The sequence below is a fragment of the Massilia sp. UMI-21 genome (assembly GCA_015277795.1).
Lineage (GTDB): Bacteria > Pseudomonadota > Gammaproteobacteria > Burkholderiales > Burkholderiaceae_D > Telluria.
In genome coordinates this window covers 3,846,596-4,074,308 of sequence record CP063848.1, presented here as the reverse complement: position 1 = coordinate 4,074,308, position 227,713 = coordinate 3,846,596, and the positions used below count along the sequence as shown (strand labels likewise).

The window sequence follows — 227,713 nt, the reverse complement described above, 5'->3', positions numbered from 1 at the left end:
CATGGCCGAGACCATCGCCCACATCCTGCCGCCGCCCAGCCGCCGGAGCAGCCTCGGGCTGGCCGAATGGATGGAAGAGCGCATCGGCCCCCTGCGCGGCGCCGACCCCGGCACGATCCGCGAGGCCCTGTTCGCCGCCTGGGATGAACTCGACTGGCGCGAGCGCTTCCTGTTCGTCAAGCTGATCGGCGGCGGCTTCCGGGTCGGGGTGTCGCGCCTGCTTGTCACGCGTGCGCTGGCGGCGCTGGCCGCCGTCGACAGCAAGCTGATCGCCCAGCGCCTGATGGGCTGGACCGACAATTCGGTGCGGCCGACCGCCGCCAGCTTCCTGCAGCTGATCGCCGCGCAGTCCGACGACGAACACAAGCTGCGCGGCGGCCAGCCTTACCCCTTCTTCCTGGCGCACCAGCTGCAGGGCGAGCCTGCCGCGCTGGGCGAACCCGACGACTGGCAGGTGGAGTGGAAGTACGACGGCATCCGTGCCCAGTTGGTGCGGCGCGGCGGCCAGAACTTCCTGTGGTCGCGCGGCGAAGACCTGATCACCGAGCGCTTTCCCGAACTGGCCAGGCTGTGCATCCCCGAAGGCACGGTGCTCGACGGCGAAGTGCTGATCTGGCAGCCCGGCCTGGAAGCCCCGGCGCCGTTTGCCGACCTGCAGAAGCGCATCGGCCGCAAGACCTTGAGCGGCAAGCTGCTGGCCGAGCTGCCGGCCGTGCTGTGCTGCTACGACCTGCTCGAATTCGGCGGCGTCGACCTGCGCGCGCTGCCCCAGCACGAGCGACGCGCGCTGATGGAAACCGAGCTGCGGGCGATCGATGCGCCGCAACTGCGGCTGTCGCCGATGCTGCGGGCCGACAGCTGGGAGGCGCTGGCCCGGCTGCGTGGCGAATCGCGCGCGCGCGGCGTGGAAGGGATGATGCTCAAGGCGCGCAGCGCCCAGTACGGCGTGGGCCGCACCAAGGACGTCGGTACCTGGTGGAAGTGGAAGGTCGATCCCTACACGGTGGACGCGGTGCTGATCTACGCCCAGGCCGGCAGCGGACGCCGCGCCTCGCTCTACACCGACTACACCTTCGCGGTCTGGGACGAGGCGGAGGAGGGGAGCGACGAGCGCCGCCTGGTGCCCTTCGCCAAGGCCTATTCCGGACTCACGGATGCCGAGATCCGGCAGGTGGACAATGCCGTGCGCAAGACCACCGTCGAGAAGTTCGGTCCGGTGCGCTCGGTGAAACCGACCATGGTGTTCGAGATCGGCTTCGAGGGCATTGCGCTGTCGACCCGCCACAAGGCCGGCATCGCGGTGCGCTTCCCGCGCATCCTGCGGCGGCGCCTCGACAAGCCGGTGGAAGAGGCGGATACCCTCGACACCTTGAAAGGCCTGCTGGCCGCAGCGGCCTCTTAGTGTCAGCTGGTGCCGGCTGGTGCCGGCTGGCGACGGCCGCAGCGCACAGGTCCTAGTCGTCGAGAGGCTGGGGAGGGAAGGGCACGATCGCCTCCGATATCAGCTGTTCGGCGCTGGGCGTGCGCCGCAGGCCGGGTTGGTCGAGCACGCGCACGATGACGTCCGGCGGGACATGCATGTGCTCCATGTAGTTGCGCGCCACCGCGCGGTCGCGCACCATCAGGATATTGACGCCACGCGTCACCACCTTGGCGGTATCGGTATCCGTTCGCCTCTGGCGTTCACTCATGTCACGACCCCGCCAGCCGTGTCGTGCAGGCCGGCGCTCCTCGCAAAGGCCCACCATACACCCATTTTCCGTGGCATCGGGATTAATCTGCAACCCTGTATTGAAGCCATGTCTCAGCGGATATACCAGGGCAGCGGTCGCCTGCGACGCCCGGTATGCGCCTCTGCTAGACTCGGCCAGGAACCGCAACCGCAACCGCAACCGCAACCGCAAGCAAGGAATGGACACGAGATTCGAACACGATGGCCGGCCGGGCGCGCCGGCAGCGAAACGGGCGAGGACGCCGGTCGAGGCGCCCTTGCCTGCGGGTGCATGAGCGGCCCCACGCCAGCCACCGTCAAGGCATGGTTCGCCGCACGCGGCTGGACGGTGTTTCCGTTCCAGCGCGCCGTGTGGAAGGCGGCGCTGGCCGGGCAGTCCGGCCTGCTGCATGCGAATACCGGCGCCGGCAAGACCTTCGCGGTCTGGTTCGCGGCCCTGCAGCGCGGCGCCCTCGCCAAGGGCAGGAAGCCGGGCGGCCTGCGGGTCCTGTGGATCACGCCGATGCGCGCGCTCGCGGCCGACACCCAGCGCGCGCTGGAGCAGTCGGCGGCCGAACTGGCGCCCGGCTGGACGATCGGCGCACGCACCGGCGACACCAGCGCCGCCGAGCGCGCGCGCCAGTCGCGCAGCTGGCCGTCGGCCCTGGTGACCACCCCCGAGAGCCTGTCGCTGCTGCTCAGCCACGCCGCCGCGCAGGAGCAGTTCAGGCAGCTCGACATGATCGTCATCGACGAGTGGCACGAACTGATGGGCAGCAAGCGCGGGGTGCAGGTACAGCTGGCCCTGGCCCGGCTGCGCCGCTGGCGTCCGGCGCTGGTGGTGTGGGGTGTATCGGCGACCATGGGCAACCTCGACCTGGCGCGCCAGGTGCTGCTGGGCGGGGACGAGGGGGTGCTGGTCGAGGGCGATCTGCGCAAGAAGATCCAGGTCGACAGCCTGATCCCCGAGAACGTGGCGCGCTTTCCCTGGGGTGGCCACATGGGCCTGCAGATGCTGGGCCCGGTGATCCGCGAGATCGAGCACTACGATGCCACCCTGGTGTTCACCAACACCCGCGCCCAATCCGAGATCTGGTACCAGAACATCCTGGACGAGCGTCCCGACTGGGCCGGCCTGATCGCGCTGCACCACGGCTCGCTCGACCGCGAGGTGCGCGAATGGGTCGAGATGGGCCTCAAGAAGGGTGCGCTGAAGGCCGTCATCTGCACCGCCAGCCTCGACCTGGGTGTGGACTTCCTGCCGGTCGAGCGCGTGCTGCAGGTGGGCAGCGCCAAGGGCATCGCGCGCCTGCTGCAGCGCGCCGGCCGCAGCGGCCACGCGCCGGGGCGGGTGTCGCGCGTGACCCTGGTGCCGACCAACAGCCTGGAGCTGCTGGAAGCGGCCGGCGCCAAGAAGGCGGTGGCGGCGCGCCGCATCGAAGGCCGCTACGTGCCCAACAAACCCTTCGACGTGCTGGTGCAGCACCTGGTCACGGTGGCGCTGGGCGGGGGCTTCAAGTCAAGCGAGCTGTTCGAGGAAGTCAGGCGCGCCTGGTCCTATCGCCACCTGGATGAAGAAGAATGGCAGTGGGCGCTCGATTTCGTCGCGCGCGGCGGCCAGAGCCTGACCGTCTATCCGGAATACCGGCGCGTGCTGCCGGACGAGGAGGGTGTGTACCGCGTGCCGGACACGGCCATCGGGCGGCGCCACCGGATGGGCATCGGCACCATCGTGTCCGACTCGACCATCGCGGTGAAGTACATGAGCGGCGGGCGCATCGGCAGCGTCGAGGAATCCTTCATCTCGCGCCTCAAGCCGGGCGACCACTTCCTGTTCGGCGGACGCATCCTGGAATTCGTGCGGGTGCACGAGATGACGGCGTTTGTAAAGCGCTCCACCAGTCAGCGCGGGGCGATCGCGCGCTGGCAGGGCGCCAAGATGCCGATGTCCTCGGAACTGGCGCATGCCGCGCTGGAAGAGCTGCGCCTGGCTTCCGGGGGCATCTACGACAGTCCCGAGATGGCGGCGATCCGGCCGCTGATCGAGATCCAGTGCCGCTGGTCGGCGCTGCCGACCAGCGAGACCCTGGTTCTCGAGAGCATGAAGAGCCGCGAAGGCTGGCACCTGTTCGTCTATCCGTTCGCGGGACGTTCGGTGCACATGGGCCTGGCCTCGCTGCTGGCCTACCGGATCGGGCGCATGCAGCCTTCGACCTTCTCGATCGCGATCAACGACTATGGCTTCGAGCTGCTGACGCCCGAGCCGGTCGACTGGCCGCGCATCTTTGCCGCGCAGACCGGCGCCGGCGTGGAGCTGTTGACGCTGGAGGGCCTGCTGGAAGACGTGCTGGGCAGCCTGAACGCCACCCAGCTGTCGCAGCAGCGCTTCCGCGAGGTGGCGCGCATCGCCGGCCTGGTGTTCCAGGGCTATCCCGGCCAGCCGAAGTCGAACCGCCAGCTGCAGGCCTCCTCCTCGCTGTTCTTCGAAGTCTTCCGCAAGCACGACGCCGCCAACCTGCTGCTCACCCAGGCCCAGCGCGAGGTGCTCGAGCAGGAGCTGGAGCTGACCCGCCTGCGCGAGACGCTGGTCGAGCTGCACGGCCGCCGCGTGCGTTTTTGCGAAGTCAAGCGCGCCACGCCCTTCGGCTTCGCCCTGATGGTCGAGCGTTTCCGCGAGAAGGTCAGCACCGAAAAACTGTCCGACCGCGTGGCGCGCATGGTGCGCGAACTGGAAAAGGCGGCGGCGGCATGAGGGCGCAAACGGGCAGCGTGGCGGTCCAGGTGGCCGGCGAAACGCTATGCTTGCTGCCGGAGAAAGCGCTGTACTGGCCGCGCGAGAACATGCTGGTGATCGCCGACATCCACTTCGGCAAGGCGGCGGCCTTCCGCGCGCTCGGCGTGCCGGTGCCGCGCGGCACCACGACCGAGAACCTGCTGGGGCTTGACGCCCTGGTCGAGGCGCACGGGGCGCGCCAGGTGGTGTTCCTGGGCGACTTCCTGCATGCGCGCGCGGCCCACGCCAGCGCCACCCAGCAAGCGATGCTGGCCTGGCGCGCGCGCCGCCGCGAGCTGGCCTTGACGCTGGTGCGCGGCAACCACGACCGCCACGCCGGCGATCCGGCGGCCGCGCTCGGCATCGCGCTGGTGGACGAGCCGCATGCGCTCGGCCCCTTCGCCTTCTGCCACCACCCGGACCTGGAGATGGTGGGGGAGAGTGCAGGATATGCGCTCGCCGGCCACGTCCACCCGGTCTACGTGCTGGCGACCCGCTTCGATGCCTTGCGCCTGCCGTGTTTCGTGGTCGGACAGGAGCGCATGATCCTTCCTTCCTTCGGCGCCTTCACCGGCGGCCACGCGGTCAAGCCGGCGCCGGGCGAGAGCATCTACGTGAGCTCGGGCGAGGCCGTCCACTGCGTACGATAGCGAACCGACCCGTGTCTAGCTGGAGCGTAAATTTCCATCAGACAGGTGATCCGCTGCCGTCATCGACCAGGGAGGAGTAGCCATGCAGTTCAGTAAGCTCTTGCAAGCCGCATTCGCCGCCGTCATTGCCATGACGATGGCAGTCGGACCGGTGCTGACGGGCGCCGCCGCCGCGCATGCCCAGCAATACCAGAACAACCGCGCCTACGGCCCGGTCATCAATGGATTCAACGTGGAAGAAGTGCGTCGCCTGACGCCGGGCGTCGAATTGCATTTCGATATGTATGGCAGCCCGGGCGGCAGCGCGACCCTGCGCATCGACGGCGCGACCCGCAACCTGCACCTGACCGAGGTCGAACCGGGCCAGTACACGGGCACCTACACCATCGGCACCCACGACCGCATTCGTCCCGAGAGCGGCGTGACGGCCAACCTGCGCCTGGGCAACCAGGTGGCGACCAACCGGCTGAGCGAGTCGCTGCTGCAGCCGAACGCCGCGCGCGGCCAGCGCCGCGGCGAACTGGCGGGTGCGCCGGCGATCCAGCGCTTCGACGTGCAGGGCAGCGCGGACCTCGGCCCGGGCAACGAACTGCGCTTCACGGTGGTCGGCACGCCCGGCGGACGGGTCGAGGTGGCGGTCGCCGGTGCGCGTGGCGTGTTCTTCCTGCCGGAAGTGCGGCCGGGCGAATACGACGCCGTCTACACCATCCGCAGCGCCGACCGGATCGCGCCGAACAGCCGCGTCACCGCGACCATCCGCGCCAACGGCCGCTACACCACCAGCGTGCTGGGCCGGCCCTTGCTGGCGGGCGCGCGCGCCAGCGAGCCGCGCCAGGCGCGCTACTGCACCAATTGCGCGGTGGTGGAAGCGGTCAATGTGATCGAGGTGTCGGGTAACGGCAACTACCTGGGTGCGGCGGGCGGCGCCGTCATCGGTGGCCTGCTCGGCAGCCAGGTCGGCAGCGGCAGCGGCCGCACCGCCGCTACGGTGGCCGGCGCGGTGGCCGGCGGCCTGGCCGGCCGCAACGTGCAGCGCAACATGCAGCGCGAACAGCGCTATGAAGTGGTGGTGCGCTATACCAGCAACGGGGCGACCCAGACCCTGCAGTTCGACAACGATCCGGGCTTCCGCCAGGGCGACCGGGTGCGGGTGAACAACGGGGTGCTGTCGCGGGATCAGTAAGCGTCGCGCTATCTGGATGGACAAGGCCGGTACCCGAGCGGGACCGGCCTTGTTTTTTTACCGCAGTCGGGTCAGGCAGTCGCCAGCACCTGGTCGTCGCCCGGCTGTTCGCTTTCGGCTTTCTGCTTGGCGCCCTTGGTGCGCGAGCGCGAGGGCGGCAGGCGGCGCAGGGTCTTGAGGGCGTCGGCATCCTTGATGCCGATGGTGCGCTGGTCGACGGTGATCAGGCCGATTTCATTGAAGGCCGACAGGGTGCGGCTGACGGTTTCGAGCGTGAGCCCGAGGTAGCTGCCGATCTCGTGGCGCGTCATGCGCAGGTTGAACAGCTTGCTCGAGTAGCCCATGGCGGCGAAGCGGTCGGCCAGCGAGACCAGGAAGCGGGCCACGCGGGCCTCGGCGGAGAGGGCGCCGAGCATGCCGATCATGGTCTGCTCGCGCACCAGTTCGCGGCTCATGACGCCGTACATCATGTTCTCGAGCTCGGCATGCACGCGGCCGAGGGCGGTCAGCTTCTTGAAGGGCAGCAGGATCAGGTCGCAGTCGGACAGGGCCACGGCTTCCGAGGCGTAGTGGCGGGTATGGATGCCGTCCACGCCCAGCATGTCGCCCTTCATCGGGAAGCTCAGCACCTGCTCGTTGCCGAACTCGTCGATGAGCACGGTCTTGAGGAAGCCCGAATTGACGATGTACAGGGTGTCGAAGGCCTGGCCGATGGTGTGGACGCGCTGTCCGGTCTTGAACTGGACGTGCTGGAACAGCAATTCTTCGGAGGTCACCGAGACGCTGGCCGGGATGCGGAGCAGGTCGCAGACTTCCTTGAGGTTGGACCAGAGGCGGCCCTGGCGCTGGCGGCCGGCTTCCATGGGGGAATGCATGGTCGGCTGGGTGACGTTGCGTTGTTCTGACGTTGGCTGGGACTGCATGCTCATCTCCAGGTGAAAAACGGCGGGTTTCAGGCGGCGACCACAGGGCGGAGCAGAGCAGGGAACAGGCCGGCGGCGCTGTGGAGGCAAACCCCGCTGCTGGCTGGCTCACGCTGGGACTTGGATCGCAAGCAAGTCGAAACGCTGAATTCAGTATGCCAACACGAGTCCGGCACGGATATCAGCGTGTGCTGAATATGTAGGTAGGAAGGATGACAGCCTTGTAGGAATAATCCGACCCTTGGGGACGGGGCGCCACAGGGGAAACCTGGGAAAGGAAGAGGAACGGGGAGAGAGGAGGGTAGGAATTCCTACCCTCGGGGAGCGTGGCGCAGCGGGCACAAAATGCGCCGCAGCGTGTCTAAAACATCTTTGTGCTAAGCCTTCATCGGAGACAAGAGCCGGTGCGCCACGGCGTACTGGACCATTTCGGACAGCGAACTCATGCCCATTTTCTGCATGATGCGGGTCTTGTGGGTGCTGACGGTCTTGACCGACAGGTGCAGGCTGTTGGCGATGTCGGTAATCGACTTGCCGCCGACGAGCATCGAAAACACCTCGAATTCGCGGTCCGACAATTGTTTGTGCAACAGCTGTTCGTTCGGCGCCATGATGTTCAGGGCCAGCTGTTCGGCCACCTCGGTACTGATATAGGGGCGTCCCGACGCCACCTTGCGGATCGCGCCGACCAGCTGGGTGCCCGCGCTCTCCTTGGTCAGGTAGCCTTGGGCGCCGGCGCGGATGGCGCGTACCGCGTACTGTTCTTCTTCGTGCATCGTCAGGATCAGGATCGCCAGCTTGGGTGCTTCGCTGCGCACCTGGCGGATCAGGTCGACGCCGCTGCGGCCCGGCATCGACAGGTCGAGCAGCAGCAGGTCGAAGCCGCCCTGGCGTACCTGGGCCAGCACCTCGAAGCCGTTGGTCGCCTCGCCGGCAATCTCGATATCCGGTGCACCGTCAAGGATGCGCTTGAGGCCTTCGCGCATGATCGTGTGGTCGTCGGCAATGACTATGCGAATCATAAATCCATCCTTCAGGGTGAAAGCGACACTGACCGATGCAGGCTAACACAGGATTGCGCCGGCATTGCTCCACCTTTCGCCAGGCCGGGAGGCGGCGCCCCGGGACCGGGCCTGGCTGCAAGGCTCATTCTGGCGCCGGTTCGCTGATCAGGCGGTGCACCAGCACCGGCTTGGTGGTGTGCGACAGCACCTTGTTGGTCACGCTGCCCAGCAACAACTGGCCCCAGCCGCTGCGGCCGTGCGAACCCATGAAGATCAGGTCGCAGCTTTCCTGCTCGGCGACGTCGACGATCTTGAGCGCGGCGGTGTCGGAAAACGCGGTCATGCAGGCATGCGCGAGCCCCGCGCCGGCGCAGGACCGCATGATCTTGCCCATGTATTCCTCGCCCATGCGGCGCATCTGCGCGATGTATTCCTCTTCGCTCGGATAGGAGGGCGGGATGATCTCCACATAGACCGGATACTGGTAATCGGGCGCGACGAACAGGGCCAGCACCTCGGCGCCCATCTGTTGCGCGAATTTGACGCCGGCGCAGGCCGTATGCTGCGACACGGCCGAGCCGTCGGTGGTGATCAGGATTTTCCGATACATGGTTGACTCCTCCAATGGCCACGCCATTCTGGAGCGAACATGGCGTGGCGGCGCTTGCAAGAACGCAAACTGTTGAGCTCGATCAAACTTGGGCACTTATTTCAGCGCAGCAACAATCAGCCGGCCGCGCCTTCGCGTTACGAAAAACAACACCTCCTTGTGTAAACATTCAGGAACCGTGCGATTTAATTGTCGCGGAAATAAGTTTCGCTGTCCATTTTGTTGCGTCTCCATCTCCGAGATTTACCTACGGCAACCACACTGCTACACTTCCATGCAGATTTCAGCCATTCCGCATGCCGCCCGCGCGGCCGGATGGGCGCAGTAAACACCGCACGTTCAATACAGTATTGCAAAGCTCATTGCGAACTTAACACCATGGAGAAGCAGGGATTATGACCGACGCCGCTGACGATTTCGACGCACTATTCGAGGAAGTGGCGGCCCAGCGCGCCAGCGCTCCCGCTGCCGCCGCGGCGCCGGCTCCCGAGGCGCCCGCTGCCGCGGCGGCCTCGGCGGCTGCTGCCGACGAGGACGACCTCGAATCCCTGTTCGACCAGGTGGCGGCGGCGGGCGCGCCGGCGGCGGCCCCGCTTGCTCCGGCGGCCCCGGTTGCCGCGGCCCCGGCCGCACATGGCGACGGCGAGCACGCCATGTTCGAACGCCTGGGCGGCATCGTGCGCCTGCTGCACGATTCGCTGCGCGAGCTCGGCTACGACAAGGCGCTCACCGAAGCTTCCTCGGCCATCAACGACGCCCAGGACCGACTGGAATACGTCGCCACGCTCACCGAACAGGCCGCCAACAAGGTACTGAACACCCTGGACGAGGGCATGCCGGCCCAGGACCTGCTGTCGAAGCAGGCCAAGGACATGGAAAGCCGCTGGGCCGACCTGTTCTCGGGCAAGCTCAGCCTGGACGAATTCAAGGCCCTGGCCGGCGACGCCCGCCAGTTTGCCGGCGCCGTCAACGTGGCCACCGAAGCCGAGAAGGCGCGCCTGCTCGAAATCATGATGGCGCAGGATTTCCAGGACATCACCGGCCAGCTGATCAAGAAAGTGGTGAAGATCACCCAGACCGTCGAGTCGGAACTGGCGCAGCTGCTGCGCGACAGCGCCCCGGCCGACCTGAAGGAAAAGCTGGCCAAGAAAGAGGCGCCGCCGGCCCCGGCCCCGCTGATGCAGGGCCCGTCGGTGCCGGAAACGGCGCTGGACCAGGATAACGTTGACGACCTTCTCGCCGATCTGGGGTTCTAATGGACGATATGCTCAAGGACTTCGTCGTCGAGGCGATGGACCTTGCGGTAAATGTTGAAGAACATTTATTGCGCCTCGAACGCGATCCGGACAACAAGGAAACGCTGAACGCGGTGTTCCGCTCTTTCCACACGATCAAGGGCGGGGCCGGCTTCATGGGCCTGCCCGCGCTGGTCGCGGCCTGCCACCTGACCGAGAACCTGTTCGACGCGCTGCGTACCGGCGCCGCGCCGGTGACCCCGCTCGCCATCGAAGCGGCGCTCGAGGCGTCCGGCTTCGTGGCCGACCAGCTCAACGACCTGAACAACGGCACCCCGCCGGAAGGCCTGGCCTCGATGCCCGGTGCCCTCGAACGCATCCTGATGGACGCGATCGAAGGCAAGGGCGCGGCGAGCGCGCCGGCTGCGCCGGCGCCGGTTGCTCCCGTCGCCGTCCCCGCCGCCGCTGCGCCGCTGGCAGCCGCCCCGGCCGCCGGCGACGATGGCCTCGACTGGGTCGGCATGTACAACGCCGTGGTCCCGGCCAGCGCCGCGATCGCGGCGGCGCCGGCAGTTGCCGCGCCGGTTGCCGCCACCGTGTCCGCCACTGCCGCGCCGGCCGAAACCGCGCCGGCCGACGCCGCGCCGGCCGCCAGGGGCTCGGGCTGGGATGGCGTCGACCGCCGCCAGAACGACAAGGTCGCCGATGCGCGCGCAGCAAGCGCGCCGGCCAAGGACGAGAGCATCCGCATCGACGCGGTCAAGCTGGACGCGCTGCTGGAAGTGGCGGGCGAATCCGTGCAGGCCGCCAACCAGGCGGCCGTGCTGCTCGAGCGCCTGCAGCAGTTCAAGTTCGAAGGCCCGGCCGCCGCCCTGATGGCAACGCTCACCGAGACCCTCGAGCGCGCTTCGCGCTACTCGGCCGAACTGCAGCGCGCCACGCTGGCGACCCGCATGCAGCCGGTGGGCCGCCTGTTCCAGAAGTTCCCGCGCCTGGTGCGCGAGCTGGCCAAGGACCTCGGCAAGGATGTCGAGCTGACCATCGAAGGCGCCGAGACCGAAGTCGACCGCGTCGTGGTGGACAGCCTGTACGACCCGCTGGTGCACATGCTGCGTAACGCCCTGGACCACGGTGTCGAGTCGCCCGAAGAGCGCGTCGCGGCAGGCAAGCCGGCCAAGGCCTTCATCCTGCTGAAAGCCTGGCAGGAAGCGAACAGCGTCATGATCGTGCTGCAGGACGACGGCAAGGGCATGGACCCGGTCAGGCTGCGCAAGAAGGCGATCGACAAGGGGCTGATCGGCGAGAACGGCGCGCCGAACGACGACGACGCCTACCAGCTGGTGTTCCTGCCGGGCTTCTCGACCAAGGAAGTCGCTTCCTCGGTGTCGGGCCGCGGCGTGGGCATGGACGTGGTCAAGACCGCGGTCGAGAAGAACCGCGGCGCGATCCGCATCGAATCGCAGCTGGGTTCGGGCACGCGCTTCGCGATCCGCCTGCCGATCGAGCTGTCGATCGTCCCGACCATGCTGGTGTCGACTTCCAGCGCCTCGCTGGCGCTGCCGATGGCCGTCGTCGAGCGCGTGGTCGAGCTGCCGGAAGAGTTCCAGTGCGTCGGCGGCGCCCCGGTGCTGAAAGACCAGGGCCGCCCGCTGCCGGTGCGTTCGCTGGCCCTCGCGCTGGGCTACGAAGCCTGCTCGGAACGCGTCGGCATCGTCATCAACGCCCCGCAGCCCTACATCCTGGCGGTGGAAGCGGTGGACGGCACGGCCGACCTGGTGATCAAGCCGATGACCGCGCTGTCGGTCGAGGGCATCACCGGTACCGCGCGTTCGGCCGAGGGCGAACTGGTGCTGGTGGTGGGCCTGTCCTTCCTGATGGACGGCTGCCGCAGCAACGTGCGCCTCGCGGCGTAACGGGTTTCGTAGGGTGGTCGGCTTCGCCGACCGCGCGTCCAGGCGGCTGATGATTGGCCGCGGCCTGCTCATGGGTAATTTGAACGCGCGGACGGCGGAGCCGCCTTTCGCGGCCCGGTCCACCCTACGTAGTTACCGCAGTGCGCAAAGCCGCGATTGTTCCACTCTGTGACAAAAGCGCATACAAAAGCCTGAGCAAGCCCGCTCAGGCTTTTTTTATTTGCATTGTCGCTTGTATATGCAAATATTATTTGCATGAGTTCCGATTGGTTGGCAGAAAAATGCGTTGCCCCGGCTTGGTGCGGCAGTGCACAATTATGGCATAATCAAAAACCGTCCCCACGCAAGGGGTACCGCGTTCACCGGATAGACCATGCAAAAAACGCTCTACGACAAACTCTGGGATTCCCATGTCGTGCGTGCCGACCCTGATGGCACCACCGTCCTCTACATCGACCGCCACCTGGTACACGAAGTCACCAGCCCGCAAGCCTTCGAGGGCCTGCGCGAGGCCGGCCGCGGGCTATGGCGTACCTCGGCGAACCTGGCGGTGGCCGACCACAACGTGCCGACCACCGACCGCGTGCACGGCATCGCCGACCCCACCTCGCGCCTGCAGGTCGAGACCCTGGACGCCAATGCGAAAAGCTTCGGCCTGACCTACTTCGACATGAACGACAAGCGCCAGGGCATCGTGCACGTGATCGGCCCTGAGCAGGGCGCCACCTTGCCCGGCATGACCGTGGTCTGCGGCGACTCGCATACCTCCACCCACGGCGCCTTCGGCTGCCTGGCGCACGGCATCGGCACCTCGGAAGTCGAGCACGTGCTGGCCACGCAAACCCTGCTGGCCAAGAAATCGAAGTCGATGCTGGTGCGGGTCGAGGGCGAGCTGCTTGCGGGCGTCACCGCCAAGGACATCGTGCTGGCCGTGATCGGCCGGATCGGCACCGCCGGCGGCACCGGCTATGCCATCGAATTCGGCGGCTCGACCATCCGCGCGCTGTCGATGGAAGGCCGGATGACGGTCTGTAACATGGCGATCGAAGCGGGCGCGCGCGCCGGCATGGTCGCGGTGGACCAGACCACCATCGACTACGTGAAAGGCCGCCCGTTCTCGCCCGGGGGCGAACAGTGGGAACAGGCCGTCGCCTACTGGCGCACCCTGCACAGCGATGCGCACGCGCAGTTCGACACCGTGGTGACACTCGACGCCGCGGAGATCCTGCCGCAGGTCACCTGGGGCACCTCGCCCGAGATGGTGACCGCGGTCGACGGCCGCGTGCCGGACCCGCGCGAGGAGACCGACGCGGTGCGCCGCGGCGCCATCGAGAAAGCGCTGGCCTACATGGACCTGGCGCCGAACACCCCGATCGAGCAGATCCGGATCGACAAGGTCTTCATCGGCTCGTGCACCAACTCGCGCATCGAAGACCTGCGCGCCGCCGCCGATGTGGTGCGCGGCCGCCAGCGCGCCGCCAACGTCAAGCTGGCCATGGTGGTGCCGGGCTCGGGCCTGGTCAAGGAACAGGCCGAGCGCGAAGGCCTCGACCGCGTCTTCAAGGATGCCGGTTTCGAATGGCGCGAGCCGGGCTGCTCGATGTGCCTGGCGATGAACGCCGACCGCCTGGAGCCGGGCGAGCGCTGCGCCTCGACCTCGAACCGCAATTTCGAGGGACGCCAGGGGCAGGGCGGCCGCACCCACCTGGTCTCGCCCGCGATGGCCGCCGCCGCGGGCATCGCCGGCCACTTTGTCGACGTACGCGCACTCTGACGCGTTAATACCGTTTTCACCGTAAAAACAGGAACATCATGAAGAAAGTCATCGCCCTCGCACTCGCCGCAGCATTCGTCCTCACCGGCTGCAACACCATCTCGGGCATCGGCAAGGACGTGCAGAAGGTCGGCCAGGTCGTCACCAGCGCCGGCGGCAAATAATCACCAGATAACAGGCAAGGAGCCGGGAGCGAACATGGACAAATTCACCGTACACGAAGGCCTGGTGGCGCCGCTCGACCGCGCCAATGTCGACACCGACGCCATCATTCCGAAGCAGTTCCTGAAATCGATCCGCCGCACCGGCTTCGGCCCGAACCTGTTCGACGAATGGCGCTACCTCGACCACGGCGAGCCGGGCCAGGACTGCAGCACCCGTCCGCTGAACCCGGACTTCGTGCTGAACCAGCCGCGCTACGCGGGCGCCTCGATCCTGTTGGCGCGCAAGAACTTCGGTTGCGGCTCCTCGCGCGAGCACGCGCCCTGGGCACTGCAGCAGTTCGGCTTTCGCGCCATCGTGGCGCCGAGCTTCGCCGACATCTTCTTCAACAACTGCTACAAGAGTGGCCTGCTGCCGATCGTGCTGGACGGACAGGCGGTCGACGAGCTGTTCAAGGCGGTGGAGGGCACGCCCGGCTTCAGGCTGACCGTCGACCTGGAAAGCCAGCGTATCGCCAGCGTGGACGGCAGTCTCTCCCATGCCTTCGCCATCGACGACTTCCGCAAGTACTGCCTGCTGAACGGCCTGGACGACATCGGCCTGACCCTGCGCCACGCCGACGAGATCCGCGCCTTCGAGGCGCGCCACCTGGCCGCCCAGCCCTGGCTGGCGAACACCATCTGAACTAGAGAGACCGCATGAAAATCGCAATCCTGCCGGGTGACGGCATCGGCCCGGAAATCATGGACCAGGCGGTCAAGGTCCTGCGGGCCCTGGGCGAACCGTTCGAACTGGAATGTGCCGCGGTCGGCGGCGCCGGCTATGCGGCCCACGGCCATCCGCTGCCCGAAGCCACCTTGAAGCTGGCCAAGGAAGCCGATGCGGTGCTGTTCGGCGCGGTCGGCGACTACCAATACGATACGCTCGAGCGCGCGCTGCGCCCGGAGCAGGCCATCCTCGGCCTGCGCCGCGAACTCGGCCTGTTCGCCAACCTGCGTCCGGCCATCCTGTATCCGGAGCTGAGCGGCGCCTCCACGCTCAAGCCCGAGGTCGTATCCGGCCTGGACATCCTGATCATCCGCGAGCTCACCGGCGACATCTATTTCGGCAAGCCGCGCGGCGTGCGCACCTGCCCGGACGGGCCGTTCGCGGGCCAGCGCGAAGGCTTCGACACCATGCGCTACGCCGAAGGCGAGATCCGCCGCATCGCCCACGTGGCCTTCGGGGCGGCGCGCAAGCGCGGCTTGCGCGTGACCAGTGTCGACAAGGCCAACGTGCTGGAAACCTTCCAGTTCTGGCGCGACATCGTCACCGAGGTCCACCAGGAATATCCCGACGTCGAGCTCGAGCACATGTACGTCGATAACGCGGCCATGCAACTGGTGCGCGCGCCGAAGAAGTTCGACGTCATCGTCACCGGCAACATGTTCGGCGACATCCTGTCGGACGCCGCCGCCATGCTCACCGGCTCGATCGGCATGCTGCCATCAAGCTCGCTGGACGCGAACAACAAGGGCCTGTACGAGCCCTCGCACGGCTCGGCGCCGGACATCGCAGGCAAAGGCGTGGCCAATCCGCTGGCGACGATTCTCTCCGCCGCGATGATGCTGCGCTTTACGTTTGGGCGCGCAGAGCAGGCCGACCGCATCGAAACCGCGGTCAAGCGCGTGCTGGCGCAGGGATTGCGCACGCCCGACATCCACGAAGCAGGTACCAGGAAGGTCGGTACCGAAGAAATGGGCAATGCGGTCGTCGCAGCCCTTCAATAAATTTGCATACTCCAAGGGAAAAAACATGAAACTGGTAGGCCTGGTAGGCTGGCGCGGCATGGTGGGCTCGGTCCTGATGCAGCGCATGCAGGAAGAGGGCGATTTCGACCACATCGAGCCGGTGTTCTTCACCACCTCGAACCCGGGCGGCGCCGCGCCAAAAATGGCGAAGAACGAGACCGTCCTGAAGAGCGCGACGGACATCGCCGAGCTGTCGAAATGCGAGATCATCATTTCCTGCCAGGGCGGCGACTACACCCTTGATGTGTTCCCGAAGCTGCGCGCCAGCGGCTGGAACGGCTACTGGATCGACGCCGCCTCGACCCTGCGCATGAACGACGACGCCGTCATCGTGCTCGATCCGGTCAACAAGGACGTCATCAAGAACGCCATGTCGCGCGGCGTGAAGAATTTCATCGGCGGTAACTGCACCGTGTCCTGCATGCTGATCGGCCTGGGCGGCCTGTTCGAGCACGGCCTGGTCGAGTGGATGAGCTCGATGACCTACCAGGCGGCATCGGGCGGCGGCGCCCAGCACATGCGCGAACTGCTCACCCAGTTCGGCACCATCAACGGCGCCGTCAAGCCGCTGCTGGACGACCCGGCCTCGGCCATCCTCGAGATCGACCGCAGCGTGCTGGCCACCCAGCATGGCCTGAGCGCGGACGAAACCAGGCAGTTCGGGGTGCCGCTGGCCGGCAACCTGATTCCCTGGATCGACAAGGACCTGGGCAACGGCCAGTCGAAAGAGGAGTGGAAGGCCGGCGCCGAGACCAACAAGATCCTCGGCCGCGGCGAAGGCTTCGGGACCAGGGCGATTCCTGTCGACGGCCTGTGCGTGCGCATCGGCGCCATGCGCTGCCATTCGCAGGCGCTGACCATCAAGCTCACGCGCGACGTGCCGCTCGACGAGATCAACGACATCATCGCCTCGCACAACCAATGGGTGAAGCTGGTGCCGAACACCCGCGAAGCCTCGATGCGCGAGCTGTCGCCGGCAGCGGTGACCGGCGGCCTGGCGATCCCGGTGGGCCGCCTGCGCAAGATGTCGATGGGTAGTGATTACCTGTCGGCCTTCACCGTCGGCGACCAGTTGCTGTGGGGCGCCGCCGAACCGCTGCGCCGCATGCTGCGCATCGTGCTGGACAAGTAAGCAGTTCGTCGGCTGGCCCGCATGGCCGGCCAGCCGATATGCCGGGGCGTCCCACGGGTGCGCCCTTCCACCTTGGCAGTTTTGCCATACCTCCTGTAATATTGCCAAGCGCTTGTAATCAAACGCTATCAATTTCACTCCACATCGGTCATTCTGGCCACACATCCCCTCGGACAGCGCCTTCCATGTGCGCGGGAAGCTTGCATGCTCCAGAGCATGATGATATGTTGAGACTCCCAGGAAACGTCTTTCTTCAGGTCAACTTTCCTTAGCTAACTTTCGCTGCCAACTATGCATTTTCCTCATCGTCCTCCGCTCATGGCGTTTGCGCTGAAAACAGTCACCGCCGCTGTGGCCAGCGCCGTGCTCCTGTCGTCCGCCGCGCAAGCCGCCGGCCTCGGGAAACTGACGGTGCTGTCGGCGCTCGGACAGCCGCTGCGCGCCGAGATCGAACTGACGACGAGCGCCAGCGAAGATGCATCCAGCATGGCGGTGAAGCTGGCCTCGCCGGAAGCCTTCCGCGCGGCCAACATCGAATTCAACCCGGCCCTGCTGTCGCTGCGCTTCAATGTCGAGCAGCGCGCGGGCCGCCAGGTGATCCGCGTGAGCTCGACGCAGCCGCTGAACGAGCCTTTCGTGGACATGCTGCTCGAGCTGTCCTGGAACAACGGCCGCCTGGTGCGCGAGTACACCTTCCTGCTCGACCCGGCCGAGCTGCGCGCGACCCAGTCGGCCCAGGCGGCGGCCGAGACCCGCCAGCCGGCCCAGCCGGCAGCGCGGCCGGCGCCGGCGCCGGCGCCGGCGCAGCCGGCCGCGCCGGTCGCCCAGCCGCCACAGGAGCAGGCGCGCCGCGACAGCCCGGCGCCGGCGCCGCGCGCGGCGGCGGTCGAGGCCCCGTCGCGCTACCGCGTACGCCCGGGCGATACCCTCGGTGAGATCGCAAGCAAGCTGCGCCCGGCCGACATCTCGCTCGACATGATGCTGGTGGCGCTGTACCGCGCCAATCCGGACGCCTTCATCGGCAATAACATGAACCGCCTGAAGTCGGGCCAGATCCTGTCGGTGCCCGATTCCGGCGCGATCCGGGGCAGCGGCAGCGAGTCCGAGGCGCGCGGCATCGTGATCGCGCACGCGGCCGACTTCAACGCCTACCGCAACAAGCTGGCCGGGCAGGTGGCGAACGCGGCCCCGCAGCGCACGCCGCAGGCCGGCCAGAGCGCAGCCGGCAAGATCACCGCCAAGGTCGAGGAAGGCCGCACCGCCGCCAATGAATCGCAGGACCAGCTGCGCCTGTCCAAGGCCACCGGGGCGGCGGCCGGCGCGCAAGCCGACAATGGTGCGAATACCACCACCGCCGAAGACGCCATCGCGCGCGAGCGCGAACTGGCGCAGGCCCAGGAGCGCGTCAAGGAACTCGAGAAGAACGTCAACGAACTCGAACAGCTGATGACGGTGAAGAGCCGTTCTGGCAGCGAGGCGCAGAACGCGGTGGTGGCCGGCGCCGGCGCCGGCAAACTGGCGCAGGCTCCGGCCGTCCCGGCAGCCAAGCCTGCCGAGAAGGCCAGGGCGAAGGCAGCGCAGCAGGCCAAGCCGCAAGAGAAGAGCTTCGCCGACACCTTGATGGACAACATCAACATCATCGCCGGCGGCGCAGCCATCCTGCTGCTTGCCGCGCTGGGCGTCTCGCAGCGCCGCAAGAAGAAGCCGGGCGGCGCCCAGGCCGTGATCGCGGAACCGACGGTGCCGGGCGTACCGAAGCAGGCCGCGCATTCGCTGTTCGCGGAAGCGGGCGGCCAGAGCGTCGACACCAGCAACAGCGTGTTCAATTCCAGCTTCGCGCCGTCGGCCTCGCAGCTCGACACGAACGAGGTCGATCCGGTCGCGGAAGCCGACGTCTACATCGCCTATGGCCGCGACGCCCAGGCCGAAGAGATCCTGAAGGAAGCCCTGCGCACCCATCCGGAACGCCATGCGGTGCGCCTCAAGCTGCTCGAGATCTACGCCGCGCGCAAGGACCTGCGCGCCTTCGAGACCCAGGCCAACGAGCTGCACGGCCTGACGCGCGGCCAGGGCGACGAATGGGCCCAGGCCGCGGCCCTCGGCATGGGCATCGACCCGGCCAATCCCTTGTATGCCAGTGCCGCCAACGGCGCCGCCGCGGCGGCGGTGCACAGCCCGAGCCCGCAGGAGCGCGAGCAGCAGACGCTGCTGTCGAAGCAGCTCGAAGATGCCTTCCGTTCGGGCAGCCCGCTCGATAACGCGCGTGCCGATGCGCTTGGCGCCCCGCTGGCGGCCCTGGGTGCGGGCGCGGCGGCCGGCGCCGCCCATGCCGCGATCGATCACGACGAGCAGCTGGAGGCGACCGCCGTGCCCGCGGCGGACGTGGACACCGCACAGCGCACCGAAGACAATGCACTCGATTTCGACCTCGGCGGCCTGAGCTTCGAGCCGGTCGGCAGCAGCGAGCCGATCGCCATGACAGGTCCGGACGCGGTCCAGGACGAGACCGCCGTGCCGGACCTCGACTTCGCGCTGGATCCGCTCGGCGATGCCGGCACCGCGCTCCCGGTCGACGAGACCGCCGCACCTGCTTCCTCCAGCGAGGAGCCCTTCGACCTGGCCTTCGACATGCACTTCGGCGAGCCGGAAGCCGGCGCCGCGCAGGCCTCGACGGCGGAGCACGACATCGACATGGCCGGCCTGGCCGCCGAATTCGACCTGCCGCCGCTGCCTGCCATCGCCGAGGACGAGGTGCCGGCGCTGGCCACCGCCGGCGCGCAAGAGAACGACCCCTTGTTCGACCTCGATACGATGGACTTCGGCCTGTCGGCGCCGGCGGCGCCGGCAGCCAGTGTGGCCGAGGCGACGCCCTTCCACGAGGAAGTCCCGGCGATCGCCAGCGCCCCGGCATCCGCGCTCGGCGCGGACGACCCCCTGTTCGACCTCGACACCATGGACTTCGGCAGCCCGGCCGACGCCGATGCCGATGCTGCTGCCCCGGCCCCGGCCCTGGCCCAGCCGGCGGTGGAACCTTTCGAATTCGACGCCCCGCCGGCGACTGCAGTGCCGGCCGCCGAGCCGTTCGCCTTCGACATGCAGGTGGATGACGGCACCGACCCGTTCGCGCTGGAAGAAATCCCGGCGCCTGCGGCGACCGGGGAATCGGTCCCCGGACCGGTGGAGCCATCGTTCGACCTGGCCGATATCGACCTCGACCTGCCGTCCTTCGAGCAGCCGGCAAGCGCCGCGGCGGCCACCGACCTGCCGGAGCAGGGCGCGGCCGGCGAAGCGGCCGCGCTGTCGCCGGAGCACATGGAAATGGAAACCAAGCTCGACCTCGCAATCGCCTACCAGGAGATCGGCGACAAGGAAGGTGCGCGCGAGTTGCTCGATGAAGTCATCAAGGGCGGCAGCGGCGAACAGGTGAGCAAGGCCAGCGCGATGCGCTCGCTGCTCGCGTGAGGCGCATCGCACTGGGTGTCCAGTACGTCGGTACGGGCTGGAACGGCTACCAGAAGCAACCGGAGCGTAACACCGTCCAGGACCGGCTCGAGATCGCCCTCGAGAAGTTCGCCTGCACGCCGCTGGCCACCACCTGCGCCGGCCGCACCGACGCCGGCGTGCACGGCATCGAGCAGGTGGTCCATTTCGACACGACGCTGGACCGCGCCACGCAGAGCTGGGTGCGCGGCGTGAACGCCTTCCTGCCGGAGTCGATCGTGGTGCGCTGGGCGCACGAGCTCGCGCCCGAGCTTGACGGCAACGCATTCCACGCGCGCTTCTCGGCGCGCTCGCGCACCTACCATTACGTGCTGTACAACAATCCGAACCCGTCGGCGCTGCTGGCCGGCCGGGCCGGGTGGGTGTTTCGTCCGCTGGACGTCGAGCGCATGGTGGAGGCGGGCCGCCACCTGATCGGCGAGCACGATTTCTCGGCCTTCCGGGCCTCGGGCTGCCAGGCGAATACTCCGGTCAAGCAGATGCACGAGGTGAGCATCCGGCGCTACGGCGACGTGATCGTGTTCACGGTGCGCGCCAGCGCTTTTCTCCATCACATGGTGCGCAACATCGTCGGCTCGCTCATCTACGTGGGCACCGGCCGCAACGAACCGGGCTGGATGAAAGAGGTGCTCGAGAGCCGCTCGCGCGACGTCGCCGCGCCCACCTTCATGCCGGACGGCCTGTACCTGGCCAAAATCGATTACGATCCGAAGTGGGGATTGCCCCAAGAGCCAACACATCCGCTGCCCTGGCTATAGCCCGTTTCAAGGATCGTCATGCAACGCACCCGTATCAAGATTTGCGGCATCACGCGCGAGGAAGACCTGCGCGCGGCCGTCTCAGCCGGCGCCGACGCGCTGGGATTCGTGTTCTATCCGAACAGCCCGCGCTACGTCACGCCCGAGCAGGCGGCCGGGTTGTGCCGGGCGCTGCCGCCCTTCGTTTCCGCGGTGGCGCTGTTCGTCAACGCGACGGTCGAGGAGCTGCGGGCGGTGGCCGCGCGTGCGCCGCTGTCGCTGATCCAGTTCCATGGCGATGAAACGGCCGGGCAGTGCGCGGAGTTGGCCGCGGCGGTGGCGCGTCCCTTCGTGCGCGCCTTCCGCGTCAAGGCGGACACGAGCCCGGATGAACTGCTAGAATATGAGCGCACATACCGCGCCGCCAGTCCGTGGTTCTCCGGCCTGTTGCTGGATACCTGGGTAGACGCCTACGGCGGCGCAGGAAAGGTTTTCGATTGGTCTCTCGTCCCAAAAGAGCTCGCGCCTCGGCTCGTTTTGAGTGGTGGCTTGAACGTACAAAACGCGACTGACGCGATTCTACGTGTTCGCCCCTTCGCGGTCGACGTCAGCAGCGGCGTCGAAGCGCAGAAGGGCATCAAGGATGCCCGCAAGATTGCCGACTTCATCGGGGCCGTGCGGGCCGCCGACGCCATCATTTCAAGCGAGAACCACCATGAAAGATCGTCCTAGCGGAAACACTCCGCTGTTCCAGACCCCTGATTACCAGCTGCCCGACCAGCGCGGGCACTTCGGCCCCTACGGCGGCAGCTTCGTCGCCGAGACCCTGACCCATGCGCTGACCGAGCTGAACGAGGCCTATGCGCGTTACTCGACCGACCCCGAATTCCTCGAAGAATTCCGCTATGAACTGGCCCACTTCGTCGGCCGTCCGTCGCCGGTCTACCACGCCAAGCGCTGGTCCGAGCAGCTGGGCGGCGCCCAGATCTTCTTCAAGCGCGAAGACCTGAACCACACCGGCGCGCACAAGATCAACAACGTGATTGGCCAGGCCCTGCTGGCGCGCCGCATGGGCAAGAAGCGCATCATCGCCGAGACCGGCGCCGGCCAGCACGGCGTGGCCACCGCCACCATCTGCGCCCGCTTCGGCATGGAGTGCGTGGTCTACATGGGCAGCGAGGACGTCAAGCGCCAGGCCCAGAACGTCTACCGCATGAAGCTGCTGGGCGCGACCGTGGTGCCGGTGGAATCGGGCTCCAGGACCCTCAAGGACGCGCTCAACGAAGCGATGCGCGACTGGGTCACCAACATCGAGAACACCTTCTACATCATCGGCACCGTGGCCGGCCCGCATCCTTACCCGATGATGGTGCGCGACTTCCAGTCGGTGATCGGCGAGGAGTGCCGGGTGCAGATGCCGGCCATGACCGGCCGCCAGCCCGACTACGTGCTGGCCTGCGTCGGCGGCGGCTCCAACGCCATGGGCATCTTCTATCCGTACATCGACGAGCCGGGCGTGAAGCTGGTCGGCGTCGAACCGGCCGGCGAGGGTCTGGAGTCGGGCAAGCATGCCGCTTCGCTGAATGCCGGCATCCCGGGCGTGCTGCACGGCAACCGCACCTACCTGCTGCAGGACGAAAACGGGCAAATCATCGAGACGCATTCGGTGTCGGCCGGCCTGGACTATCCGGGCGTGGGACCGGAACACGCCTGGCTGAAGGACATCAAGCGCGCCGAGTACGTGTCGATCACCGACGAGGAAGCGCTGGCGGCCTTCCACGATTGCTGCCGCATCGAAGGGATCATCCCGGCGCTGGAGTCCTCGCACGCGATCGCCTACGCGACCAAGCTGGCGCCGACCCTGCCGAAGGACCAGCTCATCCTGGTCAACCTGTCGGGCCGCGGCGACAAGGACATGCACACGGTGGCGCAGAGGATGGGACTGGATTTCGGCTGAGCGCCGTCCAGCAGACCCTCCCGATTGTCCACCCGTTTATGGAAAGAACAGCATGTCCCGTATCGCACCGACCTTTGCGTCCCTGAAGGCGCAGAACAAGACCGGCCTGGTCACCTTCATCACCGCCGGCGACCCCGGGCCCGAGCTCACCGTGCCCCTGATGCACGCTTTGGTGGAGGGCGGCGCCGACGTCCTCGAACTGGGCGTTCCGTTTTCCGATCCGATGGCCGAAGGCCCGGTCATCCAGCGCGCCTGCGAACGCGCGCTCAAGTTCAACATCGGCCTGCACGACGTGTTCGGATTCGTGCGCGAATTCCGCAAGACCAACAGCAGCACGCCGGTGGTCCTGATGGGCTACGCCAACCCGATCGAACGCATCGGTTCCGACAACTTCATTCGCTGCGCGAAGGAAGCGGGCGCCGACGGCGCCATCGTGGTGGATTATCCGCCGGAAGAGTGTGCAAGCTTCGCCGAGGCCATGCGCGCCGGGGAGCTCGACCTGATCTTCCTGCTGGCCCCGACCTCGACCACCGAGCGCGTGCGGCAGGTGGCGCGCTACGGCAGCGGCTTCAGCTACTACGTGTCGCTCAAGGGCGTCACCGGCGCCGGCAGCATCGACACCGCCGACGTGGCGCGCCGCGTGGGCGCGATCCGCGAACACGTGAAGCTGCCGATCGGCGTCGGTTTCGGCATCCGCGACGGCGCCACCGCGCGTGCGGTGGCGGAAGTGGCGGATGCGGTGGTGATCGGCAGCCGCATCATCCAGGAGCTGGAATCGGTGCCGAAGGAGCAGGCCGTGGAGGCGGTACGGGCGTTCACGCACGGCATTCGTAGCGCGCTCGACGCTTGAAGGACGGGCAGTGTCGAACGGCGGGCGCCATCCTGCCGTTCGATGCTGCGATGATTGCCTCATGTGCTGGACGAAGCAACTGACTGAACAGCTGACTGAGCAATTGCTCTCGCACACCTAAGTTCTTGCGTCTGTCCGGGAACAGGGACCTCATCGCGGCGTCCCTCTCATATTGCGTGCCGGCTGCTCGCGCGGCCGGGTCCGCCTTATCCTGCTTCTGTCCGGGATTTCAGGTATTCCGCCTTTAAATCCCGGTAAACCGCATCGAGTTCGTCGATCTGTTTCGTTTGGAGATGGAAGTTTTCCTGGCTCTCGAAAGCGGATCTGGCGTGTCGGGACAATGAATCGATCAGGCCGACCCACCTGTTCCAGGAGGGAAGCTTCGACAGCTTGTTGTCGTATGCCTTGTCGAACTGTTCCACCATGTAGTAGGCCGACCGGTTATCGATCATCCGGGTCTTGCTGTCATCGGTCACGAAGATAGCGAAAGGCGCGATCATGTCGTCGGAAATGGCGGGGTCGATGCTCACCCGTTTGCCGAATCCCAGCCGGGCCTTTACCCACCGGTCGACACCGATGACATTCATGGTCGGATCGACCGGCAACCATTGTCCTGAAGCTTCGTCATGGACCTCCAGCCAGCGATGGTCGTTATGGCGGGCGCCGAACAGGGAGTAGCGGACGCCTTTTTCCTCCACCAACTGCTCGGCCTGTACCTGCCGCTCGGGATGATGCCTCGACAGGTTCACTTCCGCAATGGGACGGGACTTGATGTGCATTTCCTGCACCAGTGCCAGATACACCTGCGCCAGTTCGTAGCAATTGCCGCCGCCGCGTTCCAGGATCTCCGCTACCGTTCGTCGCTGGTAATCGGTCGCCAGCCATGCCAGGCGATTGCTGACCCAGTCCAGCAAGAGCGTGGCTTTCTGGTAGTCGCTACCCGCGTTTTTGGTGATTTCTTCGCCCAGGCTGCGCAGGTTCAGGCTGGCGATATCGATTTTTTCGGAAAGATGGGTGCGACCCGATTGGGCGAAACCCAGGGACGCGTGCGCTGCAAGGAGCAACAGGACAATCAGTTTCTTCACGGCGGTGGTCGGGAATGGGGCTGGACGCCGGATGCAAATTTTTTTGCGATCCTAGCAATGTTCCCATTCAAGAACAATAGGACTTGCCAAATGGAATAGAAGGGCGGGAAAGTAGCCGAAGACAGCGGAAGACAGCGGCAGGCAGGGCCAGGGTCGCCTCAGCGGACATCCTGACGGACTGTCCGAGACGACTCGCCGACCCTGCGCTGGTGTGGATGGCGGCCGGGAAGCGCGCCGGGGAGTATCAGCCCTTGCGGCTCTGGTGATGGTCGTGCGGCGGCGCGGCGTCCTTGTCGCCTTCCTTGTGGTAGTGCTGCGGCACGCGCTGCGCATTGCCCAGGGCGGGGGTGCTGCCGGTCTGGCCGTCGTCGGCCACGCTCTGTCGGTTGCCCTCGTCGCGCAGCGGCGGTTGGCCGACGCCGCCGTCGTTGCCGCTGTCGTTCAGGTTGCCGGTGGTGCCGGTGATCCCGGCATCGCTGGTGCCAACGCCGCTCAGTTCGTCATACGGCCGGCCCTTGACGCCTTTGCCTTTGTTTTCAGCCATGCTGTTCTCCTTCTCGGTTCGTCGTGTTCCCATGGTAGTCCTCTCAGGGAGCGTGCCTATCGGCACAGGGGAAAGCCGACTGTAGGACCTGCCCGACAAACTCGGCCGCGACGCCAGCGGAAACGCCTCCCGCCGCCCCGCGAAGCAATCATGTCGGAAAGATAATTAGTCGGGCGACAGCATTCGACAAGCGGGGCGCTTGCGGCTACACTACCGCCACCTCGAAGACTTGCCGCAAGGAGAAAAGATGAGTTGGCTAGAAAAACTGCTGCCCCCACGGATCCAGCGCTCCGATGCCGCCAAGAGCAAGACCATGCCCGAAGGGCTGTGGGTCAAGTGTCCGTCGTGCGAATCGGTCCTGTACCGCGCCGACCTGGAATCGAACCAGCACGTTTGCCCCAAGTGCGACCATCACATGCGCATCCGCGCCCGCGAGCGCCTCGATGCGCTGCTCGACGAGGGCGGCCGCTACGAGATCGGCCAGGAAGCCCTGCCGGTCGACACCCTGAAGTTCAAGGACAGCAAGAAGTATCCTGACCGCCTCAAGCAGGCCATGGACGCCACCGGCGAAACCGATGCGCTGATCGTGCAGGGCGGATCGATCATGAGCCTGCCGGTCGTGGTTGCCTGCTTCGAATTCGAATTCATGGGCGGCTCGATGGGTTCGGTCGTCGGCGAGCGCTTCGCGCGCGGCGCCCAGGTGGCGCTGGAGCAGAAGCTGCCCTTCATCTGCATTACCGCCACCGGCGGCGCCCGCATGCAGGAAGGCCTGCTGTCGCTGATGCAGATGGCCAAGACCACCGCGATGCTGACCAAGCTGTCGGAAAAGAAACTGCCCTTCATTAGCGTGCTGACCGACCCGACCATGGGCGGCGTCTCGGCCTCGTTCGCCTTCATGGGCGACGTCGTCATCGCCGAGCCGAAGGCCCTGATCGGCTTCGCCGGCCCGCGCGTGATCGAGAACACCGTCCGCGAAAAGCTGCCGGAAGGCTTCCAGCGTGCCGAGTTCCTGGTGCAGAAAGGCGCCGTCGACATGATCGTCGACCGCCGCAAGATGCGCGAAGAAATCGCCCATTTGCTGGCGCTGCTGCAGAACCAGGCCGCCGACGCGCTGGCCTGATCCCACCCACGGGGCCTGTGAAAAATCCTCCAGAGGAATTTTTCACAAGCCCGAGGTGCGAACGCCCGCGCGTCCGCACCGGCGCCCCGCGCGCCATCACACCGAAGTCCATCCAATGCCCACTCTTCCGACCACCTTGCCCGACTGGCTGGCGCTGCTCGAGTCGCGCCATGCCGAAACCCACATCGACATGGGCCTCGACCGTGTCCGTGCCGTCAAGGAACGCATGGGGCTTGCCTTTGCCTGCCCGGTGATCATGGTGGCCGGCACCAACGGCAAGGGTTCGACCTGCGCCATGCTGGAGGCCGTGCTGCTGCAGTCCGGCTACCGCGTGGGCCTGTACATCAAGCCGCACTTCCTCGACTTTAACGAGCGCGCCCGCATCAACGGCGAGATGGCCTCCGATGAGGCGCTGGTAGCGAGCTTCGACGCGGTGGAACGCGTGCGCGGCGAGGTCGCGTTGACCTACTTCGAATTCACCACGCTGGCGATCATGCACCTGATCTCGCAGGCCGGCGTCGATGTCGCCATTCTCGAAGTCGGCCTGGGCGGACGCCTCGACGCGGTCAACGTGGTCGACGCCGACGTGGCGATCGTCACCAGCGTCGACATCGACCACACCGACTACCTCGGCGACACGCGCGAGAAGATCGGCTTCGAGAAGGCCGGCATCTTCCGCGCCGGGAAGGCCGCCATCTGCAGCGATCCGGTGCCCCCGGCATCGCTCGTCAAGCATGCCGAGGACATCGGCGCCGACCTGTGGCTGCTGGGACGCGACTTCAACTACCAGGGCGACCAGCAGCAGTGGAGCTACGGCGGGCGCGGACAGCGCCGCAATTCGCTGGCCTATCCGGCCCTGCGCGGCGCCAACCAGCTGCTCAATGCGGCCGCCGCGCTGGCCGCGCTCGAAGTGCTGCGCATGCAGCTGCCCTGCGGCGCGCAGGAAGTGCGCGCCGGCCTGGCCATGGTCGAGCTGCCCGGGCGCTTCCAGGTGTTGCCGGGCCGCCCCACCCAGGTGCTGGACGTGGCGCACAACCCGCACGCCGCCGCGGCCCTCGCGCACAACCTCGGCAACATGGGCTTTCACCGCTACACCTACGCGGTGTTCGGCATCATGGAAGACAAGGATATCGAGGCCGTGATCGCCCCCATGCGCGACATCGTCGACCACTGGTGCGTCACGGCGCTGCCCTCGCCGCGCTCCGCGCAAGCGCAACAGCTGGCGCAAAAACTCGCCGACTTGCGGCCCGCGGGCGCGAAAGAGGGCGATTTTTCGGTCCTGCCGTTCGCCACGCCGGCCGACGCCTACGCAAACGCCGTGAGCCGGGCAGGGGAGAATGATAGAATTGTGGTCTTTGGCTCGTTCTACACGGTCGCCGGCGTCATGGCGGCCCGCAAAAACTCTCTACACTGATTCCAGATACGCATGGGCTTGTTCTCGTTCGGTAGCAAAAACAAGCAAGACACTGTCCGCGACAGCGGCCACTTCGTCAAGGACGATGATGCCGCCTATGGCGAACACGCCCGCTCCAAGCGCGCGTCGCACGCCGGCGAAGGCGCCACCCGCGGACGCACGCGCGCCGGCGCCGGCGCCGATCCGATCCTGCCCGAGAAGAAACGCGCGCGCCGCCGCCTGGTAGGCGCGATCGCGCTGGCGCTCGCGGCCGCGGTGGGCCTGCCGATGCTGCTCGATTCCGAGCCCAAGCCGCTCGGCACCGACATCGCCATCAACATTCCGTCGAAAGACAAGGCGGCGCCGCTGCCCGTGCCCGCCGCGGCCAGCGTCGACAGCGACGAGGAGATCATCGAGCCGTCCGATGCGCCCGAGGCCGGGAGCGCGCCCGCCGATCCGGCGCCGCTGCGTACCGTCGACCTCGACCGCGAGCCCGCGCGCGCCGCGCCGGCCGAGGCCCGGCCCGAGCCGGTGACGCCGGAACCGAAGCGCGAGCCGAAGACGGAGGCCCATCCGAAGCTGGCCGAGGTGGAACGCAAGCCAGCCGAGAAGCCGGCCGAAAAGCCGGCCGAAAAGCCGGTCGAGAAAGTGGCCGCCAAGCCGGCGCAAGCCATGCCGGCGCAGGACGAGGCCGCGCGCGCGCTCGCGATCCTGCAGGGCCGCCCGGTCGCGCAGGCCGCCGGCCCGTCGCAGAAATACGTGGTGCAGGTGGCGGCGCTGGCGACCCAGAAAAAGGTCGACGAACTGCAAGGGCGCCTGCGCGCGGCCGGCGTGGCCTCGTTCACGCAAAAGTCGGGCGATCTGATCCGTGTGCGCGTGGGGCCGTACACCAAGGAAGAGGGCGAGAAGATCCGCTCCAAGCTGATCAGCATGGGCCTGTCCGGTGCCTTGGTGCCGCTCTGACACGTTTATTCAAGCAAGGGCCGGTGGCGTGACGATCTTCGATTACCTGGTGTTGTTCGTGCTGGTATCGTCCGTGGTCATTTCCACCCTGCGCGGGCTGGTGAAGGAGATCCTGTCCCTGCTCGGCTGGATCGTGGCCTTCGTGGTGGCGAACGCCTATGGCGCCACGCTGGCGCCGATGCTGCCGGAATTGTTGCCGGGCGCAAGCGCCCGCCTGATCATGGCCTTCGTGCTGCTCTTCCTCGGCGTACGCATCCTGATGGGTCTGCTGTCGCTGGCGATCGGGGCGGTGATCACGGCCTCCGGCCTGAGCCTCGCGGACCGCGGCCTGGGTGGATTGTTTGGATTGGCGCGCGGCGTTGTCATCGTGCTGGCCGCCGTCATATTGTGCGGGATGACCGCGATCCCGCAACAGGATTTCTGGAGAAACGCGCTGTTGTCGCCGCTGGCGGAAACCGGCGCGCGCACCGTCAAGCCATTTCTCCCGGCTGCACTCGGGCAGCACATCAGATTCTGAAATACGGTTTTCACTTTTTGTAATCACGCAGTCCAGTTTTAGGAGCGCACCATGTGTGGCATCGTCGGCGTCGTCTCGAACAATCCCGTCAACCAGCTTCTGTATGACGCATTGCTGCTGCTGCAGCATCGCGGCCAGGATGCGGCGGGCATTGCAACCAATCACAGCAGCATGTTCTCGATGTACAAGGCCAACGGCCTGGTGCGCGACGTGTTCCGTACCCGGAACATGCGTTCGCTGCAGGGCAATACCGGTATCGGCCACTGCCGCTATCCGACCGCCGGCTCCTCGAGCGAAGAGGAAGCGCAGCCGTTCTACGTCAACGCCCCGTTCGGCATCACCCTGGCCCACAACGGCAACCTGACCAACCAGGCCAAGCTCAAGGAAGAGCTGTTCCGCAACGACCGCCGCCACATCAACACCGATTCCGACTCGGAAGTGCTGCTGAACGTGCTGGCCCACGAGATCCAGGAAGCGGCAGACGGCTTCAGGCTCGACACCGACGCCGTGTTCAAGGCGGTCGCCGCGGTGCATCGCCGGGTGCGCGGTGCCTACGCGGTGGTGGCGCAGATCGCCGGCCACGGTATGCTGTCCTTCCGCGATCCGTTCGGCATCCGCCCGCTGTGCCTCGGCGTGAACGAGGGCGAGCACGGCACCGAATACCTGGTGGCGAGCGAATCGGTGGCGCTGGAAGGCCTGGGCTTCCGCTTCGTGCGCGACATCGCGCCGGGCGAGGCGATCTTCATCGACAACGAGGGCAATATGCACGAGCGCCAGTGCGCCGAGAATCCGTCGCTGAATCCCTGCGCCTTCGAATACGTCTACCTGGCGCGCCCGGATTCGGTGATCGACGGCGCCTCGGTGTACGCGACCCGCCTGCGCATGGGGGAGTACCTGGCCGACAAGGTCCGCCAGGAGATCCCGGTCGACGAGATCGACGTGGTCATGCCGATTCCCGATTCCTCGCGCCCGGCCGCGATCCAGCTGGCGCTGAAGCTCGGCGTCGAGTACCGCGAGGGCTTCATCAAGAACCGCTACATCGGCCGCACCTTCATCATGCCCGGGCAAGGGATGCGCAAGAAATCGGTGCGCCAGAAGCTCAATGCGATCGCCTCCGAGTTCAAGGACAAGAACGTGCTGCTGGTCGACGACTCGATCGTGCGCGGCACCACCAGCCGCGAGATCGTGCAGATGGCGCGCGACGCCGGCGCCAGAAAAGTGTTCTTCGCCTCGGCCGCGCCGCCGGTGCTGTACCCGAACGTGTACGGCATCGACATGCCGACCCGCGACGAGCTGATCGCGCACGGCCGCACGGTCGAGGAAGTCTGCAGGGAAATCACCGCCGACCGCCTGGTCTACCAGGACGTCGATGCGCTGAAGAAGGCGATCTCGGACGTCAATCCGGCGCTGACGAACTTCGAGGCCTCGTGCTTCGACGGCGTGTATGTCACCGGCGACGTGACCCCGGAATACCTGGACCGCCAGGAAAGCGCGCGCCACAACCCGAAGAAGAACCAGGTCGAGGATCCGGTGCGCACCCAGCTCAACCTGAACACGCCGGCGGCGGCGGAGTAAGGCCTGCCATGAGCGATCCGCACTTGACGCCGCCCTCGTACGGCTTCACCACCACGATCCTGCACAACGACCGCAGCAAGCCGGTCGAGCATGGCTCGCTGCACAAGCCGGTGCACACCTCGGTGGCCTTCGGCTACGGCGATGCGCGCCAGCTGGCCTCGGTGTTCCAGGGCCGGGAGCCCGGTTTCCGCTACGGGCGCCAGGGCAATCCGACCGTGGGCGCGCTCGAGGACAAGATCACCCGGATGGAAGACGGCGTCGGCACCCTCTGTTTCGCTACCGGCATGGGCGCCATCGGCGCGCTGTTCCAGGGGCTGCTGCGCGCGGGTGACCACATCGTCTCGTCCTCTTTCCTGTTCGGGAATACCAACAGCCTGTGGCAGACGGTGGCGGGGCAGGGCGTCGCGGTGGATTTCGTCGACGCCACCGATGTCGCCAATGTGGAAGCGGTGCTCAGGCCCGACACGCGCATGGTCTTCGTCGAGACCATCGCCAACCCGCGCACCCAGGTGGCCGACCTGGCGCGCATCGGCCAGCTGTGCCGCGAGCGCGGCATCCTGTACGTGGTCGACAACACCATGACCACGCCGTATCTGTTCCGTCCGAAGGCGGTCGGCGCCGGCCTGGTGGTCAATTCGCTGACCAAGTCGATCGGCGGCCATGGCAATGCCCTGGGCGGCGCCCTGACCGATACCGGCCTGTTCGACTGGAGCGCCTACCCGCACATCGCGCCGAACTTCCGCAAGCAGCCGGCCGCCAACCAGGGGCTGGCGCAGCTGCGCGCCAAGGCGCTGCGCGACTTCGGCGCGGCGCTCGGACCGGAGGCGGCGCACCACATCGCGGTGGGCGCCGAGACCCTGGCGCTGCGCATGGAACGCACCTGCGCCAACGCGCTGGCGCTGGCCCGGATGCTGGAGGCCGATGAACGGGTCGCGGCGGTGCATTACCCGGGCCTGGCCTCGCATCCGCAGCACGGCACCGTCTCGGCGCTGTTCCGCGCCGGCGGCTCGCTGATGAGTTTTGAATTGCGCGAGGATATCGACTGCTTCGATTACCTCAACCGCCTCAAGCTCGGCATCCCGGCCAGCAACCTGGGCGACACCCGCACCCTGGTGATCCCGGTGGCGCATACGATCTTCTTCGAGATGGGCGCGGAGCGGCGCGCCGGCATGGGCATCGCCGAGTCCCTGATCCGGGTGTCGGTGGGCATCGAAGACACCGAGGACCTGCTGGCGGACTTCCGCCAGGCCCTCGACGCATAGGCCAGCCCGGCGCGCCATGAAAACGGCAGCCGCGGCTGCCGTTTTTGTTTTAGCGGTTGAGCCGGGCCGCCGATTGCCGCTATCATGGGATTTCTTTCCCCTATCCTCATCTGCCATGAAGACCAAGCTGTTCCTTGCATCCCTGCTGCTGTGCGGCGCCGCCTTTGCCGGCGAACTGGAAGACGCCAACGCCCTGTTCGAGAAGAAGGACTACGCGGGCGCCATGCAGCGCTATACCAAACTGGCCAATGCCGGCAATCCTGAAGCGCAGCGGGCGCTCGGGCAGATGTACTGGTACGGCGAGGCGGGGCAGGTGGACGAGGCCAAGGCCGAGGCGCTGTTCAGGAAGGCCGCGGCCAAGGGCAACAAGCTGGCAATCGCCTCGCTGGAGGTGATGGAGCAGCGCGTCAAGCGCCGCAAGGACATCGATTACTGGATCAGCGGCTACGACGGCGAAGACCTGAAGTCGGGCGAATACCGTTGCGTGGCGCCGCGCATTCCGGCGATGTCGAAGATCAATGCCGACATCGACCGCATCGGCGCGGCCGTGCAAGCGTGGCAGGAATGCTACAACAAGTACGTCACCCACCTGAACGACGCCATGCCGCTGACCGCGCGCATTCCGGCGGACATCGCGAAGCTGATGAACAAGGATGAAGCCCAGCGTGCGGCCGCCCACCTGACCCGCTTGCAGGAGAACCTGAGCGAAGAGGCGAAGGTGAGCTCGAAGCTGCTGCTGGCGGATTTCGCGGCGTGGCGCTCGGCGACCGAGGCCTACGTGGCGGAGCACAACCAGATGGTAAAGTCCGCCAAGAAAGACTCTTACTGGGCGGACAAGAAGATCCAGTAAAAAACCGGTAAGGCATGCCGCACCCGCCCGGGCTCATCGGCCCGGGCGGGCGGGCGGGGGCATCAGTGCCAGCTGCGCATCAGGCCGACCGCCAGGCCTTCGAGGGCGAATTCGTCTTCCGGTTTCACCTCGATGACCTTGAAATCGGGGTTTTCAGGCAGCAGTTCGACCAGGTTGCCGGTCTTGCGGTAGCGCTTGACCGTGACTTCCTCGCCCAACCTCGCCACGACGATCTGGCCATTCTTGGCGCTGTCGATCTTCTTGACCGCGAGGAAGTCGCCGTCGCAGATGCCGGCATCGCGCATCGACCAGCCCTTGACCTTCAGCAGGAAATCCGGACGCGCCGAGAACATGGCGGCATCGACCGAGTAGGTGGCTTCGACGTGTTCCTGGGCCAGGATCGGCGAACCGGCGGCCACGCGGCCGACCAGCGGCAGCGCCATCATCAGGTTCGGCGGCGGCATCGGGATCTGCTCGACCGAGGCGCCGACCAGGCGGATGCCGCGCGAGGTGCCCGGCGAGATCTCGATCGCCCCCTTGCGTGCCAGCGCCTGCAGGTGTTCCTCGGCCGCATTGGCCGACTTGAAGCCCAGTTCGGCCGCGATTTCGGCGCGGGTCGGCGGAAAACCGGTGTTTTCGATCGCTTCCTTGATCAGGTTAAGGATCTGTTCTTGCCTTGCAGTGAGCTTGATCATGGATGTGTTACGGCAAATGGTTGTAAGAGCAGACTGTATTTTTGTACAGTATTCTGATATGCGCAAGGGCAAACACCGGAAAACTGTAAAAAAATTGTGCAGCGCGGCTCGGGGCATGCCCGGCTTCCCATGCCGGCGTTTTTCCGGCTATAATGGCCGGCTTTCCCTTCCCACACTCGTCTTGACGCCGAGGTGGGCATTTGTTTAAACGTCCTTAAGGAGTGTTGCATGCGTCATTATGAAATCGTTTTTATCGTCCACCCGGACCAGAGCGAGCAAGTTCCGGCGATGATCGAGCGTTACAAGACCACGGTGACCAGCCGCGGCGGTAACATCCATCGCGTGGAAGACTGGGGCCGCCGTCAGATGGCTTACCAGATCCAGAAGCTGCCGAAAGCCCACTACATCTGCATGAACATCGAGTGCGACAACGAGACCCTGGTCGAGCTGGAAACCGCATTCAAGTTCAACGATGCCGTCCTGCGTCACCTGACCGTCAAGATGAAGAAGGCCGAAACCGCACCGTCGCCGATGATGAAGTCGGTCCAGCGCGAAGACGCAGCCAAGAGCCACCGCGCCGAAGCGGCCGCTCCGGCAGCCGCCCCGGCCGCTGCTGCCTAAGGTTTTCCCCGGAATTCGCAGGAGCGACACAGCGCAGTGAACCAGTTCCAGCTCATCGCGACCATCGCGGAGCGTGACGTGCTGCGTTTTACCCCGGCCGGCGTCCCCATCGTGGGCGCGATCCTGATGCACAGTTCGCAGCAGGAAGAGGCGGGGGTGGCAAGGCTGATCGAGTTTGAACTTCCCGCGCTGGCCGCGGGCGAGATTTCAGGCAGGGTCGCCAGCGCCGAACTCGGCGCCGCCTACCGCTTCGAGGGATTCCTCGCACGGAAGAACCGCAACAGCAAAGCCTTGGTGTTTCACATCATTGATTTCAGTGCCGCATAGTCGCCAAGCGACACGGCCAATTTAGATTAGATACAGGAGCCTCGAAATGGCATTCGGTAAAAAGTTCGACAAAAACAAAGCTAAAGAAAAACTCAAGCGCAAACAGCAGAACCCGCTGTTCAAGCGCAAGAAGTTCTGCCGCTTCACCGCTGCAAACGTGGAGCAGGTCGATTACAAAGACGTCGACACCCTGAAGGACTTCGTCCAGGAAAACGGCAAGATCATGCCGGCACGCCTGACCGGCACCAAGGCGCACTACCAGCGCCAGGTCGACACCGCCATCAAGCGCGCACGCTACCTCGCGCTGCTGCCGTACACCGACCTGCACAACGCTTAATCGCGTCGGTCAGTTCAGAACATCCTGGAGAAAAAACATGCAAGTTATCCTTTTGGAAAAAGTTGTTAACGTCGGCAACCTGGGCGACGTGGTCAAGGTCAAGGACGGTTACGCACGTAACTTCCTGATCCCGCAAAAGATGGCACGCCGTGCTACCCAGGCCGCTGTGGCCGAGTTCGAAGTCAAGCGCGCCGAACTGGAAAAAGCAGCCGGCGAAAAGCTGGCCGCTGCCCAGGCACAAGGCGAGAAGCTGAGCGGCATGACCGTCACCATCGCCCAGAAGGCGGGCGTGGACGGCCGTCTGTTCGGTTCGGTCACCAACTTCGACATCGCCGAAGCCCTGAGCAAGCAAGGCTTCCCGGTCGAGAAGTCGCAGGTGCGCATGCCGACCGGCCCGCTGAAGACCACCGGCGAATTCCCGGTTGCCGTCGCGCTGCACACCGACGTCGTCTCGGAAATCACCATCGCCGTCGTGGGCGAAGCCGCCTAAGCGGTTGTTGTATAAATGAAAAAGCCGGGTTCGCCCGGCTTTTTTTATTGGTGGAAATCTCGCCAATTATGTCAGCCGCGTGACCGGAAACGGTATAATGCCCGCCATGAATTCCCCTTCCGATCCGCAAGTCGATTCCCTGCGCATCCCGCCGCATTCCATCGAAGCAGAGCAGTCCGTCATCGGCGGCCTCCTGCGCGACAATGCCGCGTGGGACCGCATTGCCGACTTCATGCACGCGGAGGACTTCTACCGCTACGACCACCGCATCATCTTCGAACAGATGGTCCGCCTGATCAACGCGGGCAAGCCGGCCGACGTGATCACGGTCTACGAGGCCTGCAACATGCTCGGCAAGGCCGAGGAAGTGGGCGGCCTGCAGTACCTGAATGCGATGGCGCAGAACACGCCGTCGGCGGCCAACATCCGCCGCTACGCCGAGATCGTGCGCGACCGCGGCATCCTGCGCAACCTGATCACGGTGGCCGACGAAATCTCGGGCAATGCCTTCAACCCGCAGGGCAAGGAAGTCAAGCAGATGCTCGACGAGGCCGAGTCGAAGATCTTCGCGATCGCCGAGACCGGCGCCAGGGGCCAGCAGGGCTGGAACCCGATCCAGCCGCTGCTGACCCAGGTGGTCGAGCGCATCGACGAACTGTATTCGCGCGAGAACCAGGGCGAGATCACCGGCGTGCCGACCGGCTTCATCGACCTCGACCGCATGACCTCGGGCCTGCAGCCGGGCGACCTGGTCATCGTCGCCGGCCGTCCGTCGATGGGCAAGACCGCGTTCTCGGTCAACATCGGCGAGAACGTCGCCATCGAAGCCGGCCTGCCGGTGGCGGTGTTCTCGATGGAGATGGGCGGCGCCCAGCTGGCCATGCGTATGCTCGGCTCGGTGGGCCAGCTCGACCAGCACCGCCTGCGTACCGGCCGCCTGAACGACGAAGACTGGCCGCGCCTGACGCACGCCATCCAGAAGATGAACGACGCCCAGCTCTACATCGACGAGACGCCGGCGCTGAACCCGATCGAGATGCGCGCACGGGCACGACGCCTGGCGCGCCAGTGCGGCAAGCTGGGCCTGATCATCGTCGACTACCTGCAGCTGATGCAGGGCAGCCAGCCGGGCGACAACCGCGCCTCCGAGATCTCGGAGATCTCGCGTTCGCTCAAGGGCCTGGCCAAAGAACTGCATTGCCCCGTCATCGCACTGTCCCAGCTGAACCGCTCGCTGGAACAGCGACCCAACAAACGACCCGTCATGTCCGACCTGCGCGAATCGGGCGCAATCGAACAGGATGCGGACGTGATCATCTTCCTGTATCGCGACGAGGTCTACAACCCCGACTCGCCCGATAAAGGAACCGCCGAAATCATCATCGGTAAGCAGCGTAACGGCCCGATCGGGGCGATTCGCCTTACCTGGATCGGCTCCTACACCAAGTTCGGCAACTACAGCGGCAACCTCGCCGTCTACCAGGGCGACTAAGTTTCCGAAGCAGTACCGACGATTGTATCCATATAAAGCCGGCATCCAGCCGGCATACTTTGCCGCTGCCAGCCGTGGCGGCGGTTTCGAAGTCCCAAGAGATTCACAACGGAGAATAAAATGTTTGGACGCCTGATGCCCCAGGAGGGCAAGTTCTTTGACCTGTTCAACCAGCACGCCGCGCTGTGCGTGAAGGGTGCGCAGGAGATGGTTGGCCTGATGACCCACTTCGACGACCTGGAAAACCGCACCCACGCCGTGGAGAGCATCGAGAAGCAGGCGGACAAGATCACCTACGCCACCGTCGACCTGCTGCACAAGACCTTCATCACCCCGCTCGACCGCGATGACATCCACAAGCTGATCACCAGCATGGACGACATCCTCGACATGATGGAAGACGCGGCCCAGACCGTGTCGCTGTACGACCTGCACGCCGTGACGCCGGAAGCCGCGCGCCTGGCCGAGCTGTGCCTGTCGGCCTGCAAGAAGGTGCAGGAAGCCGTCGCGCTGCTGCACGACATGGGCAACGCCCAGAAGATCGTCGCCATCTGCGAAGAGATCGACCGCTTCGAATCCGACGCCGACCACGTGATGCGCGCCGCCATGTCCAAGCTGTTCCGCGACGAGCCGGACGTGCGCAACCTGATCAAGATGAAGGCCATCTACGAGATCCTCGAAACCGTCACCGACCGCTGCGAAGACGTTGCCAATATCGTCGAAGGCATCATCGTCGAGAATGCATAAGCCCGGCGCGGAACAAGAATAATTATGGAATCTCTACATATCAGCATCTACGTGCTGGGCATGCTGGTGCTGCTGGCGCTGGTGTTCGACTTCATGAACGGCTTCCACGACTCGGCCAATGCGATTGCGACCGTCGTGTCGACCGGCGTCCTGAAGCCGCAGAGCGCGGTGGCCATGGCGGCCTTCTTCAACTTCATCGCGATCTTCGTGGTCAGCATGAAGGTGGCGCAGACCATCGGCAAGGGGACCATCGACCCGCATGTGGTCGACCACTACGTGATCTTCGGGGCCCTGATGGGCGCCATCGTCTGGAACGTCATCACCTGGTACTACGGCATCCCGTCGTCCTCGTCGCACGCGCTGATCGGCGGCCTGGTCGGCGCCGCGGTGGCCAAGTCGGGCACCGGCGCGCTGGTCTCGGCCGGCCTGCTCAAGACCGTGCTGTTCATCGTGCTGGCGCCGATGCTGGGCTTCGTGCTCGGGTCGATCATCATGCTGCTGGTCTCCTGGATCTTCGTGAAATCGACCCCGCGCAAGGTCGACGTCTGGTTCCGCCGCCTGCAACTGGTCTCGGCCGCCGGCTATTCGCTGGGCCACGGGGGCAACGACGCCCAGAAGACCATGGGCATCATCTGGATGCTGCTCATTGCCGCCGGCTACACCAGTCCGACCGACGCGTATCCGCCGACCTGGGTCATCATCTCGTGCTATGCGGCGATCAGCTTCGGCACCCTGTTCGGCGGCTGGCGCATCGTCAAGACCATGGGCCAGAAGATCACCAAGCTCAAACCGGTCGGCGGCTTCTGTGCCGAGACCGGCGGCGCGATCACGCTGCTGATGGCAAGCTTCTGGGGGATTCCGGTCTCCACCACCCACACCATCACCGGCGCGATCGTCGGCGTGGGCGCCTCGCAAAAGGCATCGGCGGTGCGCTGGGGCGTGGCCGGCAACATCGTCTGGGCCTGGATCTTCACCATTCCGGCCTCGGCCTTCATGGCCGCGGTGGCCTGGTGGATCGGCACCCACATCATGTAATACAGCGTTTCCCGCATCGAGGAGCCCGGCACTGCCGGGCTTTTTTTTGTCGCGCGTTCGCGTGTCGCGAAGCACGGGCCGCGTGGCCCCAGGGTTATACTGGTCCGCCGCACGCCGCGCAGGAACCACGATGAATCTGCGTACCGACAAGACATTGCAGGTTGGAACCCCAATGATGCTCGGGGCGATCGTCCGCTTCCGTCCCGTGCTGGCCTTCCTGCGCCAGCGCATCGCACTGCTGTTCGTCTGGCCGGCGGCCGCGCTCCTCGCTGCGGCCTTGCTGTGGGGTTATGTACTGCGCGACTTGGAGTATGAGAAACAGGAGCGCGCCGCCGAGATTGGCCGGCAGGCCGCGGCCTATGCCCACAGCCTGGTCCTGCGCACCGCGCGCTCGATCGATGAAACCGACCGGCTGCTGCTCCTGCTGCGGCACGACTGGGTCACGTCCGGCTACCGCACCCAGCTCGAAGGCACCCTCGAGGCGGGGACGTTCTCGCAGCAGTACATCTCGGCGGTAGCGTTCATCGACCGGCGCGGGATCATCGTCACCAGCACGCATCCCGGCGCCGTCGGCAGCTACGTGGGAAGCAAGCCATATTTCACAGCCCAGCAGCACCCGCACGGCGACCACTTGTACCTGAGCGGGCCGCTCGACGGCCAATTGACCGGGCGCGAAGTGGTCGCCTTCTCGCGCCCGCTCCTGTCTCCGCGGGGGCGCTTCGACGGGGTGGTGCTGATCACGGTGCTGCCGGCCTTCTTCACCCAGCACTATGTCGAGCCGATTCTGGGCGACCATGGCTTCGTTGGGGTGGCGCGCAAGGACGGCACGATCCTCGCCACGCGTACCGGTGCGACGGTCCGTTCCTTCCGCGCGCCCTTCCTGCTGGCGCCCCTGCCCAGCGGCGCACCGGAAGGCGAGATCCGTCTCGACAGCCGCCGCTGGTTCGCCGACGGACGCGCGCGTGCCGTCGGCTGGCACACGTTTCCGGGGCGGGACCTGATCGGCATCGTCGGCCTGGACGAATACAGCGCGATGGCGAGCTACCGCAGCCGCCGCGAGGCCGAGCTGGCCGGCGCCTGGGGCGACACCGGCTGGCTCATGCTGGCCGCACTGGCGGCGACGCTCATCTACGTCCATGCGCGCTGGCGCCAGTACCAGGTCGAGGCGATCCGCGCCACCTACCGCCTGGCCACCGAAGATGCCGGAGACGGCTTCTTCATCAATCGTCCGCTGCGCGACCGGCACGGCGTCATCCGCGATTTCAGCGTGGTCGACTGCAACCAGCACGGGGCCGCCATGTTCGGCAGGCAGCCGGAAGACCTCATCGGGCACCGCCTGTCCGAGTTCTACCAGGGCGAGCTGTTCCGCAAGGCCTGCGCGCGCCTTTCGCATGCGCTCGACACCGGCATCTACGACCGCGAGCTGCCGGTCGCGCCGGGGCCGGACCAACCCCTCAAGGCGCGCTGGGTGCGCTACAAGGCGGTGCGCGCCGACGGCGACCTGGCGGTGACGATCCGCGACGTCAGCGAATCGAAAGCCCACCTGACCGAGCTCGAACGGCGCAGCAACTCGGACGAGCTTACCGGCCTGCCCAACCGCTACTGGATCCAGCATTACCTGCCGCGCGCGATCGAGGCCGCGCGCGCCGGCGCGACCGGGTTGGCGGTGCTGTTCATCGACCTGGACGGCTTCAAGACCGTGAACGACGTGCTGGGGCACGCGGCCGGCGACGAGCTGCTGCGTACGGTGGGCAAGCGCCTCAAGCTGGCAGTGCGCCCGCGCGACCACGTGGTGCGCCTCGGTGGCGACGAATTCGTCGTGGTCCTGGAGCAGGTCGCCGGGGTGGCCGATGTCGAGCACGTGGCCGGACGCGTGCTGGCCGCCTTCGGCGACGGCTTCCACCTGCAGCATACGACCCATGTGCTGGGCGCCTCGATCGGGATCAGCCTGTTTCCCGAACACGGCGACGATGCCGAAACCCTGCTCAAGCATGCGGACATCGCGATGTACGCGGTCAAGACCGAGGGCAAGGGCGCGTACTGCTTCTTCCAGTCGCGCTTCTTCGAGGCGATCCGCAGCCGGCTCGAGATCGAGCGCGAATTGCGGCGCGCCCTCGACCAGCGGCAGTTCGTGGTGCACTACCAGCCGCGCGTGGACCTGGCCACCGGCGCGGCGTCCAGCATGGAGGCGCTGGTGCGCTGGGAGCGCCCCGGCCAGGGATTGACCGGCCCCGACCGCTTCATCCCGCTGCTCGAAGAAACCGGCCTGATCGTCCAGCTGGGCGAGCAGGTGATCGACAGCGTCTGCCGCCAGCTGGCCCGCTGGGGGCGCGACGGTAGGGCCGCGGTGCCGGTATCGGTGAACATCTCGCCGCGCCAGTTCAGCCAGTCCGACGTGATGGCCCAGTTCCGCAACGCGATCGCCTGTCACGGCATTTCCCCGTCGCTGCTGGAAATCGAGGTCACGGAGTCGTCGATGATGCAGGAGGGGATCGGCGAATCGGCCGTGTTCAGCCAGCTGCGCGAGCTGGGCATCAAGCTGTGCATCGACGACTTCGGCACCGGCTACTCCTCGCTATCGCAATTGCAGAGGCTGCGATTCGACGTGCTCAAGATCGACCGGGCCTTCGTGCTGCGGATCGAACACCCCGAGGGCGATACCCTGATCGCCTCGATGATCGCCATGGCCCACGCGCTCGGCATGCGGGTAGTCGCCGAAGGCATCGAGAGCCGCCGCCAGATGCAGCTGCTGCAGACGCTTGGCTGCGACGAAGGGCAGGGCTTCTTTTTTTCGCGCCCGGTGCCGGCGGACGAGTGCCGGCTGCCGCCTGGCGGCGCCCTGGCCGGCGCGGCCAGGACCTGAATCGCTGCGCGCAGTCGCGCTTCACAGCGTCAACTCGAGCCCCTCGAAGGCCAGTCGCACCTGCAGCGCGCCGAGGCGGTCGCGGTAGCGCGCCATCACGGCGTCAAACGCGGCCTCGAGTTCGTCGTCGCCGCGGGTCGGCTCGTGGTGGGTGCAGTACAGGGCGCGCGCGCCGACCCGCAAGGCCGTCTCGATGGCGGCGTCGAACGTGCCGTGGCCCCAGCCGGCCTTGGCGGGATACTCTTCCCGGGTGTAGGAGCAGTCGACGATCAGCGCATCGACGCCTTCCATGACGGTGTCGATGGCGCGCTGGCGCTGCGCCAGGTGCCGCTCGAAGGCGTCGAAGGCCGCATCGCCCGGCGGATAGGGATTGTGCCAGGGCTCGTGGTCGCCGGTGAAGAACAGCGCACGGCCGCCGCAGGCGACGCGATAACCGAGGTTGGTGACCGGGTGGTTCATCAGGACGTTGGCCACCAGCGCGTCGCCGACCTCGATCGCCGTGCCGATCTCGAGCGTGCGATACTCGATCGTCGCCCCCATCTGGGTTTCGCTGACCGGGAAGTAGCTGTTCTGCAGCTGCACGCCCATCACGTGCTCGATGCCCCTGCCGGTGACCGGATCGTGGGCGCCGTGCAGGCGCACGCGGCTGCCCTTGACGAACAGCGGCGTGAAGAAGGGCAGGCCGTGGATGTGGTCCCAGTGGCTGTGGGTGATGAAGATGTTGGCCTGGATCGGCGGCGACTGCCGGGTGCGCGGCTGCGCCATCAGGTGCTGGGCCAGCGGGAACAGGCCGGTGCCACCATCGAGGATGATCAGGGTGCCGTCGCTGGTCCGCACTTCGATGCAGGTGGTGTTGCCGCCGTAGCGCGCCGTGCGTGGACCTGGGGACGGTATCGAGCCACGCACCCCCCAGAAGCGGAATTTCATCAAGACTCCCCAGCAAGACTGTTGTTATCTCTATCGTTATTCTTTTGGAACGTCGACCATGATAGCGGCTTTGTCCGGCGAAGCTTCCGAAAATTGTCGTCGATCGGCAGTGCCGCACATGCCTGTATGCAATCGCAGGAAAACAGCGTCGACTGCGTGGGGCGCTGAGCGCGACCGCTAGCGCTGGGCGCGGGCGCGTTCGAGCAGCAGCGCGCGCTCGCGCTGGTTGGCGGTCATGCTTGCTGCGCGCTCGAATTCGCCGCGCGCTTCCTCGAGGCGGCCCAGCCTGGACAGCAGATCGGCGCGCACGCTCGGCAGCCAGTGGTAGCCGGCCAGCTTGCCGTCCAGCGCGAGCGCGTCCACCAGCGCCAGGCCGGCGGCGGGACCCTCGGCCATGCCGACCGCCACCGCGCGGTTCAATTCCACCACCGGCGACGGCTGGACCCGGGCCAGTTCGGCGTACAGGGCCGCGATCGCCTGCCAGTCGGTAGCCGGGGCGGTGTTGGCGCGGGCGTGGCAGGCCGCGATCCCGGCCTGCAGCAGGTAGGGGCCGCGCGGCTGGCCCAGGGCCGCCGCGCGTTCGAGTGCGGCCAGGCCGCGCCGCACCAGCACGCCGTCCCAGCGCGCGCGGTCCTGGTCGAGCAGCAGCACCGGACGCCCCTGGGCGTCGAGCCGGGCCCCGATGCGCGAGGCCTGCAGTTCCATCAGCGCGACCAGGCCGTGCGCTTCCGGTTCGTCCGGCGAAAGTTCGGCCAGCATGCGCCCCAGGCGCAGCGCTTCTTCCACCAGCGCCGGGCGCATCCAGTCGTCGCCGGCGGTGGCGGTATAGCCCTCGTTGAAGATCAGGTAGACCGCCTCCAGCACCGCGCCCAGGCGCTCGCCCAGTTCGCCCGGGGGCGGCAGTTCGAAGGGCAGCCCGGCCTCGCCCAGCGTGCGCTTGGCGCGCACGATGCGCTGGGCCATGGTGGCTTCGGGCACCAGGAAGGCGCGCGCGATCTCCTGGGTGGACAGGCCGCCCAGCAGCTTGAGCGTGAGCGCCAGGCGCGCGTCGAGCGACAGTACCGGGTGGCAGGCGGTGAACATCAGGCGCAGCAGGTCGTCGCCGATCACGCCGTTGCGGGCGGCATCCAGCGAGTCGACCAGGTCGGGCACGAAGTCGGGCACAACGGTGGCCTCCTGTGCCTCGAGATCCAGGCCGATCTGCGCGAGCTTCTGCTGCAGCACGCGGTCGCGGCGCAGCCGGTCGAGCGCGGCGTGCCTGGCCGTGGTGGTGAGCCAGGCGCCCGGATTGTCCGGGATGCCCTGCTGCGGCCAGTGCTCGAGCGCCGCCACCAGCGCATCCTGGGCCAGCTCCTCGGCCAGGCCGACGTCGCGCACCATGCGCGCGAGCACGGCCACGATCCTGGCCGACTCGATGCGCCAGACGGCGGCGATGCTGCGTTCGACCTCGGCATTCATCGGATCCGCACTTCGGTGTCGGGCATGCTTTCCATATAGGCCAGCTCCCACAGGTGGCCGTCGAGGTCCTCGAAGCCGTGCTGGTACATGAAGCCGTGGTCCTTCGGCGGGTTCGGCAGTGCGCCGCCGGCGTCCAGGGCCTTCGCTGCCAGCGCGTCGACCGCGGCGCGGCTGTCGCAGGACAGGCAGAGCAGCACTTCGGTGCTGTGCCTGGCATCGGCGACCGGTTTGTGGGTGAAGCCCTGGAAGAAGGCTTCGGCCAGGAGCATCACGTAGATGTCCTGGCTGACGATCATGCAGGCGGCGTTGCTGTCGGTGAACTGCGGATTGAAGCCGAAACCGAGCGCGCCGAAGAAGGCCTTGCTGCGCTCGAGGTCCCGCACCGGCAGGTTGACATAGATTTGCTTGTTCATGGCGTGGTCCTTGGCTCGGTCAAGAGGGCAGGTCGCCCGCTTCGTAGAGCTGGCGTACTTCGATCTCGGCGTCGGCGAATTCGCCGTGCGGGTTGGGGAAGCGGCGCGACCACTCCATGGCTTCCTCGCGGCTGCGCACCCCGATCAGGGTGTAGCCGGCGATCAGCTCCTTGGTCTCGGCGAACGGGCCATCGGTCACCCTGCGGCGCCCTTCGCGGTAGCGGATGCGCCAGCCGTCGCTGCTCGGGCGCAGGCCATTGGCGTCGAGCAGGACGCCGGCGCGGGCCAGTTCCTGGTTGTAGTCGCCCATGGCCGCGAACAGGGCGTCGTCCGGCATGATGCCGGCTTCCGTGTCGGGGGTGGCCTTGACGATGATCATGAAACGCATGGTGCTCTCCTTGTCGTGGAATGGAAGCGCTCCGGTGGCTTCCATCTGCTACGACGATCGGGGGCCTCCCGCTTCGACATCGGCGCCCGCATTGTTCGTGCGGGCCGCTAGCGGTCGAAGCAGGGCGCCAGTCCCCGTACCTCCACCGTCGCCCATTCCGCCGCCGGACACTGTTGCGCCAGCGCGATCGCCTGTTCGCGCGTGTCGACGTTCACCAGGAAGAAGCCGCCGACCATCTCCTTGGCTTCCGCGAAGGGGCCGTCGATGACCCGGGCCTTCCCGTTCGCTGCCGTGACGCGCGCCGCCTTGTCGGTCGAGGCCAGCGACTCGGCCGCCAGCAGCAGGCCGCGGCTGCGCAGGTCTTCGCCCCAGCGCAGCATGCGCTGGTAGACGGCGCGGCCTTCGTCCTCGCTGCGGGTGGCGCGCTGGCCGACGGGTTCGTGGATCAAGAGCATGTGCGGCATCGAATTTCTCCTCGGTGGATGGACCCCGGCTATTCTAAGCCGCCCCCTCGCTGCCGGCACGCTGCGGCGCGCAACGACGCTGCCTGCCCCACCCGAGCCCAACTGCACCGCCGGCGCCACCCCGGTGGCGCACAGGAAAGCGCGCGCCGTCGACCATGCCGCGCAGCGCTGCCAGCGCGAAACCGGGACCGCCGGCGACAAGCGGGCCCGGCGGCGGTCGGGCGATCAGGGTCGGGATCGGCAGCAGTTGCAGGACAAGGATCAGGCGTGGCGAACGGCAGGCACAAAAGAAAAAGGCGCTGTTCCCTTTATCTATTGATGACCCCGATTGCGATGCGTAAGAACTGTTCCGCAGAAATTACCTGCGCGCGGTCGAGCACCCGGTGCCAGCCGAGGTAATTCGGCAGGTAGCGCGATGCCACGCCGCGGAAGCGGGCCAGCCAGTCGCGCAGACGCTGGTGGAAAGCGTTGACATTCTGGACGTGGAGGGCGCCGCCAGCCTTGCGGCGCACCCGCACGCCGGCGCGCAGGTTGACCGCCTGGTGGGCGATCCCATGTTTGCGTGAAAACGCCCGGTAGGCGACATTGGCGTCGCTGACCAGGAGTGCTTGCCGGTCGAGCTTGGGCAGCAGGTGGCGTTCCAGGTGCACCGCCTTCAAGGCCCCGCGCCCGACCAGCGCGCCGATGGTCTGCCTGCCGCGGTCGCGTGCCACCAGGATGCAGTCGAGCTCGTTTGAGATGCCGCGTTTGCGCGCCGCGCCGCCACGCTTTCTCGGCGCCCGGTCCAGCTTGCGCGCGCCCTTTTGCGATTCCAGGATGAACATTTCATCGGCCTCGACGATGCCGCTCAATTGCTCTGGCTGGCTGTGCTTGACCCGGTCGACGAAGCGGTGGCGCCAGCGAAACGCGGTGTTGCGGTGCACGCCCACGTCAAGGGCGGCACGCCGCACCGATGTGGCCGCGATCAATGCGTCCAGGTAGTCGAGCCATTTTTCGCGCAGCCGCAGCCGTGCCAAAGGCGTGCCGCTCAGGTCGTTGAAGCTGCGGCCGCATTCCCGGCAGCGATAGCGCTGCAGGCCGTTGGCATGGCCGTGCCGGTGGCAGCGCTGGGAGGCGCAGCGCGGGCAGGCGCGTTGGGGTGCGCGGATCTGCTCGATGAGGGCGACGACCCGGTCCAGCCCCGCGGCCGGATGCAATGCCGCCAGTGTTTGTTGGCGCTGCGCCCCGTTCAGCGCGGGCAGCCGCGCGAACCATTTCTTGAAGCTGGGTGTTTTCACGGCCGCTTCCTGTCGATGGAGACAGGTGTTCGACCAGGGAGGTGCTCAGCAGTTCAGCCCTCATCCATAGTTAACGCTGACAGAGCAAAAAAAAAACGCCCACCTTGCGGTGAGCGTTCCGGACTGCGCCTGTCGGCAGGGCGACAGGCGGGATCGAGGACAAGGCCTACAGCACGTCGCTGGCGTGGTCGGCCAGGCGCGAGCGTTCGCCGCGCGCCAGGGTGACGTGGCCGCTGTGGCTCCAGCCCTTGAAGCGGTCGACCACGTAGGTCAGGCCGCTCGAACCTTCGGTGAGGTAAGGCGTGTCGATCTGGGCGATGTTACCGAGGCACAGGATCTTGGTGCCGGGACCGGCGCGCGTGACCAGGGTCTTCATCTGCTTCGGCGTCAGGTTCTGCGCCTCGTCGATGATGAGGAACTTGTTCACGAAGGTGCGGCCGCGCATGAAGTTCAGCGACTTGATCTTGATGCGCGAGCGGATCAGGTCCTGGGTGGCGGCGCGGCCCCAGTCGCCGCCGTCGCTGTCGGACTTCATCAAGACTTCCAGGTTGTCGTCGAAGGCGCCCATCCACGGCGACATCTTTTCTTCCTCGGTACCCGGCAGGAAGCCGATGTCCTCGCCCACCGGCACCGTGACGCGGGTGACGATGATCTCGTTGTACTGCTTGGTTTCCAGCACTTGCGCCAGGCCCGCCGCCAGCGCCAGCAGGGTCTTGCCGGTACCGGCCTGGCCCAGCAGGGTGACGAAGTCGCACTCCGGATTCATCAGGAGGTTCAGCGCGAAGTTCTGCTCGCGGTTGCGCGCGGTGATGCCCCACACGTTGTTCTTGTTGTGGCTGTAGTCGCGCAGGGTCTGGAACACCGCGGTCTTGCCGTTGATCTGCTTCACCTGGCCGTAGAAGGGTGCTTCGCCGCCCTGCGGCTCGATGAACACGAACTGGTTCACCAGCAGGGTCGGGATCACCGGGCCGGTCACGCGGTAGTAGGTGGCCGAATTGCCGTTCTTGTTCTCTTGCCAGGACTCCATGTCCTTGCCGTGCTTGAGCCAGAAATCGTCCGGCAGCTGGACGATGCCCGAGTACAGCAGGTCAGTGTCTTCCAGCACGTGGTCGTTGAAGTAATCCTCGGCCGGCAGGCCCAGCGCACGCGCCTTGATGCGCATATTGATGTCTTTCGACACCAGTACGATGGCGCGCCCCGCCATCCGGTCTTCCAGCGCGCGCACCACGCCCAGGATCTGGTTGTCGGCCTTGCCCGAGGGCAGGCCTTCCGGCAGCGGCGCGGAATCCAGGTTGGTCTGGAAATAGAGGCGGCCGCGCGCGTCCTTGTTGCCGAGCTTGGCCAGCGGAATGCCGGCTTCGATCGCGTCGTCGTCGACGTTGGCGATCAGGGCGTCGAGCGTGCGCGCCACCTGGCGGGCATTGCGCGCCACTTCCGACATGCCTTTCTTGTGGTTGTCGAGCTCCTCGAGGGTCATCATCGGCAGGTAGACGTCGTGTTCCTCGAAACGGAACAGCGAGGTCGGATCGTGCATCAGGACGTTGGTGTCGAGCACGAAGACCTTGGTGGTGCCGCTCTTGTCGGCCTTGCGGCTGGTGGAGGACTTGACCGTGACTTCGAGCGGCTTGTGCTTGACCGGGTGCGGCTGGTCGGCCTCGACCTCGCGCAGGCGCGCGCCGGCGCCGTCCTTCGACTTGCGCGACGGGCCCTTGGCCAGCGGCGCTTCGCCGGCAGGTGCGGCGGCGGCGGGGGCGTTCACTACATTGACCGGCGCGGCGCCAGTGGCGCCAGCGGCATCATTGGCTGCCGCGGCTGTCGCGGCCGCGGCGGCCGGTGCCGCAGCCCTGGTCTTGCGCGCCTTGCTTGCCTTGGGCGAAGGCACGGCCTGGCCGCTGATCAGGTCTTCGAGGTCGGCATCGGCCTTGGCGGCCGCCGGGCGCACGGGCGACTTGCCCGGCTCGGCCTTGGGGTAATCTTTTGCCAGCAGCATGGTTGCTGGCTTGCTTGGCATTTTTGGCAGTGGCATCAGGTTCTCGATTCGAAAAAGGACTTAGGGACGTGCGGGCGCAGCACGGAGCGCGCCGCTGCACGAAAACGATGCTACTTGGGGGTCTTGCTGAGGTATGGGCTGCAGCCGGAGGATGCCGGTCCGGCAGCAGCAGAGGACATGGGGCGGATCGTAATGCTGATGAGATGCTCGATGACTCAAGATAGGTGGCAATATCCAGCAAAAGTTACGGAAACTGGGTTGCTGGAGCCATCCATGTTCAGGGCTGGCTCTTCAGAAATTCCAGCACTTCGGCCACGTGGTCGTTGACTTTCACGCCACGCCATTCTTTCACCAATCGGCCTTGAGCGTCAATGATAAACGTACTGCGCTCAACGCCGCGCACTTGTTTGCCGTACATGTTTTTCATCTTCATGACACCGAAGCGATTACACACGGTTTCTTCCGGATCCGAGATCAGTTCGAAGGGCAGCCCGAGCTTGCCCTTGAAGCCCTCGTGCGAGCGCAGGCTGTCGCGGCTGATGCCGTAGATGTCGGCGCCAACGGCCTGGAACTCCGGATAGGCTTCGCGGAAGGCGATGCTTTCGGTGGTGCAGCCTGGCGTGTTGTCCTTGGGATAGAAATACAACACGGTGTACTTCGCGGGACGTCCGGCCAGCTCGAAGGTCTGGCCACCCGTCATGGAAGCGGAAAAGTTCTCGATTGTAGCGGCGGTTGGGCTCTCGGCCACGGGGTTCTCCTGGTGTCATGCGGCGTTGCCGCCGGGTCCCTGCACGGGCAGGGCGGCGGATACCAGAATGATAATCTTCGCGGCCGGCCCTTGCTAGTCCTGAAGTATGCTTGTGCTGTGTGCGGGGCGGTCAGGACGGGTTCACTCGCGCAATATGACGCGGGAATTCATATTTTCAAGATGCAAACTGGAAATTATTTGCGGTTTAGCTACGTGCCAGCAACACCACGCCCAGCATGATCACGCCGATCGCCAGCATGCGCTGGGGCGAGATCACTTCGCCCAGGAACATCCAGGCCCCGAAGGCGCCGATGACGTAGCCGAGCGACAACATCGGATAGGCGATGGTCACATCGGTGCGCGACAGGCCCAGGATCCAGACCACCAGCGAGACGCCGTAGCACAGCATGCCCAGCACGATCGGCCATTGGCTGGCGACCTTCAGGCCGGTCATGAACCAGTTGTCGCGGGTGAGGTGGATGGCGCCGCCGAGGGCGTTGGTGCCGGCCTTGAGCAGGAGCTGGGCGGCGGCGTTGAGGATGACGCCGGTGATGATGAAGGCAAATGCCGAGGGATTCATGTCGTCGTTATTCTGGTTGGGCACACGCCGGCGCCCGCCTCCCGGCGCGCGGCGGGGAGGCGGCGGGAGGCGGCGGGCAAGAGCGCGGCAGGCGAGCTGCGCGCCGGAATTCAGGCGTCGGCGCCGATGATCAGGGCCAGGGTGACCTTGCGGCCTTCGCCCATCAGGACGTTGTAGGTGCGGCAGGCGGCCTGGCTGTCCATGCAGTCGACACCGATGTGGCGGGCGGACAGGCTGGCCACGAGTTTCGGATGGACGAAACGCTGGCGCTCGCCGGTGCCGAGCACCACGACGTCGGGCGCATCCCTGGCGATTTCCTCGAAATGGGCAGCGCTCAGGTCTTCGAAGCGCGCCACGGCCCAGGGCCGCGGCGGCACTTCCGGCATGACGGTCAGGCTGTAGTCGAAGCGCACGGCGTTGATCTCGACCCCCTCGGCATCGTAGCCGGTCACGGTCTGGTATTGCTGGGTATTGTCGGAATGGAGTTTCATCGTATCGCGAGATGGTGGCCGCGGGCGGCGCAAAAAAGGGCCGCGAACGGCGGGTTGGCGCGGCCGGGCGGGGCCGCAGCGAAAAGGCCATTGTAACCGGAGAGGCGAGGTTGCTTAAATCCTGCGCTTTCGGCAGAATGGTATTTTTCGCACTGCAACATAGCGCGTGGCGCAGCTTCAACTCACAGAGGACACTTTGCGACCGATCCTGAAATCGAACAAGCTCGACGACGTCTGCTACGAGATCCGCGGCCCGGCCCTCGAAACGGCCCGCCAGATGGAAGACGACGGCCAGAAGATCATCAAGTTGAACATCGGCAACTTGGCCGTGTTCGGTTTCGATCCGCCCGACGAGATCGTGCACGACATGATCCGCAACATGCATGGCGCCGCCGGCTATACCGATTCGAAGGGCATGTTCGCGCCGCGCAAGGCGGTGATGCACTACACCCAGGGCAAGAACATCGCCGACGTCGGCATCGATGACATTTACCTGGGCAATGGCGCCTCGGAACTGATCGTGATGGCCATGCAGGGCCTGCTGAACACCGGCGACGAAGTGCTGGTGCCGGCGCCGGACTATCCGCTGTGGACCGCGGCCGTCAGCCTGGCGGGCGGCGCCCCGGTGCACTACGTGTGCGACGAAGGCGCCGGCTGGCTGCCCGACATCGAGGACATGCGCAGGAAGATCACGCCGAACACGCGCGCGATCGTGGTCATCAACCCGAACAATCCGACCGGCGCCCTGTACCCGCGCGAGATCTTGCTCGAGATCATCGAACTGGCGCGCCAGCACGGGCTGATCGTCTACGCCGACGAGATCTACGACAAGACCCTGTACGACGGCGCCGAGCACGTGTCGATGGCCTCGCTGGCCGAGGACGTCCTGTTCGTGACCCTGAACGGCCTGTCGAAGAACTACCGTTCCTGCGGCTACCGTGCCGGCTGGATGGTGGTCTCGGGCGAGAAACGCCACGCCCGGGACTACATCGAGGGCCTGAACATGCTGGCCTCGATGCGCCTGTGCGCCAACGCGCCGGGCCAGTTCGCGATCCAGACCGCGCTCGGCGGCTACCAGAGCATCGCCGACCTGGTCGGCCCGGGCGGGCGTCTCCTGAAACAGCGCGACCTCGCGCACAAGCTGCTTACCGATATTCCGGGCGTGTCCTGCGTCAAGCCAAAAGCGGCGCTGTACATGTTCCCACGCCTCGACCCGAAGATGTACCCGATCACGGACGACCAGCAGTTCATCTGCGAACTGCTGTCCGAGGAAAAAGTGCTGCTGGTGCAAGGCACCGGCTTCAACTGGATCGCCCCGGACCATTTCCGGCTGGTGTTCCTGCCTAATTCCGACGACCTGACCGACGCCTGCGGACGCATTGCGCGTTTCCTGGACGGTTACCGGCGGCGCCATGCGCGCTGAGCGGTCAATAACGAGATACGAGATCATGAAACCCATCAAAGTAGGCCTCCTGGGCATCGGCACCGTCGGTGCCGGCACCTTCAACGTTCTTCAACGCAACCAGGAGGACATCCGCCGCCGCGCCGGCCGCGGTATCGAGATTACGATGGTGGCGGCGCGCAACCTGGAGAAGGCGCGCAAGATCGTCGGCGCCGGCGTGGAAGTCGTGGGCGACCCGTTTGCGGTGGTGAACAATCCGGAGGTCGACATCGTCGTCGAGCTGATCGGCGGCTATGAATTGCCGCGCGAACTGGTGCTGCAGGCCATCGCCAACGGCAAGCATGTGGTGACGGCCAACAAGGCCTTGCTGGCGCTGCACGGCAACGAGATCTTCGCCGCGGCCCAGGAAAAGGGCGTGACGGTGGCCTTCGAGGCGGCGGTGGCCGGCGGCGTGCCGATCATCAAGGCGCTGCGCGAAGGCCTGACCGCCAACCGCATCGAATCGGTGGCCGGCATCATCAACGGCACCACCAATTTCATCCTGTCGGAAATGCGCGAGAAGGGCCTGGACTTCGCCACCGTGTTGAAGCAGGCCCAGGAACTGGGCTATGCGGAAGCCGACCCGACCTTCGACATCGAGGGCGTGGACGCGGCGCACAAACTGACCCTCATGTCGGCGATCGCCTTCGGCATCCCGGTGCAGTTCGACAAGGCCTATATCGAGGGCATCAGCCAGTTGCAGGCGACCGACATCCGCTACGCCGAGCAACTCGGCTACCGCATCAAGCTGCTGGGCATCACGCGCCGCACCCGCACCGAGGGCAAGGAAGGCATCGAACTGCGCGTGCACCCGACCCTGATCCCGGCGGCGCGCCTGATCGCCAACGTCGAAGGCGCCATGAACGCGGTGCTGGTGCAGGCCGACGCGGTCGGCGCCTCGCTTTATTACGGCAAGGGCGCGGGAGCGGAGCCGACCGCATCGAGCGTGATCGCCGACCTCGTCGACGTCACCCGCCTGGCCACCGTCGACCCGTATTGCCGCGTGCCGCACCTGGCCTTCCAGCCGAACCAGATGACCGATGTCGCCATCATGCCGATGGACGAGATCACCACCAGCTACTACCTGCGCGTCTACGTGAAGGACCAGCTCGGGGTGATGGCCGACCTGACCCGCATCCTGGCCGACGCCGGCATCTCGATCGACGCGGTGTTGCAGAAAGAGCCGGGCAACCAGGTCAACCTCGACATCATCATGCTCACCCACCAGACCCGCGAGAAGAACATCAACGCGGCGATCGAGAAGATCGAGACGCTGCCGGCGGTGATCGGCAAGGTGACGCGCATCCGTCTCGAGACCCTGGCCTGAGCAGGCCGCGGCGGGCAGCCCTGGCTGCCGATCCGGCGGCTGGCGCGTCCGGCGCATGACATGATTCGAATTTTGCGGCAGGTGCCGCAAATTCGAATCATTTTTTTGGGCAAAGCGCGGCGCTGCCGGCCCTGCTCAGGTCAGTGGAATGTCCTGCGGCTGTCGCGCAGGGGGTGGCGGCGCGTCTTGCCATGCTGGTGGAGAGGCTTCGTCATCGTCGATGAACGCACAAGACAGGGCCAGCATGTCGTGTTCGATATGGTCGAACAGCGCGGTCGTCACGCTGGCGTAGCAGAGGAGGAAGTCGGCAGAAGTCATCCGCGGATTCTACCTGCGCTGCGCTGCACAATTCTGCCGCTTGGATGCTCGCTTGAGGCGTTTCAATCAAGTCTGTCAAAGCCGGGGTTGACACCGTACGCCGCTTGAACGGCCAGCAGGTCTATGCTTTTTACCCATCCGGTATCGCCAGTCGAGACTTTAAGGATTAGTATCGGCGACGCAATAGTTTAGGCGGGCAATAGGCTTTGTGCCGCAAGCGTTCCCTGTTGTAGATTACGACTTCTTGTTCACCAGCCAACCCGAGTCAACCCGCATGAGCCAACCGAGCCAGTTTTCCCTGCTGACCCAGCGCCGTTTCGGCCCTTTTTTCTGGACCCAGTTTCTCGGCGCCTTCAACGACAACCTGTTCAAGACCGCGCTGCTGGTTGCGCTGACCTTCGACACCGCCAACTGGACCAGCGCCGACCCCGGCATGCTGAACAACCTGATCGCCGGCCTGTTCATCCTGCCCTTCGTGCTGTTCTCGGCGACTGCCGGCCAGATCGCCGACAAGTTCGACAAGGCGCGCATGGCGCGCTTCGTCAAGCTGCTGGAAATCGCCATCATGCTGGTGGCCGCGGTCGGCTGGCTGACGCACAGCCTGTGGATCCTGATTGCCGCCGTGGTCGGCATGGGCCTGCACTCGACCCTGTTCGGCCCGGTCAAGTACGCCTACCTGCCGCAGCACCTGAAATCTGAAGAACTGGTTGGCGGCAACGGCGTGATCGAGATGGGCACCTTTGTCGGCATCCTGCTGGGCGAGGTCGCGGGCACCCTGCTGGTCGGCGTGCGACCCTGGGGCATCGAGCTGGTCGCCGGCGGCACCCTGGTCTGCGCCGTGCTGGGCCTGGCGGCGAGCTGGCGCATCCCGGCCTCGCCGGCGCCGGCGCCGGAGCTGCGCATCAGCCGCAACCCCTTCGCCGAATCGATCCGCAACCTGAAGTTCTCGCGCCAGAACCGCACCGTGTTCCTGTCGATGCTGGGCAATTCCTGGTTCTGGTTCTACGGCGCGCTGCTGCTGTCGCAGTTCCCGCTGTATGCCAAGGATTACCTGCACGGCGACCACAGCGTGATCATGCTGCTGCTGACCGTGTTCTCGCTCGGCATCGGCGCCGGTTCGCTGCTGTGCGAAAAGCTGTCCGGCCACAAGGTCGAGATCGGCCTGGTGCCCTTCGGCTCGATCGGCCTGTCGCTGTTCGGCATCGACCTGTATTTCGCCAGCGTGGCGTATGCGCAGGCCAACGACGCCGCGACCGTGGGCGCGCTTGCACTGCTGGGCCTGCCGGGCGCGTGGCGCATCATGCTCGACCTGGTCCTGATCGGCGTGTTCGGCGGCCTGTTCATCGTGCCCCTGTTCGCCCTGATCCAGACCCGCTGCGACCAGAAGCACGTCTCGCGCACCATCGCCGGCATGAACATCCTGAACGCGCTGTTCATGGTGGCGGCCGCCGGCGTGGCGATCGTGCTGCTGGGGCAGGGCTTCACCATCCCCGAGATGTTCCTAGTGACCGCGCTGCTCAACGCCTGCGTGGCGGTGTACATCTTCTCGCTGGTGCCGGAATTCCTGATGCGCTTCCTGGCCTGGATGCTGATCCACACCGGCTACCGCGTGCGCACCATCGATGCCGACCGCATCCCGGACGAAGGCCCGGCGGTGCTGGTCTGCAACCACGTGAGCTATGTCGACGCGCTCGTCATCGGCGCCGCCAGCCCGCGCCCGATCCGCTTCGTGATGGACCACCGCATTTTCAGGACCCCCTTCCTGCGCTGGATCTTCCGCGCGGCCAAGGCGATCCCGATCGCACCGGGCAAGGAGGATCCGTTCATGATGGAGCGGGCCTTCGTCGACATCGCGGAAGCGCTGCACCAGGGGGAGCTGGTGTGCATCTTCCCCGAGGGCAAGCTCACGAGTACCGGCGAGATCAACGAATTCCGCAGCGGCATCGCCCGGATCGTCGAGCGCAGCAAGGTGCCGGTGATCCCGATGGCCCTGCGCGGGCTGTGGGGCAGCATGTTTACGCGCGACCCGTCGAACGTGTTCGAGCGCTCGTTCGCGCGCGGGGTCCGCTCGAAGCTGGCGCTGGCGGTGGGACAGCCGGTGTCGCCCGAGGTGGCCTCGCCGGAGTATCTGCAGCAGCAGGTGCTGGCCTTGCGGGGGGAGTGGAAGTAGTGCCGGGTGCCGCCGGCGCGCTGCGGGCGAAACGGCGGGGGCGCATGTGGAAACGCAAGAAAACATGCGCAATCTGCAACAAAAGCTCAAGCATTGCGCTGTGCTCTGGTATAATTTCAGAGTTAGTCGGGGCGTAGCGCAGCCTGGTAGCGTACCTGCATGGGGTGCAGGGGGTCGGAGGTTCGAATCCTCTCGCCCCGACCAACCTGAATCAATGACGAAGGCCAACCATACGGTTGGCCTTCGTCGTTTCCGGCGCTCCGGGCAAGCAGGCTAATGGGCGGCCGCGCCCGGTTTCAGGCCCTCGATCTTCAGTACCCAGGCGTGCCGCCCGACGCGCTGCGCGGGCAGGGTCACGTGCATCCCGGCGTCATTCTGCCGGAAGTTCACCGGCGTGGCCGCGCCCAGCAGGCTGACCGAGCTGGCGCGACCGATGTTCTGCGGCAGCGCCATCAGGTTCAGCGTCTCGTCGGGCCAGGCCAGCAGGATCGCGTACAGAATGTCTCCCTTGCGCGTGTATCGCACGATGCTCTCATGGTCGGGTTGCCATGGCCGGGTGCCGTAGATCGCTTCGCCGTTTCGCTTCAGCCAGGCGCCGACCTCGCGCAGCACGGCGGCCTGGTCTTCCGGCACCGTGCCGTCGCTGCGGGGCGAGATGTTCAACAGCAGGTTGCCGCCGCGGCTGACGTTGTCGATCAGCCGGTACAGCACGGCCTGCGCACTCAGGTGACCCATGCCGGCGACGTAGCCCCATTTGTCGCCCAGCGCATCGTCGACCTGGAACACCTCGGCTTGTGGGGTATGGGGCGCCTGCCACTGGCGCTCGTAGTCCTTGACCGTGCCGGCGAGGAAGGCATCGTGCTTCGAGTTCAGGGTGACGGCCTTGCCCCATTGCGCGGCACGGTTGTAGTAATACGCGGCGAGCCGGAGCTTGACGGCATCCAGCGCACGCGGATTGATGCCGTTGTCGAACCAGAGGATATCGGGCCGGAACTTGTCGATCTGTTCCTGGGTGCGCAGCAGCCACTCCTCCTGGAATGCCGCCGATTGCGGCGCCGCGCCGCCCTCGAGGATCTCGCCGAGGCCCGAGGGCATGCCGGCCGCCTGCGGCTGCGGCGGGCCGTAGAAATCGGCATAGGCCGGATCGAACAGGTCGGTTTTCAGTCCTTCCGCGGGGTACATGAAGCCCCAATGCTCCATGCGGTGATTCGACACCCCGAATTTCAGTCCACGCGCCCGCACGCTGGTCATCAGTTCGCCCAGCAGGTCGCGCCTGGGACCCATGTCCGCCGCATCCCAGCGCGTCAGCGCCGAATCGTACATCGCGAAGCCGTCGTGGTGCTCCGCGACCGGAATCACGTAGCGGGCCCCTGAGGCCTCGAACAGGGCCGCCCACGCGTCCGGATCGAAGCGCTCGGCCTTGAACATCGGGATGAAGTCCTTGTAGCCGAACCTGTCCTGCGGGCCGAAGCGCTCCGCGTGCTGCTTGATCACGCCTGGTGTGCGGACCATGTGCCGTGCGTACCACTCGCTCTGCGCTGCCGGCACCGAATACAGTCCCCAATGGATGAACAGGCCGAACTTGGCGTCACGGAACCATTCGGGCACCCGGTAGTGGGCCCTGAGCGAGTCCCAGGCCGGCTGGACCGGGCCCGGCGGAATCGGCCTGGCCTCGACGCCGAGTGTCTTGCGCGCCGGTGTGGACTCGGCGGCAGGCGCATGGGGGAGCGCGCTGGCCGCGAGCAGCAGCGCAACAGGTAGTGGTCGGAGCAGCTTCATGATTTCCGGCTCGTGTGAAAAGTGGGGCGTGCGCGCGAGGCGCCCGGCTCAGTGGAACCTGATCCGGTAGGCACGCGGGACGCCGGCTTGCGGCGCCTCGAGGCTGAGCGCTTGCGCGTCCTGGCGGAAGCTGACCGGCCGGTTTTCTCCCAGCAGCTCCACGTGCGCGATCCTTCCCGTCCGACCGGAGGCCAGCGCGGCGATCCTGACAGGCCCGGCCCCGTTGAGCACGATGGCATACAGGACCTCGCCCTTTCGGGTGAAGCGGATGTCCTCGCCTTCGCCATATTGTTTCCAGGGCGTGCTGGCGTAGATGGCTTCGCCGTGGGCCTCGAGCCAGGCGCCGAGCGCCAGCAAGACCTGCTTCTGGTCGTCCGGAATGCTGCCATCGCCCCTGGGCGAAATATTCAGCAGATAGGTGCCGCCCTTGGCGACCGTATCGACCAGGCGGCGCAGGATGGTCTCCATGGGCGCGACCGACATGCCTTCGGTGTATCCCCAGGTGCTGCCGAGATTGTCATCCACCATCCATGGGCCCGGCCGGATGTCGGGGGGAGAACGGCGGCCGACCTTTTCGAAGTCGATGATCGAGCCGATTTGCCGGCTGTCGTCGTTCGACGGCGCGTAGGCCACGTATTTGCTCGAGATCGATACCTGCTTGCCCCAATCGGCGGCCCGGTTGTAGTAATAGGCCGCCACCCGCAGCTTGAGCGGATCGAGCACACGCAGGTTCGCGCCGTTGTCGAACCACAGGATATCCGGCTGGTATTTGTCGATCAGCTCGAAGTTGCGCTCGGTCCAGTTTGTCAGGAAGCGCGCCATGGCGGCCGGGCTGCGGTCGGCGACGTTGTAGAAGTCGCTCCAGGCAGGATCGAACAGATCGGCCCGGGCGGAGCGCAGCCTGGTTTCCAGGGCGGCGGTCGGATTGATGAAGGTGAAATTCTCGACCCCGTGGTTACCCAGGCCATACTTCATGCCCTGCTTGCGGACCGCCACGCCGAGTTCCCCGATCAGGTCGCGTCTGGGGCCCATTGCCTTGGCGTTGAAGGGCGTGTGGCGGCTGTCCCAGAGCGCAAAATTGTCGTGGTGCTGGGCCGCCGGCATGACGAAGCGGGCGCCGGCGGCCTTGAACAGCGCAGCCCATGCGTCCGGATCGAACTTCCGGGCGGTGAAGCGGGGAATCAGGTCCTTGTAGCCGAAGCGTTCGTGCGGCCCGAAATGTTCCGCATGCCAGGCGCTTTCGGCGCTCGAGTACATGTGCTTCTCGTACCATTCGTTCCGGTGTGCCGCGACCGAATACAGGCCCCAATGGATGAAGAGCCCGAACTGCGCCTGCTTGAACCAGTCGGGCGTTCGATAGTGGGCAGCAATCGATTTCCACGTGGGCTGGAACGGGCCCGGCGCGGGCGGCATGTCGAGCCCGGCGATGGCAGCCTGGACCACCTCCGGCGTGGCGGGAGGTCCCATGCTGCCATAATCGTAGAGCTTGCTGGGCGGGACCCCCATCGGGTCCGGCTTGGGCGGTTCCACGCCGTGCGCGAGTGCGCTGCCCAGCACCAATGCTGTCGTCACGCCAAGTCGTGCCCAGCGAACAGAAAGGGGGAGCATCGGTCCCACCGCGCCCGGCGCGGCCGACGGCCCATTCGCCGTCAACAATTCAGTACATGAAATTTTCACTGAGAAGCCCACTTGCTGGATCAATTGCTCTCAAGTGTAAGTCGTCAGCCGTGTGTTGAAGTTCCCCGCATTGCGCTTTCGCCGAAACAATCAGCCGCTTGAGCAGTGCGCAAGCGCTGCGGAGCGGGGCCGCCGCCATGAATACATCAGTGCCTAGACAAATGCCATGGCCTCGTCGTCCGTCCGCGCCGGCCTTGCCGGGGCGGCGGTCAGCAGTTCGACGGCGGCCTCGAGCACCGTGCGCGGCGACAGCGCGTCCAGGCAGGCATGGTGGCCCTGCGGGCAGCGGCTGCGCAGGCAATTGCGGCAGCTGACCTCGTGGAACAGCCGGCGATGGGCGACGCGCCAGGGCGTGTGCTGGGGATTGGTGGGCGCGTACAGGTCGACCAGCGGCGTGCCGAGTGCCGCGGCAATGTGGGCCGGACCGGTGTTGCCGGTGATCAGCAGGCTGGACGCCCGGATCAGCGCGCCCAGTTCGCCCAGGTCGAGTTGTCCGATCAGCGAGTGCACCGGCCCGACCCAGGTTTCGGCCAGCGGGCGCAGCGATGCCAGCTCGCCGCGCTCGCCGGTGAGGATGATCGGATAGCCGAGCCGCGTGCCCAGCATGCCGATCAGCACCAGCCAGTGGCGGATCGGATAGCGGCGCGAGGCGGCGCTGGCCCCCGCGTGCAGCACCAGGTAGGGCGCGTCCGGGGCGATCCCGGCATCGTCGAGCAAGCGCCGCACGCGCGCCGCCGCCGCGGGCGGCACCGCGAACGACAGCGTGGTGTCGGCGGTCGAGCAGCCGATGTGGGCGACCAGGTCGAGCTGGCGCTGCACCTCGTGGCGCGTGGCACGTTCGCGCTCCGGCTCGGGCACCCAGTGGCTCAGTAGCTGATAGGGGTTCTCGCGGCAGGAGGCCAGGCGCAGCGGGATGCCCGCCAGGTGGCACAGCATCGCGGCCGGCAGCGGGCTTTTCGAATACGAGGTGAAGATCACGGCGCCATCGAACCGCTGCGCGGCGAGCCGGGCGGCGCATGCCTGCAGGGCTGCGCTCGTGGCGGCTTGCTCGTGTTTCATCCAGGGAGCCGGGCAAGCGATCGCCGCATCGAGTTCGGGCAGGTGGCCCGCCACGGCGGCGCCCGACGCCGAGCTCAGCAGGGTGAGATGGCAGCCCGGAATGCCGGCGCGCAGCGCGCGGAGCGCCGGGGTGCACATCAGCACATCGCCAAGGGAATCCAGGCGCACGCACAGGATGCGCCGGGCGGCCTGCCATGACGAAGGCATGGCGGCGCTCATCGGGCCTCCTCGTGGGCGGCGATCAGCACGGCCGCGGCGTACAGGTCGGGCGCCATGCGGGTGGGGACGCGGCGCGGGCCGAGCCGCCATTCGGTTTCGTTGCCGTTGTCGATCAGGAGCGTGCGGCAGCCGGCGCGGTTGCCGGCTTCGACATCATGCAGGATGTCGCCGATCATCCAGGATGCGCGCAGGTTGATGTCGTGGTCGTTGGCGGCCTTGAGCAGCATGCCCGGCGAGGGTTTACGGCAGGCACACACCAGGGCGTAGGCGCCCACGGTGCCCAGCGGATGGTGGGGGCAGTAATAAAAACCGTCCAGCGCCAGGTTTTCGCGGAACAGCAGGTCGGCCAGGCGGTCGGCGACCGGCCCCATGGCTTCTTCGCCGAAGCAGCCGTGCGCGATGCCGGACTGGTTGGTCACGACGAAGAAGCGGTAGTCGAGCCGCGCCAGCAGGCGCAGGGCCGCGCCGGCCCCGCTCACCAGCCGGATGCGGCGCGGCTCGACGTTGTAGGGCAGGTCGTCCACCAGGGTTCCATCCTTGTCGAGGAAGATCGCTTTCATCTCAGGGCCACGAGGTTTCGCGCAGCGGCAGGACGGTGAGTTCGGCCACGACGGTGGTGGGCGGCAGCACCAGCACCGCGTGGATGGCGTCGGCCACGTCGGCCGGATCCTGCAGGCTGTCGGCGTCGAGCCCGGGGAATCGGTCGAGCAGGAAGGGCGTGCGCATGCCGCCCGCGATCACGGCGGTGACGCGGATGTTCTCGGGCCGCAGTTCGGCATGCAGCGCATGCGACAGGCCCAGCAGACCCCACTTGCTGGCATGGTAGGCGCTGGCATTGGGCCAGGCGCGCTTGGCGGCGGTCGACGCGATGTTGACGATGTGTCCGCCACCCTGGCGGCGCATCGCCGCAGCCGCGTATTTCGACAGCAGGAAGGGCGCGCCGAGGTTGGTGCCCATCACGCGCAGCCAGTCGGCGTCGGGCAATTCGGCGATCGGCAGGGTGACGTCGGTGCCGGCATTGTTGATGAGGATGTCGAGGCGGCCGAGCGCGTCGAGCGCATGCTCCACCACGCGTGGCGCGGTGCCGGGTTCGGCGAGGTCGGCGGCCAGCGCGTGCGCCTGCACGCCGTGTTCGCGCAGTTGCGCCATGCTGTCGGCGAGGCGTGCGGCCTGCAGGTCGACCCCGAAGATGCTGGCGCCGGCGGCGGCCAGGCGGCCCGCCAGCGCGGCGCCCAGGCCGCTCGCGGCGCCGGTGATCAGGATGGCCTTGCCATGCAGGGAAGGGTGGTGCGGCATCGCGGTGCTCATGGGCTCCTCGGGTAGGCTCAGCTAGGAAAAATGATCGATGGGGCCGCCGGCCGGGCGATGTCCAGCACGTCGGCGTAGATGGCCGCCAGCTGGATGGCCACCTGGCGCCAGGTGTAGTGTTCGCAGGCGCGGCGGCGCCCGGCCTCGCCCATCGCGCGCGCCAGTTCGGGATGGCGCTGCAGGCGCGCCAGCCGGTCCGCCAGCGCCGCCGGGTCGCGCGAGGGAATCAGGAAGCCGGTCGTGCCGTCGTTGACCGTGCTCTTGATGCCGCCGACCTCGGCGCCGACCACCGGACGGGCGCAGGCCATGGCCTCCACCGGCGTGATGCCGAAGGGTTCGTACCAGGGCGTGCTGGCGAAGACGTTGGCGGCGCTGTACCAGTCGCGCAGCAGGGCGCGCGGCTGCTGGCCGGTGAAGCGCACGTGCGCGCCAATGCCGTGGTCGGCCGCGACACTGCGCAGGCGCGCCAGTTCGACGCTGTCGCCGGGACGACCGGCGCCGCCGGGGGCGCCGCCGACCACGATCAGCTGGGCGTCGACCCCGTAGCGGTGGCGCAGCATGGCGACGCCCTGGATGACGGTGTCGACGCCCTTGCGCGGCACCATGCGCCCGAGCTGGAGCACGACGAAGCGCTCCGGGTCGAGCCCCAGGCGGGCGCGGGCTTCAGGCATCGGCACCGGCCACAGTTCGTCGGGCGAGAAGCCGCAGGGCGTGATCGCAATGCGCGACAGCGGGGCGCCGTAGAGACGCTCCATGTCGTGACGGTCTTGCGGGCATTCGGCGATGACACGGTCGGCCGCGCGCATCAGCGCCGCCTCGATGCGCATGCGGGCGATCGGGAAGGTGTCGGCCGTGCCCTGCGCCAGCCGGCGCACCCGGCCCAGCGCATGGAAGGTGATCACGAAGGGCAGCCCGAGCGTCGCCTTCAGGTGCTGGGCCACCATGCCCGACATGAAGAAATTCGCGTGCACGATGTCGTAGGGGGCCGGCTGGCGCCGCGCGAAGCGGGTGACATGGCGCGAAAACGCATCGACATGGGGCAGCATCTGCTCTTTCGGCACGTAGCGCGGCGGCCCGGCCGGCACGTGGATGACGCGCACGTTCTCGAGCCAGTCCAGGACCGGGCGCTGCCCAGGGGCGTCGCGGCGCGTGAAGACATCGACCAGGTGCCCGGCGCGCGCCAGTTCGCGGGCGAGCTGGGCCACGTAGACGTTCTGGCCGCCGCAATCGACGCAATCGGCGCAATCGCCGCTGCCGGTCACGGCCAGCGGCGAGGCATGGTCGCTGATGAGCGCGATGCGGCGGCGCGTGCCGGCGCCGGCGGCATGCGGGGGCAGCGGCGCGGGCGCAAGCGGTCGGGCCGGCGCCCGATCGTCGAGCAAGGCCTGTGTGTGGCCAATCGAGGCGTGCAGGTCGGTCGCGGCATGGCCGGTGACGCCGTGCACGGTCGCGCTGCAGTGTCCGGCGTAAGTGCGGGAGCTGGGGACTTTCAGTCGGCGCATGGCGGCCTCATGCGAAACGGACACGGTAGCGCACCGCGCCGGTCAGGCGCCAGAACACGGCCAGCGGCGGCAGCAGCGCCGAGGTGAACACGATCTCGGCCACGTGCGCCGGCGTGTGCGCCACGCCGCGCAGCCGGTGCGCGCACAGGCGGCCGGTCAGCAGCAGCCAGACGCCGAAGGCCAGGCCCGCGAGCACCGGCAGCCCGGCCAGCAGGCCCGCCAGCGCCAGCAGGAGCACGCCGACGATGGCATAGTGGTCCCAGCGCGGGTGCGGCTCGACCTTCTGGCGGTACAGTGCGGGGTGCTTCTTGTAGAGCAGGGCGTCGAAGACCGCGTGGCGGATCTGCAGCAGGCTCGCGCCCCAGGGGACCGGCCGCACCGGGTGGACCACGAGCGCGCGCGGCGCGCATACGATGGCGACGCCGTGTTCGAGCAGCCGGAAATACATGTCGGCATCGCTGCCGCGCGGCACGCTGAAGCGTTCGTCGAAGCCGTCGAGGCGGGCCAGGACCGCCTTGCGGAAGAAGCAGCTGGCGCTGGTGAAGTCGGCTTCCTGGTGGATGTGGGCGCGGCGCTGGGACTCGGTGGGACGCGCCGGCACCGGCGTCCGGATGCGTCCGCAGACGACTTCGACGTCGTCGCCGAAGGCGGCCATGCCCTCGGCCAGCCAGCCGGGTTCCGGCACGGCATCGTCGGTCGTGAAGGCGAGGATGGCGCCGCGCGCCGCGCGCCAGCCGCGGTTGCGGGACGAGGCCGGCCCGACCGGCCCGGGGTTGGCGACGTAGGACAGGCGCGGCCCGCGCTCGAGGGTGCGGGTGCGCCAGCCGGCGACCAGGTGCAGGGTGTTGTGGTTGGGCTCGTCGTCGACGACGACGATCTCGTAGCGATGCGGGTCGAACTGCTGGCGCATCAGGGCGTCCAGGCAGCGGTCGAGCAGGTCCATGCGGCCACAGGCGGGCACCACCACCGAAACCTCGATCCTTGCGTCATCCGTCGTTGCAGGCATGTCTCGTCTCCAGTCACATGTGCCGCCACCGCGACGTGCGGACGACGGGACGTGTTGAGTGCGGTTGGAGTCGTACGGGAACGGCTGGGTTCCGTCAGGGACTGGCTGCTTGGAGGTGGATCAATGTTCGGCCCGGATGCGGGCGTGGCCGGCGCCGGAAGCGGAGACGGGCGGCAGTGCCGCCCGCCTCCTGGATGCAAGCTTCGCCTGCGGCTTGCTTGCGCGCTTGCCTACGCGCTTGTTCAGGCGCTTGTTCAGGCGCTTATTGACGCGAAAAACCCGTGTCGTCGTCCATCTTGCGGTCGCCCGCCAGGCGGTTGGCGCCGGCCGGGCTCTTCGGCAGTCCGCCGGCCGCGTCGTTCGACTGGTGCACCGGATTCGAGACATCCTGCATGCTCTGGCCCGGCTTCCAGCTCTCGTCCTCGTTGCGCGGACCGCTGTTGCCGGGACTGCGCGGCAGCCCCCCGGCCGAGTAGTTCGACTTGTGCAGTTCGGCGCGGCCGGCCTCGCCCTTGCCGGCGGTCTCGTCGGATCCGGTCTGCGAACCCTGGCGGTCCGTGCTCGACTGCAGGTTCGGTTTCGCTTGGTCGCTCATTGCTCCCTCCTTTGCTGGTTCGTCTCGTGCGGGCCGATCGCCATGCCGGTGCCCTGGCCCTTGTCGGTGTCGCGCTGGCTGTTGCCGTAGCCGCCCTGGGCGGTCGTGCCGCGCGGCTGGGCGGTGCCCGCCGGCACGTCGTGGTGGCGCCCCAGCGAGCCGCCCTGCAGCTCGGCTTGGCGTGCGTCGTGCGGGTTCATCGCCTGGGAGGCCTCGGTATGGCCCTGCTGGCTGGCCGGGTGGACGCGCACGTCGGTGCCCGAGTGCTTGTCGCGGTGGCCGACGGGCTGCTCCAGCAGGCCCCAGGCGCCCGAGTGCTGTTCCATCTGGCGCTGGTGGCTGTCGGTGATGCCCTGCTGCGGTCCCGAACCGCCGGTCTGCTGGCTCTGCAGCGAGCCGCCCGGCAGGTCGTCGGGCACCGGGCCCGGCAGGGTGGTCTCGAAGTCGGCGCGCCCGCCGTCCTCGGCCGCGACTTCCTGCTGGTCCATGCGCGACGGGTCCGGCGTCGGATGCATCTGGTTCTCGCCGCGGATCACGTCCTGGTCGTCGCGCCCCTGCGGATAGGTGTGGTCCAGGGGGCCCGACCCGGTATTGCCCTTGGCGCCGGGCATCCACTTCTCGTTGGCGCCGTTATCGGTCTGGTTATTCAGTTCGCTGCGTTGGTTCGCGTCCATGTCGACTCCTTTCGCTGTATCGGTGCGGCAGCACAATCTCCGCATATGTTGCCATGATGCGCGCTGTCACATGAACACAGTATAGGAAGACGTAGGGGGGACTTGTAGGACGTTTACCGAAGGGTTTGTTGACCACCGGAAGTACACTTTCGTTAATGCATTTTCTGTCGCGTGAAGTCCTACAAAGTCATCTGAAAGCGTCCTATACCGGCATTCATCAGTGCTACCTAAGATGATTTCGCTGGTCACTCATCGGGCTTCGGTTTGATCGGCAACAAGCCTGCCGCAGGACGCGGCGGTTCAGAAAGCGTACAAGGGAGAAGATGATCATGGCCTCAAGTAATCAAGGTAACAAGCAGGGCAGCAACCAGGGTGGCAATAGCCAGAGCAGCGGCACCCGCAACCGTGGCTTCGCTTCGATGGACCCTGCCCGACAGCGCGAAATCGCCAGCCAGGGCGGCAAGGCCGCCCATGCCAAGGGCACGGCCCACGAGTTCACTTCGGAAGAAGCCCGCCGTGCCGGCAGCATGAGCCACGGCAACCGCCAGTCGGCCAACGCCGGCTCGGGTGGTCCCTCGCGCGCCGCCTCCAGCAAGGGCGGCCGCAACTCGCAAGGCGGCCGCGGCTCGAAAGAGTAAGGACGCCGGACGGGGCTCCTGCAGGGCGGGAGCGGACCTGCAATACACAATGGGGAGCGCAAGCTCCCCGTTTTGTTTTTTGATACCACACAACGCGGCGATGGGATGGGGTAGAATCGCTGCGCCTTTTTCAACCTTTTTTCCCTAGGAATATCGTCGTGAAACCTGCGGTAATTCGTCAAGTCAAGAGCATGTCCATGTCCTGCGATCGCGTCGGCAATCTCTTGTTGGTCAAGTTCTCCAACAAGGGCGCCAGCGACCTGAGCATCTATGTGCCGGCCTCCATCGTGTTCTGGCTGCTGAAGCACCTGCCGGTGAACCGGGATCCGAACCTCGTTGCGCCGCCGCCGCCGCCGCAGATCACGCAGCAGGATTGGGACAATCCGCACACCCCGCGCGCCCAGTATGTACAGTGCAAGGAAATGCCCGGCGCGCTGCGCATGCATTTCGCCCTCGACAGCAAGGAAGACCTGACCGTCGTGCTGGACCGCGGCAACGTCGAACTGATGCGCCAGGTCATGGCGATGTACACCAAGGACCTGATCGACCTCGACGCGCAGTAAGCCAGGCCGGCCGTGCGCAGCCCGCGCCGGCCCCTGCATGACGCCACGCATTACCAGTAAGATGCGTTCTCCCGAACGGACATTGAAGGATTCCGCCATGCCCATCAAAATCAGCCAGACCTTCGACTCGGGCGCGATCGAGGTCCTCCGTACCGACGGCCCCAAGGCCATCGACCTGAACCTGCGCAAGGATTCGCACGCCGACATCCACCAGTGGTTCCACTTCCGCCTGCAGGGCGCGCGCGGCCAGGCCTGCGCGATCCGCATCCTGAACGCCGGCCAGGCCACCTACCCGAAGGGCTTCGAGGACTACCAGGTCGCCGCCAGCTACGACACCGAGAACTGGTTCCGCGTGCCGACCAGCTTCGACGGCCAGGTGATGACGATCAATCACACGCCTGAACTCGACAGCATCTATTACGCCTACTTCGAGCCCTACACCTGGGAACGCCACCTGCGCCTGCTGGGTGAAGTGGCCGAGAATCCGATCGCGCGCGTGCACGACATCGGCACCACGGTCGACGGCCGCGACATGAACCTGGTCGTGATCGGCAACCCGCAGGCGGAAAAGAAGATCTGGGTGATCGCGCGCCAGCATCCGGGCGAGACCATGGCCGAATGGTTCGTCGAGGGCATGATGGATGCGCTGCTGGACAGCGCCAACCCGGTGGCGCGCAAGCTGCTCACCCGCGCGGTGTTCTACATCGTGCCGAACATGAACCCGGACGGCTCGGTGCGCGGCAACCTGCGCACCAACGCGGCCGGGGCCAACCTGAACCGCGAGTGGATGACGCCCTCGGCCGAGCGCAGCCCGGAAGTGCTGTGCGTGAAGAACAAGATCCACGAGCTGGGGGTCGACATGTTCTTCGACATCCACGGCGACGAGGCGCTGCCCTACAACTTCGTGGCCGGCAGCGAGATGCTGGCCGATTTCACTCCCGAGCGCCTGGCCACCCAGAACGCGTTCATCGAGCGCTACATGGCGGCCAGCCCGGACTTCCAGAACGAACACGGCTATGCGGCCAGCAAGTATAACGAGGAGCTCCTGACCCTGGCCTCGAAGTACATCGGCCACACCTTCAAGTGCCTGTCGCTGACGCTGGAAATGCCGTTCAAGGACAACGCCAAGCTGCCCGACCCGCACACCGGCTGGAACGGCGCCCGCAGCGCGGCGCTCGGTGCGGCGATCCTGCAGCCGATCCTGCAGACGCTGGACTGAGGCGCGGGCATGGGCGTCGAGATCGAGCGCAAGTTCCTCCTGGCGGGCGACGGCTGGCGCCGGCTCGGCGCCCCGATCCTGCTGCGCCAGGGCTACCTGTGCACCGATCCGATGCGCACCGTGCGCGTGCGCATCGAGGGCGTCCAGGGCCTGCTCACCATCAAGGGCAAGAACCAGGGCGCGACTCGCGGCGAGTGGGAGTATCCGATTCCGCTGCCTGAAGCGCAGGAACTGCTCGACCGCCTGTGCGAGCGTCCGCTGGTCGAAAAATACCGGCGTCGCATCCGGCACGCGGGCTTCACCTGGGAAGTCGACGAGTTCCTGGGCGAGAACGCCGGCCTGGTCGTGGCCGAGATCGAGCTGCCGTCCGAGGAAACGCCATTTGCCAAGCCCGACTGGATCGGCCGGGAAGTCACCGGCGACAAGCGCTACTACAACTCCAGCCTGATCCGTCTACCCTATTCGCAGTGGACCCATCCATGACCCCTGTTTCTCGCATCCCTGTTTCACGTCGTACCCTCCTGGCCCTGTGCCTGGGCGCGCTGCTGCCGGGCGTGGCCGGCGCTGCCGCTGCCGCTGCAGCTGCAGCTGCGCCGTCCGCCTACTTCCCCCCGGCCGGCGCATGGGACCGCAAGTCGCCCGCCGAGCTCGGCATCGATCCGGCGGCCCTGGCCGCCGCGGTGCAGTTCGCCCAGTCGCACGAAACCGCCCGCGCGGCCGACTTCTCGGACCAGGAAAGCACCTTCGGCACCCGCCTGGGCTCGATGCCCACCAGACGTGCCGGCACCAACGGGCTGGTGATCTACAAAGGCCATGTGGTGGCCGAGTTCGGCGACACGCAGTCCGTCGACCCGACCTATTCGGTGGCCAAGAGCATGCTGTCCACGGTGGCCGGCGTGGCCGTGCGCGAGGGCCGCATCGTACTGGACGAGCCGGTGGGCAAGCGCGTCCAGGACGGCGGCTATGCGTCGGCGCAGAACGCGCGCGTGACCTGGCAACACCACCTGCAGCAGGAGTCGGAGTGGCAGGGCAGCCTGTGGGGCAAGAATGCCGACTTCATCGGCCGGTCGGACTTCGGCGCCGGCGAGCGCAAGCCGCGTGCGCTACGGGCGCCGGGCGGCCTCTACGAGTACAACGACGTGCGCATCAACCGCTTCGCGCTGTCGCTGCTGCGGGTGTTCGGCCAACCGGTGCCCGACGTGTTCGCGCAGGAAGTGATGGACCCGATCGGCGCCTCGAACAGCTGGAAGTGGGTCCCTTACCACAACAGCTACGTCGAACTGGACGGCAAACAAGTGGCATCGGTCAGCGGCGGCACGCGCTGGGGCGGCGGCATGTGGATCAATTCCTGGGACATGGCCCGCTTCGGCTACCTCTGGCTGCGCGGCGGCAACTGGAACGGCAGGCAGATCCTGGCGCCGTCCTATGTCAAGGCCGCGCTCGCGCCCAGCAGCCACGGCCCGGACTACGGCTACCTCTGGTGGCTCAATACCAAGGGCAAGAACCTGCCGGGCCTGCCCGTCACCGCCTACGCCGCACTGGGCGCGGGCAGCAACACCATCCTGGTCTCGCCCGAGCACGATCTCGTGATCGTGTGGCGCTGGCACGCCGGCAACCCTGCCGAGTTCGCCACCAGGGTCATCGCCAGCCTGCCGCGCTGAGGTCCTGCGGCAGCGCCTGACCGCGCTGCTTCCTGCCGCAGCGCCTGCCGCGCTGCCCCCCCGTTTCCCCGATATATTCAGGCACGACGCTCGCGCGCCGTGCCTGCGCTCGCCTCGCGCCCGCGACTTCGTCGATCGGAACCTTAACGATAATGAGAACAATTCGCGTTTACATTTCTTTGCCTTTTCTTTACAATTCCTTTCATTGATGAGTTCTTCCCACTTTGACTGCAAGGAATGCTTCGTATGAAACCAATAACAAGCCGCAAACATCCCCAATCCCGTGTCGTCGGCAGCGCCCTGGTGGCGGCCCTGCTGCCGATCGCGGCGCAGGCGGTCGAGGTGGATGCTGCGGCGCTCGAGCTGGCGCCGGCGTCGAAGGTCGAGATCGTCGGCAAGGCCGAGAATGCTTTCAAGGCCGAGCATGCATCGTCGCCGAAATACACCGAAAAGCTGGTCGACACCGCGCAAACGGTCCAGGTCATCAAGAAGGAATTGTTCGAGCAGCAGGGCGCGCTGACCCTCACCGACGCCCTGCGCAATACGCCCGGCGTCGGCGCCTTCTTCCTGGGCGAGAACGGCAATACCAACACCGGCGACGCGATCTTCATGCGCGGCTTCGACACCTCGGGCAGCATCTTCGTCGACGGCGTGCGCGACGTCGGGTCGGTCTCGCGCGATGTGTTCAACCTCGAGCAGATCGACGTCCTCAAGGGGCCGGCCGGCACCGACACCGGGCGCGGCTCGCCCACCGGTTCGGTCAACCTGGTCACCAAGAAGGCCCGCATGACGTCCGCCGCCAGTGCCTCGCTGACCGGCGGCAGTGCTTCGCAGAAGCGCGTGACCGGCGACCTGAACACGGTGCTGAACGCCGAGCGCGGCATTGCGCTGCGCCTGAACGTGATGGCCCAGGATGCCGGCAGCCCGGGCCGCGACGTGGTCGAGAACAAGCGCTGGGCGGTGGCGCCGAGCCTGGGCTTCGGCCTGAACGGCCCGACCCAGGTGCACCTGGATTACCTGCACGTGGACCAGGACAACGTGCCGGACGGCGGCGTGCCGACCATCGGGCTGCCGGGCTACAGCACCCCCGACGCGACCCGTCCTTTCCTGAGCAGTGCGGCGCCGGTCGATCCGCAGAACTTCTACGGTTCGGACAGCGACTACGACCGCATCGAGGCCGACATGGCAACCGTGCGCATCGAGCACGCATTCACGCCAGACCTTCGCCTGAGCAACGTGAGCCGTTACGGACGCACCCGGCAGGACTACCTGCTGACCGCCTGGCTCACCCGTACCCCGACCTTCGAGACGCCGGTGCCGGGCGACCCCTCCAGCTGGACCGTGGCGCGCAGCATCCGTACCGTGAAGGACCAGGAAAACAGGATCCTGACCAACCAGACCACCTTGACCGCCGACTTTGCCACCGGCAGCCTGCGCCACACCCTCGTCACCGGCCTGGAATTCGTCAACGAAACCCAGGTCAGCCATGGCCGCAGCGGTACCGGCACGCTGCCGGCGGCCAACCTGTACCGCCCGAACCCGCGCGATCCGGTCAGTGGCCTGGCCCCGACCCGCAACGGCGCCTTCAACGAAGGCGACATCGACACCCAGAGCCTGTACGCCTTCGATACCATCAAGTTCGGCGAGCGCTGGATCTTCAACGGCGGCGTCCGCCTGGACCGCTTCCGCGGCGACTACAACGTGGTGGCGCTGAGCGACAAGGTGCTGGTGCCGACCCGTTACAGCGTCGGCGACACGCTGGTCAACGGCAAGGCTTCGCTGCTGTACAAGCCGAGCGCGAACAGCAGCGTGTATGCCATGGTGGCCAGTTCGAAGCTGCCGCCGGGCTCGAATCTGGCGGTGTCGGATCGGGTCAACAACGCCCAGAACCCGATCTACGATGCGCAGGAAACCAGGACCACCGAACTGGGCGGCAAGCTGGACCTGCTGCGCCAGAAGCTGGCGCTGTCGGCGGCCCTGTTCCGCACCGACGTGAAGAACGAAGTCGAGCAGGATCCGGTCGACCTCCAGTGGTACCAGACCGGCAAGAAGCGCGTGCAGGGCATCGAGCTGGGCGCCACCGGTGCGCTGGCCGCCAACTGGCTGGTGAGCGCAGGCTACCTGTACATGGATACCAGCGTGGAAGCAGGGCGCGTCGTGACCGCGGGCGGCGAGAACGTGCTGAGCTATACGCCCAAGTCCTCGTTCACCTTGTGGACCGCGTATGACGTCACGCCCGACTTCAAGATCGGCGGCGGCGCCCGCTTCAGCGACGCGCTCAAGCGCGGCACCGACGGCGCGGTCGGCACCCCAAGCTTCACCGAGTCGTACTGGGTGTTCGATGCCATGGCCTCGTATCGCCTCAGCCCGAACGTCGACCTGCGCCTGAACGTGTACAACCTGGCCGACGAACGCTACGTGGCCAGCATCAACAAGAGCGGCTATCGCTACACGCCCGGGGCGCCGCGTTCGGCCAGCCTGACGGCGAACGTACGCTTCTAAGCGCTCCGGCTTGCCTGTCCGGCTTCGCCGATCGGCTGGCTACTTCTCCGTGTCGACCAATCGCGGGGTAAGGGGAAATGCTCGACGATATCGTCCTGCTCAGTCGCGGCGCTGCTGCGCAAACCAGTCGAACAGGCCGGCCTCGCCATAGGCATGCACCCATGCCGCGATGTGGCCGGCTTCGGGCAAGACCGTGTAGCGCACCTTGCCGCCCGCGGCCTCGAGGGCTTCCACCATGCGTGCCGATTCCTGTTCCGGCACCGCGTCGTCCTTCAGGCCGTGGAAGGCCCAGACCGGAACCTCCTTCAGGCGGCCGGCCAGGCGCGGGATGCCGCCGCCGCAGATCGGCGCAACGGCGGCGAAATAGTCCGGGTAGCGCGAGGCGAAATCCCAGGCGCCGTAGCCGCCCATGCTGATGCCGGTCAGGTAGACGCGCTTGCGGTCGACGTTGTAGCGTGCGAGGACGTCGTCGAGCATGGCCTTGAGGCGGTAAGCGTCCCACCATTCGCCATCGGCAACCTGGGGCGACACCACCATGAAGGGGAAGTCCGGGTCCTTCTCGACGATGGCCGGCGGGCCCCAGGCCTTGACCTTGTCCAGGTCGGTGCCGCGTTCGCCGGAGCCGTGCAGGAACACGATCAGCGGCACCTTGTCGCCCTTGGCCGAGTAGGTCTTCGGCAGGAAGCGCAGGTAGCGGATTTTCCCCTCGATGGCGGTGCTGCGCGCTTGCTGCGGAGAGGGCGCGACGGGCTTCTGTGCGGCGGCATGCACGACGCCGGCAGTGCACAGGCCAAGCGCTGTGAGGGCAAGGCCGAGGGCAATGCCAAAGGCAGGACGAATGGCGGGGCGAATGGAGGGACTGGGCATGCGGCGATCTCCTGGCGTGTTGAGTATCCGGCAACTGTAGCACGGCCGAATGCGCGAACGGCAAGATCAGGGAAGGAGCAGGGGCGGGGGAAGCGCCGCGCGGGCTGGAACCGCCCGCGCGGGTGATGCGGGAGCGCCTGTCAGTGGAAGTGCTCGGTGCCGGCCGGGGTGTCTTCCGGCATCTCGGCGTGCACCAGTTCGCCCGTCGGATCGGCGAACAGCGGGGCGCCGCAATCGTCGCAGTATTCGGCGACGTAGCGCTCGTTGATGCGCTTGACGTGAGCGATGCCGGCCTCGTTCAGGTGGGCGACGATCTCGTTGAGCGGGGTCAGCGGAGCGGGGCCGGCGGCGAACGGGCCTTCCATCGGCGTGCCGGTCTCGTCTTCCTGGCCGTACAGCGGCCAGACGATGCCGTACATGACGTCGCTGTCCTGGCGCATCGTGAACGAGACCCGGTATTCGTCGATCTGGATGTCGGCCGACTCTTCGCCGAAGCCGGCGATCACGGCGCGCAGGTCCGAGGGTTCGACGTCCAGCGTGTGGGTCAGGTAGTGGACGGCGGCACGGATCGAGATTGGGCGGATCAGCTTGTCGGCTTCGCGGCAGGCCACGTAATAGGCTTCCGGCAGCAGCAGTTCGACGCCGCAGCCCGGCAGTAGGCGCGCGATGTTGGCGCTGCCCTGGGCGCGCCACTGCTCCAGCGCGCGGTTACGCTCCTCGGCAAAACCGATGTGGTGCTGCGGCTCTTGCCAGCGGAACATCGGTGCACCCTGCGGTGCGACGACCGCCACCAGCAGGTAGCGGGTGTCGGCCAGGAAGGGGGCGGTTTCTTCCACGCGCGCAGCGGGCTTGACCGTGCCGCCCTTGTGCGCGCTGGCTGCCAGCTTGTGGGTCAGCGCGTAGGTCTCGGCATGCGAGCGCGGCAACTGGTCGATCGAGTACAGGGTCGGCGCCATCGCGATGCGGGTGCCCTCGGCCAGCAGGTGCGCCGAGAAGTGCGCCTGCAGCGTGCCCAGTATCTCCGCCGGGATGGTGCCCGAGGCGATGTTGAAGCGGGTCCAGGCGAGCACCGGCGCGGCCACCAGCAGGGCCTGCCAGGTGAGGTCGCCGCCGTCCTGCTGCTCGACCATGGTGGCCGATTCGCTGACCGCCTCCACCGCATCCATGAGCACGTCGTACGAGGCGAGGTCGTCCCTGAACAGGGCGTTCAGCGCGGCGTCGATGCTGTCCTGGTGGTTGGTCTTGAGCAGCTTCTGCAGTTGCGTGTCCAGTTGGTGCTCCCAGGTCCGTTCCTCGACGCGGCTGGCGGCCTGCATGATGGCTTGCGCGATGCTGACGAGACGCTGGCTTTCGGCGGAAAGTTTAGGGCTTGAATCTTTGGAAGGACGACGCATGGGGCTAGGGGTCTCTTTTTCAAATGGTGGTCAAGGTCATGATAAACCCATATCTCCGGTATTGTAGTTGATTCGGCCACGGGTCACGAACACTAGGCTGTCATGCTTCATGGAAGCACCGCTTGCCAAACGGCCGGACAGAAATCATAATGCGAATCGTTCTCATTTATTTTGCATGAGGCGAACGCAGGTATGTGGCCCCGGGCTGCGCCCCTTTGCGCGTACCAGCCCCGCCGGGCAAGCGGACTTCGCCCCCCGAAACGATCCGGAGGGCTTTTTTCTGTCGAGAGGATTCACATCATGATGCTGCACATCACTGGCGTGCTCACGCGCGAGCAGGTCGCCGCTATCCGCGCCCGCTTGCAAGGCGCGCCGGAATGGGTGGACGGACGCGAAAGCGTCGGTGCGCAGGGCGCCCAGGTCAAGCGCAACCGCCAGCTCAGGGAAGGCTCGCCCCTGGCGGTCGAGCTGGGGCAGGTGGTGAGCACGGCGCTGATGAACAATCCGCTGTTCTTTTCGAGCGTGCTGCCGCTGCGCATCCTGGCGCCTTACTTCAATGCCTACGGCGGGGGCGAGCACTACGGTCTGCACGTGGACGGGGCGGTGCGGGCGCAGCGGGGCGGCCTGGCGCCGGTGCGGGCGGATGTATCGACCACGGTGTTCCTGAGCGACCCGGAAGACTACGACGGCGGCGAACTGGTGGTGGTGGACGCGTATGGCACTCACGAGGTCAAGTTGCCGGCGGGCGATGCGATCGTCTATCCGTCGGGAAGCGTGCACCAGGTGCTGCCGGTCACGCGCGGGGAGCGGGTGGCGTCCTTCCTGTGGACCCAGAGCATGGTGCGCGACGACGCCAGGCGCGGCCTGCTGTTCGAACTGGACACGAATATCCAGAAGCTGCGGGCGGCCTACGGCGAGAGCGAGGCGACGGTAGGCGTCACCGGGCATTATCACAACCTGCTCAGGATGTGGGCGGAGCTGTGATCGTCCTGGCAGAAAGCAGAAAGCCGGAATCCCTGGGGATTCCGGCTCGGCGCGTCACGGTGTCGCGCGTCAGAGCACTTTTTTGCCGGTGAACAGGCGGATCAGGATGACCACGACCGCGGCGACCAGCAGAATGTGGATCAGTCCGCCGGCTACCGAGGTAGCCAGGCCGATCAGCCACAGGACGAGAAGAATGACAGCAATGGTATAGAGCATGTGAGCCTCCGCTTGGGATGAGGGTGCAGGCAAGGGGGCTGCCTGCTTTCCCGATGACCCATCATCCACCGCGCGGCCCGTTTGCTCGGTGCGTAGCCGTACAGAACGCTTGTTTTAAAGATAATTTCTCGTCGCCGACCCGGCCCCCCTACATGGGCGGCTGTCCGTTGGAGGCGGTGACCCCCGCATCCACCGGCAGGTTGACGCCGGTGATCAGGCGCGCATCGCTGCTTGCCAGGAACGCGATCGCCGCCGCCACGCCCTCCGGATCCTCGGGTGCGCCGAGCGGCATGCGTTCCTTGAACTTGGCGACCAGTTCCGGGTCTTTCAGCATGTCCTCGGTCATGCCGGTCTTGGTGAAGCTCGGATTGACCGCGTTCACCCGCACGCCATCCTTGCCCGCATCCAGCGCCATTGCGCGCACCATGTTGGTGACCGCGCCCTTCGAGGTGTTGTAGGCGAAGGTATTCCAGTCGCCGCCCAGGCCCGACACGGACGAGGTCATCACGACCGAGCCGCCTGTCTTGACGAGTTCGGGCAGCGCCGCCTTGGCCATGTGAAAGTAGCCGCCGACATTGACCGCCATAACGCGTTCGAAGTCGTCCTCGCTGGTCTGCAGGATGTCGCCCTCGGTCGCCACGCCGGCGTTGTTGACCAGCACATGCAGGCCGCCGAAGCGCGCGACGGCGGCCTCGACCGCCTTGGCCGCGGTGGCCTGGTCGGCGGTATCGCCGACCTGCACCAGCACGCGGTCTTGCGGGAGTGCCGAGGCAACTTCTTGCAGGCTGGCCTGGTCGATATCGAGCATCACGACGCGCGCGCCTTCATCGAGAAAGCGGCGCGCGGCCGCCAGGCCGATGCCGGAAGCGGCACCCGTGACGAGTACGACTTTTTCCTTGAAACGGTTCATTGCTTCTCCTTTGGTGTCGGCCATCGGGACAGCGCATCCTGTCCACGGCTTGTCTTCAAGACCATAGCACAGGCAGGCGAAGGCGGTTTTTCGATGCTGCCTTGCAGGCGCGGGCGTCCGGCTCACTCGCCGGCCGTGTCCTGCCTCGCCGCGTCGGCCAGGGTGGCGAGCAGTGCGTCCGCCGCCACCGGCTTGACCAGGTGTGCCGCGAAGCCGGCCTCGCGCGACATCCGGCGGTCCTGCTCCTGGCCGTAGCCGCTGACGGCGACCAGGGTGGCGCCGGCACTGCGCGGATGGCGCTTCAGGGCGCCGGCCAGCGCATGCCCGCTCATGTCCGGCAAGCCGATGTCGAGCAGGATCAGTTCGAAGTCTTCCTGCGCGGCCGCCTCCAGCGCGGCCCGGGCCGAGTGTTCGCTCCTGACCCGGTGGCCGGCGGCCCGCAGCACCATGGCCAGGGTGTTGGCCGCGTCCACGTTGTCGTCCACGACCAGGATGGCGCGCGCAGGGGCAGCGGCGGCGTCGCCGGTGGCGGCAGCGCCGGGAACGGCCCCGTCGCGGCTATCCGGCAACTGCGCCAGCTGCGGCAGCAGCGGCAGGCGGATGGTGAAGGTGCTGCCCTGGCCGGCGCCGTCGCTGTGCGCCTCGACGCTGCCGTCATGCAGCTCGACCAGCTTCTTCACCAGGGCCAGGCCCAGCCCCAGTCCGCCCTGCGCACGGTCGGGCGTGCGCTGGCCCTGCGTAAACAGGTCGAACACGACCGGCAGCAGGTCGGGTCCGATGCCGATGCCGTTGTCGCGCACCTGCAGGATCGCGTTCCGGTCCTGGCGCCGCAGCGAGACCCGTAATTCGCCGCCTTCGGGCGTGTACTTGGCGCCGTTGTTGAGCAGGTTGGCCACCACCTGGATCAGCCGGGTACGGTCGCCGCGCACGGGCAGGGGATCGTCGGCGCCGTCCAGCACCAGGCGCTGCCGCCGTGACTCGATGACGGGGGCGACCTGCTCGACGGCTTCGCGCAGCACGGCGCCCAGTTCGATGTCGGCCTTCTCGATGGTGACCAGGCCGCGCGTCACGCGCGACACGTCCAGCAGGTCGTCGACGAGGTGCGTCATGTGCGCGACCTGGCGGGAAATGACTTCGCTGGCCTGCCTGACGCGGGGCTCCTTGGCGAAGAACATGCGCAAGAGCTGCGCCGCGCTGCTGATCGGTGCAAGCGGGTTGCGCAGCTCGTGCGCCAGCATCGCCAGGAACTCGTCCTTGCGCTGGTGCTCCCGTTGCAGATGCTCGCGCTGCTTCTGCAGCCGGTCGAGCATCTGGTTGATCGAGCGCGCGAGGGTGACCGTTTCGCTGCTGCCGGCCAGTTCGGCGCGCTGCGCGTCGATGCCTCCTTCGCCGAGCCTGCCGGCGAAACGCTCGAGCTTGCGCAGGTCCTGGGTCAGGCCCAGCGACAGGCGCGATCCGAGCAGGAACACCAGCGCGGCAATCAGGACGGCGATGCCGCCGATCAGGCCGAACTGGGACCAGGGCGTCTTCAGGATCCGGCCGGGCGCGGCGGCATCCATGCGCAGCCTCAGGCCCAGATGCTGGAGCCGGGCAGGGACCTTGACCGGCATCTCCAGGGTGCGCAGCGTCGGCGCGGGCGGGGCCTGTCCCTTCCACGTCAGGCCGGCCGTCGCCGCGGGATGCAGGTCCTGTATCCTGAGCTTGTAGACCAGCGCGCCTTCGGGGGTATTGGTACGCGAATAGCGCAGCAGGCTGACGCCAACCAGTTCCGCCTCGTCGGGCGGCCCGAAGATGGCGGTGCTCTCCACGCCCTGGTCGATGCGCGCGCGCAGCCAGGCGAGTTCTTCCTGGTCGAAGCGCTCGAGGCCGTTGCCGGCGACCGGCTTGCCTTCGAAGTCGGTGAACAGCACCTGCACCGGAATCCCGTTGATCTGGCGCAGGCCGCCAAGGAAGGGCGCCAGGTAGGTTTCCCGGCCGGCGCTGTCGACCAGGCCGGTGGCCAGGATCGGGCTGTTCGCCACCTCGTCCATGCGCGAGATCAGCGTGGCGAGGGTATTGCTGACGGTTCTCGCGTTGAAGGCGGCATCGCGCTGCTGCAGCAGCGCGACCGCGGAGGCGTGCTGGCGATCGACCAGCCAGAACGACGCCGCCACCACCAGCAGCACGGCGGTAGCGGCCAGGATCGCCGAGGCGAGGGCGAAACGTTGCGTCAGGCTCGCAGCCCGGGATGGCGACCACAGCCTCATGATCAGTCGTCGCTGGGTACGAGCACGCCGTCCGCGCGGTAGCGGGCGATCAGCAGTTCGCGCGTGCCCAGCGCCTCGTGGCGGGCCGGGGTGAACGGCGGAGCATAGGTCTTCACCAGCCCGCGGTGCGTGCGCAGCCGTTCCAGGGCGTCGCGCACGGCCTTGCGGTCGGTGCTGCCGGCCTGCCGGATCGCGTTGGCGAGAATATGCATCAGGTCGTAGGCATGGGCCACGCCCACCGGACCGTCGATGTCCTCGATCCTGCGGATGGGCGACACGGTCGCCAGGCTGGCCATGAAGCGCGCGAGCGGCTTCTTGTCGGCCTGGAAAAACGAGAAGGTCTGGACGACCGAGAAGTCGACCTTGTTCAGGGCGGGTCCCGCCTGCCGCACGAACTCGCCGCCGGTCACGCCCCAGTGGCTCAGGATCGGCACATGCTCGGCCTTCGGCAGGGCGGCCACTTCGCGCACCAGGACCGCCGCTTCATCGTCGTTGGCCACCAGGACGATGGCCTCGGCGCCGGCGTTGCGCAAGGCCTGGTACCTGGCGACCAGGGTCTGGTCGCGCCAGTTGTACCAGGCGGTCTGCACGATCGTGATGTTCTTGTTTGCGGCAGCGAATTTTTCGGCGGCCGCCAGGTTGCTGCGCCCCCAGGAGGTATTCGTCAGCAGCAGGCCGACCCGCCGCAGACCGCGCTTGCTCGCCGTCTGCAGCAGCTTGGGCATCGCCAGGCTGTCCCGCAGCGACAGGCGGAACACGTAGTTGGGCCGCATGCCGTTGTCGATGATGCCGTCGGCCGACGACCATGGCGCCAGGAACAGGGTTCTGGTCGCTTTCAGGACCGGCAGCTCTTCGATGATGACGGGGCTGAAGCGGCCGCCGAACACGGCCACGAGTTCGGGCATGCGCGCAAACTCTTCGATATTGCGGATGCCGCGGGCCGGGATCGAGCGGTGGTCCCGGGTAACAAGCTCGACAGGCCTGCCGCCCAGCAGCCCGCCGCTGCGGTTGATCTCGGCGATGGCCGTGCGCAGCCCCAGTTCGACGGCCTGGGCCGAGGTGCTGTTATCCAGGCCGAATTCGGCATCGAGGCCGACCCGTACCGGCAGCGGCGCGGCCCTGGCGATGAGCGGGCACGCGACAAGGAGGAGTGTGCTTGCCAGGATGCCGGCAAGCGCACTGCGGAAACGGTGGATGGTCGGGTTCTGCATATCTGTCTTGAAAGAAACAATCCAGCATTGTAAACGTCAACAAGCCGAGATGTCGTCCCGATACACGGCAAGCGGCGCCGGGCCGAAAAAAGGCCGGGACCCTTGCGGATCCCGGCCCTTCGCTCAGCGCTCAGGCTCAGGCAGCCAGCAGCTGGCGCAGCACGAACGGCAGGATGCCGCCATGCTTGTAGTAGTCGACTTCGATCGGGGTGTCGATACGCAGCAGCACTTGCACTTCCTGCGATTCGCCGTTTTCACGGTGGATCACCAGGGTGGCCAGCTGTTGCGGCTTGATCTCGCCTTCCAGGCCCTTCAGGTCGTAGGTTTCCTTGCCGGTGATGCCCAGGCTTTCGACGCTGTCGTTGCCGATGAACTGCAGCGGCAGCACGCCCATGCCCACCAGGTTCGAGCGGTGGATACGCTCGTACGAACGCACGACCACGGCCTTCACGCCCAGCAGCTGGGTGCCCTTGGCGGCCCAGTCGCGCGACGAGCCGGTGCCGTACTCTTCGCCGCCGAAGATCATGGTCGGGGTGCCTTCCGCCACGTACTTCATCGCCGCGTCGTAGATCGACAGCTGTTCGCCGGTCGGCTGGTGGATGGTGATGCCGCCTTCGACCGCCGAACCGTCCGCCTTCGGCGGAATCATCTTGTTCTTGATGCGCACGTTGGCGAAGGTGCCGCGCATCATGATCTCGTGGTTGCCGCGGCGCGAGCCGTAGGAGTTGAAGTCGGCCTTCAGGACGCCGTGGTCCTTCAGCCAGCGGCCTGCCGGACCGTCTTCCTTGATCGAACCGGCCGGCGAGATGTGGTCGGTGGTGATCGAGTCGCCGAACACGCCCAGCGCGCGCGCGCCGGTGATGCCGGTGGCGGCGGCTTTCGGGGTCATCTCGAAGTCGGCGAAGAACGGCGGCTCGGCGATGTAGGTCGATTCGGGCCAGTTGTAGACCTGGCCTTCGGTCGACGACACGCGCTGCCACAGTTCGCCCGGGTTGCCCTTCACGTCGGCGTAGTTCTTGCGGTAGACCTCGGAGTTCATCGCCAGGCGCATCAGCTCGCCCACTTCCTGCGAAGTCGGCCAGACATCGCCCAGGTAGACGTCGACGCCGTTCTGGTCCTTGCCCAGCGGCTCGCTCATCAGGTCCTTCGTCATGTTGCCGGCGATGGCGTAGGCCACGACCAGCGGCGGCGAGGCCAGGAAGTTCGAACGGATGTTCGGGTGGATACGCGCTTCGAAGTTACGGTTGCCCGACAGGACGGCCGAGGCGACGATGTCGTTCTCGACGATCGTGGCGTTCAGTTCCGGGGTCAGGTCGCCGGCGTTGCCGATGCAGGTGGTGCAGCCGTAGGCGGTCACGCCGAAGCCCAGCTTGTCCAGGTAGGGCAGCAGGCCGGCGGCGGTCAGGTACTCGGTGACCACGCGCGAGCCGGGGGCCAGCGAGGACTTGATGTGCGGCGCCACGGTGAGGCCGCGCTCGACCGCCTTCTTGGCCAGCAGGCCGGCGGCCAGCAGCACGCTCGGGTTCGAGGTGTTGGTGCACGAGGTGATGGCGGCGATCAGGACGTCGCCGTTCTTCACGCGCACGCCGTTGCTGGTCTGGTAGACGTGGTGCAGGTCGTCCGGCTTCTTGTTGAAGCCGTTCTGGGTGGTCGGCTTGCTGAACAGCTCGGTGAAGGTGTTCTTCACGTGGCCCAGTTCGATACGGTCCTGCGGGCGCTTCGGGCCGGCCAGCGACGGGGTCACGGTCGACAGGTCCAGTTCCACCACGCGGGTGTATTCGATCTCGCCTTCCTGCGGGATGCCGAACATGCCCTGGGCCTTGTAGTAGTTCTCGAAGGCAGCCAGTTCTTCTTCGGTGCGGCCGGTGCCGCGGAAGTAGTCGACGGTGGCTTCGTCGACCGGGAAGAAGCCCATGGTGGCGCCGTATTCCGGGGCCATGTTGGCGATGGTGGCGCGGTCGGTGGTCGACAGCGAGCGGGTGCCGGCGCCGAAGAACTCGACGAACTTGCCGACGACTTTTTCATGGCGCAGCATTTCGGTGACCGTCAGCACCAGGTCGGTCGCGGTGCAGCCTTCGCGCAGCTTGCCTTTCAGGTTGACGCCGATGACGTCCGGGGTCAGGAAGTAGACCGGCTGGCCCAGCATGCCCGCCTCGGCTTCGATGCCGCCCACGCCCCAGCCGACCACGCCGACGCCGTTGATCATGGTGGTGTGCGAGTCGGTGCCCACCAGGGTGTCCGGGTAGAACACGTCGCCTTGCTTCATGACGCCGCGCGCCAGGTATTCCAGGTTCACCTGGTGCACGATGCCGAAGCCCGGCGGCACGACGCCGAAGGTGTCGAAGGCCTGCATGCCCCACTTCATGAACTGGTAGCGCTCGTTGTTGCGCTGGAATTCCAGCTTCATGTTCAGGTCCAGCGCGCCCGGCTCGCGGAAATGGTCGATGGTGACCGAGTGGTCGACCACCAGGTCGACCGGCACCAGCGGCTCGATCTTCTTCGGATCGGCGCCGGTCTTGGCGGCGACGTTGCGCATCGCGGCCAGGTCGGCCAGCAGCGGCACGCCGGTGAAGTCCTGCAGCACCACGCGGGCCACGACGAACGGGATCTCGTCGGTGCGCTCGGCGGTGGCGCCCCAGTTGGCGAGCTGCCTGATGTGTTCTTCGGTGACCTTCTTGCCGTCGCAGTTGCGCAGGACGGACTCGAGGACGATACGGATCGACACCGGCAGGCGCGACAGGTTCACACCGAGGGCTTCGCCCAGGGCCGGCAGCGAGTAGTACTGGCCGGTCTGGCCGGCGCCCGCCGGGAATTCCTTCAGTGTGTTCAGGGTGTTGCGAGACATGATCTCTCCTTCAGTGGGGATATGTTGTTATTCCGGTACTGCAATGCACTTCGACTTCCGGTGATCCATGGGCGCCAGCCGCGGATCAGCCATTCTTTTCCGCAGGCGCCGCCGCGACGACCATCGCCGCCTGCTCGGCGTTCTTGCATTCGTTGGCCAGCTGGCGGTTCAGCTTCGAATCGAGCAGCATGCCCTTGGCCGGGATGCCGATCCAGATCAGCCCCCAGTACGGGTTCTCGAAGCGCCGCGCGCCGGTGGTGGTGCCCACCCGGTTCAGGCGGTGCAGGCGTTTCTTCCAGCGCAGGGCGATGTGGGCCTCGTCCTTGTCGTTGGTGTAGATCGTGATCTTGTTGCCAAGCTCGCAAGCGTATTCGGTCACGACCGTGTCGGTGATGTCCGGTTCGGCCTGGTCTTCGGCGCTGTAGGCGGCGCCTGCCGCAGCTGCAGCAGCAGCTGCGGCGGCCGTGGCTTTCTTGCCCTTCGCGCCCGGCTTGGCCTTGGCTTTTGCCTTGGCCTTGAGCACGCTGGCGGCCTTCGGGTGTTTGGTATCGGTGGCGGCGGCTGCATGGGTGCAGACGCCGGCGGCCACGAGCGCGAGGGTGAAACGAAGCGCGCCGGCGGCGAACATGCGGGAGAGGAGGGTGGCCATCAGTTGGAATCCGTGTGGTTGACGATTGCCGCAGCGGCTTCCGGCAGCGCCAGGCCGGCCAGCTTCGCGCGCTGCAGAACGGTCCAATAATATCGGTAGCTTGCGCGGTCGTGCAAGCGGCCGTGCTGGGCGATCGGGCCCCAGTTGGCCAGCATTGCTTCTTGCAGGATGTTGGTGGCTTCGTTCACCTCCGACAGGCGCGGCGTGAAGGCCTTCAGGATCGGCTTGATCTGGTCCGGGTGGATGCTCCACATGCGGGTAAAGCCGAATTCGGCGCCGGCGCGCTGGGCGTCGTTGGCGACCACGGCGCTGTCCTTGATGTCGGTGGTGACGTTATGCGAGGGCACCTTGCCGTGCGCATGGCAGGCCGCGGCGATTTCCAGCTTGGCGCGCACCACCAGCGGGTGGGTGAACTGTCCGGGGGTGCGCATGGCGCTGGCCGGCACGGCGCCGTAGTGGCTGGACACGAAGTCCATGATGCCGAACGACAGGCACGCGACCTGGGGCAGGGCGGCGATGTCGTAGGCCGCATGCAGGGCGCCGTGGGTTTCGATCAGCACGTGCACCGGCAGGTCGGTGCGTCCGGCCCTGGCGGCGTACTGGTTGATCAGGTCGATGGCAAGGATGGTGTCGGCGACGCTCTCCACCTTCGGCAGCACCACGTAGGCCAGGCGCGCGGCGGTGGCGCCGACGATCGCGGCCACGTCGCCCGCGAAGTGCGGGCTCCTGGGGTCGTGCAGGCGCACGCCGATGCGGTCGAAGCGGTTGTCCTCGCTATTGATCAGTTGGGTGACCAGCAGCGCGTGCTCGGCCTCGCTGCCTGCGGTGGCGCCATCTTCGCAGTCGAAAGTAATGTCGAATACGGGGCCAAGCTCTTGTTGCAGGGCCATCGATTTGCGCATCAGCTTCTCCGAGCCGGCGTAGTGGTCGCAGGCGGGAAGCAGCAGCGGCTGGCGTTTGCCCTGGAATAAAACCTCGGAAGGATGCATGGTATGTCTTGAAGCAGATCGGCCATGCCGGGCAGTTCTTGCTGCGAACTGCGCCGGGATGGCACGGTTAGCGCGGCCGGATGGCCGCGCCGATACAGATACGTGAGTCAGCGGCTCGGTTCGGCAGCTCAGTTCAGCAGATGCGCGACGCCGGCCTTCTCTTCTTCGAGTTCCTTCAGCGTCAGGTTGATGCGCTCCTGCGAGAAGGCGTCGATGTCCAGGCCCTGGACGATGGTGTACTCGCCGTTCTCGGTGGTGACCGGGAAGCCGAACATGGTGCCTTCCGGGATGCCGTACGAACCGTCCGACGGGATGCCCATGGTGGTCCACTTGCCATTGGTGCCCAGCACCCAGTCGCGCACGTGGTCGATCGCCGCATTGGCGGCCGAGGCTGCCGACGAGGCGCCGCGGGCGTCGATGATGGCGGCGCCGCGCTTGCCGACGGTCGGCAGGAAGGTGTCGCGGTTCCAGGCGTCGTCGTTGATCGCTTCCTTGACCGATGCGCCGTCGATGGTCGCGAAGCGGTAGTCGGCGTACATGGTCGGCGAGTGGTTGCCCCACACGACCATCTTCTCGATGGCGCCGACCGGCTTGTTCAGCTTGGCGGCAACCTGCGACAGGGCGCGGTTGTGGTCCAGGCGCAGCATGGCGGTGAAGTTCTTGGCCGGCAGGTTCGGGGCCGATTTCATGGCGATGTAGGCGTTGGTGTTGGCCGGGTTGCCGACCACCAGCACCTTGACGTCGCGCGACGCGACCGCGTCCAGCGCCTTGCCCTGCACGGTGAAGATCTGGGCGTTGGCTTCCAGCAGGTCCTTGCGCTCCATGCCCGGGCCGCGCGGACGCGCGCCGACCAGCAGGGCCACGTCGGCATCCTTGAAGGCGGTCATCGGATCGGCGTGGGCGGTCATGCCGGCCAGCAGCGGGAATGCGCAATCGTCGATTTCCATCATGACGCCCTTGAGCGCCTTCTGTGCCTTCTCGTTGTCGATCTCGAGCAGCTGCAGGATGACCGGCTGGTCCTTGCCCAGCATGTCGCCGTTGGCGATGCGGAACAGCAGGGAATAGCCGATCTGGCCGGCCGCGCCGGTGACGGCGACGCGCATTGGGGTTTTAGCCATGATGAATCTCCAAAGTGGGGAAAAAATCGTTCGGACGACGGCGGTCGAGCCGGGAAACTTGTTCGGAAAGCTGCAATGATACCAAAAGCAGCTCCGTATCAATTGGATATCGCGCGCGTATGTGAGCGAGTTTGCGGATAAGCACGGAGGTCCAATCCGACTGCGAGTTTATGCCTCGACTGTTCTGTCTGTCAATTCATATCATATGTCTTATATAAGACACATGTGTTGGTGGTCATCTACTGGACTTGCAGGCAGGTTTTGTGGTGAAATCGCGGTCTATGAACCCCCTTTCGCCCAACAGCAGCGATGCAGCCGGCAGCGACGCATCGCCGTCCTTCCGTCCGCTGTACCAGCAGATCAAGGCCTTGATCACCCAGAGCCTGCAGTCGGGCGAGTGGAAGCCGGGCGAGCTGATGCCCAGCGAAGTCGAGCTGGCGGGGCGCTTCAAGGTCAGCCAGGGCACGGTGCGCAAGGCCATCGACGAGCTGGCGGCCGAGCACCTGGTGGTGCGCCGCCAGGGCAAGGGCACGTTCGTGGCCACCCACGCCGAGGAGCGCGCCCACTTCCGCTTCCTGCGCCTGATGCCCGACGAAGGCGTGCCGCACCATCCGGACAACCGCTTCATCGCCGTGCTGCGCATCCGCGCCACGGCCGAAGTGGCGCGCCTGCTCGAGCTGAAGCCGGGCGACGCCGTGCTCTACATCAAGCGGGTGCAATCCTTCGACGGCGTGCCGACCATCCTGGAGGAGTTGTGGCTGCCAGGGGCTTTGTTCAAGGGCCTGACGGCGGAGCGCCTGGTGGAGTACAAGGGGCCGATGTACGGGCTGTTCGAGTCGGAATTCGGCACGCGCATGATCCGCGCCACCGAGAAGATCCGCGCGGTCGCGGCGGACGCGGTGGCGGCCGAGCACCTGAAGGTGGCGCAAGGCACGCCGCTGCTGTGCGCGGACCGGGTGTCGTTCAGCTACGGCGACAAGCCGGTGGAGTTGCGCCGGGGGATTTATTCGACCGCGCGCCACCATTACCGGAGCGAGTTGTCATAAGAATAAACGTGGGGCGGGCGGCGCAGCCGGCCGGGCCCACAGCAGGGATCGCACGAAGCGATTAAAATAAGTTGGTTTTGCGTAAGCGACGAACAGTACCCGGTTCGCCGCAGGGACGCCCCGGTTTTCTTCACCTGGATGCTTGGTGCCCCGCCACAAAATCGGCGAAAATGAAGGGTTCACTAAAAAACTGTTGTCATAAGGGAGGTGTTACATGTCCGAAGCCGTGAGAGAAGCTGCAAAAAAAGGGCGGCCGGAGTTCCGCAACGTTGGCATTGGAGATATTACGGGTAAATATCGCATGCCGCCATCGGCCATCGTGTCGATCCTGCACCGCGTCAGCGGCGCCGGTCTGTTCCTGTTCCTGCCGTTCCTGCTGTACCTGCTGCAGGAAAGCCTGCGTTCCGAGATCTCGTTCGCCCATTTCGCGGGCATCGTCGATAACCCGTTCGCGAAAATCATCCTGCTGGGCCTGTCGTGGGCTTACCTGCACCACTTCGTCGCCGGCGTGCGCCACCTGTTCATGGACAACCACATGGCCCTGGACAAGGATGCCGCGCAGAAGACCGCACGCTGGGTGCTGATCATCAGCCTGGTGCTGACCGCACTGGTCGCCCTGAAACTGTTCGGAGTGTTTTAATCATGGCAAACAAGAATAACATCGGACCGCGCCGCCTCGTCGTCGGCGCCCACTACGGCGTCAAGGACTGGCTGGCGCAGCGCGTCACCGCCATCGTCATGGCCGCCTTCACCGTCGTGCTGCTGGTCTCCTTCCTGACCGGCCAGGATTTCAGCTATGAAGGCTGGGCCGGCCTGTTCGCGCGCCAGTGGTTCAAGCTGTTCGCGCTGGTCACCTTCCTCGGCCTGTTCTATCACGCCTGGGTCGGCATCCGTGACATCTGGATGGACTATGTGAAGTCGGCAGGCCTGCGCCTGTTCCTGATGCTGGCGACGATCTTCTGGCTGCTCGCCTGCGCCGCCTGGACCGTGCAAATTCTCTGGAGTGTGTAATCGTGGCAGCAATTAAAACTGCAATCCCTACCCGCCGCTTCGACGCGGTCATCGTTGGCGCCGGCGGTTCCGGCATGCGCGCATCGCTGCAACTGGCCGAAGCCGGCCTGAACGTGGCGGTGCTGTCGAAAGTGTTCCCGACCCGTTCGCACACCGTGGCTGCCCAGGGCGGCATCGGTGCTTCGCTGGGCAACATGAGCGAAGACGACTGGTACTGGCACATGTTCGACACCGTCAAGGGTGGCGATTACCTGGGCGACCAGGATGCGATCGAATTCATGTGCCGCGAAGCACCGAAGGTCGTGTACGAGCTGGAACACTTCGGCATGCCCTTCGACCGCAACCCGGACGGCACCATCTACCAGCGTCCGTTCGGCGGCCACACCGCCAACTTCGGCGAGAAGCCGGTCCAGCGCGCCTGCGCCGCGGCCGACCGTACCGGCCACGCGCTGCTGCACACGCTGTACCAGCGTAACGTGCGCGCGCGCACCCACTTCTTCGTCGAGTGGATGGCGCTTGACCTGATCCGCGACCTAGAGGGCGACGTGGTCGGCGTGATGGCCCTCGAAATGGAAACCGGCGACGTGATGATCCTGGAAGCGAAGACCACCATCTTCGCCACCGGCGGCGCAGGGCGCATCTTCGCGGCTTCCACCAACGCGTTCATCAACACCGGCGACGGCATGGGCATGGCGGCGCGCGCCGGCCTGCCGCTGCAGGACATGGAGTTCTGGCAGTTCCACCCGACCGGCGTGGCCGGCGCGGGCGTCCTGATCACCGAGGGCGTGCGCGGCGAGGGCGGCATCCTGATCAACTCGAACGGCGAACGCTTCATGGAGCGCTATGCGCCGACCCTGAAGGACCTGGCGCCGCGCGACTTCGTCTCGCGTTCGATGGACCAGGAGATCAAGGAAGGCCGCGGCTGCGGTCCGAACAAGGACCACGTGCTGCTGGACCTGCGCCACATCGGCAAGGACACCATCGAGAAGCGCCTGCCGTCGATCCTGGAAATCGGCCACAAGTTCGCCAACGTCGACGCCACCAAGGAACCGATCCCGGTCGTTCCGACCATCCACTACCAGATGGGCGGCATCCCGACCAACATCCACGGCCAAGTAGTGGCCCCGGATGGCACCGGCGGCCAGAAGATTGTGGGCGGCCTGTACGCGATCGGCGAATGCGCCTGCGTCTCGGTGCACGGCGCCAACCGCCTGGGCACCAACTCGCTGCTCGACCTGGTGGTGTTCGGCCGCGCGGCCGGCAACCACGTGGTGGCCTCGAACCTGAAGCAGAAGGTCAACAAGGCCCTGCCGAAGGACGCCGCCGATTTTGCGCTGGACCGCCTCAACCGCCTCGAGACCTCGACCGGCGGCGAGAAGGTGCAGCACGTGGCCAACGACATCCGCGCCGCCATGCAGAAGTACTGCGGCGTGTTCCGTACCCAGGAACTGCTCGATACCGGCGTGCGCGAAATCATGAAGCTCGACGAGCGCCGCAAGCACGTCTCGTTCCAGGATAAATCGAAGGTGTTCAACACCGCCCGCGTGGAAGCGCTGGAACTCGACAACCTGATCGAGACCGCCAAGGCGACCATCGTGTCGGCCGCGGCCCGCCCGGAATCGCGCGGCGCCCACGCCCACAGCGATTTCCCGAACCGCGACGACGAAAACTGGATGAAGCACACCCTGTTCTACTCGGAAGGCAACCGCCTCGAGTACAAGGCGGTGGTGACCAAGCCGCTGACCGTCGACACCTTCAAGCCGAAGGCCCGTACTTTCTAATTTCGTGCAGGGCCGCGCCGAGTGCGCGGCCCACGCAGCTAAGTAAAACCAACAGGTAAACACATGGCACGCACCGTCCAACTGAAGATCTACCGCTACGATCCTGACAAGGATGCCAAGCCTTACATGCAAGACGTCACCGTCGAGCTACAAGACACCGACAAGATGCTGCTCGACGCGCTGCAGCGCATCAAGTCGGATGTCGACGATTCGCTGGCCCTGCGCCGCTCCTGCCGCGAAGGCGTGTGCGGTTCGGACGCAATGAACATCAACGGCAAGAATGGCCTGGCCTGCACCACCAACCTGAACGAGCTGACGCAGCCGATCGTGCTGCGTCCTCTGCCCGGCCTGCCGGTGGTCCGCGACCTGATCGTGGACATGACCAACTTCTTCAAGCAGTACCACTCGATCAAGCCCTACCTGATCAACGACTCGATCAAGCCGGAAAAAGAGCGCCTGCAGACCCCGGAAGAGCGCGAAGAGCTCGATGGCCTGTACGAGTGCATCCTGTGCGCCTGCTGCTCGACCTCGTGCCCGTCGTTCTGGTGGAACCCGGACAAGTTCGTCGGCCCGGCCGGCCTGCTGCAGGCCTACCGCTTCATCGCCGACTCGCGCGACGAAGCCACCAACGAGCGCCTGGACAACCTGGAAGACCCGTACCGCCTGTTCCGCTGCCACTCGATCATGAATTGCACGGACGTGTGCCCGAAGGGCCTGAATCCGAACAAGGCGATCGGCAAGATCAAGGAACTGCTGGTGCGTCGCGCGATTTAAGCTTCGCGTCGTTTCAGGCGTGATGTGAACGCGCGCACGGCAAAGCCGTGGACCCTACGGTCGCGATGCTCGTAGGGTGGTCGGCTCCGCCGACCGCGCGTTCAACCGTCGCATGCATATTGCGACAAATTGCGGCATCCCCTGATAAAGATGCCGCAAATACAGTAAAAGTACCGTACTGCCTATTCCGGGCATGCGGAGTATGATGTTGACCCAATAACGGACTCTAGTGAAAACGCATCAATCCGACCCCGCCAACCGTGCCCGCCTGCGCTGGCGCGCGCGCCGCGGCCTGCTCGAGAACGATTTGATCCTCACGCGCTTTCTCGATGCGCATGAAGGCGAATTGAGCGACGAGGAAGTCGATGCGCTGACCCGCTTGCTGGACCTGGCGGACAACCCGCTGATGGACCTGCTGCTGGGCCGGACCGAGCCTGAAGGCGAGGTCGACCAGCCGCACGTGCGCGCCCTGCTGGCGCGCCTGCGCCAGGCGTAGTCCGTCCCGGTTCGGCTGCAGCACGCGTTTTCGTTTTTTGTTTTTAAGATCCACTCCCACAAGAAGGAAGTGCCATGAATATCTCTGATACCAAAGCCACCCTGTCGTTCTCCGACGGCAGCCCGTCGGTCGACATGCCGATCTACAAGGGCACCATCGGCCCGGACGTCATCGACATCCGCAAGCTGTACGGCCAGACCGGCAAGTTCACCTACGACCCGGGCTTCATGTCGACCGCCGCCTGCCAGTCGGCCATCACCTACATCGATGGCGACAAGGGCGAGCTGCTGTACCGCGGCTACCCGATCGAGCAGCTGGCCGTCAACTGCGACTTCCTGGAATCCTGCTACCTGCTGCTGAACGGCGAACTGCCGAACGCCGAGCAGAAGAAAAAGTTCGACGACACCGTGACCAAGCACACGATGATCCACGAGCAGATGAACTTCTTCTTCCGCGGCTTCCGCCGCGACGCGCACCCGATGTCGGTGCTGGTCGGCACCGTCGGCGCGCTGGCCTCGTTCTACCACGACTCGCTGGACATCAACGACGCCAAGCAGCGCGAGATCTCGGCGATCCGCCTGATCGCCAAGCTGCCGACCCTGGTCGCGATGGCCTACAAATACTCGGTCGGCCAGCCTTTCATGTACCCGCGCAACGATCTGTCGTACAGCGCCAACTTCATGTACATGATGTTCGCCAACCCGTGCGAAGAGTACAAGGTCAACGACGTGCTGGTGCGCGCCCTGGACCGCATCCTGATCCTGCACGCCGACCACGAGCAGAACGCATCGACCTCGACCGTCCGCCTGGCCGGTTCGTCGGGCGCCAACCCGTTCGCCTGTATCGCTGCCGGTATCGCCTGCCTGTGGGGCCCGGCCCACGGCGGCGCCAACGAAGCCGCACTGACCATGCTGAAGGAAATCGGCTCGGTCGAGAACATCCCGGCCTTCATCGAGAAGGTCAAGGACAAGAACTCGGGCGTGAAGCTGATGGGCTTCGGTCACCGCGTGTACAAGAACTTCGACCCGCGCGCCAAGCTGATGCGCGAAACCTGCCACGAAGTGCTGGAAGAACTGGGCCTGCAGGACGACCCGCTGTTCAAGCTGGCGATGGAACTGGAAAAGATTGCGCTGGAAGACGACTACTTCGTGTCGCGCAAGCTGTACCCGAACGTCGACTTCTACTCGGGCATCGTGCAGTCGGCCCTGGGCATCCCGGTCTCGCTGTTCACCGGCATCTTCGCGATGGCCCGTACCATCGGCTGGATCGCCCAGTGGAACGAAATGATCGCCGACCCGGAACAGAAGATCGGCCGTCCGCGCCAGCTGTTCGTCGGTTCGGAGGTACGCGACGTGCCGCCGATGGACAAGCGCTGATCGCAGCGTAGCATCATCAGGAAGCGGGCTTCGGCCCGCTTTTTTTTTTATCAATTCCCGCCCAGTGCGATGCGCGTCGGCGCATCGCGCTCCACGCGCAGCGTGTCGCCCGACAGGAACAGTTCCGTCACCTGGATCACGCTGCGGCGCTGGGCGGCGCCGTCGGTGCCGGTGCCCGCACCGCCTTGTACGGCGCCGCGGCCCGGATGGGTGAAGTAGAACAGCCAGGCCCGGTCGCCGCGCACCACCACGTCGCAATGCCCGCCGATGGCGCCGTCATCGGTTCCGCTTCCGGGCTGCTGGAGCAGGTTGCCGTCCTGGCGGGTCCAGTTGGTGGCGTCCGGCGAACGGTAGACGGCCAGGCCGCGCCAGACGTCGGTGATCATCCACCAGGCGCCGCGCCACTGGAACACCTTCGGCCCTTCGCCGGCCTGGTCGGCCACCACCTTGCCGCCCTCTATCCAGTCGTTCAGGTCCGGACTGTCGGCGTAGTGGATCGACTTGTGATCGCGCTCGTTGTTGTACCACATGCGCCAGCCGCCGCCGGGCAGGCGGGCCACGGCGGCATCGATGACGCGGTCCGAGGCGAGCCGGATGGCGCGCGCATTGCCCCAGCTGCGCAAGTCGGTGCTGGTGAGGTGGACGATGTGGCGCGGGTGGTTCCAGTCGGTGAACACGCCCGGCACCACGGTCAGGAACATGTGATACGTGCCGTCGTCGGCGCGCAGCACGTCGGGCGCCCAGTGCGTGGCCTCCGATCCGCCCAGCGCCGCCGGCAGTGCGATGTCGGCGGTGCCGAGGTAGGTCCAGCTGGCCCCCTCGTCGCGCGATTCGGCGATGCCGATGTTGGTGCCGTGGACCCAGGCAACCCCGGTGAGCGCCTTCGCGTTGGCGCGGCGGTTGGTGTAGAACATCCACCAGCTGCCGCGCGCGGCGTTGCGCACGATGACGGGGTCGGCGGCGCCGTCGAAGACCGGGTCGCGGAACAGCGGCTTGGCGGCGATCCGGCCGCGCTCCGGCGCGGCGGGCGCCACCTGCGGGGCGGCCTGCACGGCGGCATGCGCGCCGGCGAACAGCAAAACGGGAAGGAGGCGGCGCAGCAGTTTGTCCATGGGCGAAGGGCAGGTCGACGGGAACTCCGGCAGGTGGGGCCGGGCGTGGCAAGCTGCAGTATCCGCATGCGCGCACATCACGGTCAATCGATCCGGCGTGGATCAGGCAAAGAATCATGAACCTGAGCAGATCGGCCGGGCGGTCGCGCGACAAAATGGGCGTTTTGCCGCCAGGCGGGTGTATGCCATGTGAACCTCGGCGTACGCGAAAGGAGAGGGGCAATGACCAAGCAGGTCGGTCCGACCGTCATCGGTTCCCGGCATCGGGCGGGCTGCCATTGCGGTGCGGTGGAACTGGAATTGCGCCTGCCGAACGGTATCGCACACCCACGCCGCTGCGACTGCTCGACCTGCCGGCGCAAGGGCGCCATCGTCGCCTCGGTGCGGCTGTCGGGCATTCGCAGCGTGCTCGTCCTCGTGTCCGGGGCCGCCAGGCGCAGCGACCGCTTCAGCGGTTCCAATTGCACTTGCCGCGCACGATCGCCGCGCCCCAGAAAGGCAGGGCGAACAGGCCGCCGAAGCCGACATTCCAGGTCCTGGTGCTGAACCCGGGCGGCTGGTGCCTGAGGGCGTCCGGCCCCATGCAGTGGGGCTTCCCGGCTTCCGAAAACGTGCGTGCGAACTCCTTGTAGGCGCCGCCGCTCAGGACCGTGCCGCCCGCCGGCATGGCTTGCTGCGGCATCTCGTCGAGGATCTGGCGCACCGCGGCCCGGATCGCTTCGTCGCTCGGCCGTGCAGCGGCTGGCGGCGTCGCCGCCGGCGCATCGGCGTGCGCGTCAAATGGCTGGCAGGCCGCCAGGGGCAGGAAGATGCGCAGGAGCCAGGCTTTCATCGTCGATATGGCAGAGTGGGTGAGGGGCCGACTCTACCCGAAGCCCGGCCCCGAAACTTAGGCCTGCATGAAGGCTTGCATTATTATGAACACGGGATAACGTGCATGATCGGGAAGGAGGGCGGATGGGTACCGAACGAAGCTTCGTCGACTACGTGACGGAAGTCGCCGGGCTGGGCAGCCGGCTGACGCACAAGAAGATGTTCGGCGAATACGCCCTCTACCTGGACGGCAAGGTGGTCGCCTTTGCCTGCGACAACAGCCTCTACATCAAGCCCTCCCAGGCCGTGCGCACGCTCGCACCCGAGCTGCCCCAGGGCCCGCCCTATCCGGGCGCCAAGGACTATCCGATTGCGGACCAACTGCTCGACGAGCCCGACGCCCTGCGCCGCCTGCTCGAAGACACCGCGGCGCTGATGCCGCTGCCCAAGCCGAAGAAAAGCACCGGCAGGTAGATCCGCGCCGCGCCCACGAGCAGTACCGCGGCGACCGACACCTGCCTGGCATCCATGCATCCGCTTCGCCAGGCATTGCATTTTTCACAATAAAAACGCCCTGCGCACCCGCCTGTCGTCTCCAGGACGGCGCGCAAGCGAACTGCACGCCGTCAAAATGCAAAAAGCGCTATCTTCTTGGCTTCGGCCGTGCGCGTTTTCGTCAAATCGGGACGGCTCAGTCGAGTGAGGCCTGCGTCGCCGGCCCACTATTGCCATTGCCCAAGAAAGGAAGAACGATGCCCGACTTCGATCCACACCGGCGGCAGCTGCTGAGGGCGTCCACGGTCGCCGTCGGCGGTGTCGCCGTGGCCTCGCACGTGGCGGCGCCCGCAGTGGCTGCCCCCGCCGCCCAGCCGGCCGCCGCCACCACGCCCACCACCATGAGCATCCGCCTGAAGGTCAACGGCATCGAACACCAGCTGATGGTCGATCCGCGCACCACGCTGCTGGACGCGCTGCGCGACCGCCTGCAGCTCACCGGCAGCAAGAAGGGCTGCGACCAGGGCCAGTGCGGCGCCTGCACGGTCCTCATCGACGGCCGCCGCGTCACCTCCTGCCTGAACCTGGCCGTGATGCAGGAAGGCCATGAGATCACCACCATCGAAGGCCTCGGCACCCCGACCAACCTGCATCCGCTGCAGCGCGCCTTCGTCAAGCATGACGGCTTCCAGTGCGGCTTCTGCACCCCGGGGCAGATCTGTTCTGCCGTCGGCATGCTGGAAGAGCTGCGCGCAGGGGCGCCCAGCCACGTGACAAGCGACCTGAACGCGCCGCCGCCGGCGACCGACATGGAATTGCGCGAGCGCATGAGCGGCAACCTGTGCCGCTGTGGCGCCTATTCGAACATCCAGGAGGCGATTGCCGAAGTGGCAGGCGTTCCAGGCGCCGCGGGGGCCAAGCCATGAAAGCCTTTACCTACGAACGCGCAAGGACCCCGCAGGAAGCCGCGGACGCCGCGGCGCGCCATCCGGAGGCGCGCTTCATCGCGGGCGGCACCAACCTGCTGGACCTGATGAAGCTCCAGATCGAAACACCGTCCCACCTGATCGACGTCAACGAGCTCGCCCTCGACCGCATCGAGCCGACCCAGGACGGCGGCCTGCGCATCGGCGCCCTGGTGCGCAACGCCGACCTGGCGGCCGACCTGCGCGTGCGGCGCGACTACGGCGTGCTCACGCGCGCGCTGGTGGCCGGCGCCTCGGGCCAGTTGCGCAACCAGGCCACCACCGCCGGCAACCTGCTGCAGCGCACCCGCTGCCCCTATTTTTACGACACCAACGTCCCCTGCAACAAGCGCAAACCGGGCAGCGGCTGCAGCGCCATCGGCGGCTTCACCCGCCTGCACGCCATCGTCGGCCAGAGCGAGGCCTGCATCGCGACCCACCCGAGCGACATGGCGGTGGCCATGCGCGTGCTCGATGCCCAGGTCGAGACCGTCGCCCCCGGCGGCGCGACGCGGGTGATCCCGATCGCCGACTTCCATCGCCTGCCGGGCAACACGCCGCACATCGAGCACAACCTGAAACCGGGTGAGCTGATCACCGCGGTGACGCTGCCGCGGCCCATCGGCGGAATGCAGGGCTACCGCAAAGTGCGCGACCGCGCTTCGTACGCCTTCGCGCTGGTGTCGGTGGCCACCGTCATCCAGCCGGACGGCAGCGGCCGGGCGGCGCTGGGCGGCGTCGCCCACAAGCCCTGGCGCGTCGAGGCGGCCGACGCCGCGTTCCCGCGCGGGGGCGAGGCCGTGGCCGGCACGCTGCTGCAGGGCGCCCGCACCACCGACGAGAACGCATTCAAGCTGCCGCTGGTCGCGCGCACGCTCGCCGCCGCCATTGCCGACGCCAAGGCGGCCGGCGCCAAAGCATAAGCAGAAGGGCATGCCATGAAATTCAACGAACCAGCAACTACCAACCCCATCGACCAGCTCAAGGTCGTGGGCCAGCCGCTCGAACGCATCGACGGCCCGCTCAAGACCACCGGCACCGCGCCGTATGCGATGGACCGCCACGACGTGGTGCCCAACCAGGCCCATGGCTACGTGATCGGCTCCGCGATTCCCACCGGGCGCATCGTCTCGATGGACCTGGCGGCGGCCAAGGCCGCGCCGGGCGTGATCGCCATCGTCACCGCCCAGAATGCCGGCAAGCTCGCCAAGGGCAACTTCAATACCGCGATGCTGCTCGGCGGCCCGCGCATCCAGCACTACCACCAGGCGGTGGCGCTGGTGGTGGCCGAGACCTTCGAGCAGGCGCGCGACGCGGCCTCACGGGTAACGATCAAGTACGAACGCGACAAGGGCGCCTTCGACCTGAGCGCGGTGCGCAACAAGGCCACCGCGCCGAAGGGCGAGGCGGCCGAATCCAAGGTCGGCAACTTCACCGGCGCGTTTGCGTCGAGCCCGGTGAAACTCGACGCCGAATACCACACCGCGCACGAATCGCATTCGATGATGGAGCCGCACGCCAGCATCGCGGCATGGGACGGCGACCAGCTCACGGTCTGGACCTCGAACCAGATGATCGCCTGGGCCAAGGGCGACCTGGCCAAGACCCTTGGCATCCCGAAGGACAAGGTGCGCGTGCTGTCGCCCTATATCGGCGGCGGCTTCGGCTCCAAGCTGTTCCTGCGCGCCGACGTGGTGCTGGCGGCGCTGGGCGCGCGCGCGGCGCGGCGCCCGGTGCGGGTCAGCCTGCAGCGCGCGCTGATCCCCAACAACACCACGCACCGCTCGGCCACCCTGCAGCGCATCCGCATCGGCAGCACGCGCGAGGGCAAGATCACGGCCATCGCCCACGAAGCCTGGTCCGGCAACCTGCCCGATGGCTCGCCGGAAAATGCCGCCACCCAGACCCGCTCGCTGTACGCCGGCGAGCACCGCATGACCGCCAACAAGGTGGCGGCGATGGACCTGCCGGAATCGAACGCGATGCGCGCGCCGGGCGAAGCGCCGGGCATGGCGGCGCTCGAGATCGCGATGGACGAGATGGCCGAGAAGCTCGGCATGGACCCGGTCCGGTTCCGCATCCTGAACGATACCCAGGTGGTGCCTGACAACCCCGAAAAGCCGGGTTCCTCCGACCCGCAATCGAAGAAATCCGAGGAGAAGTCGCGCCACAATCCGCATCCGCCGTTCTCCAAACGCCAGTTCGTCCAGTGCCTGCAGGTAGGGGCCGAGCGCTTCGGCTGGGAGCGCCGGGCGGCCAAGCCCGGCGCCGTGCGCGACGGCCGCTGGCTGGTCGGCATGGGCATGGCCGCCGCTTTCCGCGACAGCCTGCAGATGAAGTCGGCCGCACGGGTGCGCCTCGACCGGCGCGGCATCCTGACGGTGGAAACCGACATGACCGACATCGGCACCGGCAGCTACACCATCATCGCGCAGACGGCCAGCGAGATGATGGGGGTGCCCTTGGAAAAGGTGCGGGTGCGCCTGGGCGATTCGGGCTTCCCGGCGTCTTGCGGCTCGGGCGGCCAGTGGGGCGGCAACAACTCGACGGCGGGCGTGTACGCGGCCTGCGTGAAGCTGCGCGAGGCGGTGGCGCGCCAGGCCGGCTTCGATCCTGAACGCGCGATCTTCGCCGATGGCCTGGTCAAGGCGGGCAGCAGCAGTATGCCGCTGGCCGAGGCGGTGGGCGAGCGCGAACTGGTGGCCGAGGACCTGATCGAGTACGGCGACATCGGCAAGCGCTTCCAGCTATCGACCTTCGGCGCGCACTTCGTCGAAGTCGGCGTCGATGCGGTGACCTGCGAAGTGCGCCTGCGCCGCATGCTGGCGGTGTGCGCGGCCGGACGCATCCTGAATCCGAAGACGGCGCGCAGCCAGGTGATCGGCGCGATGACGATGGGGGCGGGCGCGGCGCTGATGGAAGAGCTGGCGGTCGACAAGCGGCTCGGCTATTTCGTCAACCACGACCTCGCGGGCTACGAGGTGCCGGTGCACGCGGACATCCCGCACCAGGAAGTCATCTTCCTGGACGAGACCGATCCGGTGTCTTCGCCGATGAAGGCGAAAGGCATTGCCGAGCTGGGTATCTGCGGGGTGGCGGCGGCGATCGCCAACGCGGTGTACAACGCGACCGGCGTGCGGGTGCGCGAGTATCCGATCACGCTGGACAAGCTGATCGACAAGATGCCGCTGCGGGTGTAAGCGGGGGCGGGAGGGGCGGCCGGTCCGCCCCTCCTGTCCGTCGTTCCTGTCCATCATTCCTGTCCTTCACTCCTGCTCTTCATTCGGTGGCATGGACGCCATTGCCGGTCGCGGCTATCATCGCCGTTTTGTCACCCGTCCCTGCAGCATGCCACCAGCCAGCATCTCGCCCGCCTTCCCCACCACCCGGCATCGCATCGCCTGGCCCTGGCTGGCCGCCGCCTTCGCGCTGCTGGCGTTGCTGGTCATGACCTGGCGCTGGGGCGGCACGGTCGCCGATTCGCAGGCCTACTACGACACCGCGCGCTACCTGCGCGGCGAGATTCCCGCGAGCGAACTGGTCGCGCCTTTCCCGTACCGGCTGCTGGTGCCGGCGCTGGCCGCCCTCATTCCCGGCGACCTGCGCAACGGCTTCGCCATGCTCAACTGGGTGCTGGTGACGCTGGGCGCCTGCTTGACGACGGCGACCGTGCTGCGCGCGGGCCTCGACCGGCGCCGCGCGATCGCGGCCGGCCTGGCGATGATCGTGGCGCTGCCCACCTTCTGGTACGCGCCCTACCTGCTGGTCGATCCAGGTTCGATCTGCGCGCGCACGGCCTTCGTGCTGGCGCTCGTGTCGGGCCAGCCGTGGCTGGCCGCCGCCGCCGGCCTGGCCGGCACCGCCGTGCGCGAAGAAAACATCCTGCTGCTGGTGTGGCTCGTCGCGATGCGCCGCATCGCCCCCTTGCCCGGCCTGGCCGTGCTGGCCGCGGCGGGCGCCTGGATGGTGGCGGTGCGCTGGTGGCTCATCACCGGCCTGCCGGGCTACACCTGGCGCCCCAGGCTGGACCAGCTGCTGCACGCGCTGCAGGACCTGCCATCGCTGGCATCGATCGTGGGCAGCGCCTTGCTGCTGGTGCCGCTGGCGGCGCTGGGCTGGCGCGCCGCCCCGCAGGCGCTGCGTCCGCTCGCCAGCCTGCTGCTCTTGATGGCGCTGCCGCCGCTGTACGCGGCGCTGTGCGTGCGCGTCGACGGACGCGCGGTCTGGGCGCTGTATCCGTTCCTGGTGCCGTTCGCGGCCTGTGCCGGCCTGCACCGTGGCCTGGATCATACCGTGCGCCATTGACGGATCTGTCACAGGGGCTATACTGGCCCCTGATCCATCGCCATTACCCATGAACCCACCACGCTTCACATCGCCGGCTAACTTTGCCTGCCAGCAGGGCAGGGGCCTGGCCGTATCCGCCCCGCTTTTCCCGGCTCGGTGAGGACCGCAACACCCTTCGCAGCACCCCCGATTTCGTCCTCCCGAGCTTCCCCGATGCCACGCCGCGGCCGCCGAGCGCTGCCGCGATGATCCCCGCCCGCCACGTTCGCGGGCACACAATCAGGAGCAAGAATGAAACCGACCATCCTCGTCTCATGGCTGGACATGGACCGCCTCGACCGCCTGCTGGACGCACTGCCGGCCGCGCAGGCCCATGCGCGCGACGCGCTGCTCGATGAACTGGGCCGCGCCGCGCTCGCGGAACCATGGGAAATGCCGCCCGACGTCGTCACCATGAATTCGCGCGTGCGCTTCGCGTTCGACGGTTCGGAACAGGAAGTAACGATGACGCTGACCTACCCGAAGGACATGAGCGGCGGCCCCGAACAGCTGTCGATCCTGACGCCGGTGGGCACCGCGCTGCTGGGCCTGAAGGTGGGCGACACCATCCGCTGGGAGCGCCCCGACGGCGCCCTGTTCGACGTCACCGTCCGCGCCATCGAATACCAGCCGGAGCGGGACGGCCAGTACCACCGCTAGCCGCGCGCCGGCGTGCATCGCGTGCTTGCCCGGCCTGCAGCAGCACGACCAGCAGCAGCACGATGGCGCAGGCGATCCAGGCCGACCACAGCGTGTGCGTCAGGAAGTGCGCGCCGCGCATCTGCTGCATCCATCCCAGCGCCAGTCCCGGCGCCAGCGCCGCCGCCAGGGCGCGCCATGCCCTGCGTGGCGGGCCCGGCAGCCACAAGACCACCAGCGACACCAGCCATAGCGCGCTCGAGGCGTGGCCCGCCGGCAGGCAGTGGCCGGGCAGGACGCCTGTCGGCAGCGCCTCGAACAGGCGCACGTAGGGCTCATGGCCGCCATAGCGCGCCAGGTCCCAGGGGCAGTGCGCGTCGTTCGACTGCTTGAGCAGGCTGATGACGACGGGGACCAGCAGGGCGGACCAGGCGATTACCCGCAGGCGCAGGCGTGCGAACGGCCGCGTGAAGGCCGCCTGCGGCCAGATCGCATCGCCGCAGGCGGCGGCGATGACGAGGGCGGCGCAGACCGTCAGGACCGTCCTGGCGATCCGGTGGCTGAAGGTCGCCGTCAGCCAGGCTTCGCGCCACGGAAACGCGCCGGCCACGCGGTCGTACAGCGCATCCGCCAGCGCCAGGTCGATGTCGGTGTAGCGTCCGAGCGCGCAGATCGCCAGCGCCGCCAGGCCGAGCAGGGCGCACAGGGCGGCCGTGCCGGGGGTGTCCAGCAGTCTTTTGCAATCTTCCACCTCGTGGACCTGGTCCGGTGCCGCTTCAGTTGCGTACGCAGGCATGGAACAGGTCGAGTTTCGGATTCAGGACGGCGGTTTCGACGTTGAGCATGCCGAGTACCGAGTGGAACACGTTGTCGTGCGACAGCGGCTGGTCGCGGCGCGCCTGCAGGCAGGCGCGGTCGATGCGGAAGCGCCGGCTGAAGCCGTCCGACATCCACAGCATCATCGGCACGTGGGTCTGCTCTTCGGGGGCGAACAGGTAGGGCGCGCCGTGCAGGTACATATTGCCTTCGCCGAGCGATTCGCCATGGTCCGAGAAATACAGCATCGTGGTGTCCACGTCCGCTTCCAGCGCACTCTTGCGCAGCAGCGCGATGGTCTGCGCCAGGAAACGGTCGGTGTAGAGGATGGTGTTGTCGTAGGCGGCGACGATGGAGGCGCGGCTGCAGCTCTCGAATTCGCTGGTCTGGCACACCGGGCCGAAGCGGCCGAAGCCGGCCGGGTAGCGCTTGGCGTATTCCGGACCGTGGCTGCCTTTCTGGTGCAGCACGACGACCAGGTCCTTGCCGGTGCGGCGGATCAGCTCGGGCAGGCCGTCGAGCAGGCCTTCGTCGTAGCACTCGTCGGCGCCGCAGTGGCGCCTGCCGGCGGCCGGGCTGGAGAAGTCGGCGAATTCGACGCGCTCGCAGACACCCTTGCAGCCGGAGTTGTTGTCGCGCCAGAGTACCCGGAAACCCGCGTGCGACAGCACGTCGAGCAGGCCTTCCTGGTGCCTGGCGGCGCCGTCGTCGTATTCCTCGCGCGGAAGGGCGGAAAACACGCAGGGCACCGACACCGCGGTCGCGGTGCCGCAGGACTGCACCCGTGCGAAGTTGATCAGGCCCGCTTCGCGCGCCAGCTGCGGATTGGTCGGGCGCGCATAGCCGTTGAGCGAGAAGTTGGCGGCACGCGCGGTTTCGCCGACCACGATCACGGTCACCGTGCGGCGCGCCTGCCCCGCCCAGCGGCTGCCCTTGACGGCATCGAGCCCGATCGACTGCAGCGGGACCGGGGTGCTCCAGCGCTTGCGCAGGTAGCCGTTGAGCGCCTGCACGACGTTGGTGGGCGTGAGCAGGTAGCGCAGTTCGCGGTGCTCGCGCACGGCCGGGGCCAGGGTCTTGAACAGCAGGACCAGCAGCAGGGCGGCCAGGGCCAGCGCGGCGGCAAAGAGGCCGGCGCGCTGCGCCAGGCCACGCGCGCCGAGCGGGAAGCGCACCTGCACGCGCGCCACCAGCAGCGAGGGCAGGCCGGCGGTCATGGCGACGAACAGCACCAGGCGCCAGTTCAGCAGTTCGGCGGCCTCGCGCGGGTCGGTCTCGAACACGTTCTGGACCATGGCCTTGTCGATCACGATGCCGTACTCGTTGATGAACCATGCCGAGGCCGAGGCCACCACCAGGCAGGCGATCAGCGCCGGCTTGGCGATGAAGCGGAAACTGAACGGGATGAGCAGCGCGAAGAACAGCAGGACCACGATCGCCAGGCTGCCCGCCAGCAGCGGCAGCCGCGCCAGCGAGAATCCGCCAAGGGCATGAACAAGAGCCGCCCAGAAATTGATGTTGGCAGCGGTGGCAAGCAGGAGGGCAACGGCAAAGACCAGCAGGTTGGCGCTGATGCGCCGGTGGAGAACGTTGTGCACTTCGTATCACTTCAGGGCGTGCGGCCGGAATGGCCACGATAGCACCGCAGGATAAGGATGGGTGCGTGAACCGCTCGTCAGCAGGCCGTTAAATCCGTGTGAATGCGCGGCGTCAAAGGTGCGCCACGAAGTTGCGCGATCCGGCTGGGCGATTCAGATGGGCGTCGAAGCGGCGGGGAAGCGCAGCGTGAAACGGCTGCCGCCGCCGGGACGCGCTTCGTAGGCGAAGCCGGCTCCCAGGAAGTCGCAGATGCGGCGCGCCAGCGCGAGCCCGAGGCCGGTGCCGCCCGATCCGCTCGACGGGACGCCGCCGCCGCTGCCGAGCGTGGCCACCACCGCCGGCGGCAGGCCGGGGCCGGTGTCCTCGACCACGACCTGGCCGGGCAGCATGCGCACCACCACCTCGCCCTGGTCGGTGTACTGGCAGGCGTTGCGCACCAGGTTGCCGATGGCGGCCGCGCACAGTTCGCGCGGCGCACGCAGCGCCAGCGCCGGACCGTCGACGAAGCGCAGGGCGACCGGCTTGCCGTCCACCAGCGCGCGGTGCTTGTCGATCTCGTCCTGCGCGACCTGCGCGACCTGGACCGGCGCCAGTGTGCCGAGTTCCGGCGCGCGCGCCAGCAGCAGGAGCACGGTGACCGACTCGGCGGCTTCGCGCGCGGCGCGGTAGATCCGTTCGGCCGGGCCGCGCACGGCCGGCGCGGCGCTGTCGTGCATCAGGATTTCGGCGGCGCCCATGATCACGGTGAGGGGACTGCGCAGCTCGTGGCTGACGTCGCCGGTGAAGTAGCGTTCGCGGTCGAGGAAGGCGCGCAGTTCGGCGGTGTGGGCTTCGAGCGCGCGCGCGAGCACGCCCAGCTCGTCCTTGCGCGCCGTGAGGGCCGGCGGCGCGCTGCCGTGGCGCACCGCCAGTGCCAGCTCGTGGATCGGCGCGACCACCCGCTTGCCCAGGAAGCCGCCGAGCAGGGTGGCCAGCAGCAGGAAGCCGACGAACACCGCCGCGAACATCGAGTACACCACCAGCTCGATCTTGTCGTAGTCGCTTTCGTGGTCGACCAGCACCCAGTTGCCGCGGGCATCGTGCCCGGCCAGCACGTGCAGGCGGGTGGGGCCGACGTCGACCTTGTGCACGCCGTCGGCCAGTCCGCGCAGCGGCGCCGGGATGGCCTCGTTGCGCTGGAAGCGCAGGCCGGCCGGCATGTCGACGTCCAGGCCGGCAGCCTGGCGCGGGGCGGCCCAGGCCACCGCCGCTTCCAGGCGCTTGTCGACCAGCTGCACCTCGATGCCTTCCACCGCGATCGCCGCGATCAAGGCGAAGAACAGCGAGGCCCCCAGGCCGAACAGGACGAAGGCGACGACGATGCGCCGCTTCAGGGAATCAGCGGGACGCATCGCGTGGCCGGGGCGGGTTCGCCTGCGAGTCCGCCTGCACCAGCTTGTAGCCGACGCCGGCCACGGTCTGCAGCATCGGCGTGGCGAAGGGTTTGTCGATGGCCTGGCGCAGCGCATGGATGTGGGTGCGCAGCGCGTCGCTGTCGGGGCGGTCGTCGCCCCATACCGCCTGCTCCAGGGTCTCGCGCGTGACGATGCGCGGCGCGCTGGCCAACAGGCAGCGCAGCAGGGTATAGCCGGTCTTGGTGAGCTGCACCGGCACCCCGGCGCGGCGCGCTTCCTGCATGTCCGGATCGTAGCTCAGGTCGCCGAAGCGCAGGGTCGCGTGCAGCGCATGGCCCGCGGCCGAACGGCGCACCAGGGCCTTCAGGCGCACCTCGAGTTCCACCAGCGAGAAAGGCTTGACCAGGTAGTCGTCGGCCCCGCTGTCGAAGCCGGCCACCTTGTCGGGCAGGCTGTCGCGCGCGGTCAGCATCAGTACCGGCGTCGCCTTGCCGAGTTCGGTGCGCAGCTTCTGGCACAGCTCCAGCCCGTTCAGGCCGGGCAGCATGACGTCGAGGACGATCACGTCGTAATCGTTCTCGGAGGCCAGTGCCAGCCCGCCGTAGCCGTTGCGGGCGGAATCGAGCTGGTGGCCCTTGGGTTCCAGGAAGCCGTAGAGATTGGCGAGGATGTCCGGGTGGTCTTCGACGATGAGGATGCGCATCCGTCTATTCTAGTGCACAGAAGCAGTAGCGGTCAGCCGTGGCGGTAGGCCACGACATGGCGGGCATGGCGCCAGAGCGCGAAGATGTCGTCGCCGCTGATCGCGCAACGGTGTCGCATCGGCGCAATGAAGCGCCGCACCAGTTCGGCATCCTGCCGGTCGAGCGTGGCCAGCCGATGGGCCCAGCGCGGACGCCCCGTGATGCGTCCGAAGAGCAGCCACGGCAGGACCACCAGCACGCAGGTGGGCATGCATAGCGGGACCAGGAAGCCCCACCACGGCCCCCATGCCATTCCCAGCAGTACTGCGGCGAGAAAGGACAGGACGAGCGTGGCGACATAGAGCGGGCGCCCCTGCCGTTCGAGCCAGTCGGGCGGATATTGTCTTGCCAGGCGGCCGGCGACGGCTTCGAGCACCAGGATTTCCTGGATCGAGACGGTATCGGAATGAAGCTGTGCACGCTTGCTCACGGTTCAGGAGCCTCAGGCAAAGGGTGGGTTGGCCGGACAGCGTGTCAAGCTTACACAGGGAATGTTAAATCCGCATGAACCTTGTACTAAAGAATCGACGGTCGGAACCACATTGTTGACATGACCGGCGTTGGCAAATGCTCAACTTTGCATTATCGTTGGCGCGTGCATCGCCTTGTCCTCCCCATGCTTCCGTTATCGAAAGAGACCATGAAACGATTTCTCGCCGCCGCCAGTATGTTCCTCAGCCTGATCCTGGGCCTGTCCAGCACCGCCCATGCCGAGACCGACGCCGTCCTGACGCGGCAGGTCAATGCCTTCGTCGACGAATGGCACGAAGACGCGGCCAATGCGCGCATGGCCTATTTCGACAAGATCGCCAGCGACGGGGTCTATATCGGCACCGACCGCAGCGAACTGTGGCAGCGCGATGCGTTCAGGAGCTGGGCCAAGAAATATTTCGACCGCAAGTCGGCATGGAGCTTCAAGGCCACCCGCCGCAACGTGTATGCCTCGGCCGACCGGTCGCTGATCTGGTTCGACGAACTGCTGGACACTCCGAACATGGGGCCCTGCATGGCCAGCGGCGTGATCCGCAAGACGGCCAAGGGTTTCGAGATCGTCCACTACCAGCTGTCGATGGCGGTGCCGAACGAGGTGGCGGGGCAGGTGACCAGGCTGATCGGCGAGCACGACAAAGCTGCCAGGTGATACGCGGCGTCCGACCGGCGATGGCATGGGCGTACCGGCAGCATCGGCCTGTCTGAACGCCCGGCCTGCGGGTATCATGACGACATGAAGCATCTGGACTCCCCCTACATCGGCCGCTTCGCGCCGTCGCCGACCGGCCCGCTGCACGCCGGTTCGCTGGTCGCGGCCCTGGCCAGCTACCTCGATGCCCGGGCGCATCACGGCACCTGGCTGGTGCGCATCGAGGACATCGACGAAGGCCGCAGCGTGCCCGGCGCGGCCGAGGGCATCCTGGCGCTGCTCGGGCTGCTGGGCATGCATGCGGATGGCGAAGTCGTCTGGCAGAGCCGGCGCAAGCACCTGTACCAGGCCGCCGCCGAGCGCATTGCCGACCATACCTATCCGTGCGGCTGCAACCGGCGCGAGATCGCCGATTCGCGCCTGGGCGTCGCGCCCGACGGCGCCGCCATCTATCCGGGCACCTGCCGCTTCGGCCTGGCCGAGGGGCGCAGCATGCGCAGCCTGCGCCTGCGCGTGCCCGGGCCAGGCTACGATGTGGTCGGCTTCCATGACCGCTTCGCGGGCGAGCTCACCCAGCGCCTGCACGCCGAATCGGGCGACTTCGTGCTGAAGCGCGCCGACGGCTTCTGGGCCTATCAACTGGCGGTGGTGGTGGACGACGCCGCGCAGGGCGTCACCGACGTGGTGCGCGGGGCCGACCTGCTCGACTCGACGCCGCGCCAGATCTTCTTGCAGCGCGTGCTCGGGGTGCCGACCCCGCGCTACCTGCACGTGCCGGTGGTGCGCAACGAGAACGGCGAAAAGCTGTCGAAGCAGACCGGCGCGCTGGCCGTGGCGGTGGGCGAGGCGCCGGGCAATGAGACTGCCGCGCTGGAGGCGCTGCTCCAGTCGGCACGTTTCCTCGGCCTGCCGCTGGAGCGGCCGGCATCGCTCGACGCCTTCTGGCGCGCGGCGATACCGGCCTGGAGCCTGCTGCTGGCCGAACGCGAGGGCGCGGAGCTCAGCTGAGGGCTCACTTGAGCGGGCTGGAGCGGCGGCGCGCGGCCAGCGCCAGCCCTGCCAGGCCGACCCCCAGCATCCCCCACGTCGCCGGTTCCGGAATCGGCGCCGCCACCACGAAACCGCGGATCTCGCCGTTCTCGTAGTCGGCCGTGTGGATGTTGAGGTAGGCTTCGTTGGCGTTCATCGCGTCGAGCAGCGCCGAGCCGGCCGAGGCCGCGGTACCGCCGAACGAGGCCAGGAAGGCCGGGTCGTACACCGCCGGGTCGCCCAGGTCGAAAGTGCGTCTGTATTCGCCGGCGGTGACCATCATCGGGAAGTCGGTCAGCGCGATCGCCACCGGGGCAACGCCGGTGAAGGCCTCGGTTGTACAGCAGTGGATGTGGGCGCCGACCGTTCCCGACAGCAGGTCACGGAAGGGCACTTCCGCCCGCATGATGCTGCCGTCGATTTCGATGGTGGCGACGCTCGCTCCGGGCGACCCGTTGGGCGGCGACTCGGCCGGGCCGCTGGACACGGCGCGGTAGATGTCGGCACCCTGGGCCGCGGGGGCGAGCGCCGCTGTGCTGGCTGCCAGCGCAAGCGCGGTCAGTACTTTTTTCATGGCAAACCTCCTGATTAGGAAAGAATCCAAACAGCACACCCGGCGGGTGTACTGCTGAAAAAAGTAGCGCATCAATTCTGCACCGTCCACACCGTACGGCGGATAAAAGTACCTAAGGCACAGGCGTAAAGGAAAGGGCTGCGCTGCCGGATCAGGACGGCTTGGCAGGGGAAGCGGGTGGTACAGCCGCGTTGGCGGCCTCCCAGGCAGCCAGTTCGCGCTCGTAGCGCGCCAGCGCTTCCTCGTAGAGGTCGAATACGCAGGGTACGCAGCCGCTGCGGCAGCAGTCCTCGAGATCGGGCTGCACCGGCGGCACCGGCGGCGGGAGCGGCATCTCAGTCACCGCGCCGCTCGCCATTCAGGATCCGCTGGATTTCCTCGCGTTCCTGCTTGCTGACGTGGCCGCGCAGGGCGGCCAGCACCAATTCCTTGCCGGAACCGGAGAAAGCCTTGTGGATCAGGTCCTTGATGAGGCTGGACTGGTGATTGTCTTGCGGCTGGGCCGGCGCATACACGTGGGCACGCGCGCTTTCGTCGCGGGTGAGCAGGCCTTTGCCGTGCATCACCTGTAGCAGGCGCAGCACGTTGGCATAGGCCATGTCGGGCCGCGTCTCGACCGCCGCGTCGTGCACCTGGCGCGCGGTGGCGGGGCCGAGCCGCCACAGCAGGCGCAGCATTTCCAGTTCGGACGGGGTCGGCTTGGCGGGAACGTCGGGGGTGTTCATGGGTCTAGAATAAATGATCTAGACCGCCAAGTCGAGCCGTCCGCGGCGGCCCCGGGTCTTCTCCGGCGCCGTCTCAGTCGTGGATCCGGTACTCGCGCAGCTGGAACACGCTCTTGCCGTCCTCGCGTTCGCACACGCCACGCATGGTTTCGCCCTTGCGCAGCACGTGGGTGAGGCGGGTGCCCGCGGCCTTGCCGGCGCAGGCCGCGTGGGCCGCGGCCGGCACCTCCGGCATGGCAGGCGGCTCGGGCGGGGCCGGCGGCGCCGCGATCGTGGGCATGGCGGGCATGGCCGGCGGCGCCGGCGGGGCGAGGCGGGCGAGATCGTCGCCCGGGGGCGCGGGCGGCGCCGGCGGGGTGGGCGGCATGGGCGGTACCGGGGGCACCGGGGGCGGCGGGCACTTGCCCTTCACAGTCGAGTCGCACTGGTAGCGGACGTGGACGCCGGCCTGGGCGCTGCCCGCGACGAGGCCCAGCAGGGCGATGGCGACGATGGCCTGGTTCTTGAGCTTCATGGTGGTCTCCTTTGGCGGCGGCCCGCGCGGCGGGATGCGCGGGCCATGGGTGCATCCTGCATGCCGAATGTGGAGAAACCATGGAGCCGGGGCCGGCTAGCGGGACGGCTCCGGTGGGCCCTGGCGGAGCATGCCGGGAGCCCTCGCTTGCGTGGCCTGGAATATCGCCGGTGGCGCAGCAGGCGCCGGTGGCGGGGCCGTCGCGCCGCCGATGCTCCGCGGCGCCGACCCGGAACGCGCGCTTTCGCCGGGGAGTGGCGGCCCGCCGAGTTCGCGGATCAGCATCGATGTGACCTGCATCTTGCCGAGTCCGGTCGAGTCGGTGACGCGGACGACCATGTTGTAATCGCCTTCGACGGTGAACGTGCGGGTGGCGCGCACCTCGCCCTGGCCGCGGTACTCGCGCACCGCGGCGGGCTGCGGCCCGTTGCCGTCGCCCCAGTCGATGGTCGCGCTGTGGGTGTCGCCAGGATTGCGATCGCGGAAAGACAGCGTGAGCGTGACCGGGCGGTTCAGTTCCGGCTGGGGCAACTGGATCGGCCCAAGCACCGGCGCATCGCTGCCCCCGCCGCGCGCGCGCAGCAGTACCAGGCCGGCACTGGAGTGGGCGAGAATGTCGCCGTTGGGCGCGACCGCGAGCGCCTCGTTCACCTCCAGGCCCGACGGCGGGTCGAGCAGGCGCGTGTTGAGGTCGACTGCGCCGCCCGGCCGCGACCAGCGGTAGGCCAGGCCCGGATCGCCCTCGCTGCGCCGCCCCAGGCCGACCACGATGCCGCCCTGGTTGATGTCGTTGGCTTCGGATGCGAACAGCGCCCGCGGGTGCAGGTCGACCAGCCCGCGCGCCCGCGAAAAATAGTAGGCGTGGTTCTCGTTGCCGGCGCGCTGGATGCGTCCGACCTGCTCGCCGGCCTCGTTCAGCCTGGCGAGTACGGTATGCAGGCCCACCCGCAGCAGGCCCCTGCCTGGGCTCCACAGGAAGGACTGGAAGTTGTCGGTGCCCGGGTCGAGCATGCCGGCGATGTCGCCGCGCTTGTTGATGTAGCGGGGCGCCGCGCCGCCGGCGCCGAAAGTGCCGAGGTCGACCGGGCGTCCGGCCGGATCCCAGCGCAGCGCGTGGGCGGCGCCGGCAGCGGTCGTGCTGCCGCCGATGGCGACGTTGCTGTCGTTGATGTCGACTGCGGCGACGTCGCCGAAGCCCGCCGGCGCGGGCAGCGGCATTACCCGGTTCGCGGCCGTCCAGCGGACTGCCCGGTAGCTCCCGCCACCGGCTGCGGTCGACGAGCTCCCGACGATCTCGCCGCGGTCGTTGATGGCGCCGAGATACAAGTCGGCATCGGCCAGGTAGGGCACCGGCAGGATCACCGCACCACGCGCGGCCGACCAGCGCACCGGCCGGAATCCGTCGGACAGGGGATGCGCGGGGTCGAGGTAGCGCGCCAGCAGGGCCACTTCGCCCCTGTCGTTGAGGTCGCCGAGCACCGACAGGGTATCGGCCGGCGGCAAGGGATCGACGACGCGCCTGCCGTCGAAGAAGCCGACGCGCAGACGGAAGTCGAACGGCAGGTACTCGAACGCGGCCTGGCCGCGCGCATTGAAGCTTGCCCTGGACGTGCGGAACGGCACCATGTTGACGATGCCGTACACGTCGCGGCTGGCGTGGCCGCCGCCGGCGTACCCGGCCTGCGCGGGCGCCGCCGCGCTGTCGCCCATGCCATGCACCGACACCGCCGCTGTCAGCAGCAGTATGCCGATGCCGGTGCAAGTTCGTCCTGCGGTAATGTGTTGCATCTTCTCCTCCATCCAGTCATTCCATGCGTCGCCATGGGCGTTCGACCAAGGTAGGGAAGTGCGGAAGCTGCGGGACGAAGTAGCGCAAAGCGTTTGGTGGAACCGGGCGCGCTTCGCGATGTCAGCTTGCACGCGGGCAGCATTGCGCGGGCACCCGACCATGCGTCACAGGTCGCAGCGGTAGCCGAGGCCGTAGATCGAACGGATCGCTTCCAGCCCGGGCGCGGCAAGCGCGATCTTGCGCCGCAGGTTCTTGATGTGGCTGTCGACGGCGCGGTCGGTGGCGTCCAGGCTGTCGGCGCGCGCGCAGTCGAGCAGCTGGGCGCGCGAGAACACCTGGCCCGGACGGCGCGCCAGCGCGGCCAGGATGGCGAATTCGCTCGGCGTCAGGTCGAGCGGCCGGCCGTGGACCGTGACCTGGCGCGCCGCGGCGTCGATCGCCAGCACCCGCGCCGCCTGCGGCGCGGCGGCGCCCGCGCGGCGCAGGATGGCCTTGATGCGGGCCATCAGTTCGCGCGGGCTGAAGGGCTTGCACAGGTAGTCGTCGGCCCCGGCCTCCAGGCCCAGCAGGCGGTCGATCTCCTCGACCCGGGCGGTCACCATGATCACCGGCAGCGCGCTCGATGCGCGCAGCGCGCGGCACAGCGCCAGGCCGTCCAGGCCCGGCAGCATCAGGTCGAGCACGACCAGCGCCGGCGGCGCGGCGCGGATCGCGTCCAGGGCCTCGGCGCCATCGCCGCACACCACCGGCGTGTAGCCGGCCGCGCGCGCGTAGTCGGCCACCAGCGCGGCCAGTTCCGGCTCGTCTTCGACGATCATGATGGTCTGGTTCATGCGCGTTCCTCGCTCAAGGGCAGGGACAGGGTGACCCGCAGGCCGCCGAGCGGCGAGTGGGCGAAGGCGATCGCGCCGTCTTGCGCCTCGAGCAGGCGCCGGCACAGCGCCAGGCCGAGCCCGGCGCCGCCGTGGGCGCGGCTGCGCGAGGCGTCGACGCGGTAGAAGCGTTCGGCCAGGCGCGCCAGGGCCTGGTCCGGCACGCCCGGCGCGCTGTCGTCGATGACGAGCTGCAGGCGGCCGGCGCCGGCATGCGCGTGCAGTGCGATGGCGCCGCCCGGCGCCGTGTAGCGCAGGCTGTTCTCGAACAGGTTGTCGAGTACCTGGCGCAGGCGGTCGGGGTCGGCCAGCACGCGGCTGTACGCCGGCGCGGCGCCGGGTTCCAGCGCCAGTCCGGCCGCCTGCAGGCGCCCCGCGAAGCCGCGCGCATGGGCGGTGGCGAAGTCCCACAGGTCGAGCGGCACCGGCTTGCAGTCGAGCGCGCCGACATCGGCGCGCGCCAGCGCATACAGTTCGTCGATCAGCTTGGTCAACGCCAGCACCTGGCGCAGCATGGCGTCGAGCGTCTCGGGCGTGGCGTGGCGCACCCCGTCCTGCAGGGCTTCGAGCTGCGCGCGCAGCACCGCCAGCGGGGTGCGCAGCTCGTGCGAGGTATCGGCCACCCACTGGCGGCGTGCGTCCTCGGCGCTTTCGAGCTGCCGGGCCAGCGCGTTGAAGTGGCGTGCCAGTTCGCCCAGTTCGTCGCTGCGCGCGGCCGGCAGGCGCACGTCGTAGCGCCCGCCGGCCAGGGCGCCCGCGCCCGCGGCGAGCTGGCGGATCGGCTGGCGGAAGTGGCGCGCCAGCAGCACGGCGGCGAGCGCGCTCAGCGCCACCGCGGCGGCCACGATCAGCCACAGGCTGCTGCGCAGCTGGTCCAGGAAGGCCAGGGCCATGGCGTCGCCCGGCCGGTGGCTGGGCGCCACCCCGAGGTAGCCGACCGTGCGGCCGTCCACCTCGATCGGGCGGCGGGCCAGCGGCAGGGTGCCTGGCACGCGGCCGGCCAGTTAGGCGCCCTGCGCGTCGAGCAGGGCGACGCGCTGGTGCAGGTCGTAGGTGACGCCGTCGGCCTGCGGGGCGTCCAGGCGCGGCGGCGGCAGGGGGATGACCGGTGGGGCGGGCGGGGCGGGCGGTGCGGGTGGCGCCGGCGGCCCCGCCTGCACCGGTGCCCGCACCGGCGCCTGCACCGGCGCCTGCACCGGAACAGGCGCGGCCGGCGCCTCCGGCACTGCGGGGGGCGCGGGCACGGCATCCGCGCGGCGCCGGCGTTCGTCCTGCAGCCGCAGCAGCTCGGCGGCGATCCAGCCGCGCCGTGCGCCGTCCGTGGGCAGGAAGTCCCAGCCGCCGCGGGTCCGGTAGCGGGCGGCCAGGGCGCCCGACAATTCGTCGAGACGGTCGAGTTCGATGGCGACCGCATAGTCGCCAAAGCCGGCCAGCACGTTCTGGCGCAGCAGGTAGACGGCGCTGGCCGCCACCGCAAGGATGGCGAGCAGGACCGAGAGGAATAGCCGGTGGCCGATGGAAAATTTCACGATGGCGAGTCAGTCCAGGACTACAGGGGCGAAGTCGTTTTGTTTCGTGCGCGGCGCGCGTGCGATGTTTCCATGCTAGCGCCGCCAACAATACAAATACTAAATTATCAATTTCTTTCCGTTTGAGGGCCTGGTCGCATGGGCGGGCAAGGCGTATTCCTACAAGACGATTGCCGTGTTTCGGTGGTCTGCTGGGTTCGCCAAAGCTAGGATGGACCTGTCTCAGCCACTTCCGGCTGGTCTTTCGAAAATGAATTGGAGGCAACTATGGCATCGAACAAGCAAAGCGGCAAGCAGCTCGACAACCAGCAGGACACCAATCGGCTCGATCAGCAGCAACGCAGCGACCAGGGCCGCAACCAGCAGAGCGGCAGCGGTAGCGGTAACCAGGGATTCGCATCGATGGACCCGCAGCGCCAGCGCGAGATCGCATCCGAAGGCGGACGCGCCTCGCATGGCCGCGGCAACCAGCAAAGCGGTGGCCAGAACGGCAACCAGGGCAGCAGCCAGGGCAGCGGCAACAAGGGCCACCACGCCGGCACCGGCGTGCAAGGCGGAACGCCGGAACAGCATGCGCGCGCTGGCGCCCAGAGCCACAAGAACGACCGCAAGGGCTGATCCTTGCACTGAACCTTGCACTGACCCATGAGGTCCCCGCCCGCCACGGGCGGGTTGGTGTGGCGCAAGGCCGCGACCGCCGCGCTCAGTACACGTCGCGGCGGTAGCGGCCTTGCGCCGTGAGCGCGTCCAGCGCGTCCACCCCCAGTACCTCCGCCAGCGCCTCGTGCACGCCGCCGGCCATGCCCTGCAGGCTGCCGCACACGTAGATCGCTGCGCCCTTCCCGATCCAGTCGCGCAGCGCCTGCGCCCGATCGCGCACCAGATGCTGCACATAGCGTGGCGTCGCCTGGTCGCGCGAAAACGCCAGGTCGAGCCGGGCCAGGCCGCCCGTGGCCAGCCATCCCTGCAACTCGTCGCGGCACAGGAAGTCGTGCGCCGCGTTGCGCTCGCCGAACAGCAGCCAGTTGTCGCCATGGCCGGCCGCGATGCGCGACTTGATCAGCGCGCGCAGCCCCGCCAGGCCGCTGCCGTTGCCGATCGCGATCAGCGCGCGCCCGGCGTTGCCGTTCAGGCGGAAGCGCCCGTGCGCGCGCACACGCAGCCGGATCGCATCGTCCGGCGTCGCGGTCGCGCACAGCCAGCCTGAGGCCGCGCCCGGGCTGCCGTCCGGGCGACGCTGCAGGCGCACCATCAGTTCCAGCCGGCCCTCGCCGGGCAGCGAGGCGATCGAATATTCGCGCGGGTGCTGCGGGTCGGCGGGGGCGCCGACCTGCGCCAGGTCGCCCGCTTCCCAGGCCGGCAGCGCGCCCTCGCACGGGGCAAGCGCGATGCGGTAGAGCGGGGCGCCGGCGCTGCCCGGATTGGCCAGCACGCGCTCCAGGATGCGCCAGTCGCCGTAGGCCGGTGCTTCCCAGTCCGGCGCGTCGCTGGTGCCCGCCAGGCGGCCGATGTGGTGCTGCCATTCGGCCAGCGCGTCGGCATTGCCGCGGTCGACGTCGATGCGCCCGAACAGGGCGGTGGCGCCGTGCGCCTCCAGCCAGCCGTCGAGTGCGCGGCCGAAGCCGCAGTAATGCGTGTAGCTGCTGTCGCCCAGCGCCAGCACGGCGTAATGCAGGTGCGACAGCGCCGGTGCCGTGCCCATGGCCTGGCCCGCGAAGCGGGCGGCGGTGTCGGGGGCGTCGCCTTCGCCGTAGGTGCTGGCGATGAACAGGACCCGGTCGGCCCGGGCCAGTGCGTCCGGCGCCAGCGCCGACATGCACACGGCGCGCGCGGCCAGCCCGCCGGTGCGCAGGGTGGCGGCGGTCTGCCCGGCCAGGTATTCGGCGCCGCCGGTCTGGCTCGCGTAAACGACCAGCCAGTCGGCATCGGCCGCGGGCGCGGCCCGATGGGCGCGCGCACGCCAGATCGCCAGGCACATCGCCAGCCAGGCGCCGCACAAGCCGAGGGCGCCGCCCCAGCGCATCGGGTCCATCGTGAGGATCATCGCAGCAGTCTCATTGGAGGAGGTCGCGCCAGGCGGCGCTCGTGTGTTCCCGCAGGCCGCCCGCGGCGCGGACCAGGTAGCGCGCCGCGATGCCGCGCGTGTCGGCGAACGCGAGTCCGGCTTCCACGCCCATCACGGTCAGCGCGGTGGACAGCGCGTCGGCGGTCATGCAGGCGGCGGCTGCCACGGTGCAGGAAGCGACGCCGTTGGCGATCGGCTGGCCGCTGCGCGGGTCGAGCGTGTGCGAGACGCGGCGCTCGGCACGATCGAAATAGCTGCGGTAGTCGCCGGACGTGGCGACGGCCAGGCCATGCAGCGCCACCAGCGCCTGCGGGCCGCAGGCCGCGTCCGGCACCCCTTCGATCTCGACCCACCAGGGCTCGCCGTCCGGCTTCATGCCGGCGCCGCGCAGTTCGCCGCCGACCTCGACCAGGTAGTGGCCGATGCCGTGTCCTTCCAGGCAGCGCGCCAGGCGGTCCACGCCGTAGCCCTTGGCGACCGAGGAAAAATCGAGGATGGCGCCGCCCGGTTGCAGCAGGCGCCTTGCGGCCCGGTCGAGCGCGGGAAGGGCCCGCCCGCGCCGCGCCAGCGTGCTCGCGACCTCGTGCGGGGACGGCAGGTGAAAACCGGCGCTGTCGTGACGGCCGCTGGGGCCGAACCCCCACAGCTTGACCAGCGCGCCGGCGGCCGGGTCGTAGGCGCCGGCGGTGTCTTCATGGACCCGCAGCGCGAAGTCGGCCACCTCGAAAAACTGCGCCGGCAGCGCATGCCAGCTGCCGGCCGGCGCCCGGTTGTAGCGCGCCAGCAGGGAGTCTGGCTCCCAATGGCTCATTTGCGCGACGATCGCGTCCAGCTCGCGCTGCAGCGCCGCCTGCAGATCGGCGCCGACGCCCGGGGGGACCAGCATCTGCGCCGACCAGCCGGTGCCCATCGAGCGGCCGCCCGCCTGGCGCCGCCTGCTGCCGGCGGGCGGCAGCGCCAGGTCGATCGCGAGCGGAACCAGCACGGCGCGCATTCAGTGCCCCTTCATTCCGGCAGGATCTCGAAGGTGGCCGAATAGGCGTAGCGGCGCGCACCCGGCTCGCCCGGACCCTTGGCCTGTTCGACCGGGTATTTTGCGCTCATCCAGTAGCGGTTCGCGGCCGGCAGCGTGAAGCTGGCTTCGCCCCTGGCGTCGGTGCTGAGGCGGATCTCGTTGATCGTGCCGCGGTATTTGACGCCGGCCGGCACCAGGCTGAACGGGAAGTTGGGCAGCGGCTTGCCGTCGAGCTGGAAGCGCACGCGCGCGGTCTCGCCGGCGCGCAGGTCGTTCGGGTGGGTGACCGGCACCAGTTCCAGGCCTTCGCCGCTCGGCTTGAGGGCGCCGGTGCTGAGCTTGTTGGCCGAGACGAAGGTCTCCATGCGGCTGTGGGTATGCGATTTCCTGACGTCGGTGGCGCCGGCCGGGATCTCCGCGGCGATGCTCGCCTCGGGGCCGCGGAAACGCTTCTCTTCGCCCCCCAGCTTGTAGCTGCCCATCACATTGTTGGACACCATCGCGATGCGGTAGGTGCCGTCCTTGGGCAGGCGCAGGTCGAGCGTCGAGCGCAGCTTGCCCAGCACCGCGCCGGTCGCCGCGGTGGTGACGCCGTCCGGGTCGGTCACGCTGACGCCGTCCATGCGCAGCGGCACGTGGTCGAACTCGAACAGGCCTTCCGAGACGGCGCCGTCGATCGTGACCCAGGCTTCTTCCTTCTCGATGAAGGAGCTGGAGGGCAGCATCCAGCCGCGGTGGGCGCTGGCGCTGCAGCAAACGCTGGCCAGGGCCAGCGACAGGACGGTTTTCTTGACGAGGTGGTGCATCGTGGTCTCCTGGTGTCAGTTGGCGGTGATCGACACGGCGCCGAGTTCTTCCTTGCCGCTGGCGCTGCCCGCCAGCCTGCCCTTGGCGGGGAGCGTGAAGGGCACCCGCACCAGTTCGCGGCCGCCCGCCTCGCGCGCCGCTTCCACCACCAGCTTGTACTCGCCGGCCGGCAGCTTATCCAGCGCGCCGGCGAAGCGCATCGTGTGGGTGCCGGCGGCCTTGGTTGCGCCGCTCACGCCGTCGATCGGCAGCGTCTGGTCGCGCCCGGCTTTGCGCCACCAGGTGCGCAGGTCCTTGACCCACTTTTCGCCGGCATTGTTCTTTTTCTTGACGTCGTACAGCACCGCCAGGTTCGCGGCGACCGAGCCTTCCGCCTTCTCGATCCAGATCGCCACGTAGGGCTTGTGGTATTCCGCCACCTGCAGCTGCGGCAGTTCGAACTTCACGGACAGGTCGGCAGCCACGACCCAGCCGGAGACGAAAGGCAGGGTGAGCGCCAGCGAGTGAGACAGTTTCATTAGGTCGCCTTATATATAGAGGGGTAATTACAAGATAATCTGATGATTAGTGCACGAACAGCAGCGCAATCACGGCCGGCAGCACGATGCCGAAGCCGATCACCGGCCAGGTCGCGGGCCGGTTGGCCGCGTGGTATTTCATGATCAGGAAGCCGGTGAGGCAGAACACCACGCAGGCGATCGCGAAGATGTCGATGAACCAGCTCCACACGGCACCGGTGTTGCGGCCCTTGTGCATGTCGTTGAGCCAGGAGATCCAGCCGCGCGAGGTCGCCTCGTACTCGGCCGAACCGTCGGCCGCGATGCGCAGCCAGGCGTCGCCGCCGGGGCGCGGCAGGGCGATATAGGCGTCTTCCTCGCTCCATTCGGCGCGCAGGCCGCGCACCTCGACCGGGAAGGCGGCATTCGCCCAGTCGGCGAGCTCGCCCGGCAGCGGCACGTCGGCGTCGGCATGTTCCAGCGCATAGCTTTCCAGTCGGGCGCGCAGCGGCGCGGGCAGGGTGGCCTTCAGGCGCGTCACCTGCGGCCTGGCCTCGATCTGGGCCGCGTGGTTCAGGGTGAAGCCGGTAAAGCTGAACAGCAGCATCGCCATCAGGCAGATGGCCGAACTGATCCAGTGCCATTGGTGCAATTGCTTCAGGTAGAAGGCGCGCCGCGGCCCCGGCAAAGCCGGGGTGGGAGGGGCGGAAATGGTGGAGGTGGTCGGTCCAGTTGAGCGCATCATTAAATGATAACGATTATCATTTACGCGGTCAACGGCCTGATGGGGCTTTGCTCTGCTTTGCGCTCGCTTTACAAATTGAAATAAAACATTTCTCGCTGAAGGCTCCGCCTTGCGTCGGAGCTTGCGTTACAATACCGTGCGCCAAAAGGCAAGGGGAGACCCGTTTGCCTCGCTTTTTGTCACGCTTTTTGTCAAAGAATTACGAAATTCGTCCTTCCCCACAACTTGATGTAGTAAGTGCGATCCGCTAACCGGTCAGGCCGTGTCGCGGAAGGTTAAACCAACCCGCCCCATACTCGCGAAGCGCGAAGAAAGGTGAGCAAGAATGATGCAGCAACAGAATGCGAACTCGTACCTGTTCGGCGGTAACGCGCCGTACGTGGAAGAGTTGTACGAAGCCTACCTGAACAATCCGGGTTCGGTGCCGGACAACTGGCGCGCCTACTTCGACCAGATGCAGCACGTGCCTGCCGTGGACGGTTCGTGCCGCCCGGACGTGGTCCACTCGTCGGTCATCGCTTCGTTCGCGGAGCGCGCCAAGCAGGGCCCGATCCGCACCGTCAGCGCCAGCCCCGACCCGGAAATGGGCCGCAAGCGCGTGGCCGTCACCCAGTTGATCGCCGCCTACCGCTACCTCGGCTCGCGCTGGGCCAACCTCGACCCGCTGCAGCGCCAGGAACGCCCGCCGCTGCCGGAACTCGACCCGGCCTTCTACGGTTTCACCGAAGCGGACCTCGACACCGTCTTCAACATCAGCAATACCTACTTCGGCAAGGAAACCGCGCCCCTGCGCGACATCCTGAACATGCTGCGCGACACGTACTGCCGTTCGCTTGGCGCCGAGTTCATGTACATCAGCGATCCGACCGAGAAGCGCTGGCTGCAGGAACGCCTGGAATCGATCCGCTCGACCCCGAGCTTCACGGGCGACAAGAAAAAGCACATCCTCGAGCGCCTGACCGCGGCCGAAGGCCTGGAACGCTACCTCCACACCAAGTACGTCGGCGCCAAGCGCTTCTCGCTGGAAGGCGGCGAGTCCTTCATCGCCTCGATCGACGAAGTGATCCAGCGCGCCGGTGAAAAGGGCGTGCAGGAAATCGTCATCGGCATGGCCCACCGCGGCCGCCTGAACGTGCTGGTCAACACCCTGGGCAAGAGCCCGGCCGACCTGTTCGAAGAATTCGAAGGCAAGCACGCCGACGACCTGCCGGCGGGCGACGTGAAATACCACCAGGGCTTCTCGAGCGACATCTCGACCCCGGGCGGTCCGGTCCACCTGTCGCTTGCCTTTAATCCATCCCACCTCGAGATCGTCAACCCGGTGGTCGAAGGTTCGGTCAAGGCGCGCATGGAACGCCGCGGCGACCGCAAGGGCAAGGAAGTGCTGCCGATCCTGGTGCACGGCGACGCCGCGTTCGCCGGCCAGGGCGTGGTCATGGAAACCCTGAACCTGGCCCAGACCCGCGGCTACGGCACCGGCGGCACCGTCCACATCGTCATCAACAACCAGATCGGCTTCACCACCTCGGACCCGCGCGACGCCCGTTCGACCATCTACTGCTCGGACGTCGTCAAGATGATCGAAGCACCGGTGCTGCACGTGAACGCCGACGATCCGGAAGCGGTCGTGCTGGCCTCGCAGATCGCGATGGACTACCGCAGCGAGTTCGGCAAGGACGTCGTGGTCGACATCGTCTGCTACCGCAAGCTGGGCCACAACGAGCAGGACACCCCGGCGCTGACCCAGCCGCTGATGTACAAGAAGATCGCCAAGCACCCGGGCACCCGCAAGATGTACGCGGAGAAGCTGGCTGCCCAGGGCACCATCGCGCCGGATGCCGGTGACCAGCTGGTCGCCGAGTTCCGCAACGCGATGGACGCCGGCAAGCACACCGTCGATCCGGTGCTGACCAACTTCAAGGGCAAGTACGCGGTCGACTGGGCGCCGTTCCTGAACAAGAAGTGGACCGACGCCTGCGACACCGCCGTGCCGATGACCGAGCTGAAGCGCCTGGCTGAACGCATCACCAAGGTGCCGGAAGGCTTCAAGCCGCACTCGCTGGTGGAAAAGGTGCTGAACGACCGCGCCAACATGGGCAAGGGCGAGCTGAACCTCGACTGGGGCATGGGCGAGCACCTGGCCTTCGCCTCGCTGCTGGCCTCGGGCTATGCGATCCGCCTGTCGGGCCAGGATGCCGGCCGCGGCACCTTCGTGCACCGCCACGCCGTGCTGCACGACCAGAACCGCGAGCGCTGGGACCAGGGCATCTACCTGCCGCTGGCCAATGTCTCGGACAACCAGGCCAATTTCACCGTGATCGACTCGGTGCTGTCCGAAGAAGCGGTGCTCGGCTTCGAGTACGGCTACTCGACCGCCGAACCGAACACGCTGACCATCTGGGAAGCCCAGTTCGGCGACTTCGTCAACGGCGCCCAGGTCGTGATCGACCAGTTCATCGCCTCGGGCGAAGTGAAGTGGGGCCGCGCCTCGGGCCTGGTCATGATGCTGCCGCACGGCTACGAAGGCCAGGGTCCGGAGCACTCGTCGGCACGTATCGAGCGCTTCCTGCAGCTGTGCGCCGACAACAACATGCAAGTGGTGCAGCCGACCACGGCCGCGCAGATCTTCCACCTGCTGCGCCGCCAGATGGTGCGCCAGTTCCGCAAGCCGCTGGTGATCTTCACGCCGAAGTCGCTGCTGCGCAACAAGGACGCCGGCTCGCCGCTGACCGACCTGGCCAAGGGCGGCTTCCAGACCGTCATCGGCGAGTGCGACGACAAGATCGACGCGAGCAAGGTCAAGCGCGTGCAGGTCTGCTCGGGCAAGGTCTATTATGACCTGGTCAACGCACGCAAGACCCGTGGCGTGAGCGATGTCGCCATCGTGCGTATCGAACAGATGTATCCGTTCCCGCACAAGTCGTTCGCCGCGGAACTGAAGAAGTTCCCGAACGCGACCGAGGTGGTGTGGGTCCAGGACGAGCCGCAGAACCAGGGGCCGTGGTTCCAGATCCAGCACAACATCTTCGAAAGCATGGAAGATGGCCAGCGCCTGGCGTACGCCGGCCGCGCGGCATCCGCGTCCCCGGCGGTCGGCTATGCCGACAAGCACGTGGCGCAGCAGAAGGAACTGCTGGAAACCGCGTTCTCGAAGCTGAAAGGATTCATTCTCACAAAGTGAGAATGGTGCGCCGCACGCATGCGTGCGGCTCCTGCCGAGTAAAACACACCACGCCCTGCGCTTTTGCGCAGGGCTTTGCACAGAATACATAAACGGAGCTACATCAAAATGGCACAAATCGAAGTCAAGGTCCCCCAACTGTCGGAATCGGTTGCTGAAGCAACCCTGCTGTCGTGGCACAAGAAGGTCGGCGAGCAGGTCGATCGCGACGAAAACATGATCGACATCGAGACCGACAAGGTGGTCCTGGAACTGCCGGCCCCGAGCGCCGGCGTGATCGTGCAGCTGATCAAGGCCGACGGCGCAACCGTCGTGGCCGGCGAAGTCATCGCGATCATCGATACCGAAGCCTCGGCACAGACCAGCCCGGTCGCCGTGCGTTCGGCCCCGGTGCAAGCCGCGCCCGAAGCCCCTGCCGCCGCGCCGGCCGCAGCGCCGGCCGGTTCGAAAGGCGACGTCGCGATGCCGGCCGCCGCCAAGATCCTGGCCGACAACAACATGAGCACCGGCGACGCCACCGGCACCGGCCGCGACGGCCGCGTGACCAAGGGCGACGCCCTGGCGGCAGTGGCCGGCAAGCCGGCCGCGCAAGCGTCGGCACCGGCACCGGCCGCCAAGCCAGCGCTGCAGCAAGTGGCCGCCCCGGTCGCCAACCTGGGCGACCGTCCGGAAGAGCGCGTGCCGATGAGCCGCCTGCGCGCCCGCATCGCCGAGCGCCTGCTGCAGTCGCAGCAGACCAACGCCATCCTGACCACCTTCAACGAGGTGAACATGGCGCCGGTCATGGAACTGCGCAACAAGTACAAGGACAAGTTCGAGAAAGAACACGGCGTCAAGCTGGGCTTCATGTCCTTCTTCGTCAAGGCTGCCGTCGCCGCCCTGAAGAAGTACCCGATCCTGAACGCCTCGGTCGACGGTAACGACATCGTCTACCACGGCTACTTCGACATCGGTATCGCCGTCGGTTCGCCGCGCGGCCTGGTGGTGCCGATCCTGCGCAACGCCGACCAGATGTCGATCGCCGAGATCGAGAAGAAGATCGGCGAATTCGGCCAGAAGGCAAAAGACGGCAAGCTGACCCTGGAAGACCTGAGCGGCGGCACCTTCTCGATCTCGAACGGCGGCGTGTTCGGCTCGATGCTGTCGACCCCGATCATCAACCCGCCGCAGTCGGCGATCCTGGGCGTGCACGCCACCAAGGACCGCGCCGTCGTCGAGAACGGCCAGATCGTGGTGCGTCCGATGAACTACCTGGCGATGTCCTACGACCACCGCATCATCGACGGCCGCGAAGCCGTGCTGGGCCTGGTGGCCATGAAGGATGCGCTGGAAGATCCGGCCCGCCTGCTGCTCGACCTGTAATCGGCGGCACGGCAGTGCAGTGCGGACCTGCCCGGGCGGGCAGGTCCGCTGACACAGCAGCACGGACAGGCTCGCTTGTCCGCCAACCAGTGAGGACCGCCATGATCTCCGATGAAATCCGGCGTTTGCACGAGTTGCACCAGGCCGGCGCGCTGAGCGACGCCGAATTCGAACAGGCCAAGGCGAAAGTCCTGGCTGCGGAGCGGGTGAACCTGGACAAGGACGGCGGCAGCGGCTTCGGCCCGCCGCCCGGCAGCCTGGAGGCGAAGCTGCGCGCGATGCGCCGCTCGCGCCGCGATCGCTGGCTGGCCGGCGTCTGCGGCGGCCTGAGCGATACCTTCGGCATGGACATCTATGCCTGGCGCCTCGTGTTCGTCCTGCTCACCCTGGTGACCTCCGGGTTCGGGGCCCTGGCCTATCTGGCGCTGTGGATTTTTGTCCCAGAAGAATAAATAAGGAAGCTATTCATGAGTAACGAGAAACAATTCGACGTCGTCGTGATCGGCGGCGGTCCTGGCGGCTACATCGCCGCCATCCGTGCAGCGCAGCTGGGCTTCAAGACCGCCTGCATCGACGAGTGGAGCAACGCGGCCGGTAAACCGGCCCCGGGCGGCACCTGCACCAACGTCGGCTGCATTCCGTCGAAGGCGCTGCTGCAGTCCTCGGAACACTTCGAGCACGCCGGCCACGCGTTTGCGGACCACGGCATCAAGGTGGCGGGCCTGGAGCTCGACCTGCCGACCATGCTCAAGCGCAAGGACACCATCGTCAAGCAGAACAACGACGGCATCCTGTTCCTGTTCAAGAAGAACAAGGTCAGCTTCTTCCACGGCCGCGGCGCCTTCGCCGGCAAGGTCGAAGGCGGCTACACCATCAACGTCAGCGGCCCGACCACCGACACCCTGACGGCCAAGAACGTGGTCGTCGCGACCGGTTCGAACGCACGCCAGCTGCCGGGCGCGGAATTCGACGAGAAACTGATCCTGTCGAACACCGGCGCCCTGGCGATCGATGCCGTCCCGGGCAAGCTGGGCGTGATCGGCGCCGGCGTCATCGGCCTGGAAATGGGTTCGGTGTGGCGCCGCGTCGGCGCCGACGTCACCGTGCTGGAAGGCCTGCCGACTTTCCTGGGCGCCGTGGACGAGCAGATCGCCAAGGAAGCGCACAAGCTGTTCACCAAGCAGGGCCTGAAGATCAACCTGGGCTGCAAGATCGGCAAGATCACCAAGGGCGACAAGGATGTCACCGTCGAATACGCGGACAGCACCGGCGCCGAGCAGAAGGCGATCTTCGACCGCCTGATCATCTCGATCGGCCGCGTGCCGAACACCAACGGCTTGGGGCTCGAGACCGTCGGCCTGCAGCTCGACGAGCGCGGCTTCGTGGTGGTGGACGACGAATGCCGCACCAGCCTGCCGGGTGTGTGGGCGGTGGGCGACGTGGTGCGCGGCCCGATGCTGGCGCACAAGGCCGAAGAAGAGGGCGTCGCGGTCGCCGAGCGCATCGCCGGCCAGCACGGCCACGTCAACTTCAACACCATCCCCTGGGTCATCTACACCTCGCCGGAAATCGCCTGGGTCGGCAAGACCGAGCAGCAGCTCAAGGCCGAAGGCGTGGCCTACAAGGCCGGCACCTTCCCGTTCATGGCCAACGGCCGTGCGCGCGCGCTGGGCGACACCTCGGGCATGGTCAAGTTCCTGGCCGACGCCGGCACCGACGAAATCCTGGGCGTGCACATCGTCGGCCCGATGGCCTCCGAGCTGATCTCGGAAGCCGTCGTCGCGATGGAGTTCAAGGCCTCGTCGGAAGACATCGCCCGCATCTGCCACGCCCACCCGTCGCTGTCGGAAGCCGTCAAGGAAGCCGCGCTGGCGGTGGACAAGCGTTCGCTGAACTTCTAAAGCAATGGAGGCGCACCCGCGCCTCGAATGGGGCGCACCACCGGTGCGCCCTTGTGGGGTGGGCGGTTCGTGATTCGGTCCACTGGACCGAATCACCCCGCGCGTTCAAATCACGTCTCCCGGCCCGCTCCGTGGCTGCTCATGTTCTGGTTGAACGCGCGGGCGTTCGCATTTCAGGCCACTGGCCTGAAATGCCCCGCCCACCCTACGTTAACAGCATCGACTTATGAACGTTCAAGAGTATTACCAACACGCCCTCGCCGAGCGCGGCTTCACGTCCGACCCCGCCCAGCAGGCCGCGGTCGACCGCCTGCAGCAGGCGTACGACGACTGGGTCGAGTACAAGGCCCAGCGGTCGTCCGCTTTCAAGCGCCTCATCAAGCGCCCCGGGGTGCCGAAGGGCGTCTACATGTGGGGCGGGGTGGGGCGCGGCAAGTCCTTCCTGATGGACTCCTTCTATTCGGTGGTGCCGGTGGTGCGCAAGACGCGCCTGCACTTCCACGAATTCATGCGCGCCGTGCACGGCCAACTGGATGAACTCAAGGGTGTGGCCGATCCGCTCGACGAAGTGGCCAAGCGCATCGCCAGGAAGTACCGCCTGATCTGCTTCGACGAGTTCCACGTCTCGGACATCGCCGATGCCATGATCCTGTACAACCTGCTCAAGGCCCTGTTCGACAACGGCGTGAGCTTCGTGATGACCTCCAACTACGAGCCCTCGACGCTGTATCCGGACGGGCTGCACCGCGACCGCATGCTGCCCACCATCGCGCTGTTGCAGCACAAGCTCGACGTCCTCAACGTCGACGCCGGCAACGACTACCGCAAGCGCGCGCTCGAGCAGGTGCAGGCCTATTACACGCCGCTGAACGCGGTCTCCGACAAGGCCTTGCGCGACGCCTATGCCAAGGTGGCCGACACCGCCGACGAGAGCCCGATCGTGCACATCGAAAACCGCGAGATCCGCGCGCTGCGCCGCGCCGGCGGCGTGATCTGGTTCGACTTCGCCACCCTGTGCGGCGGACCGCGTTCGCAGAACGACTACCTGGAACTGGCCGAGCGCTTCCATACCGTGGTGCTGTCGGGCATTCCGGCGATGTCGGCCGGCCAGTCCTCGGAGGCGCGCCGCTTCACCTGGCTGGTGGACGTGTTCTACGACCACAAGGTCAAGCTGATCATGTCCGCAGCGGTCGAACCCGAAGCGCTGTATACCCAGGGTATGCTGGCGAACGAATTCCACCGTACCGTCTCGCGTATCATCGAAATGCAGTCGCGCGAGTACATGCTCGCCGAGCGCCGCGGTGCGGCGGACGCCATCGCTTGAATCGAAAGGACACCATGCCGAGTCATCCCCCCGTGCGCGCGCTGCGCCGTCCCTTGATTGCTGTCCTGGTCGCGGCAGCCTTGTCGGCCTGCGCCAGCGTCGAGCCGGGCCCTTCGGTGGACGCGGTCGACCCCACCACGTCGGTGGAACAGGCCGACGGGCGCCTGGCGTCCGTCGCCGTCGAGCGCGCCGCCATCGAGGCGCGTTATGCCGAGCGTGAAGCCCTGTGCTACGAGAAATTCTTCGTGAACCACTGCCTCGACGAAGCCAAGGAACGCCGCCGCGTGGCCCTGGCCGCGCAGCGCAGCATCGAGATCGAAGCCGAGCGTTTCAAGCGCCGCCTGAAGGTGGACGAGCGCGACCGCGAGATCGCCGCCGCGGAGGCCGAGTACAAGGCCGAAGAAGCGCGCCTGGCGGCCGAGCCGCCGCCGGCGCCGCGCGAGACCACGGCCCTGCCGCCACCGAAACCGTCGCCAGCCGTGTCGCGCATGGCGCGCCGCGATGCCCGGGCCAAAGAAGAGGCCGCCCGCGCGCCGCAAGAAGCGGCCAGGGCGGCCGCGAACGCGCGCGCGTTCGAGGAACGCCAGCGCAAGGCGGCGCAGAAGCAGAAGGAAGTCGCCGAGCGCGTGGCCGAGCGCGAGGCGAAAGCCGCGGCGCGCAGGGCGGAGCAGGAAAAAGCGAAAGCGGCGCCGGCGGCGCAAAAGTAAGGAGCGCCCGAGGCAGGCGCCGACCTGGTTCAGACCGCCCGGCCAGGCTGTCGTGGCGGGCCGTCCTGCACCGGCTTGACCAGCTTCACGATCGCCATCGAGCAGTTTCCGCCCTTGCCCTGCGAGCGCTCTCCCGCCTTGTTGATCAGCATTTCCGACGCCTGCCGCGGCGTGGCCTTGCTGGTGACCGCCGCCAGTTCGGCGTCCGTGAAGAAATGCCACAGGCCGTCCGAGGCCAGCAGGAACACATCGCCGGGCGCCAGGCCGGTGTGGCTGCCGGTCGTGACGAACGGTTCTTTGCGGCTATTGCCCAGCAAATTGAGCAACAGCTTCGACCGGCGGTGGTTCCTGGCCGCTTCTTCCGGCAGCCGGTCGGTCGACACGAGGTGCTGCACATAGGCGGCGTCGCTGCTGCGCGTCATGCACTTGCCGTTCTGGAAGTGGTACAGGCGCGAATCGCCCACATGCGCCCACACCGCGTCGCCATGCGGCGTCAGTACCAGGCCGACGAAGCTGGCATGCCCCTCGGCCTGGGCATGCGCTCCCGCCGCGATGGCGTTCATCTTGATGACCAGGTGGGTCTCGCTGACGATCTCTTGCAGCAGTCCGCCGAGCCGCTCCAGGCTGGGGCGGTCGCCGGGCTTGAATTCGTCGAAGACCTGGCGCGCGGTGTGCAGCACCTGGTCCGATCCGCCCGGTCCGGCGACGCCGTCCGACAGCAGCGCCAGCACGTAGCCGGGCGCACGGGCGCCGGTCAGCAGGGCGACGCGGTCGTTCTGCTGGGGGCGGTTCCCGATGTGCTGCGCGGTCCCGGCTTCGATCTTGTATGTTGTCATAAACCTTTATTTCAGTAGCGCCAGCGCCAATCTTTGTTGGCGGCAACCTCAGCGTAGATTAAACTATGCACCGAGAAGCCGTGGTGTTGCAAGCCGAACACAAGCGCCCGGTACCGCCTGCGCCGCTGCCCGCCACTGGCGCCATCGCCCCAAGCTCCACCAACGCCTTGTACAGAACTGTTTGGAACAGCCCATCATGACCGACGTCCAGGACATCCAGCGCCGCATCATCGAACTCGACGTGGAACACCGCGACCTCGATGCCGTCATTTCGATGCTGGCCGCCGATGGCCATGCCGACCAGCTCCAGCTGCGCCGTTTGAAAAAGCGTAAGCTGCAGCTCAAGGATCATATTACGCTGCTGAAGATGCAGCTGGTACCCGATATTCCGGCCTGACGCAGTTCGCTGTGCCTGGCGCTACCCAAAACGATTACTTTGACCGATCATCTCCCCGCCGCTGCCGCGGACTCCGGTGTCGCCGCGGCGCCGGCAGCCACCTCGCCACAGGGCGACGTGCTGCCGGACAGCGCCCGCCCATCGGGTAAATACGACGAAGAGCTCGACCGCCTGTTCGGTCCGGGCGGCCCGCTCGCGCCCGCCGTCGGCACCTTCAAGCCGCGCCAGTCGCAGACAGAAATGGCCAAGGCCATCGCCACCGCCATCGCCGACCAGCGCGTCCTGATGGCCGAGGCCGGTACCGGCACCGGCAAGACCTTCGCCTACCTGGTGCCCGCCCTGCTGTGGGGCGGCAAGACCATCATCTCGACCGGCACCAAGAACTTGCAAGATCAATTGTTCTTGCGTGACATCCCGACCATCCGGGCCGCCCTGCGCGCACCGGTGTCGGTGGCCCTGCTCAAGGGACGCTCGAACTACGTTTGCCACTTCCACCTGGAACGCACGCTGAACAACGGGCGCCTGACCTCGCGCGACGATGTCGGCCACCTGCGCGAGATCTCGCGCTTCATCAAGATGACCAACTCGGGCGACAAGGCCGAGCTGGCCAAGGTGCCGGAAACCGCCACGGTCTGGAACCTGGTCACCTCCACCCGCGACAGCTGCATGGGCGCCGAGTGCCAGTACTACCAGGACTGCTTCGTCATGAAGGCGCGCCGCGAGGCGCAACAGGCCGATGTGGTGGTGGTCAACCACCACCTGTTCTTCGCCGACGTGGCGCTGAAGGATACCGGCGTGGCCGAACTGCTGCCCTCGGCCAACACCATCATCTTCGACGAGGCGCACCAGCTGCCCGACACCGCCACCCTGTTCTTCGGCCAGTCGGTGTCCACCTCGCAGGTGCTGGAACTGTGCCGCGACGTGCTGGCCGAAGGCCTGGCGCATGCGCGCGGCCCCGACTGGGCCAAGGTCGTCACCGTGGTCGAAAAGGCCGCGCGCGACCTGCGCCTGACCTTCCCCGAAGGCGGCACCCGCCTGTCGCTGCCGCAGATCCTGCCGACGTCAGCCTTCTTCCCGGCGCTCGACAAGCTGAAGGAAGAGCTGTCCGGCATGATCACCGTGCTGGAAGAGCACGCCGCGCGCGCGGAGACCGTCGAAGCCTGCCGCATCCGCGCGCAGGAGCTGGCCGCTTCCTTCGACGCCTGGAAGCCGGACACCCGGAAAGGCAAGGCGGTGCAGGGCGACGAGGCGGCGGTGCTGTGGGTCGAGGCCTTCAACTCCTCGCTGCAGCTGCACAAGACACCGCTGTCGATCGCGCCGATCTTTTCCAGTCAGCGCGAAGGCACGCCGCGCAGCTGGATCTTCACGTCGGCGACCCTGGCGGTGAAGAACGACTTCAAGCACTTTTCCGACCAGATGGGCCTGAGCGGCGAACCGGCCATGACCTGGCCCAGTCCCTTCAACTACGGCGAGCAGGGCATCCTGTACGTGCCCACCGGGCTGCCGGAGCCGAATTCCTTCCAGTACACCGACGCCTGCGTCGACGCCGCGCTGCCGGTGATCGAGGCGGCCGGCGGGCGCACCTTCTTCCTGTGCACGACCATCCGCGCGGTCAACAAGGTGGCCGAGCGCCTGCGCGAGGAGTTCGCCGCCCGCGGCCTGGACTTCCCGCTGTTCGTGCAGGGCGAGCGCGGACGCACCGAATTGCTGGATTCCTTCCGCAACGCCGGCAATGCCGTGCTGGTCGGCAGCCAGAGCTTCTGGGAAGGCGTGGACGTGCGCGGCGAGGCGCTGTCGCTGGTCATCATCGACAAGCTGCCCTTCGCGCCGCCGGACGACCCGGTGCTGGCTGCCCGCATCGAGGTGATGGAAAAGCAGGGCTTGAACGGCTTCATGCACCACCAGCTGCCGGAAGCGATCATCACGCTCAAGCAGGGGGCGGGGCGCCTGATCCGCGACGTCGACGATCGCGGCGTCCTGATGATCTGCGATCCGCGCATCATCACCAAGCCCTATGGCCGCCGCATCTGGCAAAGCCTGCCGCCGTTCAAGCGCACGCGGGTGCAGACGGAAGTGATCGAATTCTTCCAGCCGGGCACCATGGCGGAAGCGGCGGACCTGAACGCGTAGGGCGGTCGGCTCCGCCGACCGCGCGTTCACATGTCGTATCCCGGCCCGCTCCATGGCCTGCATGCACGTGTTGGACGCGCGGACGGCATAGCCGTCCACCCTACACGAACCGATACACGTTACGGGCAGATCACGACCTTGCCCGTGACCTTGCGCGCCGCCATGTCGTTCAGCGCCTGCGCCGTCTCGTCGAGCCTGTAGCGCCGGGACACCAGCGGCTTGAGTTTCCCTTCCGCCATCCACCCCAGCATCTGGCGCATCGCCGCCAGGTTTGCCTTGGGCTCCTTGCGCACGAATTCGCCCCAGAACACGCCGATCACCGAGGCGCCCTTCAGCAGCATCAGGTTCCAGGGCAGCTTCGGAATCTCGCCGGCCGCGAAGCCCACCACCAGGTGCCGTCCGCGCCACGCGATCGAGCGCAGCGCCGGCTCGCTGTAGCGGCCGCCCACCGGATCGTAGATCACGTCCGGTCCGCGTCCGCCGGTGGCGGCCTTGAGCGCCTCGCGCAGGTCTTCCTTTTCGTAGTTGATCAGGACATCGGCGCCGTGTTCGCGGCAGACCGCCAGCTTGTCGTCACTCGACGCCGCCGCGATCACGCGCGCGCCGATGGCCTTGCCGATCTCGATCGCCGCCAGGCCGACGCCGCCGGCCGCGCCCAGCACCAGCATGGTTTCGCCCGGCTGCAGGGCGGCGCGGTCCACCACCGCATGGTGCGAGGTGCCGTAGGTGAGGGTGATCGCGGCGGCGGTGTCGAAGTCCATGCCCGGCGGTATCGGCATCAAGGCCTCGGCCGGCGCCACGGCCTGCTCGGCGAAGGCGCCGGTGCGCGTGAAGCCGATCACCGGCTGGCCCGGCGCGAAGCCGCTGACACCGTCGCCCACCGCGCACACCTTGCCGGCGAATTCATTTCCCGGTGTGAAAGGCAGTTCCGGTCGCACCTGGTACTTGCCCTGCACCGTCAGCACGTCGGGGAAATTCACGCCTGCCGCTTTCACATCGACCAGGACTTCACCCGCACCCGGCACCGGTTCCGGCAGCTCTTCGATCACCAGGCTGTCGATCGGGCCCCAATCCTTGCAACGTACGGCTTTCATTTGCTCTCCTTGATGTGGCTGATGTCGCGGATGTGGCGACTTCTTAATCAGCGGAATTATGCCTGAAGCCGCGGCAGGGCAGCTTCAGCGTCGATGCTGCCGAGTCCGCCAACTCGCTTGTGCGCCCGCAAAATGGCCGGGGTCGCCGGCGCTAGAGTCGCTAAGTGAGCCAGTGAGCGCCGGTGAGCACATTGATTGGGGAGGGCAGCATGGCGATCCGTTACGGATGTTTCTTCAGCTACGCGCACGGCAGGCATGAACTGATGAACCGGTTCAAGAACGCCCTGGCCGACGCGCTGCGCTGCTATCTCGAACCCTACTTCGACAACGAAGACGAACTATTCATCGACACCGAACAGTTGGGCGGTGGCGACGACCTCGACCGCAAGATCGCGCGCGCGATGTGCGAGAGCGTGTGCATGATCCTCATTTATACGCCCAAATACGAGGCGCACGCCTACACCCGGCGCGAGTACGCCGCCATGCGCCTGCTGGAAAGCGAGCGCGCCACCTGGTATCCGCTGCCGAGCCGCCTGATCATTCCGGTCATCATGACGCGGCATCCGGAATCGCTGCCGCCGCAGGTTACCGACAGCACGTTCTACGTCGACTTCTCGCATTTCACGATGGCGACCGCCGACCTCAAGTCGAATCCCGACTTCCTCCCCGACATCGACAAGATGGTCAGGCGTATTGCCGAGCATTACGAATGCCAAAAAATCCATACGCCATCCAACCATGACTGCAACCAATTCGAGCTTCCCGATGTCCCACCCGAATGGCGCGCGATGCCAAGCCTGACCTTCCCGAAAAAATGAGGAGCCATATGGAACAGGATCGTCTTTCGCTTTCACCTGCGCTTTCCGGTACGCTCTTGCCGCTGGACAGTCCCGGTCAGGTGAGCACGTTTTACGCCTACGAAGGCGGCCCGGCCCGCAACGGCCTGCTGGCCGCGATGGCGCTGCAGCTGGCCGCCGACACGGCCCAGGCGCCGGTGCTGGTCATCGACTGGGACCTCGAATCGCCCTCGCTGCACGGCTACTTCGGCACGCTGCAGGACGAGGACGAGAGCGAGAGCGAGAACTATAACGAGCAGGGCAAGGCGCCCGGGCTGGTGGAGTACATCGGGGCGCTGCGCGACGAACTGCGCCTGCGGCGCCTCACCCGCGACGATGCCGCCGCTGGCCTGGCGGACGAGCTGCTCGATGCGGTCGACTGGCGCCCCCATATCCGGCGCGCCGACGGCCGCTATCCGCTTTATTTGATGCGTGCCGGCCGCTTCGACGATGCCTACGTCGAGCGCGCCGGGCGTCTCGACTGGGACGCCCTGTTCGATGCCTGTCCGGCGCTGCCGCGCCGGTTCGCCGCCCGTATGGCGCGCCACTTCCGCCACGTGCTGGTGGCCGCCAGCGCCGGACGCTCGTCGAGCGTCAGTGTCTGCACCACGCTGGTGCCCGACCGCCTGGTCGGCCTGTTCACCCCCAGCCCCGGCAGCCTGGACGGGTTCGAGGGCGTGGTGCGGCGCGCTATCGAGTACCGCTGCACGCACGAGGACGAACAGCGGCCGCTGCTGGTGTATCCGGTGGCGTGCGCCGCCGACGGCGCACGCAGCGACCCGGGCCAGCGCTGGCGCCGCGGCGATCCGGCGCATGGCATGGCCGGCTACCAGGCGCGTAGCGAAGGCTTGCTGCGCGACGCCTACGGCACCAGCCTGCTGGGCCTGGAAAGCTGGTTCGACGAAGTCCAGTTGCCGCTGTGCGAGGCCGTCGCCATCGACGACAGCGGCGGCGCCGCGCGCGGTGCGCTGGCGCGCCCCGCGAGCTGCCTGCTGTCGTGGTTCCTCCATGGGTGTCTTCCATGGCAGTCCCTGGCCGAGGTGCGCCTGCGCCTGGCGAGCGCGCACGCCCGCGCCGAGCAGGGCGCCGCGGCCACCGCGCGGCTGGCCGGCCAGCTCGCGCGGCTCGCCACGCTCTGCCACAAAGAAGGTCGCGAGCGCGAAGCGGCCGGTCTGCTCGGCGAAAGCCTGGCGCTGCGCCGTTCCGTGCAGGGCGAGGAACACCCCGAGGCGCGCGCCGCCCTGGCCGCGCTGGCTGCGCTGCACTTCACGGGAGGCAGGCTGGACGAGGCGCGCCGCAGCTACGAACAGCTGGTCCGGCTGTGCGCGCGCAGCACCGATTCCGAAGATCCCGAAACGCTGGCGGCCCGCTCGGGCCTGGCGCGCGTGCTCGGCCGGCTCGGGGAGCGCGAACGCGCGCTGGCCCTGCACGAACAGGTGGTGGCGAGCTGCGAGCGGCGCTGGGGCGACGCCCACCCGGCCACGCTCGACAGCCTCGAAGACCTGGCCGTCACCCTGCGCGAGCAGCACGAGAACGAGCGCGCACGGGTGCTGTTCGAGCGCGTGCTCGACGGCCGCCGGCGGCTGCAGGGCGGCGAGCACGAAAACACGCTGCGCTGCGGACAGCGGCTGGCCCAGCTGCTCGGGAAGATGGGCGACCTCGGCAATGCACGACGCCTGCTCGAGGCCGTGCTGCGCGGACGCGAACGCCAGGACGGCCGCTACGCGGTGCCGACCCTGCAGGCGCGCGAGGCGCTGACCAGGATCCTTGCCGCCCAGGGCGACATGGCGGCGGTACGCATCATCCACGCTGCGCACACCCTGCTGCCGGAGCGCACGCCCGGCGTTGCCCACCCCGATGAGCACCCGGATGCGCACCCCGATGCGCACCCGGTATTCGACAGCCTGCAGCACAAGTGCGCCCAGCTGAAAGACCTGATCGACCGGGACAGCCAGCACGAAGCGCGGGCGCTGGCCGACAGCCTGGCGCATTCGGTGCAGTGGCCGAGTGTGGCACTTCCGCTACGCAAGCGCGTGACGGCCATGATCGAGCAGGTCTACCTGCAGGAAGGGGACAAGGACGCGGCGCTGGCCTTCAACAAGGGCCTGGTCTCGTCTCTGGAGGGGGCGCTGTTCCGGAGCGCACCCGACCATCCACAGGGCTTGCGTTAACGACAATACGGTGCGCTGGGGCGGGCGATCCGGCGCCACAAAAAATCGCCGTCAGGAAACAAAAAGGCAGCGTCGACGAACGAAGCGACCGTTGCTTCAGGTAAAATCGCGTACATGCGAATTCTTATCAGTAACGATGACGGCTACCTGGCGCCTGGTATCAGTGCGCTGGCCGATGCCTTGTCCGCGATTGCGGACATCGTGGTGGTCGCACCCGACAGCAATCGCTCGGGTGCGTCGAATTCGCTGTCGCTCGACCGTCCGCTGACGGTCACGAAAGCGGCGAACGGTTTTCATTTTGTCAATGGCACCCCCACCGATTGCGTCCACGTCGCCCTGACCGCGATGATGGACAGCCCGCCCGACCTGGTCGTCTCGGGCATCAACAATGGCCAGAACATGGGCGACGATACCCTGTATTCCGGCACCGTGGCGGCCGCAACCGAAGCCTACCTGTTTGGTATCCCCGCGATCGCGTTCTCGCAGGTGCACTCGGGCTGGGCCCACGTCGACGCCGCCGCCCGGGTCGCACGCGAGATCGTCGAGCGCCGCTTCGACAAGCTCGAACTGCCCTTCCTGTTCAACGTGAACATCCCGAACCTGCCTTACGAGCAGATCGGCCCGCTGACCCCCGCGCGCCTCGGCCGCCGTCACCAGGCCGAGCCGGTGATCCGTTCGCAGGATCCGCGCGGCCGCGAAATCTTCTGGATCGGGGCGCCCGGCGCCTGCCGCGACGCCGGCGAGGGTACCGATTTCCACACCACCGCACAGGGCTGCGTGTCGATCACGCCGCTGCAGATCGACCTGACCCACAAGGCCCAGCTGGAACTGCTGCGGGGAATCATATGAGCGACACGCGCAGCACCGACAAGCGCAGCACCTTTCCGCTGCCGCTGTCCTCCGTGACCGGCGGCGGCATCCGCAAGCCGGTCGCGCCCTCGCCGGTGGCGACGCCGCAGACCGCCACCCGCAATGCCAGCAGCGCAGTGGGAACGGGGACGCGCGCGGGAGCGGCCTCGACGGCGCCGTCGGCGCGTCCGCCCGGCTATGCCCAGGCCCACACGCCTTCCGCGCCGGTCGCGCAGCGTTCCGAGCTGATGGCATCGGAAGCGCTGCGGCGCGCCATGGTGGCGCGCGTGGCGCGCCAGGGCGTCAAGGACGGCGTCGTGCTAAGCGCGATGGAAGCGGTACCGCGCCACCTGTTCATCGAACCGGCCCTGTCCGCGCAAGCCTACATCGATGCCTCGCTGCCGATCGGGCACAACCAGACGATTTCGCAGCCCTACATCGTGGCGCGCATGATCGAGGCGATGCGCGAGGCCACGCGCGCCTCGCCCCAGCAAGGCAGGCAGCTGGGCAGGGTGCTCGAGATCGGCACCGGCTGCGGCTACCAGGCCGCGGTGCTGTCCTTCGTGGCGCGCGAGGTGTATTCGATCGAGCGCATCAGGCCGCTGCACGAGCTGGCCAAGACCAAGTTGCGGCCGCTGCGGATTTCGAACCTGCGTTTGCAATATGGCGATGGTATGCTAGGCTTGCCGCAGGTTGCGCCTTTCGACGGCATCATCCTCGCAGCCGCGGGACTCGAAGTGCCGCGTGCGCTGCTCGAACAGTTGGCCGTCGGCGCGCACCTCGTCGCGCCGGTCGGCGCCCAGGTCCAGCACCTGCAACGCATTACCCGCATCGGCAAGAGCGAATGGGCCAGCGAAACGCTGGAAGCGTGCCATTTCGTGCCGCTGCGTCCCGGTACCATTTAGCGCGGCGTGTCCGCGCGCCGGCGTGCGCCCTGGCGCCGCGCCGATGCCCGGCCCTGCCTGGTGCCACTACTGCCGGGTCAACGCGACCGGCTCCGCCGGCGTTGAAGAGCCTGGCCCGATCGGCATGGCTTCGGCCGCCGATGTCCGCCGCGTGCAGCGCCTGGCCTGGAGCCGGGCAGCGCGCCACAGAACATGAACAGAAACAGAAAGACAATGAACCAAGCACCCCGATTAGCACTGCTCACCCTCGCCCTCGGCCTGCTGGCCGGTTGTAACTCCGTCACGCGCCAGGCCCCGGTTGTCGAGCGTACCGCCGGCCCGAAAGCGTCGCAGGCGCGCCCGGCTCCGGCCACCCGCGCCGACGACGCGAAGGACGAGAAGGGCATGTACACCGTGCGCCGCGGCGACACCCTGCTGCGCATCGCGCTGGACAACGGCGAAGACTACCGCGACCTGGTCGCCTGGAACAAGCTGCGCGATCCGGACGACATCAAGGTCGGCCAGGTCTTGCGCGTCGCGCCGCCGGAACGCGGCGAGCGCGCCGCCAACGTGCAGACCCAGCCCGTCCCGATGCCGCCGAGCCCGACGCCGCCGCGCAAGAGCGCGCCGCGCGCCGACAAGCAGCCCTACAGCGATAGCGTCGCCGCCAACCCGTCGGATGCGCCGGCACGCAACGAGCCGGTCCGTCCCGTCGCTGCAACGCCGGCGGCCGCCCCGGCCCCCGCTGTCGCTGCCGGCAGCGCCGCGGGCGCCGGCGACGAAGACCGGCTGAGCTGGATGTGGCCGGCCGACGGCCGCATCGTCGCCAGCTTCGACGAAGGCCGCAACAAGGGCATCGATATCGCCGGCCGTCCCGGACAACAGGTGGTGGCGGCAGGCGCCGGCAAGGTGATGTACGCTGGTAGTGGCATCCGGGGTTATGGTAACCTCGTGATCGTCAAGCACAACAACAGCTTGCTGTCGGCCTACGCGCACAACCGCAAGATCGTCGTCAAGGAAGGCGATAACGTGGCCAAGGGCCAGATGATTGCGGAAATGGGCGATTCGGACGCCGACTCGGTCAAATTGCATTTCGAGATCCGCCAACAGGGCAAACCCGTCGATCCGTCGAGGTTCCTGCCCGGCCGATAAAAGGTGGGAAGGGTAGGGAGGGTATGACGCAGCCGCCGCACTCGCTGGACCAGCAGGAGACAGACGAGTTTCCGGACGAACCGGAACGCGACGGTGCGCTTGCGGCCGATGGGGCCGAGGTGCTGGCGAGCGTCCCCGAGATCGAGCCGGCCGTCGACACGGTGGACGAGCTGCGCAAGGTCTTGCAGGCCGAGCTCGCCACCGACACCACCCAGCACTACCTGAACCAGATCGGCACCCGGCCGCTCCTGAGCGCGGCCGAGGAAGTCCAGGTGGCCACCCTGGCCAAGGCGGGCGACTTCGCGGCGCGCCAGAAGATGATCGAGCATAACCTGCGCCTGGTCGTCTCGATCGCCAAGCACTACATCAACCGCGGGGTCGTGCTGCTCGACCTGATCGAAGAAGGCAATATCGGACTGATGCGCGCGATCGACAAGTTCGAGCCCGAGCGCGGCTTCCGTTTTTCCACCTACGCCACCTGGTGGATCCGCCAGAGCATCGAGCGCGCCATCATGAACCAGGCGCGCACGGTGCGCTTGCCGGTGCACATGGTGCGCGAACTCAACGGGGTCCTGCGCGCCAAGTACCACCTCGAGGCCCAGAAGCACGACGGCAAGGAAGCCACCTGCGAAGACATCGCCAGCCTGGTGGGCCGGCCGGTGGAAGAGGTGCAGGACATCCTGGCGCTGTCCGAGCACGCGGCTTCGCTCGACGCCCCGCTCGACAACGACCCCACTTCCAGCCTGATGGACATGCTGCCCGACGATGGCGAGGCCAGTCCGGACGCCCGCGCCGAGCATCACGAAATGACGCTGCTGGTGCGCGACTGGCTGGGGCGCTTGCCCGACAAGCAGCGCCAGGTGGTGACGCGGCGCTTCGGCCTGGACAACGACGATCCGGCCACGCTCGAGACCCTGGCCGAAGAGATGGGCGTGACGCGCGAACGGGTGCGCCAGATCCAGCAGGAGGCGCTGGTCAAGCTCAAGCGGGCGATGGCGGCGCGCGGCGTGGTGCGCGACTCGCTGTTGTAGGGGCTGCCGTCGCCAGGCCGGCCCTCCCGGTAGCGGCCACCCCATTTCCTTGTTATCATCTCCGCCGGGCGAATGCGCCCATTTTTTATTTGCGAACTCCCTGCACAGCCTGTCCTGTGCCCACTTCTTTTATTCACCACCATGCAAGAAATTTTCATCGACATCAAAGCCCTGGATGCCGACGCGCGCGGCGTCGGTCACCTCGAGAATGAAGACGGCACGCCGGGCAAGGTCATCTTCGTCGAAGGCGCGCTGCCGGGCGAACGCGTCAGTTTCGAGACGCTGCGCAAGAAGAAGAACTGGGAGTCGGGCCGCATGCTCACCCTGCAGCGCGCCTCGTCGATGCGCGTGGAGCCGAAGTGCAAGCATTTCGGCTATTGCGGCGGCTGCTCGATGCAGCACCTGGAGGCATCAAGCCAGGTGGCGATGAAGCAGCGCGTGCTCGAGGACAACCTCTGGCACCTGGGCAAGGTGAAGTCCGAGAACATCATGCGTCCGCTGTACGGCCCGACCTGGGACTACCGCTTCCGGGCGCGCCTGTCGGTGCGCCACGTGGCCAAGAAGGGCGGGGTGCTGGTCGGCTTCCACGAGCGCGCCTCGTCCTACGTGGCCGACATCACCTACTGCGAGATCCTGCCGGACCACGTCGCCCGCCTGATCGTGCCGCTGCGCGAATTCATCGGCCAGCTGTCGATCTACAACCAGCTTCCGCAGATCGAGGTCGCGATCGGCGAAGAAGTCACGGTGCTGGTGCTGCGCATCATGGCCCCGCTCAGCCCGGCCGACGAGGAACTGGCGAAAGCCTTCGCCGACAAGTGGGACATCCAGTGGTGGCTGCAGCCGAAGGGCCCGGACACGGCCTATCCGTACTACCCCCTGGGCAAGGAGCTCTACTACACGCTGCCCGAGTTCGGCATTCGCATGCCCTTCAAGCCGACCGATTTCACCCAGGTGAACCACCAGATCAACCGCGTGCTGGTGTCGAAGGCGCTGCGCCTCTTGGCGGTGCAGCCGGGCGAGCGCGTGGCCGACCTGTTCTGCGGCCTGGGCAACTTCACGCTGCCGCTGGCGACCCGGGCGGGCGAGGTGGTCGGCATCGAAGGCAGCACCGCGCTGACCACGCGCGCGCTGGAGAACGCACAGGCCAACGGGCTGGCGGCCAAGACGGCGTTCTCGACCCGCAACCTGTTCGAAGTGACGAAGGACGACCTGGTCGTGCTGGGCAAATTCGACCGCATGCTGGTCGATCCGCCGCGCGACGGCGCGATGGCGCTGTCGCTGGCGCTGGCCGAGCTGCGCCAGACCCACGAGGAACTGATGCCGCAGCGGATCGTGTACGTCTCGTGCAGCCCGTCGACGCTGGCGCGCGATGCCGGCATCCTGGTGCACAAGGCAGGTTACGTGCTGAAGAAGGCGGGGGTGTGCAATATGTTCCCGCATACCTCGCACGTGGAGTCGATCGCGGTGTTCGAGCTGGGACCGAAGCCGGTCGCTGCCGCCGCGTACGAAGTGCCCGCCGACGCCGCTTGACGCAGGGTGGGCGGGGTAAATTCGGGCAACGCCCGGAATTACAAACGCCCACGCGGCGATAGTTGGTGGATGAATAGCGCTCCGGCGGCTTCTCCGTGATTTGAACGCGTGGGCAGGAGACCTGCCCACCCTACGAAAACCGCATTAGCACGCGACAACAAAAAAGCCGACCCGCGGGTCGGCTTGTTCATTGCGGCTGAAACCGCTTAGTCGTCGCCGCCGAAAATGCCCAGCAGGCGCAGCAGGCTGGTGAAGATGTTGTACACGTCCAGGTAGATCGACAGCGTGGCGCTGATGTAGTTGGTCTCGCCGCCGTTGACGATGCGCTGCACGTCATACAGGATGAAGGCCGAGAAGATGCCGATCGCCAGCACCGAGACGACGATCGTCAGGGCCGACATCTGCAGGAAGATGTTGGCGATCGCAGCCAGGACCAGCACGATCACGCCGGCCATCAGCCAGCTGCCCATGCCCGAGAAGTCGCGCTTGGAGGTGGTGGCGATGCTGGCCATCACGGCGAACACGCAGGCGGTGCCGCCGAAGGCGGTCATGATCAGGGTGCCGCCATTGCTGTAGCCGAGGGTGTGCTGCAGCAGCGGGGTCAGCATCAGGCCCATGATGAAGGTGAAGGTCAGCAGCAAGCCCAGGCCGACGGCGGAATCCTTGTACTTCTGGATCGCGAAAATGAAGCCGAACGCGACCAGCATCAGGGCCAGGAAGCCCAACCCGCCGATGCCGGCCATCAGGTTGAGCGACACGCCGAGGTACGCGCCCAGCACGGTCGGGATCATCGACAGCGCCAGCAGCCAGTAGGTGTTGCGCAAGACATTGTTGCGTGCGACCTGGCCCCGACCGGCTTTGGTCAGGTCGATCGTGCTGCGGGGTTGCGAATTAGGGAACATGGTGCCTCCGGTTGATGGATGAGCCGTCACTGAAAACATACACGAAGGAGCTTAAGCGTGGATGAAAACAGGACGGTTTTACGGTGCAACTCTACCACTTTGCTTGCCAGTGCTGCAATATCGGTTATATGAGGGATGTATGGTAAAATTAAAGGTTGATTGAGTTCATAAAAGTTGTTGCAGACTCTCACCAAGTTCTTGATCCAAACCTTTCTTTTTATTGGAGTTTTTAAATGGCAATCGAACGCACCCTGTCGATCATCAAACCGGACGCAGTTGCAAAAAACGTGATCGGCCAAATCTATAGCCGCTTCGAAGGCGCTGGCCTGAAAGTCGTCGCTGCACGCATGACCCAGCTGTCGCAGGCCGAAGCCGAAGGCTTCTACGCCGTGCACGCGGCACGTCCGTTCTTCAAGGACCTGGTCAACTTCATGATCTCGGGTCCGGTCATGATCCAGGTGCTCGAAGGCGAAGGCGCGATCCTGAAGAACCGCGACCTGATGGGCGCGACCGATCCGAAGAAAGCCGACGCCGGCACCATCCGCGCCGACTTCGCCGACTCGATCGACGCCAACGCCGTCCACGGTTCGGACGCCGCTGAAACCGCTGCCCAGGAAATCGCGTACTTCTTCCCGGCACTGAACGTCTACTCGCGTTAATTAGCAGGGGGACGGCCGGTATGGCAGCGCAGTCCGGGCGCGCCCCGGTCGAATTCTCCCCGGACTAATTGAAAGAGGTAAGCCACTCGCCCGCGGCCCCGGGCCGGCGCGAGTGGTTTCAGGAATAAAGGATTTTGCCATGACGACGCTCACCAACCTGCTGGACTTCGATCCCGCGCAACTCATTGCGTACTGCGCCGAGCTGGGTGAGAAACCGTTCCGGGCCAAGCAACTGCAGCGCTGGATCCACCAGTTCGGAGCGCAAGACTTCGACGACATGACCGACCTGGCCAAGTCGCTGCGCGAAAAACTCAAGACCCGCGCCGAGATCCGTGCCCCCGGCATCATCAGCGACCATACCTCGACGGACGGCACCCGCAAGTGGCTGGTCGACGTCGGCAACGGCAACGCCGTGGAAACCGTGTTCATCCCGGAAGAAAACCGCGGCACGCTGTGCATCTCGACGCAGGCCGGCTGCGCCGTCAACTGCCGCTTCTGCTCGACCGGCAAGCAGGGCTTCAACCGCAACCTCACCGTGGCCGAGATCATCGGCCAGCTGTGGATGGCCGAGTTCGAGCTGCGCCGTACCAAGGGCATCGAGCCGGGCCCGAAGGGCGAGCGCCAGATCACCAACGTGGTCATGATGGGCATGGGCGAGCCGCTGCTCAACTACGAGCCGACCGTCACCGCGCTCAAGCTGATGCTCGACGATAACGCCTACGGCCTGTCGCGCCGCCGCGTGACGCTGTCGACCTCGGGCGTGGTCCCGAACATCGACAAGCTGGCGCAGGACGTGCCGGTGGCCCTGGCGGTGTCGCTGCACGCGTCGAACGACGCCCTGCGCGACATCCTGGTGCCGTTGAATAAGAAATACCCGCTGCGCGAGCTGCTGGCCGCCTGCAAGCGCTACCTCGAATTCGCCCCGCGCGACTTCATTACCTTCGAATACTGCATGCTCGACGGCTTCAACGACAGCGACGAGCATGCGCGCGAACTGATCGCCCTGGTGAACGATCCGGCCGTCGGGGTGAACTGCAAGTTCAACCTGATCCCGTTCAATCCGTTCCCGGAATCGGGCCTGACGCGCTCGAAGAACCCGCGCATCAAGGCCTTCGCCCAGGTGCTGATGGACGCCGGCATCGTGACCACCGTGCGCAAGACGCGCGGCGACGACATCGACGCCGCCTGCGGCCAGTTGGCCGGCGAGGTGCAGGACCGCACCCGCGTGGCCCAGCGCATGGAAAAGATGGCCGAGTACCAGAACAAGTTCGGCGCCGACTTCGGCCGCATCGTGGAGATCCCGTCCTGATGGCGCGCTTCGCCGGCCGCGCTGCGTTCCTGGTCGCGCCCGTGTTCGCGCTTGCCCTCCTGGCGGGCTGCGCCGGCAATGGCGGCGGCGAACTGAAGACCGCGTCGGACCAGACGGCGGCGGAGAAGCGCGCCTCGATCCGCATGCAGCTGGCGGTCGGCTACTACCAGAACGCCCAGTACGACACCGCGCTGGACGAGGTCAAGAAGGCGATCGCCGCCGAGCCGGACAATGCCGAGGCCTACGGCCTGCGGGCCCTGATCTACACCGCGATGGGCAGGCTGGCGCTGGCCGACGAGAACTACCGGACCGCGCTGCGCATCGAGCCGGGCAACCCGGAGCTGTCGAACAACTACGGTTCCTTCCTGTGCCAGTCGCTGGACAAGCCGGCGCAGGCGATGCCTTACTTCGATGCGGCGCTGCGCGACCGGGCCTACCGGACGCCGGTGAGCGCGCTGGTGAATGCGGGCGTGTGCAGCATCCGCAGCCGCGATTTCCAGGCCGCCGAGCGCTACCTGCTGGAGGCCGTGCGCTACAACCCTGACCTGCAGGCCACGAATGCCGGCCTGGCGCGGATCTATTACGAGCGGCGCGACTACCAGCGCGCCGGTTTTTTCATTAACCGCCTGATCGAGACGTCGAAACTCGACACGCTGTCGGCCGATGCGCTCTGGCTGGCGCTGCGCGTGCAGCGCAAGCTGGGCGACCGGACCCGCGAGGCCAGCCTGGCAGCCCAGCTGCGGCGGCGCTTCCCCGGTTCGCCCGAGTACACGGCCTTCGAGCGCGGCGCATTTGATGAGTGAAACACTCAAAGTGAGACGAGGACAATGAACGAGCATGCAGACCAGCCGGCCACGCCGGGTAACGACGCCGGCGTCCCCGGCAAGACCCTGCAATCCCAGCGCGAAGCGATGGGCTGGAGCGTGGAGCAGGTGGCCGACCAGCTGAAGCTGGCGCCGCGCCAGGTGGTGGCGCTGGAAGCCGGCGATCACGCTTCGCTCCCGAGCCCGGCCGTGACGCGCGGTTTCGTGCGCGCCTACGCCAAACTCCTGAAGATCGACGCCACCCCGCTGGTGGCAGCGATCCCGATGAACATGCCGCCGGAAGCCCAGGCCGGCGCGACCGCATCGATTCCGCGCCGCGAACAGCGCCCGGCCTCGTTCTCGCAAAGCCGCTTCCCGATCGGCGGCAAGCGCAGCAAGGTGCCGACCGGCGCCTTCTTCGGCGCCGCGGCCGTGATCGCGGCCGGCTTCGCGCTGTGGCACTTCGGCCTGCTCCCGGGCAGCCGCCCGGCGGATGGCGCCAGCACCGCCGTGCTCGAGTCGCCGGTGGCCGCGCCGGCACTCCAGGGCGCCACCCCCTTGCCTGCGCAGGATGCGCTGCAGCACCCGTCGGTGCCGCTGATCTCGGTGCCGGCGCCCGCCGGCGAAGGCACTGCGCCGGCAGCGGCCGCTCCCTCGGGCACGCCAGGCGCGACGCCGTCCGCGCCGGCCTCCGCCGTGACGACGCCGGCGCCTGCCGTCGCCGCGGCAGTGCCGGCGGCGGCGCCGCCAAGCGCGGCGGCCGCGGGCGCCAATGCGCTCGTGCTGAACGTGCGTGAAGACGCCTGGATCGGCGTGCGTCCGGTCGGCGGCGGCAAGCCGCTGATCTGGCGCGAGGTCAAGGCCGGTTCGCTGGAAACCGTCGAGGTCGCCGGACCGGTCGTGCTGACCGTCGGTAACCCTGCCGGCGTGACGGCCACCCTGCGTGGCGCGGCGGTCGCCCTGCAGCAGGTGCCGGGCAAGACATTCGCGCAAGTGTCCTTGAAGTAAAGAATGAAAGATCGGGAACAGAACATGATCGTGAACGAATCCTGCCTCGGCCAACCGATTCCCTCGGGCCCGCTCGCGCGCCGCGCCAGCCGGAAGGTCGCGGTTTCGCACGGCGCGCGTACCGTCTGGGTCGGCGGCGATGCGCCGGTGGTGGTGCAGTCGATGACCAACACCGATACGGCCGACGCGATCGGCACCGCGATCCAGGTCAAGGAACTGGCGCGCGCCGGTTCCGAGATCGTGCGCATCACGGTGGACACGCCGGCCGCCGCCGCCGCGGTGCCGGCGATCCGCGAACAGCTCGACCGCATGGAGATCGACACTCCGCTGGTGGGCGACTTCCACTACAACGGCCACCTGCTGCTGCGCGACTATCCGGAATGCGCGCAGGCGCTGTCGAAATACCGCATCAACCCGGGCAACGTGGGGCAGGGCGCCAAGCGCGACACCCAGTTCGCCCAGATGATCGAGATCGCGGCAAGATACGACAAGCCGGTGCGCATCGGCGTCAACTGGGGCAGCCTGGATCAAACGCTACTGGCCCGCATCATGGACGAGAATGCCGCGCGCGCCACGCCCTGGAGCGCCCAGGCCGTGATGTACGAAGCGCTCATCACTTCCGCGATCGAGAACGCGGTGCGCGCCGAAGAAGTGGGCCTGGCGCGCGACAAGATCATTTTGTCGTGCAAGGTGTCGGGCGTGCAGGACCTGATCGCGGTCTACCGCGAACTGGCGCGTCGCTGCGACTACCCGCTGCACCTGGGCCTGACCGAGGCCGGCATGGGCAGCAAGGGCATCGTCGCCTCGACCGCTGCACTGTCGGTGCTGCTGCAGGAAGGCATCGGCGACACCGTCCGCATCTCGCTCACGCCGGAACCGGGCGGCGACCGCACCAGGGAAGTCGTGGTCGGCCAGGAAATCCTGCAGACCATGGGCCTGCGCAAGTTCACCCCGATGGTGATCGCCTGCCCGGGTTGCGGCCGCACGACCTCGACCGTGTTCCAGGAGCTGGCGGACAACATCCAGACCTTCCTGCGCGAGCAGATGCCGGAGTGGAAGAAGACCTATCCGGGCGTGGAAGCGATGAACGTGGCCGTGATGGGCTGCATCGTCAACGGCCCGGGCGAATCGAAGCACGCGAACATCGGCATCAGCCTGCCGGGTACGGGCGAATCGCCGGCGGCGCCGGTGTTCGTCGACGGCCAGAAGTTCGCCACCTTGCGCGGCGAGCGTATCGTGGACGAGTTCAAGACCATCGTGCTGAATTACGTACAGAAGAACTACAGCCGCGAAGCGGTGACGGAATGAATTGGTAGGGTGGGCGGGGTAATTTCGGGCAGTGCCCGGAATTACAAACGCCCACGCGTCCAACTTCCTGGTGCTCTGCCACAGTGCATCCGTGAGTTGAACGCGCGGGCGGCGGAGCCGCCCACCCTACAAGAGCGAAAGAAACTATGTCCAAACCAGAAAAAATCGTCGCCGTCAAAGGCATGAACGACATCCTCCCGCAAGACGCACCGATGTGGGAGCTGTTCGAGAACACCGCCGAGACCATCCTGAAGAGCTACGGCTACCAGAAGATCGTCACCCCGATCGTCGAGGATACCTCGCTGTTCGCGCGCGCCATCGGCGCCGTCACCGACATCGTCGAGAAGGAGATGTACTCCTTCGAGGATTCGATGAACGGCGACCAGCTGACCCTGCGTCCGGAAGGCACCGCCGGCGTGGTGCGCGCCGTGCTGGAACATAACCTGGTGTACGACGGCCCCAAGCGCCTGTGGTACAAGGGCCCGATGTTCCGCCACGAGCGCCCGCAGCGCGGCCGCTACCGCCAGTTCTTCCAGTTCGGCGCCGAAGCCGTCGGCTTCTCGGGCCCGGACATCGACGCCGAGCTGATCATGCTGTGCCGCCGCCTGTGGGACGACCTCGGCCTGCAGAACGTGCGTCTCGAGCTGAATTCGATCGGCAACGCCGACGAGCGCCTGCGCCACCGCGCCGACCTGATCGCCTATCTCGAACAGCACGAGGACATCCTCGACGCCGAGGCCAAGCGCCGCCTGCACAGCAATCCGCTGCGCATCCTGGACACCAAGAACCCGGCGATGCAGGACATGGTCAACGGCGCGCCCAAGCTGCTCGACTACCTGGGCGAGGAGTCGCTGGCCCACTTGAACGGCCTGAAGAAGATCCTCGACCGCAACGCGGTGCAGTACACCATCAACCCGCGCCTGGTGCGCGGCCTCGACTACTACAACCGCACCGTGTTCGAGTGGGTCACCGACGAGCTGGGCTCGCAGGGCACGATCTGCGCGGGCGGGCGCTACGACCCGCTGATCGAACAGTTCGGCGGCAAGGCCACCCCGGCGATCGGTTTCGCGATGGGCATCGAGCGCATCATCGAGCTGATGAAGGGGCTGGGCGACAGCGCCGCCCCGGCGCAGTGCGACGTGTACCTGGTCCACCAGGGCGAGCAAGCCCAGGCTCAGGCCTTCATCCTGGGCGAGCGTCTTCGGGATGCCGGCCTGGATGTTGTGTTACATTGCGCAACGCCGGCAGGCGCGGGCAGCTTCAAGAGCCAGATGAAGAAGGCCGACGGCAGCGGCGCGGCCTTTGCCGTGATCATCGGCGAAGACGAGATTGCTTCCGGCCAGGCCGTGGTCAAGGCCATGCGCGGCGAATTCGCCAGCCAGGGCGGCGAACAGCAGCAGGCCAAAGTCGCCTTCGAGAACGTGGTCGACCATGTGGTCGACCAGATCGTCGGCGGCGGCGAGCACGACTGCGACGACGAGAACTGCAACGAGCACGGGCATCACCACCGTCCCTGATCGCCTTCAGCGGGCGGCAACAGCACCGATCCACCACCACTAGAACAACACAGAGCAGACCATGGCATACGATCTCGAAGAACAGGAACAGATAGCGAACTTCAAGGCCTTCTGGGCGCGTTTCGGCAACCTCATCATGGGCGTGCTGATCGTCGCGCTGCTGTCCTACGCCGGCTACAATTTCTGGCAATCGCACAAGCGCACCCAGGCCGTCGAGGCCTCGGCGCTGTACGACGAACTCCAGGCGGCGCTGGCGGCCAGCGACAACGCCAAGACCCAGCGCATCGCCGGCGACATCCAGAACAAGTACGAGGGCACGGTCTACGCGCCGATGGCGGCGCTGGCCGCCGCCAAGGCCGCGTTCGACGCGACCGACCTGAAGACCGCCAAGGCCCAGCTGCAGTGGGCGGTGGACCACGGCGACGAGGAATACCAGGCCATCGCCAAGCTGCGCCTGGCCGGCGTGCTGCTCGACGAGAAGGCCTACGACGCCGCGCTCAAGCTGCTCGGCCAGAGCTTCCCGGCGCAGTTCTCGGCCGAAGTGGCGGACCGCAAGGGCGACGTGCTGGTGGCGCAAAACAAGATTGCCGAGGCGCGCCAGGCCTACGTGGCCGCGCTGGCGGCGATGCACAAGGATAACCCGGGCCGCCAGCTGGTCCAGGTGAAGCTCGAAGCCATCGGCGGTACGGTGCCGGCGCAAGCCGCAGACGCCAAGGCAGCCGCGTAATACCCAAGATTGACAGGCCCGCGCCCGCCGCCAAGGCGCGCGCGGGTTTCGCGGTTTCTACAGTCCAGGAACAAGGTTAAAGAATATGCGTATTAGCAGCAAACTTGTTGGTGTTGGTGTACTGGCCCTGATGACGGGCTGCTCGAGCCTTCCCTCGATGCCCTCCTTCAGCTCGCTCAATCCCTTCTCCAAGCCGAAGACCGACCAGCCGGCGCCGCTGGTCGAGCTGAAGGCGACGATGGCCGTGCGTACCGCATGGAAGCTCGACATCGGCAAGGCCGGACCGTACAGCTTCTCGCCGGCGCTGGCCGGCAACACCGTGGTGGTGGCCGGCGGCGGCGGCGACATCGCCCGCGTCGAAGCGGCCACCGGCAAGCAGCTGTGGCGCACCAAGGCCGGCACCGAGCTGAGCGCCGGCGTCGGCACCGACGGCAACCTGATCGTGGTCGGCGGCGCCAAGGGCACCGTGCTGGCCTTCGACATGGATGGCAAGAAGCTGTGGACCGCGCAGCTGTCGAGCGAGATCCTGTCCTCGCCGGTGGTGGGGCAGGGCATCGTCGTCGCACGCAGCCTGGACAACCGCATCGTCGGCCTGGACGCCCAGACCGGCGAAAAGAAATGGACCGTGCAGCGCACCTCGCCGGCCCTGACCCTGCGCACCGCGCCGGGCATGATCATCAACGGCAGCGACGTCATCATCGCCCAGCCGGCCGGCCGCCTGTCCTCGTTCATCCTGGCGACCGGCGCACCGCGCTGGGACCTGGAAGTGGGCGTGGCGCGCGGCGCGACCGAACTCGAGCGCGTGACCGACATCGGTGGCGCCCCGGTGCTGTTCGAAGGCGATGTCTGCGCGGTGTCCTACCAGGGCCGCGTCGGCTGCTTCGACGCCGCCGCCGGTTCGGCCAAGTGGACCCGCGACCTGTCGTCCGAAGTCGGCGTCGCCGTCGACCAGCGCTTCGTGTTCGCGCCGGACGACAAGGGCGCGCTGTTCGCCTTCAACCGCGACACCGGATCGAGCGCCTGGAAGAACGACAAGCTGAGCTTCCGCCGGCTGTCGACCCCGGTCTCCTATGGCCGCGCCGTGGCCGTGGGCGACTACCAGGGCATCGTGCATTTCCTGTCGCGCGAGGATGGATCCTTCCTTGCGCGCGCCTCCCTTGATGGCAGCGCCGTCATCGGCACTCCGCTGGTGGCTGGATCGCACCTGATTTTTCAAACACAAAATGGAACTGTGGCCGCCATTGCGGTCGAATAAAATAACACCATGAAGCCGGTAATTGCACTCGTTGGTCGCCCGAACGTCGGGAAGTCGACCCTATTCAACCGCCTGACCCGTTCGCGGGACGCGCTGGTTGCCGACCTCCCTGGCCTGACCCGCGACCGCCACTATGGCGAAGGCCGGATCGGCGAACGCCCGTTCCTGGTCATCGACACCGGCGGTTTCGAACCGGTGGCCAAAGAGGGCATCATGCACGAGATGGCGCTGCAGACGCGCCAGGCGGTGGCCGAAGCCGACGTCGTCGTGTTCATCGTCGACGGTCGCCAGGGCCTGACCCCGCACGACAAGACCATCACCGATTACCTGCGCAAGTCGGGCCGCAAGGTCATGTTGGTGGTTAACAAGTCCGAGGGCATGAAGTACACCTCGGTCACCGCCGACTTCTACGAACTCGGCATGGGCGACCCCTACGTCATCTCCGCCGCCCACGGCGACGGCGTGCACGACCTGGTGAACGAGGCGCTCGATGTCGCCTTCGCGAACCGTACCGACGAAGAAGACGAACCCGAGCATCCCGACCATGGCATCAAGATCGCCATCGTCGGCCGCCCGAACGTCGGCAAATCGACCCTGATCAACACCCTGGTCGGCGAGCAGCGCGTGATCGCCTTCGACATGCCGGGCACCACCCGCGACTCGATCGAAGTGCCGTTCGAGCGCGAAGGCAAGAAATACACGCTGATCGACACCGCCGGCATCCGCCGCCGCGGCAAGATCTTCGAGGCGATCGAGAAATTCTCGGTGGTCAAGACCATGCAGTCGATCTCGGACGCCAACGTGATCGTGCTGCTGCTCGACGCCCAGCAGGACATCTCCGAGCAGGACGCCCACATTGCCGGCTTCATCCTGGAGTCGGGCAGGGCGCTGGTGGTGGCGGTGAACAAATGGGATGGCCTGCAGTCGGATGACCGCGACGAGGTCAAGATCGACCTCGACCGCAAGCTGGACTTCCTGTCCTTCGCAAAAACCCACTTCGTGTCGGCGCTCAAGGGTACCGGCATCAGCCAGCTGATGAAGTCGGTGGACGCCGCCTATGCCGCCGCCACCGCCAACCTGTCGACCCCGCGCCTGACCCGCGCGCTGCAGGAAGCAATCGAAAAGCAGGAGCCGAAGCGCAAGGGCAGCACGCGTCCCAAGCTGCGCTACGCCCACCAGGGCGGACAGAATCCGCCGATCATCGTCATCCACGGTAACGCGCTGGAAGCCGTCAGCGAGCCCTACAAGCGCTACCTGGAGCGGCATTTCCGTGACACCTTCAATCTGGTCGGCACCCCGGTTCGTATCGAGCTCAAGAGCGGCAAGAACCCATTTGCCAAGGAGCAGAAATAGCCGTAGCAGTACGACAAAAAGTGGCAAAACAGGTTACAGTAGCTCAGGGCTTTCATTCGCCTCAGCGGAATGTGGCCCAAGCACTTGAAAAAAGGCAAATTGCCTCAAATTTGCATTTATACCCACTTAACTACAACAACATTACGGAGCTGTTATGAGCAACAAAGGGCAACTGTTACAAGACCCATTCCTGAACGCCTTGCGCAAGGAGCACGTCCCCGTCTCCATCTACCTGGTCAACGGCATCAAACTGCAAGGCCATATCGAATCCTTCGACCAGTACGTCGTCCTGCTTCGTAATACCGTGACCCAGATGGTCTACAAGCATGCCATTTCCACCGTCGTCCCGGCTCGCGCCGTCAACCTTAACCTCGACTCCGAAGCCGAGTAAGGCCGATGGCTGACGCCCCCGGCAACAACACCATGCGCGCAGCGCTGGTCGGCATCGATTTTGGCGCTGGCGATTTCACCGCCAGCCTGGAAGAGCTGTCCCTGCTTGCGCGCTCCGCCGGCGCCGAACCGATCACCACGATCACGGCCAAGCGCAGCAGTCCCGATCCCGCCCATTTCGTCGGCAGCGGCAAGGCCGACGAAATCAAGATGGCCTGCAAGGCCGAGGCGATCGACATCGTCATCTTCAACCACGCCCTGTCGCCTGCCCAGCAGCGCAACCTCGAGCGCCGTCTCGAAGTGCGCGTGGTCGACCGTACCAGCCTGATCCTCGACATCTTCGCCCAGCGCGCCCAGAGCCACGAGGGCAAGCTGCAGGTGGAACTGGCCCAGCTGCAGCACCTGGCCACGCGCCTGATCCGCGGCTGGACCCACCTCGAGCGCCAGAAGGGCGGTATCGGCCTGCGCGGTCCCGGCGAAACCCAGCTCGAGACCGACCGCCGCCTGATCGGCGAGCGCGTCAAGCAATTGCGCATCAAGCTCACCAAGCTGCGCAAGCAGCACGAGACCCAGCGCCGCCAGCGCGGTCGCAACCAGACCTTTTCGGTGTCGCTGGTCGGCTATACCAACGCCGGCAAGTCGACCTTGTTCAATACCCTCACCAAGGCCGGGGTGTATGTCGCGAACCAGCTGTTCGCCACACTCGACACCACCAGCCGCCGCCTCTACCTGGGCGACGAAGTGGGCAGCGTGGTGATTTCCGATACCGTCGGCTTCGTGCGCGAACTGCCGCACCAGCTGGTCGCCGCCTTCCGCGCCACGCTCGAGGAAACCATCCACGCCGACCTGCTGCTGCACGTGGTCGACGGCAATTCGCCGGTGCGCATGGAGCAGATCGAGCAGGTCAACGAGGTGCTGCGCGAGATCGGCGCCGATCATGTGCCCCAGATCCTGGTCTGGAACAAGATCGATGCGGCCGGGCTGGAGCCCGGGATCGAGCGTGATGAATATGATAAGATCAGCCGCGTTTTCATCAGCGCCCACAGCGGAGCCGGCCTGGACCTGCTGCGCGAAGCCATCGTCGAAGCGGCGACGGCGGCGCGCACGGACACGCAGTCCGGCGCGCAGCGCGATGTGCGCCTCGAAGAGAACAGGCAGGACGGGGAAGAACCGGCGGTGGGCGGCTCCCTGGTCAATCCTGCAGAGAACAATATGACAACCTCCACCCATCTCGGGCCACACTAGCCTATGCTCGTTTCTTTACTCAAGCGTTGCGGCATCAAACTGTCGCTCAACGACCCTCGCTGGGGCCACCGGCCCCAGGGGGACCCCAAGGCCCAGGAAGGCCGTCGGCCGGGCGAAGGCCCGCCCGACCTCGACCAGCTCTGGCGCGACTTCAATGCCCGCCTGAACCGCCTGTTCGGCGGCCGTAACAACGGCGGCGACGGCGGCAACGGCCCGTCCGGCCGGGGCGAATCGCGCGGCGCCAGCGTCACCGCAGGCGTGGTGGCGGTCATCGTCGGCCTGATCTGGCTGGCGAGCGGCGCCTTCATCGTGCAGGAAGGCCAGGTCGGTGTCGTCACCACCTTCGGTAAGCTCAGCCACAAGACCGGCCCCGGCTTCAACTGGCGCTGGCCGTACCCGATCCAGGCCCACGAAACCGTCAACGTCTCGCAGATCCGCACCGCCGAGATCGGCTATCGCGCGAACGTCCGCAACAAGCAGCCGCAAGAGGCGCTGATGCTGACCGACGACGAGAACATCATCGACATCCAGTTCGCGGTCCAGTACACGCTGAAAGATCCGGTTCAGTGGCTCTTCAACAACCGCGAGAACGACGAGACCGTGCGCCAGGTCGCCGAGACCGCGATCCGCGAGGTGGTCGGCAAGAGCAAGATGGACTTCGTCCTGTACGAAGGCCGCGAAAAGGTCGCGGCCGACGTGCACCAGATGATGCAGACGATTCTCGACCGCTACGCGCTGGGCGCGCTGGTCACCAACGTGACCATGCAGGGCGTGCAGCCGCCGGAGCAGGTCCAGGAAGCCTTCGACGACGCCGTCAAGGCCGGCCAGGATCGCGCCCGTGCCCGCAACGAAGGCGAGGCCTACGCCAACCAGGTCATCCCGCAGGCGCGCGGCCAGGCCTTCCGCCTGCAGCAGGACGCCGAAGCCTACCGCTCGATGGTGGTCGAGAACGCCCTCGGCAACGCGGCGCGCTTCGACCAGGTGGTGCAAGCCTATGCGAAGGCCCCGGCCGTCACGCGCGACCGCATGTACATCGACACCATGCAGCAGATCTTCTCCAACACCAGCAAGGTGATGGTCGATTCGCGCACGGGCAACCCGATGATCTACCTGCCGCTGGACAAGCTGATCGGCCAGGCCGCAGGCAGCGAAGCCGTCGGCAGCCGCTCCGGACCGGTGCAGGTGCCCCAGACGACGCCGCCGCAGGACGTCATGCAAGCCATGGATTCGGTGCGCCAGCGCGACAGCCGGAGCCGCGATTCCTCACGTGACCGGGAGAGCCGTTAATGAACCGCCTCGTAACTCTTTTTGTGGCGGGCTTCATTGCCCTGATGCTGCTGTCCTCGACCGTGTTCGTGGTGGACCAGCGCCGCTTCGCGATCGTGTTCGCGCTCGGCCAGGTGCGCGACGTGATCACCGAGCCGGGCCTGCACTTCAAGCTGCCGCCGCCGTTCCAGAACGTGCTCTACCTGGACAAGCGCATCCTCACGCTGGACACGCCCGACGCCGACCGTTTCATCACGGCCGAGAAGAAGAACATCCTGGTGGATGCCTTCATGAAATGGCGTATTACCGATCCGCGCCTGTACTACGTCAGCTTCAACGGCGACGAAGCCCGTGCGCGCGACCGCCTGTCGCAGATCATCAAGGCGGCCCTGAACGACGAGATCACCAAGCGCACCGTGCGCGAAGTGATCTCGGGCGAGCGCGGCGCCGTGATGGAAGCGGTGAAGCAGAAGGTGGTCGCCGAAGCCAAGGAGATCGGCGTGGGCGTGGTGGACGTGCGCCTCAAGCGCGTCGACTACATCGAGCAGATCAACAACTCGGTCTACGACCGCATGAAGGCCGAGCGCGTGCGCGTGGCCAACGAACTGCGCTCCACCGGCGCCGCCGAATCCGAGCAGATTCGCGCGGATGCCGACCGTCAGCGCACCGTGATCATCGCCGAAGCCTTCCGCGAGGCCGAGAAGATCAAGGGCGACGGCGACGCCAAGGCATCGGTGATCTATGCCGAGTCCTTCGGCAAGAACCCGGAGTTCGCCAAGTTCTACCGCTCGCTCGAAGCCTACCGCGCCACCTTCAAGAACCGCGGCGACGTGATGGTGGTGGATCCGAACTCGGAATTCTTCAAGTACTTCAAGCAGCCGGGCGGCAAGTAAAACCGGGCTTGCTTTTGTAGGGTGGGCGGCTTTGCCGCCCACGCGTTCAGACAGTGCATGAGCTGCTTGAACGTGTGGGCGGGAGACCCGCCCACGCTACGTTAACCCGGAAGTTTTTCGTCTATACAAGCGTTGCACAATGGCACTCTGACAAGCCCCTGCGCCTGTCAACCCAACATCCCCTGCCTACGCCTTATCATTTTCGGGTAAAATTGCCGATTCGGCGCTCGCACCGTGCGCCGGCGCGCCCGTGTCCATGCCGTGCGCCTTCGCCGCTCTTGAAAACAACCCGTTAGCTGTCTGCCCATGCCGAATTGGCTTCTGCCTGAAAATATCGCCGATGTCTTGCCGTCCGAAGCGCGCAAGATCGAGGATCTGCGCCGCAAGATGCTCGACACCTTCCGCCTGTACGGCTACGAACTGGTCATGCCGCCGCTGCTCGAATACGTCGACTCGCTGCTGGCCGGGGCGGGGCAGGACACCGAACTGCGTACCTTCAAGGTGGTCGACCAGCTGTCCGGCCGCCTGCTCGGGCTGCGCGCCGACATGACCACCCAGGTGGCGCGCATCGACGCCCACCTGCTCAACCGCGAATCGATCACCCGCCTGTGCTACGCCGGCAGCGTGCTGCATACCCGTCCATCGGGCCTGCACGCCACCCGCGAGCCGCTCCAGATCGGCGCCGAGATCTACGGTCACGCCGGCCTGGAAGCCGACGCCGAGATCCAGGAGCTGGCGCTCGGGGCGCTGGCCCTGGCCGGTTTTCTTGATGTACGCCTCGACCTGTGCCACGTGGGCATCCTGCGCGCGCTGCTGGCCGACGACCCGGCCGCGCGCCGCGACGAAGCCCACTTGACGAGCCTGCTGCGCGCCAAGGATGCGCCGGGCCTGGACGAGTTCACCCGACACTACGCACCGAGCACGCGCAGCGCGCTGCTGGCGCTGCCGCAGCTGTACGGCGACGTCGAGGTGCTGGCGCGCGCGAAGGAAGTCTTGCCGGCGCTGCCGGGCGTCACCCGCGCGCTGGCCGAACTGGCCGCGCTCGCCGCGGGCGCCCTTGGCCGCGCGGAAGTGGCGATCGACCTGGCCGACCTGCGCGGCTACCAGTACGAAAGCGGCGCCATGTTCGCGCTCTACGTGCCGGGCCTGCCGAACGCGGTGGCCAGGGGCGGGCGCTACGACCATGTGGGCGAGGCTTTCGGGCGCGCGCGTCCGGCCACCGGCTTCTCGCTCGACCTGCGCGAACTGGCGCGGCTGCTGCCGACGGCTTCGCGCAAGCACTCCATCTGCGCGCCCTGGGGCAATGCCCCGGAGCTGAAGGAAAAAATCGCTGACCTGCGCAAGGCAGGCGAAGTCGTGATCCAGTCCATGCCGGGTCACGACAATATTCAGGACGAGTTCGAGTGCGACCGCGTGCTCGTCCTCGAAAACGGAAATTGGATTCTCAAAAACTTAGGTTAAGTGATGTCAAATACTAACGTGGCAAAGAACGTCGTTGTCATCGGCACCCAGTGGGGCGATGAAGGCAAGGGTAAGATCGTCGACTGGCTGACCGACCATGCGGCCGGCGTCGTCCGTTTCCAGGGCGGCCATAATGCCGGTCACACCCTGGTGATCAAGGGCCAGAAGACCGCGCTGCAACTGATCCCGTCGGGCATCATGCGCGAAGGCGTGGCCTGCTACATCGGCAACGGTGTGGTGGTCTCGGTGCCGGACGTGATGCGCGAAATCGACAAGCTGCAGGCCGCCGGCATCGAAGTGGTGTCGCGCCTGAAGATCTCGGAAGCCTGCCCGGTCATCCTGCCTTACCACGTCGCCATCGACAAGGCGCGCGAAGCCAAGCGCGGCGAGAACAAGATCGGCACCACCGGCAAGGGCATCGGCCCGGCCTACGAAGACAAGGTCGCCCGCCGCGCGATCCGCATCGCCGACCTGTTGAATGAAGCTCGATTTGCCGAGAAGCTCAAGGAAAACCTCGAGTACCACAACCACGTGCTGGTCAACTACCTGGGCGCCGATCCGATCGACTTCCAGCAGACCTACGACGATGCCATGGCCCTGGTACCGCGCCTGCGTCCGATGGTGGGCGACGTGTCGTCGCAGCTGTACGCCGCGCACAAGGCCGGCGGCAGCCTGCTGTTCGAAGGCGCGCAAGGATCGCTCCTGGACGTCGACCACGGCACCTATCCGTTCGTGACCTCGTCGAACTGCGTGGCGGGCAACGCCGCCGCCGGCGCCGGCGTCGGTCCGGGCATGCTGCACTACATCCTCGGCATCACCAAGGCCTACACCACCCGCGTGGGTTCGGGCCCGTTCCCGGCCGAACTGCCGACCGAGGCAGGCGTGGGCGAGCACCTGTCGCGCGTGGGCCACGAGTTCGGCACCGTGACCGGCCGTGCGCGCCGCTGCGGCTGGTTCGACGCCGCCCTGCTGCGCCGCTCGGTGCAGATCAACGGCGTGTCGGGCATGTGCCTGACCAAGCTGGACGTGCTGGACGGCATCGAGTCCCTGAAACTGTGCACCGGCTACAAGATCGACGGCCGCGAGGTCGATATCTTCCCGGTCGGCGCCGAAGAAGCCGCGCTGTGCGAGCCGGTCTACGAAGAGATGCCGGGCTGGAGCGAAAGCACCGTCGGCGCCAAGTCGATGGAAGAACTGCCGGCCAACGCCCGCGCCTATATCCAGCGCATCGAAGAACTGGTGGGCGTGCCGATCGACATGGTGTCGACCGGCCCGGACCGCGAAGAAACCATCGTGCTGCGCCATCCGTTCGCAGCTTGAGCCTCCATTAGAAAAATAGGATCCTGAAATGAACACCCCTGCATCGACCGACAAGGACCTGTGGGTCTCCTGGGACGAGTACAACCGCCTGGTCGAGCGCCTCGCGCTGCAAGTGTACGAATCGAACTGGAAGTTCGACATGGTGCTGTGCCTGGCGCGCGGCGGCGTGCGTCCGGGTGACGTGATCTCGCGCATCTTCGATGTGCCGCTGGCGATCCTGTCGACCAGCTCCTACCGCGAAGAAGCCGGCACCAAGCAGGGCAACCTGGACATCGCCAAGTACATGACGATGACCAAGGGCCCGCTGGCCGGCCGCATCCTGCTGGTCGACGACCTGGCCGATTCGGGCGTGACCCTGCAGAAGGTGCGCGAGCACCTGACCCAGAACTACGCCGACGTCACCGAAGTGAAGTCGGCCGTCATCTGGGTAAAAGGTACGTCGAGCTTCACGCCCGACTACCACCTGGAAGACCTGCCGCACAACCCGTGGATCCACCAGCCCTTCGAAGACTACGACGGCCTGCGTCCGCACCAGCTGTCGGCGTGGTTGAAGAAGTTCGAGAAGTAATCCGCACGGCCGCAGGCAACACGGCGGCAAGCGAACGGGCAGGGGGGGCGCAAGCCTTCCTGCCCGTTTTGCATGGTCAGGCTGGTGGGCGCCGAGGCCGATACAAAACGATCATTGCTCTGCCGAACTACTTTGCGAACTACTCTGTTAAGATGCACGCTGGCCAAGCGCCGACATTCAATAACAGGATCGGAACACGATGACCCAAAGCTTCTTCCAGACCTTCATCCTCCTGATCCTCGTTACTGATCCATTCGGCAATGTCCCGCTGTTCGCCGCGGCCCTCAAGGACGTGCCGATCGAGCGCCGCCCCCGCATCGTGGTGCGCGAATGCGCCATCGCCTTCCTGCTGCTGCTGGTCTTCATGTTCTTCGGGCAGCACTTCCTCGAGGCGCTGCACCTGAGTCCGGTCGCGCTGCGGATCGGCGGCGCCGTGATCCTGTTGATGATCGCGATCCGCATGATCTTCCCGCATCCCGACGGCGTGCTCGGCCGCAGCGAGCACGGCGAGCCCTTCATCGTGCCGCTGGCGATTCCGGCGCTGGCCGGCCCCTCGGCCCTGGCCACGGTGCTGCTGTTCAGTGCCGGCAGCCTGACCGAGACCATGGTCCACGTGGCCGCGCTGGCGGCGGTCGGCGTGGTGTGGCTGGCGGTGTTCCTCAGCGCCGAGCGCCTGCAGCAGAAGCTCGGCCCGCAGGTGATGACCGCCTTCGAGCGCCTGATGGGCCTGATCCTGACGGCCATGTCGGTCGAGATGCTGCTGGGCGGCATCCGCGAATTCGTGAAGACGCTGTGATGGCAGCGGTGTGTGGCCAAACGGCATCGTTATGGCACAGCCTTGCTGATATGATGGGCTTGGCATTGAGCGTGGACATCGAGGCATGAAAACGGAATACCAGACCCCTTCGGAATGGCTACCCTTCCTGAGCGGAGGCGGGCAGATGGGGGCCATGATGCGGGCGCACGACTGGTCGAAATCGCCGCTCGGCCATCCGCGCAACTGGCCGCAGGCCCTGCGCACCACGGTCGGCCTCATGCTCAACTCGAAGTTCCCGATGTTCGTGGCCTGGGGCCCCGAGCTGGGCTTCCTGTACAACGATTCCTACATGTCCATCCTGGGCGAGAAGCACCCGGCGGCGCTGGGCAGCCGCTTCCACGACATCTGGCGCGAGATCTGGGATGACATCCATCCGCTGATCGTGCGCGCGCTCAAGGGCGAAGCCACCTATGTCGACCGGATGCAGCTGCGCATGAACCGCCATGGCTACGACGAGGATACCTGGTTCCGTTTCTCGTATTCGCCGGTGCGCGACGAGGACGGCGGCGTGGCCGGCATGTTCTGCGCCTGCGTCGAGACCACCGCCGAGGTGCTGGCCGAGCGCTACCGCGAGCACGAGAACCAGCGCCTGATGACCCTGTTCGGGCAGGCGCCCGGCATCCTCGCCGTGTTGCGCGGCCCGGACCATGTCTTCGAGATCACCAACGATTCCTACATGCAGCTGATCGGTCGGCGCGAGCTGATCGGCAAGCCGGCGCGCCAGGCGATTCCCGAGGTGGCCGACCAGGGCTTCTTCGAGCTGCTCGACCAGGTCTACCAGTCGGGCCAGGCCTTCGTGGGGCATGCGGTGCCGGTGCGCGTGCAGCGCGACATCAACGGACCGCTGGAAGAGCGCTTCGTCGACTTCGTGTACCAGCCGATCCGCGGCCCGAATGGCGAGGTCGAGGGCATCTTCGTGGAGGGCAGCGACGTCACGCTGCGCAAGCGCGTCGAGGACGACCTGCGCGCCGCCAATCGCCAGAAAGACCAGTTCCTGGCGATGCTGGCGCACGAGCTGCGCAACCCGCTGGCGCCGATCACGACCGCGGCCCAGCTGCTGCAGCGCGGCGCGCTCGACCCGCAGCGTGCGCGCCATGCCAGCGACATCATCGTGCGCCAGGCCGAGCACATGACCGACCTGGTGAACGACCTGCTGGACGTCTCGCGCGTGAAGCGCGGCCTGGCCGAGATCGAGAAGGAAGACCTGGACGTCGCGCTCATCGTGGGCGGCGCCGTCGAGCAGGTACGGCCCTTGCTGGACATGCGGCGGCACGAACTGGCGCTGGAACTGCCGCCCGAGGCGCTGCACGTGTCCGGCGACCGCACGCGCCTGGTGCAAGTGGTGTCGAATATCCTGAACAACGCGGCCAAGTACACGCCCTCCGGCGGCCGGATCGCCCTGCGCGTGACGCGCGAGGACGGCGAGGCGGTGATCGCCGTGCGCGACAACGGGCAGGGCATCGACCCGCAGGTGCTGCCGTATATCTTCGAACTGTTCACGCAGGCCGAGCGCACGCCCGACCGTTCGCAGGGTGGCCTGGGCATCGGCCTGGCCCTGGTGAAAAGCCTGGTCGCCCTGCATGGCGGCCGGGTGGCGGCGTTCAGCGAAGGCGCGAACCGGGGCAGCGAGTTCGTGATCCGGCTGCCGCTGCTGCAGTGCAGCCCGGCGGCAGGGACGCCGCCGCACGAGGCACGGGCCGCCGACGGGCCGGTGCGGGTGCTGCTGGTCGACGACAATGCCGACGCCGCCCAGATGCTGGCCACCCTGCTGGAAGCGCATGGCCATGCGGTGAGCGTCGAGTACGACGGCACCGGCGGGCTGGCGCGCGCCCTGCGCGAACGGCCCGAGGTGATGCTGCTCGATATCGGCCTGCCCGACATGGACGGCCACGAACTGGCGCGCCGCCTGCGCGCCTCGCCCGACACCGCCAATGCGCTGCTGATCGCGCTCACCGGCTATGGCCAGAGCGAGGACCGCGAACGCGCGCGCCAGGCCGGCTTCGACCATCACCTGGTCAAGCCCGCCGACCTGTCGGAACTGCTGCGCATCCTGGCGTCGGTACGCGCCGTGGCCGACTAGGGCGTCGTCGGCCTTGGCCGGAAGATGCTTGTTCGATTTCGTCTGCTGAGCAATACTGGTGCCTGAAAGTATTTTTTTGCACCCAGTCCGCTCACCTTCCTTGAGGAATGCACGCATGAAATCGACACTCGTACCGGCCCTCGGCCTCGCCTTCGCCATGTTGGCCGTCCCCGCTGCCGCGCAGAAGCCGCACAGCGCTCCCGCCGCCCGGCCGGCCATGGCGCTCCAGACAGTCGACACCGTCACCGGCAAGGGAAAAGTCGCCACTGCCGGGAGCACGGTCACCGTGCATTACACCGGCTGGCTGTACATGCCCTCGGCGCCGGACCGGCATGGGCGCCAGGTCGACAGCTCGGTCGGCGGCGAGCCGTTCAGCTTCCCGCTCGGCGCGGGCAAGGTCATCAAGGGCTGGGACCAGGGCGTGGCGGGCATGCGTACCGGCGGCAAGCGCACCTTGATCATTCCGGCAGCACTTGGCTACGGTGCGCGCGGAGCGGGGCCGATTCCGCCGGGCGCCAATCTCATCTTCGATGTGCAGCTGCTCGAGGTACGCTAGGCGCCCGCAGGGGGTGGGGCGGGACGGGCTGGGCTGTCGAAAAATTTTACATTCCGATAAGAAAATTCCCGCGCCACATCGCAAGTAATTGATTCAAATAAAATTTTCCTACTGGCACGAACCTTGCTGATGTAGCAGCATCGCGTAGGCGATGGAGTGAGAGAACATTCTGCTAAACAAGGATAAATAATGCAAAATCGGAAAATGTCTTTTAAGGAAGTGGTAGGCCGGGCAATCGCAGTCGGCGTCATGCTGGGCAGCGCATCGTTCGCACAGGCGACGCAGATTCCAGGCAGTGTCATCGTGCCACTGATCGTGGCCGGCGACCCGAACGGCGTGCCGCCCGACAGCCCTGACAATCGTATCGATCCGAATGTCTCCTCGTCGAAGTTCTCCGGCGTGGTCAGCCTTTACATTACTTATCCGGAAAACGGCGTTCAGCAAGGTTTCATCTGCTCCGGCGCACTGGTCGGCAAGCGCCAGGTCGTCTCGGCAGGCCACTGCGTCGACACCAATGGCAACGGTAAATATGTCGACCTGAAGGCCCCGGGCCAGAGCATCAGCGTCGTCTTCAACAGCGACGGCGACTACAACCGGATCATCCGCGCGTCCTCGTTCGCGGTGCACTCGGATTACCAGGGCTTCAACAACTGCCCGGACGGCAGCAGGGGTTGCGTCAACGACGACGTCGCCGTCGTCACCCTGTCGGCCGATGCGCCGGCTTCCGCCAAGATCTACAAGGTTGCGGTCAATCCGCTGACCAGTGGCCAGCGCATCATCATGGCAGGCTACGGCACCTCGGGCGACGGTATCGACGGTCACTACGTTTCGCCTGATTTCGCGATCAAGCGCAGCGGCGAGAACTACATCGACCTGCTCGAAGGCGACGACGAACAGGACTTCGGCGGCAAGGCCGAAGTGTACTACGCCGACTTCGATGGCGGCGGCAAGGACACCTGGTGCACCTACGCCGGCGTGTGCACGCCGAAACTGGCGAACGACGTCGAAGCCGGCATCGGCGGCGGCGACTCGGGCGGCCCGTCCTTCGTCGAGATGTACGGCGAACTGATGCTGGTGGCGAACAACACCTTCGGCGGCTACCTGGCCGGCGCACCGCAGGGCGCCTTCGGCTCCTACTTCGGCGGCATGATCATGAGCGGCTACACCGACTTCCTGCTGGAAGCCACCGGCGGCAACATCAGCCTGGTGCCGGAACCGGCCAGCGCAGCGCTGCTGGGCCTGGGCAGCCTGATGGCCCTGGGCGCGCGCCGCCGCCGCAAGCCGTCGAGCAAGTAATAACCGGATGAAAACGCGTCCTCGGGGCGCGTGCAATCCACCCGACCCCTGTCCGCAGCCGCGGCAGGGGTCTTTTACATGGGCGGCGAGCGCAAGCTGGAAAAACCGTTCCCCTTGCCCGGGAACGGTTCGGCCTGGCGGGCAGGAGGCTTACTTGCCCAACATCGACACCACATTGTCCGCCCCCGGCGCGCCGAAGGCCTGCTGCTTGAGCACATGCAGCTGGTCGCGCACCTGGGCCGCCTTTTCGAACTCGAGGTTCTTGGCGTGGTCGACCATGAGCTTCTCGAGGCGCTTGATTTCCTTGCTGATCTGCTTCTCGCTCATCGACTCGACCTTGGCCGTGGCTTCGTCCTCGATGATGCCGCCGGCCATGGCCTTCTGCGCGGCGTTGCTGTAGACGCCGTCGATCATGTCCTTGATCTTCTTGTTCACGCCCTTCGGCGTGATGCCGTTCGCCTCGTTGAAGGCGATCTGCTTGGCGCGGCGGCGTTCGGTTTCGTCGATCGCCTTCTTCATCGAATCGGTCATCTGGTCGGCGTAGAGGATCGCCACGCCGTTCAGGTTACGCGCCGCGCGGCCGATGGTCTGGATCAAGCTACGCTCCGAGCGCAGGAAGCCTTCCTTGTCGGCGTCCAGCACCGCCACCAGCGAGACCTCAGGCAAGTCGAGGCCCTCGCGCAGCAGGTTGATGCCGACCACCACGTCGAAGGTGCCCAGGCGCAGGTCGCGCAGGATCTCGACCCGCTCCACGGTCTCGATGTCGCTGTGCAGGTAGCGCACCTTGATGCCGTGGTCGCTCAGGTATTCGGTGAGCTGCTCGGCCATGCGCTTGGTGAGCGTGGTCACCAGCACGCGCTCGTCCTTGGCGATGCGGTCGGTGATCTCGCTCATCAGGTCCTCGACCTGCGAGCGCGCCGGCTTGACGATCACCAGCGGGTCGACCAGGCCGGTGGGGCGCACCACCTGCTCGACCACGTTGTCGGCCTTGCCCTTCTCGTAGTCGGCCGGCGTGGCCGAGACGAAGATCGTCTGGCGCATCTTGGACTCGAACTCCTGGAACTTGAGCGGCCGGTTGTCGAGCGCCGAGGGCAGGCGAAAGCCATAGTCGACCAGGTTGACCTTGCGCGAACGGTCGCCGTTGTACATGGCGTTGAGCTGCCCGACCATCACGTGCGACTCGTCCATGAACATCAGCGCGTCTTTCGGCAGGTAGTCGATGAGCGTCGGCGGGGGCTCGCCCGGCATCGAGCCGGACAGGTGGCGCGAGTAGTTCTCGATGCCCTTCGTAAAACCGATCTCGGCCAGCATCTCGAGGTCGAAGCGGGTGCGCTGCTCGAGGCGCTGTTCCTCGATCAGCTTGTTCTGCTGGCGGAATTCCTCGAGGCGGTCGCGCAGTTCGGCCTTGATCGATTCGACCGCCTTCAGGACGGTGCCGCGCGCCGTCACGTAGTGCGAGCCCGGATAGACCGTGAAGCGCGGGATCTTCTGGCGCACGCGCCCCGTGAGCGGATCGAACAGCTGCAGCGACTCGATCTCGTCGTCGAACATCTCGACGCGGATCGCGAGCTCGGCGTGCTCCGCCGGGAAGATGTCGATGGTGTCGCCGCGTACCCGGAACGAACCGCGCGAGAAATCCATCTCGTTGCGGGTGTACTGCATCTGGATCAGGCGCGCGATGATGTCGCGCTGCGCCACTTTGTCCTTGTGGCGCAGGGTCAGGATCATCTTGTGGTATTCGTTCGGGTTACCGATACCGTAGATCGCCGACACGGTGGCGACGATGACCACGTCGCGCCGCTCCATCAGCGACTTGGTGCACGACAGGCGCATCTGCTCGATGTGCTCGTTGATCGACGAGTCCTTTTCGATGAACAGGTCGCGCTGCGGCACATAGGCTTCCGGCTGGTAGTAATCATAGTACGACACGAAATACTCGACCGCGTTCTGCGGGAAGAATTCGCGGAACTCCGCATACAGCTGGGCCGCCAGGGTCTTGTTCGGCGCGAACACGATGGCCGGACGGCCGGCCTGCGCGATGACGTTTGCCATCGTGTAGGTTTTACCGGAACCGGTGACGCCGAGCAGGGTCTGGTACATCAGGCCGTCGTTGATGCCTTCGATCAGCCCGGCGATGGCGGTGGGCTGGTCGCCGGCGGGCGGGAAGGGCTGGTGCAGCTTGAAGGGCGATCCCGGGTAGGTGATCACGGTCGAATCCGGAGCATGTTCCGGGGCATTTGCGACGGATAAATCTGCCATGTTTTCAGACCTTTGCTAGAATGGGGATCCACTTGCGGCACTGCAGCATGACTATACAAGCAGTGTCGTTTAATCAACTGCTGCGAACCCACCGACGAAATCCAGTTTATCACGATGACTTCCACAGCCTCTTCCAGCCTCTTCGGCGCCATCGACATGGCCCCGCGCGACCCGATCCTGGGCATCACCGAAGCATTCAACGCCGATACCAATCCGGCCAAGATCAACCTGGGCGTCGGCGTCTATTATGACGACAATGGCAAGGTTCCTTTGCTGCAGTGCGTGCAAGAGGCGGAAGCGAAGCTGATGGAGCAGCCGTCGCCGCGCACCTACCTGCCGATCGAAGGGCTGGCGGCGTACGACAAGGCCGTGCAAGAGCTGGTATTTGGGGCCGACAGCGCCGTAATTCAAGAGAAGCGTGCGATCACCGTGCAGGCCCTGGGCGGCACCGGCGCGCTCAAGCTGGGCGCCGACTTCCTCAAGCGTTTCGCCCCCGGCTCCGAGGTCTACATCAGCGACCCGAGCTGGGAAAACCACCGCGCGCTGTTCGAGAGCGCCGGCTTCGCGGTCCACAACTACACGTATTACGACCCAGCCACCCACGGTGTGAATTTCGACGGCATGCTGGCCTCGCTGGCGTCCATGCCGCGCGGCGCGATCGTGGTGCTGCACGCCTGCTGCCACAACCCGACCGGCGCCGACCTGACCCAGGAGCAGTGGGGCCAGGTGATCGAGGCGGTGGTCGCGGGCGGCCTGGTGCCTTTCCTCGACATGGCCTACCAGGGCTTCGGCGAAGGCATCGCGGAAGATGGCGCCGTGGTGCGCCGCTTCGCCGCCACCGGCATCCCGATGCTGGTCTCGAACTCGTTCTCGAAGTCCTTCTCGCTGTACGGCGAGCGTGTCGGCGCGCTGTCGATCGTCGGCACCAGCGCCGACGAAACCGCGCGCGTGCTGTCGCAACTGAAGCGCGTCATCCGCACCAACTATTCGAACCCGCCGACCCATGGCGGCAAGGTGGTTGCCACGGTGCTGTCCACCCCGGAGCTGCGCCAGCTGTGGGAAGACGAACTGGCCGGCATGCGCGTGCGCATCAAGGAAATGCGCAACGCTTTCGTCGCCAAGCTGAAGGAACGGGCGCCGGGCCACGACTTCGAATTCGTGCGCGAGCAGGTCGGCATGTTCTCGTACTCGGGCCTGAGCAAGGAGCAGGTGGGCAAGCTGCGCGAACAGTCGATCTACGCGGTGGATACCGGCCGCATCTGCGTCGCCGCCCTGAACTCGACCAATCTCGATCGCGTCGTTGACGCCGTCGCGAAAGTTCTTTAAAATCTTGGCTCTTCGGCACTGAGTAGTTGCGGTTCCGAAGAGCGGCAAAAGTGGCTGCGCGGCACGACTCGAATTTGACAGTCTGTCACCGCAAACATATAATGCTGTCATCAATTCCCTGATAGCTCAGTCGGTAGAGCGACGGACTGTTAATCCGCAGGTCCCTGGTTCGAGTCCAGGTCGGGGAGCCAGAATTCTGAAAGGCCACATCGCAAGATGTGGCCTTTTTGTTTTCACGCAACAATTACTTTGGGTATTGCAGAATCTCATGCGCACGGGGTACGCTGGCGACACTCGTCTCTTCAGGAATTTATAAGTGAAGCATCTTCCATCGAGCAAGAGAATTGCGGTCGCGGGGCAGGTGCTGCGTTTTTCGATGTCAGGGCAGGGTAGCCCGACCATCGTCATGCTGGGCGGTTCCGGCGGTCCGATCGAAGGCTGGCATCGCTTGTTTCCCGAGATCGAGAAACTGGGCACGGTGGTCGCCTACGACCGGCCGGGCGTGGGCGCCAGCGGACGGCCGCGCGAGCCCCAGATGGGGACCACCGCCATCCTGCAACTGCGCGCACTGCTGCGCGAGATCGGCGCCAGGCCGCCTTTCCTGCTGGTGGCGCATGCCTTCGGCGGGCTGCACGCCAACCTGTTCGCGCGCGTCTATCCCGAAGAGACCTGTGGGGTGCTGTTCCTCGAGGCGACCGCGCCCGCCGATGTCCTCAACATCAGGCGCTATCGCTCGGGCCTGCAGCGCGCCGTCACCGGCCTGCTCGACCGCGTCTCGCCGCCGGATCCGAACGACGAGATCAGCAACGAAGCGGAGACGGTGGAGGAGATCGCCGAGGCGCCGCCGTTCCCGGCCATTCCGCTCACCGTGGTCTCGGGCGGCAAGCGCTTGCCGCGCTGGATCGTCTCGGGCGAAGCGCAGCGCGAACGCGAACGTAACCAGCAGGCGCTGGCGCACCTGTCGCCGCTGGGCGAGCGCGTGATCGCGAAGCGCAGTGCGCATTTTCCGCAGATGTCCGAGCCGCAAGTGGTGCTGGATGCCCTGGCGGCGCTGGTCCGTCGGTTGCCGACGTAGAAAGATTGCCTGCCGATAGCGCGGGGCTTCGCGAAATCGAAAAGCGCTGCTATAATACGGCCTCTAATCCCTGATAGCTCAGTCGGTAGAGCGACGGACTGTTAATCCGCAGGTCCCTGGTTCGAGTCCAGGTCGGGGAGCCAGAATTCGAAGGGCCGCATGCAAATGCGGCCCTTTTTGTTTGGCTCTGTCAGCGTTAACTATGGATGAGGCGTGAACTGCTGAGCATCTCCCTGGTCGAACACCTGTCTCCATCGACAGGAAGCGGCCATGAAAACACCCAGCTTCAAAAAATGGTTCGCACGACTCCCCGCGCTGAACGGGGCGCAGCGCCAACAAACACTGGCGGCATTGCATCCGGCCGCGGGGCTGGACCGGATCGTCGCCCTCATCGAGCAGATCCGCGCACCCCAACGCGCTTGCCCGCGCTGCGCCTGCCCGCGCTGCTACCGGCACGGCCATGCCAATGGCTTGCAGCGCTACCGCTGCAGGGAATGCGGCCGCAGCTTCAACGACTTGAGCGGCACGCCTTTCGCTCGGCTGCGGCTGCGCGAAAAGTGGCTCGACTACCTGGGCGCATTGATCGCGGCCAAATCGGTGCGGCGTGCCGCCCTTGACGTGGGCGTGCACCGCAACACCGCGTTTCGCTGGCGCCACCGCTTCGTCGACCGGGTCAAGCACGACCAACCACAGCAACTGAGCGGCATCGTCGAGGCCGATGAAATGTTCATCCTGGAATCGCAAAAGGGCGCGCGCAAGCTGGACCGGGCGCCGAGAAGGCGCGGCGGCGCGGCGCGCAAACGCGGCATCTCGAGCGAGCTCGACTGCATCCTGGTGGCACGCGACCGCGCCAGGCAGACCATCGTCGCGCTGGTCGGGCGCGGGGCCTTGAAGACGGTGCACCTGGAACGCCACCTGCTGCCCAGGCTCGACCGGCAAGCACTCCTGGTCAGCGACGCCAATGCCGCCTACCGGGCGTTCTCACGCAAACATGGGATCGCCCACCAGGCGGTCAACCTGCGCGCCGGCGTGCGGGTGCGCCGTGACGCTGGCAACGCCCTCCACGTCCAGAACGTCAACGCCTTCCATCAGCGTCTGCGCGACTGGCTAGCCCGCTTTCGCGGCGTGGCATCGCGCTACCTGCCGAATTACCTGGGCTGGCACCGGGCGCTCGACGGAACACAGTTAATTACTGCGGAACAGTTCTTACGCATCGCAATCGGGATCATCAATAGATAAAGGTAACAGCGCCTTTTGTTTTGCCGGGCCGCCCCTGTGGCGGGTGTTCAGCGCACCACAGGCCTGACCCGCGCGGCCGCTTCCAGCGCCCGCTGGCGCGCGGTCTCGACATCGTCCGCCGTCGCCAGCGCCACGCCCATGCGGCGGCGCGCGAAGGACTCGGGCTTGCCGAACAGGCGCAGGTCGGCGCCCGGCACGCGCAGCGCATCGGCCACGCCCTCGAAAGCGATTCCCGCTGCCTCGTGCTGCCCGTAGATGACCGCGGACGCCCCCGGCGCGCGCAGCGACGCGTCGGTCGGCAAGCCGAGGATGGCCCGCGCATGCAGTTCGAACTCGCTCTGCACCTGGCTGGCCATGGTCACCATGCCGGTATCGTGCGGACGCGGACTCACCTCCGAGAACCACACGGTGTCGTCCTTGACGAACAGCTCGACGCCGAACACGCCGCAGCCGCCCAGGTCGGCCGTGACTTTCGCAGCGATCTCGCGCGCCCGCGCGAGCGCGCCCGGGTGCATCGGCTGCGGCTGCCACGATTCCACGTAGTCGCCCTGCACCTGTCGGTGGCCGATCGGTTCGCAGAAGCTGGTCTCCACCCGGCCGCCGGCGCCCACCGAGCGCACCGTGAGCAGGGTGATTTCGTAGTCGAAGTCGATGAAGCCTTCCGCGATCACGCGGCCGGCGTCGACGCGGCCGCCGCTGGCCGCATGGTCCCAGGCGCCGGCCACGTCCGCCGCGCGGTCGAGCTTCGACTGGCCCTTGCCGGACGAGGACATGACCGGCTTGACCACGCACGGAAAACCGACTTCGCTGCAGGCCTGTTCCAGTTCGGCCAGGCTGCTGGCGAAGCGGTAGGGCGAGGTCGGCAGGCCGAGTTCCTCGGCGGCCAGGCGGCGGATGCCCTCGCGGTTCATGGTCAGCAGCGCGGCGCGCGCGGTCGGGATGCAGGTGATGCGGCCGGCTTCCTCGAGCGCGGCCAGGGTTTCGGTGGCGATGGCTTCGATCTCCGGCACCACCAGGTCGGGCTTTTCCAGCGCGATCAGGGCGGACAGGGCAACCCCGTCGGTCATGTCGATCACGTGCGCGCGGTGGGCGACCTGATGGCCGGGCGCGTTGGGGTAGCGGTCGACGGCGATGGTTTCCACGCCCAGGCGCTGCAGGGCGATGATCACTTCCTTGCCGAGTTCGCCGGCGCCGAGCAGCATGACCTTGGTGGCGGAAGGGGACAGCGGGGTGCCGAGGGGGCGTGGGTTCGTCATGGGGAATGATTGGTGGATAAATAAAGTCGGGACTATAGCAAAGCGCTATGTCGCTTGCCGTCCCTGAGCGCGCAAAGCACTACGCAATGCGCTGCTTGCGCGAAGCACTGGTCAAATCCGGAATGGGCCGCTATAATGCGGCCTCTTTTCCCTGATAGCTCAGTCGGTAGAGCGACGGACTGTTAATCCGCAGGTCCCTGGTTCGAGTCCAGGTCGGGGAGCCAGAATACGAAGGGCCGCATGCGAATGCGGCCCTTTTTGTTTTGGACGGTGGATGATCAGGCAGGGGCGGCTTGCGTGGTCATCGCCGGCAAGCGATCGAACCATGGCTGCGCCCCCTCCAGCTGCTGCGCCAGCTGCAATAACCGGTCTTCGCGCCCGAATGGCGCCACGAACTGCACCCCCAGCGGCAGCCCGTCGCTCGTCCAGTGCAGCGGCACCGACATCGAGGGCGTGCCCGTCAGGTTGGACAGCTGCGTGAAGGGCACGTAGCGCAGGTTGTCCTGCGCGATCTTCTCCACCGTGCTGTCGAGTAGCCCGAGGCGCGCCAGCAGGCCGAGCATGCCGGTGCGCTGCAGGAAGTCCAGCAGGGTCTGCTGGGCCGCCGGCAGATCGCCGGCGCCGTGCCGGACCGGCGGATGCGCCAGTGTCGGCGTCAACAGCAGGTCGTAGCGCGCGTGGAAGCGCCCCAGCGCCCGCGCAAACGTATTCCATTGCGCCAGCTGGGTGGTGAGCGCCGGCGCGCTGGTCGCGCTGCCCAGCGTCACCAGCAGGCGCGTCATCAGCTCGGGTTCGCCGCCGCCGGCGCCAAGCGCCTTCATGCGCGCCACCAGCGACGGCACCTGGCCCAGGTACATGTGCAGGTAACTGGTGGCCAGCGCGGCGCCGTCGACCTCGGGCGCCGCTTCTTCCACCTCGTGCCCCAGCCCGCGCAGCAGCTGCGCGGCGTGGCGCACCGCCGCCACCGCTTCCGGATGCACCTCGGTGCCGATCGGCGAGGCCGCCGTGAAGCCGATGCGCAGCCGGCCGGGATCGCGCCGCATCAGTTCCGCATACGGTGCGGCAGGCGGGGCGATGATGAACGGGTCGCCCGGCTCGGCGCCCTGCAGGACGTCGAGCGCCAGCGCGGAGTCGCGCACGCTGCGCGACAGCACGCCTTCGCTCGATGCGCCGAACCAGACTTCCCCCACATCGGGGCCGGCGGATACCCGTCCGCGCGAGGGACGCAGCCCGAACAGGCCGCAGCACGCGGCCGGGATGCGGATCGAGCCGCCGCCGTCGTTCCCGGCGGCCATCGGCACGATGCCGCTGGCAACCGCCGCCGCCGCGCCGCCGCTCGAGCCACCCGGCGTGTGCGCCAGGTGCCAAGGGTTGCTGGTGCGGCCGAACAGGACCGGATCGGTCACGCCCTTGAGGGCGAATTCGGGCAAATTGGTCTTGCCGAAGACGACCAGGCCGGCCTCGAGGTAGCGCCGCACCACGGCGGCATGCCGGGCCGGCACATAGGCCCGCGTGGCGCGGCTGGCGTTGGTGGTCGGCAGGCCGGCGTAGTCTTGCAGGGTATCCTTGAGCAGGAAGGGCACGCCGGCGAAGGGGCCGCGGAGCGGTCCCTGCAGCTGGCGGCGGGCTTCGTCTTCCATCAGCCGCACGACCGCGTTGACGCGGCCATGCACCTGCGCCTGGCGCGCCAGCGCGATCTCGAGCAGTTCGGTTGGCGTCGCCTCGCCGCGGGCGACGAGGGCGGCGAGGGAGGTGGCGTCGTGGCGCAGGTAGTCGTGGAATTCCATGGGCAAGCCTGTGGTTGGGTTGCCTGGAATGAAATCCGCTGGCCGTGTTCTTGTCAAGGGCAGTCTAGCGGTACTTCTTCTTGTTCGAGGTATAGGTGCGCGTATGGAAGTCGGGCGGCTTCTTCGCCACCCAGTCGATGAAGCTGCGGATGTCCTCGTGCCCGCGCAGCGCTTCCCAGGTGTGATAGCTCTGCAGCAGTTCGCGCTCGGTGAGGGCCGAGTGGATCTTGCGGTGACAGATCTTGTGGATCGGGAACTGCTCCTTGCCCTTGAAGGTCTTGGGGATCAGGTGGTGGCGGTCGACGTTGACCGTCCCGAGCACGCGGCCGCACAGCGGACAGCGGGCGTCGGGAGCGGGAGTGGCATCGATCGGTTCGGGCCGGCGCTTTGGCATGATGCGCAGATGGCGCCGCTACCCCGAACTTGCAAGATGCCCGGCGTCAATACGTGCGCACGGCAGGACGTGTCCGCTTATGTGTGCCAACTAGCTTATGTAGTAGAATCAATGCTTACCTTTTTGCAAGATCGTGTCTTTTCAGTGAGCCCGCCGCAATGATTGACGATCGCCCTGAATGCTCCGTTCTCCTCATCGACGATGAGCCGTTTGCGCAGGACATCATTGCGCACGGCCTGCAGGGGTGCGTCGGCCATACCCTGTGCTACGAATCGAGCCCCGCACGGGCCGTGGAAGTCGCGCGCGAGGTGCGCGCCACCGTGGTGCTGGTGGACCTGCGCATGCCCGACCTGGACGGCTTCGAGGTTACCGCGCGCCTGCGCGCGCATCCCGATACCGAGGACGTGCCGGTCATCGTCCTGTCTTCCGAAGACGACCCCGAGATCAAGGCGCGCGCCTTCGCCGTGGGCGCCAACGACTACCTGGTGAAGTGGCCCGATGCGCGCGAGCTGGTGGCGCGGGTGCGCTACCACAGCGGCGCCTGCATCGCGCGGCGCCAGCGCGACGCCGCCTTTGCCTCGCTGCGCGTCAGCCAGGAACAGCTCGCCGCCAGCCAGTCGGCGCTGCACCAGGCGCAAAAAATGGAAGCGATCGGCCAGCTCACCGGCGGCGTGGCCCACGACTTCAACAACGTCCTGCAGATCATCGGCGGCAACCTGCAGCTGCTCAAGCTGGTCGGCAACCTGAACGACAGCGCCAAGGGGCGTGTCGAGATGGCCCTGGGCGGCGTCGAACGCGGCGCCAAGCTGGCCGCGCACCTGCTGGCCTTCGCACGGCGCCAGCCGCTGCAGTCGGTGGTGGTCGATCCCGGCCACCTGCTGCGCGACATGGACGACATGATGCGCCGCGTGCTGGGCCCCAGCGCGCGGGTCGTCACCGAGATCGCGCCTGGCCTGGGCAGCACCATGGTCGACCCGAACCAGCTGAACAACGTGCTGCTGAACCTGGCCATCAACGCGCGCGACGCCATGGCCGGCAACGGCACGCTCACCATCCGCGCCGGCAATGCCGGCCCGGATGACGCGCTGCCGGACGAAGTCCCGCAGGGGAAATACATCATGATCGAGGTGCACGACACCGGCAAGGGCATGCCGAAGGACGTCCTGCTGCGCGCTTTCGAGCCCTTCTTCACCACCAAGCCGACCGGGCAGGGCACCGGCCTCGGTCTGTCGATGGCCTATGGCTTCGTGAAGCAGTCCGGCGGCGAGATCGTGCTGCGCAGCGAACCCGGGCAGGGCACCAGCGTGCGCATCTACCTGCCGCGCAGCGACGCCGCCCCCAGCGTGGTCGAGTCGGTATCCAGCGCGCCGCTGGCCGGCGGCCTCGAGACGATCCTGGTGGTCGAGGACGAGCTCGAGGTGCGCAGCTCGACCTGCGGCATCCTGTCGGCGCTCGGCTACGAGGTGCTGGAAGCGGCCGATGCGCAGGCCGCCCTGGAGATCATCGACGGCGGCCGCCACATCGACCTGGTGTTCACCGACGTGATCATGCCGGGCCCGGTGAGCAGCCTGCAGCTGGGCGAGATCGTGCGCAGCCGCTTTCCCGCTGTGCAGGTGTTGTACACCTCCGGCTATGCGGAAGGCGTGCTGTCGCACGAGGGCAAGCTGGACGCTTCAGTACACCTGCTGCCGAAGCCCTACCACCCGGACGCGCTCAGCGCCCGCATCCGTCACCTGCTGCGCCGCGCGAAGCAAGGACGGCAGGCGGGCGGCTCGGCGCAAGCGCGCGGGCCGCAGAGTTACTTGGGCTTGACGTAGCGGCGCGAGCCCGGCGGCGGTTCGTTCAGGACCGCCCAGAAGATGCCCAGGTCGGCGATGGCGCGCAAGAATTCCGTGAAATCCACCGGCTTGACCACGTAGGCGTTCACGCCCAGTTCGTAGCTGCGTACCACGTCCTGCTCTTCCTTGGACGAGGTCAGCATCACCACGGGAATGCTCTTGAGCGTATCCGTATCGCGGATTTCCTTCAGTACTTCGAGTCCATCGACTTTCGGCAGCTTGAGATCAAGCAGGATGACGGCCGGGTTGCCGACGGCGCGCTCGGCGAACTCCCCGCGCCGGTGCGCGTAATCGAGCGCCTCGGCGCCGTCGCGCACGACGACTACCTCGTTGGCCAGCTGGCTCTTGGCCAGCGCGATGAGGGTCAGTTCGAGGTCGTTCGGATTGTCTTCGACGAGAAGGATGGGCTTGAGCATCGTTTGCCTCAATTAATGGGGTGTTTCGGAATACTGAATGAGAAGGTCGCGCCGCTTGCCTGGCTCGATGTGGCCCAGACGCGGCCGTTGTGACGCTCGACGATGCGACGCACGTTGGCCAGGCCGATGCCGGTGCCCTGGAAGTCCTCCATCCGGTGCAGGCGCTGGAACACGCCGAACAGCTTGTGCACGTAGTCCATGTTGAAGCCCGCGCCGTTGTCGGCCACGTGGAACACCGTGAACTCGGGCTCGTCCTCGGAGGTAATGGTGATGACCGCCGGATCGCGCCCGCTGGTGAACTTCACGGCGTTCGACAGCAGGTTCTGCATGGCCAGGTGAAGGAAGGTCGGATCGGCCCAGACCGAGGGAAGGGGCTCGATGTGCCAGTCGACGTTGCGGCCCTGCATTTCCATGCCGAGCTTGTCGATGCAGGCCGCCACCAGGTCGTTCATGTCGACCGTGGTCGGGCGCAGGGCCGCGCGGCCCATCTGCGAGAACGACAGCAGGTCGTCGACCAGCTTGCCTGCCAGGCGCGCCGACTCCTTGATGTTCTTCAGGAAACGCTGGCGCCGCTCGAGGTCCTCTCCGCCGGCCGACTCGATCAGCAGGTCGGAGAATCCCACGATGTGGCGCAGCGGCGCACGCAGGTCGTGCGAGACCGAATACGAGAAGGCTTCCAGCTCCTTGTTGGCGCGGCCCAGTTCCTCGGCCAGTTCGGCCATCTGCTCGGCGCGCTCGAGCGCGATGCCCAGCAGGGCGCTGCGGAACTCGATCGCCAGCTCGATCTCGGCCGCATGCCAGGGCAGGCTGCGGCCGTGGATCGTTTCGCGCCAGGCCTGGAAGCTCAGGCGCGGGCTGAGCTGGGTCGGATCGGAAGGCGCGGCCTGCTTGCCGCGCGGGTTGCCGGCCCACTCGATGGTCTGCACCACCTCCGGGCGGAACCACAGCAGGTAATGCTGGTGGATGCGCGAGATCGGCAGGGCCAGCATGCCGCTGGCATTGCGCACCATGTCGGCGCCCGCCGGGTAGACGTCCTTCAGGTGATCGGTATGGAACACCTCGGTATGGCCGCGCAGCGACAGCCAGTCGGCCAGGGCGCGGATCTGCGGCTCGTCCGGCGTGTCGCCGTAGGTCAGCACGCGGTCGTCGACCACGATCGCGACCCCGCCGGCGCGCCCGAAGCGCAGCAGTTCGGGGAACACGCCGCTCATGTTTTCCAGGAAGTCGGCGCCCTTGGTCAGGTGGCCCAGCATCTCCACCATGATCCGGCGCACGTCGAGGCGGAACTGCAGCTCCTGGGCGTCCTCGCGCGACTCGATGACCAGCGCCAGGATCTGGCCCAGCTGCTCGCAGGCGGTGCGCTTCTCGACCGGAACCGGGCGCGGCGCGGCGTTGTGACAGGAGATCAGGCCCCACAGCTTGCCCTTGACGATCAGCGAGACCGACATCGAGGCCAGCGTGCCCATGTTGCGCATGTATTGCAGGTGCACCGGCGAGACGCTGCGCAAGGCGGCGAAGGACAGGTCGTTGCGCTGGCCGGTCGCCGGGTTCAGCGCCGGCACCAGCGGCGCCGGCTCGTAGTCGGCGTCCTGGATCACGCGAATCGGCGACAGCGTGTACAGCGCGCGCGCCTGGGCCGGGACGTCGCTGGCCGGGAAGTGCTGCCCCAGGTAGGACTCGTAGCCGTCTTCCTTCGACTCGGCCAGCACGCGGCCATGGCCGTCGCTGTCGAACTGGTAGACCAGTACCCGGCCGTAGCCGCTGACTTCGCGCACGCGGCGCGCGGCCAGTTCGGACATCTCGGGAATCGAGGCCGGCTGGTTCACCTTGACCAGGAAGTCGCCGATCAGCGGATACAGGTTGCGGAAATCGGCGACGCGGCGCCGGTCCACCGCTTCGAATTCCAGGATCAGCAGGCCGTCCCAGACGTGGACCAGGACGTCGAAGTGGGCGCCGTTGTCGACCGTGACCGTGCCGATGTAGGCCGGTCGCGACACCGCCGGACTGGCCTCGAGCTCGGCCGCGATGCGTGCGGCCGCGGTCTCGCCCACCACCCGCGCCAGCGGAAGGCCGAGGACGTCCTCGGCCGGGATACCGGTCCAGCGCGCCAGGTTGGCGCTGGCCTGCTGCACGGTCGGGCCCGGCTCAGCTTCCAGCGACAGCGTCAGCATGAAGCCATGCGGCTGGATGCTGCCCGGGGTGCGGATCGGTTCGTCCGCGCAGCGGCTGAGGTCGAGGGAGTCGGTGGGTGCCTGGGTCATGTGAAAACTGAAGGCCTGCTGAGGATACAATTCGATATTGTAACGTCAAATCCGGCAGATTGAACGCGCTTAGCGCAATTTCAATATTGCATTTGTATATACAGGTCAAAACCGAGTCACGCGAACGAACGGTATTGCTGAGTAGCGTTATGATAGGATATTTGTTGCACCAGTTATGGAAGCGTCTCGGCTCATGAACACGCAAGACCACGACAAGCCACCCTTGACCGACGAGCAGCGGTTCCAGTACCTCATCGCCGGCATCAGCGACTACGCCATCTACATGCTCGATCCGTCGGGCCACATCGCCAGCTGGAATGCCGGCGCCCAGCGTTTCAAGGGGTACCGGCCGCACGAGATCCTGCGCGAGCACTTCTCGCGCTTCTACACACCCGAAGACCGCGGCAGCGGGTTGCCGGCGCGGGCGCTGGCGCAAGCCCTCGAACAGGGAAAATACGAGGCCGAAGGCTGGCGCGTGCGCAAGGACGGCACCCGCTTCTGGGCCCACGTGGTGATCGATCCGATCTACGACGAGCACCGCAACCTGCTGGGCTATGCCAAGATCACCCGCGACGTCACCCAGAAAAAGCTGGCCGAGGACGCGCTGCGCGACAGCGAGCAGCGCTTCCGGCTGCTGGTGCAGGGCGTCACCGATTACGCGATCTACATGCTGTCCCCGGAAGGCACGGTGACCAACTGGAACGTCGGCGCCGAGCGCATCAAGGGTTATTCGTTCGCCGAGATCATCGGCAGCCACTTCTCGCGCTTCTACACCGACGAAGACCGCGACGGCGGCCTGCCGGCGCGCGCGCTGGGGACGGCCGCCCGCGAAGGGCGCTACGAAGCCGAGGGCTGGCGTGTGCGCAAGGACGGCACCCGCTTCTGGGCGCACGTCATCATCGACGCGGTCCATGACGACGAAGGCAGCCTGCTGGGCTTTGCCAAGATCACGCGCGACCTCACCGAAAAGAAGCAGGCCCAGGAAGCGCTCGAGCAGGCGCAGCTGGCCTTGTTCCAGTCGCAGAAGATGGAGTCGATCGGCCAGCTCACCGGCGGCGTCGCACACGACTTCAACAACCTGCTGTCGGTGCTGGCCAGCGGCCTCGAGGTGCTGAGCATGAGCCGCCAGGGCGGCAGCGACGTCAAGACGCTCGACAGCATGCGGCGCGCGATCGACCGCGGCGCCACGCTCACCCAGCAGCTGCTGGCCTTCGCCCGCCAGCAGCCGCTGCAGCCCGAGACGCGCAGCATCAACCGACTGATCTCGGGCTTCGAGTCGGTGCTGCGGCGCGCCGGGCACAGCGGCATCGAGTTCGAATTCAGGCTCGACCCGCAGGCCGGCAGTGCGGTGGTCGATGCCGCCCGCTTCGAATCGGCCCTGCTCAACCTGGTGGTGAACGCGCGCGACGCCATGCCGGACGGCGGCAGGCTGACGATCGACACCGCGGCGGTGGCGCTGCGGCAAGGCGAAGTGGCGGAGCTGGCGCCGGGGCCTTACGTATGCACATCGGTGACCGATACCGGCACCGGCATGACGCCGGACACGGTGCAGCGCGCCTTCGAACCCTTCTACACCACCAAGGAAACCGGCAAGGGCACCGGCCTGGGCCTGTCGCAGGTATATGGATTCATCAAGCAGTCGGGCGGCGAGGTGCTCATCCGGAGCAAGCTGGGCGAGGGCACCACGATCGCGATCTACCTGCCGGCAACGGCCACGCAAGACCGCGAGGCTTCGCACGGCGATTCCGAGACGGTGCTGATCGTCGAGGACGAGCCGGACTTGCTCGACGTGGCCTCGGCGCTGTTCCAGAGCATGGGCTACGACGTCACCACCGCCGCCAGCGGCCAGGAAGCCATGAGCGTGCTGGCCAGCCGCGACGTCGACATCCTGTTCACCGACATCGTCATGCCGCACGGCGTCAACGGCATCGAGCTGGCCGAATACACGCGCGAGAACTACCCGGGCGTCAAGGTGATGCTGGCTTCGGGGTATCCGCAGCCGGCGCTCAAGCTGGACCAGTACCGGCTGGGGGACTTCACCTTCGTGAGCAAGCCGTATCGCCTGTCGGACCTGGCGCGGGGGCTGCGCACCGTGCTTTGAGCGCTGCCGCGGCGCGTGCTAGAGGCCGAAAATGATGTCGCTGATCCGCTCGTACACCGGATTCGCCGACGGCCCCGGATTCGGCCAGTTCAGGATGTCGAAGTGGTCGTAGCCGCGGTAAGTCCCCAGGTAGTTCCATGTTCCCTTGACCGGTTTGCCGTCGTAGTCGCGTACCGGATGCCCGCTTGGTGCGCGCATGCTGGTCGTGTTCACCACCCCGTCGTTGGCGAACCACTCGCGGTCGATGCGCACCCGCCCCGGGGCCTGCTGGGTGTAGCCGCCCATTCCGTGCTGCAGGGCCGAGGGCACGATCCATTCGCCCGCCATGCCCTTGAAGGCGGGGATCATGTCGCGCCGCGGGTACTGGTTGGCGACCGTCTGGATCGGGGCGATCGCGCGGTCGGTCCCGTTGCAGCACCAGCTGCCGGCCTCGGTCGCCATCGTCCCCACCGAGTAGTAATAGATGTGTGGCGAGGTGCGCGCCCAGGCATTGAACGCGCGCGCGCCGTCCGGCGACATCTCCCAGTTGGCCCAGCGGTGCCTGAGCAGCTCGGTTGCCCATTGAAGCAGCGGCGTTTGCAGCGGCGGCGCCACGTTCAGCACCGCGTCGGCGAAGGTGGTGCCGTTGTGCGGCGTCGAGATCGTCGTCACGCTGCGCACCCAGCCCAGCTTGCCCCCCTTGAACAGCGTGTGCCCGCCTTCGTCGTCGGGCGAGCCGTGTTCCAGTAGCTCGACCAGGGCGCGGATGGTCGTGCCGCCCTGGCTGTGGCCGATGAAGTGGAGCGGGTGCCCGGCGTCCCAGGCCGGGTAGAGCGCGAGCGGGTAGTTCTCGGGGTTGTTCCCGGGGTCGGCGGCCCAGCACTTGCCGGCGGGCTTCTGCTGCTGGCCCGGCAGGCCATACTTGCGCACGTGGGCGGCGCCGTAGTCGACGCAACCGCCCTTGATCTGGGCGTACAGGTCGGCCGCGCGGTCCCAGTTGGAACTGACCGGCCCCACCACGGCCGCGAACACCGTATGCGGGCCGCGGTAGACCTGCATGTGCGAGGCGATGTCGCCGTAGCCACCCCAGTAGTTGAAGCCGCTGTGCTGGAAGGTGTCCGGGCCGAAGCCGAGGAAGCCGTGGACCAGGATGACGGGGTCGTTGTTGCGGTCGGCCGCCGCCGCGGCAGGCGCGGGCACGCAGGTGCACAGCGCAAGCAGCGCGAGCAGGGCGTGAGCGATGCGAAACATGCAATTCTCCGGTGAGGCGTCAGGACCATTGTCGGAGCTGCGGGCCGTGCGCGGTTTGCGCTGGGTCGGCATTCTGGCGGGTGCCGGATTTTACGCACTGAAACAGTGCGCAAGTTGCTTGACAGTAGGATGTTCGGCGCCGCCGAGCATGCGGTGACAGGGATGGGTGGAGCGCAGGTTCAGGCAGGTCTTGCCCCGCCCACCCTAGCGCAGCTGATTGGTGGCCTTGTTGGAACCGATCGAGGTGCTCGGCGCCGAGGCGTCCGGATCCGGCGCCGGCTTTGGCGCCGGCGCGAGCGAGGCGGTCATCGATGCCTTCTCGGCCTGGTCGATGTCGCCGGTCCAGACCACGTAGTCGTCCACCGAGTACAGGCGGCACGGCTCCTTGCTCTTGGCGGTGCAGGTGCTTAGTGCGCGGCCATCCGGGTCTTCGCCTTCCTCGGCCCACGTCCAGGCGCCGCTCGGCGACACCGCGAAGGCGCGCGGGGTCATCTTGCCCAGGTATTCCTGGTAGGCGCGGCGGCCGTTCTCGGACAGGAAGGGCACGGCCTTGACGTCGTCGACCTGCGCGTAATCGGTACGCGCCGGGCTCGGCGGCGGCGGCACGTCGTGGATCACCTCGGTCGGCATGCCGACCTGCGCCAGGAAGCGCATGGTGTCGTCCAGCCATACCTTTTCGCCGTCGCGGCTGGCCAGCATGCCGTGCGAATCGCGCTTGAAGGCGGGGAACTCGACCAGGCGGCCGCGCCCGCCCGAGCCCGCGAAGGCCGCATGCATGCGCTGCGCCAGTTCCGGCCCGAACAGGGAGTCGTTCTCGCCATACATCCACAGGGTCGGCAGCCTGGATTTCCCGCCGTATTCCGTGAAGGCGGCCACCAGCGCCGAGCGCCAGGCGCAGCGGTCGCTGTCGTCGCGCAGGCCGCCGGCGAAGTTGAGCAGGCCGCGCACGCCCGGCAGCTCCCTGGTGCCGAGCGCGATGGTCGCCAGGCCCCCGTAGGACTGGCCGGCGACCACGATGCGGCCCGCATCGACCCATTTCTGCTGGCGCGCGTAGGCGAGGGTGGCGGCGATGTCGTCCGCCTGGGCGTAGCCGTTGGCGGTCATGTCGCAGCCGTAGTCGCGGTAGCGGCCGGTCGAGTTGGCGAAGCCCTGGCGCATCGGCACCATCACCGCGTAGCCGCGTTTCACGAAGGCGGTGGCCATGTGATAGAAGCGGTCGCGCGGCTGCAGGTTCGGGCGGCCCGGATCCTTGCCGTGGTTGATGATGATGAGCGGGAAGGGGCCCGGGCCGTTCGGCTGGAACACCGTGGTCTCGAGCATGGCGCGGCCCTGCGGACCGGCAGGTACCTGCTCGATATGCTCGTTCATGCGATGATCAAGTTGCAACTCCTGCTGCACGGCGATCCCGGGGATCATGGCGGCAGCCGCGAGGAGGGCGGCAAGCAGGTTGCGAAGCGTAAAGCGTGGGACCATGTTGACTCTGTTTCGGCTACGGTGAAGCAAATACGGAACACTTTCCGCATGGCATGAGTTGATTCTAGGTACGTAGAAAACGCAGATCAATACTCGTTGTGGCAACTCTGGAGGTAAATTTTTTCGGCGTGCCAAAGTGTCTACGGTTCGACGCGGTTTTTCCTGAGCGGTTATCATGCAAACCTGGCAAGAGAGGTGAGGGATGATCGGATGAGCAAGTACGCGCCGCGCGAATGGGCGCCCGACGAGAAGCCGATGCTGCCGGGCTCGCCGTCCACGCCCGCCCATCCGACTCCGCTGCGTTTCGCCTATCTCTTCGTCGGCATCCTGATCACCATCACCGGCGGCCTGGGCAATGCTTTGGTGGCCGTCAACCTGGTCAACCTGCAGGGCGTGTTGGGCGTCTATTCCACCGAAACCGCCTGGCTGCCGGCCGCCTACGTGATGGCCAACGCCTCGATGAACCTGCTGCTGGTGAAGTTCCGCCAGCAGTTCGGGCTGCGCCTGTTTACCGAAATCTTCCTGGTGCTGTACGCCCTGGTGACCTTTGCCCACCTGTTCGTCAACGACCTCGGCTCGGCGATCGCGGTGCGCGCCGCCCATGGCATGCTGGCGGCGGCGGTGTCGCCGCTCGGCCTGTACTACGTGCTGCAGGCCTTCAAGAAGGCGTGGCGCCTGCGCGGGGTGGCGCTGGCCATGGGCTGTGCCCAGCTGGCGCTGCCGCTGGCCTACATTTTTTCGAACGACCTGCTCCAGATCGCCGAGTGGCGCGGCCTGTACATGTTCGAACTCGGGCTGGCCGTGGTCTCGCTCGGCGCGGTGCTGCTGCTCAAGCTGCCGCCGGGCGACCGCTTCAAGGCCTTCCGCCCGATGGATTTCGTCACCTTTTCCCTGTTCGCGCCCGGCATGGCGCTGCTGTGCGCGGTGCTGAGCTTCGGACGGGTGCTGTGGTGGTTCGAGACGCCCTGGATCGGCGTGGCGCTGGCCGCCTCGATCGTGCTGCTGGCGGCCGCCATCTGCGTCGAGCACAACCGCGCCAACCCGCTGCTGAACCTGCGCTTCTTCACCAGCGCGAACATCGCGCGCCTGGCGCTGTCGATGGTGCTGGTGCGCATCGTGCTGTCCGAACAGAGCGTGGGCGCGGTCGGCTTCCTGCGCATGGTGGGGCTGGACAACGACCAGCTGCAGACCCTGTACGCCATCGTGCTGTGCGCGACCATCGCCGGCGTGGTCGTCTCGGCGCTGACGGTCAACGTCAACCACCTGATGGCGCCGCAAGTGATCTCGCTGCTGCTCATGGCGCTGGGCGCCTGGCTCGACGCCCACGCCACCAACCAGACCCGCCCCGAGCAGATGTACCTGAGCCAGAGCCTGCTCGCGTTCGGCGGCACGCTGTTTCTGGGGCCGCTGGTGATTTCGCTGATCGGCACCGTGATCGCCAATCCCGCCAACCTGATCAGCTTCTCGGTGCTGTTCGGCCTGACCCAGAACCTGGGCGGCCTGCTCGGTTCGGCCATCGTCGGCAGCTTCCAGGTTTTGCGGGAAAAATACCATTCCTCGATCATCGTCGAGCACTTGAGCAGCCTCGATCCGCTGGTGGCCAGCCGCATCCAGGCCGGCGCCGCCGCGGTGGGGCAGGTGCTGGCCGACCCGGCCGCGCGTACCCGCCAGGGCGTCGCCTCGCTGGCCGCCAGCGCCACCCGCGAGGCCAACATCCTGGCCTATAACGACGTCTTTCTCGTCCTTTCCGCACTCGCCGCCGCCAGCGCCGCATGGATCTTCCTGCACGCGCTATGGCTGCACTATTTCCCCGCCTTGAAACCGGTGCCCGCAGCGCCGCCGCCCGGGGCGCCGCCGCCACCCGAACCCGTGACCGACTGACATGCCAGAACCATCCACGAGACCTGCCAACAAACGTTCGCGCCGCATCCTGCTGAGCGCACTGGCCTTCGGCGCCATCGCCCTGGCCGGGGTGCTGCTGGTGCTCTACGCCTGGAAGCTGCCGCCCTTCCGCAGCGCGCTGCAGAGCACCGAGAACGCGCGGGTGGCCGGGCAGGTGACCATCATCAGTCCCCAGTTGAGCGGCTATGTGGCGCAAGTGCTGGTGCAGGATTTCCAGACCGTGCGCGAGGGCGAGCTGTTGCTGCGCATCGACGACCGTATTCCGATCCAGCGCCTGGCGCAGGCGCGCGCCGAACTGGCCACGCGCCGCGCCGCGCTCGAGAACGACGCGCAGAGCAAGCGCAGCGCCCAGGCCGCGATCGAGCAGAGCCGGGCGACCCTGGCCGCGGGCGAAGCGCAGGCGCGGCGCGCCGAGGCCGACCTGCGGCGGGTGGAGCAACTGGCGGCCGACGGTTCGCTGTCGGCGCGCGAACGCGACGCCGCGCGCGCCGCCCGTGCGCAGGCGGCGGCCGCGCGCGACCAGGCCAGGGCGGCTCTCGAGATCGCGCGCCAGAACCAGCGCTCGGTGGGCGTGAACCGCACCGCGCTGGAGGCCGCGGTGGCCAACGCCGAAGCGCAGCTCAGGCTGGCCGAGATCGCGCTGTCGAACACCCGGATCGTGGCGCCGCGCGACGGCCAGCTGGGGCAGGTGACGGTGCGCCAGGGCGCATTCGTCAATGCCGGCGCCCAGCTCACGGCCCTGGTGCCGGACGCGCTGTGGGTGATCGCCAACCTGAAGGAAACGCAGATGGCGAACGTGCGCCTGGGCCAGCCGGTGCGCTTCACGGTGGACGCCCTGGGCGACGCGGGCTTGCGCGGCCGCGTGGAACGGATCGCGCCGGCGACCGGCTCCGAATTCTCGGTGATCACGCCCGACAATGCGACCGGCAACTTCGTCAAGATCGCCCAGCGCATCCCGGTGCGGATCAGCATCGACCCGAACCAGCCGCTGGCGCGGCGCCTGCGGCCCGGCATGTCGGTGGTGGCGACCATCGACACCGCCGCCGCGGACAGGGAAGTGCGATGAGGCGCGCTGCGTATCCGATGGCACCGCTATTTGCCGCCCGGTTTGCCGCGCCGTGTGCAGCGCTGCTGCTGGCCGGCTGCGCGAGCGTGCCCCGGCCGGCGCCGCAGCCGGCCCCGGCGCCGACGCTGCAGGTGCCGCAGGCCTGGCGCACGCCGTCGGCGTTCGACGCGGCAGTGGCGCGCGACTGGTGGCAGGCCCTCGGCGATCCGCAGCTCGGCGCCCTGGTGCAACGTGCGCTGGCCAATAACGGCGACCTGCGCATCGCCCGCGCGCGCCTGCAGGAATACCGGGCGCGGGTGCGGGTCGCGGCCAGCGCCGCCGTCCCCGCGCTGAACCTGTCCTTCGGGCCGACCCGCGCACGCGCCATCGGTCCGTTCGGCCAGCCGGTCGAGGTGACCTCCGTGGCCGGCGCGGTGCAGGCGGCCTATGAGCTCGACCTGTTCGGGCGCCTGGCCGACACCACGCGGGCCGCGCGCTTCGAGGCCCTGTCGCAGGAAGCCGCGCTGGACGCGGCGGCGCTGTCGGTGGCGGCAAGCACCGCTTCCGGCTACCTCAACCTGCTGGGGCTGGACGCCCAGCTGGCGCTGGCGCGGGCGACCCTGGCTTCGCGCGAGCGTTCCTTCGCGCTGGCGCGCCACCAGTTCGAGGTCGGCTACAGCTCGCGCCTGGAAATGTCGCAGGCCGAGGCCGAGCTGCGCGCCACGGCCGGCGTGGTGCCCCAGCTGGAACGCGCGATCGCCCAGCAGGAACAGGCGCTGGCTTTGCTGGCCGGGGCCAGCCCGGGCCTGGTCGCGCGCGGCGTGCCGCTGCTGGACGTGCGCGTGCCGGCGCCCGCTCCCGGCCTGCCGTCCGAACTGCTGCGGCGCCGGCCCGACATCGCCCAGGCCGAGCGCGCGCTGGCGGCAGCCGACGCCAGCCTGGCGGCGGCGCGCGACCAGTTGCTGCCATCGATCCGCCTGAGCGCGTCGCTCGGTGCGCAGGGCGCCAGCCTGGGCCGCCTGCTGCAATCGCCCGTCGCGCTGTGGAGCATCGGCGGCAGCGTGCTGGCGCCCCTGTTCGACGGCGGCCGCCTGCGCGCCCAGGCCGAGATCGCGGGGACGGTGCGTGACCGCGCCCTGTTCGCCTACGAGAACGTGGTGCGCGGCGCCTTTGCCGAAACCGACAACGCGCTGGCCGCCATCGAGGGCCTGCGGCGCCAGCTGCTGGAGGCCGAGGCGCGCCGCACGGCCGCGCTCGAAGTGCTGCGCGTGGCGCACAACCGCTACGCCAATGGCTACGCGTCCTACCTGGAAGAGCTGGACGCCCAGCGCAATGCCTTCAGCGCCGAGAACACCGTCTTGCAGCTGCGCGCCAGCCTGCTGGCGGCGCACGTCGACCTGTACCGCGCGCTGGGCGGCGGCTGGGGGATTGTGCAATGAGCCGCGCCATGAGCGAGGCCACCGTGAAGCGCGCGCGCTGCGCCACCTGCCTGCGCGCCCGGTCGGCCTGCATCTGCCGCTGGATCACGCGCGTCGAACCGCGCGCGGCGCTGCTGGTGCTGCAGCATCCGCTGGAGGTGAACAACGCCAAGAACAGCGCGCGCCTGCTGCACCTGAGCGTGGCCGGCAGTGTGGTGGCGGTGGGCGAAGGCTTCGATGGCGCGGAACTGGGAGCGCTGCTGCATGCGGATGGCCGGGTGCCGGTGCTGCTGTACCCGGACACGCCGGGCGACGCCGGCCTGCCGGCGCCGCCGGCCTGGACGCCGCTCGAGGCCGGGCGCCTGCGCCTGGTCGTGCTGGACGCCACCTGGCGCAAGAGCCGCAAGATGCTGTACCTGAACCCGCTTCTTCAGCGCTTGCCGCGGCTGGCATTGCAGGACGTGGCGCCGTCGAACTACCGGATTCGCAAGGCGCATGCGCCGCACCAGCTGTCTTCGCTGGAAGCGGCGGCGCTGGCGCTGGCGCAGCTGGAAGGCGAGGGGGCGAGCTTCCAGTCGCTGCTGGACGCCTTCGAAGGCTTCGTGGGGCAGCAGGCCGCTTACCTGCCTGCGTCGGGCGGGACTTGAAATCGAGCCGGGCAAGGCGTACCATGCTGTATAAATGCACAGTATGGAGTCAAGGTGTCCGACCGCCCTCAAGCAAGCCAGCGCCAGCCCGTGGACGAGCAGCCCATGCTCGGCCCGCGTCCGCTCGCGGCAAGGAAGGGGCGCGGCGCGGTGTCGAACCTGCAGGGCCGATACGAAGTCAATGGCCGCGAAGCGTTCGATGACGGCTGGGAGCGCGACGAAGACGCGGCATCCGCTGTCAAGACCGTCGTCAGCGACGAGGTGGCCAAGAGCATCCTCACCCGCAATACCTCGCCCGACATCCCGTTCAATGTCTCGCTGAATCCCTACCGCGGCTGCGAGCACGGCTGCATCTATTGTTTCGCCCGGCCCACGCACAGCTACCTCGGTCTGTCGCCGGGGCTCGACTTCGAAAGCCGCCTGTTCGCCAAGGTGAACGCGGCCGAGCTGCTGCGGCGCGAGCTGGCCAGGCCGGGCTATGTGCCCGAGCACATCGCCATCGGCGTCAATACCGACGCCTACCAACCTTGCGAGCGTGAGTGGCGCCTGACGCGCGCGGTGCTCGAGGTGCTGCACGAGTGCCGGCATCCGGTCGGGCTCATCACCAAGTCGTCGCTGATCGAGCGCGACATCGACCTGATCGCCCCGATGGCGGCGCAGCGCCAGGCTTGCGCCGCGATCACCCTGACCACGCTCGACCCGGCCATTTCACGCACGCTGGAACCGCGTGCGGCCGCGCCGGCACGCCGCCTGCGCACCATTCGCACGCTCACCGACGCCGGCATTCCGGTCAGCGTGAGCGTCGCACCCATCATTCCTTTTGTCACCGAGCCGGAGATCGAACGCATCCTGGAAGCGGCGCACGATGCCGGCGCCATCGGCGCGCACTACACGGTGCTGCGGCTGCCCTGGGAGGTCAACCCGCTGTTCCAGGAATGGCTGCAGGCGCATTTCCCCGACCGGGCCCAACGCGTCATGAACCGCATTCGCGACCTGCGCGGCGGCAAGGACTACGACAGCGATTTCAGCCAGCGCATGCACGGCGAGGGTGTGTGGGCCGACCTGATCCGCCAGCGTTTTTCGAAAGCCGTAGACCGGCTGGGAATGGGGGAGTATCGCGGGCGCTTCGGCATGCTGGACGGCGCGCGGTTTCGCAAGCCGCTCACCGTGCCGGCGCGTGCGGCGCCCCCTGCCGGCAATGCCGGTGGCAAGACGGCGGGGCAGCTGGACCTGTTCTAAGAACAGGCTTGCGCCGGCCCGGCCTGCGTGGATTACTGCTTCTTCTGTATCTTGTTGTGGACGTCGTTCAGCATCATCAATGCCGCCGTGCCATACAGCTGGTGGTAGTCGGCCACCATCTCGCCGCTGATGATGACCGGATCGGTCTCCACCCAGGTCCTGGCTTGCGCGATGTCGGGCGTGGCCATGACGAAGATGCCGCGCCGGCCTTCCTTGCCGTCCAGCGGGCCGGCAAGGACCAGCTTCTTGTCGGCCGCGAGCCTGTCCATGTTGGCGAAGTGGCCCTCGAAGATCTTGGCGCGCTCGGCCTTGTCTTCGATCTTTTTCGTTCCGGTCTTTAGGATCACCAGCACGTAGCCACGCATGCCGCGCTCGTCGGCGCCGAGCGATTTTGCCAGCTCGGCGTCGTACTGGATCGCCGGCTCGGCGGCTTTCGTTTGCGCCGCGGCAGGCTGCAGCGCGGACAGCAGGGCAACACACCATACCGCCAGCATCTTTTTGGACATTCCCGTTCTCCTTATGGCGCGCTCGGCGCTTGTGATGGTTCGATGATTCTAGCTCACTTGCGCCGGCCTGGAACCGGGCATCGGGCCGACAGCCGCGCGGTGTTTGCTCACGCCTCCGGCAGCAGGCTGCGCAGGTGCGCCTCGATCGCGTGCACGTGCTCGTCGTGCTTGCCCAGCGCGCGCAGCGCCTCGGCCAGCGCCAGCAGGTATTCGCTGTTGGGGCCGCTCGGGCCGCGCGCGGTGGCGATCTGGCGCGCGATGTCCTGTTCGCTGGCCGGGCCGAGGAAGGCGGCGTTGTCGTGCGTGGCAATGTAGACGATGCCTTCCGCGACGCTGCCGTCCTCGAATGTCATGTCGGTGGCCAGGCGCAGGTAGCCGTTCTTCTCGCGGTGGTCGAGGTGGGCGAATTCCTCGGGCGTGACCAGGTAGGCCATGCCGTGGCAGCTGGCGCCCTCGAGCGGCGCCAGGGTCGCCACCCGTCCCGGCGCGCTTTCGGTGCCGCGGTGGTCGTGCGAACCCTGCCAGAAGCGGCGGCTCCAGCCGGCGATGGAGGCGGGGCGGCGCTCGAGGAAGGGGAAGTCGGCCTTCCAGATCAGGGAACCGTAGCCGAACAGCCAGACGCTGTCATGGCTGTCGAAGCGGTTCATCAGGCGGTTGATTTCGACGGTATTGAGAGACATGGTGCAGTATTGTAGGGTGCGCGGCTGCGCCGTGCACGCGTCCAAGCAATGGCAGCTCTGTCGCAAGCTTGAACGCGCGGCCGGCAGAGCCGACCGCGCTACGCCTGCGCTTGCCTCGTGAATTCGTCGAGGAAGCCGATGAAACTCTCCGCCGCCGGCGACAGCGAGCGCCCGGGGCGCGTGTAGAGGAAGAAGCGGCGCGTCAGCACCGGCTCCGCCAAGGGGCGCATTTCCAGGCCGTAGAGCGTGGCCAGCGGCGCCGCGTAGGGCAGGCAGACCGTGATCCCGAGTCCGGCGGCGGCCATCGCCAGCGCGGTGGTCATGAAGGTCACTTCATTGGCGGGCTTGACCGGCACCTCGCGCAAGGGTTCGTGCAATGAGGCATGCACCTCGTCCAGCAGGCGCTCGGTGAACTGGCCCTGCAGCGAGATCAGCGGGTAGCGCGCCACGTCTTTCCAGCGCACCTGCGCCGCACCTGCGAGTTCGTGCCCCTTCGGGAACACCACCGCGAAGGGCATCTCGAACAGCAGCTTTGCATCGAGCGGCGGCGCCGGCGCGCGTTCCGGGCCGATGCCGAAGTCGGCTTCGCCCGACAACACCCGCGCGATCACGCTTTCCACCGCGCTGTCGCCCAGGTGGACCTCGATGTCGGGGTGCAAGGCGCGGTAGGCGGCCATGGCCTGCGGCATCAGGGTGCAGGACAGCAACTGGGGCGCGGCGATCCGGACGATCCCTTTCTTGAGGCGGGTATGGTCGGCGACATTGGCCAGTGCGCCGTCCAGGTCCTCGATCATCTGGCTGAACAGCGGATACAGTTCCTTGCCGATGTCGGTGAGCAGGGCGCGGCGCGTGCTGCGGTCCACCACCTTGGCGCCCAGGGTCTGCTCGAGCTCCTTGATCAAACCCGAGAGCGCCGATTGCGTCACGTGCATGCTTTGGGCGGCGAGCGTAAAGTTACCCGTCCTGGCCAGGGCCACGAACGCGCGCATCTGGCGCAAGGTCGGATTCATCGGTGAATTTATGAAAGGATTTATAAGATAAGCTGATAAATCGGGTGAAAAATACTGTTTGAATGATAGTACGATTTGCTCTCTAATGGCGAAAAGTCATTATTTGCAAAGGAAACCCCATGAAACTCGCCACCCTCAAGACCGGCGGCCGCGACGGCACGCTGGTCGTCGTCAGCCGCGACCTGGTTACCTGCCAGGCCGTGCCGAAAATCGCGCGCACGCTGCAGTGCGCGCTGGACAACTGGGACGAGATCGCGCCCCAGTTGCACAAGGTCTACGAGCGCCTGAACGCCGGCACCGCCGACAAGGCCGAGTCCTTCATCGAGGAAGCATGCCATTCGCCGTTGCCGCGTGCCTACCAATGGTGCGACGGTTCGGCCTACATCAACCACGTCGAGCTGGTGCGCAAGGCGCGCAATGCCGAGGTGCCGGCCTCCTTCTATACCGATCCGCTGATGTACCAGGGCGGTTCCGATTCCTTCGTCGGCCCCTGCGACCCGATCGCGGTGCTGTCGGAAGAGTGGGGCGTGGACCTGGAGGCCGAGGTCGCGGTGGTGACCGGCGACGTGCCGATGGGCGCCTCGGTCGAAGAAGCGGCCCGCGCGATCCGCCTGGTGATGCTGGTCAACGACGTCTCGCTGCGCAACCTGATCCCGAACGAGCTGGGCAAGGGCTTCGGCTTCTACCAGTCGAAGCCGGCCAGCGCGTTTTCGCCGGTGGCGGTGACACCTGACGAGTTGGGCGATGCCTGGCAGGACAGCAAGCTGCACCTGCCGCTGCTGGTGACGCTCAACGACAGCCCCTTCGGCCGCCCCAACGCGGGCGAGGACATGAGCTTCAGTTTCGCCCAGCTGGTGGCGCATGCCGCCATGACGCGCGAACTGGGCGCGGGCAGCATCATCGGCTCGGGCACGGTGTCCAACAAGCAGGGCGGCCTGCATGGTTCCAGCATCGAGGGCGGCGGCGTCGGCTACTGCTGCCTGGCCGAGGTGCGCATGTACGAGACGATTGAACAGGGCAAGCCGGCGACCTCCTTCCTGCGCTATGGTGACACCGTGCGCATCGAGATGGTCGACCAGGAAGGCGCCAGCATCTTCGGCGCCATCGACCAGGAAGTCGTGCGCTACCACCGGAAGGACGAGAGGAAACCCGCATGAAGCTCTTCACTTACTTTCGCAGCTCGGCCGCGTACCGGGTGCGCATTGCCCTGAACCTGAAGGGACTCGACTACGAGGCGGTGCCGGTGCACCTGCTGCGCGACGGCGGCCAGCACCTGGCGGACGACTACCTGGCGGTCAACCCGAGCGGGCTGGTTCCGGCGCTGCAGGACGATAACCTCACGCTGACCCAGTCGATGGCCATCATCGAGTACCTGGAAGAGGTGCATCCGATGGTGCCGCTGCTGCCGAAGGACGCGGTGGGCCGGGCACGGGTGCGCGAACTGGCGCAGATCATCGCCTGCGATATCCATCCGGTGAACAACCTGCGCGTGCTGAAGTACCTGGTGAAGCAGCTGGGCCTGTCCGAAGAGGCCAAGACCGACTGGTACCGCCACTGGGTCATCGAGGGCCTGCGCTCGCTGGAATCCCACCTGGCGCGCAATCCGGGCACGGGCAGCTTCTGCCATGGCGACACCCCGACCATGGCCGACTGCTTCCTGGTGCCGCAGGTCTTCAATGCAAAGCGCTTCGACATCGCGGTCGAGGCCTACCCGACCATTGCGCGCATCAGCGACCTGTGCGCGGACCTGCCGGCCTTCAAGGCGGCGCATCCGAGCCGGCAGCCGGACACGGAGTGAGCCGTAGGGTGGGCGGCTCCACCGCGCTGGACGATTGAACGCGGCAGCCGTGCCGCCCACGCGTTCAAATCACGGTACCGCCGCCAGCGCGGCTGATCGCCCGCCGCTTGGACGCGTGGGCGGCATTGCGCGGCAGGCCAATCACGCTGCAGGGCGGAGCCGCCCACCCTACGAAGATTGCGTCAATGCCGCGTCTCCGACCGGGAATGAGCCGTAGGGTGGGCGGCTCCACCGCGCTGGACGATTGAACGCGGCAGCCGTGCCGCCCACGCGTTCACATCACGGTACCGCCGCCAGCGCGGCTGATCGCCCGCCGCTTGGACGCGTGGGCGGCATTGCGCGGCAGGCCAATCACGCTGCAGGGTGGAGCCGCCCACCCTACGACGATTGCGTCAATGCCGCGTCTCCGACCGATCCGGCCTGGACGGCGTCGAAATCTCATCGAGGGTCTCGTCCGCCGATCCCGCCGTCTTGGTCGCGATATCTCCCAGCGACACGATGCCCACCAGCTGCTGCGAATTCTCGTCGATCACCGGCAGGCGCCGGATCTGCACGTCGCCCATCTTGTCCAGCACGTCGTCGATGTCCTGGTTGCTGAAGCAGGTGCGCACGTCGGTGCTCATCACGTCGGCCACGAAGGTCTGGTCGGGCGACTGGCCGGCCGCCACCGAGCGTACCGTGATGTCGCGGTCGGTGATCATGCCCACCAGCTTGTCGCCGTCGCACACGGGAATCGAACCCACATTCAGGTCGTCCATCATCTGCGCCGCGCGCTGCACGGTGTCTTTTGGGGAAATCGTTTGCACATCGGGTGTCATCACTTCTCGAATGGTCTGCATGTTTCCTCCTGCTTGTCGGTGATTGGCCCGGGAGCGGGCAGTGGAAAAATCATGCCCTGAATTGCCAAACTCGGCCGCTAGATTGACCGTGGGAATGTGCCGGTCCGTAGGCTACAATGCCGCCTCCTTGCGCCTTGCGATTTCGCCATGTCCAACCATCCGATTCCGACGCCGCTGCTTGGCGCCCTCGACCGTGCCGACGCCTCCTGGCGTCCCATCCTCGAAGCCGGGTTGCAGGCCGTTGCCGCCGCCGACCCGGCCTACCTGCCGGTGCTGGGCGTCGACGATTACCTGCCCACCGAGGGCCGGATCTTCGCCGCCTTCGCCCAGCCGCTCGACAAGGTCACGCACGTGCTGGTGGGGGAGGGGCCGTACCCGCGCGCCGAGAGCGCGACCGGGGTCTGCTTCATGGATGGGGCGGTGGGCGAGCTGTGGTCGGACACGGGCCTGTCCAAGCCGGTCAACCGCGCCACCTCCCTGCGCAACTTCATGAAGATGCTGCTGGTGGCGGATGGCCGGCTGGACGCGGGCGACACCGGCGGCAGCGCGCTGGCGCCAGTGGCCCGGCACGCGCGCATGGCCGGCTCCGGCACGATCCAGACCCTGGCCCAGCTGCAGGACAACATGATGGAGCAGGGCTTCCTGCTGCTGAACGCCGCCCTGGTGTTCCGCAAGCATGTCGCGCCCGCCATCGATGCGCGCGCCTGGCAGCCCTTCCTGCGGACGGTGCTGGCGGCCCTGGCGAAGCAGCCCCGGCCGCCCACCCTGGTCTTGTGGGGAAAGATCGCCGAGCAGCTCAACAAGCTGCCGGAAGCCGCGCGCCTGCCGCACATCCAGGCCGAGCATCCGTACAACCTGTCCTTCATCGGGCACGCGGGGATGCAGGCGCTGTTCGGGCCGATGGAATTGTTGCGCTTGCGATAGGGAAAACAAGGGAAAAGCAGGAGAAAAGCCGGCCCCGCGGTTTTGGGGGCGTCCGAGACAAGTGAGTCAGGATTTGCTATACTTGACTAAATCAATCAACTAATCGGGTCATTCGGCAGGTTCGCGCAAGCGCTTCTATTGCTGCGCTGCACCGATGGGTTGAAAGAGGCAATACTTATCTAAGGCAAGATTTTACATTAATCGGGGTTGTGATGCGTCTGACCACCAAAGGCCGTTTTGCTGTTACCGCGATGATCGACCTCGCCCTGCGCCAGGGCAATGGTCCGGTCACGCTGTCGGGCATCAGCCAGCGCCAGGCCATTTCGCTGTCTTATCTGGAGCAATTGTTCGGTAAGCTGCGCCGCCACGAGATCGTCGACTCGATCCGCGGCCCCGGCGGCGGCTACAGCCTGGCGAGAGCGGCCGACAAGGTGACCGTGGCCGACATCATCATCGCGGTCGACGAGCCGCTCGATGCCACCCAGTGTGGCGGCAAAGAAAATTGTCACGGCGCCGACGCTGCTTCCGGCACCCGTTGCATGACCCACGAGCTGTGGACCACGCTGAACGCCAAGATGGTCGACTACCTCGATTCGGTCTCGCTGCAAGACCTGGTCGACCAGCAGAAGCAGAAAGAACAGAACGTCGTGGTGGTGCACCGCACCGCCGCAGCACCCAATATCGAAACCGGAGTGAACTGATGAACGCGCCCTTGGACAAACAAATCGAGCAGAGCTTCGCGACTGCGCCGCATTTCCCGATCTACATGGATTATTCGGCGACCACCCCGATCGATCCGCGCGTGGCCGACAAGATGATTCCCTACCTGCGCGAGCAGTTCGGCAATCCGGCATCGCGCAGCCACATGTACGGCTGGAGCGCCGAGGCGGCGGTGGAAGAGGCGCGCGCCAACGTGGCCGCCCTGGTCGGCGCCGATCCGCGCGAGATCATCTGGACCTCGGGCGCGACCGAATCGAACAACCTGGCCCTGAAGGGCGCCGCCCAGTTCTACAAGACCAAGGGCAAGCACATCATCACCGTCAAGACCGAGCACAAGGCCGTGCTGGACACCGTGCGCGAGCTGGAGCGCCAGGGTTTCGAAGCCACCTACCTCGAGCCGCAGGACAACGGCCTGATCACCGTGGCCCAGCTGGAAGCCGCGATCCGTCCGGACACCATCCTGGTCTCGGTGATGCTGGTCAATAACGAGATCGGCGTCATTCAACCGATCGACGCCATCGGCGAACTGTGCCGCTCGAAAGGCATCATTTTCCACTGCGACGCCGCGCAGGCGACCGGCAAGGTCGAGATCGACCTGAATAAAACCAAGTGCGACCTGATGACCTTCACCGCGCACAAGACCTACGGCCCGAAGGGCGTCGGCGCCCTGTACGTGCGCCGCAAGCCGCGCGTGCGCCTGGAAGCGCAGATGCACGGCGGCGGCCACGAGCGCGGCCTGCGTTCGGGCACCCTGCCGACCCACCAGATCGTCGGCATGGGCGAAGCCTTCCGCATCGCCAAGGAAGAAATGGCCTCGGAACTCGAGCGCGTGAAAGCGCTGCGCGACCGCCTGGCCAAGGGCCTGCTGGAGATCGAAGAGGTCTACATCAACGGCGACATGGAACACCGCGTGCCGCACAACCTCAACGTGTCCTTCAACTACGTCGAGGGCGAATCGCTGATCATGGCGATCAAGGACCTGGCCGTGTCGTCGGGCTCGGCCTGCACCTCGGCCTCGCTGGAGCCGTCCTACGTGCTGCGCGCCCTGGGCCGCAGCGACGAGCTGGCGCACAGCTCGATCCGTTTCACCATCGGCCGCTTCACGACCGAGGAAGACATCGACTTCGCCATCGACCTGTTGAAAGCCAAGGTCGGCAAGCTGCGCGAACTGTCGCCGCTGTGGGACATGTTCAAGGAAGGGATCGACCTGAATTCGATCCAATGGGCCGCACATTAATCAGGTATCGGGCGCGTTGAGCGCTTTCAAGAATCTCTAGGAGCACTACCATGGCATATTCGGACAAAGTACTGGACCACTACGAAAACCCGCGCAACGTCGGCGCCTTCGACAAGGGCGACGAAGCGATCGGCACCGGCATGGTCGGCGCGCCGGCCTGCGGCGACGTGATGAAGCTGCAGATCAAGGTCAACGAGCAGGGCCTGATCGAGGACGCGAAGTTCAAGACCTACGGCTGCGGTTCGGCCATCGCATCGAGCTCGCTCGTGACCGAATGGGTCAAGGGCAAGTCGCTCGACGAAGCGCTGGCCATCAAGAACACCCAGATCGCCGAAGAGCTGGCGCTGCCGCCGGTCAAGATCCACTGCTCGATCCTGGCGGAAGACGCGATCAAGGCCGCCGTGGCCGACTACAAAGCCAAGCACGCCGAGAAGGCGTAATAGTTTCAACAGACACTGGAGCAAGCCCCATGGCCATCACCCTGACTGAAAAAGCCGCGAAGCACGTCAACCGTTACCTCGAACGCCGGGGCAAGGGCATCGGCTTGCGCTTCGGTGTGCGCACGACCGGCTGCTCCGGCCTGGCATACAAGCTCGAGTATGTCGACGATGCGACGGCGGACGACAGCGTTTTTGAATCGCACGGCGTGAAGGTGTTCGTCGACCCGAAGAGCCTGCCTTACATCGACGGCACCGAACTGGACTTCGCGCGCGAAGGCCTGAACGAAGGCTTCCGCTTCAACAACCCGAACGTCAAGGACAACTGCGGCTGCGGCGAAAGCTTCCGTATCTAAGCCGATTCCAAGCCGATGCAGAACCACTTCGAACTGTTCCAGCTTCCACCCACGTTCGCGGTCGACCAGGACAGCCTGGACGCCGCCTACCGCGAAGTCCAGGGCCGCGTGCATCCCGATCGCTTCGTGAACGCCACCGACGCCGAGAAGCGCGTGGCCATGCAGTGGGCGACGCGCGCCAACGAGGCCTATGCAACCCTGCGCAACCCGCAGAAGCGTGCCCAGTACCTGTGCGAGCTCAACGGCGTCGACCTGCAGACCGAGTCGAACACGGCGATGCCGCCGGCCTTCCTGATGCAGCAGATGGAATGGCGCGAGGCGCTCGAGGAGGCCCGTGCGGGCAAGGACGCCGGCGCGCTCGACGAGCTCGATGCGCAGGTGCGGCGCGAGCGCAAGGGGATGCTGGAGCAGGTCGGCCGGCAGCTCGACGCCGGCGACTACCCGGCCGCGGCGCAGGGCGTGCGCGCCATGATGTTCCTCGATAAGTTCGGGGACGAGGTACAGTACGCGTTCGAGGCGCTGGACGCGTAAGAGTTAACCGTCGAATGGACGCGGTATGTAGGGTGGGCGGGTTTCCCGCCCACGCGTCCAAATAAAGCGTGCATTTCGACGAAGCGACCGATAGTTGAACGCGTGGGCGGCAGAGCCGCCCACCCTACAAGAAGAACACAGGTAACACGACAATGGCACTACTCCAAATCGCCGAACCCGGCATGTCCACCGCCCCGCACCAGCACCGCCTGGCGGTCGGCATCGACCTGGGCACCACCAATTCGCTGGTCGCCACCGTCCGCAGCGGCAGCCCCGAAGTGCTGAGCGACGAGGACGGCCGCCCGCTGCTGCCATCGGTCGTGCGCTATCTCCCCAACGGCAACGCCAACATCGGCTACAAGGCGCAGGCGCACCAGACCACCGACCCGAAAAACACCGTGGTCTCGGTCAAGCGCTTCATGGGCCGCGGCTTGAAGGACATCGCCCACGCCGAGAACCTGCCCTACGACTTCGTCGATGGTCCCGGCATGGTGCAGATCAACACCGTGGCTGGCCTGAAGAGCCCGGTCGAGACCTCGGCCCAGATCCTGGCCACCCTGCGCCAGCGCGCCGAAGACGCGCTCGGCGACGAGCTGGTCGGCGCCGTGATCACCGTGCCGGCCTATTTCGACGACGCCCAGCGCCAGGCCACCAAGGATGCCGCCCAGCTGGCCGGCATCAACGTGCTGCGCCTGCTGTCCGAGCCCACCGCGGCCGCCATCGCCTATGGCCTCGACCATGGCAAGGAAGGCATCTACGCGGTGTACGACCTCGGCGGCGGCACCTTCGACATCTCGATCCTGAAGCTGTCCAAGGGCGTGTTCGAGGTGCTGGCCACCGGCGGCGACTCGGCCCTGGGCGGCGACGACTTCGACCACCGCCTGTTCTGCTGGATCGTCGAGCAGGCCAAGCTGGCGCCGCTGTCCGAGCACGACACCGCCACCCTGATGGTCAAGGCGCGCCAGGCCAAGGAGCTGCTGTCGACCAACGAAGAGACGAGCGTCGAGGCAATTTTGAAATCGGGCGAGATCGTGCAGGTGACGATCCAGGCGCACACCTTCGCCGAGATTACCCGGCACCTGGTGGCCAAGACCATGAACGCCATCCGCAAGGCCATGCGCGACGCCGATGTGAGCGTCGAGGACGTCGACGGCGTCGTGATGGTCGGCGGCGCCACCCGCATGCCGCACGTGCGGCGCGCGGTGGGCGACTATTTCCACACCATCCCGCACGCCAACATCGACCCGGACAAGGTGGTGGCCCTGGGCGCCGCCATCCAGGCCAATCTGCTGGCCGGTAACCGCGCCGAGGGCGACGACTGGCTGCTGCTGGACGTCACCCCGCTGTCGCTCGGCATCGAAACCATGGGCGGCCTGGTCGAGAAGATCATCCCGCGCAACTCGACGATTCCCTGTGCCCGTGCGCAGGAGTTCACGACCTTCAAGGACGGCCAGACGGCGCTGGCGGTGCACGTGGTGCAGGGCGAGCGCGAACTGGTGCTCGATTGCCGTTCGCTGGCGCGCTTCGAGCTGCGCGGCATCCCGCCGATGGCGGCCGGCGCGGCGCGCATCCGCGTGACCTACCAGGTCGACGCGGACGGCCTGCTGTCGGTGTCGGCCCGCGAAACCCGCTCGGGCGTGGAAGCCTCGATCACCGTGAAGCCGTCCTACGGCCTGGGGGACGACGAGGTGGCGCGCATGCTGCAGGATTCGTACGGCGCGGCCCAGGGCGACATGCAGATGCGCGCCCTGCGCGAAGAGCAGGTCGAGGCCGAGCGCATCCTGCTGGCCACGCAGTCGGCGCTGGACCTGGATGCCGAACTGCTGAGCGATGCCGAACAGGATGAAGTGGCCAGGCTGGTGCACGCCGTGCGCGACGCCATCCACCGCTCGAACGACGCCGCGCTGGAAGCGGGGCAGCGCCAGGACGCGCTGCACGCGGCGGTGCAGGCGCTGGCCAGGGGCACCGATGAATTCGCGGCACGCCGCATGGACAAGAGCGTGCGCAAGGTCCTGGCGGGCAAGTCGCTGGACGAAGTGTAGGGTGGTCGGCTCTGCCGACCGCGCGTCCGACTCACGGATGATCCGTTGCGACGCTTGCCCCTATTGAACGCGCGGTCGGACAAGCCGACCACCCTACAAGAAACAATTATTGAGGTAAATAAGTGCCACAAATCGTCATCCTCCCCCACCCGGTCCTGTGCCCCGAAGGCGCCGTGCTCGAAGCGCCGGCCGGCAAATCGGTCTGCGACGTCCTGCTGGAAAACGACATCGAGATCGAACACGCCTGCGACCGCGTCTGCGCCTGCACCACCTGCCACGTGATCGTGCGCGAAGGCTTCGAATCGCTGAACGAGCAGGAAGAAAAAGAAGAAGACATGCTCGACAAGGCCTGGGGCCTGGAGCCGAATTCGCGCCTGTCCTGCCAGGCGATCGTCGCCGACGAAGACCTGGTCGTCGAGATCCCGAAGTACACCATCAACCACGCAGCAGAGAAAAACCACTGAGCAGGAGCCTGCCATGAAGTGGACTGACGTAGCCGGCATCGCCGAGGCCCTGGTCGAGAAGTACCCGGAGGTCGACCCCGCCACCGTGCGCTTCGTCGACCTGCACAACTGGGTCGTCGGGCTCGCGGGCTTCGATGACGACCGCACGCGCGGCGGCGAACGGGTACTGGAAGCCATTCAGGCAGCATGGATCGATGAAGCACGCTAAACAAGCCAACAAAGCACCGGCAGTCACCGAACTGCCGCCCGAAGTCCGTCCCGGCCAGTCGGTCGAGCTGCTGAAGGAACTCCACATCCTCACGCGCGACGGCAAGCTGAACCAGGACAGCCGCCGCAAGCTCAAGCAGGTCTACCACCTGTACAACTTCATCGAGCCGCTGCTGCAGGATGTGCGGGCGCAGAAGCAGGGCGTGTCGCTGGTCGACCATGGGGCCGGCAAGTCCTACCTCGGCTTCATCCTGTACGACCTGTTCTTCAAGGGGCTGGACGACGGTTCGCACATCTACGGCATCGAAACCCGCGAGGAACTGGTCGCCAGGTCGCTTGACCTGGCCGCGCGCCTGGGCTTTGGCGGCATGTCCTTCCTGCCGCTGTCGGTGGCGGAATCCACGACCTCGAGCGCGCTGCCCGCGACCATCGACATCGTCACCGCGCTGCACGCCTGTAACACGGCCACCGACGACGCCATCGATTTCGCGCTCAAGAAGGGGGCCAAGCACATGGTGCTGGTGCCCTGCTGCCAGGCCGAAGTCGCCACCGTGCTGCGCAAGAACAAGGGCAAGGACCTGGGCCGCAGCGCGCTGACCGAGATCTGGCGCCACCCGATCCACACCCGCGAGTTCGGCAGCCAGATCACCAACGTGCTGCGCTGCCTGCAACTGGAAGCGCACGGCTACCAGGTGACCGTCACCGAACTGGTGGGCTGGGAACACTCGATGAAGAATGAACTCATCGTCGCGACCTACAAGAACCTGCCGCGCCGCCGCCCGGCCGAACGCCTGCGGGAAGTCATGGCCGAACTGGGCCTGGACGAAATGAAGCAGCGCTTTTACACACCCGTTGCCAGCAACTGAGCAGCGAACCGAGAACGAGATGAGCGATACCAACCAGAAGTGGATCGACCTGCGCAGCGACACCGTCACCCAGCCGTCGGACGCGATGCGCGCGGCGATGGCGGCGGCCGAGGTCGGCGACGACGTGTATGCCGACGACCCCACGGTCAACCGCCTGCAGGACTACGCGGCCGAGCTGTTCGGCTTCGAAGCCGGCATGTTCGCCCCCTCGGGCACCCAGACCAACCTGATCGCCCTGATGACGCACTGCGCCCGCGGCGACGAGTACCTGGTAGGCCAGGAGGCGCATACCTACAAGTACGAGGGCGGCGGCGCCGCGGTACTGGGCAGCATCCAGCCGCAGCCGATCGCCAATGCGCCGGACGGCAGCATCGCACTGGCCGACATCGCGGCCTACATCAAGCCCGACGACATGCATTTCGCGCGCAGCCGCCTGCTGGCGCTGGAAAACACCATCGGCGGGCGCGTGCTGTCGCAGGAGTACGTGAAGGCCGCCACCGGGCTCGCGCACAGCCGCGGCCTGGCCACCCACCTCGACGGCGCCCGTATCTGCAACGCGGCGGTCAAGCAAAACATCAGCCTGCGCGAGGTGGTGCAGGGTTTCGATACCGTCTCGGTCTGCCTGTCGAAAGGCCTGGGCGCGCCGGTCGGTTCGGTGCTGCTGGGCCCCAAGGCATTCATCGAGCAGGGCAAGCGCTGGCGCAAGATGCTCGGTGGCGGCATGCGCCAGGCCGGCGTGCTGGCGGCGGCGGCGCAGCATGCGCTCGAGCACAACGTGCAGCGCCTGGCCGACGACCACGACAACGCCGCGGCGCTGGCGCAAGGCCTGGCGCAGATCGAACAGCTGAACGTGGGCAGCCCCCAGACCAACATCTTCTGGCTGGACATCCCGGCCGCCGCCTGCGAAGCGCTGGGCCAGCACCTGGCGCGCGCCCGGATCCGCGCCTCGATCGGCCCGCGTACCCGCCTGGTGACCCACCTGGACGTCTCGCGTGCCGACGTGGCGCGCACGGTCGAGGTGTTCCAGGCCTTCTTCGCCGATTGGCGAGCACAGGGAGCGACATCGTGATGGAAGAGGGCATCCGCCTGGCCAAGCGCGTCGCCGCGCAGCTCGGCTGTTCGCGCGCCGAGGCCGAGCGCTACATCGCCAACGGCAGTGTCGGCGTCGACGGCGCCGTCGTCGAAGATCCGGCCAGCCGCGTGCTGCCCGCGCAGGAAGTGCGCCTGCTGCCCGGCGCGTCGCTCGACGCGGCGCCGCCGGTCACCATCCTGCTGCACAAGCCGGCCGGCTTCAATTCCGGTGTCGGTGCGCGCGGCGAGCCGGCACTGGCCTGCCTCACGCCGGAGACGCTCGCGCCAGGGCACGGGCAGCCGCGCTTCCTCAAGCGTCACCTGCACAAGCTGAGCTTGACCTCTCCGCTGGAAACCGATGCGAGCGGGCTGGTGGTCTACACCCAGGACTTCCGGGTGGTGCGCAAGCTGGTCGACGACGCCGCGCGCGTCGAGCAGGAATACATCGTCGACGTCGCCGGCAGCATCAGGGACGGCGGCCTGGCGCTGCTGAACCACGGTTTGACCTTCAGCGGCAAGCCGATCGCGCCGATGAAGGTGAGCTGGCAGAGCGAGCACCGGCTGCGCTTCGCGCTCAAGGACGTCCGTCCCGGCCTGATCGACCACATGTGCCGCGAAGTGGGCCTGGACATCGTCGAGATGCGCCGGATCCGCATCGGCCGCGTGCCGATGGCGGGCTTGCAGCCGGGGCAGTGGCGCTACCTGCTCGACTACGAACGCTTCTAGCCCGGCGAACGTCCCTCAGGCGCGGCGGCGCCAGAGCTGCACGCCGATCGCGGCGGCCAGCGCCACCGCGCCGACCGCGAGCGCTTTGTTGCCCGCTTGACTGGGGCGGCGTTCGCCGCTGTGGATGCCGCTTGGGCTATGCTGCGGCTCGTACAGCGCCCCACGCGTGTCGGGGGCGGGATCGGCACGTTTCGCCCACGCATCCAGCAGGCGGTTCATGCCGGCGGCAAGCAGATTGGGCGCCGCGAAGTTGCTCAGCCTGAACAGCGAAGCCGGGGCGCCGACCGCCGTCGAGTCGCGCGGATGCCGCGCCAGGTCGACGATGGCGGCGGCCACCTTCTCGGGCCTCAACGCGCCGGGCGGAACCGACAGCCGGGCGCCGGTGTAATTGCCCGCGTGGCGCATGCCGGGCGTGTCCACGAAGGTCGGATACACGTCGCAGACGCGGATGCCGGGCCGCTGGCCCAGTTCGGCACGCAGGGCCTCGCTGAAGCCGCGCAGTCCATACTTGCTGGCCCCATAGGCGGCCGAGTAGGGCGTGGACACGAAACCGCCGGCCGAGATCATGTTGACCCAGATGCCGTGGTCCTGCTCCAGGAAGATCGGCATCACCGCGTGGGCGTCGTTCATGTGACTGATGAGATTGGTCTCGATCACGCGCCGGTGGTCGCGCATCGGCACCTCGGCGTACTTGCCGACCACGCCGGCGCCCACGTTGCTGTACCACAGGTCGATCCGCCCCAGGATCGCGCGCGCCCGCTGCGCGAATGCCGCGACCGCGTCGGCGTCGAGCGCATCCACCACCAGCGCCTCGGCCTGGCCGCCGGCCTGGCGGCACCGCTGCGCGATGTCCTCCAGGCCTTCCTTGCCGCGCGCGCCCAGCACCAGTTGCGCCCCCTCGCGCGCGAAGGCAAGGGCGGTGGCCGCCCCGATGCCGCTGGATGCGCCCATGATGACGACGCGCATGTTCGATAGCTTCATGGTCCACCTTTCTTCAGGGTTCAGGTTCGAAACTGCCGATTATTCCGCTGTTTGCGCTCAGGCCGCGTTCGAATGCCACGCGGCAAGCGAGATGGGGGAGCCGTCATGCCTGCCAATTCCTGCCGGGCGAAGCAAGGTCGCCAAAAAGCGTATCTTCTGCCGATGTGAATCGCCATGGAGGATGCCTGATGAGCAAGCTCGATCAAGATGAACGGGACGACCTTTCTTCTCGAAACTTCGCTTTTCCCAAGCAACGCAAGGAACCGCTGGAAGACGCCAGCCATGTGCGCAATGCCGTGGCCCGCTTCAAGCAGGTAGAGGGCGTGACGGACCAGGAGCGGGACGAAGCCTGGCAGCGCATCCGTGCCGCGGCGAAGAAATTCGACGTCGCGCTGGACGAGGACGACTGGCGCGAGATCGGCAAAGGCAAATAAGCCTTGTGCCGGGGGCGTCCCCGCGGCAAGCGCGACATCCCTCGCACCCGGCAACACCGACCGTTCAAAGAGAAGTCGAGTTGCTGATTATGCTATGGTACGACTCTAACCATTGAGTGTGCCATGCCTGTCGACTTCATCCCTGCCGCTGTCTCGGACAGCGGTGCTACCCGCGTCATCCATTTTCGATCCGAGCAGTACGTCCAGCGAGCGCCCCATGCCGACCGGGCGTGAGGTATCGGCGTCCAGCGCGCACGAGCTCGGGCTGCTCTTCGCCATCAAGGCCGGGCGGCTTGGCACCTGGAGCCTTGACCTCGCGACAGGCGAACTGACGACGTCGGAGATCTGCCGGCTCAACTTCGGGCGCGATCCGGACGCAGCGTTCAGCTATGCCGAACTGCGCGAGGCCATCCATCCCGACGACAAGGCGCGCATGGCCGAAGCCGTCGAGCGCAGCATCGCCACCGGAGCGGATTACGACATCGAGTATCGGGTCGTGACGCCGGCGGGAGAGGTGCGCTGGCTTGCCATCCGTGGACAGGCCGTGCATGGGGCCGATGGCAGGCCGTCCGGCATGGCCGGCGTGTCCATCGACATTACCGACAGGCGGCGTACCGAAGACAAGCTGCGGGAGAGCGAGTCGCGCTACCGCACCCTGTTCGATTCCATCGACGAGGGTTTCTGTATCGTCGAATTCATCGACGGGCCGCATGGCCCACTGTCCGATTACGTGCACATCGAAGCAAACCAGGCGTATATGCGCCATGCCGGCATTCCGAACATCATCGGCAAGACAGGCCGGGGAGAGCTGGCGCAGGGCGAGGCGGATGCCTGGGTGGCGATCTTCCGCAGGGTGCTCGAAACGGGCGAGCCGGTGCGCTTCGAGCGCGAGCTCGAGGCGACCGACCGGTACCTGGAAGTGGCCTGCTCGCGCGTCGAGCCGGCTGCCAGGCGCCAGGTGGCGATCCTGTTCCAGGATGTCAGCGCGCGCAAGCTGGCCGAGCGAAGGCTGCGCGAGCTGAACGAAACGCTCGAGAGCCAGGTCGCCGAGCGTACCGCCGAACGCGACCGCATGTGGGACACCTCGCCCGCCCTGTTGCTCGTCATCGACTTCGAAGGCTATTTTCGACGGGTGAATCCGGCCTGGACGACGCTGCTGGGCTACACATCCGACGAGCTCGTGGGCCGGCACGTCAACAGCTTCGTCGTGCCGGAAGATCACGCGGCGACGATCGACGCGTACGAGAGCGCCGGATCCGGCGGGCGGCCGATGATCGAGAACCGCTACCGGCACAAGGACGGCTCGATCCGCTGGATCTCCTGGGCTGCCGCGCCCGCGGGCGACATGACCTACGCCACCGGTCGCGATATCACGGCCGAAAAGGAACGCGAAGCGGAACGGGCCAGGCGCAACGCCGAGCGTGAACGGCACTGGAACCTGTCGCAGGATATGCTCGCGTTGGCCAATTACGATGGGAAAATGTCGGCTGTCAGTCCGGCCTGGACGCACATCCTCGGCTGGAGCGAGGCCGAGCTGCTCACGCGTCCCTATGCCAGTTTCATGCACCCGGACGACATGCCGGGCACGCTGGAGGCGATCACGCATATGGCCGAGAAACACCAGCCGGCACGCTTCGAGAACCGCATCGCCACCCGCGAGGGGGGCTGGAAGCATATCGAGTGGACGCTCACCCCGGAACTCGACGGCCGGAACTTCGTCGCGGTCGGACGCGACCTCAGTCTCAACAAGGCAAGCGAGGCCGAGCTCAAGCAGGCCCAGGATGCCTTGCGCCAGTCGCAGAAAATGGAAGCGGTGGGCCAGCTCACTGGTGGCCTGGCGCACGATTTCAACAACCTGCTGGCCTCCATCAGTGGCGCGATGCAGGTGATGAAGCTGAAACTGCAGCGTGGGCAATATATCGGTCTGGAGCGCTATATCGAGCTGGGCGAATCTTCCGTGCGCCGCGCCGCGTCGCTGACGCAGCGGCTCCTGGCTTTTTCGCGTCGACAGACGCTCGATCCGAAGCCCACCGACCTCAACCGTCTCATCAGCGGCATGGCCGAGCTGGTCCGCCATTCGGTCGGCCCGATGGTCGAACTCGAGGTCATCGAGGCGCCCGGGCTCGGACTGACGAAAATCGACCCGTCCCAGCTCGAGAATGCCGTGCTCAACCTGTGCATCAATGCGCGCGATGCGATGATGCCCGGAGGCGGAAGACTGACGCTGATGACGGCCAACGAGTCGATCGACGGGCTTGCGGCAAAAGAAAACGGGATACGACCCGGGGAGTACATCTCCTTGTGCGTGGTCGACACCGGAGCGGGCATGCCGCCGGAGGTGATTGCACGCATCTTCGATCCATTCTTCACAACGAAGCCCCTGGGCGAAGGCACGGGCCTGGGCCTGTCCATGGTGTACGGTTTCTTGCGCCAATCGGATGGCCACGTGTCCGTGCACTCGGAGGTGGGCGCGGGCACCACCATGCGCCTGTACCTGCCCCGCTACGTGGGCGTCGTGCAGGAAGAGGCGCCCGCCCTGGCCCGGCCGATCGCGTCGGGCCAGGGCGAAACGGTGCTCCTCATCGAAGACGAACTTGCGCTGCGCGACATCGTCGAAGAGATCCTGCGCGATGCGGGGTATCGTGTGTTCACCGCGCAGGACGGCCCCAGTGGCTTGCAACTGCTGAACTCGGATATGCGCGTGGATCTGCTGGTCACGGACGTCGGCCTGCCCGGCGGCCTGAACGGCCGCCAGGTGGCGGATGCCGCACGGGTGCAGCGTCCCGGCCTGAATGTGCTGTTCATTACCGGGTACGCGGACACCGCGGCCGTCGGGAACGGCCGGCTCGACCCGGGCATGGAGGTGATGACGAAGCCCTTCGAAATCGGCGCATTCGCCAACAAGGTCCGCACGATGATCAGGGCGAGGGACCCGGGCGGATAGGCGCCGCTTTCGGCAGTGCGACCAGGCGCGTGCCGGCCAGGCGGTCGTGCAGGAATTGGCGGTCCTTGTCGAGCAGCGCGGTCATTGCCCACGCGACGATCCCGACGGCCAGCGCCATGCCGATCTGCGCCTTGCCGTGCAGGCCGAATGCCCAGCACACCAGCAGGGCAGGGGCAAACCAGCCCCAGGCCAGCAGGAAGCGCAGCGCCGCCGTGCGGATGGGCAGCTTGTGGTAGCCGAGCCTGACCACCTTGATGCGCCAGGTTTTCATGGCCAGCGTATGGCCGCTGTCGATCCAGCACCACATGAAGTAGGCGGCGGTCACCAGCAGCAGCCAGAGCTTCATGCCGTCCCGGGCCAGCGGATGCTGGCTGTTCAGGGTTGCCAGCATGTAGACGGCGATCGCCAGCATCTCGACGGCGAACAGCAGCAGGGCTTCGTACAGCATGACGGTGACGCGGCGCAGGATGGTCGGGGTGACGACGGCGGCCGGCTTGCTTGGCTCAGTGGCTGGCATGACTGGCATTATTACTGACGTTGCTGGCATTGTTTGTGGCCTGGGAGGCGGGTGGCGGCAGGCTGGTTGCCGCGCCCGCGCCCGCGCCAGGGGGCGGCGCGGCGGCGGGCGTCGAGGTGATCGTGGCCGGAATGGTCGCCGCGCCGGGCGCAAGGGCAGGCGCGCCCGGCGCCGGCATGATGCACGAGGTGCCGCGGCGGGTCGCACCCGGCGGACAACTGGTCGGCGTGGCGATGACCGGCGAATGGGGCAGGGAAGGCGCGCCCTGCGGCTTGGCGCCGGCGCGCGCCAGCCGGCGCTTTTCTTCCTCGGACAGCTGCTGGTAGCTTTCCCAGGTGGCGCTCTTCTGGCCCGGGGCCAGCTTGCGGGTCTTGTTGAAATTCTCGCGCGCCAGATTGCGCTCGGCCGGGGTCAGGCGCATCCATTGGCGCATGCGCTCGTGCACGCGTGCCTGCTCGGCCGGACTCATCGAGGCGAAACGGGCCGACAGTTCGAGCCAGCGGCGCTTGCGTATGCCGTCGAAGCCGTCCCACTCGGGCTTGAGCGGCGCGAGGGCGGCCTGCTGGCTGCGCGAGAGTTCGCGCCAGAGCGGCTTGTCGAGGGTCTTGGCGGACGGCTTGGCGCCGGCTGCGGTGGTCGGGGAGCTGCCTGCGCCGCGCGCGGCCGGTGCGGTGGATTCGGACCGGTTGTAGACCGCCCAGGTCGCGGCCCCGGCAATCAAGACCGCTGCCGCGGTCATGACAACGGCGATGCGGGGCTTCGGCGCGGTGTTCGTCATTGCTGGCGCTGTTGCGACTCCACGTAGGCGTTGAACCCGTCGTCGAGGTAGGCGGTGAGCGGCAGCTCGTCGGCCAGCACGGCGGCGTCGATCTCGGCCATGGCAGCCAGCCGCTGCTGCTGCTCGTACTGGTAGACGCCGCCCATGCCGATCACCAGCGCCAGCATCGGCGCCGCCACCGCGATGCGCGCCAGTGCCGGACCGCTGAACCAGGTCTTCACGTCGAACAGGGGCTTCCTGTGCGGCCCGGCCGGCGCCGCGTCGGGCTTCTTGCGCGACATGGCAAGCGCGCGCGCCGCGGCCAGCCGCTCGGTGGTCGAAACCGGCAGCGCCTCGAGGTTCTCGTTCAGGGCATGGCGTACCTTGTACGCCAGGTTGATGTCGTCGGTGTTCATAGCTTGATTCCCTTGGCCTTGAGCGCCTCGGCGAGGGCGTGGGTTGCACGCGAACAGTGCGTCTTGACGCTTCCTTCGGAACAACCCATCGCTTCGGCCGTCTCGGCCACGTCCATGTCCTGCCAGTAACGCATGAGGAAGGCTTCCCGTTGACGCGCTGGGAGCTTTTCTACTTCTTGTTCGATCAGGCGCAAGGTTTGCGCGCGCTCATACTGGTCGGCGCTCGACTCGGCGGCGGCCGTTCCTGCCTCCGCTTCATACGAAGAAAGTATATCAAATTCCTCATCGTCGGCATCCTGCCGGCTGAAGCCGGAGAACAGGCTGACCCAGGTATTGCGGACCTTTTCGCGACGGAAGTAATCGAGGATCGTGGTTTGCAGGATGCGCTGGAACAGCATCGGCAGCTCGGCCGCCGGCTTGTCGCCGTATTTCTCGGCCAGCTTGATCATCGCGTCCTGCACGATGTCGAGCGCCGATTCGTCCTTGCGCACCGCATATACCGCCTGCTTGAACGCACGCCGTTCGACATTCTCGAGGAAGTCGTTGAGTTCTTTGTCTGTGGCCATGCGTGCTTGGAAAGGGCGTCTGGTGCGAATGCCGTGAGGAAAACTATCGAATCCTAGCAAAAAACCCCAAACACTGCATCGAAATCGCACAGTGACCGCCCGCGGCAGCGGCGGCGGCGCACCCCTGCCGGGGCGGCCGCAGCCCATTGTTCGTGCGCCGCAGCGCACCGCCGCGGGGCCTGGATTATTTTTTTCTTTATACCTTGACCAAAATGGTGCAACGCAGTAATGTGTTTCAATGCTTTGCACCCCCGAAGCTCTCCGGTCACCCGGTTAAGGCCCACACGCCATTCCCGGATTGACGCGCTTTCATTTGTAGGCAGTTTGCTCCGACCCGCGCCACAAGCGCGAGAGATGCGTATAAACGCTACAGACACTCAAGCCGAACGAGTTGCGCCCAGCGCCCGTGCGTAAGGACCCTACGGCGTCCTGAACCACCGGCGTGCACGCAGAGAGAAGGGAAGCATGAGCGCTGTCGCGCATTTCGCATTTCGTTAGGAACGGGCATCCGATCAAACTCCCATTGGGTCTTGAAAGGAATGTACATGAGTAACGAAATATCGACGTCGATCACCGGCGCCGAAATCCTGGTGCGTTGTCTCGCGGAAGAGGGCGTCAAGCACGTCTTCGGTTATCCCGGCGGGGCAGTCCTCTACATCTACGACGCCATCTTCAAGCAGGACAAGTTCCAGCACGTCCTGGTGCGCCACGAACAGGCCGCGGTCCATGCCGCAGACGCCTATTCGCGCAGTTCCAACACCGTCGGCGTCGCCCTCGTGACCTCCGGCCCGGGCGTGACCAATGCCGTCACCGGCCTGTCCACGGCCTACATGGATTCGATCCCGATGGTGGTCATCTCCGGCCAGGTGCCGAGCCATGCGATCGGCCAGGATGCCTTCCAGGAGTGCGACACGGTCGGCATCACCCGCCCGGTGGTCAAGCACAACTTCCTGGTCAAGGATGTCCGCGAGCTCGCTTCCACCATCAAGAAGGCCTTCTTCATCGCCCGCACCGGCCGTCCCGGCCCGGTGCTGGTCGATATCCCGAAGGACATCAGCATGCACAAGTGTGCGTACGACTACCCTCGCGAGATCGAGATGCGTTCGTACAAGCCGGTGGACAAGGGCCACGCCGGCCAGATCCGCAAGGCCGTGCAGCTCCTGCAGGGCGCCGAGCGCCCGATGATCTACGCCGGCGGCGGCGTCATCCTGGCCAATGCCTCGAACGAACTCAACCGCCTGGTCGACAAGACCGGCTTCCCGGTGACGAACACGCTGATGGGCCTGGGCGCCTCGCGCGCCTCCAGCCCGCATTTCGTGGGCATGCCCGGCATGCACGGCACCTACGAAGCGAACATGGCGATGCAGCACTGCGACGTCCTGATCGCCATCGGCGCGCGCTTCGACGACCGCGTGATCGGCAATCCCAAGCACTTCGCCTCCCACCCGCGCAAGATCATCCACATCGACATCGACCCCTCGTCGATCTCGAAGCGCGTGAAGGTCGACATCCCGATCGTCGGCAACGTCAAGGACGTGCTGGTCGAGCTGTTGTCGCAGCTCGAGGCCAGCGCCGCCCAAGCCGTGGCCCGGCCGAATGCGAACGCGCTGCAGGCCTGGTGGAAGCAGATCGCCGAATGGCGCGGCAAGGACTGCCTGGCCTATGCGTCCTCCAGCGAGCTGATCAAGCCGCAGTCGGTCATCGAACAGCTCTACCAGGTGACCAAGGGCGACGCCTTCATCACCTCGGACGTGGGCCAGCACCAGATGTGGGCCGCGCAGTATTACGGCTTCGACAAGCCGCGCCGCTGGATCAACTCGGGCGGCCTGGGCACCATGGGCGTCGGCCTGCCGTACGCGATGGGCGTGCAGATGGCGAATCCCGATGCGACGGTTGCCTGCGTCACCGGCGAGGGCTCGATCCAGATGTGCATCCAGGAGCTGGCCACCTGCAAGCAGTACCACCTGAGCCCGAAGATCATCCTGCTCAACAACCGCTTCCTGGGCATGGTCCGCCAGTGGCAGCAGATCGACTACGGTTCGCGCTATTCCGAATCCTATATGGATTCCCTGCCGGACTTCGAGAAGCTGGCCGAGGCCTACGGCCACGTGGGCATGCGCATCGAGAAGCCGTCCGACGTCGAGGGCTCGCTGGTTGAAGCCTTCGCCATGAAGGACCGCCTGGTGTTCATGAATTTCATCACCGACCAGAGCGAGAACGTCTGGCCGATGGTCAAGGCCGGCAAGGGCCTGAATGAAATGCTGCTCGGCTCGGAGGACCTGTAATGCGACACATCATTTCCGTCCTCATCGAGAACGAAGCCGGCGCGCTGTCGCGCGTGGTCGGGCTGTTCTCGGCACGCGGCTACAACATCGAGACGCTCACCGTGGCGCCGACCGAAGACGCGACCCTGTCGCGCATGACGATCGTCACCAGCGGCTCGGACGACATCATCGAGCAGATCACCAAGCACCTGAACCGCCTGATCGAAGTGGTGAAGGTGGTCGACCTGACCGAAGGGCAGCACATCGAGCGCGAGCTCATGCTCATCAAGGTGCGGGCGGTCGGCAAGGAGCGCGAAGAGATGAAGCGCACCGCCGACATCTTCCGCGGGCGCATCATCGACGTGACCGAGAAGACCTACACGATCGAACTGACCGGCGCCAAGAGCAAGCTGGATGCCTTCATCGACGCCATCGACCGCGCTTCCATTCTCGAGACCGTCCGTACCGGCGGTTCCGGCATCGGCCGCGGCGAACGCATCCTCAAGGTTTGATACGGCCACATACGCTTTTCCGTAGGGTGGTCGGCTGCGCCGACCACGCGTTCAACTGACGCCTGCCTACCCACATAAAAATTTAAAGGAATGATCATGAAAGTTTTCTACGACAAAGACTGCGACCTCTCCCTCATCAAAGGCAAGAACGTCGCCATCATCGGCTACGGTTCGCAGGGCCACGCCCACGCACAGAGCCTGAGCGAATCCGGCGTCAAGGTCACCGTCGGCCTGCGCCGCGGCGGCGCATCCTGGAGCAAGGTCGAAGCGGCCGGCCTGCAGGTGGCCGAGGTCGACGAGGCGGTGAAGAACGCCGACGTCATCATGATCCTGCTGCCGGACGAGAACATCGCCGACGTCTACAAGAACAACGTCGAGCCGAACGCCAAGCAGGGCGCCGCGCTGGCCTTCGCCCACGGCTTCAACGTCCACTACGGCCAGGTGGTGCCGCGCGCCGACCTCGACGTGATCATGATCGCACCGAAGGCGCCGGGCCACACCGTGCGCGGCACCTACCGCCAGGGCGGCGGCGTGCCGCACCTGGTCGCGGTCTACCAGGACACCTCGGGCGCGGCGCGCGACATCGCGCTGTCCTATGCCATGGCCAACGGCGGCGGCCGCGCCGGCATCATCGAGACCAATTTCCGCGAAGAGACCGAGACCGACCTGTTCGGCGAGCAGGCGGTGCTGTGCGGCGGGGCGGTCGAACTGATCAAGGCCGGCTTCGAGACCCTGACCGAAGCGGGCTACGCGCCGGAGATGGCCTACTTCGAGTGCCTGCACGAACTGAAGCTGATCGTCGACCTGATCTACGAAGGCGGCATCGCCAACATGAACTACTCGATCTCGAACAACGCCGAATACGGTGAGTACGTGACCGGCCCGAAGGTCGTTACCTCGGCCACCAAGGATGCGATGCGCCAGTGCCTGAAGGACATCCAGACCGGCGAGTACGCCAAGAGCTTCATCCTCGAGAACAAGGCCGGCGCCCCGACCCTGATCTCGCGCCGCCGCCTGACCGCCGAGCACCCGATCGAGGAAGTCGGCGCCAAGCTGCGCGCGATGATGCCGTGGATCGCGAAGAACAAGCTGGTCGATCAGTCGAAGAACTGATTGTCGTAGGGTGGACGGCTTCGCCGTCCGCGCGTTCAACTCCCGCTCGATACGACACCCCGTGGCTTGCATCGGGACGTCGGACGCGCGGTCGGCAGAGCCAGCTACGCGCCCCGGCCCACCCTACAATTCGAGACAGGTGTTTCTCCAAAGACTCAGTTGCAAGAATCCATTACAAAGTTATGAAGGAAGTTGCGGCTTGGGTATCGTATAAGTGAGGCGGACATCCGTCGATACTTTATGGAGAACAATAATGAAACTGAGCAAAACGCTTGCCGCCGCCGCCCTGGTGCTGGCCTTCCAGGTCCATGCCCATGCCCAGCCTGTGGCGACGCCGTCCACCGCCGGCACGCTGGTCGTGGTGCCGGCCTTCGGCGAAGTCAAGCATGCCAACGACCAGGCGACCGTCACCTTTGCCGTCGAGGAGCATGACAAGGACAAGAATGCCGCTGCGGCACGCGTCAACCGCAAGATGAAGGAGGGGACCGAGATCGTGCGCCGCGCCGATCCGAAGGCCGAGCTGAAAACCATGGGCTACTACACCTATCCGGTGTACCCCGAGGTGCCGCCGATGCCGCAGCCCAGCGTGCGCACGCCGGCCAAGCCGGTGCCGGTCGCCTGGCGCGTCGGCCAGTACCTGGAGGTGAAGACCACCAGCCTGGATACGCTGCCCAAGACCGCCGCCGCAGCCCAGAAAGTTCTGCAGATCAACAGCGTGAACTTCGGACTGAGCCCGGAACTGGAAAAGCGCCTGGACGACCAGCGCATTGCCGCGACCTATCGCAACCTGAACGAGCGTATCGCCTCGATCGCGAGCGCAATGGGACGCAAGCCGCTCGACGCCGTGCTGGACACGGTCGACTTCGAGGGCTCGGGCAATTACGCAGGTGATGCACAGGGCGCCGCGGCGCCGATGATGATGCGCGCGAACGCGAAGCGTGAAATGAGCGACGCGATGCCGGAGCCGAGCTTCGAGCCGGGAGAAACCACGCTCCAGATGCGTCTGGTAGGAAAAGTGCGGTTCAAGTAAGTGTTCATTCGCTAACAAGTGCTTCCCGCCTCTATAATGCGGGAACAGCAATACTTGAATACGGATCACTATGCCCACCTTTCCACGACGCAGGACCCCTGGAACAGCGCCCAAGGCGCCACGTTTTTCCCGCCTGAAAAAACGCTTCGGGCGGCGGGCGGAAGACCGGCGCCAGGGCGAGCGCGGGCGCGGCATCTACCTGCTGCCGAACGCGTTCACGACCGGCGCCTTGTTCTGCGGCTTCTACGCGATCGTCATGGCGATGAACCAGCGCTTCGAGCATGCGTGCTGGGCGGTGTTCATCGCGATGGTGCTCGACGGGCTGGACGGGCGGATCGCGCGCCTGACCAATACCCAGTCGGAGTTCGGCGCCCAGTACGACTCGTTGTCGGACATGGTGTCGTTCGGCGCCGCGCCGGCGCTGGTGATCTATGAATGGTCGCTGCGCGGCCTGGGCAAGCTGGGCTGGATCGCGGCCTTCATCTATTGCGCGGGCGCCGCGCTGCGCCTGGCGCGCTTCAACACCAACATCGAGGTGGTGGACAAGCGCTTCTTCCAGGGCTTGCCGAGCCCGGCGGCGGCGGCCCTGGTGGTCGGCTTCATCATGATGATGACCGATCCGGACATCAACGTCAGGGCGCGCCAGGTGGATTGGGTGAGCTGGGGCCTGGCGGTGTTCGCCGGCCTGACGATGGTGTCGAACGTACCGTTTTACAGCTTCAAGGACGTGAACTTCCGCAAGTCGGTGCCGTTCATCGTGGTGTTCCTGATTGCCCTGGCGCTCGCGCTGCTGGCGATCGATCCGCCCAAGGTCCTGTGGCCGATTTTTGTGATTTACGGCTTGTCGGGGTATGCCGTGTTCGCCTGGCGCGCTGCCAAGGGCAAGCCGGTGAGCATCATCCCGCGCGACGACGAGCCGGACGACAGCGTGCGCCGCTAGCGCGGACCTTCGGGTCGGGCTGGGCGCCCGCTAATATTGATTAGCATAGGGAGCCTGCAATGCCTGACCTGAGTGACACCTCGCGCCTGATTATTTTCGACACCACCCTGCGCGACGGCGAGCAATCGCCCGGCGCGTCCATGACCCGCGACGAGAAGGTGCGCATCGCGCGCCAGCTCGAGCGCCTGCGGGTGGATGTCATCGAAGCCGGTTTCGCCGCGGCCTCGCCCGGCGACTTCGAGGCGATTCGCGCGATCGCGGCAGCGGTGCGCGACTCCACCATCTGCTCCCTGTCGCGCGCCAACGAGCGCGACATCGCGCGCGCCGCCGAGGCGCTCGAACCCGCCGCGCGCAAGCGCATCCACACCTTCATCGCGACCTCGCCGCTGCACATGCAGATGAAGCTGCGCATGCAGCCCGAGCAGGTGCTGGAACAGGCCAGGCTGGCGATCCGCCATGCGCGCCAGCATACCGACGACATCGAGTTCTCGCCCGAGGACGGCAGCCGCTCGGACGAGGAATTCCTGTGCAGGGTGCTGGAAGCCGTGATCCTTGAGGGTGCGACCACCATCAACTTCCCCGACACGGTGGGTTACGCCGTGCCCGAGCAGTTCGGCGAGCGCATCCGCCGCCTGCGCGAACGCGTGCCGAATTCCGACAAGGCGATCTGGTCGGTGCACTGCCACAACGACCTGGGACTGGCGGTGGCCAACTCGCTGGCCGGCGTGGCGATTGGCGGCGCGCGCCAGATCGAGTGCACCATCAACGGCCTGGGCGAGCGGGCGGGGAATACCTCGCTGGAAGAAGTGGTGATGGCGCTGCGCACCCGCCACGACTACTACCAGCTGGCGGTCGGCATCGACACCACCCAGATCGTCCCGGCCTCCAAAATGGTCTCGCAGATCACCGGCTTCGCGGTGCAACCGAACAAGGCCGTGGTCGGCGCCAACGCCTTTGCCCACGCCTCGGGCATCCACCAGGACGGCATCCTGAAGGCGCGCGAGACCTACGAGATCATGCGCGCCGAAGACGTGGGCTGGACCGCGAACAAGATCGTGCTGGGCAAGCTGTCGGGACGTAACGCCTTTAAATCGCGCCTGCAGGAACTGGGCATCGAACTGGCGTCGGAAGCCGAGGTGAACGCCGCCTTTGCGCGCTTCAAGGACCTGGCCGACCGCAAGGCCGAGATCTTCGACGAGGACATCATGGCGCTGGCTTCTAGCGCGGACCACGCGCAGGAGGGCGAGCTGTACCGCCTGGTGTCGCTGGCGCAGCGCTCCGAGACCGGTGCGCTGCCGCACGCGCGCGTCGTGTTCGCGGTGGACGGCAAGGAAGTGTCGGCCGAGTCCTCGGGCGACGGTCCCGTGGACGCGGTGGTCAGCGCGATCGAAAGCGTGGTGAAAAGCGGGGCCGAACAGGTGCTGTTTTCGATCAATGCGATCAGCAATGGCCCGCAATCGCAGGGCGAGGTGACCATCCGCCTGGCGCACGCGGGCCGCATCGTCAATGGCGTTGGCGCCGATCCGGACATCATCGTGGCCTCGGCCAAGGCATACCTGTCGGGCCTGAACAAGCTGCACGCGAAGGTGGAGCGCGTCAACCCGCAAGGCATCTGAGGGCATCGTGGGGTGCGCCCGCGTCCGGATGGGGTCGCTATACTCGGCCCATGATCCGACCTGCCATCGTCCTGTCCGTCGCCGCCATCGTGCTGCTGGCGGGTGCGCTCTCCGCCTGTTCACCCCTCACCGTCGTCAATGCGGTGTCGCCCGACGGGGCGGCCAGGACGACGGCGTCGCTGCCGTATGCGCCCGGCGAGCGGCACATGCTCGACGTCTACCAGCCGCCGGCCGGCACGAGCGCGGCCCCGGTGATCGTGTTCTTCTACGGCGGCAACTGGGTGAGCGGCGAGCGCGCCGATTACGCCTTCGTCGGACAAGCCCTGGCTGCGCGCGGCTTCGTGGTGGTGATTCCCGACTACCGCCTGTATCCACAGGTGCGCTATCCGGACTTCCTCGACGACAGCGCGGGGGCGGTGGCCTGGACCCGGCGCGAGATCGCCCGCTACGGCGGCGACCCGGCGCGCATCTTCGTCATGGGCCATAGTGCCGGCGCCTACAATGCGGCCATGCTCGCCCTCGACCCGCGCTGGCTCGCGAAGCAGGGCGCCGCGCCGCAGGCGCTGCGCGGCTGGATCGGCCTGGCGGGGCCCTACAACTTCCTGCCGATCCAGAATCCGACCACGCGCCCGGTCTTCCACTATCCGGATACACCCCCGGACTCGCAGCCGATCGGCCACGTCGACGCCGCCGCGCCGCCGGCGCTCCTGATCGCGGCGCAGTCGGATGCGACCGTCAACCCCGCGCGCAATACCGGCGCGATGGCTGCGCGCCTGCGGGCGGCCCAGGTGCCGGTGCGCGAGGTCTACTACGATGGGGTGGGGCACGCCAGCCTGGTGGCGACGCTGTCCACGACGCTGCGCGGCCTGGCGCCGACGCTCGACGCGGTCGAGGCCTTCGTGCGCAGCGACGGCGGGCGGCAGCCCCGGGGCTAGGCGCCCCGGTGCCAGCCCCGGTGCCAGCCCCGGTGCCAGCCCCGTTCACCAGGCCGTCCTGTCGCGCGGCTCGTACATCGGATCCGGCCCGTTCAGCATCTGGCGCACGATTCCCTGCCGGTCGAAGTGCACGTGCATGAGCGAGTTCCAGACCCCCGCCTCCTTGTAGCGGTACGACCATACCTCGTAGTCCCGCATCGCCACGTGCGACTTCTCGGCCGGGCGGCCGAGCGTGCGCAGTACGTCCTCCCTGGTGGCCGCGTCCACCTGGATGGTTGCGAACTTTTCCCCGGTCAGCACCTGCTCGTAGGAGACCAGGCGCCCGTCGGGACCGATGCGCGCCATCCAGGTGAATTGGCCCATCGGTCCGGTCGCATATTCGAAGATGCGGTCGTTGCCGGCGCCGTAGATGGCGGTGGGGGCGCCCATCTTCTGCTGCACGATGTCTTCGGAATCGCCGATGTCGGGCGCCTGGCGCAGTAGTCCGGCACAGCCGCCGAGCAGCAGGAGCGCCGCGAATGTTGTAAATCCGATCAGTTTTCTCATTATTCAGCCCTCCAGGCGCCGCAAAACCTCCATGATCCACCTTTTGGCCAATGCAAACAGTGGCCGCACATCCGGTTTTCCCCTATACTGGCGGGTCTGTCCGTTTTGGGCAGGTAATTCATCAATCACGGTGCGCTGGGTTTCGACTCATGCACCGCATGTGAAAGGTAACATCATGACCGTAGAAAACATCAACAAAGCCGCGATCATCGCGGACAACGCACGTGGCCAGAACGATACCGGTTCGCCGGAAGTCCAGGTCGCACTGCTGACCGCACGCATCAACGAGCTGAACGGCCACTTCAAGGCACACCAGAAAGATCACCACTCGCGTCGTGGCCTGATCATGATGGTCAACCGCCGCAAGAGCCTGCTGGCTTACCTGAAGAGCAAGGACGCAACCCGTTACCGCGACCTGATCGCCAAGCTCGGCCTGCGTAAGTAATCGTTGGTCAAGACGATTTCGTCACGAAATGCCTGCGCCAGATAGCTGTCGCGGGCATTTTTTGTTTTCGTCATTCGTTGTTGTTGAGTGAATAGCGGTTCTGACGAACCGCTCGTGGTGAGGTGAACGACAGCTCCTGAAAATCTGTCGGCAAATAGAAAGGGATTACCCATGTTTAATAAAGTTACGAAAACCTTCCAGTACGGTCAACACACGGTCACCCTGGAGACGGGTGAAATCGCGCGCCAGGCAAGCGGCGCCGTCGTCGTGTCGGTCGAAGACACCGTCATCCTGGCCACCGTGGTCGCCAGGAAAGACGCCAAGCCGGGCCAGGATTTCTTCCCGCTGACCGTCGACTACATGGAGAAAACCTACGCAGCCGGCAAGATCCCGGGCGGCTTCTTCAAGCGCGAAGGCCGTCCTTCGGAGAAAGAGACCCTGACCTCGCGCCTGATCGACCGTCCGATCCGTCCGCTGTTCCCGGAAGGCTACCTGAACGAAGTCCAGGTCATCATCCACGTCCTGTCGGTCAATCCTGAGATCGACCCGGACATCCCGGCCATGATCGGCGCCTCGGCTGCGCTGTGCATCGCCGGCATCCCGTTCAACGGCCCGATCGGCGCAGCGCGCGTCGGCTACGCGAACGGCCAGTACATCCTGAACCCGACCACCACCGAGCTGAAGACCTCGCAGATGGACCTGGTCGTGGCGGGCACCGAAACCGCCGTGCTGATGGTGGAATCGGAAGCGCAGCAACTGTCGGAAGAAATCATGCTGGGCGCGGTCGTCTTCGGCCACGAGCAGATGCGCGCCGTGATCGACGCGATCCACGACCTGGTGGCCGAAGGCGGCAAGCCGGAAGTCGAGTGGAAACCGGCCCCGAAGAACGAAGAGCTGATCGCCCGCGTGGGCGAGCTGGCCGGCGCCGCCGTGCGCGACGCTTACCAGACTCGCGAAAAATCGGCGCGCCAGCAGAAGCTGAAGTCGATCTCCGGCGAAGTCATGAACGCCCTGGCAGCGCAAGGCGTGGAAGCCGATGCGGCCGAAGTCGGCAACATCCTGTTCGACATGGAAGCCAAGGTCGTGCGTACCCAGATCCTGGACGGCGAGCCGCGTATCGACGGCCGCGACACCCGCACCGTGCGTCCGATCGCGATCCGCACCAGCGTGCTGCCGCGTACCCACGGTTCGGCCCTGTTCACCCGCGGCGAAACCCAGGCACTCGTGGTCGCCACCCTCGGCACCGCGCGCGACAGCCAGAAGATCGACGCGCTGATGGGCGAGTACACCGACGACTTCATGATGCACTACAACATGCCTCCGTTCGCCACCGGCGAAACCGGCCGCGTGGGCACCCCGAAGCGCCGCGAAGTCGGCCACGGCCGCCTGGCCAAGCGCGCGCTGGTCGCCGCGCTGCCGTCGTCGGACGAATTCAGCTACTCGGTGCGCCTGGTCTCGGAAATCACCGAGTCGAACGGTTCCTCGTCGATGGCCTCGGTCTGCGGCGGCTGCCTGGCGCTGATGGACGCCGGCGTGCCGATGAAGGCGCACGTCGCCGGCATCGCCATGGGCCTGATCAAGGAAGGCGGCAAGTTCGCGGTCCTGACCGACATCCTGGGTGACGAAGACCACCTGGGCGACATGGACTTCAAGGTCGCCGGTACCCCGGCAGGCATCACCGCGCTGCAGATGGACATCAAGATCCAGGGCATCACCAAGGAAATCATGCAGGTGGCGCTGGCGCAAGCCAAGGAAGCCCGCCAGCACATCCTGGGCGAGATGCAGAAGGCCGTGCCGAGCGTGAAGACCGAGCTGTCGGACTTCGCACCGCGCCTGATCACCATCCGCATCAACCCGGAAAAGATCCGTGACGTGATCGGCAAGGGCGGCGCCGTGATCCGCGCGCTGACCGAAGAGACCGGCACCCAGATCGACATCACCGACGAAGGCGTGGTCACCATCGCGTCGGTCGACGCCGCCGCCGGCCAGGAAGCCAAGCGCCGCATCGAAGAGCTGACCGCCTCGGTCGAAGTGGGCAAGACCTACGACGGCACCGTGCTCAAGCTGCTGGACTTCGGCGCGATCGTGCAGGTCATGCCGGGCAAGGATGGCCTGCTGCACATCTCGCAGATCGCCAACGAGCGCGTCAACGCCGTGGCCGACTACCTGAAGGAAGGCCAACAAGTGCGCGTGAAGGTCCTCGAGACCGACGAGCGCGGCCGCCTGAAGCTGTCGATGAAGGCTGCCGATCCGGTGGAAGCTGCGGCGCAGTAATCCTCACGGCCTCCGGCCAATAAAAAACCGCCAGTGCGTGAGCCTGGCGGTTTTTTTATGGGCAACGCACTCGGGTTTGAGGCGCCACAACAAGCCAGCAAAGCATGATCCGAGAATCCTAAGCTGACGTCCTTTCTTTCTGAGGGCAAAGCATGCGTTTCATCATCTCCATCATCTCCGTCATCTGCCTGTCCCTGTGCCTGCATGCCTGCGGCGGCAACACCTCGGTCGCCCTGTATTTCGAATGGGGCGCGTGCGACTTCGACCGCGACCGCTGGGCGCTGGCGGACCGGGTCGGACGCGGCTGCATGATGTCGTCCTTCCTGGATCGTCACCCGCCGCACGGGATGTCGGTCGTCGAACTGAAACTGTGGCTGGGTGAGCCCAGCCTGTATGCCGACTTCGAGGACCCGGCCTACCTGGTCGCGCAGGCGGCGAGCAGCGGCACTGCGGTCCGGGAGCAGTTGCTGGTGTTCAAGATCGACCGGATCACCGGCCGGGTGGTCGAGGTGGCGCTGCGCGCACCGCGCTGAGCCGCCGACCTTCGTTCGCGCTGCCGGGCGCCGGCATCATCGCCGAGCCGGCAAGGCAGGGTCCACGCGCTGCCTCGCACTGGTCCACATTTCGCCCTTGTCAAGAATCGTCGCGCTAGTCATGGCTGTCCGGCCGTCCCGTTCGGCACAGGGTGGAACCGAGCGCACACGGTAAAGGTGTGTCCTAACCGTAATGAAATAAGTGTTATAGTTGTTTATTTCCGTAATGATGGGATGGCACGCCTCGATCCGCGTGCGCCCGACGATATAACTCATCCAAAACCAGGGAACGAACAGATGACCACAAAGGATTACGCAAACCGTATCAGCCAACTGATCCAGGACCAGCAGGGCGTGATCGGCGCCGAGTGGCTGGCCCAGCTCGAATCGCTGCTCGTGCGCAGCAATGCGGCCTCGAAAGAGCAACTGCGTAATCACACCCGGCAATTCCTGAACGCCTTCGCCGTCGCCACCCGTGGCGGCGAGCTGGACAACATGGAGCACCGTTCCTGGGACGAGGTGCGCGACCTGCTGGCCGAGATCTCGTCGAGCCGCGCCAAGTCGGGTTCGACTCCGGCCGAGACCGCCACTTTCGTGTTCTCGCTGAAGCAGCCGCTGTTTGCCTGCCTGCGCCAGGGCTTCGAAGGCGAGGCCGAAGCCATCGCCTCGGCCTCCTGGACCATCAGTGCCCTGCTCGACAAGCTGGGCCTGTACACCATCGAGGTGTTCCAGAAGACCAAGGACCAGATCATCGTGCGCCAGCAGCAGGAACTGCTGGAGCTGTCGACCCCGGTCGTCAAGCTGTGGAACGGCATCCTGGCGCTGCCCCTGATCGGCACCCTGGATTCGGCCCGCACCCAGGTGGTGATGGAAAACATCCTGCAGAAGATCGTCGACACCGGCGCGATCATCGCCATCATCGACATCACCGGCGTGCCGACCGTCGACACCCTGGTCGCCCAGCACCTGATGAAGACCATCGCCGCCGCCCGCCTGATGGGCGCGGACTGCATCATCAGCGGCATCCGTCCGCAGATCGCCCAGACCATCGTCCACCTCGGAGTGAACCTGGAAGACGTGGTGACCAAGGCGACCCTGGCCGACGCCTTCCTGGTCGCGCTCGAGCGCACCGGCACTTCGGTCATCTCCAAGGCATAAAGCGAAACGGCAAACATGGAACGTATTCCTATTCTGCGCATGGGCGACCTGTTGCTGGTAACGATCCAGGTCGACATGCACGACCGGCTCGCCATGCAACTGCAAGACGACCTCACCGAACGCATCGTCAGCGACAATGCCAAGGGCGTCCTGATCGACATTTCGGCGCTCGACCTGGTCGATTCCTTCATCGGCCGCATGATCAGCAACACCGCCGCCATGGCGCGCGTGCTCGACGCCCAGACCGTGGTCGTCGGCATGCAGCCGGCAGTGGCGATCACCCTCGTCGAGCTGGGCCTGACCCTGCACGGCGTGAAGACGGCACTGAACGTCGAGAAGGGCATGACCTTGCTCGGAAAGAGCTATAAGTGATGAACGGCGCGCAAACCAATGCAGTCCTGTTCGATACCGCCTTGCTGGACAGCCACCGCCAGTATCGCACCGCACGCGTGATCTTGCGCCTGCAATCGGACGAGGACGTCGTGGGCCTGCGCAAGCAGGTGCGTGAGCGGGCGGTGGCCATCGCATTGTCATTGGTCGATCAGACCAAACTGGTGACGGCTGCCAGCGAGCTGGCGCGCAACACGATCAAGTACGGCGGGGGCGGCGAAGTCCACCTCGACAGCCTGGACGACGGTATTCGCAAGGGCATCGGCCTGCTGTTCATCGATGGCGGACAGGGCATTGCCGACATCGACAGCGCGCTGCGCGACGGTTTCACCACCGGCGGCGGCCTCGGTCTCGGCCTGGGTGGCTCCAAGCGCCTGGTCGACGAATTCGCCATCGACAGCCGTCCGGGCGAGGGCACAGCCGTATTGGTCGTCAAATGGAAGCGCTGATCAGTTCCCTCTCGCCGCAGCAGGTGTTCGTCATCGCGCATGCGAGCGACGTCGCCGCGGCGCGCCGTGCCGGCCAGCGCCTGGCCGACGAACTCGGTTTCGACGAGACCCGGGCCGGCCAACTGGCCCTGATCGTCACCGAGGCCTCCACCAACATCCTCAAGCATGCGGGCGAAGGCGAGGTCCACATCGGGCCGGCGCAGTCGGCCGCCGGGGCCGGCATCGACGTGCTGGCGGTCGACGCGGGGCCGGGCATCGCCGACATCGACGCCTGCCTGGTCGACGGCATGTCCACCGCGGGCACGGCCGGCACCGGACTGGGGGCGCTGCGCCGCCTGGCCGACGAGTTCGACGTCTACACCGTGCCGGGCAAGGGCGCTGCCTTCTTCATGCGCCTGTGGCGCGACGGGGCGGCGCCGGAACCCTGCGGCGTCGAGATCGGCGCGCTGTGGGCGCCGATGGCGGGCGAGGAAGAATGCGGCGACGGCTGGGCCGTGCGCTGCGACGGCCGCGGCGCCTCGCTGCTCGCCGCCGACGGCCTCGGGCACGGACCGGAAGCCGCGCGCGCGGCCGCCGCCGCCATCAAGACGCTCGATGCGCGCAAGGCGCCGCGCGCGCAAGACCTGATGCTGGCCGCGCACGACGCCTTGCGCGGCACGCGCGGCGCGGCCATGGCGACGGCGCGCATCGATTTCGACGAGGACGCGCTGCATTTCGCCGGCATCGGCAATATCGCCGGCTGCGTCATCGACGACGGAAGGCGCGCGCTGGTGTCGCACAACGGCATCGTCGGGCACAACATGCGCAAGGTGCAGGAGTTCGCCATGCCGTTCGGCCCCGGCGCGCTGTGCATCATGCACTCGGACGGCATCCAGACCCAGTGGGACCTGGCGAAGTACCCGGGACTGGCCGGACGCAGCGCCGTGCTGATCGCCGCCGTCCTGATGCGCGACTACATCCGCCGCCGCGACGACGCGATGGTGCTGGTGGTGCGCCGCTACGGAGGTGTCGCGTGAGCACGCAACGCATCGTGCACGTGGCCCTGGACAGCGACCAGGATGTGGTGCAGGTGCGTCAGCGGGCACGCCAGGTCTCGGAGCTGCTCGGCTTTTCGCAGCAGGACCAGGTGCGGGTGGCGACCGCCGTGTCGGAGGTGGCGCGCGTGGCCTGCCACCAGGGATCGGGCGGTCGCGCCCTGTTCCAGCTCCAGAACGAAGGAACGCGCCAGAACCTCGAGGTGACGATCAACCCGGGCAGCGGGCCGCGCAAGGCCTCGACCCTGCCCGATATGGAAGAAGGCATTTCCAGGTCCTTGCCGGAACTGGCGCTGATCACCGCACATCGCCTGATGGACTCCTGCGATGTCGAGCCGGCGCAGGGCGCGGTCACGACCATTACCATGCGCAAGCGGCTGCCGCCGCAGGCCGCCATCACGCCGGCGCGCCTGGCCGAGGTGGCGGCGCGCCTGGCCGACAGCCCGGTCTCGAACACGCTGCAGGAACTGCAGCTGCAGAACCAGGAACTGGTCGCCACGCTGGCCGAGCTGCGCGAACGCCAGGAAGACCTGTTGTCGCTCACGCGCGAGCTCGAAGACACCAACCGCGGCATCGTGGCCCTGTACGCCGAGATCGAGGACAAGGCCGAGCGCCTGCGCCGCGCCGATGAGATGAAGTCGCGCTTCCTGTCCAACACCAGCCATGAGCTGCGCACGCCGCTGTCGTCGATCCGCGCGCTGGCCCAGCTGTTGCTGGACCGCATGGACGGCGACCTGACGGGCGAGCAGGAGCGCCAGGTGCAGTTCATCGCCAACGCGGCCAACGACCTGTCGGAGCTGGTCAACGACCTGCTCGACCTGGCCAAGATCGAGGCGGGCAAGGTCGAGGTGCATCTCGCCCCGGTGGTGGTCGACAACCTGTTCCGCGCCCTCAAGGGCATGTTGCGCCCGCTGGTGGACGAAGGGCGCGTCGAACTGGTGTTCGAGCCCTCCAACGTGACCGAGGCCTTCGATTCGGACGAAGGCAAGATCTCGCAGGTGCTGCGCAACTTCATCTCGAACGCCCTCAAGTTTACCGAGCGCGGGACCGTGCGCGTCTCCGCCATCTACGACGAGGCGCGCGACGAGATCGCGTTCGCGGTCGCCGATACCGGGATCGGCATCGGCCCGGACAACCTGCAACTGATTTTCGAAGAGTTCAGCCAGATCGAACATCCGCTTCAGCGGCGCAGCAAGGGAACAGGTCTCGGCCTTCCGCTGTGCCGCAAGCTGGCTGACCTGCTGCACGGACGCGTGGACGTGAACAGCACCCTTGGCGCAGGTTCGACCTTCACGCTGACCCTGCCGCGCCGCTTCCCGCTGCCGAGCCAAGAAGACACCGAATCATGAAAGCCAATTCGACCTTGATCCTCAACGTAGACGACAACGACGGCGCGCGTTACGCCAAGACACGCATCCTGCAGGGAGCCGGGTTCGAGGTCGTCGAAGCGACCAACGGCACCGACGCGCTGGACACGGTCAAGCGCCTGTGCCCGGCCCTGGTGCTGCTCGACGTGAAGCTGCCCGATATCAACGGCATCGAGGTCTGCCGCCGCATCAAGGCCAATCCGGACAGCGCCATGGTGCTGGTCTTGCAAACCTCGGCCGCGCTGACGGGCCGCGCCGACAAGATCCGCGGCCTGGAGGGCGGGGCCGACAACTACCTGGCGGCGCCGATCGAAGCCGACGAACTGATCGCCAACGTCAATGCGCTGCTGCGCATGCACCAGACCCAGGTCGACCTGCGCGACAGCGAGGAGCGATTTCGCCAGCTGACCGACAACATCGACGACGTGTTCTGGATGTTCGCCGTGCCCGAGGGCAGCCTGGTGTACGTCAGCCCGGCCTATTCGGACATCTGGGGACGCAGCGTCGAGTCGCTGCGCGAGCAGCCCGGCGGCTGGCTCGATGCGGTGCATCCGGACGATCGCCCGCGTGTCGCCGCGCGCTGGGGCCAACTGCCCGACGCGCCGCATTACGACGACGAGTTCCGCGTCAATGCGCCCGACGGCCGCATGCGCTGGGTGCGCGACCGCCTGTTCCCCGTACGCGACACGCGCGGCCAGGTATACCGGGTGGCGCGCGTTACCAGCGACATCACGGCGCGCAAGGAGATGGAAGCGCTGTTGCGCGCGGCCGACCGCAACAAGAACCAGTTCCTGGCGACGCTCGCGCACGAACTGCGCAACCCGCTCAGCCCGATCCGCAACGCGGCCGCGCTGCTGGGCGCAACGGGCGAGGGCAGCGCCGAGCGCCAGGCGCGTGCGCGCGAAGTCATCTCGCGCCAGGTGGACCACCTGGCGCATCTGGTGGATGACCTGCTCGACGTGGCGCGCATTTCCGAGGGCAAGATCGTGCTGCGCACCGAAGAGGTCAACCTCGGCGCTGTCGTGGCCCAGGCAATCGAGACCGCCGGGCCGGCGATCCACTCGCGCGGCCACCAGCTCGACGTGAAGCTGCCGGAGCAGCAGGTGTGGGTGACGGGCGACCCGGTGCGCCTGGCCCAGTCGGTGGGCAACCTGCTGCACAACGCCGCCAAGTTCACGCCGACGGGCGGTGAGATACAGATCGAGGTCGCGCTGGCCGACAACGGGCGGGTGCGGATCGCGGTCCACGACAACGGCATCGGCATCGCGGAAGACAACCTGTCGCGCATTTTCGGCATGTTCGCCCAGGTGGACGTGCCGCCCGACCGTGCGCCGGAAGGCCTGGGCATCGGCCTGTCGCTGGTGTCGCACCTGCTCGAGCTGCACGGCGGCCATTTATACGCCGAGAGCCTCGGCATCGGCATGGGCAGCACCTTCACGGTCGAGCTGCCGCTGCTGCGCGTGAGCACCCCTGACGGCGGCGCCGAGCACCGTCAGGCGCCGGAATCGGGCGGGAGCGGCATGCGCGTGCTGCTGGTGGACGACAACGTCGACGCGATGGAAATGATGGCCTTCCTGCTGGCCGAGATGGGCTACGAGACCTGCACCACCTCGGACGCCGCGCAGATCGACGAACTGGCGCGGCGCCACCACCCGCAGGTGATCGTGCTCGACATCGGCCTGCCCGGCATCGACGGCTACGAGGTGGCGCGCCGCATCAAGAGGAACCCGGCACTGGCCGGCATCCGCCTGGTGGCGCACACCGGCTACGGCTCGCCGGAAGACCGCCGGCGCGCGATGGACGCGGGTTTCGATGCCCACCTGGTCAAGCCGGCCGAGCTGCCGGACCTGGAGAAGGCGCTGAAAGGCTAGGGCGCATCGGTCAGGCGTACAGGAGGAACGGCCTCCCCCGCTGTGGGAACCATGACCGGGACGGCCCGGCTTTTCGAAAGGAGAGCCGGATGGCTTGGGCAATGTTGTTGGTAGCGGGACTGCTGGAAGTGGTATGGGCGGTGGCGATGAAGCAATCGAGCGGCTTCAGCCGGCTGTGGCCGTCCGTGCTCACGCTGGCCGCGATGGTCGCCAGTTTCTATTTGCTCGCCGCGGCGATGCGCACGATTCCCCTCGGGACCGCCTACACGATCTGGACCGGCATCGGTGCCGTGGGCGCCTTCGTGGTCGGCATCGCGGTACTGGGGGAGGGGGTCAATGCCATGCGGGTGATCGCGGCGCTGCTGATCGTTTGCGGGCTCGTCCTGATGAAGCTGTCGGCCGACTGAGCAAAAAGAAAGCCCCGCCAGGCGGGGCTCTTGCATCGGCCTGCAAGACCGCTTGCCTGTCTTACTTGTCCGTCACCGTGAACTCGCCGAAGCTCTTGAGCTGCTCGCCCACCGCCTTCGGATCGCCGACCACGACGATCGACTGTCGGTCGGGGGCGAAGTACTTGTTCGCTACCGCGCGCACCTGTTCCGGCGTGACCTTCTGGATGCGCGGCACGTATTCGCCCAGGAACTCGGCCGGCAGGCCGACCAGCCAGTTCTGCGCCAGGGTCGAGGCGACCGAGCGCTGCAGCTGGTTGCTGATCATGTAGCCGCCGGCGACGTAGCGCTTGTTCATCTCCATTTCCTTGGCCGGCACCGGTTCGGTGCCGATGCGCTTGTACTCCGCCAGGAACTCGTTGAGCGCCGCGGCGGTCACTTCGTTGCGCACGTCGGCGCCGCCGA

The 227,713-nt window shown here is 66.7% G+C and carries 215 protein-coding genes and 4 tRNA genes (2 of these 219 cut by a window edge); 140 read left to right on the top strand and 79 right to left on the bottom strand.

Annotated elements, in window-relative coordinates:
• Positions 1-1,402, top strand: partial view of an ATP-dependent DNA ligase gene (locus tag IM543_17985; protein QOY93433.1) — the 3' portion only. 242 nt of this gene lie to the left of the window's left edge; 1,402 of the gene's 1,644 nt are visible here — the last part of the coding sequence; the start codon falls outside the window, past its left edge; the stop codon is at positions 1,400-1,402.
• A gap of 52 nt (positions 1,403-1,454) precedes the next feature.
• Here the strand turns inward: IM543_17985 and IM543_17980 are convergent, their stop codons facing one another.
• Complete coding sequence (locus IM543_17980) at positions 1,455-1,691, bottom strand: hypothetical protein (protein ID QOY93432.1); 237 nt, start codon at positions 1,689-1,691, stop codon at positions 1,455-1,457.
• Between the two features lie 312 nt (positions 1,692-2,003).
• Between IM543_17980 and IM543_17975 the strand changes: the two genes are divergently transcribed.
• From IM543_17975 to IM543_17965, 3 genes are all read left to right on the top strand, one after another.
• Positions 2,004-4,463 carry a ligase-associated DNA damage response DEXH box helicase gene (locus IM543_17975; protein QOY93431.1) on the top strand — a complete coding sequence of 820 codons (2,460 nt, stop codon included), beginning with the start codon at positions 2,004-2,006 and terminating at the stop codon, positions 4,461-4,463.
• On the top strand, positions 4,460-5,134 hold the full coding sequence (gene pdeM / locus IM543_17970) for a ligase-associated DNA damage response endonuclease PdeM (GenBank protein ID QOY93430.1): 675 nt from the start codon (positions 4,460-4,462) through the stop codon (positions 5,132-5,134). Before IM543_17975 ends, pdeM begins: the two co-directional genes overlap by 4 nt.
• Before the next feature lie 82 nt (positions 5,135-5,216).
• Positions 5,217-6,317: a glycine zipper 2TM domain-containing protein gene (locus IM543_17965; GenBank protein QOY93429.1), complete on the top strand. Its 1,101-nt coding sequence runs from the start codon at positions 5,217-5,219 to the stop codon at positions 6,315-6,317.
• Positions 6,318-6,388: 71 nt separating this feature from the next.
• Here IM543_17965 and IM543_17960 read toward each other — a convergent pair whose 3' ends face one another.
• From IM543_17960 to IM543_17950, 3 genes are all read right to left on the bottom strand, one after another.
• Complete coding sequence (locus IM543_17960; protein ID QOY96738.1) at positions 6,389-7,180, bottom strand: helix-turn-helix domain-containing protein; 792 nt, start codon at positions 7,178-7,180, stop codon at positions 6,389-6,391.
• Between the two features lie 437 nt (positions 7,181-7,617).
• Positions 7,618-8,262: a response regulator transcription factor gene (locus IM543_17955; GenBank protein QOY93428.1), complete on the bottom strand. Its 645-nt coding sequence runs from the start codon at positions 8,260-8,262 to the stop codon at positions 7,618-7,620.
• Positions 8,263-8,386: 124 nt separating this feature from the next.
• Complete coding sequence (locus IM543_17950; GenBank protein QOY93427.1) at positions 8,387-8,854, bottom strand: universal stress protein; 468 nt, start codon at positions 8,852-8,854, stop codon at positions 8,387-8,389.
• 395 nt (positions 8,855-9,249) lie between these two features.
• On the opposite strand from IM543_17950, the gene IM543_17945 reads away from it, so the two are divergent.
• The 12 genes from IM543_17945 to IM543_17890 all read left to right on the top strand — a co-directional run bounded on the left by IM543_17945 (position 9,250) and on the right by IM543_17890 (position 23,905).
• Entirely contained in the window at positions 9,250-10,110 is an 861-nt protein-coding gene (locus IM543_17945) for a protein phosphatase CheZ (GenBank protein ID QOY93426.1), read from the top strand.
• Positions 10,110-12,002 carry a chemotaxis protein CheA gene (locus IM543_17940; protein QOY93425.1) on the top strand — a complete coding sequence of 631 codons (1,893 nt, stop codon included), beginning with the start codon at positions 10,110-10,112 and terminating at the stop codon, positions 12,000-12,002. The genes IM543_17945 and IM543_17940 overlap by 1 nt, the downstream gene beginning before the upstream one ends.
• Positions 12,003-12,375: 373 nt before the next feature.
• A complete protein-coding gene (gene leuC / locus IM543_17935; GenBank protein ID QOY93424.1) occupies positions 12,376-13,776 on the top strand; it encodes a 3-isopropylmalate dehydratase large subunit in 1,401 nt (466 codons plus the stop codon).
• A 38-nt stretch (positions 13,777-13,814) separates the two neighbouring features.
• Positions 13,815-13,940, top strand: coding sequence for an entericidin A/B family lipoprotein (locus tag IM543_17930; protein ID QOY93423.1), 126 nt, complete (start codon positions 13,815-13,817; stop codon positions 13,938-13,940).
• Positions 13,941-13,974: 34 nt separating this feature from the next.
• Positions 13,975-14,622: a 3-isopropylmalate dehydratase small subunit gene (gene leuD / locus IM543_17925; protein ID QOY93422.1), complete on the top strand. Its 648-nt coding sequence runs from the start codon at positions 13,975-13,977 to the stop codon at positions 14,620-14,622.
• A 14-nt stretch (positions 14,623-14,636) separates the two neighbouring features.
• On the top strand, positions 14,637-15,707 hold the full coding sequence (gene leuB / locus IM543_17920; GenBank protein QOY93421.1) for a 3-isopropylmalate dehydrogenase: 1,071 nt from the start codon (positions 14,637-14,639) through the stop codon (positions 15,705-15,707).
• A 25-nt stretch (positions 15,708-15,732) separates the two neighbouring features.
• Positions 15,733-16,860, top strand: a complete 1,128-nt coding sequence (asd, locus tag IM543_17915; protein ID QOY93420.1) for an aspartate-semialdehyde dehydrogenase — start codon at positions 15,733-15,735, stop codon at positions 16,858-16,860.
• Positions 16,861-17,151: 291 nt separating this feature from the next.
• Positions 17,152-20,322, top strand: coding sequence for a LysM peptidoglycan-binding domain-containing protein (locus tag IM543_17910; protein QOY93419.1), 3,171 nt, complete (start codon positions 17,152-17,154; stop codon positions 20,320-20,322).
• Positions 20,319-21,119 carry a tRNA pseudouridine(38-40) synthase TruA gene (gene truA / locus IM543_17905; protein QOY93418.1) on the top strand — a complete coding sequence of 267 codons (801 nt, stop codon included), beginning with the start codon at positions 20,319-20,321 and terminating at the stop codon, positions 21,117-21,119. The genes IM543_17910 and truA overlap by 4 nt, the downstream gene beginning before the upstream one ends.
• Positions 21,120-21,137: 18 nt before the next feature.
• Entirely contained in the window at positions 21,138-21,830 is a 693-nt protein-coding gene (locus tag IM543_17900; GenBank protein ID QOY93417.1) for a phosphoribosylanthranilate isomerase, read from the top strand.
• Positions 21,814-23,055, top strand: coding sequence for a tryptophan synthase subunit beta (gene trpB, locus IM543_17895; GenBank protein QOY93416.1), 1,242 nt, complete (start codon positions 21,814-21,816; stop codon positions 23,053-23,055). Before IM543_17900 ends, trpB begins: the two co-directional genes overlap by 17 nt.
• A gap of 52 nt (positions 23,056-23,107) precedes the next feature.
• Positions 23,108-23,905 carry a tryptophan synthase subunit alpha gene (locus IM543_17890; protein ID QOY93415.1) on the top strand — a complete coding sequence of 266 codons (798 nt, stop codon included), beginning with the start codon at positions 23,108-23,110 and terminating at the stop codon, positions 23,903-23,905.
• A 206-nt stretch (positions 23,906-24,111) separates the two neighbouring features.
• Here IM543_17890 and IM543_17885 read toward each other — a convergent pair whose 3' ends face one another.
• Together IM543_17885 and IM543_17880 are read right to left on the bottom strand one after the other, a co-directional pair.
• Positions 24,112-24,990 carry a transglutaminase domain-containing protein gene (locus IM543_17885; GenBank protein QOY93414.1) on the bottom strand — a complete coding sequence of 293 codons (879 nt, stop codon included), beginning with the start codon at positions 24,988-24,990 and terminating at the stop codon, positions 24,112-24,114.
• A 244-nt stretch (positions 24,991-25,234) separates the two neighbouring features.
• Positions 25,235-25,534, bottom strand: a complete 300-nt coding sequence (locus tag IM543_17880; GenBank protein ID QOY93413.1) for a hypothetical protein — start codon at positions 25,532-25,534, stop codon at positions 25,235-25,237.
• A gap of 247 nt (positions 25,535-25,781) precedes the next feature.
• On the opposite strand from IM543_17880, the gene IM543_17875 reads away from it, so the two are divergent.
• The 7 genes from IM543_17875 (at position 25,782) to IM543_17845 (ending at position 33,214) form a co-directional block, all read left to right on the top strand.
• Positions 25,782-26,654 carry an acetyl-CoA carboxylase carboxyltransferase subunit beta gene (locus IM543_17875; protein QOY93412.1) on the top strand — a complete coding sequence of 291 codons (873 nt, stop codon included), beginning with the start codon at positions 25,782-25,784 and terminating at the stop codon, positions 26,652-26,654.
• A 115-nt stretch (positions 26,655-26,769) separates the two neighbouring features.
• Positions 26,770-28,068 carry a bifunctional tetrahydrofolate synthase/dihydrofolate synthase gene (gene folC / locus IM543_17870; protein QOY93411.1) on the top strand — a complete coding sequence of 433 codons (1,299 nt, stop codon included), beginning with the start codon at positions 26,770-26,772 and terminating at the stop codon, positions 28,066-28,068.
• Between the two features lie 12 nt (positions 28,069-28,080).
• Entirely contained in the window at positions 28,081-29,010 is a 930-nt protein-coding gene (locus IM543_17865; GenBank protein QOY93410.1) for an SPOR domain-containing protein, read from the top strand.
• Between the two features lie 28 nt (positions 29,011-29,038).
• The gene (locus IM543_17860) at positions 29,039-29,527 is read left to right on the top strand and encodes a CvpA family protein (GenBank protein ID QOY93409.1); all 489 of its coding nucleotides are present in this window, start codon (positions 29,039-29,041) and stop codon (positions 29,525-29,527) included.
• 51 nt (positions 29,528-29,578) lie between these two features.
• Positions 29,579-31,102, top strand: coding sequence for an amidophosphoribosyltransferase (gene purF, locus IM543_17855; protein ID QOY93408.1), 1,524 nt, complete (start codon positions 29,579-29,581; stop codon positions 31,100-31,102).
• 8 nt (positions 31,103-31,110) lie between these two features.
• Positions 31,111-32,364, top strand: a complete 1,254-nt coding sequence (locus tag IM543_17850; protein QOY93407.1) for a cystathionine gamma-synthase family protein — start codon at positions 31,111-31,113, stop codon at positions 32,362-32,364.
• A 115-nt stretch (positions 32,365-32,479) separates the two neighbouring features.
• A complete protein-coding gene (locus IM543_17845; GenBank protein QOY93406.1) occupies positions 32,480-33,214 on the top strand; it encodes a sel1 repeat family protein in 735 nt (244 codons plus the stop codon).
• A gap of 62 nt (positions 33,215-33,276) precedes the next feature.
• Here IM543_17845 and lexA read toward each other — a convergent pair whose 3' ends face one another.
• Positions 33,277-33,909: a transcriptional repressor LexA gene (gene lexA / locus IM543_17840; protein QOY93405.1), complete on the bottom strand. Its 633-nt coding sequence runs from the start codon at positions 33,907-33,909 to the stop codon at positions 33,277-33,279.
• Positions 33,910-34,137: 228 nt separating this feature from the next.
• On the opposite strand from lexA, the gene rpsF reads away from it, so the two are divergent.
• The 8 genes from rpsF (at position 34,138) to IM543_17800 (ending at position 41,821) form a co-directional block, all read left to right on the top strand.
• Positions 34,138-34,530, top strand: coding sequence for a 30S ribosomal protein S6 (gene rpsF / locus IM543_17835; GenBank protein ID QOY93404.1), 393 nt, complete (start codon positions 34,138-34,140; stop codon positions 34,528-34,530).
• A 36-nt stretch (positions 34,531-34,566) separates the two neighbouring features.
• Complete coding sequence (gene priB / locus IM543_17830) at positions 34,567-34,857, top strand: primosomal replication protein N (GenBank protein QOY93403.1); 291 nt, start codon at positions 34,567-34,569, stop codon at positions 34,855-34,857.
• Between the two features lie 46 nt (positions 34,858-34,903).
• Positions 34,904-35,194 (top strand): 30S ribosomal protein S18, encoded by a 291-nt coding sequence (locus tag IM543_17825; GenBank protein QOY93402.1) that lies wholly within the window; start codon positions 34,904-34,906, stop codon positions 35,192-35,194.
• Positions 35,195-35,231: 37 nt separating this feature from the next.
• Entirely contained in the window at positions 35,232-35,684 is a 453-nt protein-coding gene (locus tag IM543_17820; protein QOY93401.1) for a 50S ribosomal protein L9, read from the top strand.
• Between the two features lie 106 nt (positions 35,685-35,790).
• Entirely contained in the window at positions 35,791-37,176 is a 1,386-nt protein-coding gene (locus tag IM543_17815; protein ID QOY93400.1) for a replicative DNA helicase, read from the top strand.
• Between the two features lie 120 nt (positions 37,177-37,296).
• Entirely contained in the window at positions 37,297-37,923 is a 627-nt protein-coding gene (locus IM543_17810; GenBank protein ID QOY93399.1) for a DUF47 domain-containing protein, read from the top strand.
• Between the two features lie 24 nt (positions 37,924-37,947).
• Entirely contained in the window at positions 37,948-38,958 is a 1,011-nt protein-coding gene (locus tag IM543_17805) for an inorganic phosphate transporter (GenBank protein ID QOY93398.1), read from the top strand.
• Between the two features lie 130 nt (positions 38,959-39,088).
• The gene (locus IM543_17800) at positions 39,089-41,821 is read left to right on the top strand and encodes an EAL domain-containing protein (GenBank protein ID QOY93397.1); all 2,733 of its coding nucleotides are present in this window, start codon (positions 39,089-39,091) and stop codon (positions 41,819-41,821) included.
• A 21-nt stretch (positions 41,822-41,842) separates the two neighbouring features.
• Here IM543_17800 and IM543_17795 read toward each other — a convergent pair whose 3' ends face one another.
• From IM543_17795 to IM543_17775, 5 genes are all read right to left on the bottom strand, one after another.
• Positions 41,843-42,748, bottom strand: coding sequence for an MBL fold metallo-hydrolase (locus tag IM543_17795; protein ID QOY93396.1), 906 nt, complete (start codon positions 42,746-42,748; stop codon positions 41,843-41,845).
• A gap of 177 nt (positions 42,749-42,925) precedes the next feature.
• On the bottom strand, positions 42,926-44,206 hold the full coding sequence (locus tag IM543_17790) for an RNA polymerase sigma factor (protein ID QOY93395.1): 1,281 nt from the start codon (positions 44,204-44,206) through the stop codon (positions 42,926-42,928).
• The gene (locus tag IM543_17785; GenBank protein QOY93394.1) at positions 44,203-44,619 is read right to left on the bottom strand and encodes a glyoxalase/bleomycin resistance/extradiol dioxygenase family protein; all 417 of its coding nucleotides are present in this window, start codon (positions 44,617-44,619) and stop codon (positions 44,203-44,205) included. Before IM543_17785 ends, IM543_17790 begins: the two co-directional genes overlap by 4 nt.
• 19 nt (positions 44,620-44,638) lie before the next feature.
• Positions 44,639-45,007: a YciI family protein gene (locus IM543_17780; protein QOY93393.1), complete on the bottom strand. Its 369-nt coding sequence runs from the start codon at positions 45,005-45,007 to the stop codon at positions 44,639-44,641.
• 107 nt (positions 45,008-45,114) lie between these two features.
• Complete coding sequence (locus tag IM543_17775) at positions 45,115-45,471, bottom strand: dehydrogenase (GenBank protein QOY93392.1); 357 nt, start codon at positions 45,469-45,471, stop codon at positions 45,115-45,117.
• On the opposite strand from IM543_17775, the gene IM543_17770 reads away from it, so the two are divergent.
• A complete protein-coding gene (locus IM543_17770) occupies positions 45,461-45,790 on the top strand; it encodes a hypothetical protein (GenBank protein QOY93391.1) in 330 nt (109 codons plus the stop codon). The genes IM543_17775 and IM543_17770 overlap by 11 nt on opposite strands.
• Here the strand turns inward: IM543_17770 and IM543_17765 are convergent.
• The 5 genes from IM543_17765 to IM543_17745 form a co-directional block, all read right to left on the bottom strand.
• A complete protein-coding gene (locus IM543_17765; GenBank protein ID QOY93390.1) occupies positions 45,780-46,748 on the bottom strand; it encodes an IS1595 family transposase in 969 nt (322 codons plus the stop codon). The genes IM543_17770 and IM543_17765 overlap by 11 nt on opposite strands.
• 166 nt (positions 46,749-46,914) lie before the next feature.
• Positions 46,915-48,774 carry a PhoH family protein gene (locus tag IM543_17760; protein QOY93389.1) on the bottom strand — a complete coding sequence of 620 codons (1,860 nt, stop codon included), beginning with the start codon at positions 48,772-48,774 and terminating at the stop codon, positions 46,915-46,917.
• 241 nt (positions 48,775-49,015) lie between these two features.
• Entirely contained in the window at positions 49,016-49,486 is a 471-nt protein-coding gene (locus IM543_17755) for a peroxiredoxin (protein ID QOY93388.1), read from the bottom strand.
• A gap of 205 nt (positions 49,487-49,691) precedes the next feature.
• Positions 49,692-50,066: an EamA family transporter gene (locus tag IM543_17750; protein ID QOY93387.1), complete on the bottom strand. Its 375-nt coding sequence runs from the start codon at positions 50,064-50,066 to the stop codon at positions 49,692-49,694.
• A gap of 110 nt (positions 50,067-50,176) precedes the next feature.
• Positions 50,177-50,557 (bottom strand): Mth938-like domain-containing protein, encoded by a 381-nt coding sequence (locus IM543_17745; protein QOY93386.1) that lies wholly within the window; start codon positions 50,555-50,557, stop codon positions 50,177-50,179.
• Positions 50,558-50,753: 196 nt separating this feature from the next.
• Between IM543_17745 and IM543_17740 the strand changes: the two genes are divergently transcribed.
• A complete protein-coding gene (locus IM543_17740) occupies positions 50,754-51,980 on the top strand; it encodes a pyridoxal phosphate-dependent aminotransferase (GenBank protein QOY93385.1) in 1,227 nt (408 codons plus the stop codon).
• A 25-nt stretch (positions 51,981-52,005) separates the two neighbouring features.
• On the top strand, positions 52,006-53,325 hold the full coding sequence (locus IM543_17735) for a homoserine dehydrogenase (GenBank protein QOY93384.1): 1,320 nt from the start codon (positions 52,006-52,008) through the stop codon (positions 53,323-53,325).
• Between the two features lie 135 nt (positions 53,326-53,460).
• On the opposite strand, the gene IM543_17730 is transcribed toward IM543_17735, so the two are convergent.
• Entirely contained in the window at positions 53,461-53,643 is a 183-nt protein-coding gene (locus tag IM543_17730; GenBank protein QOY93383.1) for a hypothetical protein, read from the bottom strand.
• 274 nt (positions 53,644-53,917) lie between these two features.
• On the opposite strand from IM543_17730, the gene IM543_17725 reads away from it, so the two are divergent.
• Together IM543_17725 and IM543_17720 are read left to right on the top strand one after the other, a co-directional pair.
• Positions 53,918-55,813 carry an MFS transporter gene (locus IM543_17725; protein QOY93382.1) on the top strand — a complete coding sequence of 632 codons (1,896 nt, stop codon included), beginning with the start codon at positions 53,918-53,920 and terminating at the stop codon, positions 55,811-55,813.
• 127 nt (positions 55,814-55,940) lie between these two features.
• Positions 55,941-56,017: transfer RNA gene (locus tag IM543_17720), tRNA-Pro, on the top strand.
• A gap of 69 nt (positions 56,018-56,086) precedes the next feature.
• Here IM543_17720 and IM543_17715 read toward each other — a convergent pair.
• From IM543_17715 to IM543_17675, 9 genes are all read right to left on the bottom strand, one after another.
• Positions 56,087-57,592 carry an alpha-L-fucosidase gene (locus tag IM543_17715; protein ID QOY93381.1) on the bottom strand — a complete coding sequence of 502 codons (1,506 nt, stop codon included), beginning with the start codon at positions 57,590-57,592 and terminating at the stop codon, positions 56,087-56,089.
• Between the two features lie 48 nt (positions 57,593-57,640).
• The gene (locus tag IM543_17710; GenBank protein ID QOY93380.1) at positions 57,641-59,164 is read right to left on the bottom strand and encodes an alpha-L-fucosidase; all 1,524 of its coding nucleotides are present in this window, start codon (positions 59,162-59,164) and stop codon (positions 57,641-57,643) included.
• A 258-nt stretch (positions 59,165-59,422) separates the two neighbouring features.
• A complete protein-coding gene (locus IM543_17705) occupies positions 59,423-60,535 on the bottom strand; it encodes a glycosyltransferase family 9 protein (protein ID QOY93379.1) in 1,113 nt (370 codons plus the stop codon).
• Between the two features lie 8 nt (positions 60,536-60,543).
• Entirely contained in the window at positions 60,544-61,107 is a 564-nt protein-coding gene (locus tag IM543_17700) for an HAD family hydrolase (protein QOY93378.1), read from the bottom strand.
• 1 nt (position 61,108) lies between these two features.
• Positions 61,109-61,855 (bottom strand): SDR family oxidoreductase, encoded by a 747-nt coding sequence (locus IM543_17695; GenBank protein ID QOY93377.1) that lies wholly within the window; start codon positions 61,853-61,855, stop codon positions 61,109-61,111.
• Between the two features lie 17 nt (positions 61,856-61,872).
• Positions 61,873-63,357: a glycosyltransferase gene (locus tag IM543_17690; GenBank protein QOY93376.1), complete on the bottom strand. Its 1,485-nt coding sequence runs from the start codon at positions 63,355-63,357 to the stop codon at positions 61,873-61,875.
• A gap of 7 nt (positions 63,358-63,364) precedes the next feature.
• Positions 63,365-64,363, bottom strand: a complete 999-nt coding sequence (locus tag IM543_17685; GenBank protein ID QOY93375.1) for a glycosyltransferase — start codon at positions 64,361-64,363, stop codon at positions 63,365-63,367.
• Between the two features lie 262 nt (positions 64,364-64,625).
• Positions 64,626-64,958, bottom strand: a complete 333-nt coding sequence (locus IM543_17680) for a hypothetical protein (GenBank protein QOY93374.1) — start codon at positions 64,956-64,958, stop codon at positions 64,626-64,628.
• Entirely contained in the window at positions 64,955-65,632 is a 678-nt protein-coding gene (locus tag IM543_17675; protein ID QOY93373.1) for a hypothetical protein, read from the bottom strand. Before IM543_17675 ends, IM543_17680 begins: the two co-directional genes overlap by 4 nt.
• Positions 65,633-65,961: 329 nt before the next feature.
• Between IM543_17675 and IM543_17670 the strand changes: the two genes are divergently transcribed.
• From IM543_17670 to IM543_17645, 6 genes are all read left to right on the top strand, one after another.
• Entirely contained in the window at positions 65,962-66,270 is a 309-nt protein-coding gene (locus tag IM543_17670) for a hypothetical protein (GenBank protein ID QOY93372.1), read from the top strand.
• Between the two features lie 197 nt (positions 66,271-66,467).
• On the top strand, positions 66,468-66,833 hold the full coding sequence (locus tag IM543_17665) for a hypothetical protein (protein QOY93371.1): 366 nt from the start codon (positions 66,468-66,470) through the stop codon (positions 66,831-66,833).
• A gap of 97 nt (positions 66,834-66,930) precedes the next feature.
• The gene (locus tag IM543_17660) at positions 66,931-68,052 is read left to right on the top strand and encodes a hypothetical protein (protein QOY93370.1); all 1,122 of its coding nucleotides are present in this window, start codon (positions 66,931-66,933) and stop codon (positions 68,050-68,052) included.
• Between the two features lie 9 nt (positions 68,053-68,061).
• Positions 68,062-68,535: a CYTH domain-containing protein gene (locus IM543_17655; protein QOY93369.1), complete on the top strand. Its 474-nt coding sequence runs from the start codon at positions 68,062-68,064 to the stop codon at positions 68,533-68,535.
• A complete protein-coding gene (locus IM543_17650; protein ID QOY93368.1) occupies positions 68,532-69,713 on the top strand; it encodes a serine hydrolase in 1,182 nt (393 codons plus the stop codon). The genes IM543_17655 and IM543_17650 overlap by 4 nt, the downstream gene beginning before the upstream one ends.
• Positions 69,714-69,959: 246 nt before the next feature.
• Entirely contained in the window at positions 69,960-72,215 is a 2,256-nt protein-coding gene (locus tag IM543_17645) for a catecholate siderophore receptor Fiu (GenBank protein QOY93367.1), read from the top strand.
• Positions 72,216-72,314: 99 nt separating this feature from the next.
• Here IM543_17645 and IM543_17640 read toward each other — a convergent pair whose 3' ends face one another.
• Both IM543_17640 and IM543_17635 read right to left on the bottom strand, forming a co-directional pair.
• Positions 72,315-73,082 carry a prolyl oligopeptidase family serine peptidase gene (locus tag IM543_17640; protein QOY93366.1) on the bottom strand — a complete coding sequence of 256 codons (768 nt, stop codon included), beginning with the start codon at positions 73,080-73,082 and terminating at the stop codon, positions 72,315-72,317.
• Positions 73,083-73,222: 140 nt separating this feature from the next.
• The gene (locus IM543_17635) at positions 73,223-74,476 is read right to left on the bottom strand and encodes a DUF2863 family protein (protein QOY93365.1); all 1,254 of its coding nucleotides are present in this window, start codon (positions 74,474-74,476) and stop codon (positions 73,223-73,225) included.
• Between the two features lie 300 nt (positions 74,477-74,776).
• Between IM543_17635 and IM543_17630 the strand changes: the two genes are divergently transcribed.
• Positions 74,777-75,460: a Fe2+-dependent dioxygenase gene (locus IM543_17630; protein ID QOY93364.1), complete on the top strand. Its 684-nt coding sequence runs from the start codon at positions 74,777-74,779 to the stop codon at positions 75,458-75,460.
• Between the two features lie 69 nt (positions 75,461-75,529).
• On the opposite strand, the gene IM543_17625 is transcribed toward IM543_17630, so the two are convergent.
• The 8 genes from IM543_17625 to IM543_17590 form a co-directional block, all read right to left on the bottom strand.
• Positions 75,530-75,676 (bottom strand): lmo0937 family membrane protein, encoded by a 147-nt coding sequence (locus IM543_17625; GenBank protein QOY93363.1) that lies wholly within the window; start codon positions 75,674-75,676, stop codon positions 75,530-75,532.
• Positions 75,677-75,824: 148 nt separating this feature from the next.
• Complete coding sequence (locus IM543_17620) at positions 75,825-76,586, bottom strand: glucose 1-dehydrogenase (protein QOY93362.1); 762 nt, start codon at positions 76,584-76,586, stop codon at positions 75,825-75,827.
• A gap of 122 nt (positions 76,587-76,708) precedes the next feature.
• Complete coding sequence (locus IM543_17615) at positions 76,709-78,832, bottom strand: hybrid sensor histidine kinase/response regulator (protein QOY93361.1); 2,124 nt, start codon at positions 78,830-78,832, stop codon at positions 76,709-76,711.
• Positions 78,833-78,834: 2 nt separating this feature from the next.
• Positions 78,835-80,043, bottom strand: coding sequence for an ABC transporter substrate-binding protein (locus IM543_17610; GenBank protein ID QOY93360.1), 1,209 nt, complete (start codon positions 80,041-80,043; stop codon positions 78,835-78,837).
• A 136-nt stretch (positions 80,044-80,179) separates the two neighbouring features.
• Positions 80,180-82,888: an aconitate hydratase AcnA gene (gene acnA / locus IM543_17605; protein ID QOY93359.1), complete on the bottom strand. Its 2,709-nt coding sequence runs from the start codon at positions 82,886-82,888 to the stop codon at positions 80,180-80,182.
• A gap of 85 nt (positions 82,889-82,973) precedes the next feature.
• On the bottom strand, positions 82,974-83,537 hold the full coding sequence (locus IM543_17600) for a hypothetical protein (GenBank protein ID QOY93358.1): 564 nt from the start codon (positions 83,535-83,537) through the stop codon (positions 82,974-82,976).
• The gene (locus IM543_17595) at positions 83,537-84,526 is read right to left on the bottom strand and encodes a CoA ester lyase (GenBank protein ID QOY93357.1); all 990 of its coding nucleotides are present in this window, start codon (positions 84,524-84,526) and stop codon (positions 83,537-83,539) included. The genes IM543_17600 and IM543_17595 overlap by 1 nt, the downstream gene beginning before the upstream one ends.
• A 128-nt stretch (positions 84,527-84,654) precedes the next feature.
• Positions 84,655-85,644 (bottom strand): malate dehydrogenase, encoded by a 990-nt coding sequence (locus tag IM543_17590; protein QOY93356.1) that lies wholly within the window; start codon positions 85,642-85,644, stop codon positions 84,655-84,657.
• A 281-nt stretch (positions 85,645-85,925) separates the two neighbouring features.
• On the opposite strand from IM543_17590, the gene IM543_17585 reads away from it, so the two are divergent.
• The 7 genes from IM543_17585 (at position 85,926) to gltA (ending at position 92,128) form a co-directional block, all read left to right on the top strand.
• Positions 85,926-86,690 (top strand): GntR family transcriptional regulator, encoded by a 765-nt coding sequence (locus IM543_17585; GenBank protein QOY93355.1) that lies wholly within the window; start codon positions 85,926-85,928, stop codon positions 86,688-86,690.
• 226 nt (positions 86,691-86,916) lie between these two features.
• On the top strand, positions 86,917-87,330 hold the full coding sequence (gene sdhC, locus IM543_17580) for a succinate dehydrogenase, cytochrome b556 subunit (GenBank protein ID QOY96737.1): 414 nt from the start codon (positions 86,917-86,919) through the stop codon (positions 87,328-87,330).
• A 2-nt stretch (positions 87,331-87,332) separates the two neighbouring features.
• Positions 87,333-87,701, top strand: a complete 369-nt coding sequence (gene sdhD / locus IM543_17575; GenBank protein ID QOY93354.1) for a succinate dehydrogenase, hydrophobic membrane anchor protein — start codon at positions 87,333-87,335, stop codon at positions 87,699-87,701.
• Between the two features lie 2 nt (positions 87,702-87,703).
• A complete protein-coding gene (locus IM543_17570; GenBank protein QOY93353.1) occupies positions 87,704-89,482 on the top strand; it encodes a succinate dehydrogenase flavoprotein subunit in 1,779 nt (592 codons plus the stop codon).
• Positions 89,483-89,545: 63 nt separating this feature from the next.
• Positions 89,546-90,256 (top strand): succinate dehydrogenase iron-sulfur subunit, encoded by a 711-nt coding sequence (locus IM543_17565; protein ID QOY93352.1) that lies wholly within the window; start codon positions 89,546-89,548, stop codon positions 90,254-90,256.
• Between the two features lie 229 nt (positions 90,257-90,485).
• A complete protein-coding gene (locus IM543_17560; protein QOY93351.1) occupies positions 90,486-90,752 on the top strand; it encodes a succinate dehydrogenase assembly factor 2 in 267 nt (88 codons plus the stop codon).
• Positions 90,753-90,826: 74 nt separating this feature from the next.
• The gene (gene gltA, locus IM543_17555) at positions 90,827-92,128 is read left to right on the top strand and encodes a citrate (Si)-synthase (GenBank protein ID QOY93350.1); all 1,302 of its coding nucleotides are present in this window, start codon (positions 90,827-90,829) and stop codon (positions 92,126-92,128) included.
• Positions 92,129-92,178: 50 nt separating this feature from the next.
• Here the strand turns inward: gltA and IM543_17550 are convergent, their stop codons facing one another.
• Both IM543_17550 and IM543_17545 read right to left on the bottom strand, forming a co-directional pair.
• The gene (locus IM543_17550; protein QOY93349.1) at positions 92,179-93,240 is read right to left on the bottom strand and encodes a glycosyl hydrolase; all 1,062 of its coding nucleotides are present in this window, start codon (positions 93,238-93,240) and stop codon (positions 92,179-92,181) included.
• Between the two features lie 448 nt (positions 93,241-93,688).
• On the bottom strand, positions 93,689-94,072 hold the full coding sequence (locus tag IM543_17545) for a hypothetical protein (protein ID QOY93348.1): 384 nt from the start codon (positions 94,070-94,072) through the stop codon (positions 93,689-93,691).
• A gap of 125 nt (positions 94,073-94,197) precedes the next feature.
• Between IM543_17545 and IM543_17540 the strand changes: the two genes are divergently transcribed.
• The 6 genes from IM543_17540 (at position 94,198) to rnk (ending at position 100,499) form a co-directional block, all read left to right on the top strand.
• The gene (locus tag IM543_17540) at positions 94,198-94,527 is read left to right on the top strand and encodes a TfoX/Sxy family protein (GenBank protein QOY93347.1); all 330 of its coding nucleotides are present in this window, start codon (positions 94,198-94,200) and stop codon (positions 94,525-94,527) included.
• A gap of 278 nt (positions 94,528-94,805) precedes the next feature.
• Positions 94,806-95,474, top strand: coding sequence for an aldehyde dehydrogenase iron-sulfur subunit (gene paoA / locus IM543_17535; GenBank protein ID QOY93346.1), 669 nt, complete (start codon positions 94,806-94,808; stop codon positions 95,472-95,474).
• Positions 95,471-96,436 carry a xanthine dehydrogenase family protein subunit M gene (locus IM543_17530; protein QOY93345.1) on the top strand — a complete coding sequence of 322 codons (966 nt, stop codon included), beginning with the start codon at positions 95,471-95,473 and terminating at the stop codon, positions 96,434-96,436. The genes paoA and IM543_17530 overlap by 4 nt, the downstream gene beginning before the upstream one ends.
• Before the next feature lie 15 nt (positions 96,437-96,451).
• Positions 96,452-98,713 (top strand): xanthine dehydrogenase family protein molybdopterin-binding subunit, encoded by a 2,262-nt coding sequence (locus tag IM543_17525; GenBank protein ID QOY93344.1) that lies wholly within the window; start codon positions 96,452-96,454, stop codon positions 98,711-98,713.
• A 148-nt stretch (positions 98,714-98,861) separates the two neighbouring features.
• Positions 98,862-99,818: a hypothetical protein gene (locus tag IM543_17520; GenBank protein ID QOY93343.1), complete on the top strand. Its 957-nt coding sequence runs from the start codon at positions 98,862-98,864 to the stop codon at positions 99,816-99,818.
• A 273-nt stretch (positions 99,819-100,091) separates the two neighbouring features.
• Positions 100,092-100,499: a nucleoside diphosphate kinase regulator gene (gene rnk, locus IM543_17515; protein ID QOY93342.1), complete on the top strand. Its 408-nt coding sequence runs from the start codon at positions 100,092-100,094 to the stop codon at positions 100,497-100,499.
• On the opposite strand, the gene IM543_17510 is transcribed toward rnk, so the two are convergent.
• From IM543_17510 to IM543_17490, 5 genes are all read right to left on the bottom strand, one after another.
• The gene (locus IM543_17510; GenBank protein QOY93341.1) at positions 100,444-101,274 is read right to left on the bottom strand and encodes a phosphatase PAP2 family protein; all 831 of its coding nucleotides are present in this window, start codon (positions 101,272-101,274) and stop codon (positions 100,444-100,446) included. The genes rnk and IM543_17510 overlap by 56 nt on opposite strands.
• Positions 101,255-102,856: a phosphoethanolamine--lipid A transferase gene (locus IM543_17505; GenBank protein QOY96736.1), complete on the bottom strand. Its 1,602-nt coding sequence runs from the start codon at positions 102,854-102,856 to the stop codon at positions 101,255-101,257. The genes IM543_17510 and IM543_17505 overlap by 20 nt, the downstream gene beginning before the upstream one ends.
• A 189-nt stretch (positions 102,857-103,045) precedes the next feature.
• On the bottom strand, positions 103,046-104,284 hold the full coding sequence (locus tag IM543_17500) for a HAMP domain-containing histidine kinase (GenBank protein QOY93340.1): 1,239 nt from the start codon (positions 104,282-104,284) through the stop codon (positions 103,046-103,048).
• A complete protein-coding gene (locus IM543_17495; protein QOY93339.1) occupies positions 104,271-104,990 on the bottom strand; it encodes a response regulator transcription factor in 720 nt (239 codons plus the stop codon). The genes IM543_17500 and IM543_17495 overlap by 14 nt, the downstream gene beginning before the upstream one ends.
• 32 nt (positions 104,991-105,022) lie before the next feature.
• Positions 105,023-105,460, bottom strand: coding sequence for a hypothetical protein (locus tag IM543_17490; GenBank protein QOY93338.1), 438 nt, complete (start codon positions 105,458-105,460; stop codon positions 105,023-105,025).
• A gap of 210 nt (positions 105,461-105,670) precedes the next feature.
• Between IM543_17490 and IM543_17485 the strand changes: the two genes are divergently transcribed.
• Complete coding sequence (locus IM543_17485) at positions 105,671-106,171, top strand: nuclear transport factor 2 family protein (protein QOY93337.1); 501 nt, start codon at positions 105,671-105,673, stop codon at positions 106,169-106,171.
• 84 nt (positions 106,172-106,255) lie between these two features.
• The gene (gluQRS, locus tag IM543_17480) at positions 106,256-107,179 is read left to right on the top strand and encodes a tRNA glutamyl-Q(34) synthetase GluQRS (protein QOY93336.1); all 924 of its coding nucleotides are present in this window, start codon (positions 106,256-106,258) and stop codon (positions 107,177-107,179) included.
• Positions 107,180-107,183: 4 nt separating this feature from the next.
• On the opposite strand, the gene IM543_17475 is transcribed toward gluQRS, so the two are convergent.
• The 8 genes from IM543_17475 to IM543_17440 all read right to left on the bottom strand — a co-directional run bounded on the left by IM543_17475 (position 107,184) and on the right by IM543_17440 (position 113,203).
• Positions 107,184-107,774, bottom strand: a complete 591-nt coding sequence (locus tag IM543_17475; protein QOY93335.1) for a CHRD domain-containing protein — start codon at positions 107,772-107,774, stop codon at positions 107,184-107,186.
• Positions 107,775-107,925: 151 nt separating this feature from the next.
• A complete protein-coding gene (locus IM543_17470) occupies positions 107,926-108,132 on the bottom strand; it encodes an oxidoreductase (GenBank protein ID QOY93334.1) in 207 nt (68 codons plus the stop codon).
• The gene (locus IM543_17465; protein QOY93333.1) at positions 108,110-108,499 is read right to left on the bottom strand and encodes a BlaI/MecI/CopY family transcriptional regulator; all 390 of its coding nucleotides are present in this window, start codon (positions 108,497-108,499) and stop codon (positions 108,110-108,112) included. The genes IM543_17470 and IM543_17465 overlap by 23 nt, the downstream gene beginning before the upstream one ends.
• Positions 108,500-108,572: 73 nt before the next feature.
• Positions 108,573-109,013 (bottom strand): hypothetical protein, encoded by a 441-nt coding sequence (locus IM543_17460; protein ID QOY96838.1) that lies wholly within the window; start codon positions 109,011-109,013, stop codon positions 108,573-108,575.
• Between the two features lie 96 nt (positions 109,014-109,109).
• The gene (locus tag IM543_17455; protein ID QOY93332.1) at positions 109,110-110,801 is read right to left on the bottom strand and encodes a hypothetical protein; all 1,692 of its coding nucleotides are present in this window, start codon (positions 110,799-110,801) and stop codon (positions 109,110-109,112) included.
• 165 nt (positions 110,802-110,966) lie between these two features.
• Entirely contained in the window at positions 110,967-111,635 is a 669-nt protein-coding gene (locus IM543_17450; protein ID QOY93331.1) for a response regulator, read from the bottom strand.
• Entirely contained in the window at positions 111,632-112,666 is a 1,035-nt protein-coding gene (locus tag IM543_17445) for a HAMP domain-containing protein (GenBank protein QOY93330.1), read from the bottom strand. Before IM543_17445 ends, IM543_17450 begins: the two co-directional genes overlap by 4 nt.
• Before the next feature lie 12 nt (positions 112,667-112,678).
• Positions 112,679-113,203: a hypothetical protein gene (locus IM543_17440; protein QOY93329.1), complete on the bottom strand. Its 525-nt coding sequence runs from the start codon at positions 113,201-113,203 to the stop codon at positions 112,679-112,681.
• Between the two features lie 267 nt (positions 113,204-113,470).
• Here IM543_17440 and IM543_17435 point away from each other — a divergent pair, with 267 nt between their 5' ends.
• Entirely contained in the window at positions 113,471-113,821 is a 351-nt protein-coding gene (locus tag IM543_17435) for a stress-induced protein (GenBank protein QOY93328.1), read from the top strand.
• Between the two features lie 85 nt (positions 113,822-113,906).
• On the opposite strand, the gene IM543_17430 is transcribed toward IM543_17435, so the two are convergent.
• The 5 genes from IM543_17430 to IM543_17410 are packed head-to-tail and all read right to left on the bottom strand — an operon-like array spanning position 113,907 to position 118,329.
• On the bottom strand, positions 113,907-115,247 hold the full coding sequence (locus tag IM543_17430; protein QOY93327.1) for a flavodoxin domain-containing protein: 1,341 nt from the start codon (positions 115,245-115,247) through the stop codon (positions 113,907-113,909).
• Between the two features lie 10 nt (positions 115,248-115,257).
• Positions 115,258-116,262 carry an FAD:protein FMN transferase gene (locus tag IM543_17425; GenBank protein QOY93326.1) on the bottom strand — a complete coding sequence of 335 codons (1,005 nt, stop codon included), beginning with the start codon at positions 116,260-116,262 and terminating at the stop codon, positions 115,258-115,260.
• Between the two features lie 11 nt (positions 116,263-116,273).
• On the bottom strand, positions 116,274-117,089 hold the full coding sequence (locus tag IM543_17420; protein ID QOY93325.1) for a DUF4198 domain-containing protein: 816 nt from the start codon (positions 117,087-117,089) through the stop codon (positions 116,274-116,276).
• Between the two features lie 15 nt (positions 117,090-117,104).
• Complete coding sequence (locus IM543_17415; protein QOY93324.1) at positions 117,105-117,608, bottom strand: DUF2271 domain-containing protein; 504 nt, start codon at positions 117,606-117,608, stop codon at positions 117,105-117,107.
• 46 nt (positions 117,609-117,654) lie between these two features.
• On the bottom strand, positions 117,655-118,329 hold the full coding sequence (locus IM543_17410; protein ID QOY96735.1) for a PepSY-associated TM helix domain-containing protein: 675 nt from the start codon (positions 118,327-118,329) through the stop codon (positions 117,655-117,657).
• A 328-nt stretch (positions 118,330-118,657) separates the two neighbouring features.
• Between IM543_17410 and IM543_17405 the strand changes: the two genes are divergently transcribed.
• The 6 genes from IM543_17405 to IM543_17380 all read left to right on the top strand — a co-directional run bounded on the left by IM543_17405 (position 118,658) and on the right by IM543_17380 (position 126,807).
• The gene (locus IM543_17405; GenBank protein ID QOY93323.1) at positions 118,658-121,513 is read left to right on the top strand and encodes a 2-oxoglutarate dehydrogenase E1 component; all 2,856 of its coding nucleotides are present in this window, start codon (positions 118,658-118,660) and stop codon (positions 121,511-121,513) included.
• A 108-nt stretch (positions 121,514-121,621) separates the two neighbouring features.
• A complete protein-coding gene (gene odhB, locus IM543_17400) occupies positions 121,622-122,875 on the top strand; it encodes a 2-oxoglutarate dehydrogenase complex dihydrolipoyllysine-residue succinyltransferase (GenBank protein ID QOY93322.1) in 1,254 nt (417 codons plus the stop codon).
• Between the two features lie 101 nt (positions 122,876-122,976).
• Complete coding sequence (locus tag IM543_17395) at positions 122,977-123,327, top strand: PspC domain-containing protein (GenBank protein QOY93321.1); 351 nt, start codon at positions 122,977-122,979, stop codon at positions 123,325-123,327.
• A gap of 15 nt (positions 123,328-123,342) precedes the next feature.
• Positions 123,343-124,776, top strand: coding sequence for a dihydrolipoyl dehydrogenase (gene lpdA / locus IM543_17390; GenBank protein ID QOY93320.1), 1,434 nt, complete (start codon positions 123,343-123,345; stop codon positions 124,774-124,776).
• A 226-nt stretch (positions 124,777-125,002) separates the two neighbouring features.
• Positions 125,003-126,100, top strand: coding sequence for an AFG1 family ATPase (locus tag IM543_17385; GenBank protein ID QOY93319.1), 1,098 nt, complete (start codon positions 125,003-125,005; stop codon positions 126,098-126,100).
• Positions 126,101-126,114: 14 nt separating this feature from the next.
• Complete coding sequence (locus IM543_17380) at positions 126,115-126,807, top strand: hypothetical protein (GenBank protein QOY93318.1); 693 nt, start codon at positions 126,115-126,117, stop codon at positions 126,805-126,807.
• A 29-nt stretch (positions 126,808-126,836) separates the two neighbouring features.
• Here IM543_17380 and IM543_17375 read toward each other — a convergent pair whose 3' ends face one another.
• Positions 126,837-127,643 (bottom strand): serine/threonine-protein phosphatase, encoded by an 807-nt coding sequence (locus tag IM543_17375; GenBank protein ID QOY93317.1) that lies wholly within the window; start codon positions 127,641-127,643, stop codon positions 126,837-126,839.
• 196 nt (positions 127,644-127,839) lie between these two features.
• Between IM543_17375 and IM543_17370 the strand changes: the two genes are divergently transcribed.
• Positions 127,840-128,040, top strand: a complete 201-nt coding sequence (locus IM543_17370) for a DUF465 domain-containing protein (GenBank protein QOY93316.1) — start codon at positions 127,840-127,842, stop codon at positions 128,038-128,040.
• Positions 128,041-128,157: 117 nt separating this feature from the next.
• Positions 128,158-130,170, top strand: coding sequence for an ATP-dependent DNA helicase (locus IM543_17365; protein QOY96734.1), 2,013 nt, complete (start codon positions 128,158-128,160; stop codon positions 130,168-130,170).
• Positions 130,171-130,289: 119 nt separating this feature from the next.
• Here IM543_17365 and IM543_17360 read toward each other — a convergent pair whose 3' ends face one another.
• Positions 130,290-131,264, bottom strand: coding sequence for an NADPH:quinone oxidoreductase family protein (locus tag IM543_17360; GenBank protein ID QOY93315.1), 975 nt, complete (start codon positions 131,262-131,264; stop codon positions 130,290-130,292).
• 209 nt (positions 131,265-131,473) lie between these two features.
• On the opposite strand from IM543_17360, the gene IM543_17355 reads away from it, so the two are divergent.
• The 7 genes from IM543_17355 (at position 131,474) to rlmD (ending at position 139,717) form a co-directional block, all read left to right on the top strand.
• Positions 131,474-132,082: a toll/interleukin-1 receptor domain-containing protein gene (locus tag IM543_17355; GenBank protein ID QOY93314.1), complete on the top strand. Its 609-nt coding sequence runs from the start codon at positions 131,474-131,476 to the stop codon at positions 132,080-132,082.
• An 8-nt stretch (positions 132,083-132,090) separates the two neighbouring features.
• Positions 132,091-134,271, top strand: coding sequence for a tetratricopeptide repeat protein (locus tag IM543_17350; protein ID QOY93313.1), 2,181 nt, complete (start codon positions 132,091-132,093; stop codon positions 134,269-134,271).
• A gap of 114 nt (positions 134,272-134,385) precedes the next feature.
• A complete protein-coding gene (gene surE / locus IM543_17345) occupies positions 134,386-135,120 on the top strand; it encodes a 5'/3'-nucleotidase SurE (GenBank protein QOY93312.1) in 735 nt (244 codons plus the stop codon).
• A complete protein-coding gene (locus tag IM543_17340; protein QOY93311.1) occupies positions 135,117-136,025 on the top strand; it encodes a protein-L-isoaspartate(D-aspartate) O-methyltransferase in 909 nt (302 codons plus the stop codon). The genes surE and IM543_17340 overlap by 4 nt, the downstream gene beginning before the upstream one ends.
• Before the next feature lie 213 nt (positions 136,026-136,238).
• Positions 136,239-137,156 carry a peptidoglycan DD-metalloendopeptidase family protein gene (locus IM543_17335; GenBank protein QOY93310.1) on the top strand — a complete coding sequence of 306 codons (918 nt, stop codon included), beginning with the start codon at positions 136,239-136,241 and terminating at the stop codon, positions 137,154-137,156.
• 23 nt (positions 137,157-137,179) lie between these two features.
• Positions 137,180-138,187 carry an RNA polymerase sigma factor RpoS gene (rpoS, locus tag IM543_17330; protein QOY93309.1) on the top strand — a complete coding sequence of 336 codons (1,008 nt, stop codon included), beginning with the start codon at positions 137,180-137,182 and terminating at the stop codon, positions 138,185-138,187.
• A gap of 141 nt (positions 138,188-138,328) precedes the next feature.
• Complete coding sequence (gene rlmD / locus IM543_17325) at positions 138,329-139,717, top strand: 23S rRNA (uracil(1939)-C(5))-methyltransferase RlmD (protein ID QOY93308.1); 1,389 nt, start codon at positions 138,329-138,331, stop codon at positions 139,715-139,717.
• A gap of 206 nt (positions 139,718-139,923) precedes the next feature.
• On the opposite strand, the gene IM543_17320 is transcribed toward rlmD, so the two are convergent.
• Positions 139,924-140,619 carry a Bax inhibitor-1/YccA family protein gene (locus tag IM543_17320; GenBank protein ID QOY93307.1) on the bottom strand — a complete coding sequence of 232 codons (696 nt, stop codon included), beginning with the start codon at positions 140,617-140,619 and terminating at the stop codon, positions 139,924-139,926.
• Between the two features lie 233 nt (positions 140,620-140,852).
• Between IM543_17320 and ndk the strand changes: the two genes are divergently transcribed.
• From ndk to IM543_17220, 20 genes are all read left to right on the top strand, one after another.
• Entirely contained in the window at positions 140,853-141,278 is a 426-nt protein-coding gene (ndk, locus tag IM543_17315; GenBank protein QOY93306.1) for a nucleoside-diphosphate kinase, read from the top strand.
• A gap of 139 nt (positions 141,279-141,417) precedes the next feature.
• Positions 141,418-142,587: a 23S rRNA (adenine(2503)-C(2))-methyltransferase RlmN gene (rlmN, locus tag IM543_17310; protein QOY93305.1), complete on the top strand. Its 1,170-nt coding sequence runs from the start codon at positions 141,418-141,420 to the stop codon at positions 142,585-142,587.
• The gene (pilW, locus tag IM543_17305) at positions 142,587-143,390 is read left to right on the top strand and encodes a type IV pilus biogenesis/stability protein PilW (GenBank protein ID QOY93304.1); all 804 of its coding nucleotides are present in this window, start codon (positions 142,587-142,589) and stop codon (positions 143,388-143,390) included. The genes rlmN and pilW overlap by 1 nt, the downstream gene beginning before the upstream one ends.
• 24 nt (positions 143,391-143,414) lie before the next feature.
• The gene (locus IM543_17300) at positions 143,415-144,398 is read left to right on the top strand and encodes a DUF4115 domain-containing protein (protein ID QOY93303.1); all 984 of its coding nucleotides are present in this window, start codon (positions 143,415-143,417) and stop codon (positions 144,396-144,398) included.
• A gap of 24 nt (positions 144,399-144,422) precedes the next feature.
• Complete coding sequence (ispG, locus tag IM543_17295; GenBank protein ID QOY96733.1) at positions 144,423-145,706, top strand: flavodoxin-dependent (E)-4-hydroxy-3-methylbut-2-enyl-diphosphate synthase; 1,284 nt, start codon at positions 144,423-144,425, stop codon at positions 145,704-145,706.
• 146 nt (positions 145,707-145,852) lie between these two features.
• Positions 145,853-147,223: a histidine--tRNA ligase gene (gene hisS, locus IM543_17290; protein ID QOY93302.1), complete on the top strand. Its 1,371-nt coding sequence runs from the start codon at positions 145,853-145,855 to the stop codon at positions 147,221-147,223.
• A 61-nt stretch (positions 147,224-147,284) separates the two neighbouring features.
• Complete coding sequence (locus IM543_17285) at positions 147,285-147,950, top strand: tetratricopeptide repeat protein (GenBank protein QOY93301.1); 666 nt, start codon at positions 147,285-147,287, stop codon at positions 147,948-147,950.
• Between the two features lie 85 nt (positions 147,951-148,035).
• Positions 148,036-149,205 carry an outer membrane protein assembly factor BamB gene (gene bamB, locus IM543_17280; GenBank protein QOY93300.1) on the top strand — a complete coding sequence of 390 codons (1,170 nt, stop codon included), beginning with the start codon at positions 148,036-148,038 and terminating at the stop codon, positions 149,203-149,205.
• A 9-nt stretch (positions 149,206-149,214) separates the two neighbouring features.
• A complete protein-coding gene (gene der, locus IM543_17275) occupies positions 149,215-150,558 on the top strand; it encodes a ribosome biogenesis GTPase Der (GenBank protein QOY93299.1) in 1,344 nt (447 codons plus the stop codon).
• Positions 150,559-150,712: 154 nt separating this feature from the next.
• Positions 150,713-150,949 (top strand): RNA chaperone Hfq, encoded by a 237-nt coding sequence (gene hfq, locus IM543_17270; protein ID QOY93298.1) that lies wholly within the window; start codon positions 150,713-150,715, stop codon positions 150,947-150,949.
• Between the two features lie 32 nt (positions 150,950-150,981).
• Entirely contained in the window at positions 150,982-152,193 is a 1,212-nt protein-coding gene (gene hflX, locus IM543_17265; GenBank protein ID QOY96732.1) for a GTPase HflX, read from the top strand.
• A 3-nt stretch (positions 152,194-152,196) separates the two neighbouring features.
• Positions 152,197-153,480 carry an FtsH protease activity modulator HflK gene (gene hflK, locus IM543_17260; protein QOY93297.1) on the top strand — a complete coding sequence of 428 codons (1,284 nt, stop codon included), beginning with the start codon at positions 152,197-152,199 and terminating at the stop codon, positions 153,478-153,480.
• Positions 153,480-154,352, top strand: a complete 873-nt coding sequence (gene hflC, locus IM543_17255; protein ID QOY93296.1) for a protease modulator HflC — start codon at positions 153,480-153,482, stop codon at positions 154,350-154,352. Before hflK ends, hflC begins: the two co-directional genes overlap by 1 nt.
• Before the next feature lie 306 nt (positions 154,353-154,658).
• Entirely contained in the window at positions 154,659-155,813 is a 1,155-nt protein-coding gene (locus IM543_17250) for an ATP phosphoribosyltransferase regulatory subunit (protein ID QOY93295.1), read from the top strand.
• A gap of 3 nt (positions 155,814-155,816) precedes the next feature.
• A complete protein-coding gene (locus IM543_17245; GenBank protein ID QOY93294.1) occupies positions 155,817-157,133 on the top strand; it encodes an adenylosuccinate synthase in 1,317 nt (438 codons plus the stop codon).
• A 28-nt stretch (positions 157,134-157,161) separates the two neighbouring features.
• The gene (locus IM543_17240) at positions 157,162-157,701 is read left to right on the top strand and encodes a phosphoribosyltransferase (protein QOY93293.1); all 540 of its coding nucleotides are present in this window, start codon (positions 157,162-157,164) and stop codon (positions 157,699-157,701) included.
• 199 nt (positions 157,702-157,900) lie between these two features.
• Entirely contained in the window at positions 157,901-158,497 is a 597-nt protein-coding gene (locus IM543_17235) for a MarC family protein (protein ID QOY93292.1), read from the top strand.
• A gap of 85 nt (positions 158,498-158,582) precedes the next feature.
• Complete coding sequence (locus tag IM543_17230; GenBank protein ID QOY93291.1) at positions 158,583-160,598, top strand: PAS domain-containing protein; 2,016 nt, start codon at positions 158,583-158,585, stop codon at positions 160,596-160,598.
• 115 nt (positions 160,599-160,713) lie between these two features.
• Positions 160,714-161,154 (top strand): FKBP-type peptidyl-prolyl cis-trans isomerase, encoded by a 441-nt coding sequence (locus IM543_17225; GenBank protein QOY93290.1) that lies wholly within the window; start codon positions 160,714-160,716, stop codon positions 161,152-161,154.
• Positions 161,155-161,358: 204 nt separating this feature from the next.
• On the top strand, positions 161,359-162,450 hold the full coding sequence (locus IM543_17220; GenBank protein QOY93289.1) for a trypsin-like serine protease: 1,092 nt from the start codon (positions 161,359-161,361) through the stop codon (positions 162,448-162,450).
• 150 nt (positions 162,451-162,600) lie between these two features.
• Here the strand turns inward: IM543_17220 and uvrB are convergent, their stop codons facing one another.
• Complete coding sequence (gene uvrB / locus IM543_17215) at positions 162,601-164,658, bottom strand: excinuclease ABC subunit UvrB (protein QOY96731.1); 2,058 nt, start codon at positions 164,656-164,658, stop codon at positions 162,601-162,603.
• Positions 164,659-164,823: 165 nt separating this feature from the next.
• On the opposite strand from uvrB, the gene IM543_17210 reads away from it, so the two are divergent.
• From IM543_17210 to IM543_17190, 5 genes are all read left to right on the top strand, one after another.
• Positions 164,824-166,035 carry an aspartate/tyrosine/aromatic aminotransferase gene (locus tag IM543_17210; GenBank protein QOY93288.1) on the top strand — a complete coding sequence of 404 codons (1,212 nt, stop codon included), beginning with the start codon at positions 164,824-164,826 and terminating at the stop codon, positions 166,033-166,035.
• 115 nt (positions 166,036-166,150) lie between these two features.
• A tRNA-Asn gene (locus IM543_17205) sits at positions 166,151-166,226 on the top strand.
• Between the two features lie 125 nt (positions 166,227-166,351).
• Positions 166,352-167,110: an alpha/beta hydrolase gene (locus tag IM543_17200; protein ID QOY93287.1), complete on the top strand. Its 759-nt coding sequence runs from the start codon at positions 166,352-166,354 to the stop codon at positions 167,108-167,110.
• Between the two features lie 67 nt (positions 167,111-167,177).
• Positions 167,178-167,253: transfer RNA gene (locus tag IM543_17195), tRNA-Asn, on the top strand.
• Positions 167,254-167,380: 127 nt separating this feature from the next.
• Entirely contained in the window at positions 167,381-168,349 is a 969-nt protein-coding gene (locus tag IM543_17190) for an IS1595 family transposase (protein ID QOY93286.1), read from the top strand.
• Positions 168,350-168,396: 47 nt separating this feature from the next.
• Here IM543_17190 and purT read toward each other — a convergent pair whose 3' ends face one another.
• The gene (purT, locus tag IM543_17185) at positions 168,397-169,605 is read right to left on the bottom strand and encodes a formate-dependent phosphoribosylglycinamide formyltransferase (protein QOY93285.1); all 1,209 of its coding nucleotides are present in this window, start codon (positions 169,603-169,605) and stop codon (positions 168,397-168,399) included.
• 148 nt (positions 169,606-169,753) lie between these two features.
• On the opposite strand from purT, the gene IM543_17180 reads away from it, so the two are divergent.
• A tRNA-Asn gene (locus IM543_17180) sits at positions 169,754-169,829 on the top strand.
• 54 nt (positions 169,830-169,883) lie between these two features.
• On the opposite strand, the gene IM543_17175 is transcribed toward IM543_17180, so the two are convergent.
• Together IM543_17175 and IM543_17170 are read right to left on the bottom strand one after the other, a co-directional pair.
• On the bottom strand, positions 169,884-171,392 hold the full coding sequence (locus IM543_17175) for an amidase (GenBank protein QOY93284.1): 1,509 nt from the start codon (positions 171,390-171,392) through the stop codon (positions 169,884-169,886).
• 64 nt (positions 171,393-171,456) lie between these two features.
• Positions 171,457-171,714 carry a hypothetical protein gene (locus IM543_17170; GenBank protein QOY96730.1) on the bottom strand — a complete coding sequence of 86 codons (258 nt, stop codon included), beginning with the start codon at positions 171,712-171,714 and terminating at the stop codon, positions 171,457-171,459.
• 230 nt (positions 171,715-171,944) lie between these two features.
• Here IM543_17170 and IM543_17165 point away from each other — a divergent pair, with 230 nt between their 5' ends.
• Positions 171,945-173,603 (top strand): response regulator, encoded by a 1,659-nt coding sequence (locus tag IM543_17165; GenBank protein QOY93283.1) that lies wholly within the window; start codon positions 171,945-171,947, stop codon positions 173,601-173,603.
• On the opposite strand, the gene IM543_17160 is transcribed toward IM543_17165, so the two are convergent.
• Positions 173,585-174,040, bottom strand: a complete 456-nt coding sequence (locus IM543_17160; protein ID QOY93282.1) for a response regulator — start codon at positions 174,038-174,040, stop codon at positions 173,585-173,587. The two genes, IM543_17165 and IM543_17160, sit on opposite strands and share 19 nt — an antisense overlap.
• A gap of 8 nt (positions 174,041-174,048) precedes the next feature.
• Positions 174,049-176,301 carry a GAF domain-containing protein gene (locus IM543_17155; protein ID QOY93281.1) on the bottom strand — a complete coding sequence of 751 codons (2,253 nt, stop codon included), beginning with the start codon at positions 176,299-176,301 and terminating at the stop codon, positions 174,049-174,051.
• 193 nt (positions 176,302-176,494) lie between these two features.
• Between IM543_17155 and IM543_17150 the strand changes: the two genes are divergently transcribed.
• Entirely contained in the window at positions 176,495-178,402 is a 1,908-nt protein-coding gene (locus tag IM543_17150) for a PAS domain S-box protein (GenBank protein ID QOY93280.1), read from the top strand.
• Positions 178,403-178,420: 18 nt separating this feature from the next.
• Here the strand turns inward: IM543_17150 and IM543_17145 are convergent, their stop codons facing one another.
• Together IM543_17145 and IM543_17140 are read right to left on the bottom strand one after the other, a co-directional pair.
• Positions 178,421-179,632 carry a hypothetical protein gene (locus IM543_17145; GenBank protein ID QOY93279.1) on the bottom strand — a complete coding sequence of 404 codons (1,212 nt, stop codon included), beginning with the start codon at positions 179,630-179,632 and terminating at the stop codon, positions 178,421-178,423.
• A 204-nt stretch (positions 179,633-179,836) separates the two neighbouring features.
• Positions 179,837-181,000, bottom strand: coding sequence for a prolyl oligopeptidase family serine peptidase (locus tag IM543_17140; GenBank protein QOY96729.1), 1,164 nt, complete (start codon positions 180,998-181,000; stop codon positions 179,837-179,839).
• A gap of 315 nt (positions 181,001-181,315) precedes the next feature.
• Between IM543_17140 and IM543_17135 the strand changes: the two genes are divergently transcribed.
• The 5 genes from IM543_17135 (at position 181,316) to IM543_17115 (ending at position 187,356) form a co-directional block, all read left to right on the top strand.
• Complete coding sequence (locus IM543_17135; protein ID QOY93278.1) at positions 181,316-182,986, top strand: MFS transporter; 1,671 nt, start codon at positions 181,316-181,318, stop codon at positions 182,984-182,986.
• Between the two features lies 1 nt (position 182,987).
• A complete protein-coding gene (locus tag IM543_17130; GenBank protein QOY93277.1) occupies positions 182,988-184,073 on the top strand; it encodes an HlyD family secretion protein in 1,086 nt (361 codons plus the stop codon).
• A gap of 17 nt (positions 184,074-184,090) precedes the next feature.
• On the top strand, positions 184,091-185,491 hold the full coding sequence (locus IM543_17125) for an efflux transporter outer membrane subunit (protein ID QOY93276.1): 1,401 nt from the start codon (positions 184,091-184,093) through the stop codon (positions 185,489-185,491).
• A gap of 8 nt (positions 185,492-185,499) precedes the next feature.
• On the top strand, positions 185,500-186,117 hold the full coding sequence (locus tag IM543_17120) for a DTW domain-containing protein (protein ID QOY93275.1): 618 nt from the start codon (positions 185,500-185,502) through the stop codon (positions 186,115-186,117).
• A 105-nt stretch (positions 186,118-186,222) separates the two neighbouring features.
• Positions 186,223-187,356 (top strand): PA0069 family radical SAM protein, encoded by a 1,134-nt coding sequence (locus tag IM543_17115; GenBank protein QOY96728.1) that lies wholly within the window; start codon positions 186,223-186,225, stop codon positions 187,354-187,356.
• 32 nt (positions 187,357-187,388) lie between these two features.
• Here the strand turns inward: IM543_17115 and IM543_17110 are convergent, their stop codons facing one another.
• The 3 genes from IM543_17110 to IM543_17100 all read right to left on the bottom strand — a co-directional run bounded on the left by IM543_17110 (position 187,389) and on the right by IM543_17100 (position 189,552).
• Positions 187,389-187,862: a hypothetical protein gene (locus IM543_17110; GenBank protein ID QOY93274.1), complete on the bottom strand. Its 474-nt coding sequence runs from the start codon at positions 187,860-187,862 to the stop codon at positions 187,389-187,391.
• Positions 187,863-187,969: 107 nt separating this feature from the next.
• A complete protein-coding gene (locus IM543_17105) occupies positions 187,970-188,542 on the bottom strand; it encodes a gamma-glutamylcyclotransferase (protein QOY93273.1) in 573 nt (190 codons plus the stop codon).
• Between the two features lie 98 nt (positions 188,543-188,640).
• Complete coding sequence (locus tag IM543_17100; protein ID QOY93272.1) at positions 188,641-189,552, bottom strand: LysR family transcriptional regulator; 912 nt, start codon at positions 189,550-189,552, stop codon at positions 188,641-188,643.
• 119 nt (positions 189,553-189,671) lie between these two features.
• On the opposite strand from IM543_17100, the gene IM543_17095 reads away from it, so the two are divergent.
• Positions 189,672-190,709: a fumarylacetoacetate hydrolase family protein gene (locus IM543_17095; GenBank protein QOY93271.1), complete on the top strand. Its 1,038-nt coding sequence runs from the start codon at positions 189,672-189,674 to the stop codon at positions 190,707-190,709.
• Positions 190,706-191,350: a maleylacetoacetate isomerase gene (gene maiA, locus IM543_17090; protein QOY93270.1), complete on the top strand. Its 645-nt coding sequence runs from the start codon at positions 190,706-190,708 to the stop codon at positions 191,348-191,350. The genes IM543_17095 and maiA overlap by 4 nt, the downstream gene beginning before the upstream one ends.
• 392 nt (positions 191,351-191,742) lie before the next feature.
• Here maiA and IM543_17085 read toward each other — a convergent pair whose 3' ends face one another.
• Positions 191,743-192,189 (bottom strand): CBS domain-containing protein, encoded by a 447-nt coding sequence (locus IM543_17085; GenBank protein ID QOY93269.1) that lies wholly within the window; start codon positions 192,187-192,189, stop codon positions 191,743-191,745.
• Between the two features lie 147 nt (positions 192,190-192,336).
• On the opposite strand from IM543_17085, the gene IM543_17080 reads away from it, so the two are divergent.
• The 12 genes from IM543_17080 (at position 192,337) to IM543_17025 (ending at position 201,770) form a co-directional block, all read left to right on the top strand.
• Positions 192,337-193,113, top strand: a complete 777-nt coding sequence (locus IM543_17080) for a uracil-DNA glycosylase (protein QOY93268.1) — start codon at positions 192,337-192,339, stop codon at positions 193,111-193,113.
• Between the two features lie 212 nt (positions 193,114-193,325).
• A complete protein-coding gene (gene iscR, locus IM543_17075; protein QOY93267.1) occupies positions 193,326-193,814 on the top strand; it encodes a Fe-S cluster assembly transcriptional regulator IscR in 489 nt (162 codons plus the stop codon).
• Positions 193,814-195,070: an IscS subfamily cysteine desulfurase gene (locus tag IM543_17070; protein ID QOY93266.1), complete on the top strand. Its 1,257-nt coding sequence runs from the start codon at positions 193,814-193,816 to the stop codon at positions 195,068-195,070. Before iscR ends, IM543_17070 begins: the two co-directional genes overlap by 1 nt.
• 50 nt (positions 195,071-195,120) lie before the next feature.
• Positions 195,121-195,510: a Fe-S cluster assembly scaffold IscU gene (gene iscU / locus IM543_17065; GenBank protein ID QOY93265.1), complete on the top strand. Its 390-nt coding sequence runs from the start codon at positions 195,121-195,123 to the stop codon at positions 195,508-195,510.
• Positions 195,511-195,539: 29 nt separating this feature from the next.
• Positions 195,540-195,863 (top strand): iron-sulfur cluster assembly protein IscA, encoded by a 324-nt coding sequence (gene iscA / locus IM543_17060; protein ID QOY93264.1) that lies wholly within the window; start codon positions 195,540-195,542, stop codon positions 195,861-195,863.
• 15 nt (positions 195,864-195,878) lie between these two features.
• Positions 195,879-196,394 (top strand): Fe-S protein assembly co-chaperone HscB, encoded by a 516-nt coding sequence (gene hscB, locus IM543_17055; protein ID QOY93263.1) that lies wholly within the window; start codon positions 195,879-195,881, stop codon positions 196,392-196,394.
• A 152-nt stretch (positions 196,395-196,546) separates the two neighbouring features.
• A complete protein-coding gene (gene hscA / locus IM543_17050; GenBank protein QOY93262.1) occupies positions 196,547-198,436 on the top strand; it encodes a Fe-S protein assembly chaperone HscA in 1,890 nt (629 codons plus the stop codon).
• Between the two features lie 122 nt (positions 198,437-198,558).
• A complete protein-coding gene (gene fdx, locus IM543_17045; GenBank protein ID QOY93261.1) occupies positions 198,559-198,900 on the top strand; it encodes an ISC system 2Fe-2S type ferredoxin in 342 nt (113 codons plus the stop codon).
• A gap of 13 nt (positions 198,901-198,913) precedes the next feature.
• Positions 198,914-199,108, top strand: coding sequence for a Fe-S cluster assembly protein IscX (gene iscX / locus IM543_17040; protein QOY93260.1), 195 nt, complete (start codon positions 198,914-198,916; stop codon positions 199,106-199,108).
• The gene (locus IM543_17035) at positions 199,095-199,973 is read left to right on the top strand and encodes an SAM-dependent methyltransferase (protein QOY93259.1); all 879 of its coding nucleotides are present in this window, start codon (positions 199,095-199,097) and stop codon (positions 199,971-199,973) included. Before iscX ends, IM543_17035 begins: the two co-directional genes overlap by 14 nt.
• Before the next feature lie 19 nt (positions 199,974-199,992).
• Complete coding sequence (gene ltaE / locus IM543_17030) at positions 199,993-201,042, top strand: low-specificity L-threonine aldolase (protein QOY93258.1); 1,050 nt, start codon at positions 199,993-199,995, stop codon at positions 201,040-201,042.
• Positions 201,042-201,770 carry an rRNA pseudouridine synthase gene (locus tag IM543_17025; protein QOY93257.1) on the top strand — a complete coding sequence of 243 codons (729 nt, stop codon included), beginning with the start codon at positions 201,042-201,044 and terminating at the stop codon, positions 201,768-201,770. The genes ltaE and IM543_17025 overlap by 1 nt, the downstream gene beginning before the upstream one ends.
• A gap of 15 nt (positions 201,771-201,785) precedes the next feature.
• Here IM543_17025 and IM543_17020 read toward each other — a convergent pair whose 3' ends face one another.
• Complete coding sequence (locus IM543_17020) at positions 201,786-202,751, bottom strand: SDR family oxidoreductase (protein ID QOY93256.1); 966 nt, start codon at positions 202,749-202,751, stop codon at positions 201,786-201,788.
• A gap of 188 nt (positions 202,752-202,939) precedes the next feature.
• On the opposite strand from IM543_17020, the gene IM543_17015 reads away from it, so the two are divergent.
• Both IM543_17015 and IM543_17010 read left to right on the top strand, forming a co-directional pair.
• The gene (locus tag IM543_17015) at positions 202,940-203,185 is read left to right on the top strand and encodes a hypothetical protein (protein ID QOY93255.1); all 246 of its coding nucleotides are present in this window, start codon (positions 202,940-202,942) and stop codon (positions 203,183-203,185) included.
• A 217-nt stretch (positions 203,186-203,402) separates the two neighbouring features.
• A complete protein-coding gene (locus IM543_17010; protein ID QOY93254.1) occupies positions 203,403-206,129 on the top strand; it encodes a PAS domain S-box protein in 2,727 nt (908 codons plus the stop codon).
• Here IM543_17010 and IM543_17005 read toward each other — a convergent pair.
• From IM543_17005 to IM543_16990, 4 genes are read right to left on the bottom strand one after another with little or no spacing between them, the layout of a single operon-like run.
• Positions 206,104-206,646 carry an RDD family protein gene (locus IM543_17005; GenBank protein QOY93253.1) on the bottom strand — a complete coding sequence of 181 codons (543 nt, stop codon included), beginning with the start codon at positions 206,644-206,646 and terminating at the stop codon, positions 206,104-206,106. The genes IM543_17010 and IM543_17005 overlap by 26 nt on opposite strands.
• Complete coding sequence (locus IM543_17000) at positions 206,633-207,424, bottom strand: DUF3106 domain-containing protein (GenBank protein QOY93252.1); 792 nt, start codon at positions 207,422-207,424, stop codon at positions 206,633-206,635. The genes IM543_17005 and IM543_17000 overlap by 14 nt, the downstream gene beginning before the upstream one ends.
• Complete coding sequence (locus IM543_16995; GenBank protein ID QOY93251.1) at positions 207,421-207,819, bottom strand: DUF3619 family protein; 399 nt, start codon at positions 207,817-207,819, stop codon at positions 207,421-207,423. The genes IM543_17000 and IM543_16995 overlap by 4 nt, the downstream gene beginning before the upstream one ends.
• The gene (locus IM543_16990) at positions 207,816-208,385 is read right to left on the bottom strand and encodes an RNA polymerase sigma factor (protein QOY93250.1); all 570 of its coding nucleotides are present in this window, start codon (positions 208,383-208,385) and stop codon (positions 207,816-207,818) included. The genes IM543_16995 and IM543_16990 overlap by 4 nt, the downstream gene beginning before the upstream one ends.
• A 545-nt stretch (positions 208,386-208,930) precedes the next feature.
• Between IM543_16990 and IM543_16985 the strand changes: the two genes are divergently transcribed.
• From IM543_16985 to IM543_16955, 7 genes are all read left to right on the top strand, one after another.
• Entirely contained in the window at positions 208,931-210,670 is a 1,740-nt protein-coding gene (locus tag IM543_16985; protein ID QOY93249.1) for an acetolactate synthase 3 catalytic subunit, read from the top strand.
• A complete protein-coding gene (gene ilvN / locus IM543_16980; protein ID QOY93248.1) occupies positions 210,670-211,161 on the top strand; it encodes an acetolactate synthase small subunit in 492 nt (163 codons plus the stop codon). The genes IM543_16985 and ilvN overlap by 1 nt, the downstream gene beginning before the upstream one ends.
• Positions 211,162-211,257: 96 nt before the next feature.
• Positions 211,258-212,274 (top strand): ketol-acid reductoisomerase, encoded by a 1,017-nt coding sequence (gene ilvC, locus IM543_16975; protein ID QOY93247.1) that lies wholly within the window; start codon positions 211,258-211,260, stop codon positions 212,272-212,274.
• A gap of 253 nt (positions 212,275-212,527) precedes the next feature.
• A complete protein-coding gene (locus IM543_16970) occupies positions 212,528-213,304 on the top strand; it encodes an SIMPL domain-containing protein (protein ID QOY93246.1) in 777 nt (258 codons plus the stop codon).
• Positions 213,305-213,374: 70 nt separating this feature from the next.
• Positions 213,375-214,244, top strand: a complete 870-nt coding sequence (pssA, locus tag IM543_16965) for a CDP-diacylglycerol--serine O-phosphatidyltransferase (protein QOY93245.1) — start codon at positions 213,375-213,377, stop codon at positions 214,242-214,244.
• Positions 214,245-214,312: 68 nt separating this feature from the next.
• Positions 214,313-215,860, top strand: coding sequence for a 2-isopropylmalate synthase (locus IM543_16960; protein ID QOY96727.1), 1,548 nt, complete (start codon positions 214,313-214,315; stop codon positions 215,858-215,860).
• 50 nt (positions 215,861-215,910) lie between these two features.
• Entirely contained in the window at positions 215,911-216,795 is an 885-nt protein-coding gene (locus IM543_16955; GenBank protein QOY93244.1) for an alpha/beta hydrolase, read from the top strand.
• Positions 216,796-216,840: 45 nt separating this feature from the next.
• On the opposite strand, the gene bamE is transcribed toward IM543_16955, so the two are convergent.
• Complete coding sequence (gene bamE / locus IM543_16950; protein ID QOY93243.1) at positions 216,841-217,341, bottom strand: outer membrane protein assembly factor BamE; 501 nt, start codon at positions 217,339-217,341, stop codon at positions 216,841-216,843.
• Between the two features lie 175 nt (positions 217,342-217,516).
• On the opposite strand from bamE, the gene rpsO reads away from it, so the two are divergent.
• The 10 genes from rpsO to IM543_16900 all read left to right on the top strand — a co-directional run bounded on the left by rpsO (position 217,517) and on the right by IM543_16900 (position 227,269).
• Positions 217,517-217,786, top strand: coding sequence for a 30S ribosomal protein S15 (rpsO, locus tag IM543_16945; GenBank protein ID QOY93242.1), 270 nt, complete (start codon positions 217,517-217,519; stop codon positions 217,784-217,786).
• 171 nt (positions 217,787-217,957) lie between these two features.
• Complete coding sequence (pnp, locus tag IM543_16940; protein ID QOY93241.1) at positions 217,958-220,060, top strand: polyribonucleotide nucleotidyltransferase; 2,103 nt, start codon at positions 217,958-217,960, stop codon at positions 220,058-220,060.
• 152 nt (positions 220,061-220,212) lie between these two features.
• A complete protein-coding gene (locus IM543_16935; GenBank protein QOY93240.1) occupies positions 220,213-220,593 on the top strand; it encodes a hypothetical protein in 381 nt (126 codons plus the stop codon).
• Positions 220,594-220,890: 297 nt separating this feature from the next.
• On the top strand, positions 220,891-221,751 hold the full coding sequence (locus tag IM543_16930; protein QOY93239.1) for an STAS domain-containing protein: 861 nt from the start codon (positions 220,891-220,893) through the stop codon (positions 221,749-221,751).
• A 15-nt stretch (positions 221,752-221,766) separates the two neighbouring features.
• Complete coding sequence (locus IM543_16925; GenBank protein QOY93238.1) at positions 221,767-222,123, top strand: STAS domain-containing protein; 357 nt, start codon at positions 221,767-221,769, stop codon at positions 222,121-222,123.
• Positions 222,123-222,590 (top strand): anti-sigma regulatory factor, encoded by a 468-nt coding sequence (locus IM543_16920; protein QOY93237.1) that lies wholly within the window; start codon positions 222,123-222,125, stop codon positions 222,588-222,590. Before IM543_16925 ends, IM543_16920 begins: the two co-directional genes overlap by 1 nt.
• Positions 222,578-223,606, top strand: coding sequence for an ATP-binding protein (locus tag IM543_16915; GenBank protein QOY93236.1), 1,029 nt, complete (start codon positions 222,578-222,580; stop codon positions 223,604-223,606). The genes IM543_16920 and IM543_16915 overlap by 13 nt, the downstream gene beginning before the upstream one ends.
• Complete coding sequence (locus tag IM543_16910; GenBank protein QOY93235.1) at positions 223,603-224,973, top strand: sensor histidine kinase; 1,371 nt, start codon at positions 223,603-223,605, stop codon at positions 224,971-224,973. The genes IM543_16915 and IM543_16910 overlap by 4 nt, the downstream gene beginning before the upstream one ends.
• Positions 224,970-226,862, top strand: coding sequence for a response regulator (locus IM543_16905; protein ID QOY93234.1), 1,893 nt, complete (start codon positions 224,970-224,972; stop codon positions 226,860-226,862). The genes IM543_16910 and IM543_16905 overlap by 4 nt, the downstream gene beginning before the upstream one ends.
• 89 nt (positions 226,863-226,951) lie before the next feature.
• Positions 226,952-227,269: a multidrug efflux SMR transporter gene (locus IM543_16900; GenBank protein QOY93233.1), complete on the top strand. Its 318-nt coding sequence runs from the start codon at positions 226,952-226,954 to the stop codon at positions 227,267-227,269.
• A gap of 61 nt (positions 227,270-227,330) precedes the next feature.
• Here the strand turns inward: IM543_16900 and IM543_16895 are convergent, their stop codons facing one another.
• Positions 227,331-227,713, bottom strand: the 3' portion of a protein-coding gene (locus tag IM543_16895) for an insulinase family protein (protein ID QOY93232.1). Its footprint extends 1,030 nt past the window's final position; the window shows 383 of its 1,413 coding nt (coding positions 1,031-1,413); its start codon lies off the right edge, out of view; its stop codon occupies positions 227,331-227,333.

What these genes read in the sequence shown, in the direction of transcription:
- IM543_17980 (QOY93432.1), bottom strand. Translation starts at nt 1,691, where the DNA reads ATGAGTGAACGCCAGAGGCGAACGGATACCGATACCGCCAAGGTGGTG.
- IM543_17975 (QOY93431.1), top strand. Translation starts at nt 2,004, where the DNA reads ATGAGCGGCCCCACGCCAGCCACCGTCAAGGCATGGTTCGCCGCACGC.
- pdeM (QOY93430.1), top strand. Translation starts at nt 4,460, where the DNA reads ATGAGGGCGCAAACGGGCAGCGTGGCGGTCCAGGTGGCCGGCGAAACG.
- IM543_17965 (QOY93429.1), top strand. Translation starts at nt 5,217, where the DNA reads ATGCAGTTCAGTAAGCTCTTGCAAGCCGCATTCGCCGCCGTCATTGCC.
- IM543_17960 (QOY96738.1), bottom strand. Translation starts at nt 7,180, where the DNA reads ATGGAAGCCGGCCGCCAGCGCCAGGGCCGCCTCTGGTCCAACCTCAAG.
- IM543_17955 (QOY93428.1), bottom strand. Translation starts at nt 8,262, where the DNA reads ATGATTCGCATAGTCATTGCCGACGACCACACGATCATGCGCGAAGGC.
- IM543_17950 (QOY93427.1), bottom strand. Translation starts at nt 8,854, where the DNA reads ATGTATCGGAAAATCCTGATCACCACCGACGGCTCGGCCGTGTCGCAG.
- IM543_17945 (QOY93426.1), top strand. Translation starts at nt 9,250, where the DNA reads ATGACCGACGCCGCTGACGATTTCGACGCACTATTCGAGGAAGTGGCG.
- IM543_17940 (QOY93425.1), top strand. Translation starts at nt 10,110, where the DNA reads ATGGACGATATGCTCAAGGACTTCGTCGTCGAGGCGATGGACCTTGCG.
- leuC (QOY93424.1), top strand. Translation starts at nt 12,376, where the DNA reads ATGCAAAAAACGCTCTACGACAAACTCTGGGATTCCCATGTCGTGCGT.
- IM543_17930 (QOY93423.1), top strand. Translation starts at nt 13,815, where the DNA reads ATGAAGAAAGTCATCGCCCTCGCACTCGCCGCAGCATTCGTCCTCACC.
- leuD (QOY93422.1), top strand. Translation starts at nt 13,975, where the DNA reads ATGGACAAATTCACCGTACACGAAGGCCTGGTGGCGCCGCTCGACCGC.
- leuB (QOY93421.1), top strand. Translation starts at nt 14,637, where the DNA reads ATGAAAATCGCAATCCTGCCGGGTGACGGCATCGGCCCGGAAATCATG.
- asd (QOY93420.1), top strand. Translation starts at nt 15,733, where the DNA reads ATGAAACTGGTAGGCCTGGTAGGCTGGCGCGGCATGGTGGGCTCGGTC.
- IM543_17910 (QOY93419.1), top strand. Translation starts at nt 17,152, where the DNA reads ATGCATTTTCCTCATCGTCCTCCGCTCATGGCGTTTGCGCTGAAAACA.
- IM543_17900 (QOY93417.1), top strand. Translation starts at nt 21,138, where the DNA reads ATGCAACGCACCCGTATCAAGATTTGCGGCATCACGCGCGAGGAAGAC.
- trpB (QOY93416.1), top strand. Translation starts at nt 21,814, where the DNA reads ATGAAAGATCGTCCTAGCGGAAACACTCCGCTGTTCCAGACCCCTGAT.
- IM543_17890 (QOY93415.1), top strand. Translation starts at nt 23,108, where the DNA reads ATGTCCCGTATCGCACCGACCTTTGCGTCCCTGAAGGCGCAGAACAAG.
- IM543_17880 (QOY93413.1), bottom strand. Translation starts at nt 25,534, where the DNA reads ATGGCTGAAAACAAAGGCAAAGGCGTCAAGGGCCGGCCGTATGACGAA.
- IM543_17875 (QOY93412.1), top strand. Translation starts at nt 25,782, where the DNA reads ATGAGTTGGCTAGAAAAACTGCTGCCCCCACGGATCCAGCGCTCCGAT.
- folC (QOY93411.1), top strand. Translation starts at nt 26,770, where the DNA reads ATGCCCACTCTTCCGACCACCTTGCCCGACTGGCTGGCGCTGCTCGAG.
- IM543_17865 (QOY93410.1), top strand. Translation starts at nt 28,081, where the DNA reads ATGGGCTTGTTCTCGTTCGGTAGCAAAAACAAGCAAGACACTGTCCGC.
- purF (QOY93408.1), top strand. Translation starts at nt 29,579, where the DNA reads ATGTGTGGCATCGTCGGCGTCGTCTCGAACAATCCCGTCAACCAGCTT.
- IM543_17850 (QOY93407.1), top strand. Translation starts at nt 31,111, where the DNA reads ATGAGCGATCCGCACTTGACGCCGCCCTCGTACGGCTTCACCACCACG.
- IM543_17845 (QOY93406.1), top strand. Translation starts at nt 32,480, where the DNA reads ATGAAGACCAAGCTGTTCCTTGCATCCCTGCTGCTGTGCGGCGCCGCC.
- lexA (QOY93405.1), bottom strand. Translation starts at nt 33,909, where the DNA reads ATGATCAAGCTCACTGCAAGGCAAGAACAGATCCTTAACCTGATCAAG.
- rpsF (QOY93404.1), top strand. Translation starts at nt 34,138, where the DNA reads ATGCGTCATTATGAAATCGTTTTTATCGTCCACCCGGACCAGAGCGAG.
- IM543_17825 (QOY93402.1), top strand. Translation starts at nt 34,904, where the DNA reads ATGGCATTCGGTAAAAAGTTCGACAAAAACAAAGCTAAAGAAAAACTC.
- IM543_17820 (QOY93401.1), top strand. Translation starts at nt 35,232, where the DNA reads ATGCAAGTTATCCTTTTGGAAAAAGTTGTTAACGTCGGCAACCTGGGC.
- IM543_17815 (QOY93400.1), top strand. Translation starts at nt 35,791, where the DNA reads ATGAATTCCCCTTCCGATCCGCAAGTCGATTCCCTGCGCATCCCGCCG.
- IM543_17810 (QOY93399.1), top strand. Translation starts at nt 37,297, where the DNA reads ATGTTTGGACGCCTGATGCCCCAGGAGGGCAAGTTCTTTGACCTGTTC.
- IM543_17805 (QOY93398.1), top strand. Translation starts at nt 37,948, where the DNA reads ATGGAATCTCTACATATCAGCATCTACGTGCTGGGCATGCTGGTGCTG.
- IM543_17800 (QOY93397.1), top strand. Translation starts at nt 39,089, where the DNA reads ATGAATCTGCGTACCGACAAGACATTGCAGGTTGGAACCCCAATGATG.
- IM543_17795 (QOY93396.1), bottom strand. Translation starts at nt 42,748, where the DNA reads ATGAAATTCCGCTTCTGGGGGGTGCGTGGCTCGATACCGTCCCCAGGT.
- IM543_17790 (QOY93395.1), bottom strand. Translation starts at nt 44,206, where the DNA reads ATGAATGCCGAGGTCGAACGCAGCATCGCCGCCGTCTGGCGCATCGAG.
- IM543_17785 (QOY93394.1), bottom strand. Translation starts at nt 44,619, where the DNA reads ATGAACAAGCAAATCTATGTCAACCTGCCGGTGCGGGACCTCGAGCGC.
- IM543_17780 (QOY93393.1), bottom strand. Translation starts at nt 45,007, where the DNA reads ATGCGTTTCATGATCATCGTCAAGGCCACCCCCGACACGGAAGCCGGC.
- IM543_17770 (QOY93391.1), top strand. Translation starts at nt 45,461, where the DNA reads ATGTGCGGCATCGAATTTCTCCTCGGTGGATGGACCCCGGCTATTCTA.
- IM543_17775 (QOY93392.1), bottom strand. Translation starts at nt 45,471, where the DNA reads ATGCCGCACATGCTCTTGATCCACGAACCCGTCGGCCAGCGCGCCACC.
- IM543_17760 (QOY93389.1), bottom strand. Translation starts at nt 48,774, where the DNA reads ATGCCACTGCCAAAAATGCCAAGCAAGCCAGCAACCATGCTGCTGGCA.
- IM543_17750 (QOY93387.1), bottom strand. Translation starts at nt 50,066, where the DNA reads ATGAATCCCTCGGCATTTGCCTTCATCATCACCGGCGTCATCCTCAAC.
- IM543_17745 (QOY93386.1), bottom strand. Translation starts at nt 50,557, where the DNA reads ATGAAACTCCATTCCGACAATACCCAGCAATACCAGACCGTGACCGGC.
- IM543_17735 (QOY93384.1), top strand. Translation starts at nt 52,006, where the DNA reads ATGAAACCCATCAAAGTAGGCCTCCTGGGCATCGGCACCGTCGGTGCC.
- IM543_17730 (QOY93383.1), bottom strand. Translation starts at nt 53,643, where the DNA reads ATGACTTCTGCCGACTTCCTCCTCTGCTACGCCAGCGTGACGACCGCG.
- IM543_17725 (QOY93382.1), top strand. Translation starts at nt 53,918, where the DNA reads ATGAGCCAACCGAGCCAGTTTTCCCTGCTGACCCAGCGCCGTTTCGGC.
- IM543_17715 (QOY93381.1), bottom strand. Translation starts at nt 57,592, where the DNA reads ATGAAGCTGCTCCGACCACTACCTGTTGCGCTGCTGCTCGCGGCCAGC.
- IM543_17705 (QOY93379.1), bottom strand. Translation starts at nt 60,535, where the DNA reads ATGCCTTCGTCATGGCAGGCCGCCCGGCGCATCCTGTGCGTGCGCCTG.
- IM543_17700 (QOY93378.1), bottom strand. Translation starts at nt 61,107, where the DNA reads ATGAAAGCGATCTTCCTCGACAAGGATGGAACCCTGGTGGACGACCTG.
- IM543_17695 (QOY93377.1), bottom strand. Translation starts at nt 61,855, where the DNA reads ATGAGCACCGCGATGCCGCACCACCCTTCCCTGCATGGCAAGGCCATC.
- IM543_17690 (QOY93376.1), bottom strand. Translation starts at nt 63,357, where the DNA reads ATGCGCCGACTGAAAGTCCCCAGCTCCCGCACTTACGCCGGACACTGC.
- IM543_17685 (QOY93375.1), bottom strand. Translation starts at nt 64,363, where the DNA reads ATGCCTGCAACGACGGATGACGCAAGGATCGAGGTTTCGGTGGTGGTG.
- IM543_17680 (QOY93374.1), bottom strand. Translation starts at nt 64,958, where the DNA reads ATGAGCGACCAAGCGAAACCGAACCTGCAGTCGAGCACGGACCGCCAG.
- IM543_17675 (QOY93373.1), bottom strand. Translation starts at nt 65,632, where the DNA reads ATGGACGCGAACCAACGCAGCGAACTGAATAACCAGACCGATAACGGC.
- IM543_17670 (QOY93372.1), top strand. Translation starts at nt 65,962, where the DNA reads ATGGCCTCAAGTAATCAAGGTAACAAGCAGGGCAGCAACCAGGGTGGC.
- IM543_17665 (QOY93371.1), top strand. Translation starts at nt 66,468, where the DNA reads ATGTCCTGCGATCGCGTCGGCAATCTCTTGTTGGTCAAGTTCTCCAAC.
- IM543_17660 (QOY93370.1), top strand. Translation starts at nt 66,931, where the DNA reads ATGCCCATCAAAATCAGCCAGACCTTCGACTCGGGCGCGATCGAGGTC.
- IM543_17655 (QOY93369.1), top strand. Translation starts at nt 68,062, where the DNA reads ATGGGCGTCGAGATCGAGCGCAAGTTCCTCCTGGCGGGCGACGGCTGG.
- IM543_17650 (QOY93368.1), top strand. Translation starts at nt 68,532, where the DNA reads ATGACCCCTGTTTCTCGCATCCCTGTTTCACGTCGTACCCTCCTGGCC.
- IM543_17645 (QOY93367.1), top strand. Translation starts at nt 69,960, where the DNA reads ATGAAACCAATAACAAGCCGCAAACATCCCCAATCCCGTGTCGTCGGC.
- IM543_17640 (QOY93366.1), bottom strand. Translation starts at nt 73,082, where the DNA reads ATGCCCAGTCCCTCCATTCGCCCCGCCATTCGTCCTGCCTTTGGCATT.
- IM543_17635 (QOY93365.1), bottom strand. Translation starts at nt 74,476, where the DNA reads ATGCGTCGTCCTTCCAAAGATTCAAGCCCTAAACTTTCCGCCGAAAGC.
- IM543_17630 (QOY93364.1), top strand. Translation starts at nt 74,777, where the DNA reads ATGATGCTGCACATCACTGGCGTGCTCACGCGCGAGCAGGTCGCCGCT.
- IM543_17625 (QOY93363.1), bottom strand. Translation starts at nt 75,676, where the DNA reads ATGCTCTATACCATTGCTGTCATTCTTCTCGTCCTGTGGCTGATCGGC.
- IM543_17620 (QOY93362.1), bottom strand. Translation starts at nt 76,586, where the DNA reads ATGAACCGTTTCAAGGAAAAAGTCGTACTCGTCACGGGTGCCGCTTCC.
- IM543_17615 (QOY93361.1), bottom strand. Translation starts at nt 78,832, where the DNA reads ATGAGGCTGTGGTCGCCATCCCGGGCTGCGAGCCTGACGCAACGTTTC.
- IM543_17610 (QOY93360.1), bottom strand. Translation starts at nt 80,043, where the DNA reads ATGCAGAACCCGACCATCCACCGTTTCCGCAGTGCGCTTGCCGGCATC.
- acnA (QOY93359.1), bottom strand. Translation starts at nt 82,888, where the DNA reads ATGTCTCGCAACACCCTGAACACACTGAAGGAATTCCCGGCGGGCGCC.
- IM543_17600 (QOY93358.1), bottom strand. Translation starts at nt 83,537, where the DNA reads ATGGCCACCCTCCTCTCCCGCATGTTCGCCGCCGGCGCGCTTCGTTTC.
- IM543_17595 (QOY93357.1), bottom strand. Translation starts at nt 84,526, where the DNA reads ATGCATCCTTCCGAGGTTTTATTCCAGGGCAAACGCCAGCCGCTGCTG.
- IM543_17590 (QOY93356.1), bottom strand. Translation starts at nt 85,644, where the DNA reads ATGGCTAAAACCCCAATGCGCGTCGCCGTCACCGGCGCGGCCGGCCAG.
- IM543_17585 (QOY93355.1), top strand. Translation starts at nt 85,926, where the DNA reads ATGAACCCCCTTTCGCCCAACAGCAGCGATGCAGCCGGCAGCGACGCA.
- sdhD (QOY93354.1), top strand. Translation starts at nt 87,333, where the DNA reads ATGGCAAACAAGAATAACATCGGACCGCGCCGCCTCGTCGTCGGCGCC.
- IM543_17565 (QOY93352.1), top strand. Translation starts at nt 89,546, where the DNA reads ATGGCACGCACCGTCCAACTGAAGATCTACCGCTACGATCCTGACAAG.
- gltA (QOY93350.1), top strand. Translation starts at nt 90,827, where the DNA reads ATGAATATCTCTGATACCAAAGCCACCCTGTCGTTCTCCGACGGCAGC.
- IM543_17550 (QOY93349.1), bottom strand. Translation starts at nt 93,240, where the DNA reads ATGGACAAACTGCTGCGCCGCCTCCTTCCCGTTTTGCTGTTCGCCGGC.
- IM543_17545 (QOY93348.1), bottom strand. Translation starts at nt 94,072, where the DNA reads ATGAAAGCCTGGCTCCTGCGCATCTTCCTGCCCCTGGCGGCCTGCCAG.
- IM543_17540 (QOY93347.1), top strand. Translation starts at nt 94,198, where the DNA reads ATGGGTACCGAACGAAGCTTCGTCGACTACGTGACGGAAGTCGCCGGG.
- paoA (QOY93346.1), top strand. Translation starts at nt 94,806, where the DNA reads ATGCCCGACTTCGATCCACACCGGCGGCAGCTGCTGAGGGCGTCCACG.
- IM543_17530 (QOY93345.1), top strand. Translation starts at nt 95,471, where the DNA reads ATGAAAGCCTTTACCTACGAACGCGCAAGGACCCCGCAGGAAGCCGCG.
- IM543_17525 (QOY93344.1), top strand. Translation starts at nt 96,452, where the DNA reads ATGAAATTCAACGAACCAGCAACTACCAACCCCATCGACCAGCTCAAG.
- IM543_17520 (QOY93343.1), top strand. Translation starts at nt 98,862, where the DNA reads ATGCCACCAGCCAGCATCTCGCCCGCCTTCCCCACCACCCGGCATCGC.
- rnk (QOY93342.1), top strand. Translation starts at nt 100,092, where the DNA reads ATGAAACCGACCATCCTCGTCTCATGGCTGGACATGGACCGCCTCGAC.
- IM543_17510 (QOY93341.1), bottom strand. Translation starts at nt 101,274, where the DNA reads ATGCCTGCGTACGCAACTGAAGCGGCACCGGACCAGGTCCACGAGGTG.
- IM543_17500 (QOY93340.1), bottom strand. Translation starts at nt 104,284, where the DNA reads ATGCGTCCCGCTGATTCCCTGAAGCGGCGCATCGTCGTCGCCTTCGTC.
- IM543_17495 (QOY93339.1), bottom strand. Translation starts at nt 104,990, where the DNA reads ATGCGCATCCTCATCGTCGAAGACCACCCGGACATCCTCGCCAATCTC.
- IM543_17485 (QOY93337.1), top strand. Translation starts at nt 105,671, where the DNA reads ATGAAACGATTTCTCGCCGCCGCCAGTATGTTCCTCAGCCTGATCCTG.
- gluQRS (QOY93336.1), top strand. Translation starts at nt 106,256, where the DNA reads ATGAAGCATCTGGACTCCCCCTACATCGGCCGCTTCGCGCCGTCGCCG.
- IM543_17475 (QOY93335.1), bottom strand. Translation starts at nt 107,774, where the DNA reads ATGAAAAAAGTACTGACCGCGCTTGCGCTGGCAGCCAGCACAGCGGCG.
- IM543_17470 (QOY93334.1), bottom strand. Translation starts at nt 108,132, where the DNA reads ATGGCGAGCGGCGCGGTGACTGAGATGCCGCTCCCGCCGCCGGTGCCG.
- IM543_17465 (QOY93333.1), bottom strand. Translation starts at nt 108,499, where the DNA reads ATGAACACCCCCGACGTTCCCGCCAAGCCGACCCCGTCCGAACTGGAA.
- IM543_17460 (QOY96838.1), bottom strand. Translation starts at nt 109,013, where the DNA reads ATGAAGCTCAAGAACCAGGCCATCGTCGCCATCGCCCTGCTGGGCCTC.
- IM543_17455 (QOY93332.1), bottom strand. Translation starts at nt 110,801, where the DNA reads ATGCAACACATTACCGCAGGACGAACTTGCACCGGCATCGGCATACTG.
- IM543_17450 (QOY93331.1), bottom strand. Translation starts at nt 111,635, where the DNA reads ATGAACCAGACCATCATGATCGTCGAAGACGAGCCGGAACTGGCCGCG.
- IM543_17435 (QOY93328.1), top strand. Translation starts at nt 113,471, where the DNA reads ATGGCATCGAACAAGCAAAGCGGCAAGCAGCTCGACAACCAGCAGGAC.
- IM543_17430 (QOY93327.1), bottom strand. Translation starts at nt 115,247, where the DNA reads ATGATCCTCACGATGGACCCGATGCGCTGGGGCGGCGCCCTCGGCTTG.
- IM543_17425 (QOY93326.1), bottom strand. Translation starts at nt 116,262, where the DNA reads ATGCGCGCCGTGCTGGTTCCGCTCGCGATCGACCTGGCGCTGCCGCCC.
- IM543_17420 (QOY93325.1), bottom strand. Translation starts at nt 117,089, where the DNA reads ATGCACCACCTCGTCAAGAAAACCGTCCTGTCGCTGGCCCTGGCCAGC.
- IM543_17415 (QOY93324.1), bottom strand. Translation starts at nt 117,608, where the DNA reads ATGAAACTGTCTCACTCGCTGGCGCTCACCCTGCCTTTCGTCTCCGGC.
- IM543_17410 (QOY96735.1), bottom strand. Translation starts at nt 118,329, where the DNA reads ATGCGCTCAACTGGACCGACCACCTCCACCATTTCCGCCCCTCCCACC.
- IM543_17405 (QOY93323.1), top strand. Translation starts at nt 118,658, where the DNA reads ATGATGCAGCAACAGAATGCGAACTCGTACCTGTTCGGCGGTAACGCG.
- odhB (QOY93322.1), top strand. Translation starts at nt 121,622, where the DNA reads ATGGCACAAATCGAAGTCAAGGTCCCCCAACTGTCGGAATCGGTTGCT.
- IM543_17395 (QOY93321.1), top strand. Translation starts at nt 122,977, where the DNA reads ATGATCTCCGATGAAATCCGGCGTTTGCACGAGTTGCACCAGGCCGGC.
- lpdA (QOY93320.1), top strand. Translation starts at nt 123,343, where the DNA reads ATGAGTAACGAGAAACAATTCGACGTCGTCGTGATCGGCGGCGGTCCT.
- IM543_17385 (QOY93319.1), top strand. Translation starts at nt 125,003, where the DNA reads ATGAACGTTCAAGAGTATTACCAACACGCCCTCGCCGAGCGCGGCTTC.
- IM543_17380 (QOY93318.1), top strand. Translation starts at nt 126,115, where the DNA reads ATGCCGAGTCATCCCCCCGTGCGCGCGCTGCGCCGTCCCTTGATTGCT.
- IM543_17375 (QOY93317.1), bottom strand. Translation starts at nt 127,643, where the DNA reads ATGACAACATACAAGATCGAAGCCGGGACCGCGCAGCACATCGGGAAC.
- IM543_17370 (QOY93316.1), top strand. Translation starts at nt 127,840, where the DNA reads ATGACCGACGTCCAGGACATCCAGCGCCGCATCATCGAACTCGACGTG.
- IM543_17360 (QOY93315.1), bottom strand. Translation starts at nt 131,264, where the DNA reads ATGAAAGCCGTACGTTGCAAGGATTGGGGCCCGATCGACAGCCTGGTG.
- IM543_17355 (QOY93314.1), top strand. Translation starts at nt 131,474, where the DNA reads ATGGCGATCCGTTACGGATGTTTCTTCAGCTACGCGCACGGCAGGCAT.
- IM543_17350 (QOY93313.1), top strand. Translation starts at nt 132,091, where the DNA reads ATGGAACAGGATCGTCTTTCGCTTTCACCTGCGCTTTCCGGTACGCTC.
- surE (QOY93312.1), top strand. Translation starts at nt 134,386, where the DNA reads ATGCGAATTCTTATCAGTAACGATGACGGCTACCTGGCGCCTGGTATC.
- IM543_17340 (QOY93311.1), top strand. Translation starts at nt 135,117, where the DNA reads ATGAGCGACACGCGCAGCACCGACAAGCGCAGCACCTTTCCGCTGCCG.
- IM543_17335 (QOY93310.1), top strand. Translation starts at nt 136,239, where the DNA reads ATGAACCAAGCACCCCGATTAGCACTGCTCACCCTCGCCCTCGGCCTG.
- rpoS (QOY93309.1), top strand. Translation starts at nt 137,180, where the DNA reads ATGACGCAGCCGCCGCACTCGCTGGACCAGCAGGAGACAGACGAGTTT.
- rlmD (QOY93308.1), top strand. Translation starts at nt 138,329, where the DNA reads ATGCAAGAAATTTTCATCGACATCAAAGCCCTGGATGCCGACGCGCGC.
- IM543_17320 (QOY93307.1), bottom strand. Translation starts at nt 140,619, where the DNA reads ATGTTCCCTAATTCGCAACCCCGCAGCACGATCGACCTGACCAAAGCC.
- ndk (QOY93306.1), top strand. Translation starts at nt 140,853, where the DNA reads ATGGCAATCGAACGCACCCTGTCGATCATCAAACCGGACGCAGTTGCA.
- rlmN (QOY93305.1), top strand. Translation starts at nt 141,418, where the DNA reads ATGACGACGCTCACCAACCTGCTGGACTTCGATCCCGCGCAACTCATT.
- pilW (QOY93304.1), top strand. Translation starts at nt 142,587, where the DNA reads ATGGCGCGCTTCGCCGGCCGCGCTGCGTTCCTGGTCGCGCCCGTGTTC.
- IM543_17300 (QOY93303.1), top strand. Translation starts at nt 143,415, where the DNA reads ATGAACGAGCATGCAGACCAGCCGGCCACGCCGGGTAACGACGCCGGC.
- ispG (QOY96733.1), top strand. Translation starts at nt 144,423, where the DNA reads ATGATCGTGAACGAATCCTGCCTCGGCCAACCGATTCCCTCGGGCCCG.
- hisS (QOY93302.1), top strand. Translation starts at nt 145,853, where the DNA reads ATGTCCAAACCAGAAAAAATCGTCGCCGTCAAAGGCATGAACGACATC.
- IM543_17285 (QOY93301.1), top strand. Translation starts at nt 147,285, where the DNA reads ATGGCATACGATCTCGAAGAACAGGAACAGATAGCGAACTTCAAGGCC.
- bamB (QOY93300.1), top strand. Translation starts at nt 148,036, where the DNA reads ATGCGTATTAGCAGCAAACTTGTTGGTGTTGGTGTACTGGCCCTGATG.
- der (QOY93299.1), top strand. Translation starts at nt 149,215, where the DNA reads ATGAAGCCGGTAATTGCACTCGTTGGTCGCCCGAACGTCGGGAAGTCG.
- hfq (QOY93298.1), top strand. Translation starts at nt 150,713, where the DNA reads ATGAGCAACAAAGGGCAACTGTTACAAGACCCATTCCTGAACGCCTTG.
- hflX (QOY96732.1), top strand. Translation starts at nt 150,982, where the DNA reads ATGCGCGCAGCGCTGGTCGGCATCGATTTTGGCGCTGGCGATTTCACC.
- hflK (QOY93297.1), top strand. Translation starts at nt 152,197, where the DNA reads ATGCTCGTTTCTTTACTCAAGCGTTGCGGCATCAAACTGTCGCTCAAC.
- hflC (QOY93296.1), top strand. Translation starts at nt 153,480, where the DNA reads ATGAACCGCCTCGTAACTCTTTTTGTGGCGGGCTTCATTGCCCTGATG.
- IM543_17250 (QOY93295.1), top strand. Translation starts at nt 154,659, where the DNA reads ATGCCGAATTGGCTTCTGCCTGAAAATATCGCCGATGTCTTGCCGTCC.
- IM543_17245 (QOY93294.1), top strand. Translation starts at nt 155,817, where the DNA reads ATGTCAAATACTAACGTGGCAAAGAACGTCGTTGTCATCGGCACCCAG.
- IM543_17240 (QOY93293.1), top strand. Translation starts at nt 157,162, where the DNA reads ATGAACACCCCTGCATCGACCGACAAGGACCTGTGGGTCTCCTGGGAC.
- IM543_17235 (QOY93292.1), top strand. Translation starts at nt 157,901, where the DNA reads ATGACCCAAAGCTTCTTCCAGACCTTCATCCTCCTGATCCTCGTTACT.
- IM543_17230 (QOY93291.1), top strand. Translation starts at nt 158,583, where the DNA reads ATGAAAACGGAATACCAGACCCCTTCGGAATGGCTACCCTTCCTGAGC.
- IM543_17225 (QOY93290.1), top strand. Translation starts at nt 160,714, where the DNA reads ATGAAATCGACACTCGTACCGGCCCTCGGCCTCGCCTTCGCCATGTTG.
- IM543_17220 (QOY93289.1), top strand. Translation starts at nt 161,359, where the DNA reads ATGTCTTTTAAGGAAGTGGTAGGCCGGGCAATCGCAGTCGGCGTCATG.
- IM543_17210 (QOY93288.1), top strand. Translation starts at nt 164,824, where the DNA reads ATGACTTCCACAGCCTCTTCCAGCCTCTTCGGCGCCATCGACATGGCC.
- IM543_17190 (QOY93286.1), top strand. Translation starts at nt 167,381, where the DNA reads ATGAAAACACCCAGCTTCAAAAAATGGTTCGCACGACTCCCCGCGCTG.
- purT (QOY93285.1), bottom strand. Translation starts at nt 169,605, where the DNA reads ATGACGAACCCACGCCCCCTCGGCACCCCGCTGTCCCCTTCCGCCACC.
- IM543_17175 (QOY93284.1), bottom strand. Translation starts at nt 171,392, where the DNA reads ATGGAATTCCACGACTACCTGCGCCACGACGCCACCTCCCTCGCCGCC.
- IM543_17165 (QOY93283.1), top strand. Translation starts at nt 171,945, where the DNA reads ATGATTGACGATCGCCCTGAATGCTCCGTTCTCCTCATCGACGATGAG.
- IM543_17160 (QOY93282.1), bottom strand. Translation starts at nt 174,040, where the DNA reads ATGCTCAAGCCCATCCTTCTCGTCGAAGACAATCCGAACGACCTCGAA.
- IM543_17155 (QOY93281.1), bottom strand. Translation starts at nt 176,301, where the DNA reads ATGACCCAGGCACCCACCGACTCCCTCGACCTCAGCCGCTGCGCGGAC.
- IM543_17150 (QOY93280.1), top strand. Translation starts at nt 176,495, where the DNA reads ATGAACACGCAAGACCACGACAAGCCACCCTTGACCGACGAGCAGCGG.
- IM543_17145 (QOY93279.1), bottom strand. Translation starts at nt 179,632, where the DNA reads ATGTTTCGCATCGCTCACGCCCTGCTCGCGCTGCTTGCGCTGTGCACC.
- IM543_17140 (QOY96729.1), bottom strand. Translation starts at nt 181,000, where the DNA reads ATGAACGAGCATATCGAGCAGGTACCTGCCGGTCCGCAGGGCCGCGCC.
- IM543_17135 (QOY93278.1), top strand. Translation starts at nt 181,316, where the DNA reads ATGAGCAAGTACGCGCCGCGCGAATGGGCGCCCGACGAGAAGCCGATG.
- IM543_17130 (QOY93277.1), top strand. Translation starts at nt 182,988, where the DNA reads ATGCCAGAACCATCCACGAGACCTGCCAACAAACGTTCGCGCCGCATC.
- IM543_17125 (QOY93276.1), top strand. Translation starts at nt 184,091, where the DNA reads ATGGCACCGCTATTTGCCGCCCGGTTTGCCGCGCCGTGTGCAGCGCTG.
- IM543_17120 (QOY93275.1), top strand. Translation starts at nt 185,500, where the DNA reads ATGAGCGAGGCCACCGTGAAGCGCGCGCGCTGCGCCACCTGCCTGCGC.
- IM543_17115 (QOY96728.1), top strand. Translation starts at nt 186,223, where the DNA reads ATGCTCGGCCCGCGTCCGCTCGCGGCAAGGAAGGGGCGCGGCGCGGTG.
- IM543_17110 (QOY93274.1), bottom strand. Translation starts at nt 187,862, where the DNA reads ATGTCCAAAAAGATGCTGGCGGTATGGTGTGTTGCCCTGCTGTCCGCG.
- IM543_17105 (QOY93273.1), bottom strand. Translation starts at nt 188,542, where the DNA reads ATGTCTCTCAATACCGTCGAAATCAACCGCCTGATGAACCGCTTCGAC.
- IM543_17100 (QOY93272.1), bottom strand. Translation starts at nt 189,552, where the DNA reads ATGAATCCGACCTTGCGCCAGATGCGCGCGTTCGTGGCCCTGGCCAGG.
- IM543_17095 (QOY93271.1), top strand. Translation starts at nt 189,672, where the DNA reads ATGAAACTCGCCACCCTCAAGACCGGCGGCCGCGACGGCACGCTGGTC.
- maiA (QOY93270.1), top strand. Translation starts at nt 190,706, where the DNA reads ATGAAGCTCTTCACTTACTTTCGCAGCTCGGCCGCGTACCGGGTGCGC.
- IM543_17085 (QOY93269.1), bottom strand. Translation starts at nt 192,189, where the DNA reads ATGCAGACCATTCGAGAAGTGATGACACCCGATGTGCAAACGATTTCC.
- IM543_17080 (QOY93268.1), top strand. Translation starts at nt 192,337, where the DNA reads ATGTCCAACCATCCGATTCCGACGCCGCTGCTTGGCGCCCTCGACCGT.
- iscR (QOY93267.1), top strand. Translation starts at nt 193,326, where the DNA reads ATGCGTCTGACCACCAAAGGCCGTTTTGCTGTTACCGCGATGATCGAC.
- IM543_17070 (QOY93266.1), top strand. Translation starts at nt 193,814, where the DNA reads ATGAACGCGCCCTTGGACAAACAAATCGAGCAGAGCTTCGCGACTGCG.
- iscU (QOY93265.1), top strand. Translation starts at nt 195,121, where the DNA reads ATGGCATATTCGGACAAAGTACTGGACCACTACGAAAACCCGCGCAAC.
- iscA (QOY93264.1), top strand. Translation starts at nt 195,540, where the DNA reads ATGGCCATCACCCTGACTGAAAAAGCCGCGAAGCACGTCAACCGTTAC.
- hscB (QOY93263.1), top strand. Translation starts at nt 195,879, where the DNA reads ATGCAGAACCACTTCGAACTGTTCCAGCTTCCACCCACGTTCGCGGTC.
- hscA (QOY93262.1), top strand. Translation starts at nt 196,547, where the DNA reads ATGGCACTACTCCAAATCGCCGAACCCGGCATGTCCACCGCCCCGCAC.
- iscX (QOY93260.1), top strand. Translation starts at nt 198,914, where the DNA reads ATGAAGTGGACTGACGTAGCCGGCATCGCCGAGGCCCTGGTCGAGAAG.
- IM543_17035 (QOY93259.1), top strand. Translation starts at nt 199,095, where the DNA reads ATGAAGCACGCTAAACAAGCCAACAAAGCACCGGCAGTCACCGAACTG.
- ltaE (QOY93258.1), top strand. Translation starts at nt 199,993, where the DNA reads ATGAGCGATACCAACCAGAAGTGGATCGACCTGCGCAGCGACACCGTC.
- IM543_17025 (QOY93257.1), top strand. Translation starts at nt 201,042, where the DNA reads ATGGAAGAGGGCATCCGCCTGGCCAAGCGCGTCGCCGCGCAGCTCGGC.
- IM543_17020 (QOY93256.1), bottom strand. Translation starts at nt 202,751, where the DNA reads ATGAAGCTATCGAACATGCGCGTCGTCATCATGGGCGCATCCAGCGGC.
- IM543_17015 (QOY93255.1), top strand. Translation starts at nt 202,940, where the DNA reads ATGAGCAAGCTCGATCAAGATGAACGGGACGACCTTTCTTCTCGAAAC.
- IM543_17010 (QOY93254.1), top strand. Translation starts at nt 203,403, where the DNA reads ATGCCGACCGGGCGTGAGGTATCGGCGTCCAGCGCGCACGAGCTCGGG.
- IM543_17005 (QOY93253.1), bottom strand. Translation starts at nt 206,646, where the DNA reads ATGCCAGCCACTGAGCCAAGCAAGCCGGCCGCCGTCGTCACCCCGACC.
- IM543_17000 (QOY93252.1), bottom strand. Translation starts at nt 207,424, where the DNA reads ATGACGAACACCGCGCCGAAGCCCCGCATCGCCGTTGTCATGACCGCG.
- IM543_16995 (QOY93251.1), bottom strand. Translation starts at nt 207,819, where the DNA reads ATGAACACCGACGACATCAACCTGGCGTACAAGGTACGCCATGCCCTG.
- IM543_16990 (QOY93250.1), bottom strand. Translation starts at nt 208,385, where the DNA reads ATGGCCACAGACAAAGAACTCAACGACTTCCTCGAGAATGTCGAACGG.
- IM543_16985 (QOY93249.1), top strand. Translation starts at nt 208,931, where the DNA reads ATGAGTAACGAAATATCGACGTCGATCACCGGCGCCGAAATCCTGGTG.
- ilvN (QOY93248.1), top strand. Translation starts at nt 210,670, where the DNA reads ATGCGACACATCATTTCCGTCCTCATCGAGAACGAAGCCGGCGCGCTG.
- ilvC (QOY93247.1), top strand. Translation starts at nt 211,258, where the DNA reads ATGAAAGTTTTCTACGACAAAGACTGCGACCTCTCCCTCATCAAAGGC.
- IM543_16970 (QOY93246.1), top strand. Translation starts at nt 212,528, where the DNA reads ATGAAACTGAGCAAAACGCTTGCCGCCGCCGCCCTGGTGCTGGCCTTC.
- pssA (QOY93245.1), top strand. Translation starts at nt 213,375, where the DNA reads ATGCCCACCTTTCCACGACGCAGGACCCCTGGAACAGCGCCCAAGGCG.
- IM543_16955 (QOY93244.1), top strand. Translation starts at nt 215,911, where the DNA reads ATGATCCGACCTGCCATCGTCCTGTCCGTCGCCGCCATCGTGCTGCTG.
- bamE (QOY93243.1), bottom strand. Translation starts at nt 217,341, where the DNA reads ATGAGAAAACTGATCGGATTTACAACATTCGCGGCGCTCCTGCTGCTC.
- rpsO (QOY93242.1), top strand. Translation starts at nt 217,517, where the DNA reads ATGACCGTAGAAAACATCAACAAAGCCGCGATCATCGCGGACAACGCA.
- pnp (QOY93241.1), top strand. Translation starts at nt 217,958, where the DNA reads ATGTTTAATAAAGTTACGAAAACCTTCCAGTACGGTCAACACACGGTC.
- IM543_16935 (QOY93240.1), top strand. Translation starts at nt 220,213, where the DNA reads ATGCGTTTCATCATCTCCATCATCTCCGTCATCTGCCTGTCCCTGTGC.
- IM543_16930 (QOY93239.1), top strand. Translation starts at nt 220,891, where the DNA reads ATGACCACAAAGGATTACGCAAACCGTATCAGCCAACTGATCCAGGAC.
- IM543_16925 (QOY93238.1), top strand. Translation starts at nt 221,767, where the DNA reads ATGGAACGTATTCCTATTCTGCGCATGGGCGACCTGTTGCTGGTAACG.
- IM543_16920 (QOY93237.1), top strand. Translation starts at nt 222,123, where the DNA reads ATGAACGGCGCGCAAACCAATGCAGTCCTGTTCGATACCGCCTTGCTG.
- IM543_16915 (QOY93236.1), top strand. Translation starts at nt 222,578, where the DNA reads ATGGAAGCGCTGATCAGTTCCCTCTCGCCGCAGCAGGTGTTCGTCATC.
- IM543_16905 (QOY93234.1), top strand. Translation starts at nt 224,970, where the DNA reads ATGAAAGCCAATTCGACCTTGATCCTCAACGTAGACGACAACGACGGC.
- IM543_16900 (QOY93233.1), top strand. Translation starts at nt 226,952, where the DNA reads ATGGCTTGGGCAATGTTGTTGGTAGCGGGACTGCTGGAAGTGGTATGG.